Below are 225229 nucleotides of genomic sequence, written 5' to 3'. Positions count from 1 at the left end.
GCGGGCGAGCAGGCCGGTGCGGACCAGGAACGGCTCGGCGACCTCCTCGACGGTCTCGCGCTCCTCGCCGACGGCGACGGCGAGCGTCGAGATGCCGACCGGTCCCCCGCCGAAGCGGCGGCAGAGCACGTCCAGCACGCCTCGGTCGAGACGGTCGAGCCCGGACTCGTCGACCTCGAACAGCTCGAGCGCGGCCTGTGCCACCGGCAGCGTCAGGACGCCGTCGGCGCGCACCTGCGCGTAGTCGCGGACCCGGCGCAGCAGCCGGTTGGCGATGCGGGGGGTGCCGCGGGATCGGCCGGCGATCTCGCGGGAGCCCTCCGAAGTGAGGTGCACCCCGAGGAGGCCTGCGGAGCGGTGCACGATCTGGTCGAGCTCGTGGGGCTCGTAGAACTCGAGGTGGGCGGTGAAGCCGAAGCGGTCGCGCAGCGGTCCGGGCAGCAGGCCAGCGCGGGTCGTCGCGCCGACGAGGGTGAACGGCGGGATGTCGATCGGGATCGCCGTGGCGCCGGGGCCCTTGCCGATGACGACGTCGACCCGGAAGTCCTCCATCGCCATGTAGAGCAGCTCCTCGGCCGGCCGCGACATCCGGTGGATCTCGTCGACGAAGAGCACGTCGCCCTCGTTGAGCCCGGACAGGATCGCGGCGAGGTCGCCGGCGTGGGTGATCGCCGGACCGCTCGTCAGCCGCAGCGGAGTGCTCATCTCGCCGGCGATGATCATCGCGAGGGTGGTCTTGCCGAGCCCGGGCGGGCCGGAGAGCAGGACGTGGTCGGGCGCCCGGCCCCTGCGGCGGGCCGCCTCCAGGACGAGCCCGAGCTGGTCGCGTACGCGCACCTGCCCGACCACCTCGTCGAGGGTCTTCGGGCGCAGCGCTGCCTCCACCGCCCGCTCGTCGCCGTCGGCCTCGGCGTCGGTGAGGCGCTGGAGGTGGCTGAGCTCGGCCTGGCTCAGCTCGGTCTCCGTGTCGTCGTCCACGTCGTCCCAGTTCATCGGCCCCTACGCCTTGCTCAGGGTGCGCAGGGCTGCGCGCATGAGTGCAGCGACGTCGGGGATCTCGCCGGCGTCGGGGGCGACGGCGTCGACCGCCTTCTCCGACTCCTTGGCCGACCAGCCGAGGCCCACGAGCCCCTGCTGCACCTGGTCGCGCCAGGCCTCCTGCGGCTTCGCCCCGGTCGTGGCGTGGTGGCCGCCCGTGGGCGGGCCGATGCGGTCCTTGAGCTCGAGGATGATCCGCTGGGCGCCCTTCTGGCCGATGCCCGGGACGCGGGTGAGCGCCTTGACGTCCTCGGTCATGATCGCGCGGCGTACGTCGTCGGGGCTCATCACCGCGACGATCGCCTGGGCGACCTTGGGACCGACCCCGGAGGCGGTCTGGACGATCTCGAAGACCTGCTTCTCGTCCTCGTCGAGGAAGCCGAAGATCGTCAGGCTGTCCTCGCGCACGACCATGCTCGTGGGCAGGATGGCGGACCGCCCGACGCGCAGGGTGGCGAGGGTGCCGGGGGTGCACATCAGCTCGAGGCCGACACCACCGACCTCGAGCACGGCGCTGGTGAGCGTGACGGCGGCGACCTCGCCGCGGACGAAGGCGATCATCGGGTCCTCACTGGGGCCTTCCTCTGCTGTGCCTTCGCGCGGGCCACCGCTTCCTCGAGCCGGGTGTTGGCCGAGCCGCGCCAGACGTGGGTGATGGCCAGGGCGAGGGCGTCGGCGGCGTCGGCTGGCTTGGGCATCTCGGCGAGGCGCAGGATCCGAACCACCATTGCGCCGACCTGGGCCTTGTCGGCGCGGCCGTTGCCGGAGACGGCGGCCTTCACCTCGCTGGGGGTGTGCATCGCGATCGGCAGGCCGCGACGCGCGGCCACGACGAGCGCGATCCCGCTGGCCTGGGCGGTGCCCATGATGGTGCTGGAGTCGGAGCGGGCGAAGACGCGCTCGACGGCGACCGCGTCGGGCTGGTGCTCCTCGATCCAGGCGTCGAGGCCCTTCTCGATGCTCACCAGCCGCTGGGCGATCGGGAGGTCCGCGCTCGTGCGGATCACGCCCACGTCGACCATCGTCAGCGGGCGGCCGACGCTGCCGTCGACCACTCCGACGCCGCACCTCGTGAGGCCGGGGTCGATGCCGAGCACCCGCACTCCGCCACCCCTCTCCGCCTGGCCGTCCTGGCCGCCTCGCCGTCCGAACACATGTTCGTCCGGCAAACGCTAACCGGCCGCGGCCACCGGGCGGCGTACGACACGCGGGGGGCTCCCCCGGTGCCCGATCCCCGGCGCCCGCCTGCCCCGCTCCCGCGCGCCGCTGTAACGCCGGGTTAGTAGCTGTACCCACTTGGATTTATCCGGGTGGGTACAAGCAGTAACCCGGCGTTACAGCAGCGTTTGGGGTCACCGGCGGCGTTGCACGCGGTACGGCACGAGGTCATCGGTGTCGGTCCCGAAGCGGGAGCAGGTGTCGGCGAATTCCCGGGCAGCACGGGCGAGCGCGGCCCGGCGGCCGGCGAACAGGTCGACGTACGTCAGGCGCGAGCCGCCCAGCTTGAAGCCGGTGAGGAAGTCGTGGCGCTGCTTCTCCTCTGTGAGCACGGCTGCCGGTGCCATGCCGCTCGGGTTGTCCGGCGCGTACTTGAGGAGTCCGTCCGCCTCGAAGAAGTGTCGCTTGACGACCATGTCGGCGAAGGCCGTCGTGACGCCGTCAGACAGGCCGAACTGGAGCTCGGGACGGCCTATACCGAGCTCGAGGACGAAGTCGCGGACGAGGGACTCGAGATAGGTCTCCGCCAGCGGCTCGGCGTGCTCGATGCACCACCTCATGCAGCGGCTGTGCGGCCAGTCCTTCATGCGCGCGAGCCTCTCCCACAGCTCCTCGCGCGTAACGCCGTGGCGCATCGCAGCGTCGCAGGCGGCCAGCCCGTGGGCGCGCCCGTGCTCGCGCACCATGTCGAGCGCCGTCCGCGGACGGTCGAGGACGCGCAGGCCGTCGACTTCCTCCACGTCACCGGGGAGGTACGGCGCGAGGTGGTGCTTCACGCCGGCGCGGACGGCGTCGCCATGGACCTTGGTCCGGCTCAGGTGGACCAGGGCAGACCGTGGATCCGGGGCTCCCAGGCCGAGGACGATCGAGGACGAGTCGTGGCTGAAGGCGTACGACGTCGAGGTGAGGCTCAGCTGCGCTGCCCGCATCCGCAGCACGGGCCGCTCCCGGAACGGGTCCAGGCCCTCCCACGCGTCAGTGTCGACGTACACCCCGTGCCGAACGCGGAGGACCTTCCCGGCACGGACGAGGCCGCGGACGTCGTTACCGGTGAGGCCGGCGGTCCTCAACTGACGAGCGGTGATGAGTCCGTGCTGGGAGTTCATCAGCACGATGGTCGGCAGGTACATGTGGCCGAGCATCGAGATGTCCACCGACGCATGGACCGCTGTTGGGCCAGCACCTGTGGATTCGCGCGATACGCGGGCTGCTGTGGACGGCTGGTGGTTCGCCCGCCGCCGCTGTAACGCCGGGTTAGTAGCTGTACCGACCTGGATATGTCCGGATGGGTACAAGTACTAACCCGGCGTTACAGCGGGTGAGGTGCGCGGGCCGGGCGGGTGGCCCGTCAGGCGTCGGCGGCCTCGAGCTCGGCGAGGACGTCGGCGGGGACGTCGACGTTGGTGAAGACGTCCTGGACGTCGTCGAGGTCCTCGAGGGCGTCGACGAGGTGCATCACCTTGCCGGCGCCGGAGGCGTCGACGGGGATCTCCATGCTGGGCACGAACTCGACATCGGCGGAGTCGTAGTCGATGCCGGCGTCCTGGAGGGCCGTGCGGACGGCGACGACATCGGTGGCCTCGCTCTGCACCTGGAAGACGTCGTCGAGGTCGCTGACCTCCTCGGCGCCGGCGTCGAGGGTGGCCTCGAGGACGTCGTCCTCGGACACCTCACGGACCGAGCCGTCGTGCTCCTGCGACTTCGGCACGACGACGATCCCCTTGCGGGTGAACAGCCGCGAGACGGAGCCGGGGTCGGCCATGGTGCCGCCGTTGCGGGTCACCGCGGTGCGGACCTCCATCGCGGCACGGTTGGTGTTGTCGGTGAGGCACTCGACCAGGATCGCGACGCCCTGCGGGCCGTAGACCTCGTAGGAGATCGTCTTGTAGTCGACCCCGCCCGACTCGGCACCGGAGCCGCGCTTGAGCGCGGAGTCGATGTTCTTGTTGGGGACCGAGTTCTTCTTCGCCTTCTGGATGGCGTCGTAGAGCGTCGGGTTGCCGGCGGGGTCGCCGCCGCCCTGCTTCGCCGCGACCTCGATGTTCTTGATCAGCTTGGCGAAGAGCTTGCCGCGCTTGGCGTCGACCGCGGCCTTCTTGTGCTTGGTCGTTGCCCACTTGGAGTGGCCGGACATCGGTACCTCTGCTTCTCGTCGTCGTGGTGTACGTCGTCAGGCCGAGCGCACCAGGTCCACGAACATGCCGTGGACGCGGTCGTCGCTGCCGACCTCCGGGTGGAACGAGGTCGCCATCAGGGGGCCTTGACGGACCGCGACGATCCTACCCGCGGCAGGCCCGTCCTCGACCCGAGCCAGCACCTCGACGTCGCCGTCGACCGCCTCGACCCACGGCGCGCGGATGAAGACCGCGCGGACCGGGTCGGCCAGACCGTCGACGTGGATGTCCTCCTCGAAGGAGTCGACCTGGCGCCCGAAGGCGTTGCGCCGCACGGTGATGTGGAGGCCGCCGATGGTCTCCTGGCCCGCCGCTCCGTCCTCGATCCGGTCGGCCAGCATGATCATGCCGGCGCACGTGCCGAACGCCGGGAGGCCAGCTCGTACGGCGTCACGCAACGGCTCCAGCAGGTCGAAGATCGTGGCGAGCTTGGCCATCGTCGTGGACTCCCCGCCCGGGATCACGAGGCCGTCGCAGGCCGCGAGCTCGCCGGGACGGCGTACGGAGATCGGGTCGGCGCCCAGCGACCGCAGGGCCGCCAGGTGCTCGCGGACGTCGCCCTGCAGGGCCAGCACGCCGATGGTCGGGTTCACGGACGCCGATCCTAGGACGGCCGTAGGCTCGCCGATCATGAGGCTCCCCCGCTCCGCGGCCCTGCTCGTCGCCCTCCTCACGATCAGCCCTATCGCGGGTGCCGCGAGCGCCACACCTGCGCTGGACCGCGCCCGGACGGTCGACGGCTGGACGGTCGCGTCGCCGTCGAGCCTGGGCCTGCGCGCCACCGCGATCAACCGCGGCGCGGCGGAGGCCAGGCGGCTCGGCTCCACGTGCTTCGCGGTCGTGCGCAACGGCAAGGTGGCCGGCGAGTGGAACTGGAAGCAGCAGCGCGACACCCCGCGCGAGGTCTTCTCGATCACCAAGTCGGTCACCAGCACGCTGGTCGGCATCGCGATCCGCGACGGCGACCTGCGCCTCGACGACCGGGTCTCGCGCTACGTCCCGCAGTGGCGCGGCACGCCGTCGGAGTCGGTGACGGTGCGCAACCTGATCTCCAACGACAGCGGTCGCTTCTGGTCGCTGCAGAGCGACTACGGCGACCTGCTCCGCGCGAGGAGCCGCACGACGTACGCCATCGGGCTGAGCCAGCAGCACGCCCCCGGCAGCGCGTGGGCCTACAACAACGCGGCCATCCAGGTGCTCGAGGCGGTGCTCGAGAAGGCGACCGGGATGCGCGTGGCGAGGTTCGCCCGCGAGCGGCTCTTCGAGCCCCTCGGCATGACGCACACGTCCTTCATCACCGACCGCTCCGACGACGCGGCGGTGTTCTACGGCCTGCAGACCACCTGCCTCGACCTCGCGCGGTTCGGCCACCTCTACCTGGGCCGCGGCACGGTCGAGGGCCGCCGGATCCTCGCCCCGAGCTTCGTGGAGCGCGCCGTCGGCCGGTCGTCGACGGTGCACAACGCGGCCTACGGCTACCTCTGGTGGCTCAACCGGCCCGGCCTGCTCCGAGGCGCGACCGACGCGGTCGACGCGCAGGGCCAGCCGGTGGAGCAGGTCACCGGCCAGCTGGCGCCGGAGGCCCCGGTGGAGGTGTTCGCCGCCCTCGGCTTCGGCGGCCAGGTCCTGCTGGTGGACCCGACGACGCGCACGATGGTGGTGCGCATCGGCGCACCCGCACAGGTGGGCGCGGAGTCGTACGGCTTCGGGAAGGCCGCTGCCGTGCTCGCCGCCGCCGTGCGCTGAGGACTACCAGCCGCGCTCGGACAGGCGGTGCGGCTGCGGGATCTCGTCGACGTTGATGCCGACCATCGCCTCGCCCAGGCCGCGCGAGACCTTGGCGACCACGTCGGGGTCGTCGAAGAACGTCGTCGCCTTGACGATCGCCTCGGCGCGCTCGGCCGGGTTGCCGGACTTGAAGATGCCCGAGCCGACGAAGACGCCCTCGGCGCCGAGCTGCATCATCATCGCGGCGTCGGCCGGGGTGGCGATGCCGCCGGCGGTGAAGAGGACGACCGGGAGCTTGCCCGCGGCCGCGACCTCCTTGACCAGCTCGTAGGGGGCCTGGAGCTCCTTGGCCGCGACGTAGAGCTCGTCCTCGGCCATGCCGTGCAGGCGGCGCAGCTCGCCGCCGATGGTGCGCATGTGCATGACGGCGTTGGAGACGTCGCCGGTGCCGGCCTCGCCCTTGGAGCGGATCATCGCCGCACCCTCGGTGATGCGGCGCAGCGCCTCGCCCAGGTTGGTCGCACCGCACACGAACGGCACGGTGAACTGCCACTTGTCGATGTGGTTGGCGTAGTCGGCCGGGGTCAGCACCTCGGACTCGTCGATGTAGTCGACGCCGAGCGACTGGAGCACCTGCGCCTCGGCGAAGTGGCCGATGCGGGCCTTGGCCATCACCGGGATCGAGACGGCCTCGATGATCGAGTCGATCATGTCGGGGTCGCTCATCCGCGAGACGCCGCCCTGGGCGCGGATGTCGGCCGGGACGCGCTCGAGGGCCATCACCGCGACGGCGCCGGCGTCCTCGGCGATCTTCGCCTGCTCGGCGGTGACGACGTCCATGATGACGCCGCCCTTGAGCATCTCGGCCATGCCGCGCTTGACGCGGCTGGTGCCGTGCTCGATGGGGGTCTCGACGGACGAAGGGGTGTGCTCAGCCATGCCCCGATCGTAGTGCTGGCTCATCCGAAAGGATGCATCGGGATCAGGGCTGCGAGGCCGCCCGCTCGAGGGCCTGGCGGCGGACCACCCAGATGCGCTGCGCGACGGTCACGGTGGCCGCGACCGCCAGCGCCCAGAGGGCGATGTGGAGCAGCCACCAGAGGTCGAGGACGTCGGCGAAGAACGCCGGCACGAGCATCCCGACGAGCCGGTCGGGACGCTCCGCGATGCCGACCTTGGCGTCATAGCCGAGGACGTCGGCCTTCGCGCGGGCGTACGACGTCACCGCGCCCATGACCAGGATGACGAGGCACAGCGCAAGGTAGAGGCGGCTCTCCTGGTGCCACGCGAAGAACAGGGCCAGACCTCCGAAGAGCGCCCCGTCGGCCACCCGGTCGAGCGTCGAGTCGAGGAACGCGCCGAAGTCGTCCTTGCGGCCCATCTTGCGGGCCATCGCGCCGTCGACGAGGTCGCTGAAGACGAAGGCGGTGATGAAGAGGACGCCCTGCCAGACCCAGCCCTGGGCGAAGAAGAAGATCGCGCCGAAGCTCACCCCCAGCGTGCCCACCAGCGTCACCACGTCGGGGCTGATGCCGAGCCGGATGAAGAGGTTGATGAACGGGGCGAGCATGACGCCCTGCCAGAACTGCTTGAACCTGTCGAGCACGGGCGCAGGCTACTCCTCGAGCAGCGCGGCGCGGACGTCCGCCACCGCGGCGAGCGCCCCGGTGAGCGTCCAGTCCACCCCTGCTGCTCGTACGACGACGGAGTCGCCGCCGGCGCCCCGCACGATCGCCGCACCCGGGAGCCGGTCCCAGTCGGCGACGCTGTGCTGGAAGAGCACGTCCCACTGACCGCCGGCGATCGCCATGCAGTCCATCGTCCCGGAGCCGAGCATCCGCAGGGTGCCCACCTGGCCCAGCGCGCGGGTGAAGGCCTCCCCCACCGGCCCGCCGTAGAACGGCGGGTGCAGGTAGGTCACTGCGCAGCGCGCCTCGCGGGCGATCTCGGGCAGCGGTGCGAGGCGGACGCCGTCGCAGGTGCTGGGCAGGTCGGGGCCACCGACCCACGTGCGCTGCTGGGCGGCGTGGTGCACGGCGCCGAGGAGCACGTCGGCCTCGTCGGTGAGCGCCAGGGCCGAGCACCACCAGTCGCTGCCGCGGGTGAAGTTGAAGGTGCCGTCGACCGGGTCGATCACCCACGTCCGACCCGAGGTGCCGGGTCGTGAGGTGCCCTCCTCACCCACGATCGCGTCGTCGGGCCGCTCGGCGCCGAGCCGCTCGACGATCAGTCGTTCGGCAGCCGTGTCGGCCTGGGTGACGACGTCGGAGCCACTGGTCTTCCGCTCGACGTCGAGCCCGCCCTCGCGGATCCGCGCGGCCAGCGCTGCGGCGTCCCGCACCAGCTCGGCGGCGAGGGCGGCATCGGCGAGCAGGCGGGAGTCGTCCACGGACGCCACGCTAGCCCGAGGGCGTACTGTGGCCGGACGGAGCCACCCAGGCTTCCGACAAGGGAGCCCCGATGAGCGACAAGTCGCCACGGCAAGGCATGTCCAAGAAGTCCGGCAAGTCCATCAAGGAAAAGCGTGCCGACAAGCACGCCAAGGCGGCCGGGAAGAGCGGCGCCGACGAGACGTTCCTCCCGCCGAAGAAGAAGTGAGCCTGCTCAGCCTCGGTGTGATCGGCACGTCGGCCAAGGAGAACGAGCACCGGCTCCCCCTCCATCCCGACCACCTCGCGCGCCTCGCGCCCGAGGTCGCAGCGCGCACCACGCTCGAGCACGGGTACGCCCGTCGCTTCGGCGTCTCGGACGAGGAGCTCGCTCCGCACGTGGCGGGCTTCGCGACGCGCGAGGAGATCCTCGAGGGCTCCGACGTCGTGGTGCTGCCCAAGCCGCAGCACGAGGACGTCGCCCGGATGCACACCGGGCAGGTCCTCTGGGGCTGGCCGCACTGCGTCCAGGACCCCGAGATGACCCAGCTCGCGATCGACCGTGAGCTGACGCTGATCGCCTTCGAGGCGATGAACCACTGGACCTCGGACGGCCACGTCGGGCTGCACGTCTTCCACAAGAACAACGAGCTCGCCGGCTACTGCTCGGTGCTCCAGGCGATGGAGCTCGTCGGGATCACCGGCGACTACGGCCGCCGGCTGAGCGCTGTCGTGATCGGCTTCGGGGCCACCGCGCGCGGGGCCGTCACGGCGCTCAAGGCACACGGCGTCGGCGACGTCGCCGTCCTCACCACGCGCGGGGTGGCCGCCGTCGGCTCGCCGATCCACTCGGTGCGGATCCGGCAGTGGGACCACGACCCCGACGGCGAGGGCATCAGTGTCGTCACCGACCGCGGTCGCGAGCCGCTGGCGCCCTACCTCGCGGAGAACGACATCGTCGTGAACTGCACGCTGCAGGACACGGCGGCGCCGCTGACCTACCTCCGGACCGAGGACGTGGCCGCCTTCCGCAACGGCAGCCTGATCGTCGACGTGTCGTGCGACGAGGGCATGGGCTTCTCCTGGGCCGTGCCGACCACCTTCGACGAGCCGATGTTCACCGTCGGCGGTCGCGTCCACTACTACGCGGTCGACCACAGCCCGTCGTACCTCTGGAACTCGGCCACGTGGGAGAACAGCGAGGCGCTGCTGCCGTTCGTCGACCTCGTCCTCTCCGGCCCCGCGAGCTGGGACGCGTCGGAGGTGCTGAGCCGGGCGATCGAGATCCGCGCGGGACGTGTGTGCAACCCGGCGATCCTGGCGTTCCAGGGCCGGTCGGCGGAGCACCCCTACCCCGTCGGCTGACCCTCCGAGCCTGCACTGGGCCACGCATCCGCGAGCAGCCGGCGGGTGTCCTCGAGCAGCTGCGGGAGCATCTTCGTGCCGCCGACGACGGTGATGAAGTTGGCGTCGCCCGTCCACCGCGGTACGACGTGCTGGTGCAGGTGGTCGGCCAGCGAGCCACCGGCCGAGCGCCCGAGGTTGAGCCCGACGTTGAAGGAGTGGGGGCTGCTGACGGCGCGGATGGCCCGCAGCGCCTGCTGGGTCATCGTCATCAGCTCACTGGCCTCGCCCGCGGTGAGGTCGGTGAGGTCGGCGACGTGGCGGTAGGGCAGCACCATCAGGTGCCCGGGGTTGTAGGGGTGCAGGTTGAGGACGGCGTACGTCGACCCACCGCGCGCCACGACCAGCGACTCGTCGTCGGGGTGGCCCGGGATCGCACAGAACGGGCAGCCGTCGTCGTCGACGGCCGTGCGGACGTAGGCCATCCGGTGGGGCGTCCAGATCCGCTCGAGACCGTCCTTGCTCATGCACGTACTCGCTTCGCTCCGTGCGCGCATGAGGCACATGTCGCACTGTGTTGTCTGATGAGCTCGCTCCGCTCGCACATGCGCACGATCCTAGGGTGGGGGCATGACCACGATCCGTCCGGCCGGCGACGCCGACATGGCCGCGGTGGCCGATCTCTGGCACGAGGGCTGGCACGACGGCCACGCCGGGCGGGTACCCGAAGGGCTCACCGAGCTGCGCACGCTGGCGGCGTTCCACGAGCGCACGCCGGCCCGGGTCGCCGACACCACGGTGGCCGTGTCCGACTCCGGGGACCTGCTGGGGTTCGTGATGGTCGTCGGCGACGAGGTCGAGCAGGTCTTCGTCGGACGCACGGCCCGCGGCAGCGGCCTCGCAGCCGAGCTGCTCAGCGTCGCCGAGCAGCAGGTGGGCTCCGCAGGCCACGAGTCCGCCTGGCTCGCGGTGGTCGCCGGCAACGCCCGCGCGCGCCGCTTCTACGAGAAGCAGGGCTGGGTCGACGACGGTGACCTGCCCTATGAGGTCACCGCCGGCGGACTGACGTTCACGTCGCCCTGCCGGAGGTACGTCAAGACACGATGAGGTCACGCGGGACGTCATACGGACGGGGCAAGCGCTTGTCCCGTCCGTATGACGTCGAAGCGGGCGGTGAGCCTCAGGTCCAGGCCTTCGCGAGCCGTTCGACGATCTCGGTGAGCCGCTCGGGCGAGGTGGCGAAGTTGAGGCGTACGTGCCCGGTCGAGCCGGGCGCGTAGGACGCGCCGTCACTCAGCTGCACCCGGCCGCGCTCGAGGGCAACCCATGCCGCGTCGTCGTGGCCGTAGGCGGAGGCGTCGAGCCAGGCGAGGTAGGTCGCCTCGACCGGCCGCATCCGCACCTCCGGCAGGTGCTCGGCGAGCAGTGACCCGAGCAGGCTGCGCTGCTGGTCGAGGCGCTCGACCAGCGAGGCGAGCCAGGGGTCACCGTGGTCGTAGGCCGCGAGCGCGGCGACCACGCCGAGGGCCGAGTAGGAGTCGTTGCGCGACATCGGCTCCGCGTCGAGCCGGGCCCGGTCGGCACCTGAGGGCACGACGAGCTGGGCGCACTTCAGGCCGGCGGTGTTGAACGCCTTGGACGCCGAGACCACCGCGACCGCGTGGTCGTGGGTGCCGTCGATGGCGAGGTAGGAGACGTGCTCCGCGCCGGGCAGCACCAGTGGGGCGAAGATCTCGTCGCTCACGACGCGGGCGCCGTGGCGGAGGACGACGTCGCGGATCCCCTCCAGCTCGGCGCGGGTGAACGCACGGCTTGTGCGGCTGATTCAGGATCAGCGTCTGCGCGCCGTCGGCGAGGAGCCGGTCGAGCCGGTCGAGGTCGATCTCGGCACGCTCGGCCGAGGCCGGCACCTCGAGCAGGTGCTCGACGCGACCGGTGATGTCGGCCAGCCGGTGCTGGGCGTTGTAGCCGGGCGTCGGGAAGACCACTCCGCCGGGCCCGCTGAGGACGTCGATCGCGAGGCGGACGCCCGCCGTCACGTCAACGACGGCGCGGACCGCCGAGGCCTCCGGCGCCCACCCGAAGTGCCGTCCGGCCCAGCCGACGTAGGCCTCGGCGAGCTCGGGGTAGTGGTCGAGCGGGTAGCCGGTGACGCCGACGGCGAGCGCCCGCTGGACGGCCTCCATCACCACCGGGTCGACTGCATAGTCCATCTCCGCGACCCACGCGGGGATCACGTCGTCGGGCACCGTGCCCCACTTCAGCGGCAGCGCGCGGCGCGCCTCCTCGTCGGTGAGGTCGACGACCGGGCGGCGCTCGGAGGCGCTCACGAGGCTCAGACCTGCTCGCGGGACGCGACCGCTGCCGCCACCCTCTCGATCGCCTCGGCGACGGGCACGCCGTTGTCCTGGCGTCCGTCGCGGTAGCGGAACGAGACCGCGCCCTTCTCGACGTCGTCGTCACCGGCGATCAGCATGAACGGCACCTTCTGCAGCTGCGCGTTGCGGATCTTCTTCTGCATCCGGTCGTCGGACTCGTCCACCTCGACGCGCAGCCCCTGTGCCTTCATGGTGCGGGCGATGTCGAAGAGGTAGTCGTTGTGCCGCTCCGCGATCGGGATGCCCTGCACCTGGACGGGTGCCAGCCAGGGCGGGAACGCGCCGGCGTAGTGCTCGACCAGGACGCCGATGAACCGCTCGATCGAGCCGAACTTCGCGGAGTGGATCATGACCGGCTGCTGGCGGGTGCCGTCGGCGGCGACGTACTCCAGGTTGAAGCGGTCGACCGACGGCTGGTTGAAGTCGTACTGGATGGTCGACATCTGCCAGGTGCGCCCGATCGCGTCGCGCGCCTGCACCGACACCTTGGGGCCGTAGTAGGCGGCCCCCCCGGGATCGGGCACGAGCTCGAGCCCGGACTCCTCGCAGACCTTGCGCAGCACCTCGGTGGCCATCTCCCAGTCCTCGTCGGACCCGATGAACTTGTCCGGCTTGGAGTCGTCGCGGGTCGAGAGCTCGAGGTAGAAGTCGTTCAGCCCGAAGTCGCGGAAGAGTCCGAGGCAGAAGTCGAGGAGGTGCTTGATCTCACCCGGCGCCTGCTCGGGGGTGACGTAGGAGTGGGAGTCGTCCTGGGCGAAGCCACGCACCCGGGTCAGGCCGTGGACGACGCCGGACTTCTCGTGGCGGTAGACCGAGCCGAACTCGAACAAGCGCAGCGGCAGCTCGCGGTAGGAGCGCTGCCGCGAGCGGTAGATGAGGTTGTGCATCGGGCAGTTCATCGCCTTGAGGCGGTAGTCCATGCCGTCGACGTCGAGGGCGGGGAACATCCCCTCGCCGTAGTAGGGAAGGTGACCCGACGTGTAGAAGAGCCCCTCCTTGGCGATGTGGGGGGTGCCGACGTACTCGAAGCCCTCCTCGATGTGGCGCAGTCGGACGTAGTCCTCCATCTCGCGCTTGATCACTCCGCCGCGGGGGTGGAACACCGGGAGGCCCGAGCCGATCTCGTCGGGGAAGGAGAACAGGTCGAGCTCGCGGCCGAGCCTGCGGTGGTCGCGGCGCTCGGCCTCCTCGAGGCGGTGGAGGTGCTCCTCGAGCGCCTCCTTGGTCTCCCAGGCGGTGCCGTAGATGCGCTGGAGCTGCTTGTTCTTCTCGTCGCCGCGCCAGTAGGCCGCCGCACTGCGCATCAGCTTGAACGCGGGGATCCGCTTGGTGGTCGGCAGGTGCGGGCCGCGGCAGAGGTCGGACCACTTGGCCTCGCCGGAGCGACCGATGTTGTCGTAGATGGTGAGCTCGCCGGCCCCCACCTCGACCGAGGCGCCCTCGGTGTCGGAGGCACCCGATCCGCCCTTGAGGCCGATCAGCTCGATCTTGTAGGGCTCGTCCTTGAGCTCGGTCAGCGCGTCGGCATCGGTGGTGACCCGGCGCTCGAAGCGCTGGTTCTCCTTGATGATCTTGCGCATCGCGGACTCGATCTTGACGAGGTCCTCCGGCACGAACGGGGTCTCGACGTCGAAGTCGTAGTAGAACCCGTTGTCGATCGGCGGGCCGATGCCGAGCTTGGCCTCGGGCCAGAGCTGCTGCACGGCCTGGGCCATCACGTGCGCGGTCGAGTGGCGCAGGATGTCGCGGCCGTCGGCGCTGTCGATGGCCACGGCCTCGACCTCGTCGCCGTCATGGAGCTCGTAGGCGAGGTCCTTGAGCTGACCGGCCACGCGAGCGGCCACCACGTCGGCGTCGTCGCGGAACAGCTCCCACGCCTTGGTGCCCGTCGTCACCGAGGTCTCCGCACGCTGGTCTGCGTGGATGCGGACGACCTGGATGTCTGACACGGGAGCTCCTTGACGGGGTGGGACGGATGTCGCGTCGACCCTATCGGCCGGACCGGGCCGTCCTCACGCCGGTTTCGCCGCGCTCGGACGTGCCAGCGCTCAGAAGCCTCGGGGCAGTGCCGCGGTGAGCGTCTTGATCGAGGCGTCGTCGAACAGGTCGCGGGGATAGACGCTGAACACGTCGGGCGACAGGAAGGGTCCCTTGCGCCGGAGGAGCACGGCGTCCGCGGTGACCCGGCGGGCGTCGTACATCTCCCACCGCACGGCGAGGACGACCGCATCCAGCTCGGTGGTGATCGAGTCGGCCGTCACCTCGGCACGGAGGGTGCGACCGAGGGGGTAGGCCGAGCGGACCGCCGACCGTGCCCGGAGCGCCACGCGCGGAGTGGTGAGCACCCACACGACGGCGATCACGGCACCGACGGAGAGCCACGCTCCCGACCGGACGGCGGCACCGACGGCGAGGAACGCAAGAGCCGAGACGACCGGCATCATCGAGTCCGCGGACAGGGTGACGGCGCGGGCGATGGCGGCACCCGTCCGCGCCGTCACGTCCTCGGTGAGGGTCAGCGAGAGCGGCAGGGCACTGGCCGGCTCCGGCGCGGACTCAGCCCCCTCCGGCGTCGCAAGGTGACCCTCGAGGAACCCGATCTCCGCTTCCGTCAGCAGCCCCGCCGGCAGGACGAACGACAGCTGGCGTCCGTGGACGGTGACGTACGAGCGGAACCGCGTGACCACGAGGACCGAGCCGCGACCCAGCTCCACCTCGCCGGTCGCGTCCGTGACCACCACGGCCGGGTCGCCGTCGAGCCGGTGGCCCACGGTGATCGACTGCCCGACGCCCAGACCGTGCCGCATGGTGCGACCGAGGTGCAGCCAGCGGAGGACGGCCCAGCCGACAACGACGACGAGGGCCACGACGACGCCCGTCACCGGACGAGCGAGCACGACCCCGAGCACGACGGCCGCCACCCCGACGGCGAGCACGCCGCGCGCGTGACGCACGACGTCGACGGTCATGTCGGTGCGCAGGCGCAGGTGCAGGCCGCGATCGACGACGACCGTCCGGCCCTCCTGAACCTGTTCGTGCACCGGCACAGGCTAGGCCGGTCCCACCCGGGCGGGTGGACGAACCGGTGAAGCTGAGTGAACCGGGGTACGCCTCAGTATGTCCATCGCCCAGTCCCGGAAGCAGGTCGCTGCTCCGCCCCGGTCCACGCCGCTGACGATCGCTTCCGTGCCCGCGGGGCACGTGTACGTCCGCCACCTCGCGCCGCTCGGCGGCGACGGCGTCGTACGCCTCCCCGACCCGGACCCGGCCAACCCGGACCGGCCGGCCGGCGCCACCTGGTGGCCGCCGGTGATGCTCGACCCCGAGTGGGCGCGCACGGCCGACTTCGACGTGTTCCACCTGCACTTCGGCTTCGACGCCGTGCGACCCGAGGACCTCGAGAAGCTGACGAAGGTCCTGCGCGGACGCGGCAAGCCCTTCGTGTTCACCGTCCACGACCTGCGCAACCCGCACCACCGCGACCGTGCGCTGCACGACGAGCAGCTCGACGTGCTGGTGGGTGCGGCCGACGCCCTCGTCACGTTGACCCCGGGCGCGGCGCGCGAGATCGAGTCGCGGTGGGGCCGTGCGCCATTGGTCGTCCCCCACCCGCACGTCGTCGACCTGCCGACGATCTCGCGCGCGCTGGAGGTGCGACCGCGGTGGCGTCGGCGGCCGTTCCGCGTGGGCCTGCACCTCAAGAGCCTGCGCGCCAACATGGACCCGATGCGGATCCTGCCGACCCTCGTGGAGACCGTGGCCGACCTCGACGACGCGGTGCTGCAGGTCAACTGCCACCGTGACGTCCTCGACGACGACGGCGCCCGTCGGGACGCGGAGCTCTCGGCCTGGCTGCGCCGCGAGGCCGCGGCCGGGCGGCTCGAGCTGGAGGTCCACGACTACCTCTCCGACGAGGACCTGTGGGGCTACCTGGCCTCGCTCGACCTGTCGGTGCTGCCCTACACCTTCGGCACCCACTCCGGCTGGCTCGAGGCCTGCCGCGACCTGCAGACGACCGTGCTCGCCCCGAGCTGCGGTTACTACGCCGACCAGGGACCGATCCTGGGCTACACCAACGACGGCGACGACTTCGACGCAGCATCCCTGCGCGACGCGGTCGTGCGCGCGCACGACGAGCGACCGCGCTACGGCGCGAGCGTCGACGAGCGCACCGAGCAACGCCGCTCGGTCGCGCGGGCCCACGAGGATCTCTACCGGGAGGTGAGCAGGTGACGGTACGTCTTCCCGGAAACCCACTGCGGATCTGTCTGGTCGCCAACTGCCGCTTTCCGATCGCAGAGCCCTTCACCGGAGGGCTCGAGTCGATGACCTGGCACCTCGCCAGCGAGCTGGTCCGCCGTGGGCACGAGGTCTCGGTCTTCGCCGCCCCGGGCTCCGACCCGGGCCTCGGCGCGGTCGAGCTGGCCGTCGAGGCGATGCCGGACCGGGCCGGGCGCCACGACGTCGACGCACCGCCCTCCGTCGAGGTGGCCGAGCACCACGCCTACCTCTCGCTGATGCTCCAGCTGGGCGGCCGCGACGGTGCGGAGTTCGACGTCCTCCACAACAACAGCCTCCACTACCTCCCCGTCGCGATGGCGCGCTCGCTGCCGATGCCGGTCCTCACCACCCTGCACACGCCTCCCCTGTGGTGGCTCGAGTCGGCGGTGCAGATGGACGGCGGCAGCAGCTCCTTCGCGTCGGTCTCCCGGCACACTGCCGCATCCTGGGCGCCCATCACCGAGAGCACCGTGGTGCTCAACGGGGTCGACGTCGATCAGTGGCCGGCCGGTCCGGGCGGCGAGACCGCCGTCTGGTCGGGGCGGATCGTGGAGGAGAAGGCACCGCACCACGCCCTTCTCGCCGCCCGCATGGCCGGGGTGCCGATCGTGCTCGCGGGTCCGATCCTCGACGCCACCTACTTCCGCGAGTCGGTCGAGCCGCTGCTCGGTCCGGGGGCGACGTACGCCGGACACCTCGCGCAGGCCGAGCTCGCGAGCCTGGTCGGCAGTGCGGGCGTCGCCGTCGTCACGCCCGCGTGGGACGAGCCCTACGGCCTGGTGGCCGCGGAGGCCCTGTCGTGCGGCACTCCGGTGGCGGCCTACGCCCGCGGCGGCCTGCCCGAGGTGCTGTCGGCCGACACGGGACGGCTGGCCGAGCCCGGCCAGGTCGACGTCCTCGCCCGCGCGACCCGGGAGGCGATGTCGCTCGACCGCGCTGCCTGCCGGGCGCACGCGGTGGCCGAGCTCTCGCTCGGGCGGATGGTCGACCGTTACGAGGACACCTACCTCCAGCTCGTCGACCGCCGGCTCGCCGCGTGATCGGCTACTACGTCCACCACCACGGCAACGGCCACCTCCACCGGGCGATCACCGTCGCGCCGCACCTGCCTGACCAGGTGACCGGCTTCTCCTCCCTCCCCCGACCTGACGTGTGGACCGGTCCGTGGGTGCAGCTCCCGCGCGACGACAGCGCTCCCGGCTACGTCGGGGCCGACGTGACCGCGCGGGGCCTGCTGCACTGGGTCCCGCTCGGCGATGCCGGGCTGCGTGGCCGGATGGCGGCCATCTCCGCCTGGATCGAGGACCACGCGCCGTCGGCGATGGTCGTCGACCAGTCGGTCGAGGTGTGCCTGCTGGCCCGCCTGCACGGCGTCCCGGTCGTGGCGATGACGGCACCAGGACGGCGTACGGACCCGGCGCACGCGCTGGGCTTCGGCACCGCCACGGCGGTCGTCGGTGCCTGGCCGGCCGGCTGGACGGACCGCATGCTCCCCGGCCTCGACCGGGAGGTGCACGCGATCGGTGCGGTCTCGAGGTTCGCCGTCGCCCGGGGGCCGCGACGGCCCTCCGGACGCCGTCCGCACGCGGTGCTGCTGGCCGGGACCGGTGGCGACGGCTTCACCCGGGCCTCGATCGACCGCGCCCGCACACAGACCCCGGGCTGGGACTGGACCGTGCTGAGCCGGACGCTGGGCACCTGGCACGCGGACCCCGCAGCAGTGCTGGCCACCGCGGACGTCGCCGTGCTGCACCCGGGCCAGAACTCGCTCGCGGAGGTGGCCGCCCTGCGGGTGCCGGCCGTCGTGGTGCCCGCGGACCGGCCCTTCGACGAGCAGCACGTCACCGCCTCGGTCCTGGCCGACGGGTGGCCGGCCGTCGTGGTGGACGCGGTCCCCGCGACCGGTTGGGGAGACCTGCTCGACCAGGCCCGCCTCCTCGACGGCGAGGGCTGGGCCGCCTGGTGCGACGGCGGTGCCCCGACCCGGCTCGCCGGGGTCGTGAGCGGCGTCGTCGACAACCGCGACCGCGCGGCATGACGGGCACCGCTGTGGTGACGGTCGTCCACGACCGGCACGACCACCTGGCCCGGCAGCGCGCTTCGCTGGCCCTGTCGTCGTGCGCGCCCGACCACCACGTCGTCGTCGCGGTCGACGACCCGGTCGTCGCGGCCGCCGACTGGTGCGCGACGTCGCTGCCCGCCGACCCGCTGGGCCTCCCGATCGCCGCCGCCCGCAACCGTGGGGCCGAGGTCGCGATCGCTCGTGGTGCCGACGTGCTGGTCTTCCTCGACGTGGACTGCCTCGTCGATCCCGGTCTCGTCGCGGCGTACGCCGACGTGGTGCGCGACGAGCCGCGGACCGTCTGGTCGGGACCGGTCACCTACCTCGAGCGACCCCCTCCCGGCGGTTACGACCTCGCGACGCTGACCGCCCTCGACTCCCCCCACCCGGCCCGGCCGGCGCCCGGCTTCGGCGTCCGGATCAGGGGCGCCGACCCGGACCTCTTCTGGTCGCTGTCGTTCGCGTGCTCGGTGGACGCGTGGCGCCGCATCGGCGGCTTCTGCGAGGACTACGTCGGCTACGGCGGCGAGGACACCGACTTCGCCCGCACGATCGCGAACTCCGCCCTCGACCTCGGCTGGGTCGGGGACGCCCGGGCCTACCACCAGTGGCACCCGGTGTCGCGGCCGCCGGTCGAGCACGTCGACGACATCGTGCGCAACGCCGAGATCTACCGCCGACGGTGGGGCACGACGCCGATGCTCGGGTGGCTCGAGGCGTTCGAGCAGCGGGGCCTGGTCTCCCGCGGCGACGACGGCGAGTGGCTCGCCGTCCCGCCGGGCGCCGCCGGTCAGTGACCGGCGGGCTCCTGCTCCCCCGTCTGCACGCGCCAGAGGGCGGCGTACGCGCCGTCGCCGGCGATCAGCTCGTCGTGCGTGCCGGCCTCGATGACGCGGCCGGCGTCGAGCACCCAGATCCGGTGCGCGTGCCGCACGGTCGAGAGCCGGTGGGCGACGACGATCGCGGTGCGCTGCGCGGTGGCGCGGCGCAGGGAGCGCTGGATGGCCGCCTCGGTCTCGTTGTCGACCGCGCTGGTCGCCTCGTCGAGGACGAGGACGGCGGGGTCGCGCAGCAGCGCGCGGGCCAGGGCGAGCCGCTGCCGCTGGCCGCCCGACAGCGTCACGCCCCGCTCGCCGACCCACGTGTCGAGGCCCTGCGGCATCTCGTCGATGAAGTCGAGCGCGGCCGCTGACTCGGCTGCGGCGCGGACCTCGTCCCGGGTCGCGCCGGGCCGGCCGTAGGCGATGTTGTCGGCCACGGAGCCCGCGAACATGAAGACGTCCTGGGCGACGTAGCCCATCGATCCGCGCAGCGAGTCCCAGTCGAGGTCGCGGACGTCCTGGCCGTCGAAGAGCACGTGCCCGTCACGCGGGTCGTCGAAGCGCAGCACCAGGCGCAGCAGCGAGGACTTGCCCGAGCCGGTGGAGCCCACGATCGCGTGCGTCTCGCCCGCCGGGACGACGAGGTCGATGCCGTGGAGGACGTCCGGGCCGTCGGCGTAGCCGGAACGCACGCCGCGCAGCTCGACGCGCCCCGCCACGGGTCGCTCGAGTGCCGTGGCCCCGGCCGGCACGGTGACCGGGATGTCGAGGAGGGCGAGGATGCGCGCGGCGGAGGCGCGGCCGCGCTGGTAGAGGTCGAGGACCTCGGCGACCTCGGTCAGCGGCCACAGGAGTCGCTGGGTCATGAAGACCAGCACGGAGTAGAGGCCGACCTGGAGGTCGCCGCGCAGGGTCGCCCACCCGCCGAGGAGCAGGGTGCAGGTGAAGCCGGCGAGGATCGCCATCCGCACGAGCGGCACGAAGGCGGCCGACGAGCGGATCGCCTCGGTGTTGGCCTCTCGGTAGGCCTGCGAGACCGCCGACACCCGGTCGCGCTCACGGTCCTCGGCGGTGAACGCCTTGATCGTCGCGATGCCGGAGATGTTGACCGACAGGGTGCTCGACAGGTCGGAGACCGCGACCCGTACACGGTCGTAGAGCGGCTCGAGCCGACGCTGGAAGACGAGCGAGCCGATCACGATCAGCGGGATCGGCAGGAACGCCAGCACGAGCAGCTGCGTCGACGCCGCGGCGAAGACGGCCCCGACGAGCAGCACGTTGAGCGCGGTCTGCAGGATTGCCGGCGCACCGACGTCGAGGAAGCGCTCGAGCTGGTTGACGTCGTCGTTGAGCGTGGCGAGCGTCGACCCGGCGGGTCGGCTCTCGTGCCAGCCCAGGTCGAGGTGCTGGACGTGGTCGTAGGCCTCGACGCGCAGGTCGTGCTCCACGCCCTGGGCCAGGCCGCGCCACAGCACGCTGGCGACGTACTGGCTGAGCGACTCGACCACCCACACGACGGCGTTGATGACGGCGAGCCAGCCCAGCTGGGCGAAGCGCGACTCGACGCCGAGCACCTCGCCGACGAAGGAGCCGTCACCGCGCACGACGACGTCCACCGCCGCGCCGATCAGCAGCTCCGGCACGACATCGGCGACCTTGTTGATCGTCGAGGCGACGACGGCGCCGACGAACCGCGCGCGGTAGGCGTCGTAGCGGCGCCAGAGCTCACGCAGCGGCTGGACGGTCGGGCGGTCGGCGGGGGAGGCTGCTGGCACGGGTAGAGGCTAGGGCGGCGGGCCGGACCGACCTGTCAGCGGGCCGCGTCGAGGTAGCCGACCATGCGGTCGAAGAGCGCCGACGCCCGGTGGAGGTCGGCCGAGCCCGCCACGGGGTCCGCGTCGGGCAGGTCGGGCGCCCTCTGCCGCCAGTCCGGGCGGTAGCGGTCGGCGAGGGCCGCGGCCAACCGGCTGGCGTCGCGGACCACCACGGGGTCGACGGACCACATCGCCTCGAAGCGGCGGTCAGCTGAGAACGCGTCCTGGCCGGGGCGCTCGACGGCGGTGAGGAAGGCGGGCAGGTCGGGCGAGTCGCAGATGACGAGCCACTCGCGGTTGAGCTGGGCGTCGCGGGGCAGGGCCACCTCGACGGGCTCGCCCGGCTCGAGGGGTGCGGGATCGGCGAAGTCCGCGAAGACGACGGCGTGGCGGGCCGTGCGGGCCAGCTCGCGCCAGCGGTCGTGCGACCCGCGCAGGAAGGTCTCGCGCTGGAACCCGCCGAAGAGGAGCGGCTCCGCGGCCCGGGCACAGCACTCGTCCTCGATCGCCCAGCTCATCGCGACCAGGGTGGGTCGCGTGAGCACCTGCGGCGCCAGGACGGGGTGCCGGCGGCGGATCTCTGCGAAGACCGAGCCCGACCGAGCCGGCCCGTCGACGACGCGCTGCACGGCCGCGGGGAGGGAGAGCCCCGAGCTCCGCCGCTCCAGCACGTCGAGCACGGCGCGCACCTCCGACTCCGCGTAGCGCCGGTGGCCCCCGTCGGCCTGGCGCACGGGTCGCGGAAATCCGTAGCGGGATTCCCAGCTGCGCAGCGTCGTAGTGGGTACACCGGTACGACGGGCGAGCTCACCGATGGTGAGGGGTGCGTGCGACGTGGACACCGATGACTCCTATGCATGATGTCTAGATATAGTTGCAAGTCTTGCATAGATTGACTCGGGACAGGTGCACCCGTGAGGAGGGGGACGAATGATCTCGACAGGTACGGACGCCGCGCTGCGGCGCCTGCTCGACAACGGTCGCGCCCGTGCGGCGACGATCGACCCCCACCACGCCTTCCTTTGGGATGCCCTGGTCGAGGCCACCGAGGGCGGGAAACGCTTCCGGCCCGCACTGGTCATCTCCACGCACGACGCCCTCGGCGGCACGAGCCCCGACGCCGCTGCGGAGGTCGGCGCCGCCGTCGAGCTGCTCCACACGGCCTTCGTCATCCATGACGACGTGATCGACGACGACCACCTGCGACGGGGCCGGCCCAACGTGAGCGGCACGTTCCGCGCGCGGGGACGGGCGCTCGGCGCCACGGACGACGGAGCTGCCTACGGGCTCACGGCCGCCATCCTCGCGGGCGACCTCGCCCTGGCAGCAGCGGTCCGCGCGGTCGCCCTGTGCGGGGCGCAACCCGACGTCGTACGACGCCTGCTCGACCTCTTCGACTCCGCCCTGCACACCACTGCCGCGGGCGAGCTCGCCGACGTGCGCCTCACCCTCGACCGCGGGCCCGTGTCGCTCGCCGAGAGCCTGACCATGGAGGAGCACAAGACCAGCGCCTACTCCTTCGCCCTGCCGCTGCAGGCCGGGGCGGTGCTGGCGGGCGCCGACGCGGCGACGACGGCGCGGCTCGGCGACCTGGGCCGGGCCATGGGCGTGGCGTTCCAGCTGGTGGACGACCTGATCGGCGTCTTCGGCGATCCCGACCGTTCCGGCAAGAGCGCGACGTGCGACCTGCGCACCCGCAAGCAGACGCCCCTCATCGTCCATGCGCGGTCGACCCCCCAGTGGGACGAGATCAGCGGCCACCTCGGCCACGAGCTCGGTGACGACGAGCTTGACGAGGTCCGGGCGCTGCTCACCGTATCCGGGTCACGCGCCTTCGTGGAGGAGCTCGCGGAGCAGCACCTGGCCCTGGCCCGCTCGGGTGTCGCCGAGCTGGGCATCTCCCTCGACCTCCTCGAGGCCGTCACCGTCCGGCGACTGACGGTCGTCGACGGGCGCGAGGTCGCGGCATGAACCTCCACCTGACCCGGGCGGTCACCGGCACCACCCTCTACGACGCGGTGTCCGAGGCCAGCTCCGCCGTCGTCATCCGGGAGTACTCCAGCTCCTTCGGCCTCGCCTCGCGCCTGCTCGGCGAGCCGGTGCGCACGCAGGTGCGCAACATCTACGCACTCGTGCGGGTCGCCGACGAGATCGTCGACAACCCCGATCCCGCCCTCCCCCGCGCGGCCCGGGCCACCATGCTCGACTGGCTGGAGGACGACGTCCGGCACGCGATCCGCACCGGCTACAGCGGCAACCTCGTCGTGCACGCCTTCGCCCGCACCGCGCAGGCCGTCGGCATCACCGACGAGATCGTCGCGCCGTTCTTCGCGTCCATGAGGATGGACCTCGACACCACCGAGCACACCCCTGCCAGCTTCGAGGCGTACGTCTTCGGGTCGGCCGAGGTGGTCGGGCTGATGTGCCTGCGCGCCTTCGTCGCCGCGCCGGACGGCCCCCGCGACCGCGCGGACACCTACGACCGGCTCGCACCCGGTGCCCGAAGCCTCGGTGCGGCCTTCCAGAAGCTCAACTTCGTGCGCGACCTGGCCGACGACCACGACGTCCTGCGCCGCGACTACTTCCCCGGCCTGGACGTCGACCGGTTCTGCGACGCCGACCGCGACCGCATCCTCGACGACATCGACGCCGACCTCGCCGCCGCCGCCGTGGTCGTGCCCGCCCTCCCGACGAGCAGCCGCCGGGCGGTGCACGCCGCCCACGGCACGTTCGGCGAGCTGGCCTGCCGCCTGCGCCGGACCTCCGCAGTGGAGATCCGCCGCACCCGGGTGCGCGTGCCCACGGGGGTCAAGCTGCGGATCGCCGCCGGAGCGCTGCGCGGGAGCGGCTCGTGAAGGTGGTGGTCGTCGGTGGTGGCATCGCCGGACTCGCCACCGCCGCGCTCCTGGCGTCGCGCGGCCACAGCGTCGACCTCCTCGAGAAGAACGACGAGGTCGGCGGCCGGGTCGGCAGCGTCGAGCGCGACGGCTTCCGCTTCGACACCGGCGCGTCGTGGTACCTCATGCCCGAGGTCTTCGAGCACTTCTTCGACCTCCTGGGCACCTCGGCCGAGGCCGAGCTCGACCTCCGGGTGCTCGACCCCAGCTACCGCGTCTTCTTCGAGGGCCACCCCGACCCGGTGGACCTCCGCCCCGACCGCGCGCACAACCGCGCCCTCTTCGAGTCGATCGAGCCGGGCGCGGGTGACCGGTTCGACACCTACCTCGCCTCGGCCGAGGACACCTACGACGTCGCGCTCCGCCGCTTCCTCTACAACAGCTTCGACTCGCCCACCTCGCTGCTCGGCGCCGACGTCGTACGCCGTGCTCCGTCCCTGGGCCGGCTGCTCACCCGCTCGCTGGAGAAGCACGTCGCCGCGTCGTTCTCCGACCGCCGGATCCAGCAGGTCCTCGGCTACCCCGCCGTCTTCCTCGGGTCGTCGCCGAGCCGGGCACCGAGCATCTACCACCTGATGAGCCGGCTCGACCTCGGCGACCGGGTGCTCTACCCGCAGGGCGGCTTCACCCGCCTGGTCGAGGCGATCGCGCTGCTGGCCGAGAAGCACGGGGCGCGGCTGCACACGGGCGCCGAGGTCACCACGATCACGACTCACGCCGCGCGACGCGGTCGCCCCCGGGTCTCGGGCGTGCGGCACGTCGACCGGCACGGCACCGCCACCACGCTCGATGCCGACGTCGTCGTCGGGGCCGCGGACCTCCACCACCTCGAGACCGCGCTGCTCCCCGATCACCTGCAGACCCACCCCGAGCGCTCGTGGCGCCGCCGCTCCCCCGGTCCGGGCGCGGTGCTCGCGATGCTGGGCGTCGACGGCGAGCTGCCCCAGCTGGCACACCACACGCTCTTCTTCACCGCCGACTGGCGCCAGAACTTCGGCGACATCTTCGGTCGCGACGCCCGGGTGCCCGACCCGGCGTCGATCTACGTCTGCAAGCCGTCCGAGACCGACAGCTCGGTCGCCCCGCCCGGCTCGGAGAACCTGTTCGTCCTCGTTCCAGTGCCCGCCGACACCTCGATCGGCACCGGCGGCGACGACGGCAACGGCGACGACCTGGTCGAGCGCACCGCGGACGCAGCGATCGACCTGGTCGCGGCGTGGGCCGACGTGCCCGACCTGCGCGACCGGATCCGGGTCCGCCACACCATCGGTCCGCAGGACTTCGCCACGCGCTACCACTCGTGGCGCGGCGGCGCCCTCGGGCTGGAGCACACCCTGCGACAGAGCGCATTCCTGCGTCCCGGCAACGCCTCGAGCAAGGTCGACGGCCTGCTCTACGCCGGCTCCACGACGATCCCGGGCGTCGGCCTGCCGATGTGCCTGATCAGTGCGGAGCTCGTCCTCAAGCGCCTGTCCGGCGACCGCACCTCCGGGCCGGTGGGTGGATGACCCTGCTGCACTGGTCCTACGTCGCCATGCTGGCGTTCTGCCTGGCCGGCACCCTCCCGCTCGTGCCCGCGTTCCGACTCGACGTGCTGCGCCAGCCGCGCCGGCTCCTCCTCACCGTCCTCCTGGCCGGCACCCCGTTCCTGCTGTGGGACCTCTACGCGACCCACGCAGGCCACTGGCGGTTCGACGCCGAGCAGACGCTCCCGCCGCGCGTCGCCGGGATACCGCTCGAGGAGGTCGCCTTCTTCGTCGTCATCCCCGTCGTGTCGGTGCTGACGTTCGAGGCGGTCAAGGTCGTCCGACGCCGGGTGGCGGACCGATGACCTACACCTCGCTCGCCGTGCTGGGCGTGCTGGTCGCCGTCGTGGTCGACCGGTGGGTGGCCCGCACCCGGGTCACCAGCACCCGCGACTGGTGGTCCGCCTACGCGATCATCGTGTTCTTCCAGCTGCTCACCAACGGCTGGCTGACCGGTCGGCGCATCGTGCAGTACGACCCCGCGACCATCCTCGGCAACGACCGGGTCGTCGCCGTCGGCGAGTGGCGCCTGCTCTACGCGCCGGTCGAGGACCTGCTCTTCGGCTTCGGGCTGGTCCTGCTGTCCTGCGTGGCGTGGACGTGGCTGGGGCGCAACCGCGCCCGCGGGGATGCCGCATGACCATCACCGAGCGGCTGCAGGCGATGCAGCCCACCGAGATCGGCGTACCGGGTCCGACGTCGACCGACATGGCGCGCGTCTTCCGGTCCGTGCGCCGCGACCCGCTCACCTTCCTCGGGCAGGTGCAGCGGCGCTACGGCGACCTGGTCTCGTTCCCCGTGCCCGGCTCGCCGGCGCTCCTCGTCAACGACCCCGACGACGTGCGGCAGGTCCTGCAGACCGGGGCACGCCACTGGGGCAAGAGCACGGTGCAGTACGCCGCCCTCGGGCGGGTGACCGGCCCCGGACTGCTGGCCTCGGCCGAGCCGAACTGGATCGAGCACCGTCGGCTGGCCGCGCCCGCGTTCCACCACGAGCGGCTCACCGCGGTGAGCGGCCGCGTGCGCTCCGCCGCCGACGACGCGATGCGCACGACGCTCCCGACCGACGGCCCGGGCGTCGTCGACGTCGCGTCCCTCATGCACCGGATCGGGCTCGACGCCGTCGGGCGGGCGCTGTTCTCCGCGGACCTCGGCGGCCATGCCGACGACCTGTTGCACGCCAGCAGCCAGGCTGCCGAGATCGTGGTCCGGCTCGGGCGCTCGATCCTGCCGACGGCCGAGTGGGCACCGACGCGGACCAACCTCCGACTCCGATCGGCACGGCGACGCCTCGACACCGTCACCGCCCAGCTGATGGCGGAGCGGCGCGCGCGACCGTCGGCGCCCGGTGCCGTCCCGCACGGCGACGACCTCCTCGGCCTGCTCCTCGACAGCGGCCTCACCGACAGGGAGGTCCGCGACGAGCTCGTCACGATGGTGATCGCCGGCCACGAGACCGTCGCCGCCTCGCTCACCTGGACCCTCATGCTCCTCGCCGAGGACCGCGACGCGCAGGAGCGGGTCCGCGACGAGCTGGCAACGCTGCCCGGACCGGTCTCCCTGCTCGACCACCGCGACCGCATCCCCTGGACCCGGGCGGTCATCGACGAAGCACTGCGGCTGTTCCCCCCGGCCTGGGTGGTCTCGCGACGCTCGGACCGCGACGACGTGCTGGGCGGCGTCGAGGTCCCGGCCGGCACGCTGGCGATCATCAGCCCGTGGCTCGTCCACCGCAGGCCGGACGTGTGGTCCGACCCCGAGGAGTTCCGGCCGGAGCGGTTCCTCGAGACCGGCGCCGGCCGGACGGCGTACCTCCCGTTCGGCCAGGGTCCGCGGCTCTGCATCGGTCGCGAGCTCGCCCTCGGCGAGATGGCCGTCGTGCTCGACCGGCTCCTCGCCACGCACCACGTCGGGCTCCCGGCGGGCTGGCGCCGACCCGACCCCGAGGCCCAGGTGGCCGTCCACCCGCGCGGCGGGATGCACCTCGAGCTCACGCCGCTCCCGGTGTCCGGAGGTCGCCGTGCCTGACCTGGTGCTGGCCGTCGTGCTGCTCGTGGCCGGATGCGTGCCGCTGTGGCTGCTGCGCGACATCCGGACGCTGCCGCCCACGGCACCAGGACAGGGACGCACGGTCTCGGTGGTGGTGCCTGCCCGCGACGAGGAGAGGACCCTGCCGGCACTCCTGGCCTCGCTCGGGTCGCAGTCGGAGGGCGAGGTGGCGGTCGAGGTCGTGGTCGTCGACGACGACTCGTCCGACCGGACCGCGGCCGTCGCGGCTGCCGCGGGTGTGCGCGTGGTCGCCGCCCGGTCGCGCCCGGAGGGCTGGACCGGCAAGGCCTGGGCGTGCCACACCGGCGCCGAGGCCACGACCGGCGACCTCTTGCTCTTCCTCGACGCCGACACCGTGCTCGCGCCGGACGCCCTGGGGCGCCTGCAGGCCGCCCACCACCAGCACGGCGGGCTGGTCTCGGTGCAGCCGCACCACCGGGTCGTCCGGACCTACGAGCAGGCGTCGGCCTACTTCAACGCCGTCGCACTCATGGCCAGTGCCGCCTTCACCGGACGCCGCGCGCGGCGGCCGATGGCCTTCGGGCCGTGCCTGCTCACCTCGCGCGCCGACTACGAGCTGGTCGGCGGCCACCGCGCCGTGCGCGGCGAGATACTCGACGACGTCCAGCTCGCGCGGGCCTACGACCTGGCGGGCCTGCCGGTGACCTCCTTCGTCGGCACCGACGTGGTCTCCATGCGCAGCTACCCGGGCGGCGCCGCGCAGCTGGTGTCCGGGTGGAGCAAGAACATCGCCTCGGGTGCGTCAGCGGCGAACCCACTCGCGTCGCTCGCGACCGTGCTGTGGGTCTGCGCCCACCACGTCGTCGCGCTCGGGACCCTGGGTGCCGTCGTCGACGCGTTCAGCGGGAGGGCTGGGACCTCGACGGTCATCTGGGTGGCGGCGTGGCTCGTGGCGGCCCTGCAGCTGCGCTCCGTGCTGCGTACGGCGGGGTCCTTCCGGTGGTGGGCCTGGGCGCTGTTCCCGCTCCCCCTGCTCGCCTTCGACCTGGTCTTCGCGCGCTCGGTGCTGCTGACGGTCGTACGCCGCTCGGTGAGCTGGCGCGGTCGACCGGTCGACCTGCGGCGCGACCGCACGACCCGGGAGGCGGCCTGATGGGGTACGTCATGCCGCCGTGGTTGACCATCGTCGTCGACGTCCTCGCTTGGGGGTTCTTCCACGCCGTGACGGGCTACGCCGCCCACCGCGTCAGCGACCACCGGCTCGACCGCGACGGCCCGCTGCTGCGCGGGCGCCGCTTCGAGGCGGGCGGCGGGTGGTACCGCCGCCGGCTCCGCATCCACCGCTGGAAGGACCGGCTGCCCGAGGCCGGCGCCCTCTTCGAGGGCGGGGTCAGCAAGCGTGAGCTGCCCGCACGCGACGTCGAGGGCCTGCGGATCTTCGTGCGCGAGACGCGGCGCGCCGAGCTCACCCACTGGTGGGCGATGGCCTGCGCGCCGCTCTTCGTGCTGTGGAACCCGCCGGTCGCGGCCGTCCTGCTGGTGGCCTACGGGGTACTGGTCAACGTGCCCTTCATCGCCATCCAGCGCTACAACCGGTTCCGGACGCTGCCACTGATCGATCGACTCGAGCGCCGCGGGAGCCTCCGATGACGACCGAGGCGACCCGACCACGGACCGACCTGGCGTCGCCGCCCGCCGAGGACTCGCGGCACGGGCCGATCGCCCAGCTTCTCATCGCCTGGTCGCCGCTCAGCGTGATCCTCGTCGCCTACGGGATCGCGCACTGGATCACCGCCCCACTCGGCACCGGCGACGGCGAGGACACCAACCGGGTCGGGGCACCGCTCCACGTCCTCGGCCCCGCGCGGGCCGACGAGGGACTCTTCGGCGTCGTCCCCACCGTCTGGCTGCAGGCCCGACTGTCCGACGGCGCACCCCACTGGTGGGACGCGGTCGCGGCGCTCGTCTACGTCACGCACTTCGTGGTGATCCCCCTCGTCACGGCCGTCGTGTGGTTCGCGGTCCGCGACCGGTTCCGGGAGTGGGTGGTCGCCGCCCTGACGATGTCGGTCGTCGGCATCACCGGCTACGTCGTCTACCCCGCCGCACCCCCGTGGCTCGCCTCGCAGCGCGGCGACATCGGCGAGGTCGCCCGCACCTCGCACGTCGGGTGGGACCTGCTGCACCTCGACGTCGTCGGCCGGCTCACCGAGGCCGGACAGGCGGGCAGCAACCCGGTGGCCGCGATGCCCTCGCTCCACGCCGGCGCGGCCCTCCTCGTCGCCCTCTTCCTCTGGCCGTCCGTCTCACCGGCCGTCCGCCTCGCGCTGTCGGCGTACGCCCTCGCGATGGGGCTGACGCTCGTCCACACGGGCGAGCACTACGTCGTCGACGTCCTCGCGGGCTGGGCGGTCGCCGTCCTCGCGGTCCTCGTCGCCGTTGCCACACGGCCCGGTGGGTACGGTCGCGGGAAGAGGTCCGTGCCGGGCCTCACCGAGGAGGCCCCGTGAGCACCGAGCTCTCGCACGGCCGCGGAACCACCGGACCTGCCGTCCGGGGTCTCGTGCATGCCGCGCATGCCGGGCCGGCGCTCGCGGTCACGGTGCTGTCCGGCCTGCTGGCAACCGCCCAGGGCCTCGATGCCGGGACGACCCTCCTCGTCGTCGCGGCGGTGCTCGCCGGCCAGCTGTCCGTCGGCTGGAGCAACGACCTCGTCGACGTGGGCCGCGACCGGCGCGCGGGACGCGCCGACAAGCCCCTCGCGACCGGCGAGGCGTCGCTCGGCGTCGTGCGCGGCGCCTGTGTGGCCGCCGTCGTCGCCTGCGTCGTTCTCTCGCTCGCCCTCGGGCTGCTCCCCGGACTCATCCACCTCGGCTGCGTCGCGTCGGCGTGGGCCTACAACCTCGGCCTCAAGTCCACCGCATGGTCGTGGGCTCCCTACGCCGCGAGCTTCGGCGGCCTGACGGCCGTGGTGTCGTACGCCGACGACGCGGCGCCGCCGTGGTGGTGGCCGGTCGGTGCCGCGCTGCTCGGCGTGGGCGCGCACCTGCTCAACGTGCTGCCCGACCTCGACGCCGACGCGGCGACCGGCGTCCGTGGCCTGCCGCACCGGCTCGGTCCCCGCTGGATCGCCCCGGTGGCCGCAGCGGTGCTCGTGGCCGCGACCGCCGTCGTGCTGGCGGGCGCCTCGGTCCCGCCGGTCCCGGCTGGCGTGGCCGCGGTCGTCACCCTGGCGCTCGCGCTCGTCGTGGTCCGCGGCTCCGGCCGGCGGCCCTTCCTGGCCGCGATCGCCATCGCTCTCCTCGACGCGACCCTCCTGGTGGTGGCGCGATGACCGACGAGACCTGGGACCTGGTGGTCGTCGGAGCCGGGCCGGCCGGCGCCAGCGCCGCACTCGGCGCACTGACCGAGGACCCGTCGCTGCGCGTGCTGCTGCTCGACCGCAGCGACTTCCCCCGCGACAAGTCGTGCGGCGACGGCATCGCCCCGCACGCGGTCGACGCCCTCGCCGAGGTCGGTGCCGCCGACGTCGTCGACGGCTGGACGCCCCTGCGCGACCTCGAGCTCGCCCACGGCGACGTGGCCGTCGCCGGGCCGATGCGGCGCGACGCCTGGGTCGTGCCGCGCCGGGTCCTCGACGCGCGCCTCGTCGAGCACGCCGTGGCCGCGGGAGCCGTCCTGCGCCGCCACCGCGTCACGTCGGTCACGGTCGACGACACGGGTCCGGTGGTCTCCGGTGACCTTCGCGCCGCTGTGGTGGTCGGCGCAGATGGTGCCCACTCCCTCGTGCGGCAGGCGCTCCTCGGCAGGCGCCGGGACCGGCGAGCCATCGCCATCCGCGGCTACGCGCCCGTCACCGACGCCGTGCGCGGCCGCCAGGTCATCCGCTTCGGCGACCGCACGCACACGTCGTACGCCTGGGCCTTCGACCGCGGCGACGGCCTCGCCAACGTCGGCTACGGCGAGCTGCTGCCCACGGAGCGGTCCGGCACCCGTCCTCCCAGCCGCCGGCTCCTCCTCGACCAGCTCGAGCAGCTCGTGCCCGGGGCCGCCAGCACCGGCAGCGACTGGCGCGGGCACCACCTGCCGCTGAGCAGCTGGCGCTGGGACCAGCCCGACGGACCCGTCCTCCTGGTCGGCGACGCCGCCGGGCTGGTGAACCCGATGACCGGCGAGGGCATCTACTACGCCGTCGCCACCGGGATCGCCGCCGGTCGCACCGCCGCTCGAGCGGTCGCGCTCGGTCGCCCCGAGGCCGCCGGCGCGCGCCACCGGCACGTGGTGCGGTCGCTCCTCGGCGCACACCTGCGCCACACCTGGGCGGCCTCCCGGCTCGCGCAGTCCCCGCGCGTCGTCGACGCCGGCATCCGCGCCGCCGGTCGTGACCGGCACGTCTTCGACACCCTCGTCGAGATCGGCCTCGGCGGAGGCCGCATCGACTCCCGCCTGGTGGCCGGGCTGACCCGCAGCCTGGTCCCGCTCCCCCGACCCCGACCCGCAAGGACACCCGCATGAGGATCCTGGCCGCGCGCAGCGCCCTGCCCGCGCACTCCTACCCCCAGGCCGAGATCACCGAGGCCTTCACGTCCGTGATCTCCGAGCGGAGCCTCGACCACGCGCTGCTGAGGAGGTTCCACCGCAACTCCGGCGTCGAGCGGCGGCACACGGTGCTGCCGCTCGCCGACTACGCGACGCTCGGCGACTTCGGCCACGCCAACGACCTCTTCATCGAGCACGCCGTCGAGCTCGGCGCGCAGGCGCTGGTCGACGCACTGAAGGCCGCCGACCTCACCCCGTCCGACGTCGACCTCATCGTCACCGCGACGGTCACCGGGCTGGCCGTGCCGTCCCTCGACGCCCGGATCGCCGGAGTGGTCGGGCTGCGCGAGGACGTACGCCGGATGCCGCTGGTCGGCCTCGGGTGCGTGGCCGGTGCCGCCGGGATCGCCCGCGTGCACGACTACCTGCTCGGCCACCCCGACCACACCGCGGTGCTGGTCGCGGTCGAGCTGTGCTCGCTCACCCTGCAGCGCGACGACACGTCCGTGCCCAACCTGGTGGCGAGCGGCCTCTTCGGCGACGGGGCCTCGGCCGTGGTGGCCGTGGGCGACGCCCGGCACGGCGGCACGGTGCAGGTCCTCGACTCGCGCAGCCGGCTCTACCCCGACAGCGAGCGCACGATGGGCTTCGACGTGGCGGGCTCCGGCCTGCGGATCGTCCTCGACGCCGAGGTGCCGAACCTCGTCGAGCTCTTCATCCGCGGCGACGTCGACGCCTTCCTCGCCGACCACGACCTCACGCGCGACGACATCGGCTGGTGGGTCTGCCACCCCGGAGGCCCCAAGGTCATCGAGGCCCTGCAGGCCGCCCTCGAGGTGCCCCGCGAGGCCCTGCAGCTGACCTGGGACTCGCTGGCGCGGGTCGGCAACCTGTCGTCGGTCTCGGTCCTCCACGTCCTCGAGGACACCCTCGCCCAACGCCCGCCCGAGCCGGGAAGCCACGGCGTGCTGCTCGCGATGGGGCCGGGCTTCTGCTCCGAGATCGTGCTGCTGAGGGCCGACGCATGACCACGCTCCTGGCCTTCACCGTCCTCGTCGCGCTCGTCGGTCTCGAGCGCGTCGCCGAGCTCGTCGTCTCGGTCCGCAACGCCGCGTGGAGCCGCGATCGAGGCGGCGTCGAGAGCGGGCTCGGCCACTTCCCCTTCATGGTCGTGCTCCACACCGCGCTGCTCGTCGGGGCGCTCGTCGAGGCGTGGGTGCGCCGACCCGACGTGCCGTCGGTGCTGGCCTGGTCGATGCTCGCCCTCGTGGTCGCCTCGCAGGCGCTGCGCTGGTGGTGCATCGCGACGCTCGGGCGGCGGTGGAACACCCGCGTGATCATCGTGCCCGGCCTCGCCCCGGTCACCTCCGGCCCCTACCGCCTCCTGCGGCACCCCAACTACGTCGCCGTGGTGATCGAGGGCGTCGCGCTCCCGCTCGTGCACGCGGCCTGGATCACCGCAGTCGTCTTCACGATCCTCAACGCCGGGCTGCTCGCGGTGCGGATCCGGACCGAGGACGCCGCCCTCGCCACGCTCCCCCAGCAGGAGACCTCCGATGCATGACCTCGTCGTCGCCGGCGGCGGCCCGGTCGGGCTCGTCGCGGCCCTGCACGCACACCGCGTCGGACTGTCCGTCGTCGTCCGCGAGCCGCGCGCCGGCGCGATCGACAAGGCGTGCGGCGAGGGTCTGATGCCCGGTGCCGTCGCCGAGCTGGCGGCGCTGGGCGTGCACCCGCACGGCCGCCCGCTCGCGGGGATCCACTACCTCTCCGCCGACGGCACGGGCGCAGGTGCCACCGCGCGATTCGCCGCCGGGCCGGGCCGAGGCGTGCGACGCACGGTCCTGCACGACGCCCTCGTGAGCGCCGTGGCCGAGGCCGGGATCCCGGTCGAGCAGCGAGCGGTGGAGGACGTGCAGGACGTGGGCGACCACGTGCTCGTGGACGGCGAGCCGGCCCGCTACCTCGTCGCGGCCGACGGGCTGCACTCACCCGTACGCCGCCTGCTCGGCCTCGACGCGCCCGCCAAGGACGGGTCGCGCCGACGGTTCGGCCAGCGCTGCCACGTCGAGCAGGCGCCCTGGACGTCCTACGTCGAGGTGCACTGGTCGTCGCGGGCCGAGGCCTACGTCACGCCCGTCGACGACGACCTCGTCGGGGTCGCGGTGCTCGGCGACGCGGGCGCCCGCTTCGACGACCTGATCGCCGACTTCCCCGCCCTTGCCGAGCGGCTCACCGGGACCCGGACCCGCGTCATGGGCGCGGGCCCGCTGCGACAGCGGTCCCGGTCACGATCGGCCGGGCGGGTGCTGCTGGTCGGCGACGCCGCCGGCTACGTCGACGCCCTGACCGGTGAGGGCATCGCCCTCGGGCTCGCCCAGGCGCGGGCGGCAGTGGCGTGCCTCGCCGCGGACCGCCCGGACCTCTACGACGGACGGGCACGACGGCTGGGGTGGCGGCACGAGCTGCTCACGCACGCGCTGCTGCAGGCGACCGCGCGACCCGTCGTACGTCGTGCGCTCGTCCCCGCCGCGTCGCGGCTGCCGCGGGTCTTCGGCGCGGCCGTCAACCAGCTCGCCCGTCCCGCAGGGGGTGCTGCATGAGCACCGCCAGGGAGCTCGTGGTCCTCCTCGACGAGGCCGGGCGGGCCGTCGGCACGGCCGACAAGGCAGGGGTCCACCACAGCGAGACGCCGCTGCACCTGGCGTTCTCCACCTACCTCTTCGACTCCGAGGGGAACGTGCTCGTCACCCGGCGCGCCCTCACGAAGCGGACCTTTGCGGGCGTGTGGACCAACAGCTGCTGCGGGCACCCCGCGCCGGGCGAGGACCTCGCCGATGCCGCCCGACGCCGGGTGCGCCAGGAGCTCGGGGTGGACGTCGACGACCTCCGGCTGGTGCTGCCGTCGTTCCGCTACCGCGCCGAGCAGGACGGCGTGGTGGAGAACGAGATGTGCCCCGTGTTCGTCGGTTCCACGCGGGACCGGGTCGATCCGGACCCGTCGGAGGTGGACTCGGTCGCCTGGGTGCCGTGGAGCGAGTTCCGGGCAGGTGTGCTGGACGGCACGCGCGTCGTGTCGGTGTGGTGCCGTGAGCAGGTCGCCCAGCTGCCGGAGGACCCGCTCGGCGCTCCGGAGGGCCTGGTCGCGGACCTGCCTCCGGCCGCCCAGCCGTAGGGGTGAAGGACCTGACTGGACCTTTCCACGTTCTACAAGCGCTGGACGCGGACCTGTGACACCCTGCGGCCAAGGGCACGCCCGGAGACCACGGGTGGGCCTGACCAGTGCAGAGGAGCACGCGTGTCGGAGATCGGTGCCCCGTCCGCGATCGGCGTACCCGCCCAGAGGGAGCCCGTCGAGATGACCGCTGCGCTGGACGAGGAGAGCGACCGCGTCGCCCTGCGCCTCGCCATCGACGCGGCGGGGGTCGGCGCCTTCGTCTGGGACCTGGTCAGCGGTCGCCTGCGCTGGGACGAGCGGCTGCTCGAGCTCTTCGGTCTCGACGAGTCGTCGTTCGGCGGCACCATCGAGGCCTTCAACGCGTGCGTCCACCCCGACGACCTGGCCCGCGTGACCGCTGCTGCCGGGCTCGCGATCGCCACCTGCGGTGACTACGTCGCCGAGTACCGCGTCGTGCGGCCCGAGGGTGGCGTGAGGTGGATCGAGGCCCGCGGGCGGGCCTTCGCCGAGACCGAGGGCGGGCCTGCCGTGCGCCTGGTGGGCGCGGCGTACGACACCACCGAGGTGCACGAGGGCGAGGCCCGCATCGGTCGGGTCCTCGAGTCGATGTCGTCGGCCTTCTACCAGCTCGATGCCGAGTGGCGTTTCACCTACGTCAACTCCGAGGCCGAGCGCCTCCTGGGCGCCGGTCGCGCTCACCTGGTCGGACGGTCCGTGTGGGAGGAGTTCCCGGCAGCGATCGGCAGCGAGTTCGAGGTGAACTACCGCTCTGCCGTCGCCACGGGGCGCCCGGTGTCGTTCGAGGCCTACTACCCGCCACCGCTCGACGGGTGGTACGAGGTGCGGGCCTGGCCGTCACCCGAGGGTCTCGCGGTCTACTTCGTCGACATCAGCGACCGCCGCGAGGCGCAGGACGCGCTGTCCCGCTCGGCCGACCGACTCGCCCTGCTCGCGTCGGTCTCGGAGGGCCTCACCGGCACGCTGGACCCGACCGAGGGTGTGAGCCTGCTGGCGACCCTCCTCGTCCCGTCCCTCGCGGACTGGTGCCTGGTCACGCTCGTCGACGACCCGCACGCCACCGACTGGCGCCGTGGGCTCACCGACGCGGGGTGGGCGCATGCCGACCCCGCGATGCACGAGACCGTCGAGCAGTACGCCTCGCTGCGCCTGCGCGCGATGACCGACGAGTCCTACCTGGCGCGGGCGATCCGCGACATGACGACCGTCCTCATGGAGTCCGGTGCCACCGACAAGGTCGCCGCAGTGCTGCGCGAGGGGGCAGCTCGCGACCGGTTGCGCGAGCTCGATCCGGAGTCTGCCGTCGCCGTGCCCCTGCGAGCGCGCGGACGCACGGTGGGTGTGGTCACCGCCTTCCGCGGCGGGAACAGGAGGGCCTTCACCGCGGACGATGCCTCGCTGCTCGAGGACATCGGCGTCCGCGCCGGTCTGGCCCTCGACAACGCGCGGCTCTACGAGGAGCAGCGTGACGTGGCCGAGGCCTTGCAGCGGAGCATGCTGACCGACCCGCCGCAGACCCCCCACCTCGAGGTCGTCACCCGCTACTCCCCGGCCAGCGACGCGGCGCGGATCGGCGGTGACTGGTACGACGCTTTCCTCCAGCAGAACCGCGGGCCGGGCAACAACGACGTCGTGGTCGTCGTCGGTGACGTCGTGGGCCACGACGTCGAGGCAGCGGCCGCCATGGGCCAGGTGCGCGGGCTGCTCCGCGGCATCGCCGTGCACAGCGGCTACTCCCCCGCGGCGGTGCTGTCCGGGGTCGACCACGTGATGGAGTCGCTGCGCCTGGAGACCACCGCGACCGCGGTCGTGGCGCGGCTCGAGCACCACCCGCGCCCCGGGGCGGCCGCCGGCGAGGAGGTCGTGCTGCGCTGGGCGCACGCGGGCCACCCGCCCGCCATGCTCGTGGGCCCGGACGGCGTGGTCACGAGGCTGGCCGACGTGGAGGACAACGACCTCCTGCTGGGGCTCGACCCCGAGACGAAGCGAGCCGAGCGCGCTGCGTTCCTCGAGCCGGGCTCGACCCTGCTCTTCTACACCGATGGACTGGTCGAGCGTCGTGGGCGCGACGTCGGGCAGGGCATCAAGGCCCTCGAGGAGCTGCTGCGCGAGCTGGAGCCCGGCACCGCCGACCTCGAGGTGCTCTGCGACCGGCTGCTCGCGCAGATGATCGGCGACCAGCCGGAGGACGACGTGGCGCTCCTCGTCGTGCGGTGGAACCCCGAGACGGTTGCTTGAACTTTCCACCTTTTGGGTGAACGGACGTTTACAGCGAGTGGGCGTGGGTACGTGGGACGTGCTGGCTCGGGTCGGCAGTCCATGCATCCACGAGAGGAAGTCGTGCCCCGCACACCGCACAACGCCCACGCCAGCGCGAGCCCCGCGTCCGCCGCGATCGAGCGCGACGTGATCGCCTCGCTCGACCACGACCCGGAGCTCTACGTCCCCGGCACCCTGGCCACCCTGCCCGGTAGCCGCACGGTGACGTGGCAGACCGCGTGCAGCACGCGGTGCCCGCACCAGGACCGTCGGTGCCACCGCTCGCACGCCGTGTGGGTGGACCACGACCCCACGCACGCCCTTCTCGCACGCGGGCCGCGTGCCTCGCACGCGGAGGCCGGCTCCCGCCCCCGCGTGCCCCAGCAGCGCAGGGTCAGCGGCTGGTCCTGACCGCCCTCGCGACGTCGACGAGCGTCCGGCGCGCGTGACGATCCGGGCGCCCCGTCAGCCTGCGTCGAGCACCTGGGCCACGAGGTCCGGGTTGTCGCTGAAGATCCCGTCCACTCCTGCGTCGAGGAAGGCGCGAGCCTCGGCCGCGAGGTCGCCGGGGGCGTTGGGGTCGGTGCCGATCCGGAAGTTCGTCGCCATGAACTGGTTCTCACGGCGCAGCGTCCAGACGTGGACGATCAGGCCCTGCTCGTGGGCGTCGCCGACCACGGCGCTCGGCACGGTGGTCGCTCCCCCGGTGCGCGGGAGGACGCGGTCCTTGTTCACGCCGACACCCTCGGCGTAGGTCGCGATCCAGGCCAGGCCGGCCGGGGTGAGCAGGTCGGTGTAGGTGCGGGGGTCACCGGCGGCGGTGAAGTCGTAGGGCTTGCCGCTGGCGTCCACCAGCTGTGCGAGCGGTACGTCGACCATGGTGTCGAGGTCGCGGAGGTTGGCGGTCTCGAAGGACTGGATGATCACCGGGTCGTCGGCGTCGTCCCAGTGCCGCTTCTCGAGCGCCGCGACGAGCGGCTCCTCGAGCGACAGGCCGATCGAGTCGAAGTAGGTCGGGTGCTTGGTCTCGGGGTAGATGCCCACGCCCTCGCGGCGGGCCAGCTTGATGACCTCGTCGAGGGTGGGGATGCGCTCCTGGCCGTCGTACGCCGTGTTGTCGGGGCGCACCTGCGGCAGCCGCTCCTCGGCGCGCAGCGTGCGGAGCTCCTTGTAGGTGAAGTCCTCGGTGAACCAGCCGGTCACGGACCGGCCGTCGATGGTCTTCGTGGTGCGACGGTCGGCGAACTCGGGGTGGTCGGCGACGTCGGTGGTGCCGCCGATCTCGTTCTCGTGACGGGCGACGAGGACGCCGTCCCTGGTCGAGACGAGGTCGGGCTCGATGTAGTCGGCGCCCTGCTCGATGGCGAGCTCGTAGGCCGCCAGCGTGTGCTCGGGCCGGTAGCCGGAGGCGCCGCGGTGGCCGATCAGGATCGGCTCGACGAGCGAGGGCACCGCAAGGGGTGCCGGAGCGGCGGTGGCCGGCGCCGAGGTCAGGGCGGTGAGGGAGGTGAGGGAGCCAGCGAGGGCGAGGGTGGCGCTCGTGGCGACGAGCGAGGTCCGAGAGGTCATGCCCGAGAGCCCACCGCGCCGCCGCAGCGAGGGGCCGTCGCCCGGATGAACGCGGGATGACGGTTGGAGAACGACAGAGCCGCGCTACCTGTAGCGCGGCTCTGACCATCCTCGGTGGGCGATACTGGGTTCGAATTCTATTGCCCGGGCAGCGGCGATACTGGACAGAAGTGGCCAATAGGGCGCTGACCTGCGGTAATGGGGCTTTGTATCGCCTCTCGACGTGGACGCAAGCGGACACTTTCTGCCATCCTTGTTGCACGTTGTTGCACGCGAGGGGAAATCAGGGATGGCACGCAGGCGCGGTTTCGGAGCTATCCGGAAGCTCCCGTCCGGACGTTGGCAGGCCTCCTATCTCGGCCCCGACACGCTCCGACACAAGGCGCCAGTCACCTTCGAGACGGCTGAGGATGCCGAGGGCTGGCTCACGGACCGACGTCGTGAGATCAACAGTGAGGACTGGACCCCGCCCACGACCAAGCCGCCGATCACGTTCGGGGAGCACGCCGAACGCTGGCTGACGAACCGCACTCTCAAACCCCGCAGCCGCTACCACTACCGAAAGATCCTCGACGCCAAGCTGCTGCCCACCTTCGGCGACATAGCGCTCAAGCACATCACCGCCGACCTCGTCGACGACTGGTACTACCGGCTCGGGGACTCGACCCCGACGTCTCGAGCGCACGCCTATGGGCTGCTGCGGACCATTCTTGGAGACGCCGTGCAGCGTCGTCTCATCACTCACAACCCGTGCCACATCCGCGGTGCCGGAAATGTCAAGCGTGCCAAGCAGATCGAGCCCGCGACTCTGCCCGAACTCGAAGCACTCGCCCAGGCCATGCCGGAGCGCTACCGACTGATGGTGCTGCTCGCCGCCTGGTGTGGCCTCCGGTTCGGGGAGATCACCGAGCTACGCCGACACGACGTCGACCTCACCGGCGGTGTGGTGAAGATCCGTCGCGCAGTGGTGCGAGTCGATGGACAGTTCATTGTCGGCACTCCGAAGTCAGACGCGGGCACACGAGACGTCACGATCCCGCCGCACCTGCTGCCCGCAGTGAAAGCACACTTGGCCGGCAACATCACCGGAGGCCGCGAAGGACTTCTCTTCCCCGCTGCCGGAGACCCGACCAAACACCTGGCACCCGCCACGCTCTACAAGGTCTTCTACAAGGCCCGTGACGAAGCAGGAAGACCCGACCTCCGCTTCCACGACCTCCGCCACACAGGGGCGGTCCTGGCCGCCAGTACAGGCGCCACGCTCGCCGAGCTCATGGCGCGGCTCGGGCACTCCACCGCAGGCGCAGCGCTGCGCTATCAACACGCGGCTCAGAACCGCGACAAGGTCATCGCCGAAGCGCTCTCAGACTTGGTGACGAGGACTCCGTCATGAGGGTGGGCTCTCATGTCGCTGACGCCATGAATGCCGCCAAGATGTAGTTCGGGTGACGATCGAGGTTGTTGCGCGCGCGGTCGTAGCGCATCGTGGTGCGCGGGTCGGCGTGGCGAGCGGCGATCTGGACGTCGCGCAGGTCAACGCCGGCGTCGAGCATCGTGGTCACGAAGGTGTGGCGCAGCATGTGTGGGTGCATCCGAGCGGTGGTGACACCCGCGGACCTGGCTAGGACTCGTAGCCTTCGGGTGGCGGCGTGCCGGTCCATCCGTCGGCCATCTCGGTTGAGGAGGATCGGACCGTCTTGGCGCTCATCGATCGCTCGGTCGATGGCGCGGGCAACAGCCGGTGGCAGCGGGACTTGGGCCGTCTTGTCGCCCTTTCCATGAACGGTGAGCACGCGATGGCCACGAGCTTCGCCAAGCGCCTGGATCTTCGAGCCGGTAGCTTCAAAGATCCTCAAGCCAAGTAGACCGAGCATGGCGACGAGGGCGAAGTCGTTGGGGTTGGCGGAGTCGCGTCCTGCGGTGAGCATGGCCTCGAACTGCAGATGGCTGAGGCCGAGCGTGGGCGACTGTTGCGGCACGTGAGGGCGTCGGACGTACTCGGCCGGTGAGTGCTCGAGCACCTGGTCGATGACGCAGGTTCGATAGAACGTGGCGAGCACGGAAAGGCGCCGGGAGACTGTCGAGGGCTGCAGACGTCGCACTTCTTGAAGCCAGCGTAGATAGAGCTCGATATGACTTCGCTGCGCTTGCAGTGGCATGAGGTCATGTTCGACGCACCAACGCAGGTAGGCGTTGAGGTCGGAGGCGGTGTGGGCGCGGGTGCGTCCCTTGTAGCGGGCTAGGTGGGCGGCGACGGCGAGGCGCAGCATGGGGTCATCAGCGTCGATCAGTACGGGGAGCGTGTCGGTGTCCATACATCTACGACGTGACCGCGCCTGCACGTCCGTCAATAGAAGTGCTCCGCTCCACGTGTTGTCGTGAAGAGCTTCTCTGGATCAACCGGATCTGCCGATGACCGGTTGCGCTGCTTATTGAGAATGGCATGTTGCGACGACACCGCCGCTGTTGCCGTATGGCCCTTGTGGTCACGCTCGTTGTGCCTGGTGGCCTACGGCGCCCGTGGGTTGCTCCTCCTCGTCGGACTCGGCGTCGAGCCGAGCCCGCAACGCCGCCAGGCCGCGTGATGAGTGGCTTTTGACCGTGCCGTCAGAGATGTTCAGTTCGCGGGCTGTCTCGTGCACGTCAAAGCCGAGCCAGTGCCGCAGCACGATGACCTTGCGCTGCATCTCCGGGAGCCGCTGAACGGCCTCGATGAGCGCGTCGCGCTCGTCAACGGGCAACCCAGCCAGCGCGGCTGGGTCACCGGCTGCATCGAGGCGCGCCGTGCGAACACGACGGCCCCGCAGGCGGTGGTTATCGACGTTTGCTCGCATCAAGATGGTGCGCACGTAGGCCTCGGGGTTCCCGTCAGAGGAGATGCGTGGCCACGCCGTGTAGAGCCTTGTCAACGCGACTTGAAGCAGGTCGTCGGCGTCGTGCCAGTTGCCACACAGGGCGTATGCGATGCGTCGGAGGTGGTCCTGTCTGGACAGGACGAATGCCGAGTAGGCCGCTTCGCGTTCTGCTCGCCTCATGAGGTTGCCGGAGCGCCCGGGTAGTCGATGCCTGGTACGGCTTCTCCGCAACCCTGGTGCTCGGACTCTGCCAAGTAGGTGATGTCGACGTCCTCACCAGGAAGCATCCGAGCGACCACGCACAACAGCGCCCCGTCAACGTCGATCGTGCCAACTGCGCTGGGCACATCAGCGGGTGCCTGGTCGATCCTCGCCGGAGTGGATTGCTCCACGACGGTGGCCCCATTCTGAGCCGTCAGACCGCCGTCGCTGTCCAGCGTGACCCAGTCGCCGTCGGATGAGCCGTCGCTGAACATCTGCGCCGTGTTCAGAACCGTGAGTTCATGCACCCACTGCCCAAAGTTCCGGGACGAGGTCGCCTCTATGTCGGATCCCCAGCCCGACCGCCCGCGGACGACGGCTGCCATGACCCACCTGCGCTCGCCCCTGTAGTCCACCACGGCGGCCGCAGACGTGACGTCCTTGTGAGGGACCGGGTTCTCGACCTGTCGCACGATGGTGACACCGTCGGCCACCTCAAGCGCGGCGGTGTCGAGGTCGTAGCGGAACAGGGCGGTCGGAGGGGACGGCGTGCTCGTGGGCGACTCCGGTGCCCCAGAGTCGCGCTCAACGCTGCCTGCGTCGGACGCGACGATGTCCTTGCCAGAAACCGAGTCGACGCCGGGCTGGACGGCCCAGACGACACCGGCGGCAGTTAGTACGGCGGCCGTTGCCCCGGCGGCGAGGCTTGCCCTGCGTCGTGCGCTGGCACGGCGGCCAACGGCCAGCCTGTCCTCGATCGCCCGATGCTCAGGACCACCCGACGTGGCCTTCTCGAAACGGTCCATGAGGTCCATCGCTGCTCCTGAGTTCGTACCGATGCTGTCACACACAAATACGCAGAAGAGGCGGATCGGTTGTCATCAAGTCCCGACTGAGGTACCGGCTCCAGGACCGGAACCCCGTCCCGAAACAACGGCGCCACATCTAGTCCCCGCATGTCGATGGTCTCTCGGGGCGCCCGTATTTGCCGCGTTGAGGGCGGCTACGCTCGCCCGGATCTGCCGCGAGTTGTGCGGGGGTCTGCCGAGATCCGGGCGCAGAGAGTTGCGCGCACGGCTTGCTGTCAGGAGGTACGCGACGCAGTGCGCTGCCTGCGGACGAGCCTACGCAGCCCGACAATCAGAACGCCGAGGCCGAGCGCGATGGGTCCGAAGAAGAGCAGGTAACCCAGCGGACCAGCCTGCTCGTCGACCGGTAGCCACGCAGGAAGCACTCCCTTGTTGACCTGGGGAGGGATAGCGGACAACGAAGGGCCGCTCAGTTGTCGGGTCGCGGTACACGAGTTGTCGGAGTACGGCGACTCATCGTTGAGCGGGTGGAACTCGTACCTACCGCCCAACGCATAGCGACGATCCACTGAAGTAAAAGCGTTGTCGGACCTACCTGTCGTTCCCAGAACAGTGACGGTCGCACCACCATCTGTCACAACCTGCACTACTCGATCACCTTGGCTGGTTGCGATGACCGTTCCCAGAAACGCATATGGCGATGGGCCAGGGGCAGTCGCGCACGATGCGGCGGCCGGGGGCGCACCAAGCATGCTGAGCGTCCAAGCGCACAACAGCAAAGCCGCCACCCGATAGGGGTACATGTCGGCGAGTCTCACACGACTTCGACTCGCGACGTAGGGAAAACGTTCCAGCCCCCATCGTCCGGATCTGCCGCGATGCGCGAGGGCTGCCGCGATCAGGTCGCCTTCTGAGCACCGTCGGCGGCCGGCGCTGCCGGGGCGAAGCCTTCGGCGGCGAGCCAGGCTCGGGCGCGTCCCCGCCGCCGTTCCGCGGAGTACACGTACCAGCGATCTTGAAGGCCGGGCCAGCGTGACAGCTCGTCTCTGAAACGGCGGAACGAGCCCCGGCCCTTCAACGTCCGCGCCAGTCGGTCGGCGAGGTCTGGTTCGGCGACCCCGCCGACGAACAACTCCATATCGCGATAGCCAGCGCGTGAGCCTTCGCTGACGACCCACAGCCAGCGTTCGCCGTCGTCGAGGTCCTCACCTTCCCCTTCCTCCTCGCTCTCGAGCCCGTACTCAAACACCGCCTCGGGCCACACCTCGCCGGTGTGAAGATCAATTCGGCCGCCTCCCGCGACCGCATCTCCCTCGAGCACATCAACGAGTTCGTCGAGATCGACCGGCAGGCTCCTCAACAACGGGGCCGGCCCAGCCCCCAGTCTCGCCGTCAACGCGGCAACCAGATCCTCATCGCCCTCCCAGTCCCTCTCGCGCAAATCGGTCACGCACCGCTCAGCCAGCTCGCGCGCTCCACCGACGTTCTGAGCCAGCGCCGCGAGGAGCCCATCACCGATCAACTCGAGCGCGTGACCTGGCCAGGGACCCGCGCGGAGCAGCGACACCAGCGCCTCTCCATCCGCCGTGAACACGGCAGCGCGAAACTCTCGTAGCCGCTCTCGCTGGGACATGACGGCATTCTTCTCATCGCTGCCGTCCCGCGCACTACTCGCGGCAGATCCGTGCGTTTGAGCGAAGGGCTGCTTGCTTCGGTTGGACCACACCCTGTTGGCTCGACGAGTTACTTAGCGAGATCGCGAACGATGGCTTCGCGTTCCGCTGGGAGCACTGTGTCGGCGACGTACACGCTGTACATGGAGTTGCTGACGGAGGCCGCGAGGACGGCGGCGGGGGAATAGCCGCGCACGACGCTCACGCGGACCTTGGATGGCCCTCGGGTGAAGCGAGGACCTTCGCCGGTCACGTCGAGACACTCAGCCTCCCGAGCCCTCCCGATCTTCTCGCCAACCTGGTTGGTGTAGCCCAGCCCTTGATAGACGACTCCTTTGAACCGGAGCAACGGCGTGCATTCGGACGGGAGCGCACGAGCAGTCTGGGTCGCCGTCGCCCCGCTCTCTGAAGAGCCGTCGACGTGTCCCGAGTCCCGCTGGCTGGTGCAGCCTGCCGATGCCACGCATACGAGAACTGCACACAGTGCGATTCGAAAGGGCATGACACCTCGCTTCGGCAGTAAGACGGTAGGACGAACGGTGGCGTCTTATGGCTCCCGAGGACTGACACTAGCCAACGGGTACGCGCTCATCGGCAGATCCGGTAACACAATCGTGTCGATGGGCGGCGGACGCATCAGCTTCCGGCCGGCGAACCGGGTGCCGGGTTGGGTTTAGGTCGGTTGCTCACCGATACAGCCGGACGCCGCCAAAACGGTCCGGAGGAGCGCCCGCATCGTCGCGCCAAGTTGGCCGACGAGGCCAAGGTCGATGACGCTACGACGGCCACGCCGATCCAGCCACACCACCCGAAGTCGTCGGCGCCTCCTGCAGCGCGACAGCTCGATTGACGTTCAGTGACGGACCCGGATTCCGCACCGCCGCACCCACTCGAAAGCCTTCAAAACCGAGCGGCACGCATGCTACGAAGGTCCGTAGATCGGTCCGCCCCTCGGGGCGGACCGAGCGTCATTTCAAGGCTAGGTGACGAGTAGTGACGGGCGGTGACGAGGCGATGCGCGGTGGGGTGAAGTTCTACCGCGGCGCAGCGTCCGCCGCGCGCTCGTACATGGAGACGGACCGCTCGCGTGTCGACGACTACTACCTCGCCGAGGGCACCGGGGTGGCCGAGCGATACGTCGCCAGAGGTCTCCCAGCGGGGGGACGCGGTGTTCTGGCAGTCCAGCAGGGGGGGACGCTGGACGGGGACGCCTACGAGCGGTGGGTCGCCGGCCACGACGCCGACACTGGGACGCCGAGGGGTCGTCTGCGTGACGACCCCCGTGCGTTGCGGTTCGTCGAGGTCGTGGTGAACGGGCCGAAGTCCTGGTCGCTCGCCGCCGCACTTCACCCCGATGTCGCGACGGCCTATGACGCGGCGATGGATCGGGCCGCTGGTGAGGTGATCGGGTGGGTGGCCGCGCACGCCACCACGCGGGTCGGCCCGCGCGGCCGGCAGGTGCAGGTCCCGGTGGAGAAGCTCGAGGCGGCTGTCGTGCGTCACTACACGTCGCGGGCGGGTGACCCGCATCGCCACCTCCACCTGCAGTTCAACGCGCGCGTGTTCGCGCGCGGTGCGTGGCGTGGGCTGCACTCGGTCGGTGTCGTCGACAGCATCGAGGCGCTCAACGGGATCGGGCACGCGGCCGTGATGTGCGACCCCGAGTTCCGGGGGGCCCTTGCCGCGCGTGGCTACACGCTCGATGAGGCCGGCGAGATCGAGCAGCTCGCGTCGTACGCGGGAGGGTTCAGCCAGCGCGCCGCGCAGATCAACGGCAACGTCGACCGGTACGAGGCCGACTGGAGAGCCGAGCATCCCGGCCAGGAGCCCGGCCCGCAACTGCGGCGTACTTGGGACCGACGTGCGTGGGCGGACGCGCGGCCCGACAAGGTCGTGCCCTGCAGCGGCGCCGGCCTCGTCGTTGCGTGGAACGACGAGCTGCGTGCTCTCGGCTTCGCCCCGCCGACCCCACCAACCCACTTGGCGACAGAGCCGGGCCTCCAGATCGGACGACTCAACAGGGACGTCGCCGCTGACCTCGTGCTGACCCGGCTCGGCGCCAAGCGGTCGGCGTGGAACGCAGCCGACATCCGTGGCGAGGCCGAACGGCTGATCGCCTCCGTCGGGGTCGTGGCCGAACGAGGCGTCCGGCACGAGCTGGTCGAAGACATCGCCGAGCGTGCGCGGACCCGGTGCGTGCCATTGCTGGACCGAGGTGACGTCCCCGAGCACGTCCGCAGCCTGACGTCCGACCGGGTCCTCGCCGTCGAAGCGGACCTGCTTCAGAGCATCGCCGCCCGCGCGGAACGACCGGGGACCGAGGGGGTCCGACTCCGCAGCATCGACCACCTCGACCCTGCACAGCGGCGTGTGGTCGCGGCGCTGGCCGGCGATGCTGGTCTGCTGGTGATCGAAGGCGCTGCCGGCACCGGCAAGACCACGACCTTGGCCTCCGCACGCGACGTACTCGACGACGCCGACCGCCGGCTCGTGGTCGTCACCCCGACCCTCAAGGCCGCCCAAGCGGCACGTCAGCAGGTCGGCGCCGACGCGTTCTCCGCCGCCTGGCTCATCCACCAGCACGGCTATCGCTGGGACGAGGACGGCCATTGGTCGCAGACCGAGGCCGCGCCCGAGGCCCGCGCACGGTTGCTCGCCGGTGACGTCCTCCTTGTCGACGAGGCCGGGATGCTCGACCAGGACACCGCCCGCGCGCTGTTCGCCATCGCCGACCGAGCGCACGCGACGGTCGCGCTCCTCGGCGACCGCTACCAGCTCCCAGCTGTTGGTCGCGGCGGTGTCCTCGACCTCGCCGCACGTTGGGTGTCCCCCGCAGGACACCACGAGCTCGAGGCGGTCCACCGGTTCAGTGATCCCGCGTACGCCGACTTCAGCCTGCTGATGCGCAGTGGTGAGCGCCCTGGTGAGGTCTTCGACGACCTCCTCGAGCGCGGCCAGATCGTCCTGCATGCCAGCGAGGTGGAACGCACCGCAGCCCTAGCCGCCATCGGCGCCGCCCGTGCTGATGGCCGCGCCGGTGATGGTGACCAGCTCGTTATCGCCGACACCCGCGACCAGGTCAGTGCGCTCAACGCAGCCATCCGCGACCGCCGCCACGGCGCGGGCGCGTCACCCGGTGAGCAGTCTGGTGAGCGCCCTGGTGAACGGGCTGGTGAACGGGCTGGTGAGCCGATCACGCGTCGTGGCGAGCGGATCGGTCTCGGCGACCGGGTCGCCACCCGACGCAACGACCGCGACCTCGCGGTCGCCAACCGTGACACCTGGATTGTGGCCGGGATCGGGGAGGACGGCAGCCTGCTCGTCACCGGCCGCGCCGGTGAACGCGCGCTGCCCGCCGAGTACGTGCGCGAGCACGTCGAGCTCGCGTTCACCACCACCGTCTACGGAGCCCAGGGCGAGACCGTCGCCTCTGCCCACTTCGCGCTCGGTGAGACGACCGGCGCGGCCTCGGCGTACGTCGCCATGACCCGGGGACGTCACCACAACACCGCCCATCTCGTCGCGGAGTCCGTCGACGACGCTCGCAGCCAATGGGTCGAGGTCTTCAGCCGCGACCGTGCCGACCTCGGGCCAAGCCACGCCGCGCAGAGGGCCGCGGGCGACCTCGACCGGTACGGACCGAGTGCGCCGGCACGTCCCACTGGCGTGCAGGCCGCGGCCTTACGAGACGTTGCTCGGCGCCGGCCCGAGCCGATCCCGGCACCTCCAAAGACTTCGCGCGGGATCGGTCGGTGACCAAGCTCCTGCCTCCAGATGATCGCTCGGAGGACCCAACGCGACCTAGGAGACCAGGGAGAAGCCGATCTCGACAGGAATGGCCAACTGATGTCCGCCCGCCGAGCGCGCTGTTGCTTCTCCGGGCAGGTCGCTGAATCGGTCGGCGGCCACGGCGAGAGGAAACGTGATGGTGACACCCATCGGCATCCCGGACGACTGGGACGACAACAACCTGATCCTGTTCGAGGAGTTCTGCGACCTCATCCGCACACCCCAGCGCACCGCCCGCGACTGGCGCCAGCGCGGCGTCGGCCCGCGCTGGACCCGCTTCCAAGGCATCGGCCGCCTCTACATCACCGTCGCCGCGGCCCGCCGCTTCCTTGCCTGCGCCACCGACCCGCGCGCGGAGGGGCGATCCGATGACTGAGCGACGCGTCATCCCGGTCTACCTCAGCCTCGAGGAGGCGGCCGAGGCCATGTCGGTCTCGGTGAAGACGATCCGGCGCTGGATCGCTGCCGGCACCCTCCCGGCGTACCGCTGTGGCAAGCGGGCCATCCGGATCAAGCTCGAGGACCTGGAAGCCGCGCCTCGGCAGATCCCATCAGCGCGATGCTGAGGGCGGGAAAGCGGTTCTGATCGTGACGAGCGGTGACCGAACCAACGCGCAACGACCAACACCTGGGGCCGTTGTGGCCGGAACCAGCGGTGAGTTTGTTGCACGTATGTTGCACGTGACATGGAAAGAGGCCCTCGAAAGGGCCTCTGACCTGGGGTTTCTCGGGTGGGCGATACTGGGTTCGAACCAGTGACCTCTTCGGTGTGAACGAAGCGCGCTACCACTGCGCCAATCGCCCGGGACGCGGGAACGATATCCCATGCTCGGAGCGGGTCGACAATCCGGGTGGGACTGTCAGTCGTCGCTGGAGACCTTGTCCGTCTTGCGGTCCTTGATCTGCCGGCGCAGGTCGTCGGCAGCGTCGGGGTCACCGTGGAAGCGGTGGTAGCTGTAGACGATGAGCCCGATCGCGATGAACGCGGACGCGACCTGGGTGACGCCGGTCCAGATGCCGCCCGGGAGCCACCACGTCTCGGAGACCGGCCACCAGGCGGGCGCCGGCGGCTTCATGATCCACAGCACGCCGAAGCCGGCGAGCGCGACGGCACCCAGGCACGAGGCGACGATGCGTGGGACGGTCTCGACGCCCTCGGCCGCGCCGAGCATCGCGCGCAGCCGGACGGGCTCGACGCGCTTCTCGGCCCAGTCGTACTGCTGGGACAGCAGCGCGAGCCCGGCGAAGATCCCGAGCAGCCCGGGACCCGGCAGGAAGATCGCCGCGATCCCGAGGAGCAGCAGGACCCAACCGAGGGTCTCGAGAACGATCCGCTTGGCTGCCCCCGTCATGGGTAGAAACCTACCCGGCCGCCCCAGCCCGATATGGTCCAAGGAAACACGAACGTTTCTCCAAGTTCGTCATGAGTGATCCTCAAGAACAGGTCTGGACCGGTCCGGGTCATTTTTGCGGGTTTCGCATCACGGGACGGCGCAGATGCCGTCTCATGAGCACCGAGCCCGGGAACCGCGTACGGGCACCTTCCTCAAGGAGCAGCGATGAACATGTCTGGTGGCGGTCACACGCTGGCCGATGTGACGTGCGACATGACCGTGGAGTGCACGGACGAGCGCGGCATCCGACACGAGATCGCGACGGTGCTCGGCTACCGCAGCACCGACCCCTTCGCCGTGGCCATGACGTTCGTGACGCCCGAGGGCGACCTCGTGTGGACCTTCGGCCGCGACCTGCTCATCCGCGGCGTGGCGGGCCCAGCCGGCGACGGCGACGTGCACGTCTCCCCGGCACTCAGCCTCACCGGGCGCGCGATGGTCAGCATCGAGCTCAGCTCACCCGACGGTCACCTCGTGCTGCACGCCAGTGCCGCCGACGTCCAGGACTTCCTCGCGCGTTCCGCCGCGGTCGTCGCGCCGGGCACCGAGTCGGACTTCTTCGACGTGGACATGCTGATCAATCAGGTTCTGGCCTGACCCGTGGCCTGATCCGGCTACACCTGCGAGTGCTGGGCGATCCAGCTCGCGTGCAGTCCCGCGTAGACGCTGCCCTCCTGGGTCACCAGGACCGAGTGCGGCCCGCGCTGCACGACACGTCCCTTGTCGACGACGATGACCTCGTCGGCCCCCTCGGCCGTCGAGAGCCGGTGCGCGATCGTCACCGATGTACGCGACTGCATCAGGCGCTCGAGCGCCCGCCCGATCTGCATCTCCAGCGCAGGGTCCACCGCGCTGGTCGCCTCGTCGAGCACGAGCAGGTCGGGGTCGGCGAGGTGGGCGCGCAGCAGCGCCACGAGCTGCCGCTCCCCCGCTGAGAGCGACTCCCCCCGCTGACCGACCTGCGTGTGCAGACCGCGCGGCAGGGCGTCGAGCCACTCGTCGACGCCGAGCTGGACCGCCGACTCACGGATCTCGCCCTCGGTCGCCTCGAGGCGGCCGTAGCGGACGTTGGCTGCGATGGTGTCGTCGAAGAGGAAGCCCTCCTGCGGCACCAGCACCACGCTGCGCCGCAGCGAGCGCGGCTCGATGCGGCGTACGTCGACCCCGTCGAGGAGCACCGCTCCGTCGACCGGGTCCATCAGGCGGGTGAGCAGCTTGGCGAAGGTCGACTTGCCCGAGCCGGTCTCGCCCACGATCGCGACGCGGGTGCCGGCCTCGATCGCGAGGTCGACCTCGCGCAGCACCGGCGGGCCGTCGGGGTAGGAGAACGTCACGTCGGCGAACCGGACGTCGATCGGGCCGCGCGGCAGCACCTCGCCGTCGGGGCCGGGGTCGACCAGGTCGGCCGGGGTCTCGAGGATCCCGAGCACGCGGCGCCAGCTGGAGATGGCGTTCTGGGCGTCGGTGAGGATCTGCGTGCCCATCTGCACGGGGCCGACGAACAGCGTCACGAGGAACGCGAACGCCAGGACCTTGCCGGGCGTCATGTCGCCGGTGAAGCCGAGCAGCACGCCGATGATGAGGACGCCGGCGTTGGCCAGGCCGGCCGACAGGCCGCCGAGCGAGAACGAGGTGACCGTGTAGGTCTGGGCGTGCGTGTAGGCGTTCTGCCAGTCCTGGATCGCGGTGTCGATGCGCGCCTGGGTGCGGTCCTCGACGCCGTAGGACCGGACGACAGCCGCGCCGACGACGGGCTCGGAGATGGCGCCGAGCAGCACGCCCACCTGGTGGCGTACGACGGTGTAGGCGGCCGACAGCTTCTTCTGGAACCAGCGGATCGACAGGAAGAGCGGCAGGAAGGCGAGCCACACGACGGCCGCCAGCTCCCAGCTGTAGACGATCATCAGCACGGTCGCGACCAGCATCTGCCCGATGCTGACCACGAAGATCAGGCCGCCGAAGACGAGGAACTGGCTGACCTGGTCGACGTCGGTCGTGACGCGGGAGACGAGCGCACCGCGGCGCTCGGTGTTCTGGGTGAGCAGCGGCAGGTCGTGCACGTGTCGGAACGCCTTGGTGCGCAGCGTGGCGAGGCCGTGCTCGGAGGTGGTGAAGAGCCGCCTCGTCATGGCGTAGGACGCCCAGCTGGTGAGGCCGATCGCGACGGCCGCCAGCACGCCCATCCACGCGACGTAGTCGAGGCGCGGGCCGCCCGGGGCGTTGAGGCCGCGGTCGAGCGTCTGCTGCACGGCGATCGGGACGACGATCTGCCCGCACGAGGCGATGATCGCGTACACGAGCGTGAGGCCGAGGCCCTCGCGGAGCTCGGGCGAGTACTTCATGCCGAGGCGGATCGTCGCGATCGCGCCGATCTCCTCGCCGGAGTCCATCTTGGTGCCGGAGGCCGCGGTCGGGGCCGTGGTGCTCATGCGTTGTCCCTTCCGGCGTCGACCGAGGTGCCCTCGGGCTCGACCTCGTAGGCGTTGACCAGGTGGGCGTAGGACGGGCTGGACTCCAGCAGCTCGGCGTGGGTGCCGCGCCCGACGATGCGGCCGGCCTCGAGGTGGGCGACCTCGTCGGCGAGCGAGATAGTGGCCTTGCGGTAGGCCACGACGAGCAGCGAGGCCGCGGCGCCGTGGACGTCGTCGCGCAGCGAGGCGAGGATCCGCGCCTCCACCTCGGGGTCGACGGCGGAGGTGGCGTCGTCGAGGATCAGCAGGCGCGGACGGCGTACGAGCGCGCGGGCGAGCGACAACCGCTGGCGCTGGCCGCCGGAGAGCGACGTGCCGCGCTCCCCCAGCTTGGTGTCGAGCCCGTCGGGGAGGGCCGCGACGAAGCCGTCGGCCTGCGAGGTCCGCAGCGCGCTCCAGACCTCCTCGTCGGGGACGTCCGCACCGAGGGTGACGTTGCCGCGGACGGTGTCGTCGAACATGAACGCGGTCTGGGGCACCAGCGCGACGTCGCGCGGCAGCTCGCCCTTGCGCAGGGTGCGCAGGTCGCGGCCGTCGAGCCGGATCGCGCCCGCGTCCGGGTCCACGAGCCGGCTCAGCAGGCTGGTGAGCGTGCTCTTGCCCGACGCGGTGGCACCCACGAGCGCGACGGTGCGACCGGGCCGGACCTCGAGGTCGAGGCCGCGCAGCAGCGGGTTGTCGGGGTCGTAGGAGTAGTGGAGGTCCTCGACCTGCAGCAGCGCACCCGCTTCGGTGCGGGGCAGCTCGTCGGGGCCGTAGGGCATGGCGCCGGTGGCGTCGAGGACCGCCTTGGCGCGGCGGTAGCCGACGACCGAGCGCGGGAACTCGCCGAGGAGCCAGCCGATGGCCCGGATCGGGAAGGAGACGATGGTGAGGAGGTAGGCGACCGTGACCACGTCGCCGGCGGTCGTGGCACCGGTGGTGACGCGGGAGACCCCGACCGCGAGGACGACGAGGACCCCGAGGCCGGGCAGGCTGGCGAGCGCGGGGTCGAAGATCGCGCGGATGCGGCCGGCGCGGATGTTGACGTCGCGCAGCTCCTGCGCCTTGGCGCGGAAACGGTCCGTCTCCTCCGTCTCGCGGCCGAGGGTCTTGACGACCATCGCGCCGTCGAAGGACTCGTGCGCGATCTCGCTGACCTCGGCGCGCAGCCCCTGCGCCCGCGTCATCAAGGGCGAGGCGTAGCGCTGGTAGAGCAGGTTGGCGACGACCACGGCCGGGAAGACCAGCAGCCCGACGATGGCCATCACCACGTCGGCGATGAACATCTGCACGACCGCGACGACCATCATCACGACGGTGCCGAGCGCCATCGGCAGCGGCATGATCGGAGACCAAGCCGCCTCGACGTCGGAGTAGGCGTTGGAGAGGAGCTGGCCGGTGGGGTGGCGCTGGTGCCACTCCATCGGAAGGGCGAGGTACTGCCGGGTGACGCCACGCCGCGTGTGTGACTGCATCCGGTAGTACATGATCCCGCCGCCGAGGCGGCGCGCGACGATGCCGATCGCGCGCAGGATCGCCACCGACATGAACAGCACGAAGACCCAGACCAGCAGGTCGGTGCCGATCTCGCCGGTCTCGAACGCGGGGATCAGGACGTGCTGGGTGGACCAGCCGAGCACCCACGCGTCGGCGACCGTGAGGACGCCGAACAGCACGGCGCCGAGCGTCGCAATGGTGAAGACGGTGGGCTCACGCTTGACTCCGACCCACAGGACGCGGAACCCGTCGGCAGTGGTGGTGCCCTTCGGGTCCGCTTCTTCTGTCACCCAGCGAGGCTATGCCCTGCCACCAACAGCGGCCCAATCAGTCGGTGCTCACGCCCTGATCCGGGAGAGGAAGGTTCGCGTCCGCTCCTCGCGGGGGTCGCCGAGGACCTGCTCGGGGGTCCCGCGCTCGTGGATCCGGCCGTCGTGGAGGAAGCAGACCTGGTCGGCCACGTCGCGAGCGAAGCCCATCTCATGGGTGTTGAGGAGCATCGTGACGCCCTCGCCCTTGAGCTCGGTGAGCAGGTCGAGGACCTCGCCGACGAGCTCGGGGTCGAGCGCGCTGGTGACCTCGTCGAGCAGCATCAGACGGGGGTTGGCCACGAGGGCCCGCGCGATCGCGACCCGCTGCTGCTGGCCGCCGGACAGGTCGTCGGGCCGGGCCTGCGCCTTCTCGGCCAGGCCCACCCGGTCCAGCATGGCGAGCCCGCGCGACCTGGCCTCCTCGGCGGCGACGCCGTGCACGAGGCGCAGCGCGAGGGTGACGTTGCCGATGACGTCGAGGTGGGGGAAGAGGTTGTAGGCCTGGAAGACCATCCCCATCCGCGAGCGCACCTCGTCGCCGTCGACCCGCGGGTCGGTGATGTCGCGGCTGTCGAAGGTGATGACCCCGTCGTCGACGACCTCGAGGAGGTTGACGCAGCGCAGGAGGGTCGACTTCCCCGAGCCGGACGCGCCGATGAGCACGACGCACTGGCCGGGCTCGATGGTCAGGTCGACGTCGCGCAGCACGACGTGGTCACCGAAGCACTTGCGGACGCCGTCGAGTCGCAACAATTCGCTCACAGCACTCCCCCCGCCCCGTGGTAGCCCTTCTTGCGGGCGTAGCGGTCGGTGAGCCGCGCCATCGGGATGGTCAGGCAGCAGAACAGGACGCCCGCGACGACGTACGGCGTGTAGTTGAAGTCGAGCGACGTCTCGATCTGCGCCTTGCGGATCGCGTCTGTCACGCCGAGGACCGCGATCAGGCCGGAGTCCTTCTGGAGCGAGACCAGGTCGTTCATCAGGGGCGGGATCACCCGGCGCCAGGCCTGCGGGAGCACGACGTGGCGCAAGGTCTGACCGTAGGACAGCCCGAGCGACCGGCCCGCCAGCCGCTGGCTGGGGTGCACGGACTCGATGCCGGCGCGGAACACTTCGGCGACGTAGGCCGAGTAGGACAGGACCAGCGCCGAGCAGCCCCAGAACAGCGGCGAGGTCGGCAGTCCCTGGAGGCGCAGCGCGGGGCCGCCGAACCCGAGCAGGAAGATGACCAGCAGCAGCGGGAGGCCGCGGAACACGTCGACGTACGCCGTGCCGAGCAGGCGGAGCGGGAACGCCACCGGGCCGCGCAGGGTGCGCACGATGGCGACGGTGAGGCTCAGCAGCAGGATCAGCACCCAGCAGATCGCCATCACCCGGATGTTGAGCCAGAGCCCCTCGAGCACGGCAGGGAACGACGAGACCGCCTTGTCCCAGCTGAAGTAGGTCTCCTGGACCCGGTCCCAGCCAGGCGAGCTGACGACCCCGCCGCCGACGGCGCCGAGAAGCAGCAGCGTGCTGCCCACCGCGATGACGGCGCTGCGCAGCGTACGACGCCGGCGCCACTCGTCACGGTCGCGCTGGACGTCGGACGGCTGCCAGTCCTGCGTGTCCTCAGTGGCCGCCGGGGCCACCCGGTCGGACATCAGGACAGCTCGGGAGCGCCCTGCTGGGCCAGCCACTCCTGGTTGATCTGGTCGAGGATGCCGTCCTCGCGCAGGGCGTCGACGGCGCCGGAGATGCAGTCGGTCAGGGGGCTGTCCAGGCCGAGCACGGCGCCGAACTGCTCTGGCTCACCGCCAGGGAGGGGCAGCTGGCCGACGATCACACCGTCGTCGAGCTGCACGGCGGTCATGAAGAACGCGGTGGGCAGGTCCACGACGATGCCGTCGATCTGGCCGTTGTTGAGCGCCTGGACGGCCTGGTCGTTGGTGTCGAAGACCGCCGGGTCCTGCGACGGCTGGATCTGGTCGGTGATCGCGGTGTAGCTCGTGGTGCCGACCTGGGCGCCCAGCTTGGCGTCGGCGAGGTCGGCGACGCTGGTGATGCCGTCGATCGAGCTGCCCTTGTTGGTGATGACGGTCTGGACGACGTCGTAGTAGCCGGACGAGAAGTCGACGGCCTTGCGGCGGGCCTCGGTGATGGAGACCTGGTTGACGTCGAAGTCGAAGTCCTTCGGGCCGGGCTGGACGACCTTGTTGAACGGCACCGTCACCCAGGTGACCTGGTCGGAGGTGTAGCCGAGCTGCTCGGCGATGGCGTAGGCCACCGCGGACTCGTAGCCCTGGCCGTTGGTCGGGTCGTTGTCGACGAACCAGGGCTCGTAGGCCGGGTCGTCGGTGGCGATGGTGAGGGTCCCGTCGGCGACCGTCTCCATCGTGTCGGGGGTGCACTCGTCGGCGGCCGGCGCCTCGGACTCCGCCGACGTGTCGGTCTCGGTGGCCGTGTCCGGCTCGGCCTCGTCGGTCGGGGCACAGGCGGTGAGCACGAGCGCCGCGGTCGCGAGCGCAGCGACGGCGAGGGGCCGGGAGGTCTTCAGCATGGCGGAATCCTACGACTCCGCCCAGCGTCAGCGGACGGGATGACCGGCCGTGGACAGACCGGCCTTGACATCGCCGATGCTGAGCGTGCCGAAGTGGAACACGGTCGCCGCGAGCACGGCGTCCGCGCCGGCCTCGACCGCGGGTGGGAAGTGCTCGACCGCACCGGCTCCCCCGCTCGCGATGACCGGGATGCTCACCTCGCGGCGCACGGCCCGGATCAGCTCGAGGTCGAAGCCGTCGGTCGTGCCGTCGGCGTCCATCGCGTTGAGCAGGATCTCGCCGGCGCCGAGCTCAGCCGCCTTCACGGCCCACGCGATCGCGTCGAGCCCGGCGCTCTTGCGGCCGCCGTGGGTGGTGACCTCGAAGCCGCTGTCGGTCCGGTCGGCCCTGCGGGCGTCCACGCTCAGCACGAGCACCTGGTTGCCGAACCGGTCGGCGACCTCGGCGACCAGCTCGGGTCGGTGGATGGCGGCGGTGTTGACCGCGACCTTGTCGGCGCCCGCACGCAGCAGCCGGTCGACGTCGTCGACGCTGCTGACGCCACCGCCGACGGTGAGTGGGATGAAGACCTCCTCGGCGCAGCGGCTGACCACCTCCATGGTGGTCGCGCGGCCCTCGAAGGAGGCGGAGATGTCGAGGAAGGTCAGCTCGTCGGCGCCCTCGGCGTCGTAGAGCCGGGCCAGCTCGACGGGGTCACCGGCGTCGCGGAGCTCCTGGAAGTTCACGCCCTTGACGACGCGCCCGCCGTCGACGTCGAGGCATGGGATGACGCGGATCGCGAGGCTCACTTCTTCGCCTCCCTTGCTGCGAGCGCGATGTCGACGATCTCCGAGCGCGGCTGGCCCTCGAGGTCGGCGAGCGGCACCCACTGCGCATAGTCCGTCGAGCCGTCGACCTCGGTCGTCCCGAGCTCGCCACCGGTGATGGTCGCCTCGAAGACGAACCGCTGCGACCTGAACGGGCCGTCGAAGGTCCGCCCCTGCGCCGTGAAGTGGTGCTCGGCCAGCAGCGCGCCCGGCTCGACGTGGTAGCCGGTCTCCTCGAACACCTCGCGGACCACACCGTCGAGGATGGACTCGTCGTAGTCGATCCCACCGCCGGGCAGGGACCACTCGGGGTCGCTGTGCCCCTCGCCGTTCCACCACGCGAGCAGCGCGCGCTCCTGGTCGTCGACCATCAGGACGTACGCCGCCAGCCGGGTGTGGTACTCGAAGAACTCCATCCTCAGGCGCCCCTGGTGAGGGCGAGGGCGTCCTCGAGCGAGAACCGTCCCTCGTAGAGCGCCGTGCCCGCGATCGCGCCCTCGACGCCCTCGCCGACGAGGCCCATCAGGGCGCGGATGTCGTCGAGGGTGGTGACGCCGCCGCTGGCGACGACGGGCCGGTCGGTCGCCGCGCAGACGTCGCGCAGCAGCTGGAGGTTCGGACCCTGGAGCATGCCGTCCTTGTTGACGTCGGTGACGACGTAGCGCGCACAGCCCTCGCCGTCGAGGCGCGCGAGCGTCTCGTAGAGATCGCCGCCCTCGCGGGTCCAGCCGCGCGCGGCGAGCGTCGTACCCCTGACGTCGAGGCCGACGGCCACGCGGTCGCCGAACGTCGCGATCGCCTGCGCGCACCACTCGGGCTGCTCGAGCGCAGCGGTGCCGATGTTGACCCGGCGACAGCCCGCGGCCATGGCGGCCTCGAGCGACTCGTCGTCGCGGATCCCGCCGCTCATCTCGACCTGGATGTCGAGCGTGCCGACGATCTTCGCCTGCAGCTCGCGGTTGTGCCCGTGCCCGAACGCCGCGTCCAGGTCGACGAGGTGGATCCACTCCGCGCCCGCCTCCTGCCAGCGCAGCGCCGCCTCGATCGGGTCGCCGAAGCGCTTCTCGGACCCGTCCACGCCCTGCACCAGCTGGACGGCCTGACCACCCTTGATGTCGACGGCGGGCAGGAGCTCGAGGTAGGGCTGCTCGGGAGTGCTGGGCATGGGTCGATCCTAGGAGCGGTGCATCCTGACTCCGCGGTCGCGGTGGTCCGGCGAGACAGCGGCCATGATCCACTTCGATCTCTGAGAAGGGGTTGAGGACGATGACGATGGACCGACCGACGCTGTTCCTCATGGTGGGGTTGCCCGCCACGGGGAAGACGACTGCTGCCCGGCTCCTCGAGGTCGAGCACGCCGCGCTCCGTCTCTCCAAGGACGAGTGGATGAAGGCGCTCTACGGCGACGAGAACCCGTCGTCCGGCTCGGACGTGATCGAGGGGCGGCTGGTCGAGATCGGACTGCGTGCCCTGGAGCTGGGCGTCAGCGTGGTCATCGACTTCGGCCTGTGGGGTCGCGACGAGCGCTCGGCGCTCCGTCAGGCCTCGGCCGATCGCGGCGCGCTCGTGGAGCTGCGCTACCTCGCGGCGCCTCGCGACGAGATGAGGAGACGACTCGACCGGCGCTGGCTCGACCAGCCCCACACCACGTGGGAGATCTCCGACGAGGAGCTCGACGGCTGGGTCGACGTGATGCAGGTCCCGACACCCGGAGAGGTCGACGGGAGCGAGCCGGTCGACGAACCACCGGCCGGGTTCGGGACGTGGGACGACTGGCGGGCACACCGCTGGCCGCCCGCGGTCTCGGACTGAGTGCCGGACCGACCGACGGACCGAACGAGGCGGGACGTGCGCCGATCACGCCTGAGGGCGGACGCCGTCACATCGTTCGGTCCGTTGTTCGTCGGTGGGTGCAACGATGAGGGGGTGATCGGCGACCGGTGGGGCGTGAGCGACGCCGAGGTGACGCGCCGCTACGGGTGCGACGACGTCGTACCGAGGCCGACGCTGGAGGCGTGGCGAGGGGTGGGCGTCGAGGCCGACGCTGCCCACGTGTGGGCGCGGGTGCGACAGCTGCGGATCGCGCCGTACTCCTACGACCTGGTCGACAACCTCGGCCGTCGCTCGCCACCCGAGCTGCGCGATGTGGCGGAACCGGCGGTCGGCGACCCGTTCACCCGGGCCGTCGGTCGCGACCAGGGTCGGGTGGTCGCGGCCGACCCGGGGCGCGAGCTCACCGCGCGCATCATGGGCGCCCACCTGTCGTACGCCGTCCTCCCGCAGGACGCGGGCACGACGCGGCTCGTCCTCAAGGTCGTCATGGGCGCGCACCGCTGGCTGGCGCCCGCGGTGTCCGTCGGCGACCTGGTGATGGCCCGCAAGCAGCTGCTCAACCTGAAGCGACTGGCGGAGGCCGACCAGCGCGACTAGCGCCAGACCGGGGCGACCTCGCGCTGGTAGCGGCGGGCGACGACCTTGGTGAGCACCGCGACGACCGGGCCGGGGATGTTGGAGCGGAGGGCCGTACGCTCCCGCACGCCGGCGCCGTCGTCCATCCAGGCCAGCGCGTTGGCGGCGTCGACGATGCTGGCCGGACGGAGCTTCTTGGCGAGCTCCTTGAACTCGGGGTCGTCCTCGAGGTGGCCCATCGGCGCCTCGACGTCGCGCTCCTCGTGGTCGAGGTGGCCGTTGATCACGACCTCGGCGCGGTCGACCTCGTCGGCGGCGGCGGTCGCGTTGGCAGCGGTCGGCGCAGCCACGAGCGACTCCAGGCTCGCGCCGACCGACGCCAGCGCCGTCTTCATCGCGACGTGCTCGGCCTCCATCTCCTCGAGCAACGAGAGCTCGACCCCGCGCGACTGGAGGAACGGCCAGAGCAGCTCGTCCTCGGCCTCGTGGTGGTGGGTCAGCTCGCGCACCAGGTTGCGCCACGCCGTCTGGATCTCGCGAGCACGCCCGGCGTCGCCCTCGCGGAGCCGGCGCAGCGCCTGCCCGGTCCGCGCCACGTCGCGGCGCACGGCCGCATGGATGATCTGGTTCATGCTCAGGGTCCCCGTCATGCCCAGAAATTAACCCTCGGGCAGGTCGGCTGGCGACCCAGTTGCGGCACAGGTCTGCACCACCGTCAGCCGGTCACCCGGCGTCGCAGCAGGTGCCGTACGGCGACGGCCGTGAGCCCGACCGCAGCGAGCACGACGAGCAGCAGCCACGGTCGGCGGCTCCCCCAGAAGGTCTCCACGACGGCGATCCCCACCGTCAGGTAGACCCCCGCCCACAGCAGGGCGCCGACGAACAGGGCGGGCACGTAGCGGCGCAGCGGAATCCGGAGCGTCCCGGCAGCGAGGTTGACCGCGGTCTGGACGCCCACGGTCAGGAAGCACAGCGTCACCGCAGGTGCGCCGAACCGGCGTACGACGTCCTCCCCGCGCCGCAGCCAGGCTGCGTCGAGCTGCCAGCGCTGACCGGCCACGCCCCGCGCCGCGCGCCCGACGGCATAGGTCGCGCCTGCGCGGCCGAACGCGACGACCACGAGGAAGGCGTAGAGCGGGAGGACCGGCCAGTCGGGCACGCGTCCATCCTCCCAGTGCCGACGAGCCGGGGCTGCGTCAGGCCAGCGAGGCCACCCAGTTGCGCAACAGGGCTGCGCCCGCGTCGCCGGACTTCTCCGGGTGGAACTGGGTCGCGGTCAACGGACCGTTCTCGACGGCCGCGACGAAGCGGTCGCCACCGTGCTCGGCCCACGTGACGAGCGGCGCGCGGGTGCGGTCGTTGGTGTCGAGGTCCCAGCTGCGCGCGGCGTAGGAGTGAACGAAGTAGAAGCGCTCGTCCTCGATCCCGGCGAAGATCCGGGTGCCCTCGGACACCTCGACGGTGTTCCAGCCCATGTGCGGCACCACGTCGGCCTCGAGTCGCGTGACCAGCCCGGGCCACTCGTCGCAGCCGTCGGTCTCGACGCCGTGCTCGACGCCGCCGCTGAACAGGATCTGCATCCCGACGCAGATGCCGAGCACGGGGCGCCCGCCCGCCAGGCGGCGGCCGATGATGCGCTCCCCCTTGATCGCGCGCAGCCCCTGCATGCAGGCGGCGTACGCCCCGACCCCGGGCACGACGAGGCCGTCGGCGGCGAGCGCGGTGTCGAAGTCGGACGTCAGGGTGACCGACGCACCGGCGCGCTCGACCGCGCGCACGACGGAGCGCAGGTTGCCTGAGCCGTAGTCGAGGACGACGACGTCAGGACCCGGCGCACCGGTCACAGGGAGCCCTTGGTGGACGGCACGCCCGTCTCGCGCGGGTCGATCGCGACGGCGTCGCGGAACGCGCGCGCGAATGCCTTGAACTGCGCCTCCACGATGTGGTGCGGGTCGCGGCCGGCGAGCACGCGGACGTGCAGCCCGAAGTGGCCGTGCTGGGCGATCGACTCGAAGACGTGCTGGGTCAGCGAGCCCGCGTAGAGCACGCCGGAGCCGCCGATGGCGGCGTAGACCTGGCCCTCGGGCTCACCCGTGTGCACGCAGTAGGGGCGACCGGAGACGTCGACGACGGCCTGGACCAGCGCCTCGTCGAGCGGCACGGTGGCGTCGCCGAAGCGACGGATGCCGGACTTGTCCCCCAGCGCCTCGCGCAGTGCCTGGCCGAGGACGATCGCGGTGTCCTCGACGGAGTGGTGGGCATCGATGTGCGTGTCGCCGTTGGTGTGCACGACGAGGTCGGTGAGCGAGTGACGCGCGAAGGCGTCGAGCATGTGGTCGTAGAACCCGACGCCCGTGGACACGTCGGAGCGCCCGGTGCCGTCGAGGTCGACCTCGACCTTGACCTGGGACTCCTTGGTCGTGCGCTCGATCCGCGCCGTGCGGCTCATGCCCGCTCCTCTGTTCCGATGACCTGCTGGGTCTTCATTGTCTCCATGAGCGCAACGCGGAACGCCGCCATCTCATCCGCGGTGCCGACCGAGACCCGCAGCCAGCCGTCCGGCCCGGTCTCGCGGATCAGCACACCGCGGTCGACCAGACCCTGCCAGACCGCGTGCCGGTCGGCGAACCGGCCGAAGAGGACGAAGTTGGCGTCCGAGTCGGCCACCTCGTGACCCTGCTCGCGGAGCCAGGCCACGGTGGCGTCGCGCTCGACCCGCAGGTCGTCGACGTGCGCCAGCAGCTCGTCGACGTACGACAGGGCGACGCTCGCGGTCGCCTGCGTCGTCGCGGAGAGGTGGTAGGGCAGCCGCACGATCCGCAGGGCGTCGCAGACAGCCGGGTCGGCGGCCAGGTAGCCGAGCCGCGCGCCGGCGAGGGCGAAGGCCTTGCTCATCGTGCGGGTGACCACGAGGTTGCGGTGCCGCGGCAGCATCTCGAGGGCGCTCGGCATGCCCGAGCGGCGGAACTCGCCGTAGGCCTCGTCGACCACCAGCAGGCCGTCGTCGCCGACCGCCTCGCACAGCACGGACACCGCCTCGGGAGGCAGGGCCGTGCCCGTCGGGTTGTTGGGGCTGGGCAGCAGCACGATGCTCGGCCGCCGCTCCTCGACGAGCTCCCGGGCGGCGTCGACGTCGAGCCCGAAGTCGTCCTCGCGGTGGCCCACCACCCACTCGGTGAGGGTGTTGCGGGCGTACTCCGGATACATCGAGTACGTCGGCGCGAAGCTGAGCGCGGTTCGCCCCGGGCCGCCGAAGGCCTGCAGCAGCTGCTGCATCACCTCGTTGGACCCGTTGGCCGCCCAGACCATGTCGGTGGTGATGCCGCTGCCGCCCGACGTGTTGAGGTAGCCCGCGAGCTGTTCGCGCAGCGCGACGAACTCGCGGTCGGGGTAGCGGTTGAGCTCGAGGGCCACCTCCGAGATCGCCTCCGACAGCGACGAGGCAAGTGCCTCGGACGGTGCGTAGGGGTTCTCGTTGACGTTGAGCTGCACCGGCGCCGCGTCGTGCGACATCTGGGGTGCACCGTAGGGCTCGATCCCCCGCAGCTCGTCACGCAGCGGGGGGAACGGGGTGCTCACCGATCGAACCGGACGGAGACGGCCTGGCCGTGGCCCGGCAGGTCCTCGGCCTCGGCCAGCGTGACCACGTGGTCGGCGACCTCGGCGAGCGCGGCCTGCGAGTAGTCGACGACGTGCATCGACCGGGTGAACGCGCGGACCGACAGGCCACTGGAGTGACAGGCGCAGCCTCCCGTCGGGAGCACGTGGTTGGAGCCGGCGGAGTAGTCGCCGAGCGACACCGGCGCCCAGGGTCCGACGAAGATCGCACCGGCGTTGCGGATGCGGGCAGCGACGGCTGCGGCGTCGCGTGTCTGGATCTCGAGGTGCTCGGCGGCGTAGGCGTCGACCACCTGCACCCCCTGGTCGATGTCGTCGACCAGCACGATCGCGGACTGCTGACCGCCGAGGGCCGTCCGGATCCGCTCGGTGTGGCGGGTCGCGAAGACCTGCTTGTCGAGCTCGGCCTCGGTGGCGTCGGCCAGGGCTAGCGAGTCGGTCACCAGCACGGAGGCGGCCATCGGGTCGTGCTCGGCCTGGCTGATCAGGTCAGCGGCCACGAAGGCGGCGTCGGCGGAGTCGTCCGCGAGGATCGCGATCTCGGTCGTGCCGGCCTCGGAGTCGATGCCGACCACTCCGCGCACGAGCCGCTTCGCCGCGGCGACGTAGATGTTGCCGGGACCGGTGACCAGGTCGACCGGACGGCACGGACCCGCACCGTGGGCGAACATCGCGATCGCCTGTGCGCCGCCGACGGCGTAGACCTCGTCGACCCCGAGGAGCGCGCACGCGGCCATGATCGTGGGCTCGGGCAGTCCCTCGCGGTTCTTCTGCGGCGGGCTGGCGAGCGCGATCGAACGGACCCCCGCGACTTGCGCGGGCACGACGTTCATCACGACGCTGCTCACCAGCGGGGCGAGCCCACCGGGGACGTAGAGCCCGACGCGGTCGATCGCCACCTTGCGGTGCGTCACGGTCGCGCCGGGTGCGACCGCGGTCGTCACGTCGTGCTCGAGCTCGGCCTCGCAGGTGGCGCGCAGGCGGCGCACGGACTCCTCGAGCGCCGCGCGCACGGCGGGGTCGAGCTCGGCGAGTGCGGTCTGGAGCGCCTCGCGCGGCACGGTGATGTCCTCGCGGTCCACCCCGTCGAAACGGGCCGACAGCTCGACGATCGCCTCGACCCCGCGGGTCCGGACGGCGTCGATGATCGGCTGCACCTGATGCGTCGCGGCCTCGACGTCGAACTCGGCGCGCGGCACGCTCGCGCGATAGTCGACGGACGCCGGATCGGCGCCCCGCAGGTCGATGCGGCGGATCATGGACATGGGTCGAGTCTAGGTTCCCCGGCGGGTCGCTCCCGAGTCGCGGGTGCACCGTGGACGCGGGTGGTTAGGTAGGTCACGTGAGTGACCAGCTGCCGATGTTCCCGCTGAGCACCGTGGTGTTCCCGGGGATGAGCGTGCCGCTGCACGTCTTCGAGGACCGCTACCGGATGCTGGTCCGGCACCTCCTGGAGGAGGACGACCCGGCCCAGCGCGTCTTCGGCACCGTCGCGATCCGTGAGGGGTACGAGGTGGGCGAGCACGGCGCGCAGTCGGTCTACCGGGTCGGGTGCCTGCTCCAGCTCACCGAGGTCGACCGTCGTGACGACGGCACCTTCGACATCGTGGCCGTCGCCCGCGAGCGGCTGATGCTCGAGGAGATGCAGCGGGGCGCGGAGTTCCCGCACGGCGTCGTCGCGGTGCTGCCGGAGCCCGAGGTCGAGGTGCCGGGCGAGGTGCTCGACAAGGCGCGCGCCACCTTCACGGCGTTCCGGGTCGCGATGACCGAGCTGCAGGGAGACCCGTTCAGCGGCACCCTCCCCCGCGACCCCGACTACCTCGCGTGGACGCTGTCGGCCCTGACGCCGCTCCCGATGGCGGAGCGCCAGTCGCTGCTGGAGGCGAGCGACGCCACCGAGCGCCTCGAGCTGGTCACCCGGCTGCTGACCGAGGAGCTGCGCGCGATCAACGTGATCCCCTCGCTCCCGGCCACCCAGGTCGCGCGCACGGCCTGGTCGCCGAACTGAGCCGAGGTGCTCTGATTGGCGAAGAAGACGCGCGCCGCTGGCGGTACGCCGGCCACGGTCGCGCTGACCGCCGCGGGCATCGCCTTCGAGGTGCGGTCCTACGAGCACGATCCCCGCGCGGCGTCGTACGGCACGGAGGCCGCCGAGGCGCTCGGCGTCGACCCGGCCCGGGTGTTCAAGACGCTGCTTGCCTCCCTCGACGGCACGCTCGTCGTCGGGATCGTGCCGGTGACGGGCCAGCTCGACCTGAAGGCCCTCGCGCGGGCGCTGGGCGGGAGCAAGGCGGCGATGGCCGAGGTCGCCGCCGCCGAGCGCGCCACCGGCTACGTCGCCGGCGGGATCTCCCCCGTCGGCCAGAAGCGCAGCCATCCGACCGTGCTCGACGCGAGCGCGCTCGAGCACGCGACGATCCTGGTGTCCGGCGGCAGGCGCGGCTTCGACCTCGAGCTGGCACCCGCCGACCTGGTGGCGGCCACCGGAGCGGTGACCGCCACCATCGGTCGCTAGTCGGTCGTCAGCTTGAGCATGCCGTGGACGACGTCGCCGTCGACCCACCCGCTGACGCCGAACGCGGACAGCGGGGCGAGGTTGTCGACATCCTTGTCGTCGACGCCCACGTCGCCCATGACCCGGACCAGCCAGTCGTCGTCGGCGTCGAAGTTCACGTACATCACCGACTGGGCGTTGTCGGCCTCGACGACCTCGGAGTAGTCACTGCTGCCGCCGAGGTCACCGCTGGCCTCGAGCTTGCCGCGGTAGTCGTCCTGCATCGCGATCACGGCGTAGTCGTCGCCCTCGGTCACCTGGAGGAACTCAGCCGCCTCCGGGCCGGCCAGGTCGCTGATCTTGTCGAGCACTGCCTGGATCTCGCCGGCGTCGCCCTTGATGCGGATGCCGGCCGGGATCTCGCCGGGGCCGCCGTTGGTGATCGCGTCGGGGTCGATGCCGCTGCCGAGCGAGATGGTCACGCCCTCGCCGAGGAGCGTCTCGACGTCCTCGGGGAACGCCAGTCCGGTCTCGTCCTCGAACTGGGCGAGCTGCTCGTCGATGGTGTCGGCCTCCTCGGGCAGGCTGGTCTTCACGTAGTCGAGCAGGGCGTTGGCCCAGCCCTCCTTGAGGCCGAAACCGAACGCGGCCAACGTGTCGTCCGGCAGGTCGCCGATCATGTCGACACCGGCCTCGGTCTCCATGAACTCCGTCATGTCCTCCTGCCAGTTGGACATGGCGTACTCGACCTCTACGGCACCGTCGTCGAAGCGCACCGTGGCGGCCGCGCCGTCGAACTTGTCGATCAGCTCCTGGAGCTCCTCGGGCACCTGCTCGTCGCCCATCTGGCTGCCGTCCATCGGCATACCGCCGAGCATCGAGCCCATCCCGGCAGCATCGTCGAGGTACTGGGCCGCGGCCTTGGCGACGTACATCGTCATGAAGCCGTCGTCACCGGCCTCGCCGGTCCACCGGTCGAAGGCGGAGTCGCTCGCGAGCGTGCCGCCGTCCTTGGCGTCGACGACCTGCTGGGCGATCTCCTCGGTCTCGCCGATGACCATCCAGTCGCCGTCGACGACCCATCCGCCGGCACCGTCCTCGGAGCCGCCGCCGCAGGCGTCGACCAGCGCCGCCATGCCGTCCTCGGCCTGGCCGGCGTCGGACACCTGGACCACGGCGACCGGTGCCGGCTCGTCCTCGCCGAGGTCGACCGCCGCCATCGCAGCGCGGGAGCCGAGCCACGGCTCCACGTCGGCGGCGTAGTCGAGGCCCTCGCACTCGCCGGACTTCGTGAGCTCCTCGAACAACCGCTCGCGGATGTCGTCCTCGGCGTCGAGGTTGATCTCGTCGGTGAAGGCCGGGAACTTCTTGAGCATCCTGATGGCCTCGATCTTCTGGCCGCCGCTCGGGTCGAGGTCGACGCTGACGTAGCCGATCGTCGAGTCGGGCAGGGCCTCGGCCGGTTGCGAACCGGTCGCGAAGAAGCTGGTGGCCGCCCAGGCACCGCCGGCCACGACGGCACCACCGGCCACGATCGCGCCGACGGCGATCAGGCGCTTGCGGTTGTCGTTGCCGGGGTGGTGGTCGCCCGCGTGGGCGGACGCGCCCGGCCCCGGGCCGATGCCCGAGCCGTTGCCTGGTCCGTCGCTCGGTCCGCCGAGGTACTCCGGGCTACCCGGTGTGGTGGTCATGACAGTTCTGCTCCCCCGCTGCACAGGTCCCGAACACCTCGGGACGGCCCATCTCTGGTCGCGGCCAGCCTACCCACGAGGAGTCCGCGGCAACCCCTGAGACCCGAAGAGAAACATCCCGACCAGACCAGTCATCGCGCCGGCCGGGAAGGCGAGCAGGGCGGTCGAGTGCCAGGCCGTGCGGCCGAGGTCGGGAGCGGTCAGCCCGAGGTCACCCGGGAGGGGTGTGTAGTCGGGGCTGCCGGCCGCCAGCGCCTGCGGGTCGGCGGGTCCGAGGGCCGCGCCGACGGCGTACATCACGATGCCGGCGGCGGTCGCCGCGACGAGCACGGTGACGACGGTCGCCGTCTCGCCGTCGCGCAGGAGCCCGGCCAGGACGGCGAGCACCACTCCGAGAGGGAACGCGATCACCACGAACAGGGCGATGGCCTGGAACGAGACGTCGGGACCGGCGGGCTCGAGGAACCACTGGTCGTCGTAGGTCAGGCCGGACGTCGGCTCCCACAACCGCTCCCACAGCACGCCACCGGCCGCACCGGCGACGAGGAACCCGAGCACGAGCAGTGCGAGGCGCGTCACCCTCAACCGGTCAGGCATCCCGGTCCCAGGAGCTGCTTGAGGTCGGCGAAGAGGGCCGGGCTCGGGGTGACCCGCAGGTTGTCGTCGAGGCGCAGCACCTTGGTCGAGCTGCGGGTCAGCAGCCGCAGCTGCACCTCCGTCATTCCGGGGTGCGTCCCGAGCACGTCGCGCAGCTGGGCCACGACCGGGGGCGTGCACCGCGTCGAAGGCAGGCTGATGACCACGGGGCCGGTGGGGCCGTGGGTCAGGTCGGGTGCCGTGACCTCCTGCGCACGCAGCTCGGGCTGGTCCTTGTCCCGCGACAGCTGGCCCTTGATGCGCACGATCGCGTCCTCGACCAGGAGCGTCGAGGCGAGCGTGTACGCACTGGGGAACAGCAGCACCTCGATGGCGCCGTCGAGGTCCTCGAGGGTGATCGTCGCCCACGGGTCGCCGCGCTTGGTGATCTTGCGCTGGACCGAGGTGATGAGGCCGCTGACGGTGAGGGTCGAGCCGTGGGCGCGCTCCTCGTCGAGCAGGAGCTGGCCGATCGTGCAGTCGGTGCCCTGGGAGAGGACGTGCTCGAGGCCGAGCAGGGGGTGGTCGGAGACGTAGAGGCCGAGCATCTCGCGCTCGTGACCGAGCAGGGTCATCTTGTCCCAGTCGTCGATGTCGGGGATCGTCACGCTCACCCCGAAGCCGGCGTCGTCCTCGCTGAGGCCGCCGAAGAGCGAGTCCTGACCGATCGCCTCGTTCTTCTTGAGGTCGACGAACTGGTCGACGGCCGTCTCGTGCACCGCAACGAGCGCCCGCCGCTTGTGCTTCATGTCGTCGAAGGCGCCGGCCTTGATCAGCGACTCCACGACGCGCTTGTTGCAGACCAGCGCGGGGACCTTCTCCATGAAGTCGTTGAAGTCGGCGTAGCGGCCCTTCTCCTCGCGCGCGGCCGCGATGCCGGCGACGACGTTGTGGCCGACGTTGCGCACGGCGGTGAGGCCGAAGCGGATGTCGTTGCCGACCGGCGTGAAGTCGGCGTGGGACTCGTTGACGTCGGGCGGCAGGACCTGGATCTTCATCCGGCGGCACTCGTTGAGGTAGATCGCCATCTTGTCCTTGTCGTCCTTCACCGACGTCAGGAGGGCGGCCATGTACTCGGTCCGGTAGTTGGCCTTGAGGTAGGCGGTCCAGTAGGTGATGACGCCGTAGGCCGCGGAGTGCGACTTGTTGAAGGCGTAGTCGGAGAACGGGAGCAGGATCTCCCACAGCTTGTCGATCGCGACCTGCGGGAAGCTGCGCTCGAGCATGCCGGCCTGGAAGCCGGCGTACTGCTTGTCGAGCTCCTCCTTCTTCTTCTTGCCCATCGCGCGGCGCAGGTTGTCGGCGGCACCCAGGGTGAAGCCGGCCAGCACCTGGGCGATGGCCATCACCTGCTCCTGGTAGACGATCAGGCCGTAGGTCTCGCCCAGCACCGGCTCGAGCGCCTCGGCGAGCGCCGGGTGGATCGGCTCGATCGGCTCGCGGCCGTTCTTGCGGCGGGCGTACTTGTTGTGCGAGTCGGCGCCCATCGGGCCGGGACGGTAGAGCGCGGAGACCGCGGTGATGTCGGCGAACGCGTCGGGCTGCAGCGAGCGCAGCAGCGAGCGCATGCCCGAACCGTCGAGCTGGAAGACGCCCAGCGTGTCACCGCGACCCATCAGCTCGTAGGTCGCGCGGTCGTCGAACGACAGCTCCTCGAGGACGACGTCCTCACCGCGGTTGACCTTGATGTTGACCAGGGCGTCCTCGAGCGTGCGGAGGTTGGACAGGCCGAGGAAGTCCATCTTGACCAGCCCGAGCGACTCGCACATCGGGTAGTCGAACTGGGTGATGACGGCGCCGTCCTGGGGACGGGCCATGATCGGCACGATGTCGATCAGCGGCTCGCTCGACATGATCACGCCGGCCGCGTGCACGCCCCAGTTGCGGATCTGGCCCTCGAGGCCGACCGCCGTCTCGTAGATCGTGCGGACGTCGGGGTCCTGCTCGTGGAGCGCCCGGAACTCGCCGCCGTCGCGGTAGCGCTTGTGGTCGGGGTTGAAGATGTCCTTGAGCGCGACGCCCTTGCCCATCACGTCGGCCGGGTAGGCCTTGGTGATCCGGTCGCCGATCGCGAAGCCGTGGTCGAGCACCCGGGCGGCGTCCTTGATCGCGGCCTTCGCCTTGAGCCGGCCGAACGTCGCGATCTGCGCGACGCGCTCGGCGCCGTACTTGTCGCTGACGTAGTTGATGACCTCACCGCGTCGGGCGTCGTCGAAGTCGATGTCGAAGTCGGGCATCGAGGGGCGCTCGGGGTTGAGGAACCGCTCGAAGAAGAGGCCGTGCTCGAGGGGGCACAGGTCGGTGATGCGCAGCGCGTAGGCTGCGATGGAGCCGGCACCCGACCCGCGACCGGGGCCGACGCGGATGCCGTTGTCCTTGGCCCAGTTGATGAAGTCGGCGACCACGAGGTAGTAGCCGCAGTAGCCCTTCTGGGAGATGATCGCCAGCTCCATCTCGACCCGGTCGCGCACCTCCTGGTCGAGCCGGTCGCCGGGGTAGCGGGCCTCGATGCCGCGCCAGACCTCCTTGCGGAACCACGAGTCCTCGGTCTCGCCCGCCGGCACGTCGGCGCGGGCCATGTAGCCACCGGTGGACTCGGTGAACTCGACCTCGCACCGCTCGGCGATCGCGAGGGTGTTGTCGCAGGCCTCCGGCATGCCGAAGCGGTCGGCCCAGAGCTCGCGCATCTCGGCTGCCGACTTGATGTAGTAGCCGCCGCCGTCGAACTTGAGGCGATTGGTGTCGGAGAGCCGCTTGCCAGACGCGACGCAGATCAGGGCGTCGTGGGCGGCCGCGTCCTCCGGGTTGTTGTAGTGGGAGTCGTTGGTGGCGATCGGCGGGATGCCCATCTGCTTGCCGAGCCGCAGCAGGTCGTCGCGGACCCGCTTCTCGATGTCGATCCCGTGGTCCATCAGCTCGAGGAAGACGCTGTCGCGCCCGAACATGTCCTGGAGCTCGCCGGCCTCCCGCACTGCCTCGTCGTACTGCCCGAGCCGCAGCCGCGTCTGGATCGCGCCGCTGGGGCAGCCCGTGCTGACGATCAGGCCCTCGCTGTGCTCGGCGAGGATCTCCTTGTCCATGCGGGGCTTGTAGAAGTAGCCCTCCATGCTCGAGCGCGACGAGAGCCGGAACAGGTTGCGCATGCCCTCGGTGCTCTCGGCCCACATCGTCATGTGGGTGTAGGCCCCGCCGCCCGCGACGTCGTTGCCGCCCTCCTCGGCCAGGTCGCCCTGCCCCCACCGCACCCGGCGGCGCTCGCCGCGCTGGGTGCCGGGGGTGATGTAGGCCTCGATGCCGATGATCGGCTTCACGCCGTGGCGCTTGGCCTTGCTGTAGAAGTCGTAGGCGCCGTGGAGGTTGCCGTGGTCGGTCATCGCGATCGCCGGCATGCCGAGCTCGCTGGTGCGGGTGAAGAGGCCGTCGAGCAGCGAGGCGCCGTCGAGCATGGAGTACTCGGTGTGGACGTGCAGGTGCACGAAGCTGTCAGGGGCAACGGCCGACATGGAGGAGACTTCCGCACCTTTCGGGGTCGCTGACGGTGCCAAGACTGGCGGGACTGCTGACTGCTCGACGCGTCGGTCCGGTCGTGCGGTCGGAGAGGGGGAAGAGCAGTCAGCCTACGTCAGTGTGCACGGCCCCACCGACAGGACACTCGCCACCTTTTCGTGCCTCGGTCCGCCTCCCGGCCGCCCCTCGTCACTGCCAGTCGAGGGCGTGCCCGTGGCCGTGGCTCCACGCCACGGGGACACCGTCGAGGGCGGTCACGAAGCGTCCTGACGGGACCTCCGCGTCGCCGGTGACGTCGGGCAGCACGCGGCGTCCCTCGTTGCTGATCCATCGGCAGCGTCCGTCGGCGACCAGGCCGGTCATCAGCTCGTGGAACCGGCGCCGGTCGGGCTCCTCGAGGTAGGCGATGACGGCCGAGTGGAACACCACAGGCGTGCCGTGCGGCGCTGCCTCGTCGAGCAGGGCGGGCAGGTGGTCGACGAGGTCGCCCCGGCGCAGGAAGGGCGGCTCGCGGCGGGCGACCTCCACCGCCGCGCGCAGGCGCTCGCGACGCTCGTCCTGCTCGGGCCAGACCAGGTTCTCCAGCCACCGCATCGCGTCGACGTCGGCCACGTCGAGGGGGTTGAGGTCGACGCCACCGCGCCAGGCGACCTCGGGGTGTCGCGCGGGGACGGGCAGCGGACCGGTCGCCGTCGCGCTCAGCGTCGGGCCGCCGCTCCCCCGCAGTCCGCCCACCGGCGGCCAGGCGTAGTCGTAGCGGTCCGGGTAGAGGCACAGCCCGGCGCTCGCCCCCACCTCGATGAGCGCCAGCGGCCCGTCGACGAGGGCGAGGACCGGGACCAGGGTGGCCAGCCGGCCCACCTCGTTGGTCTGGGTCGCCCGGGACATGACGGTCGCCCGCACCTCCGGCTCCTGCTCGAGCAGCACGCTGCGGAGACCGGCGTACGACCCGGGCGCGGGTGCGCCGTGCCAGCGGGCCGCCGCGAAGACGAGGTTGGGCTGACGCTTGATCGGCGGCAACGTGCCGAGCCAGGCCAGCACCTCGGTGTCCTCGGCGACCCCGAGCGCCCAGGCCTCGAAGCACGGCGAGTCGCCGGAGGCGTAGGTGGCGAAGTCGCGGTACTCCTCGATCACGTCGTCGTAGAGCAGCATCCGGCCATCCTGCCCCGCCCAGCCGTCCCGGGGTCAGCGACGGGTCGGGAAGGGGCCCACCGGGCCGATGCCGGCGTTGCCCATCCGGATGCCGGAGAACTCCAGGCCACGCTCGCGCACCTGTGTGAAGTACGGCTCCAGCTCGGGCAACACGCGCAGCTCGATGCCGTGCCGCTCGTGCAGCCCGACCAGGTCGCCGACCGCGACCGGTGGACCGAGCGGCTCGACCGGCGTGGTCGCCACGTGGGCGTGGGGTCGGTCTCCGAACGGTGCGAAGGCGCGCGCGTCGAACCGGTAGGCCCACAGGGTCGTGGCCCGCACGGTGGACAGCCACCGCTCCTCGACCGCGTGCACCCGCGGCTCGTCTCCCCACGAGCACACCCGCGGGCACTGCCGCGGGAACCAGTAGCAGGGGCTGTTGAGCCCGTCGACGGTCCAGACGTAGGCCTCCGGCTGCAGGGCGGTGGCGGCCACGTGGGGCACGAACGAGCGGATCGACGGGTCCTCGCTGAAGTGCAGCAGCTCGCCGGGATCGGGCAGCATCAGGAACCGGAGTCGGTCGACGCGTCCAGGGACTCGGTGATGATCACGTCGACGATGCGCGCGACCCGCTCCTCGCCGAGCTCGGGCACGACCGCCGCGACGCGTCGGGTGATCTCGGCCTCGCGGTCGGCGTCGCGCTCCCCCGACGGCTTGACCGACTGCACCGCTCGGGTGAGTGCCGTACGCCGCGCGAGCACGTCGCCGAGCACGAGGTCGGTCTCGTCGATCAGCCCCCGCAAGAAGGCCACGGGGTCGGGTCCGGGCCAGGCCACCCGGATGTCCGGGGCCTTCTCCTCGTTGCCCGCCCCGTCGGTGCGCTCGAGCTCGATGCAGCCGCGGCTCCGGTAGAACGCGCGCGCCGGCGTGTTGGACTCGAAGACCCAGAGGCAGAAACCCTCCGGTCGCAGCGACGTCACCACGTCGAAGAGCGCGGCACCCACCCCGCGCCCCTGGTGCTCGGGCCGCACGTAGAGGTCGTCGAGCCACGTCGTGGTGGCCCGGGCGTAGCCCGCGACCCGGTCGCCGTCGGCGGCCACCCAGACGTCGTACGCCGACAGGTCCCAGCTTGCGACCCAGGCGTGCGCGTCCTCGTCGGGGTGGACGGGGGGCGGGAACGCAGCGCCCGCGCCGTGCCGCGCTGCGAGGTGCACCTCGGCGATCGCGCTCAGGTCGGCAGGGGTGGCCGGACGCAGGGACAGGTCGTCAGTGTTCATCTCGGATGACGTCGAGCGCGTGGGCGAGGTCGTCGGGGTAGGTGGACTCGTAGGTGACGTGGTCACCCGACTCCGGGTGCTCGAAGCCGAGGCGCATGGCGTGCAGCCACTGGCGCTGGAGGCCGACGCGCGCGGCGAGCGTCGGGTCGGCGCCGTAGGTCAGGTCGCCGACGCACGGGTGCTTGAGGGCGCTCATGTGCACCCGGATCTGGTGGGTGCGGCCGGTCTCGAGGCGGACCTCGAGCAGGCTCGCGAAGCGGTGGGCCTCGAGCGTCTCGTAGTGGGTGATGCTGTGGCGGCCGTCGGCCATCACGGCGAACTTGTAGTCGTGGGCGGGGTGGCGACCGATCGGCGCGTCGACCGTGCCGGCGAGCGGGTCGGGGTGGCCCTGCACGAGTGCGTGGTAGGTCTTGTCGACCGTGCGGTGCCGGAAGGCGTTCTTCAGCACCGAGTAGGCGTGCTCCGACTTCGCGATGACCATCACGCCGGACGTGCCGACGTCGAGGCGCTGGACGATGCCCTCACGCTCCTTCGCGCCAGAGGTCGAGATCCGGTAGCCCGCACCGGCGAGGTGACCGACGACGGTCGGGCCCTTCCAGCCCGGCGACGGGTGCACGGCGACGCCCACGGGCTTGTCGATCACCACGATGGCGTCGTCGTCGTGGACGATCCGGATCCCCTCGACGATCTCCGCCTTCACCTCGAGCGGGTCGCGCTCGGCGGGGATGGTCACGTCGAGCATCGACCCTCCGTGGACCCGGTCGCTCTTGCCGACCGACGCGCCGTCGACCTGCACGAGGCCCTGCGAGATCAGGTCGGCCGCCTTGGTGCGCGAGAAGCCGAACATCCGCGCCATCGCGGCGTCCACGCGCTCCCCCGAGAGACCGTCGGGGACGAAGACCGTCCGCTGCTCGGTGTGCGACGTCATCGGCGGGCCCTCATGGCTGGGTCGCGGTGGCGTCGGCGTCGGCGTCGGCGTCGGGACGGTCGTCCGTCTCGCGGCTCCCGTCGAGCGCCACTCCCCGGAAGGTCTGCAGGATGATCAGGCCGGCCCCGACGTTGATCCAGATGTCGGCGACGTTGAAGACCGGCCAGTTCGGCAGCATGAGCAGGTCCACGACGTGGCCGCGGAACGGCTCGGGATCGCGCACCAACCGGTCGGTGAGGTTGCCGGAGACGCCACCGAGGAGCAGGCCGAGGGCCAGCGCCCAGCCCGTGCTGCGGATGCGGCGGCTCAGCCACAGGATCACCACGACGGCCACCATGGCGAGGCCGGTGAAGACGATGGTGTAGCTGGTGCCGGTGCTGAAGGCCGCACCCGGGTTGAAGGTCAGGTGGAGGGTGAACCAGTCACCGACCAGCGGCTTGTCGCCGTCCACCAGCGCGGACAGCGCCCACTGCTTCGAGCCGAGGTCGGCGGCGTAGGCCACCACGGCGATCGCCGCGAACACCCACCGAGCGTCGAGGCGCCGCTGGGACGGGCCGTCAACGGCCGTGTCGCTGGGGTTCAGCGACGCTCCTCGCGCTGCTTGCATGACATGCACAGTGTGGCATGGGGCACCGCCATCAACCGATTCTTGCCGATGGGGTTGCCGCAGGAGTCACAGACGCCGTAGGTGCCGTCGTCGATGTGGGCCAGGGCCCGGTCGAGCTGGTCGAGCGTCTCGCGCTCGCGGGCCAGCACGGTGAGCTCGTGGTCACGCTCGAAGCTCGTCGCGCCGACGTCGGCCTGGTCGTGACCGGCGCCGTCGCCTGCGTCGCGCATCAGCCGGGCCAGCTCCTCCTCGGCCTGGCCGATGGAGACGGTCAGGCGCTCGCGGTGCTCGTTGAGCTCCTTGACGACGTCGTTGAGCTCGCCGCGCGTCCAGGCGTCCTCGCCCTCGAGCACGACGAGCTTGGCCGGGGTCGCCTTGCGGGGTGCTGTCTTCTTCGCGGGGGCCGAGTTCGTCACGGAGGATGCCTTCTTCGCGGGAGCGGTGGTGGTGGCGGGAGCGGTCTTCTTGGCGGGGGTCTTCTTGGCCGTGGCCGTCGCGGCCGGCGCCTTCTTGGCCGGCGCCTTCTTGGCGCGAGCCTTCGTGGCGGGAGCCTTCTTGGCCGGTGCCGCCTTTGTGGCGGGAGCCTTCTTGGCGGGAGCCTTCTGGGCGGGAGCCGCCTTCTTCGCGGGTGCCGCCTTCTTGGCGGGAGCCTTCTTGGCGGGAGCCGCCTTCTTCGCGGGTGCCGCCTTCTTGGCGGGAGCCTTCTTGGCGGGAGCCTTCTTCGCAGGGGCCTTCGTCGCCGGAGCCTTCTTGGCGGGAGTCTCCTCGGCGGGAGCGGCCGACTTCCCGGCCGACCTCCGGCCGATCACCCGCTTCGCGGCGGCCGCGGCAGAGCCGGCGAGGGACTTACGCGTGGTGCCAGCCATGTCCGAGGCCTCCGCAAGCTCTGGGTGTGGTTCGAGCCACACGGTCGCAGGGAGGGTATCCGCTGCCACGAAGCAGGCCAACCTTGGCTCGCCCGAAATGCGAGAACGGCCACCCGGATGGGTGACCGTCCTCGAGTCGAACGTGGTGCAGGTGCGTGCGAGCGGCTCAGCCCTCGTCGTCGCCCAGGACCGAGCGCAGGCGCTTCGGACCCTGACCGCCGTCCACCGGAGCCTGGCTGTCGCTGCCCGTGGAGAGGGCCTCCAGCTGCTGGGTGAAGTAGGTCTTGAGGCGCGAGCGGTACTCCCGCTCGAACTGGCGGAGCGTCTCCACATCGCCGTTGAGCTTGTCGCGCTCCTTCTCCAGGTCGCCGAACATCTGCTGGCGGCGCTCGGCGGTCTCGGAGTCGAGCATCTGCGAGCGCTGGCGGGCGTCCGCCTCCATGCGGTCGGCCTTGGACTTGGACTCACCCTCGAGGCGCTCGGCCTTGGTGCGGGCGGCACCGACGATGCGGTCGGCCTCGTTCTTGGCCTCCTCGACGAGCTCGTCCGCGTTGCGCGTGGCGATCTCGAGCAGGCGGGCCGCGGCGTTGGACGCGTCGGCGATGTTGCGCACGGGCGGCTCGGCAGCGACGGGAGCCGCCGCGACCACCGGCTCGGGCTCGGGCTCCGGCTCCGGTTCGGGCTCGGGCTCCGGCTCGGGGGCGGCGAACGACACCGGCGCGGGCGCCGAGGAGCCACCGCCGGACTGTGCCGCGGACAACTTCGACCGCAGGTCGTCGTTGTCCTTGGTGAGCCGCGCGAGCTCGGCCTCCACCTCGTCGAGGAACTGGTCGACCTCGCCCATGTCGTAGCCCTCGCGGAGCCGGACAGGCGTAAAGCGCTTGTTGCTCACGTCCTCAGGCGTCAGCGGCATGACGTCACCAAACTTTCTTCGATATCACGGTGGCTCTGGCTGTCAGAGACAATAGCGCCCGCCGGCTCACCCGGCACAGTGACCCGTGTGGCGGGTGGTTCGGCAGGTTCTCGGGCGGACGTCGTCGGACGCCCACCCGTCGGTTCACAGGAAAACAGTGCGGACCACATTGAGCAGCAACCATGCTGTCACCATCACCAGCAGGAAGCTCAGGTCGAGGGCGACCGAGCCGATCCGCAGTGGCGGGATGACACGGCGCAGCGCCACGATCGGCGGGTCCGTCGCGGAGTAGACACCCTCGAGCGCCACGAGCAGCGGGCCGTGCGGCTCCCATCGACGCGCGAAGACCTGGACCCAGTCGACGATGAAGCGGATCCAGAGCAGCGCGATGAACAGGAACAGGATGTAGTAGAGGGTCAGGCCGAAGTAGTACACGGGGAAAGACTGCCTCAGCTCTGGTTGAAGAACCCGTCCTCGGCGATCCGCTCCTTGTCCTCGGCGGAGACCGCGACGTTGGGCGGGGAGAGCAGGAAGACCTTGTTGGTCACCCGCTCGATCGTCCCACGGGTCGCGAAGATCAGGCCGGCGGCGAAGTCGACGAGGCGCTTGGCGTCGTTGTCGTCCATCTCGCTGAGGTTCATGATCACGGGCGTGCCGTCGCGGTAGTTCTCACCGACGAGACGGGCCTCGTTGTAGTTGCGGGGGTGCAGGGTGGTGATGCGGCTCAACTCGGCCACGACTCCTGTCTGGACCGAGGCCGGTCGACGGCGCTCGGCGAGGTCGGACACAGGGGCAGGGCGTCGGTCGCGCGCGACCGGACGCTGGTCGACGGCGTCGTGGGTCGAGGTCTCCGTGTCGCCGTCGTAGTCGTCGTAGTGGCCGGTGTCCTCGAGCAGGCCGAGGTACTCGCCGATCTTCCTCATCGAGCCGCTCATGAATGTGGTCCTCCGCTAGACAGGGCGTCCGGGTCGGACGCGAGGTGAGACGTTGTCGACATTACTTGACCTGAGGCCTCGGACCGAGGACCGCGGACCCGACACGCACGTGTGTCGCGCCGTGCCTGATCGCCGCCTCGAGGTCACCGCTCATCCCGGCCGACAGCACGGTCGCGCCGGGGTGCCGGGACAGGAGGTCGGCGTGGATCGCCGCGAGCCGGGCGAAGGCCTCGTCGGGCTCCTCGCCGAGGGGCGCGACGGCCATCAGTCCGCGCAGCCGGAGCATCTCGGCCTCCCCCACCGCCCGCGCGAGTGCGTCGAGGTCGGCGGGGTCGGCGCCCGAGCGGCCGTCGGAGCCGGGCGGGTCGAGGCTGACCTGGAGCAGCACGTCGACGTCGTGCCCTCGTGACTGAGCGCCCCGGGACAGCCCGCCGACCAGCTTGGTCCGGTCGACTGACTCGACCACGTCGGCGTAGGACGCCACCGCCGAGGCCTTGTTGGACTGGAGCCCGCCGATGAAGTGCCACCGCAGCCCGAGGTCGGCGCACTCGGCGGCCTTGGCCTCGGCCTCCTGGTGGCGGTTCTCCCCGACGTCAGTGACGCCGAGGTCGGCGAGGAGCCGCACGTCGGAGGCGGGGAAGAACTTGGTGACGACGACGAGCCGGACGTCGTCGGGCCGCCCCGCTCCGTCGCAGGCGGCTGCGATGCGACGGCGTACGGCCTCGAGGTTGGTGGCCAGCTCGTCGCGGCGGTCGTCGGTCACGGGTGGCTCCAGATGGCGCCGGCGAAGCGGGTGGCCGCAGCGCCGTCGCGGCGGTGGGACGGCCACGACGGGTCCTCGCGGGTGCAGGCGTCGACGACGCGGACGTCGGTGATGCCGGCTGCGTCGAGCTGGGCGCGTACGCCGGACCCGAGGTCGAGAGCCGGGGTGCCCCAGGAGGTGGTCGAGCGCGCCTCGGGGACCACCGCCGCCACTGCGTCCTGCAGGTCGGCGGGGACCTCGTAGCAGGACCCGCACACGTGCGGGCCGATCCAGGCCACGGAGGGGTCGGCTCCCCCGGCCCGCAGGGCGGCGACCGCCGCCGGGACGACGCCCGCGGCCAGTCCGGGCCGGCCGCTGTGCACGGCAGCGATCCACCCGGTCGCGGGATCGGCGAGGAGGACCGGGACGCAGTCCGCGGCGCGCGCGAGCAGGGCCACACCGGGCTGCGAGGTGTAGAGCGCGTCGCCGGTCTGCACCTCGCCCTCGCCCCGGTCGTCGACCAGGACGGTGTCCGCCCCGTGCACCTGGTGCATCAGCACCGGCGTGGCCATGGTCGCCGCCGCGACCTGCCGCAGGGCCTCGTGACGCACCTCGGCCTCGGCGGCGTCGCCGAGGCTGAGGGAGACGTCGGTGAAGGCAACCTCGATGACGAGGTTGCCTTCGACCCGATCGTGGTGGCGCAGCAGCGTCACGGGCTACTTCAGGAAGTCCGGGACGTCGAGCTCGTCGTCGTCGAACTGGACCTGGCGCGCCGGGCGGGGCTGGGCCGCCGGGGCGGGAGCCTCGGCGGACGGCGACGACGGCGCGAACGTGGTCGGAGTGGGGGCACCGTCGGTCCGAGCCGGCGCCGGGGTCGCTGCCTTCGTCGCGAGCTGCTGGGCGGCCGCCCGGGTCTGCTCCTGGGTCTGCGCTGGCTGGCTGCGCTGGAGCACGTTGCCGTCCGAGCGGCGCTTGGGCATCCCGCCGTCGAAGCCGGCGGCGATGACGGTCACCCGCACCTCGTCACCGAGTGCGTCGTCGATCGTGGCGCCGAAGATGATGTTGGCCTCGGCGTGCGCGGCCTGCGACACCAGCGCGGCGGCCTCGTTGATCTCGAAGAGACCGAGGTCGGAGCCACCGGCGATCGAGAGCAGCACGCCGTGCGCGCCCTCGATGCTCGCCTCGAGCAGCGGGCTCGAGACAGCCATCTCGGCCGCTGCCACGGCGCGGTCCTCACCACGGGCCGAGCCGATGCCCATGAGGGCGGAGCCGGCGTTGGCCATGACCGACTTCACGTCGGCGAAGTCGAGGTTGATCAGGCCGGGCGTGGTGATCAGGTCGGTGATGCCCGAGACACCCTGGAGCAGCACCTGGTCGGCCTGCTTGAAGGCGTCGAGGATGGAGACGCTGCGGTCGGTGATCGACAGGAGCCGGTCGTTGGGGATGACGATGAGGGTGTCGACCTCCTCGCGGAGCTGGCTGATGCCCTCCTCCGCGGAGTTGGCCCGGCGACGACCCTCGAAGGCGAACGGCCGGGTCACGACACCGATGGTCAGGGCGCCCAGCGAGCGGGCGATGCGGGCCACGACGGGCGCGCCGCCCGTGCCCGTGCCGCCGCCCTCGCCGGCCGTCACGAACACCATGTCGGCGCCCTTGATGACCTCTTCGATCTCGTCGGCGTGGTCCTCGGCGGCCTTCGCCCCCACCTCGGGGTTGGCGCCGGCACCGAGGCCGCGGGTGAGCTCGCGACCGATGTCGAGCTTGACGTCGGCGTCGCTCATGAGGAGTGCCTGGGCGTCGGTGTTGATCGCGATGAACTCGACGCCCTTGAGGCCGACCTCGATCATCCGGTTGACGGCGTTGACGCCACCACCGCCGATGCCCACGACCTTGATGATCGCCAGGTAGTTCTGCGCTGCTGCCACGGCACGGGGCCTTCCTTGAGGGAACTGCATGTATGGAGGTCTGCTGCTGATCTGTGTCTACGTCTGGGGAAGGAACGAGGTCTGGTGCCACACCCTCGGAGCGGCGGAACCTTAACCGTCAGCCTGAGGGTTATAGTTATGTCAACCTCGCCTTTCGAGAGACTGTAGGCAGCGCAGCCGCTCGATCGGTGGCGGACACGCCCACGAATTGCGCGGCGGCAAGGACCGGATGTCAGGGCGTGGTGCGGTACGTCGGGTTGCCGGGGACGCTGACGTCGTAGAACGGTGCCTTCTGCGCGGCGAGCAGCTTGTCGGTGACCTCGGCCTTGAGGTCGGACTCCTCCGCACTCCCCCACAGCACCTCGCGCCTGTCGCGCATCACCAGGGTGATCTGGTCGACGGTCTCGACCGCGACGTGGTCGACCCGGGTCGCGAGGTCCTGCGGCAGCGCCGCGACGACGGTCGCGGCCTCCTTGAGCGCATCGGTGCCGGCCGCGCTGCCGGCCTGGACGCGCGGCATCCCCTTCGGGACCGTCTTGAACTCACGGAACACCACGCCGTCGGCGTCCAGGCCGCGCAGCCGGCCGCCCAGCTCGACCACGGCGACGGCGGTGCGCTCGACGACCGTGATGCGGACGCCGTCGGGCCACGTGCGGGTGACGTCGACCGACTTCACGTCGACGAGCGCGCCGACCCGCGCGTCGGCCCGGGCGAGGTCGACGAGCGCGAGCTGCTCGCCGAGGGGGACGTCGGCCATCTCACGGACCCGACCGTCGCTGAGCAGCTCGTTGCCGACGACCTCCACCCGCTTGACCTGGAGGGTCGCGGAGAAGAACACCAGCCAGATCGACGTGCTGACGAGTGCCACCACGACGAGCAGGACCAGCACGTAGCGCAGCGACAGCCAGCGGCGGGCCCACTGCCGGCGCGCGAAGCGGCGGCGGGTGCGCCGCTCGGCGCGGTCCTCGCGGTCCACCTCACGCACCGCCCGGCGCGAGCAGGTCGAGCACCAGGGGCCCGACCGAGGTGATGTCGCCGGCGCCGAGGGTGATGACGAGGTCGCCGGGCCGCGCGCGCTCGGCGAGCACCTGTGCGGCGGCCCCCAGACCGTCGACGTAGGTGACGCGCTCGGCCGGGAGCGGCACTGCGCTCGCGACGAGGTGGCCGGTGACGTCGGGGTCCGGGTCCTCCCGGGCGACGTAGACGTCGAGCACGACGACCTCGTCGGCCGCGCCGAGGGCGACGCCCATCGCCTCGCCGAAGATCCGCGTGCGCGAGACGAGGTGCGGCTGGAAGGCGGCGACGACGCGGCCGTCGCCGGCCAGCGCGCGGGCGGCCTCGAGGTCGCCGCGGATCTCCACGGGGTGGTGGGCGTAGGAGTCGTAGACGCGGATGCCGGCCGCCTCGCCCTTGAGCTCCATCCGACGGCCGGTGCCGGTGAAGCCGCCGAGGCCCTCGGCGAGAGCGGCGAAGGGCAGGCCGAGCTGCAGGCCCATGGCCAGCGCCGCGGCGGCGTCGAGGACGTAGTGGCGCCCGGGGATCCGCAGCGTCAGCTCGCCGAGGTCGGTCCCGGCACGGGAGATCCGGCAGGTGGAGGTGGAGCCGTCGAGCGAGAGGTCGTGGATGCGGAGGTCGGCGTCGGCCGACTCCCCCACCGTCACCACGTCGAGGCCCTGCGCGCGGGCCGTACGGGCCAGCCCGGCGGCACCGGGGTCGTCGAGGACGCAGACCAGGAACCCGCAGGGGTCGATCGTGTCGACGAAGTCCTCGAAGGCGCGGTGGTAGGCCTCCTCGGTGCCCCAGTTGTCGAGGTGGTCGGCCTCGACGTTGGTGACGATCGCCGCATGGGGCCGGTAGTGGAGGAAGGCGCCGTCGCTCTCGTCGGCCTCGGCGACGAAGAGGTCGTCGCTGCCCGCGTCGGCGTTGCGCCCGGTCGCGGTGAGCACCCCGCCCACGGCGTACGACGGATCGGTGCCGGCGGCGAGCAGCGCAGAGGTGAGCAGCCCCGTGGTCGTCGTCTTGCCGTGCGTGCCGGCCACGGCCAGCACCCGGGAGCCCGCCATCACCGCTGCGAGTCCGGCCGAGCGCGGCAGGATCCGCAGGCCGCGGCGCCGTGCCTCGAGGACCTCGGGGTTGTCGTCGCGGGCCGCCGTGGTGACGACGAGGGTGTCGGCATCGCCCACGTGGGCGGCGTCGTAGCCGAGGTGGCAGGCGACGCCGAGCTCGCGCAGCGACGGGAGGAACGGGGTGTCGTGGTCGTCGCTGCCGGTGACGGGGATGCCGCGACGGGCCATGATGCGGGCGATGGCCGAGATGCCGGCGCCACCGATGCCGACGCAGTGGACGCGGCCGAGGTCGGCGGCCGGGAGGATCTCGTCGGGGACCGGGATCTTCACGACGAGGTCCCCGCGGCGTCCGCGATCATCCGCGCGAGCAGGTCGTCGGCGTCAAGCGGGATCACGCCCCGCGCCGCCGCGCCCATCGCGGCGATGCGGTCCGGATCGGTGAGCAGGGCGGGGACGCTGGCCGCGACCCACTCGGGCGTCAGGGCCGCGTCGGCGACCAGGAGCCCACCGCCGGCGTCGACGACCGGGCGGGCGTTGAGCGCCTGCTCGCCGTTGCCGATCGGGAGGGGGACGTAGATCGCGGGCAGGCCGACGCCGGAGACCTCGGTGACGGTGTTGCTGCCGGCGCGGCAGAGCACGGCATCGGCGGCGGCGTAGGCGAGGTCCATCCGGTCGACGTAGGGCACGACGACGTAGGGCACGTCGCCGGACTCGACGGTGAGCTCGTGCTTCGGCCCGACGATGTGCAGGACCTGCACCCCGGCGGCAGCGAGGTCGGCCGCAGCGCCCGAGACGGCGCCGTTGATCCGGGCCGCGCCCTGCGACCCTCCGGTCACCACCAGCACCGGCAGGTCGGCGCGCAGGCCGAACGACGCCAGCGCCTCGTCGCGGAGCGCGGCGCGATCCATCGTGGAGACCATCCGACGGATCGGCAACCCGGTGCACACCGCGTGGGGCAGGTCGGTGCCGGGGAAGCTGGTCGCGACGTGCCGGGTCATCCGGGCGCCGAGCTTGTTGGCGATGCCGGGGATCGCGTTGCCCTCGTGGACCACGATCGGCACACCGCGCTTGCGGGCGGCGAGGTAGGCCGGGACCGACACGTAGCCGCCGAAGCCGACGACCACGTCAGGACGCACCCGGTCCACCACCTCGAGGGCGGCGGCGCGTGCGGCGCGCAAGCGGGTCGGCGTACGCAGCAGGTCGGGGCCGGGGCGTCGCGGCAGTGGCACCCGGGGGACGAACTCCAGGGGCAGACCGGCCTCCGGGACGAGCCGCGCCTCGAGCCCCTCACGTGTGCCGAGGCAGGTGATCGCGGTCGCGCGGTCGAGCCGCCGGAGGGCATCGGCCGTGGCGAGCAGGGGCGAGGTGTGGCCGGCGGAGCCGCCACCGGCGAGGAGAACGCGCATCGGACCGAGTTTAGTGGCGCGTGGCGGCGGAGAGACCGGCGGAGCGGTTGCGACGGCGTGCCGCCAGGGCGGCCGCGGCCTCCGGCTCGCGACGGGCGAACCCGATGACCATGCCGAGCGCCACCAGCGAGGGCAGGAGCGCCGATCCGCCGTAGGACACGATCGGCAGCGGGATGCCGATGACGGGCAGGACGGCGAGCACCATGCCGACGTTGATCATCATCTGCCCGAGCAGCCAGACCACGACGCCGAAGGTCGCGTAGCGGACGAACGGGTCCTTCGTGGTGAGCGCGACGCGGATCGCGGCGTAGGCGATGGTGAAGAAGAGGCCGACCACGAGCAGGGTGCCGACGAGGCCGAGCTCCTCGCCCAGCACCGCGAAGATGAAGTCGGTGTGCGCCTCGGGCAGGTCGCCCCACTTCTGGGTGGAGGCACCGATGCCCTGGCCGAACCAGCCGCCGCTCGAAAGCGCGTAGAGCCCGTGGGCGGGCTGCCAGCCGGCGTCGGTGTAGTCCTTGAACGGGTCGGTGAAGTTGGTGATGCGGTTGAGCCGCTCGGGGTCCATCGCGGCGAGTGCGGTGGCGGCGACAGCGAGGATCGAGATGCTCAGGGCGAAGAGCCGCATCGGGGCACCGACGACCCACAGCATCCCGAGCATGATGATGCCGAGCACCATCGCCGTGCCGAGGTCGCGACCGACGAGGACGAGCCCGATGACCGCCAGCAGGCCGGGCACGACGGGCACCAGCAGGTGGTGGAGCTCGCGGAGCCGGCGCTCCTTGTGGGCATAGATGTTGGCGGCCCAGATGACGATCGCGAGCTTGGCGATCTCGGCGGGCTGGATGTTGACGGGCCCGAGGGCCAGCCAGTTCTTGTTGCCGTTGATGAGGACGCCGAACTGCGCGACGAGGCCGAGCAGGACGAGGGCCACGATGAAGCCGGGGTAGGCCAGCCGGCGGATGTGACGCACCGGCAGTCGCGAGGCCACCCACGCTGCCGGCAGGCCGAGGGCGACCCACATCAGCTGGCGCTTCACCACGGCGTAGGAGTCGTCGTAGATGACGTAGGAACGCACGCTCGAGGCACTCAGGACCATGATCACGCCGATGGTGAGCAGCAGCGCCGACGAGCCGAGCAGGAGGTAGTAGGAGGCGAGCGGCTTGTCGAGCGCCTCGCGCGCCGAGCGCCATCCGGCCGCGATGCCCGAGCCGAGAGGTGGCCTCGCCGTGGTGATCGCCGGAGCGGCGACGTCCTCCGGGTTCGCGGTGGTCATGTTCGCTCCCCCTCGGATGTCAGTGGCTCTCGGTCGGCTCAGTCGTCTGTGTGGCGGGCGATCCTGCGGCGTACGGCGTCCGCGAACTCGTCGCCGCGGTGGGCATAGTTGCTGAACATGTCCATGGAGGCGCAGCCCGGCGCCAGCAGCACCGTGTCCCCGGACCTGGCGAGTCCGGCGGCAGCGTCGACCACCCGCTCCATCGGATCCCCAGTCTCGTCGGCGCCCACATCGATGACGGGCACATCGGGCGCGTGTCGCGAAAGTGCGTCGGCGATGACCTGGCGGTCCCGGCCGAGCAGAACGACGCCGCGCAGCCGCTCGCGGGCGGCGACGACGAGGTCGTCGAAACGAGCGCCCTTGGCGAGTCCCCCGGCGACCCAGACGACGCTGTCGTACGCACCGAGCGAGGACTGGGCGGCGTGCGGGTTCGTGGCCTTGGAGTCGTCCACCCAGGTGATCTGGTCGTGCTCGGCGACGAGCGCGATGCGGTGGCCGTCGGGACGGAAGGCCCGCAGCCCGTCACGCACGGCCTGCTGGCTGACGCCGTGGGCACGGGCCAGGGCGGCCGCGGCGAGCGCGTTGGCGACGAAGTGCGGCGCCTGCGACGCGAGCTCGTCCAGCGTGCAGAGCTCGGCGGCACTGGTGGCGCGGTCCTCGATGAACGCCCGGTCCACGAGCAGGTCCTCGACGATGCCGAGGTCGCCGCTCGACGGGGTGCCGAGGGTGAAGCCGACCGCGCGGGCGCCCTCGACCACGTCGGCCTCGCGCACCATCTCCTCGGTGGCGGCATCGGCCAGGTTGTAGACGCACGCACGCTGCACGCGCTCGAAGATCCGCGCCTTGTCGGCGGCGTAGTCACGCATGCCGTCCGCGCCGTCGTACCAGTCGAGGTGGTCCTCGGCGACGTTGAGGACCGCGGCCGCCTCGGCGGACATCGAGTGGGTGTAGTGGAGCTGGAAGCTGGAGAGCTCGACGGCCAGCACGTCGTAGGGCTCCGGGTCCATCACCGCCTCGACGATCGGCAGGCCGACGTTGCCGACCGCGGCGGCCCGCAGCCCGGCGGCGAGCAGGATCGACCGGAGCATCTGGACGGTCGTGGTCTTGCCGTTGGTGCCGGTCACCGCCAGCCACGGGGCGGCGGTCTCGGGGTCGCGCAGCCGCCAGGCGAGCTCGACCTCGCCCCACACGGGAATGTCGCGCTCGGCCGCCTGGGCGAGCAGCGGCGCGGTCGGCTTCCACCCCGGCGAGGTGACGACGAGGTCGGTGTCGTCCGGCAGCACGGCCGTGGCGCCCACCTCGAGGCGTACGGTCGCGCCGAGGGTCTCGAGGAGCTCGGCCTGCTCCGCCTTCGCCTCGCTGGTCGCCTCGTCGAGCGCCGTCACCTGCGCGCCCAGGAAGAGCAGGTTGTCGGCGGCGGCATAGCCGGAGACGCCGAAGCCGGCGACGACGACCCGGACGCCCGACCAGTCGCTGGTGCGGGTCAAGGAAAGAACATCACTCGTCATCGGGGTCCCCGCGGCGTTGTTCGGCGGAGGAGCGAAGCGGAGGAGACGAAGAACGTCGTGGGGTGAGTCCTATCCAATGCCTGCGACCCACTCGGCGTAGAAGATGCCGAGCCCGACGGCCACGGCGAGGCCGGTCACGATCCAGAAGCGGATCACGATCGTGACCTGCTCCCAGCCGAGCATCTCGAAGTGGTGGTGCAAGGGCGTCATCCGGAAGACCCGGTGACCGGGCTGCACCCGGAAGACGCTCCGGAACAGACCGCTCGCCCGGCTGATCTTGAAGACCGAGACCTGGATCATCACCGAGAGCGTGATGACCACGAACAGCCCGCCGATGATCACGAGCAGCAGCTCGGTGCGGGTCATGATCGCGAAGCCGGCCATCGCGCCACCGAGCGACAACGAGCCGGTGTCGCCGAGGATGATCTGGGCCGGCGAGGCGTTCCACCAGAGGAAGCCGAAGCAGGCGCCGGTGAGGGCCGCGGCGACCACGGCGAGGTCGAGCGGGTCACGCACCTCGTAGCACTTCGGGCCGGCCTCGAGGGCGCAGGACTGGCTGTTCTGCCAGATGTTCACGAGCGTGTAGGCGGCGAAGATGAAGAGGGAGGCGCCGGTGGCCAGGCCGTCGAGGCCGTCGGCGAGGTTCACCGCGTTGCTGAAGCCGGTCACGATGAACCAGATCAGCAGCATCGCGATCACCGCCGGCAGCGCGAAGCGCTCGTAGTCGCGGATGAACGAGATGTGGTCGGACGCGGGCCGCGCCCCGCGCTCGTCCTCCAGCATCGGCGAGAGCGCCAGGACGCCGAAGACGATGGCGACCACCGTCTGCCCGATCATCTTGGCGCGGCTGCGCAGGCCGGTGCTGTGCTGCCGGCTCACCTTGAGGAAGTCGTCGAGGAAGCCGACGATGCCGAGCCCGACCAGCAGGAAGATCAGCAGCAACGCCGACGCGGTCGGGGCCTGACCGGTGATGATCTTGGCCGCGAAGTAGCCGACGACCGTCGCGAGCACGACGACCGCGCCGCCCATGGTCGGGGTGCCGCGCTTCACGTGGTGCGTGGTGGGGCCGTCGTCACGGATCGGCTGGCCGAAGCCCTGCCGCGTGAAGAACCGGATCGCGTAGCGCGTGCCCAGCAGGGAGATCAGCAGCGAGAGTCCGCCTCCGAACAGGATGGCTCTCATCTGGTGCTGCTCCCTTCCACCTCGAACACGAGGAGCTCTTCGGCGATCACTTCCAGCGCGGCCCCCCGTGACGCCTTCACCAGGACGACATCAGCAGCCGAGACATTGTGCCGCAGCCAGTCGACGGCTGCTGCACGCCCCGCCGTGGGGATGGCCACACCGGGTCGTCCCGACCCCGTGAGACGGGCCTCGAACCCCTGCGCGACTGCGGCCGCACCCGGCCCGACGGCCACGAGGACGTCGACGCCGACCTCGGCGGCGTACGCCCCGACGCCGGCGTGCGCGGCGGCAGAACCCTCGCCGAGCTCGAGCATCTCGCCGAGCACTGCGACCGTACGCCGTCCGCTGCCGGCGCCGATGCCGCCGAGCGTGTCGAGGGCGGCGCGGACCGACTCGGGGTTCGCGTTGTAGGCGTCGTTGAGGACGACGAGGCCGTCGGCGCGCTCTGTGAGCTCCATCCGCCAGTGGCTCGCCGACACGGCGTCCGCCAGGGCCTCGACGACCGTGTCGAGGTCGAGCCCGGCGGCCAGGGCCATCGCGGCTGCCGCTGCGGCGTTGCGCCACTGGAACGCACCGACCTGCGCGAGGTGCACGGTGGCGCCGGAGCCGCGGTGGACCAGCTCGAACGACTGGCGGCCGAGCTCGTCGGCCGTCACGTCGCTGACCGCGACGTCCGCCGGCGGGGCGCCGAAGGTCGTGACGGTCGCGCTGGTGCGCGACGCCATCGCGGCCACCAGCTCGTCGTCGGCGTTGAGGACAGCGGTGCCGTCGGCGCCGAGCGCCTCGACGATCTCGCCCTTGGCGCGCGCGATCGACTCGCGGCTGCCGAACTCGCCGATGTGGGCGGTGCCGACGTTGAGGACCGCGGCGACCTGCGGCGGCGCGATCGCGCAGAGCTCGGCGATGTGGCCGACACCGCGGGCGCCCATCTCCACCACGAGGTAGCGGGTGTCCGCGGTGGCCCGGAGGACCGTCAGCGGCACCCCGAGCTCGTTGTTGAAGTTGCCGCGCGTCGCCACCGTCGGACCGGCCTCGGCGAGCAGGTGGGCGAGGTAGTCCTTGGTGCCGGTCTTGCCCTGCGAGCCGGTCATCGCCAGCACGAGGGTGTCGGGCAGGCGGTCGACGACGTGGCGGGCCAGCCGGCCCAGCGCCGCGGTCACGTCGCCCACCACGACCGTCGGCAGGCCCGTCGGCCGGGTGCCCAGGACCGCGACCGCACCCGCGGCCCCGGCCGCCGCGGCGAAGTCGTGACCGTCGACCCGCTCCCCCGCGACCGCCACGAAGAGGCCGCCGGCCTCCGGGGTGCGGGTGTCGATGAAGGCGCCGCCGGTCACCGTCGCCTCGCCGTGGGCGACGCCGTCGACGACGTCGGCGATCTCGGCGAGCGTCATCTCGATCACGGGGAGCTCCTGCTCGACGAATCGATCACCGCTTGAATTTCTTCGGACGCCACGACCCGGTCGTCGAACGGGTGCTCCACCGACCCGACCTTCTGGCCGGTCTCGTGGCCCTTGCCGGCGATCAGCACGACGTCGCCGGGCTGCGCACGGCGTACGGCCTCGCGGATCGCCAGCCGCCGGTCGCCCTCCTCGACGACCTCGGCACGTCCGCCGCGGGTGCCCGCGAGCACGGCCGCACGGATGGCGGCGGGGTCCTCGGTCCTCGGGTTGTCGTCGGTGACGATGAGGACGTCGGCCAGGCGCGCGGCGATCTCGCCCATCAGCGGTCGCTTGAGGGTGTCGCGGTCGCCGCCCGCCCCGATCACCACGACCAGCTGGCCCTGGGTCAGCGGGCGCAGCGTCGCGAGCACGGCCTCGAGGGCGTCGGGCTTGTGCGCGTAGTCGACGACGACGGTGAAGTCCTGGCCGCGCGAGACCTGCTCGAGCCGCCCGGGCACCCCGTCGACCCCTGCGATGCCGTCGGCGACCAGCTTCGGGTCGAGCCCGGCCAGGGCGGCGGACGCGATCGCGGCCAGGGCGTTGGAGACGCTGAACTCACCGGGCAGTGCCACGGCGGCGCGCACCTCGACGTCCGGCCCGAGCACCGTGAACGTGGCGCCCGTCGCCGACAGCTCGACGTCCGTGGCGCGCCAGTCGGCGTCGCGACCTGCGGAGGAGTACGTCGACATCGGGATCGTCGCGACGTCGAGGAGCCGGCGGCCGAACTCGTCGTCGACGTTCGTCAGGCCGAGCGCGGCGCGCTCCGACGTGAACATGCTGGCCTTGGCGGCGAAGTAGTCGTCGACGTCGCGGTGGAAGTCGAGGTGGTCGCGCCCCAGGTTGAGGAAGGTCGCGACGTCGAAGACGACTCCGTCGACGCGACCGAGGACCAGGGCGTGGCTCGAGACCTCCATCGCGCAGGTGTCGACCCCCTGCTCGGCCATCACGGCGAAGAGGCCGTGGAGGTCGGGCGCCTCGGGCGTGGTGAGCTCGGTCTTCACGTCCTGCCCGGCTATGCGGGTCCCGACGGTGCCGACGACGGCCGCCGGCACGCCGGACGTGGTGAGCGCCTGCTCCAGCAGGCGCGTGGTCGTGGTCTTGCCCTGCGTCCCGGTGACGCCGATGACCCGCAGTCGCGTGGCGGGGTCGCCGTAGATCGCCGCGGCCAGCCGGCCGAGGACGCGGCGTGGGTCCTCGACGACGACGGCCGGGACGCCCGGCGGCAGGCGGTCGAGCCCGGTCGCGTCGGTGAGCACGCCGACGGCGCCCGCCTCGAGCGCCTGCGCGGCGAAGTCGGCACCGTGGGCGCGGGTGCCGGGGAGAGCGGCGTACACGTCACCGGGCTGCGTGCGGGCAGTGCTCAGCGAGATGCCCGTCACTGCGACGTCGAGGTCACCGTGCCGCTCGAGGTCGGTGCTCGCGGCGAGTCCGTCGGCCAGCTCCGCGAGCGACGTCGCGGCCACCTGCTGCGGTCGCGTCGCGATCACGGGCTGGTCCACCGACCGAGCGTATCGAGTCACCACTCGACAGGGAGACGCGACGGCTTGCCGTTGGTGGGCTCGACGCCGTAGCGGCCGAGCACGTAGCCCATGATGCGCGAGAAGACGGGACCGGCGATCGAGCCACCGCCGCCGTCGACCTTGGGGGCGTGCACCACGACGTAGACGGTGAACCGGGCGTCGTCGGCCGGCGCGAAGCCGCCGAAGGAGACCGTCGTGCCGCGGTAGCAGCCGCAGGCCGGGTCGACGCGCTGGGCCGTCCCGGTCTTGCCGGCGACGAGGTAGCCAGGGACCGCGGCGCGCGGGGCGACGCCGTCCTCGGGGTCGACGACCTTCTCCATCATCTTCGCGGTGCCGCGCGCGGCTTCCTTGCTGACGACGCGGGTGCGGGTGGTGGTGTCGGTGCCCACGGTGACGCCGTCGTCGGTGACGGCGGTGCCGGAGATCAGGCTGGGCGAGACGCGGACGCCCTTGTTGGCGATGGTGTTGACCGCCGCCGCCATCTGGAGGACGTTGACCGACAGCGACTGGCCGAAGGCGACGCGGTCCTTGGTCTGCGAGGTCATCACGTCACCCGGCGTCAGGATGCCCGGCGTCTCCCCGCTCACCCCGACGTTGGTCTTCTGGCCGAGGCCGAAACGCTGGAGGTAGGCGACGAGCTGCGGTGGCGAGAACGCGTCCGCGGCCAGGACGGTGCCGATGTTGGAGGACTTCGCGATGATCCCGGCCAGCGTCAGCCGGATCATGCCGTGGTCGAACCAGTCGCCGATGACGCGGTCCTGGCGAGCGAGGTTGGGCGGGACCTTGAACTTCTGGCGCGGAAAGGCCTCGCCTGCATCGATGAGCGAGGCGACCGTCAGCACCTTCTGCACCGAGCCGGGCTCGTAGGTGTCGCTCATCGCTCGCGAGCCGCGGTCCTCCTTCTCCACCCCGGGCGCCGTCGGCTCGTTGGCGTCGAAGGTCGGGACGTCCGCCAGCGCGAGCGTCTCGCCGGTGCGCGAGTCCAGGACCACGGCCGACGCGCTCTCGGCGCGGTACTGCTGCACGGCCTGCGCGAGCACCTTCTGGGTGAACCACTGGAGGTCGCGGTCGATGGTGGTGCGCAGCGGTGCGCCGTCCCGCGGCTCCTTCAGCGTGCTCTCGCGCAACGGGATGCGTACGCCCTTGCCGGACGTGGACTGCCAGGTGGCCAGGCCGTCGGTGCCGGCGAGCTGCTTGTCGAAGGTGCGCTCGAAGCCGCCGAGCGGCTCGTCGGTGCCCATGTAGCCGATGAGGTTCGCCGCGACGTCGCCGGCCGGGTAGTCCCGGATCGGGTCCTCTTCGAGCGAGATCCCCTCGAAGCCGGCCTCCTCGAGGGCTTCGAGGGTGTCGCCGGCCAGGGTGCTGGGCACCCGCCGGGCGACGTACTCGTAGCGGCTGCCGGTGTTGCGGCCCCGCAGCGCGGTGAGGGTCTTGAAGTAGTCGATGGACAGCCGGTCGGAGAGCAGCCGGGCCAGGTCGGGCGCCGTGCCCGCGGTCAGGACCGGGTCGGCGATCACCATCTTGCCGCGGATCGAGTCGGCGAGGGGTGCGCCGTTGCGGTCGAGGATGTCGCCGCGCTCGGCCTCCAACGGCAGGCGGGCGGCGCCCTCCGCGGCGGCCATCGCGGCGTACGACCGCGGGTCCATGCCCTGCAGCTGCACCAGCCGCGCACCGAAGAAGGAGAGGACGATCGCGATGAGGACGAACCCGATGCGCAGTCGCAGCATGGGGGCGCCTCGCGAGGCGCCGCGCTTGACTGAACGTGCGCGGGTGCTCGGCACTGCTCTCCTCAGTTCCTGGGGCCCGCCGCGAGGTGCGAGGGCCGCTGTCGGTGAATCTAGGCGCGGCGCGAGGCGGATCCACGCGCCCGCGCCGTCAGCGGTTGCGGTTCTTCCGGTCCTGCCTGTTCTTGTTCTTCTGCTTCGCCTGCGCGTCGGCCGGGGGCTCCGTCGTCGTGTCGGTCGTCGGGTCCGTCGTCGTGTCGGCGGGGACCTCGACGACGGTCGGCGGCGGGGCGAGGATGGCCGGCTTCGGCGGCACCGGGGGCAGGAGCTGGATGGCCTGCTCGGGAGTCGAGGGCGTGCGGACGCCGCTCGTCTTCCCGGTCCTGAGGTCGAGGAACACCGGCGCCGTCGGGATGACCATGCCCATCTGCTGCGCCTCCTGCGCCACCCGCTGCGGGTTGCGGAGCTCGTCGAGCTCCATCCGCAGGGTCTGCTCGCGCGCCGCGAGGGTGTCCGCCTCGCTCTGCAGCGACGACGCCGCGAACGACGCCTGCTGCATGGAGGTGTTGAAGAGGAGCAGCCCGACGATGCCGCCGACGAGGACCAGGCTGACCAGCGTCACGAACGGCACCCGCGGCGCCCGCGTCCGGACCCGGGGCACGACCGTGAGGCGCGCCTTGTCGACGGCCTCCTGGGCGAGCCGGGTGACGCGGGTCCGGGGCTGCAGGACGGGACTGCTCATCTGACGACTCCTGGGGGAAGGTGGGAGCTGGCGCGGGCGGGACGGACGCGCTCGACGGCGCGGAGGCGGACGGAGGCGGCGCGGGGGTTCTCGGCGATCTCGTGCTCATCGGCCTGCTCCGCGCCGCGGGTGACCAGGCGCAGGGCGGGCTCGGCGCCCTCGGGCACGAAGGGCAGGTCGGGTGGCACGTCGAGCCGGGTGGCGTCGGCGAACGCCCGCTTGACCAGCCGGTCCTCGAGCGAGTGGTAGGACTCGACGACCACGCGGCCGCCGACCCCGATGCACTCCATCGCCGCCGGGATCGCCCGGCGCAGCACGGCGAGCTCGTCGTTGACGGCCATCCGCAGTGCCTGGAAGGTGCGCTTGGCGGGGTGCCCTCCCGTACGTCGTGCCGGCGCGGGGATGGTCGCGTAGAGCAGCTCGACGAGCTGGGCGCTCGTGGTGAACGGCGCCGAGTCGCGACGTCGTACGACCTCGCGGGCGATCTTGCTGGCGAACTTCTCCTCGCCGTACTCACGCAGGATGCGGGTCAGCTCTTGCGGTGTCGCGGTGTTGAGGAGGTCCGCGGCGGTGTGACCGGTCGTCGGGTCCATCCGCATGTCGAGCGGGGCGTCCTCGGAGTAGGCGAAGCCGCGGTCGCGGACGTCGAGCTGCATCGAGGAGACGCCGAGGTCGAAGAAGACGGCGTCGGCGTGGTCGAGGCGGAGGGAGCCGAGCACCTCGGGCAGCTCGTCGTACACCGCGTGGACGGCCGTGAAGCGGTCCCCGTGCACGGCGAGCCGCTCGCGGGACATCTCGAGGGCCGTGGGGTCGCGGTCGATGCCGACCACGCGTGCCTGCGGCAGGCGCTCGAGGACGGCCTCGCTGTGACCGCCGAGGCCGAGCGTGCAGTCGACGTAGACCGAGCCGGGTGCCTCGAGGGCAGGCGCCAGGAGGGCGACGACCCGGTCGAGGAGCACCGGGGCGTGGCTGGGGGAGATCATCGGGTCAGACCCCGCTCGAACCAAGTGATCCCAGGTGCGTCAGCAGGAGCAGGGCCAGCGCCAGCGCCGACGCGGTGGCGGCGGAGAAGGCGATGAGGGTGGCCGCCTCGCGCGCCTGGTCGCGCACCCGCAGCGGCGTGGCCACTGCGGTGCGTCCCAAGGGCTGGGTGGTGCTCATGGTCTCGACCCCACTTGTTGCGTGCTGCGGCTGGTGCTGCTGGCTCGTGCTGGGTGGTGCTGATCCGTCGGTGCAGAGCTGGCGGTGCGGCTGACACTCCCCGCCGTGTGGCACGGGGCGAGCCGCCGCACCAGGTCCCTGCCCGCTCCCTGCGCTTGGGGAGGCCCTCTGGTGCCGGGGAAGTGCCCCAGATGGCCGCGCGAGGAGCGGGCTCGAGACCTGGTGATACGGGTCGCGATGTCAGCTGTGCTGTTGTCAGGTGCTCGGTGGTGCTGAGTGGTGCGGGGTGGTGCTGGTGGATCAGATGCCGGGGAAGACCTCGTCGCTGAGCTCGGAGAACTTCTGCTCCTGCTCCTCCGAGTAGCTCGCCCACGAGGTGGGGTCCCAGATCTCGATGCGGTTCATGGAGCCGATGACGACGCACTCCTTGCGGAGCGAGGCGTACTCCCGCAGCGGTGCCGGGATGTTGATCCGTCCCTGCTTGTCCGGCACCTCCTGGCTGGCGGCGGCGAACAGCATGCGGACGTAGTCGCGGGTGCTCTTCTGCGTGACCGGCGCCTCCCGGAGCCGGTCGGTGAGCTTCCCGAAGTCCTCCAGCGACCAGACAGTGAGGCAGCGCTCCTGCCCCCTGGTCACCACGAGTCCCTCCGTCAGCTCGTCCCTGAACTTGGCGGGGAGGAAGAGGCGGCCCTTCTCGTCGAGCTTGGGCGTGTAGGTGCCGAAGAACATCCGGCACCTCCCCTTGCTCGGCGGGCAGATCGACCCTGTCCCCCACTTCGCACCACATTACTCCACTTCCCTCCACCGTCAACCGAAACGCGCATCTTTCACGCGTGAATTTCGGGGCTACGGGCCAGTGGGCGGCGCCGCGCTCCCCGAGCGGCCGGCGCAGCCGCTGAGCGTGGATCGGGCCCGGTTCACGCTCACCGCGGGTTCGCCGGGCCCGGGGTGGAGCGTCAGTGGGGAAAGGTGGGCACCGGTGGTGGTGGAAAGTGGGGCGCAGTCCGATAACGGTCCAGACCGAGGCCATCGACCAGCCGTGCAGGACGGGTATGTTGCGCGCACCACATACCGTGGGGACCGCGGGGGATCCTGTGCGGCGAGGGCGACGAGGGGATGGCGAAGACGTGACGACTGGGTTTGCTGGGCAGGCACCGGACCTGGACACCGTGCACCGGGTGACCGGGGCCGTGCGCCAGAACATCGAGCGGGTGATCTCCGGCAAGCCGGACGTCGTCAACGCAGCGCTCGTCGTCCTGCTGGCCGAGGGCCACCTCCTCATCGAGGACGTGCCCGGCGTCGGGAAGACGCAGCTCAGCAAGGCGCTCGCCCGCAGCATCGACTGCACCGTCGCGCGCATCCAGTTCACGCCCGACCTGCTGCCGTCCGACGTCACCGGTGTGTCGATCTTCAACCAGGACACCCGCCAGTTCGAGTTCCGCCCGGGCGGCGTCTTCGCCAACATCGTGGTCGGCGACGAGATCAACCGCGCCTCCCCCAAGACCCAGTCCGCTCTGCTCGAGGCGATGGAGGAGCGCCAGGTCTCCGTCGACAACGCGACCTACATGCTCGAGAAGCCGTTCATGGTGATCGCGACCCAGAACCCGATCGAGATGGAGGGGACCTACGCCCTCCCCGAGGCCCAGCGCGACCGCTTCATGGCGCGCGTGTCGGTCGGCTACCCGGTCGAGGCCGCCGAGATCGCGATGCTCGAGGGCCACACCGCGCACAACCCCCTCGACGACCTCGAGCCCGTCACCGACGCCGGTGAGATCCGCAAGGTCATCGAGATCGTCGGCCGGGTGCACGTGTCCTCGGCCGTGCACCGCTACGCCGTGGCGCTGACCACCGCCACCCGCCAGAGCAACGACCTCCACCTCGGCGCCTCGCCCCGCGCGACGCTCCACCTGGTGCGGGCCGCCAAGGCCGTCGCCGCGACCCAGGGTCGCGACTACGTCCTTCCCGACGACATCCACGGCATCACCTCGCCGGTGCTCGCGCACCGGCTGCTGCCCAATGTCGAGGCCACCATGAGCGGGCGCACCACCTCCGCCATCCTCACCGGGATCGTGGAGTCGGTGCCGGTCCCCGACGCAAGCCGTGCGTGAAGCCCTCGGTGCACTGACCGTCCGCGGACGGGCGTTCCTCGCCGCCGGCATCACGACGATGGTCGCGGCCATCATCGTCGGTCACTCGTCGGTGGTCCGGATCGGCGTGCTCGTCGCCGCCCTCCCGCTCCTCACCGCGTGGTGGGTCGGTCGCTCGCGCTACCGCCTCGCTCTCGTGCGTACGGTCTCCCCGCAGCTGGTCGCGGCAGGCCAGCCCGCCACGGTCGAGCTGACCGTCTCCAACGAGTCGCGCACGCCGACCGGCGTGCTGCTGCTCGAGGAGCGTCTCCCCTACGTCCTGGGCACCCGACCGCGCTTCGTGCTCGAGGGACTCGGCCACGGCTGGCGCCGCCATGCGACGTACGCCGTCCGCTCGGAGCTGCGTGGCCAGTTCGACATCGGGCCGATGTCGGTGCGCGTGACCGACCCCTTCGGGCTCGTCGAGCTGGGTCGCACCTTCCACGCGACGACCCGCCTCACGGTCACGCCACGCACCATCGCCCTGCCCACGATCCCCCTCGGTGGCGCCTGGACCGGGTCGGGCGACAACCGGCCGCGCGCCTTCGCGACCGGCAGCGCGGAGGACGTGACGGTCCGCGATTACCGCCGCGGCGACGACCTGCGCCGCGTCCACTGGCGCAGCTCCGCGCGCGTCGGCGAGCTGATGGTGCGTCGCGAGGAGCAGCCCTGGCAGTCGCGGGCGACCGTCTTCCTCGACAACCGCGGCGCCTGCCACCGCGGCCAGGGCGCCGCGAGCTCGCTCGAGGGGGCGGTGTCCGCGGCCGCGTCCATCGCCGTCCACCTCACCCACCTCGGCTACACCGTGCGACTGGTCACCGCCTCGGGCGACAGCCGCGAGACGCAGTGGCACTCCCACGCCGCGCAGGCCAGCACCGTCCCCCTGCTCGAGGCGCTCGCCGTCGTGCAGCTCGACCACGCCCCCGCACCCGACACCCAGTGGCTGGCCGAGCCGGGCCACGGCGGCCTCGTCGTCGGTGTCTTCGGCGGCCTCGCCGAGCACGACCTGCCCTTCCTGCGGCGTCTCCAGCACCATGCGTCGTCGAGCCTGGCGATCACCCTCGACGTCGACGCGTGGGCACCGCACCTGCCGGTGCAGCCGGGCATCGGCTCGGCCGCGCACCTCACCTCGACGGGCTGGCGCTCGATCACCGTCGGTCCCCGTGACCGCCTCGACACCGCGTGGCAGGAGCTCGGCCTGATGCAGAGCCGGGCCACCGCCTCGGCAGGAGCAGCGCGATGAAGACGTCGGTCCGGGGATCCTGGAGCAGCCTCCCCCAGCAGCTGCGGGTCGCCGGCATCGCCCTGCTCGCCGCGTGGGTCACGGTGCTGTCGTGGCGCGTGCTGACCGCCAACTTCGCCGAGGTCGGCTTCCCACTGCTCTTCATCGGGATCGTCGTCGCCGGTGGCGGCGCGCTCGCGCGCTGGAGCCGGATCCACCCGGCCGCGATCGTCGCCGGACAGGTGGTGCTGGGTGGGCTCCTGGTCCTCGGCACCACGACCGGTTCGCCCTTCCCCACACCGGGCAACGTCGACGCGTTCATGGCCGCGCTCGACGCCGCCCTCGAGAGCTCGCGCAACTACGCCGCCCCCGTGCAGGCCGGCGTGCCCCCAGTGCACCCGCTGCTGCTCATCGGCGGGACACTCGTCGTCATCGCCGTCGACGTCATCGCCTGCACCCTGCGACGCGCACCCGTGGCCGGCCTCGCCCTGCTGGCGGCGTACACCCTCCCGGTCGCGGTGACCGGCGAGGCCGTGTCGTGGTGGCTCTTCTCGGTCGTCGCCGGGCTCTTCCTCACCCTCGTCTTCCTGCAGCACAGCGACCACGTCACCAGCTGGGGCCGTGCCCCCGACGGCGACAAGGGCTCCTTCTCGGTGCGCACCGGGGCGATCGGCAACACCGCCCTCGCCCTCGGTGCCGGGTCGATCGCGCTGGCCGTCGTGGTCCCCGTCGCGGTACCCACGATGAGCATGAGCGTCTTCGAGGGCAACGGACCCGGCACCCGCGAGGTCGAGGTCAAGGACCCGATGGTCGACCTGCGCCGCGACCTGAGCCGCGGTGAGGACATCCCGCTGATGGAGGTCACCACGTCGGGGCCCAAGCCGTCGTACTTCCGCCTCTCGGTGCTGGCCCGCTTCAACGGCTCGCAGTGGACGCCTGGTGACCGCGACATCCCCGACACCCAGAGCGCGACCGGCGAGCTCCCTCCCCTCGACGGGGTGGCGACCAGCGTCAGGCGTCGCGAGTTCACCTACGGCGTCCGCATCGGCGAGGACTTCAGCTCGACGTGGCTGCCCACAACGGCGCAGACCACGACGATCGCGGCCGGCACCGACTGGCGCTACGACGTCACCACGCGCGACTTCATCGCGGCCAACGACGACGTCTCGACCGCGAACATGACCTACGACTTCACCGGCGTCGAGCTGACCTACGACGCCGAGTCGATGAACAACGCGGTGTCCGGTGCGGGTTCGGTGGCGGGCATCTTCACCGACATCCCGCCCGGCCTCAACAACGAGATCCGGCGGCTCGCCGCGAGCGTCACCGCCGAGGCGCCGACCCGGTTCCAGAAGGCACAGCTGCTGCAGCAGTGGTTCCGCGAGGACGGCGGTTTCCGCTACGACCTGGCCCAGGTCGACTCGGCCGGGAGCGGCGGTGCCGACCTGCTGGCCTTCCTCGAGGAACGTGTGGGCTACTGCGAGCAGTTCGCCGCCACGATGGCGATCATGGCGCGAGTCCTGGGGATGCCGAGCCGGGTCGCGGTCGGCTTCCTGGAGCCGGAGAAGTCGCCCACCGGTGCGTGGGTCTTCTCCGCACACGACCTGCACGCGTGGCCCGAGCTCTACTTCCCCGGCTCCGGCTGGGTGCGCTTCGAGCCCACCCCGGCGGCCCGGGCAGCCGAGGTCCCTGGTTACACCGACGCCGAGTTCGCCCCGGTCACCGAGGAGCCCTCGCCGAGCGCGAGCCGGTCCACCGAGCTGCTGCCGGAGCGCGGCGAGAGCCCGAGTGCCGAGGCCGGCTCGGCCGACGAGGACACCTCGTCGGTCCCATGGGTGCCGATCCTCGCCGGGATCCTCGGTCTGGCCGTCGTGGCGCTGCTTCTGCTCACCCCCCGACTGTTCCGTGCGTCGCGACGCCGGAGCCGGATGGCGGGCGACATCGAGGACCTGTGGGTCGAGCTGCGTGACGTGGCCGCCGACCTCGGCCACGCCTGGCCGGTCGGTCGGTCACCGCGACGTGCCGGGGAGTGGGTCGGCCGCCTGCTGGCGGCTCCCGTGGCCGGCGCCGAACGCCCCGACCGGCCGCGTCGCGGTCGTGAGCAGGCGCCCGAGGCCGCACACGCGCTCGACCGCCTCGTCGGCGCCCTCGAGCACAGCCGCTACTCCCGCCACCCGGAGCGCTTCACCGCCGAGCGCTTCGCCGGCGACGCCGACCTCGTCGAGCAGGCGCTGGCTGCCGGCGTCACGCCGCGCGAGGCGCGCCGGGCCCAGTGGTGGCCTGCCTCCGTCGTGGGACGGCGTACGTCCTGGCGCCCGCGGGCATCCCGCTCGACCCGGTCCCAGACCGACACGCCCGTCGACACCGAGGCCACCCGGACGGTCGACGAGCTCGTCGGCTGACCTGTCGCTTCTGCACGCGCTGGCACGGCCGACCCGGCGCATCTGTGCGCACCAACTCCGCCGACCCGGCACATCTGTACGCGCACGTGCGGGTCGATCTCGTACGCACGCGCCGACTCAGCACCTTGTCCGCGCACACACGCGCCCACTCAGCAATTCCCACGCGTACACATGCGCCGACTCAGCAACTCCCACGCGTACACACGCGCCCACTCGGCACCTTCTCAGCGCGCACACGCTTCAGGCCAGAGGATGTGTGAGGGCGGGAGGTCAGAAGCCGCGCTCGCGGCGGCGACGCCACCGCTCCTCCATGCGCTCCATGAACGGAGTGCCGGAGCGCTGGCGCGACGGGCGGTGCTGGCGACCACCGTCGACGACGCCGAAGCCGGTGCGGCCGGAGGCGCGGACCTTGGGAGCCGAGACGCCGGGGTTGCGGGCCGACGTGAGAGCGAGGATCGCGCCGCCGAGCATCACGACAAAGCCGAGGACGCCGACGATCGTCTGGACGATCGCGCTGAGCTCGAAGAGCACCGCAGCGATGAGGAGGCCGATGCCCGCGACGAGGACGACACCGCCGACGATCATCCGTCGGCGCGCTGCTCGCTGGAACGACGTGCCGCGAAGCGTGGAGGCGAGCTTGGGATCCTCCTCGACGAGGGCGCGCTCCATCTGCTCGAGCATTCGCAGTTCTTCCTCGGAGAGCTCCACTGTTCCTCCTCACCTCTCGCGGCCAAGTCTAGGCACGTGATGGGACACACGGTAGGCGTCCTGTCGAAATTCACCCCGATGCAGGGGTCGCATCTTCCGTCCGGGCCGTTCGCGGCTCACCCGTTGCGTGCCCGGACCCCCACCAGGCTCGCCGGTCGCACGGCCGACGAGCCGAACCGACGAGTCGCCCGGTCGACCGCGCGATCGGCGTCGGACCAGCCGTGGTCGGGCTCGCCGAGCACCAGCTGGCGGTGCACGGTGGTGCGTGGCACCAGCCCTTCCACGCGTACGCCGACCAGGCGCAGGCGCGCTCGCTGGAGCCCGAGCGCGTCGTAGAGCCGCGTGACCGCGCGATGGATCTCCACGGTGACGTCGGTGGCCTCGGGCTGGGTCCGTGACCGGGTGATCGTGGTGAAGTCGGCGAATCGGACCTTGAGGGTGATCGTGCGACCGGCGACGTCGGCCGCGCGCATCCGCCCGGCCACCCGGGCCGAGAGGCGCAGCAGCTCACGCACGATCACCTCGCGATCGTCGGTGTCGCGCGCGAAGGTCTCGTCGGCCCCCATCGACCGCTCCGGCTCGTAGGGCCCGGCACGCGGGGTGAGCTCGCTGCGGTCGGTGCCCCACGCGAGGTGGTGCAGCTCGCGCCCGAGGTGTACGCCGACCGCGCGCTGCAGGGTGCGGAGCGGGGTGTGCGCGACGTCGCCGACGGTGACCAGGCCGAACCGGTGGAGCAGCGCCTGGGTCTTCTCCCCCACGCCGTAGAGCTCGCCGACGTCGAGCGGGTGGAGGAACGACGTCACCCGGGCCGGTGGCACGACGATCACGCCGTCGGGCTTGGCCCTGCGGCTCGCCAGCTTGGCCACCGACACCGACGCAGCGACCCCGACCGAGCAGGTGATGCCCTGCTCGTCGTGGATGGTGGAGCGCAGTTGCTCCGCGATCTCGCCGGGAGTCCCGAGGCGACGGGTGGAGCCGCGGACGTCGAGGAACGCCTCGTCGAGCGAGATCGCCTCCACGAGCGGGGTGACCTCGCGAAAGGTCTCCATCACCGACGCCGAGACGGTCGTGAAGGTGGCGTAGTCGGGCTCGATCACGACCACGTGCGGGCACAGGCGGCGTACGCGCGTCATGGGCAGTGCGGAGCGCACGCCGTAGCGCCGGGCGACGTAGTTGGCGGCGAGCACCACGCCTCGCCCGCTGCCGCCGACCACCACCGGCTGGTCGACCAGGTCGGGCCGCTCGCGCAGCGCGACGGAGGCGTAGAAGGCGTCCATGTCGACGTGGAGCAGGGGCGTGACGATCGGGTCGGCCGTCACCGCGGCCGCCGGCGCGGGTCAGCGGCGGGCGATGACGTGCAGCTGCGCCGCGAGCGGGAGGTACTCGGGGCGCGTGGCGACGGCGCGCTCGAGATCCACGAGCGCTGCGGTTGCGCCCGGCTCGAGGTCGAGGAGGTTGCCCGGGACCAGGTCGGCGAAGACCCGCACCGCCTGGACGGAGGTCGGCTGCAGCCCGGCGGTCGCGAGGAGCGCGGTGACCTCGTCGTGGGTGAAGCGGCGTCCGCCCCGGCCAGACCCACCCACCTGGGCGTCCCCGTCGAGGAGCTCGCGGGCCGCCTGGAAGTGGCCGGCCATCGCCCGCGCGACGACGGCCGCGTGGCGTTGGGCGACGAGCAGGCTGAGGTGGCCACCGGGCCGGAGCACGCCGGCGATCGCCCCGAGCGAGGCAGCGGGGTCGTCGACCATCTCCAGCACGCCGTGGCAGAGCACCAGGTCGGCCTCGTCGACCAGGCTCGCCAGGTCGGCCAGGTCGCCCTGCTGGCCGGTGACCAGGTCGGCGACGCCGCGCTCGCGGGCGCGTCGGTCGAGCGAGGCGAGTGCGTCCGGGCTCGGGTCGATGACCTGCACCCGGTGACCGAGCTCGGCCAGGGGAACCGCGAACCCGCCGGTGCCGCCACCGACGTCGACGATGCGGGCCTGCGCGCCGGCGTCGTCCAGCACCGCGCGTACGCCGTCCCACGCCACGCCGGTGCGGACGGAGTGGCGGCGGTCGCTGGCGGAGGGCTGGGCCATGCGGGCAACCCTAGTGGGAGCTTCCGGGCGCGGTGTGTCATCCCGGGCTCCCCGGACTGCGGTGCCAGAGCTTGCGGGCGACGTCCTGCACGGCCTCGCCGGCGGGCTTCACGTCGGCGTAGGGCGAGAGCTGGAAGCCGCTGGAGTGGGTCAGCACCCGGCGCTGCGCCGGCTCTCCGCCGCTGTCCGCGGGTTGCGCGGGCCGGCGGGCGAGCTCGGCACGCACCAGCTCGAGACCCTCGTCGCTCGTGCGGCCGCGCTGCCACAGCTCGTGCAGCACCGGCAGCTCCCACGCGCCGGTGGCGCGGACCGAGACCCCGCGGCGGCCGGTGCGTCGCAGCTCACCGCGCACGAGCAGCAGCCAGGACGAGAAGACCGTCGAGGCGTAGGGGCCCTGGGCGTCCTCGAAGAACGTCGCGTCGACCGGAAACCCGTGCCGTCGTCGACGGTCAGGAACACGACCCGTCGTCCGGACCGGATCGGCGGAGTCTGGGTGGCGACCTTGACCCCTGCGACGAGCAGCTCGGACCGGCTGCGGCGGCGCAGCAGGTCGCGGCTCCGGGTCACCCCGAGGGCGTCGAGGAACGGGTCGTAGGTGGCCACGACGTGCTGGCTGACGTCGAGGCCGAGGATCTCCAGCTCCGCGCGCATCCGCTCGAGGGTGGTCATCTCGGGCAGGCCGGAGGGCCGCTCCCCCGGCTCGCCCGGTTCGTCGCCCAATCGCAGCGTGAGCTGCACCGACTCGGCCTCCGCCACCGGACGGGCGGCGCGCGACTGCGCGGCTGCCCGCGCCCAGACGCCGCCGTCGGCCAGGACGTGCCGCTCGACCGGGGCGGACGACTCGCGCACGCCGGGGTCGGTGCTGTTGCGCGCGGCCGCCTCCGTGGCGGTGGCGGTCGCCGGCAGCGGCGCCCGACGGCCCACCGGCCCGCGTCCTCGGGCACGCGACGCCCGGTCGAGTGACCGGGCGTGGAGGTCGAGCTCGGCGACCTGGAGCAGCAGGTCGCGTCGCGTCACGCGGTCGCGCCGGTGCACCGCGTGGTCGCGCGCCCCGATGCCGTAGACCCCGTCGAAGCCCCCGGCCAGCACCAGCCGCTCGAGCACCGGTCGCGAGACCCGGGCGCGGTGGAAGAAGTCGGAGAGGGAGACGTAAGGGCCGCCTGCGCGGGCCTCGACGATCCGCGCGACCTCCGCCTCGCTGATCCCCTTCACGTCGGTGAGCGAGAGCCGGATCGCGTGGCCATCGTCCGTGCTGCCCCGCTCGACGACGTAGGACGACGCGCTCGCGTTGACGTCGAGCCCGAGGACCCCGACGCCGAGCTGGCGGGCGTCGTCGAGGATCAGCCGCTTGGGGTACATGCCGGGGTCGTGGGTGAGCACGCCGGAGAGGAAGTGCGCCGGCCAGTGCGCCTTGAGCCACGCCGACTGGTAGGTCGGGAGGGCGAAGGCGGCGGCATGGGCCTTGCAGAAGCCGAACGAGGCGAAGGCCTCCAGCACCTTCCACACCTGCTCGACCAGGGCGAGCTCGTAGCCCTGCGTCAGGGCACGGGGGAAGAACCAGGCGCGCGTCTCGGCCATCCCGTCCGTGCTGCCGAGGGAGCGACGCTTCTCGTCGCCCTCGGCGTTGGTGACACCGCCGAACGTCGCGATCATCTCGATGACCTGCTCGTGGAAGACCACCACGCCACGGGTCTGCTCGAGGATCGGGCGCAGGTCGGGATGGAGGTAGCGCGCGGTCGTCCACCCCTGCTTGACCTCGAGGTAGGGGGTGATCATGTCGCTCTTCACCGGTCCCGGCCGGAAGAGCGAGATGTCGGTGATGATGTCGTCGAAGCTCTCGATGCCGGACTTGCCGACGAGCTCGCGCTGGCCGGGCGACTCGATCTGGAAGACGCCGAGGGTCTTCGCGCTGCTGATCAGGTCGTAGGTCGTGGCGTCGTCGAAGGGGACCTGCTCCTCGTCGTCGAGGTCGATGCGGACGCCGTCGACCCGCTCGACCTCGGCGACCGCGTGGGCCATCGCGGACTGCATCCGGATGCCGAGCACGTCGAGCTTGAGCAGCCCGAGCTCCTCGACGTCGTCCTTGTCGAACTGGCTCATCGGGAAGCCTGCCCACGACGCCTCGACCGGCGTGCGGTCGAGGAGGGTGTCGTCGGAGAGCAGCACCCCGCACGGGTGCATCGCGATGTGGCGGGGCAGGCCGTCGAGGCGCTCGACCAGGCCGAAGAAGTGGTCGAGCCCGTCGTCGCCGAGACCGCTCACGCGCAGCTCGGGCAGGTCGCGCAACGCGTGCCGGGCGTCGCGGGCGCGGATGTGGGGGAACGCCTTGGCGATGGCGTCGATCTCCCCCGGCGGCATGCCGAGCGCGGCGCCGACGTCGCGCACCGCGTGGCGGACCCGGTAGGTGTCCATCATCGAGACCGCCGCGCAGCGCTCGCCGCCGTAGCGGTCGAGGATCGCGCGGTAGACCTCCTCGCGCCGCGCCGACTCGACGTCGACGTCGATGTCGGGCAGCGATGCGCGCCGCGTGGAGAGGAACCGCTCCATCAGCAGGCCGTGGCGCACAGGGTCGACCCCGGAGATCCCGAGCAGGTAGTTGACGACGCTGCCGGCCCCGGACCCGCGCGCGGCCCGGCGGATGCCCATCTCCCCCACCATGTCGGTGACGTCGGCGACGGTGAGGAAGTAGGACGCGTAGCCCAGCGCGCGGATCGTCTCGAGCTCGTCGTCGAGGCGCTTCCAGACCACCGCCTTCGGTCCGCCGCCGTAGCGCCGGCCGATCCCGGCCTCGCAGCGCTGCCGGAGCGCGAGGTCCGCGGAGGGAGCTCGCGCGTCCGAGAGCTGGAACTCCGGGAAGTGCACCTCGCCGATGCCGAGGTCGCTGCGGGGGTCGAGGGCACACCGGTCCGCGACGGCGCGGGTGCGTGCGAGCAGCCGCCGGGCCTCCGGGCCGCTGTCGCCGAGCCCGGAGAGGCGGCAGACCTCCTCGGCGACCTCGTGCATCTGCTTGCCGGACTTGAGGAACCCCTCCGCGTTGCCCCGGCTCCCGGTCGGCCCGACGTCGCGCAGGTGGGTCGACCCGAGCGGCACCAGGCGACGTGAGGCGTCGAGGACGTCGATGGTCGGCGCGTCGAAGCGGTCGGCGTAGCGCACGGCGTTGGTCAGGACGGTGGCGAGCCCGGCGGTGCGGGCGATGCCGGCCATCCGCGCCGCGTGGGGCGACGTGCCCGGCCCCCACTGCCCCCGCCGGCCGCCGAGCCGGTGGGAGATCAGCTCGACCACTAGGTTCTCCCGCGGCACGACCTCGCGCCACGGCGCGATCGCCGCCAGGGCGAGGTCGTCGCGGCGACGGGTCGCGGCGACACCGAGCTCGGTGGCCGGGCCCAGGAGCACCACGACGTCGCCACCCGCCAGGTGGGGCGCCAGCAGGTCGACGGTGGCGACCGGCTGCCCCCGATCGCCGGACAGGTGGACCGAGGAGACCATCCGGCACAGCGCGGCCCACCCGGGCTTGCCGCTGGCCAGGAAGGTCACCCGGCCGCTGCCACCCTGCTGCAGCGGCAGGTCGCGCGCCTCTCCCCCGCGCACCGGCGTACGACGGGAGGGGCCGGGGGCCACTCCCGGTCGCGACGCCGGCGCGACCGCCAGCTCGACGCCGAGCACCGGCCGGATCCCGGCGCGCCGTGCGGCCCGGACGAACCGCACCGCACCGTAGGTGCCGTCGCGGTCGGTCAGCGCGAGCGTGTCCATCTCCTGCTCCGCAGCCCGCTCGACGAGCACGTGCGGGTGGGAGGCGCCGTACTGCAGCGAGAAGCCGGAGGCGACATGGAGGTGGACGAAGGGGTCCGGTGCCACCTCACGCCACGCTGGCGTGCGGCACCAGCCCGAGCGCCTGCTCGATGACGGCCAGGAACCGGTCGGCGTCGCGGACCAGGTCGTCGGCCTCGCGCTCGGACACCGCGCGCGTCGACCCGGCCTCCGCCGCCGCCCGCTTGGCGGCCCCGGCGGCGAAGAAGCTCGCCCACTCCGACAGCTCGGGAGCGACCTCGGCAAGCAGGACCCACGCGTTCTTCTGGCGCCGTCCGCGGGGTGCGGGCCTGGCGCGTGCTGCGAGCAGTGCCGCGGCCGCGCACAGGGCCGCGACGTGGGCACAGGCATAGCGGGTGGGCACGTCGCGCGCCGTGATCGCGTCGCGCAGCGAGGTGGCCGAGCGCTCGAGGTAGGAGTGCGCGGTGGCGGGCAGCATGTGGGGTCCCGGAGCAGGCATCGCAGACATGGACATCTCCCCCTCAGTCCTGGCAGCCGACGAGCTGCCAGCGCCCGTCGGTCCAGTCGAAGGACAGGTCGAACACGCCGTAGCCCTCGGCGTCAGCGGGCTGCAGCCCCCGACCGGCCTCGACGCGCCACAGCTCGCGCTCGGCGACGAGGTCGGTCGTCGTCCCGTCGCGCCCGGAGGTCGACGTGGACGACGAGGTGGCGCCCTGCCACCACGGCCCGGTCTCCACCCAGTGCGCGACGACCGCGCGCACCTTCCACAACCTCCCGCGCCACAGGAACTGGTCGGGGTCCTCGGCCTCTCCACGTCGCACCTCGACGGGGTCGTCGTACTGCCTCATCGCGCTCCTCCACTGCACCCTGGGCAGGCTCGTCCTGCGCATCCGTCGACCCCGGCCGACCCGGGCGGAGGTGGGGGTCGAGGTCACCGCCACCCGGGTCGCATCGAACATCTGTTCGAACACCACGAACCGTACTCCCCGGCACCGACAGCGCGTCAAGAGCGCCGGGCGGATGTGGGGAGAAGATGCGTCAGTCGCGCAGGTAGGACGTGGTCTCGCGCTTCCAGAGGAAGTAGGAGAGCACCAGCCCCTCGACGATGACGAGCGCCGAGAGCACCGAAAAGATCACCGGCAGCTGGTTGTCGATGCACACCGCGCCGACGAGCACGCCGATGCCGGCGGTCGCCGTGAGCACGGGACGGGTCCACGCGTGGCCGCCCTTGAAGAACGAGCCGAGCACCACGGCGAGGAGGGCGAAGCCGACGAAGGCCACGACGGCCAGCGCCACGAAGCCGGGGACGATCGGGCTGTCGCGGAGCTGGTCGATGCCACCCTGGGCCAGGATCTCCTGGGCCGACGGGTTGCCCTCCGCCCACCCGAGGATGACGTCGTCGCGCAGCAGCCAGATCAGCTGCGTGATCACGGCCGAGGTCGCCACGATGAGGACCAGCACCCGCACGGCGTTGACCACTGACCCGGGCACGTCGCGCGCCATCCATCACTCCCTGAGGTTCGTCGTTGTCGTCGCTAGGCTCGCACCATGTCGATCGAGCACGCATCCATCACCTCATTTCGAGGCGAGCACACCCGGCTCGGCGGGACGGGCGACGTGGTCATCCTGCCCGACAGCGCCCACACTGCCGCACTTGCCGCGGCGGCGCTCGGGTGTGAGGTCGGCGCCATCGCCAACAGCCTGCTCTTCGACGCCGAGGGCGAGCCGGTCCTGATCCTGACCTCGGGCGCACACCGCGTCGACACCGCCGCCGTCGCGGAGCGCATCGGCGTCGCGCGGCTCACGCGCGCGGACCCCGAGTTCGTACGCCGTCACACCGGGCAGGTCATCGGCGGGGTCTCCCCCCTCGACCACCCGGCGCCGGTCCGCACCTGGATCGACCCGTGGCTGCGGCAGCACCCGGTGGTGTGGGCGGCCGCCGGCCACCCGGCCGCGGTGTTCTCGACGACCTACGACGAGCTGGTCGAGATGACCGGCGCCGTCGAGGTGGACGTCGAGACGGAGAGCCAGGAAGGGACCGACTGATGGACGCCCTGGCGCTGACCTTCTCCAGCGGTTGGGCGAGCGGCATCAACGCCTACCTGGTCGTCCTGGTGCTGGGCATCGGCGACCGGGTCGGGTCGTTCGCGGAGATCCCCGACGCGCTGGGACGCTGGGACGTGCTGGCGGTGGCGGGCTTCCTCTACGCGATGGAGTTCATCGCCGACAAGATCCCCTACATCGACTCCACGTGGGACGCGATCTCCACCGCCATCCGGCCGACCGCCGGCGCCGTCATCGGCGTGCTCCTCGCGGGTGACGCCTCCTCGCTCGACCAGGCGGTCCTGGGCGTCGTGGGCGGTGGGACGGCGCTGCTCAGCCACCTGGTCAAGGCGGGTGGACGCCTCGCCATCAACTCCTCGCCCGAGCCGGCGAGCAACATCCTGGCCAGCCTCACCGAGGACGTCGCCGTGCTCGGGGTCGTGTGGTTCGCCCTGGAGAACCCCCAGGCCGCGGCCGCGATCGCGGGCGTGCTGCTCCTGCTCGGCCTGGTGATGCTGTTCTTCGTCGGGCGGCTGATCAGGCGGGGTTGGCGTCGCTGGAAGAAGAAGGGCCCGATCCACCAGACCGCCTAGCCCCTAGGGTTCCCCCGTGGCTCGAGTGGTGGTGGTCGGCGGCGGCTTTGGTGGCATGGCCGCGGCAGCGCGACTCGCCAAGCTCGGGCACGACGTCACCCTGCTCGAGCAGGCCGACACCCTCGGCGGCGCGCTCAGCACCGTCGGGCTCGACGGCTTCGCCTGGGACGCCGGACCCACGAGCACCCTGCTGCCCGCGGTCATCCGCGACCTCTTCCGCAAGTCCGGGCGCCCGCTCGAGCGCGAGGTCGACCTCCAGCCGCTCGACCTCGTGCGCGAGCACCGCTTCGCGGACGGCTCGTCACTCCGACTCCCCGGCGCCTCCCGAGCCGCCCAGCTCGCCGCGGTCGACGGCCTCGGTGCGGGTCTCGGCCAGCAGTGGGTCGACCACGTCGCGGCGTACGGCGAGACCTGGGAGCTGCTGCGCAAGGAATGGTTCGAGCGGCCCTTCGACGACGTCGTCGCGCCCCGCGAGCTGACCGCGCTGCTCGGTGCGCGCGAGTCGCTCGAGAAGCGGCTGCGGCGGACGTTCCGCGACGAGCGGCTGCGGCTCGTCGCCGGGCACCGGCTCGTGATGGACGGTCACGACCTGCGCGACGTCCCGGTCTTCGCCGGGGTCGACGTCTACCTCGAGCAGCGCTTCGGGGCGTGGACCGTGCCCGGCGGGCTCGCGGCGCTCGGCACGGCCATGGCCGAGCGGCTGGCACTGCGCGGCGTCACCGTGTTGACCGGCACCCCGGCCGTCGACCTCGTGGTCGCCGGCGGCCGCGTGTCCGGCGTACGCACCGGGGCAGGTGAGCTGCCCGCCGACCACGTCGTCGTTGCGATCGACCCGCGACGACTGCCGGCCCTGGCGTCCTACGTCCGACGCACGATGCCCGCGATCCCGCCGGTGGTGTGCCACGTCGGTCTGGAGGGTGATGTGCCCGACCTGCCGCACGAGGTGGTGCTGCACGGTGACCCGCTGCTCGTGGTGCGCACCGGCGGCCGCGCACCCGACGGTGGGACGGCCTGGACCGTGCTCGCCCGCGGCCGGATCGCCGAGGACGTCCTCACCGCCCTCGCGCGGCACGGGATCGACGTACGCCGCCAGGTCGTGGCCCGCGTCGACCGCAGTCCGCGCGACCTCGTCGAGCGGTGGGGCGGCTCCCCCCACGGCGTGCAGTGGCAGGGGTCGCGCACCGCGCGCAGCCGTCTCGGCCCGCGCACGCCGATCGAGGGCGTGCTCACCGCCGGTGCGCACGCGACGACCGGGTCGGGGTTGCCGTTCGCGGGGCTGAGCGCCGCGCTGGTGGCCGAGGTGGTCGGAAGGGCCTGAGGCGGCTCTCACCCGGGTGGCGGCATACGACACGCTCCGGCCCCTGGGTGGCGGCATACGACAACGATCCGCCCCTCGCGGATGTCGTATGCCGCCACCCACGACCAGCCGGACGTCGTAGGCCGCCACCCAGCGACGGGATCAGTAGACGAGCTCCCACACCGTCGTGATGGAGACGGTGACCGAGGCCTCGCCCGGCTCGAGACCGCCGCCGGCGTCGCGCATCATCGCCATCTTCGGCATCGGGCCGGGACCGGGAGCGACCTCGCCCTCCACGATCGTCTGCACCGCGCCGAGGCCGGCGCCCGCCATCCTGGCCAGCGCCGCCGCGCGCTCCCGCGCATCCTGGAAGGCCGCCTCGCGAGCCGCGGCGCCGGCTCCGTGGTCCTGGGTGACCTCGAGCCCGACCCCGTCGACGACCAGCGCGTCGCCGACTTCCGCTGCGAGCTCCCCGAGCATCGCCCCCGCAGCCGCGAGGTCAGCGCAACCGATCGAGAAGGAGTGCCGGGCCTCGTAGCCGTCGCGCACCCCGGAGTGGTCGTGCCACGGCCACACCGAGACGCCGGTGGAGCCGATGCGGCGCTCCTCGGTGTGGCGCCCGGCGACCTCGACGAGGGTCGCCGCGGCGGCGGTCATGGCGTCGTACGCCTCCGCGACCCCGGCGCCACGCCCGACCACGCCGAGGCGGGTGATGGCACTGTCCGGGTGAACCCGGCTGGTGCCGGTCCCGGTCACGGTGACGGTGTAGAGGTCGGGCTCGGGAGGCATGGACCCCAACCTAGCTCCGCTACCGTCGCCCGATGCCGATCAGCATCGCCGAGGAAGTGCTCGACCAGATCGAGTCCCACTGGGAGGGCCAGCTAAGACCGCGGTTGCACGGCCTGACCGACGACGAGCTCGCCTGGACGCCGATCCACTCCGATCCGAGGACAACGATCGAGTGGCGCATCCGGCACGTCACCGAAGGTCTCGCCGAGACCAACGCGACCTACTTCGACGGGCCACCCGTGGGAGAGCTCCCACGCCCCGGCAGCGCCAGTGACGCGCTGGATCGGCTGGACGAGGCGTACGCGGGGTGGGTCTCGGGCGTGCGCGGACTGGGAGACCTCGGGCTGTCCGAGGCGCAGGGCTCACGTAGCCCGGCCGCCTTCGCGCAGGCACCGGTGGCGAGGGTCATGCTCTTCACGAGCGTCGAGGTGATCCACCACGGCGCCGAGATCTGCCTGCTGCGCGACCTCTACGTCAGACGGTGATGCGCAGGTTCGCGAAGATCTCGCGCGTCGCCTTCGAGCGGTTCAGCGTGTAGAAGTGCAGCCCCGGCGCACCGGCGCCGAGGAGGTCCTCGCAGAGCTCGGTCGCGATGGCGATGCCCTCGGCGCGCAGGGCGACGGGGTCGTCGGCGTACGGCGTGAGGCGGGCGCTGGTCTCCTCGGGCAGCTGGCGGCCCGAGAACTCGACCATCCGCTCCATCGAGCGCAGGTTCAGGATCGGCATGATCCCCGGGATGATCGGGAAGTCAGCGCCCACGGCGGTCGCCCGCTCGACGAGAGCGACGTAGTCGGAGGCCCGCAGCACCATGTCGGTCACCGCGAACTCGGCGCCGGCGTCGTGCTTGGCCTTGAGGACACGTGCGTCGGACTCGAGGTCCGCGGCGTCGATGTGCCCCTCGGGGAAGGCCGCGACGCCGATCCGCATGTCGGCGCGCGCGGAGATCAGCTCGACCAGCTCGCTGGCGTAGGTCAGGCCGCCCTCGGTGGGCGTCCACGGCGTGCCGGGACCGGTCGACGGGTCGCCGCGCAGGGCCATCACGTGGGTCACACCGGCGGCGCTCAGCTCGTCGAGGATCGCGGTGAGCTCGTCGGTGGTGTGGCCGACGCAGGTCAGGTGCGCGACGGGCAGCATCGAGGTGTCGCGCGCGATTCGCTCGGTGATCGCGACGGTGCGGTCGCGCGTCGTACCGCCGGCTCCGTAGGTCACCGAGACGAACGTCGGACCGAACGGCTCGAGGTCGGTGATGGCCTGCCACAGCTGCTGCTCGCCGGCCTCGTCCTTCGGCGGGAAGAACTCGAAAGAAAAGGACCGCTCGCCGGCTGCGAGGAGCTCGCGCATGCTTCGTCCAGGTGCGTGCGTCATGCGCAACAGCCTACGGACGACCGCGCCTCATCCGGGAATCGTCCCAGTAGTTAGGCTCGCCCGCGTGACGACCTGGGACCCCGCACCGTTCCGCGACCAGGTCCAGCAGGTGCTGGATGCGTTCCTCGACGAACGCGAGGCCGAGCTCGCCCCGCTCGGCCCGGACGCCGGGCGCCTCATCGCCGAGGCGCGTACGTCGGTGCGCGGCGGCAAGCGGTTCCGCGCGGCCTTCTGCCACTGGGGGCACCGGGCGATCCGGCCCGAGCCCGCGGACCCGGCGGCCCTGGCCCGTGCCTGCGCCTCGCTCGAGCTGCTCCACGCGAGCGCCCTCGTGCACGACGACTACATGGACGCCTCCGACACCCGGCGCGGCCGTCCCGCGACCCACCGCGCGTTCGGCGCCGAGCACCGGTCGGCTGGCTGGCGCGGCGACCCCGACCAGTACGGCGCCGCCGCCGCGATCCTGCTCGGCGACCTGCTCCTCGGCTGGGCGGGCGACCTGCTCCGCCACTCCGGCTTCGCCGCCGACGAGGTCGCCCCCGGGCTCGACCTCTTCGAGCGGTGCCGCACCGAGGTGATCGCCGGGCAGTTCCTCGACGTGTCGGTCCAGGCCCGCGGTCACGCCGACGTCGACACCGCCATGACCGTGCTCCGCTACAAGTCCGCCAAGTACTCCATCGAGCGTCCGATCCACGTCGGCGCGGCGCTCGCCGGCGCCGACAGCGTCCGGATCGAGCAGCTGAGCCGCTTCGGCCTCCCGCTCGGCGAGGCCTTCCAGCTCCGCGACGACCTGCTCGGCGTGTTCGGCGATCCCGCCGAGACCGGCAAGCCCGCGGGCGACGACCTGGTCGAGGGCAAGCGCACGGTGCTCGTCGCCCTGGCCCTCGACGGGGCGCCGCGGGCCGACGCCGAGCGCCTCGACGACGCGCTCGGCACGCCGCTCACCGAGGCGGACGTCGACGAGCTGCGCGCGATCATCGACGCCTCCGGTGCGCGGGCGCAGGTCGAGGAGGTGATCGGCTCGCTGGCCGACCACGCCGTGTCGGCACTGGCCGCCGCCGACGTAGACGACGAGGCGCGCGTCGTGCTCACCGAGCTCGCGGCGGCCGCGACGCAGCGGACGGTCTGACTCCAAGCTCTGGCTCAGTCGAGGCGGATGATCCCCGGGACGACCGGTCCGTCCCCGCGCAGCAGGACGGAGAAGGGCACGCCCCGGTCGGCGTGGACCCGCGAGCCGAGCACGCTGAGCGCGATGCTGAAGGACTTCTCGTCCGAGCGCGCGAGCGTCCCCCAGCCGTCCCACAGGAGCAGCACGCCGTCCGTGCCGCCACCGATGTCGTGGAGGCAGTCGGCGAGGGCGTCGAAGTTCTGCCCGTACCAGTCCGGGAAGCCGAGCGTCTCGCCCACCTCGGCGAGGAAGGCGGCCTTGGTGTCGGAGCGCGTCCAGCCGTCGACGTACCCGAAGCCCCACCCGGCGTGCTCGACCGTGTGGCGTACGTCGGCGGCGTCGAACGCGCCCGACCACAGGTGGATGCCGGGTGCCTCGTGCCGTGCCAGCACTGCCGCCAAGCCGCTCATTCGGGGTCCCCGCAGCGTTGTTCGGAGGAGCGCAGCGGAGGAGAAGAACGTTGTGGGGTGATCCTCATGGTGACCTCTCGATGCTGGAGAAGGAGTCGTAGTGGTCGTCGGTCCAGTAGTACTCCCCGCCGTCGCCGGTGACGATCCGGCGGGGGCCACGCACCTGCGGGGCGGACTCGACGGTGTACTCGCGGTAGTAGCCGAACGGTTGGTCGGGCAGCAGGTCCTCACGGTTCTCGAACGTCTCGTCGTCGTTGCCGGGGTACTTGAAGGGGCCGCCCGCGTCGATCCGCTCGAGCACGTCGCGGGCCTCGGCGGGCAGGCTCGCCTCGGCGACGTAGGGCAGTCCGCTGTCGGGGTCGACCCCGCCCGCTGTCGGCGGGAACCCGGTCTCGTCGTCGAGCGAGGTGGCCGGCGGCACCGCCGACGGGGAGGAAGTCGTCCCGCTCCCGGAGCTGGCCGGGTCGCCCGGCGTCGGCGTGAAGAACCAGACGACCAGGATCGCGGCAGCGGCCAGCACCACCAGCCACCGGTAGCGCTGGCGACCCGTGGCTGTCGCGGCCATCAGTACTCCAGCACCTGCGCGCGGCGCTTGACCTCGCTGCCGCGGTTCTCGCGCAGCGCGTCGATCGGACGACCGGGGAGGTTGTCGTCGGTGAAGAGCCACGCGATGCACTCGCGGTCGTCGAACTTGTGGTCGTGCAGCATGACCAGCAGCCCCGACAGGCCCTTGACGACCAGGCCGTCCTGGATGAAGTCGGCCGGCACGCGCGGCCCGGCACCCGGCGCGGACACCGCCTGGGCGAGCTCGTGCTCGCGGATCATCGTGCGGACCTTGCTGGGGGTGACGCCGAGGAGCGCGGCGACCTCGCTCCACTCGAGCCACTCGGGGACGAGGGCGGCGAGGTCGCGGTCGGCGAGTGGTACGTCAGTCATGCCCGCACCCTATGAGAGCGCGGGTCCGGCAGCGAAGTCGTCCGGGCCTGCGGAGTTGTCACCCCGACGGGTGATCCGTAGCGTGCGTGGGATGCACCCCCTCAGATCCGCGCTCGCGGCCGCCCTCGTGGGCCTGCTGGCACTGACCCTGTCCCCGGCCGTCTCCCCCGCACAGGCCGACCACTACGACGGGGCCCCCGGCCCGGTCCATGCCGGCAACACTTTCGGCTGGTACCAGTACGACGTGTTCCGTCAGGAGTTCGTCGGCCCCAAGCCGGCTTTCTGGAAGCAGGACGGCCGCGGCATCGTCCGCACCCAGAACGGCATGCTCACCCTGATGAGCACCCAGCGCGGCAGCGTCTCGGCCACGCTCGACCTGAAGGGCAACACCTACGGTCGCTGGGAGATCCGGATGCGGGCCCGCACCCTGTCGAAGGTCAAGGGCGGCAAGCCCTTCAAGGTCGTCACCGAGCTCGTCCCGGGCGGCACCCGTGACCAGAACTGCGGCGGGCGCGACATCGGCATCGAGAACTTCACGCTCGGCTCCAACACCGTGAAGTCCTACGTGCACACGCTGCCCAACAACTCCTACCGCGGCTTCCTCGGTCGTCACTTGCGCAACGACCGGTGGCACACCTACGCCGTCGAGGTCGCGCCCGACCACATCTCCTGGTTCGTGGACGGCCACGTCATCAACACCGAGCGCCGCGACGGGGCCCTCGACCCGGTGCCGCGCCAGCTGAAGTTCGAGCTGCGCGCCCAGAAGGGCGAGAAGATGGACCCGGCGCGGATGCAGATGGACTGGATGCGCTACTGGTCCATGCGCGCACCCAACGAGAAGTCGATCAAGGCTCCGCAGCTCGAGCTGAGCACCTTCAACGGAGCCTGCTGACCCCGGTCTCCTCACCACGTCTCCTGCACCGACGACACGCCCGAGGGGCCCTGCGCATCGCGCGGGGCCCCTCGTCCTCGCTACCGTCGAAGGCTCGTCCGGCGCGCTTCCCTCCCGCAGGACCCCAGGTCCCTCGGGCGCAGCCGGCAAGACGAGGAGTGCTCCCCTGTGCCGCCTGTGTCCCCTTCGGTGCCCCGACCGGCCCGCTCACTGTCCGCGTTCGTCCTGGGCGCCGTCCTCGCGGTCCCGCTGTCGACCGTGGTCGCCGCGCCCGCCGAGGCCGACCACGTGCGGCTGCCCGACGACCGCAGGCTCGTGTCGTACGTCGTCCGCCCGGGCGACACCGCCTCCGGCCTGGCCGTGCGGTTCCACGCGTGGACGGCCGAGCTGGTGGCCCACAACCACCTCGACGGCGGCACCCTCCACGTCGGGCAGCGGATCGAGATCCCGGTCGTCAGCAAGGGCGGGGACAGGGGCGGGGACAGGGGCGGGAAGAAGAACGGCGGCGCGAAGGGCGGACGCCCGACGGTGTGGCAGCACCCCGACCGCGACCGCGAGAAGGTGCGCCGCGTGATCGCCGGCGCCGCCCGCCGCCTCGACGTCGACCCGCAGCTCGCGCTGGCGATCGCCTGGCAGGAGTCGGGCTGGCAGATGGGCGTGGTGTCGAGCGCGAACGCGATCGGTGCGATGCAGGTGCTGCCGTCGACCGCGCGGTGGATGGAGCACTACGCAGGCCGTCCGCTGCGGCTGCGCACGCGAGGCGACAACGCGAAGGCCGGGGTGCTGCTGCTGCGGGTGCTCTCGCAACAGACGAACCGGCGTACGCACAAGATCGGCGCCTACTACCAGGGCCTCGGCGCGGTCCGCGAGCACGGGCTCTACGCGGAGACCCGTACGTACGTCGCCAACGTGGTGGCCATCAAGAACCGGCTCGAGGACGGCCGACCCCCGTCCTGACCCCCGTCCGACCGTAGCCGCGCCACGCCGGAGCCCTCGCGTGAGCGTGGCAGCAGGCACCGCTTCCGTAGAGTGGTGGCGCTGGATCCTTCCCCGTCCGGCGCCTGGAGGTCGACAGTGGAGCCACCCGAGCACGCCCGCGCAGCAGCGCCCGGCGTGTCTGGCGACCCCATGGTCGGGCGCCTGCTGGAGCGCCGCTACCGCATCGGCGCCCGGGTGGCGCGCGGCGGGATGGCCAGTGTCTACGAGGCCACCGACATCCGCCTCGACCGCACCGTCGCGGTCAAGATCATGCATCCCGGCCTGGGCGACGACCAGGAGTTCGCCGAGCGCTTCGTGCGCGAGGCACGCGCCGCCGCCCGGCTCAACCACCCCCACGTCGTCGGCGTCTACGACCAGGGCGACGACACCTCCGACGGTCAGGACACCGTCTTCCTCGTCATGGAGTACGTCCCCGGCCACACGCTGCGAGACGTGGTCCGCAAGGAGGCGCCGATGCCGCCGCGGCGCGCGCTCGCGCTCCTCGAGCCGGTCGTCTCCGCGCTCGGCGCGGCGCACCGCGCCGGGCTGATCCACCGCGACGTGAAGCCCGAGAACGTGCTGATCGCCGACGAGGCGCACGGCGGCCGGATCAAGGTCGCCGACTTCGGTCTGGCGAAGGCGGTCAGCGCCGACACCCAGCACACCGCGACCGGCGGCGTGCTGATCGGCACCGTGTCCTACCTCGCCCCCGAGCTGGTGGTCGACGGCCGGGCCGACGCGCGCGCCGACGTCTACGCCGCAGGCGTCGTCCTCTACGAGCTGCTGACCGGCCGGAAGCCGCACGAGGGCGAGTCGCCGATCCAGGTGGCCTACCGCCACGTGCACCACGACGTCCCGATGCCCTCCCTGCTCCAGCCCGGCATCCCCGACTACGTCGACGCGCTCGTCGCCCGCAGCACGTCGCGCGACCGCGACCAGCGCCCCGCCGACGCCACGGTCCTGCTGCACCACCTCCACCGGGTCGAGCAGGCGCTGCGCGAGGGACTCGACTCCGACCCCGAGCTCGCCGCGGACCTCCTCCCCCGGCGCGCGCTCACCGTCGACACCTCGGACACGGAGGAGCCGGGCGAGGACACCACGCCCGAGCCGTTCGACGCGGGCGCGCTGGCGCTGCTCACCGAGGTCGACCCCCGCGACTCGGGGCTCGTCGACGACGGCAGCCCCGACCGGACGACCGCCCTCGAGCGCCACCCGGTCCCGATGCGTACCCCTTCCGAGGCGCCGGTCACCGAGCCGATGAAGGCTGTCGTGCCGGTCGCCGTGGCGGCAACGGCGTCACACCCGGCCACCACGACACAGGCCGTCCGCCCGGCACCGGGACGTACGCCCGGCACGCCGTCGGGGAAGGCACCGAGCAAGGTCGCCCCGGTCGCCACGACGGCGCGCCGCCGCTCGCGCAAGGGACCGCTAGCACTCCTGCTCGCGATCGTCCTCGTCGCCGGCATCGGCGCCGGTGCGTGGTGGTTCGGCTGGGAGCGCTACACCACGACGCCCGCCGTGCTCGGCCTCGACGAGGCCGCCGCGAGCGCCGAGCTGGAGTCGTCGGGCCTGGAGGCGGAGCCGGGCGAGCCGGCCTACAGCGAGAACGTCGAGGCGGGCCTCGTCATCGCCACGGACCCCGAGCCGGGGGGCAAGGTCCTCGACGGCGGCACCGTGACCCTCGTGCTGTCCCTCGGGCCGGAGCGCTACGACGTGCCGCAGCTGGCGGGGCAGACCGAGGACCAGGCGCAGGACGCGCTCGCCGCGACCAACCTCACCTTCGGCGAGAGCGTCGGCCGCTGGAGCGAGACCGTGCCCGAGGGGCAGGTCGTCCGCACCTCCCCCAAGGCAGGGACGACGCTCAAGCCCGGCGCGACGGTCGACCTCGTGCTGAGCCGCGGCCGCAAGCCCATCGAGGTCAGGGACTGGACCGGCAAGTCGTTCGACACGGCGTCGCAGGCCCTGGAGAAGCGCGGGCTCGCGGTCGCGGTCACCGACGAGTCCTACAGCGACACCGTCCCGGAGGGGGCCGTGATCTCGCAGGACCCGACCAGCGGCACGCTCTTCCGCGGCGACACCGTCTCGTTCTCGGTGTCGCTCGGCCCCGAGCTGGTCGAGGTGCCCCAGGTGAAGGCGATGGGGGTCGAGGCGGCCACCGAGCTGCTCGAGGGACTCGGGTTCCGGGTGGAGACCGAGCAGGCCGACATCTACCTCGGCATCGGCTACGTCTCGAGCTCCGACCCGGGCGCGGGCGACGAGGTGCCGAAGGGCTCCACGATCACGTTGTTCGTGGTCTGACGCCCTAGCGTTCGGGCGTGCACGTCGAGCAGCCCGGTCGTACGACGCTGCTCGCGTCGCTCGTCCTCCTGGCCCTGGCCGCGTGCTGGGGATCGACGTTCTTCCTCATCAAGGACCTCCTCGACCGGGTGCCGACGCTCGACTTCCTGGCCGTCCGCTTCTCGATCGCGTCGATCGTCCTGCTGCTCGTCGCACCCCGCGCGATCTCGCGCCTCTCCCCTGCCGTGCGCCGGCACGCCGTCGTCCTCGGCCTGCTCTACGGCGTGGCCCAGATCCTGCAGACCGCGGGTCTCGCCCACACGCCGGCGAGCGTCAGCGGCTTCGTGACCGGGCTGTACGTCGTCTGCACGCCGCTGCTCGCCGCCGCGATCCTGCGCACGAGGATCCCGCCCGTCACCTGGGTCGCGGTGGCGCTCGCGACGGTCGGCCTCGGCGTCCTGGCCCTGCGCGGCCTCAGCGTCGGCTTCGGCGAGCTGATCACCCTGGCCTCCGCCGTGCTCTACGCCCTGCACATCGTCGGGCTCGGTGCCTGGTCGACCGCCCGGGACGCGGTCGGCATGACCATCCTCCAGGTCGTCGTGATCGCGCTGGTGTGCACGCTGGCGACCGCGCACGACGGGATCGTGCTGCCGAGCCGCACCGCTGACTGGGTGTCGGTCGGCTACATGGCGGTCATCGTGGGAGCCGCCGGCCTCCTCGGGCAGACCTGGGCGCAGGCCCACCTGCCGCCGACCCGTACGGCCATCATCATGAGCATGGAGCCGGTGTTCGCCTCGGTCTTCGCGGTGTGGCTGGGTGGCGAGGACCTCACCCAGCGCCTGCTCCTGGGCGGTGCGATGGTGCTCGTCGCGATGCTGATCGTCGAGCTCGCGCCGCGGCGCGTGGTCGAGGGCGAGGTCCCGCACATCGCGGTCTGAGCGGGCGGGACCGGGCCGGGTGGCGGCGCGTCCTCACCCCCGAGACGGGCGACGCCCGTGGCGCATCCCCCTATCGTGGCCCCGTGGACACGTGCGTGCGGTGTGGGGCGGCCCTCGGCGTGGGTCGGTTCTGCCTCAACTGCGGGCACCGCATCGGCGACCCGGCGCCGGCCGAGGCCGCACCCCCGGTCACCGCTCCCGATCCTGCTCCCGCCACCGCGCCCGACCCGGTCGTCCTGCCCGTCCAGGCGGCCGACCCGACGGCCGTGGCGCCGGCCACCGCTCCCCTCGGCGCCCCGGTCGAGCCGGTCACCATGCCCGATCCCGTCCCGGCACCACGCCGGCCGCAATCCGGATCGACGGCGGACGGGTCGACGGTGTCCGAGTCGACCTGGGACCCCCGAGAGGAGCTCCTCCCCTACGAGGAGGTCGACGGGCTCGAGGTCGACGACCCGGTGCCCGGGCGCGCCTGGATCTTCTGGGTCCTCGGTGCCGTGCTGCTGGTGGGCCTGGTCCTCGTGCTGCTCCGGGTGTTCGCCACCGACGAGGACGACCCCGCGGCCGTCGACCCCACGACGAGCGAGTCGTCGACGCCGGCGGACGACGCGTCGGAGACGTCGACCGAGGCCAGTGAGGACGAGGACGGGCCGACGGGCGTCGGCAAGCGGATCGACCTCGCCCGCGCCGCGACCTTCGAAGTACCCGGCACGGCCCCGCCGACCACCGACTTCGACGGCAACCTGGTGGCCTACGAAGCCGTCCAGATGCACGACGGCGACCCGAGCACCACGTGGCGCATCGCCGGCGACGCGACCGCGAAGGTCGTCACCGTGACACTGGGCGAGCCCGCCGTCGTCGACCGCGTCGGCCTGGTCAACGGCTACACCAAGCAGGTCGCAGGGGTCGACTGGTACCCCAACAACCGCCGCATCCTCGCGGTCACCTGGGGCTTCGAGGACGGGACGACGGTCGAGCAGACCTTCTCCGAGAACCCCACGATGCAGCGGCTCAAGGTGCCGCCCGTGCAGACCTCGACGGTCACCATCACGATCACCTCCGTGACACCTCCGGGCAGCGGCAACCTCGGCCGCGACTACACCGCGATCAGCGAGGTCGCGATCACCGGTCGCCGAGCCGGCTGAGCACCAGCGCCGCCCGCTCCGCGTCCGCCCGGGTGACGTCGAGGTGGGTGACGAGGCGTACGGCGCGGGGTCCCACCGCGGCGATCCGGACACCCTCGTCGGCTGCTGCGGCGACGAACGAGGCAGCATCGGGCCGGTCCACCACGACGATGTTGGTGTCGACGAGCTCCGGGTCGAGGCCCAGCGCCCCGCCGAGCAGGCGGGCGTGGACATGGTCGTCGGCCAGCCGTTCGACGTGGTGGTCGAGGGCGTACGCCCCCGCCGCCGCCAGCACGCCGACCTGGCGCATCCCGCCGCCCATCCGCTTGCGGCGGACACGGGCCTCGTCGATCGCGTCGGCCGAGCCCACCATCAGCGAGCCGACCGGGGCACCGAGGCCCTTGGACAGGCAGACCGCCAGCACGTCGGCGATCCGGCCGTAGTCCTCGAGCGGGGTGCCCGTCGCGACGTGCGCGTTCCACAGCCGCGCGCCGTCGAGGTGGACGGCGGTGCCCGTCGTGTCGGCCCAGGCGCGCAGGTCGCGCAGGTCCTCGAGCGGCAGCACGGCGCCGCCGGCGAAGTTGTGGGTGTTCTCGACCGAGATCGCGGCCGTGCGGACGAAGAAGGGCCCCATGTCGGGTGCGTACATCGACTCGATCGCCGCGAGGTCGAGCTGGCCACGCTCGCCCGTCCAGGTGCGCATCGTGATGCCGCTGATGGCGCCGTGCGCGCCGAGCTCGGCCCGCGCGATGTGGGCCGAGGAGTCGCACAGCACCTCCTCACCCGGCCGTACGACGCTCGCGACCGCCAGCACGTTGGCCATCGAGCCGGTCGGGGTGAACAGCGCGGCCTCGTGGCCGAACATCGCCGCCACCCGCTCCTGGAGGGCCGTGACGGTGGGGTCCTCGCCGTAGACGTCGTCCCCGACCTCCGCGCCGGCCATCGCCGCGCGCATCGCCTCGGTCGGCCGGGTCAGGGTGTCGGAGCGCAGGTCGATCACGCGGCGAACCTACCGGGGCGGTGTGCTGCACCGCCCGGCGGTGGTGGAGCCACATTCCGGTCGCACCGAAGGTGGGTGGACCCCCGCTCGCAGGCGTGTCTTACGGGGGCGCGCCGCCCGGCGGTGGTGGAGCCACATTCCGGGCGCACCGAATGTGGTTGGACCACCGCTCGAGGGAGATCGGCGGCCGGGGCACGATCGGCTCAGGCCTTGCGCAGCATCTCCGCGACGAGGAAGGACAGCTCGAGGGACTGGACCCGGTTGAGGCGGGGGTCGCAGACGGACTCGTAGCGGTTGGCGAGCTGGGCCTCGTCGATCTCCTCGCCGCCACCGATGCACTCGGTGACGTCGTCACCGGTGAGTTCGACGTGCACGCCGCCGGGCCAGGTGCCGAGGCTGCGGTGGACGTCGAAGAAGCCCTGGACCTCCTCGATCACGTCGTCGAAGCGGCGGGTCTTGTAGCCCGAGGACGCCTCGAATGTGTTGCCGTGCATCGGGTCGCACACCCACGCCACGTTGACGCCCTCGGCGGTGACCTTCTCGACGAGGGCCGGGAGGCCGTCGCGGATCTTGTCGGCGCCGAAGCGGGTGACGAAGGTGAGCCGGCCGGGCTTGTTGTCCGGGTTGAGGCGCGCGGCGTAGGACAGCGCGTCGTCCGGGGTCGTCGTCGGCCCGAGCTTGATGCCGATCGGGTTCTGGATCCGCGACAGGAGCTCGACGTGGGCCCCGTCGAGCTGACGGGTGCGCTCGCCGATCCACACGAAGTGCGCGGAGACGTTGTAGGGCAGGTCGGTGCGCGAGTCGATGCGGGTCAGCGCCTGCTCGTACTCCAGCAGCAGCGCCTCGTGGCTGGAGTGGAAGTCGACGCGGTGGAACTCGTCGGGGTCGGCGCCGATCGCCTTCATGAAGGTCAGCGCGCGCTCGATCTCGTCGGCCATCGCCTCGTAGCGCTGGCCGAACGGCGAGCTCTGCACGAAGTCGGTGTTCCAGGTGTGCACCTGGCGCAGGTCGGCGTACCCGCCGGTGACGAAGGCGCGGACCAGGTTGAGCGTCGCGGCCGAGGAGTTGTAGACGTCGACCAGGCGCTGCGGGTCGGGGACGCGCGCCTCGGGCGTGAAGTCGTAGCCGTTGACCGCGTCGCCGCGGTAGGCCGGCAGCGTCACCGGTCCGTGGGGGGTGGTGCGGGTCTCGAGGTCCGAGCTGCGCGGCTTGGCGTACTGCCCGGCGAGGCGGCCCAGCTTCACGACCGGCACGGAGGCGGCGTACGTCAGCACGACCGCCATCTGGAGCAGCACCCGCAGCTTGTTGCGGACGTTGTCGGCGGTGACCCCGGCGAACGTCTCCGCGCAGTCGCCGCCCTGCAGCAGGAACGCCTCGCCGCGGCTGACGGCGGCGATCTTCTCGGTCAGGTCGTCGCACTCACCCGCGAAGACGAGCGGCGGCACCGTCCGCAGCCGGGCGACGGCAGCGTCGACCGCACTGGCATCGGGGTACGTCGGCTGCTGCCGGGGTCCGAGCGCGTGCAGCTGCTCGAGGGTGGGGATCGCGGTCACCCCACAAGGGTACGGCGACCCTGCCGCCGCACCCGAACCCTGACCGCCCGCTGGGCGCCTGCGCGCGAGCGGTCAGCGGCGCGGCGCGAGCACGCCGGCGGCACCGTCCACACGGAGGCCGCCGCTGCGGGTCCGGCTGGCCTCGAGCGTGCCCGTCACGATCGAGGCGTCCGGATAGCTGATGCGGCCGGGCGCGCCCTGCCGCGAGGTCGTCCAGAGCCGGTCCTCGAAGCTGATCTCCCCGCGGAACTGACGGTTCTCCAGGACGAGCCGGTCGGCGGTGGCCTGGCCGACGACGTAGGAGGCCTCGCCGCGGTAGAACAGCGAGCCGTGGGAGACCTCGAGGATCCCGTCGCGCTGGCGGACCGTCTGGTCGTGCACCTCGCCGCTGAGGTAGACGTCGACGCCGCCGTCGACCATGGCCTTCCAGAGCGCGGAGCGGTTGCCCCGCTCGTAGGAGAGGCGGCTGGAGTTGCGCGCGCGGACGTCGCCGGTCATCGGGACGTGTCCTTGCACCACCACCCACGGCACCTCGTCCTTGCGGGCCTGGCGCAGCACCCGCTCGAACCACCGCAGCTGGGCGCGGTCGACCGACACGCGCACGTCTCCCCCGCGGCGCTCGAAGACGTCGAGGGTCACCAGCAGGACGCTCGGCGCGAGCCGCACGGCGTACGCCGTGCGCTTCGCGGAGCCCTGGGACGGGTGCTTCGAGAAGCGCGACCGGCCACCGGCGGTCGTCAGCATCCGGTCGGCGAACTCCTGCTTGAAGACCGGCACGTGGCGACGCTTGAAGTCGATCCAGCGGTCACGGGGTGCCTTCCACGGGTTGTCGCCGATCTCGTGGTCGCCCAGGGCCGGGAAGAGGCGCAGGCCGTGGTCGGCGAAGCGCTGCCGGTACGCCGGGTAGTAGACGGCCGCCGCCCGACGCCACGCGCGGAGGCGCTGCTTCTCGGTGCGCACCGGGCCGAACACGCCGCTGCGCGAGTCGTCGCGTCCCCAGCGGCCCTCGACGAGGTCGCCCGCGACGAGGACGTCGCGGGTGTCGTGGGACGCCATCTCGTCCATCACCTGCGCCAGCCCGGCGTCGTACTCCGCGTTGGTGGAGTTCGCGATGTCGCCGGTGCGCGGGTCGACGTACTCGGTGCGGCCGTCAGCCGTCAGGTCGGCGACGTCCTGGTTGAGGAAGTCGGGCGCCGAGACGAAGCGGTAGGCACCGGGCAGGTCAGCCGCAGCCGGCACGGCCAGGCGGTCACGGGGGCCGCCGCGCGGCAGTCTGCCCTCGGGCCCGCCGTCCGCGGTCGGCGTGGTGGTCGCGGAGTGGTCGCCAGTGGGGGTCGCGCTCGCCGATGGCGACGGCGGGGCGACGGACGTGCAGCCGAGAGCGGACGCGACCAGGACGGCCAGGAGTGCTCCGAGAGGTCGTCGTGTCACTCGGCCAACCGTAGACGGCGGACCCGGCCCGGCGGGCGTGAACCCGCCGTGTCGGGCCGGGCCGGCCGACCAGCGCGGCTACTCGAGGTGGTCGATGTCGCGGAAGCCGGTCTTCTTGGCCCGGACGCCACGGTTCATGAGCCAGGTGAGCGCCCAGAGCACGACGCCGACCGCGAGCAGGCCGCTGGCGATCTTGTACTGGATCATGTCGGCCTCGAGCCGGGCCCACGGTCCGAGGAGGTACGCGCAGCAGATCGCACCGATCACCGGCAGGAACGTCGGAGCCCGGAAGGCACCCTCCGGCGTCGGGTCGCGACGCAGGACCAGGCAGGCGACGTTGACGATCGTGAAGACCGCCAGCAGCAGGAGCGCGGTCGTGCCGGAGAGGGCGGCGACCACCGAGTTCTCGCCGTCCACGGTCACGACGGTGATGAGCGCCAGCGCCAGCAGCGTGGTGAAGACGATCGCGGTCCAGGGCGAGCGGCGACCCGGCAGCACCTTGCCGAGCGATCGCGGCAGCACGTCCTGCTGCGCCATGCCGTAGATCAGCCGGCTGGCCATCAGCATGTTGATCAGCGCGGTGTTGGCGACGGCGAAGACGGTGAGGAACGGGAAGATCTTGTCGATCGGGAGGTCCGGCGCACCGGTCTTCACGACGTCGAGCAGGATGCCCGCCTCGGCGTTGGTGGGCTCGGCGATGGCGCCCGCGGGGATGACGGCGACCACCGAGATCGCGACCAGCATGTAGATCACGACCGCGATGCCCAGGCCCGTGAACATGGTGCGCGGGAAGATCTTCATCGGGTCCTTGGTCTCCTCGACCATGTTGACCGAGTCCTCGAAGCCGACCATCGAGAAGAACGCGATGGCGGTGGCGATCGTGACCGCCATGAAGAGGCCCTTGTCGTCGGGGCTCTCGAAGACGGTGATCCGGCTGAGGTCGCCGTCGCCGCGGCCGATCACCCAGATGCCGATGCCGATCACGATGGCCAGCGCCACCATCTCGACGATCGTGAGCACGACGTTGAACTTCACGCTCTCGCCGACGCCGCGCAGGTTGATCGCGGCGAGCACGATCATGAACAGGAGCGCCGTGATGAGCGTGGTCGCCGAGCTCGGCTCCTCGTTTCCGAAGCCGATCAGCAGGTTGGCGGCCAGCAGGTTCGACGAGGTGGACGCGCTCGTGATGCCCGAGCAGACGACCGTGAAGGCCACCAGGAACGTGACGAAGTGGATGCCGAACGCCTTGTGCGTGTAGAGCGCGGCACCGGCGGCCTGGGGGTACTTGGTCACCAGCTCGAGGTAGGAGAAGGCGGTGACGGTCGCGACCGCGAAGGCCACCAGGAACGGCAGCCAGGCGATGCCGCCGACCTGTCCGGCCAGCTTGCCGGTGACGGCGTACACGCCCGCGCCGAGGATGTCGCCGACGATGAAGAGCAGCAGCAGCTTGGGCCCGAGAACGCGCTTGAGGTCGGTGTCCTCCGGACCGTTCACATCGGGCTGCGTGGCTTCCGTGGTGCTCATCCGAGACTCCCCTCGTTGGTCCGTGCGCCGCACGGCGTTCCCTCAGAATGGCGTTGCCGGCGGGGCTGGGCAACCACCGCCTCACCCCTACAACGCCCTGTCTCGATCGCGGTCACGGTCCGGGTGGTGGTCGCCCGGTCGGTCGCCGGGCCGATTCCTCACTACCCTGCTGCCCATGCCGACTCGCGTTGCGCTCCTCACGGCCGGTGGCTACGCCCCGTGCCTCTCCTCCGCCGTAGGGGCCCTGATCGAGACCTACGACGCCACCGACCCCGACATCGAGCTCGTGGCCTACAAGCACGGCTACCACGGCCTGCTCACGGGCAACAGCATCGTGATCGGTCCCGAGGAGCGCGCCGGCGCGGCCATCCTGCACCGCTTCGGCGGGAGCCCGATCGGCAACAGCCGGGTCAAGCTCACCAACGACGCCGACTGCCGCAAGCGCGGGCTCATCGGCGAGGACGAGACGGCGCTGGCCGTGGCGGCCGCGCGCCTGCAGGCCGACGGCGTCGACATCCTGCACACCATCGGCGGCGACGACACCAACACCGCGGCGGCCGACCTGGCGGCGTACCTCCGCACGCAGGGCTCCGAGCTCACCGTGGTCGGCCTGCCGAAGACCATCGACAACGACATCGTGCCGATCCGGCAGAGCCTCGGCGCCCAGACAGCAGCGCAGCAGGCGTCGCGCTTCGCGCAGAACGTCCTCGGCGAGCACGGCTCCAACCCGCGCATGCTGATCGTGCACGAGGTGATGGGCCGCGCGAGCGGCTGGCTGACGGCAGCGGCGGCGCGCGACTACATGGCCTGGCACGCCGAGCAGGAGTGGCTGCCCGGCATCGGGCTCGACCCGCGCCGCTGGGCGATCCACGCGATCTACGTCCCGGAGATGGGCATCGACCTCGCCGCCGAGGCGACGCGGCTGCGCGCGGTGATGGACGAGATCGGGTGCGTCAACATCTTCCTCGCCGAGGGCGCCGGGATCGACGACATCGTCGCCGACCTCGAGGCGACCGGCGAGACCGTCGGGCGTGACCCCTTCGGCCACGTGAAGATCGACACGATCAACCCCGGCCGCTACTTCGCCGACCGGTTCTCCCGCGAGATCGGCGCGGAGAAGCAGATGGTGCAGAAGTCCGGCTACTTCTCGCGCTCCGCGCCCGCCAACGAGACCGACCTCGCCCTCATCCGCGAGATGGCGACCCTGGCCGTGACCTGTGCCCTCGCGGGCACGCCCGGCGTCATCGGGCACGACGAGGACCGGGAGGACGAGCTCCGGGCGATCGAGTTCGAGCGGATCGCCGGGCACAAGGCGTTCGACCCCGAGCAGGCGTGGTTCGCCGAGCTGCTGCGCGGGACCGGCCAGGCCTGACGCGGGTCGCGGGCCGCCACCGGGAGTGGCGGCACATTGCATCGGCGTGTGCCTCAGCAACGCGATCTGCCGCCACCCCCGGACGTACGCCGTCGGAGGTGGCGGCACATCGCAACCGCCGAGCGGGCCGACGTGCGATCTGCCGCCACCCTCAGTCCGAAGCCGGCACCGGCTCCGCCCGGTCGGTGACCCGCAGCGCGGCGGCGGGGAGGACGCGCGGGAGCGTCCGGAGGTACGCCGCCGAGGCGAGCGCGACCACCGTGAGCACCCACCACAGGCTGGTCTGCCCGTGGGCGAGCAGCCACGTGAAGGCGATCGGCGTGACCGCACCGCCGATGCCCCAGCTGAGCTGGAACAGCCCGAGGTAGCGCCCCCGGAGGTGGGCGGGCGCGGCCTCCGCGGCCGTCGCGCTGAAGACGGGACCCCCGACCAGCTCGCCGCCGGTGTAGACGGCGGCGCCGGCGAGCATCACCACGATCGCCAGCCAGACGGGCAGGAAGCCGGCGGCGACGAACATCAGGTAGCCCGCGGCGAACACCAGCTGGGCCAGGCCCATCATCCGACCGCGCACCTGCCCGGTCATGCGGCGCACGACAAGTCCCTGCCCGAGCCCCACGAGCGCGGTGTTGAGCGTGAAGATCGCGCCGACCACCCACCCCGGCAGGTCGATCGTCTCGGCGACGTAGACCGGCAGCGCGAAGTTGAGCACCATCATCCCGACCACGAAGCCGAACTGGCCGACCACGAGTCGGAGGTAGGCCCGGTCGCGCAGCACGACGCCCCAGCCCTCGACGGGTGCGTCCTCGTCGTGGGCGACCCGGTGGTCGGGCACGTCGAGGAGCAGCACGAAGGCCAGCACGAACGTGGCGGCGTTGACGACGACGACGGACACGTACGCCGTGTCGGTGCCGATCTGGAGGGCGACGCCGGCCAGCACCCCGCCGACGGAGAAGCCGAGGTTGCGCACCGCCTGGAGGAACCCGAACCAGACCTCGCGCTCCCCCGGCGCCGAGATGGCCGTGACGACGTTGCCGAAGGAGCCCCAGAACGACTGGCGGCCGAGGTTGAGCAGGGCCGTCCACAGCGCCACCGCGAGGAGCGAGTCCGCCCAGATGTAGGCCGCCATGCCGGCTGCCTGGAGGAGGTTGCCGACGAGCATCATCCGGCGCGGGCCGAAGCGGTCGACCATCGTGCCGATCACGAAGGACGCCGGCATGCTCAGCAGCGCCGAGACCGACAGCGCCGTCCCGATCTGCACCAGCGACAGGTCGGTCATCGCGAGGAAGTAGAGCAACGTGATCGGCATGAAGAGGCCACTGCCGACGGTGTCGGCGACGATCGCCGCGACGAAGCGTCGGTGCTCGCCGATGCTGGGGAATCCGAGACGGTTGAGCACGGGCCCACCCTAGGACGGGGTTGCGACGGCGCGCTCCCCGATATGTTCGGCCCATGACGTTCTCGATCGTGGCCAGGTCCGACGACGGCGACTCCTGGGGCGTCGCGGTCGCCTCGAAGTTCCTGGCGGTGGGATCGGCGGTGCCGGCCGCTGCGGCCGGGGTCGGCGCGATCGCCACCCAGGCCGATGCGAACATCGGCTACAAGTACCTCGGGCTCGCCCACCTCGACGACGGCGCCACCGCGCAGGTCGCGCTCGACCGGCTGGTCGAGGACGACGACGGTCGCGAGCACCGACAGGCCGGCATCGTCGACTCCGACGGCAACGCAGCGACGTACACCGGCTCCGAGTGCTTCGCGTGGGCCGGCGGCGTCACCGGCCGCGGCGGCGAGCGCGGCGGATACGCCATTCAGGGCAACATCCTCACCGGCCCCGAGGTCGTGGAGGCGATGGAGCTGGCGTGGCAGGGCGCTCCCGACCTCTCGCTCGAGCGACGCCTGCTCGCTGCCCTCGCCGCCGGTGACGCCGCCGGGGGTGACAGCCGCGGCCGGCAGTCCGCGGCCGTGCTCGTCGTGCGGGACGGGGCCGGCTACGGAGGCCACGACGACGTCGCGGTCGACCTGCGCGTCGACGACCACGCCGACCCCGTCACCGAGCTTGCCCGGCTGGTCGACCTCAACGAGCTCTACCTCACGGCCTCGACCGACGAGGAGAAGGTGCCGGTCGACGACACGCTGATGATGGAGCTGGAGGCGCTCGCGAAGGGCGACGGCAAGGACAGCTTCCACATGTGGGTCGGCTCGGAGAACTACGAGATGCGGGTCGGCCCCGGTGCGCGACCCGAGTGGATCGACCGCCGGATCCTCGCCATCATCCGTGGGGAGCAGGCATGAGTATCCTCGCCATCGATGCCGGCACGACGGGTGTCACCGCCGTCGTGGTCACCCCCGACGGCCGGATCCAGGCCACGGGCTACCAGGAGTTCCGCCAGCACTTCCCGCAGCCCGGCTGGGTCGAGCACTCCGCGGAGGACATCTGGCAGGCCACGATCGAGGCGACCCGCGAGGTGCTGACCAAGGTCGACCAGTCCGACCTCACCGCCATCGGCATCACCAACCAGCGCGAGACGATCGTGCTCTGGGACCGCGAGACGCTGGGCTCGCCGCGCCGCGCGATCGTGTGGCAGGACCGGCGCACGGCCGACATCTGCGACCGGCTGCGCGAGGGCGGCCACGAGGACCGGGTCGCCGAGCTCACCGGCCTGCGCCTCGACCCCTACTTCTCCGGCACCAAGCTGATGTGGCTCGCCGAGAACGAGCCGCACACGTGGGCGCTGGTGCAGTCGGGGAGGTACGCCGTCGGCACCGTCGAGTCCTACCTCATCGCCCGGATGACGCGCGGCACCTGGCACGTCACCGACGTCTCCAACGCCTGCCGCACGCTGCTCTTCGACCTCGAGGCGGGCGACTGGTCCGACGAGCTGTGCGAGCTCTTCGGCGTGCCGCGCGACGCGCTGCCCGACCTCGTGCCCAACTGGGGCGAGGTCGCCCCGACCGACCCGAAGGTCTTCCTCGGCCTGTCGCTGCCGATCGCCGGGATCGCCGGCGACCAGCAGTCCGCGCTCTTCGGGCAGACCTGCTTCGACGAGGGCGAGTCGAAGTGCACCTACGGCACGGGCTCGTTCATCCTCACCAACACCGGCTCCTCGGTCGTGCGCAGCGACGCCGGGCTGCTCTCCACGGCCGCCTGGCGCTCCCCCGCTGGCGAGATGACGTACGCGCTCGAGGGCGCGATCTTCGTGACCGGGTCGGCCGTGCAGTGGCTGCGCGACGGCCTGCAGATCGTCGGCAACGCGGCGGAGACCGCGGCCATCGCGTCGACGGTCGAGGACACCGACGGCGTCGTGTTCGTGCCCGCGCTGACCGGCCTCGGCGCCCCCCACTGGGACCCGCACGCCCGCGGCATGATCATCGGCATCACCCGCGGCACGACGCGCGCGCACATCGTCCGCGCGACGCTGGAGGCGATCGCCTTCGAGGTGCGCGACGTGCTCGAGACCTTGCCGGAGCTGAAGACGCTCCGGGTCGACGGCGGCGCCTCGGCCAACGACTTCCTCTGCCAGCTCCAGGCCGACCACGTCGGCCGCGCCGTGGAGCGTCCCGAGATCGTCGAGACGACCGCGCTGGGTGCGGCCTTCCTTGCCGGGCTCGGCACGGGGGTGTGGGAGTCCGCCGACGACCTGCGCGAGACGTGGGCGCTCGACCGGCGCTTCGAGCCCGGCGGCGACCGCGAGGCGCTCGACGCCTGCTACGCCCGCTGGGGCGAGGCGGTCGAGCGGTCGAAGGGCTGGGCTCGCTCCTAGGTGGTCGAGTAGCCCGCGAGCGCCAGCGAGCGGACGTATCGAGACCTAGATGTTCTGACCACGGACGTTAGGTACGGCGTTTCTGTTTGGCGATGACGAAGACCTCCGAGTGAGGTGTGGAGCTACCACGCAACCACTCCTCAAGACTCGGAGGTCTTCGATGACGCACGCTACCCATCCGAACGCGACTCTCACGCCAGCCGGGCGGGTGAAGCTGGCTCGGCTGGTGGTCGACAAGGGCTGGACGCTGGCTCGTGCTGCCGAACGGTTCTCGGTGAGTGTCACCACCGCACGCCGCTGGGCCGACCGCTATCGGCTCCTGGGCGCCACTGGCATGCGCGACCGCTCATCGCGACCGCACCGCTGCCCGCATCAGCTGACCCAGCGGACCGAACGACGGATCCTCGGGCTGCGCGTCAGCCGCAGGTGGGGACCGGCCCGGATCGCCTACCACCTCGGTCTGAACCCTTCGACGGTCCACAAGATCCTCCAGCGGTACCGGTGCCCGCGGCTGAAGTGGACCGACCCGGCCACCGGGACCCGGATCAAGTGGGCCAGGGCCAAGGCGAATCACTACCTGCACGAGGCGCCAGGTGACCTGGTCCACGTCGATATCAAGAAGCTCGGGAAGATCCCTGACGGCGGCGGCTGGCGGGTCCACGGTCGAGGCTCGACCCAGGACCACCACGCCAAAGTCGTGCGCCAACGGGCCGCTCGCGCCGGCGCGCCAGGCTCTCGCGGCTACGCCTACCTGCACCACGCGGTCGATGACCACTCACGGCTCGCCTACTCCGAGATCCACGCTGATGAACGCAAGGAAACCGCGGTGGGGTTCTGGCGACGAGCCCGCGCCTGGTTCGCCCGACACGGCATCACCGTGCGCGCCGTGCTGACCGACAACGGCGCCTGCTACCGCTCACGACTGTGGGCCAAAACCTTGACCGGGCAACGGATCAAGCACCGCCGGACCCGTCCCTACCGGCCGCAGACGAATGGCAAGGTCGAACGCTTCAACCGCACCCTGCTCGAGGAATGGGCCTACGCCGTCGAGTACCGCTCAGAAACCGAACGATTGGCCAGCTACCCAGCCTGGCTCCACTTCTACAATCACCACCGCGGACACACCTCACTCAAGGGCAAGTCACCCATCGACCTAGTGCCTAACGTGCCCGGACAGAACACCTAGAGCTTCTCCCGCGCGGCCTTGGCCGCGTCCACCTCGCCCTGGGCCTCGTCCACGGTCTCCTGCGCCTCGGCCTCCACCGCCTCGGCCTCGCCGAGCTCGTCGTCGACCTCCTCGACCTCCGCCTCGAGCGTCGCGATCCGGCTGCGGAGCTCGTCGAGCTCGGACTGCAGCTGCAGCGTCTTCGCGCGGAGCTTCTCCACCGCACGACGCGCGCCGCGCTGCTCCTTCTCCGCGACGCCGAGCGCGGCGCGGGCATCGGCCAGCCGCTCGTCGGCGGCCTTGCGGGCCTTCACGTCGGCATCCGGGTCGGGTACGACGGTGAGCCGGGGCCGCTGCGTCGGGTCGGGCTCCGCGGTGGGGCGGGCGGTCGCGCTGAAGCCGAGCGCCTCGGGAAGCGCGACCGCGCCGCTGAGGTCGAGGTCACCGAGCCCCGTGGCCGACAGCGACGTGACCAGCAACCCGCTCCGGACGGCCTTCGCGGCATCGGGCTCGAGCATCGCTGCCGTCAGGGTCGCCTCGATCTGGTCGCCGACGGATTCTGTGGTCCTCACACCCTCCGCCCTGGCCAGCCGGCGGGCCTTCGTCGTCACCGAGGCGGTCAGCTGGCGCCGCTGCTTGGTGAATTCGCGCAGCTGGGTGGCGTCGAGGTTCTCCTGGGCGTCCCGCAGCGCTTCCCCGACGGCGAGGACCTGGTCGACCTGGTCGGGGTCGCGGCGCACGAGCAGGTTGAGCACCCAGGCCGTGACCGACGCCTTGCGCAGCCCCTTGATCCCGGCCGCGAGGTCCTTGTCGGCCTTGTGCTCCTTGGCCAGGGCGTCACGAGCGGGCGTGAAGTCCCCGAGCGGCAGGGCGTAGAGGTCGTCGGCGATCTCCAGCAGCGGGTCGGCCATCCCCTGATCCTAGGGAGCGGGCGGAGCGGCGTACTCCAGCTCCGTCGGGTACGGCGGCCACGGGCACTCCTGGCGGTCGCCGCTCGGCGCCCACCCGAGTGACTCGTAGAGGGCCCGGGCGCGCGTGTTGAGCTCGAGCACCCACAGGCGCCGCGCACCGGCGGCCTCGGCGCGGTGGAACCCCTCACGTCCCAGTCCGGCGCCCCAGTGGTCGGGCCGCACCGCGAGGTGGCGGAGGCTGGCGCCGTCGTGGGCCGTCAGCGCAACGAGGCCGTCACGGTCCTCGACCACCTCGACCACGACCCCCGGGTCGTCGAGCAGCAGCACCCAGCGGGCGAGCACGTCGTCGTCGGGGTAGGGCAGGTCGCCGAAGACGTGGGCCAGGCCGCGCCGGCTCGCGGCCCGCTCCAGGTCGCGCAGCGCCACGACGTCGTCGCCGGTGGCGCGGCACCAGCCCGCACTGCCCATCTCGATCACGGCCGTCCCGCCTCGTCCCAGGCCCGGTGCGCGGTCAGGGTGCGGTCCCACAGCGACGACCACTCGTCGGGGGTGACGTCGTCCACCGGCAGCAGGAGGTCGTCGGCCAGCGCGCCCCGCCACTCGTCGTACGACGTCAGGTCCCGCTGCTCGCGGACGTCCGACGTCCAGGCCTGGTGCACGAGGCCGCGGACGCACCGCTGCACGGGTCCGTCGATCCGTTGGGCGACCACCGTCCGGAGGAAGGGCGACTCGGGCGAGGTGCTGCGGAAGCGGTGTGACTCGGCGATGGCCCCGGCCGAGTGGTCGCGCGAGGTGACCACCACGCCGCGGAGCACGCCGCCGGGCAGGTGGTCGTAGGTCCAGGCGGCCGGTCCGGTGGGGCGTCCCGCGGCCTGCGCGCCGTAGCCGGCACCGATGCCGAAGGACCAGCCGTCAACGACGTGGGTGCCGCGCACCAGAGGCAGCGGCTCGGCGAAGCCCTCCCCCATCCCCGCGTCGGCCCACCAGTGCCCGCCCGGATTGTCGTCGGTCGCGAGGCCGGAGACGACGAGGACGAGGTGGTTGAGCTCGGTGCCGAGCTGGTGCTCGGGGCGAGCCCACACGTGACCGTGGCGACGGCTGACGGAGAAGCCGAGCTGGGTCAGCAACCACTCCAGCGCCGTATTCTGGTGGAAGCAGTAACCCAGGCGCCGTCCGCCGACGACCCGTTCGACCGAGGCGGGCGCGTCGATCGGGTCCGGCCTGCCGAGGAAGATCGACAGGTTGTCGTAGGGGATGCGAGCCACGTGGGCGCGGTGCAGCTCGCGCAGTCCCCCGATCGTGGCCGGCGGCCGGTCGGTCAGGCCGATGCGGGCGAGGTAGCGCTCGAGCTGGAGGTCGACGTCCACGCTGGAAACCTACCCACGGGGGCGGGGCGCCTCGTCCGGCGTACCGCAAATCGGGGTTGAGCCCGGGCCGGGCAGGTGCGCACAGTGAGGTGGAGTCCCCGTCAGGGGGCGCTTTACGGGGGTTGGACGACATGCGACGACTTGTTCTCCTGGTGGCGGCGGTGCTCATGCTCGGCCTGGGTCTCGGCCTCTCGGCGGCCGGGTCCGAGGCTGCCGCTCCGCGACCCGCGATGGTCACGCTCATCCAGGCCGTGCCCGGTGCGGACGTCGGCGTCTGGGTCGACGGGCGCAAGGTGGCGAGGAGCGCGGCGGTCGGTGCGGTGCTCGGACCGTTCGAGCTCGCCCCCGGCACCCACGACGTCGTGTTCGAGGGTGGCGACCTCACGGTCGAGTCGACGCTCGACGTGGCGGCGGGCGACACCAGCGACGTGGTGCTGCACCTCCCGGCCGAGGTCGGCGGCGACCCGGTCATCAGCTCCTACCTCGCCCCGACCGGTCCCATCGGTCCGGACAAGGCGCGGGTCATGCTGGCCCACACCGCCACGGTCGCACCGGCAGACGTCGAGGTCGACGGGAAGACGGTCTTCACCAACATCGCGAACGGCGAGTTCGCCGACGCCGACGTGCCCGCGGGCACCATCGAGGTCGCCCTGCTGCCGTCCGGCACGACGGCGGACCCGATCCTCGGTCCGCTCGACGTGACGCTGGAGGCGAGCACGCTCTCGATGATCTACGCCTACGGCAACCCGCGCGACGGATCGATGAACGTCATCTCGCACACCACCACGCTGGCTCCGGACGGAAGCGTGCGCCCCTCGCGGATCGACACCGGATCGGCCGGGCTCGCCACCGCGCCGGTGACGGAGATCCCGGGACCGGGACCGGAGGGATCCGGACGTCTCCCGTTCGCGGCAGCCGCCCTGGTCGTCGTGGGCGCAGCCCTTCTTCTTCCTCCCCGCCGGCGCGGGCACCGTCCGCCGCGTCGCACGCCGGGATGAGGCCGTGCGCGACGGTGGCGGCGGGCGTCGCCGTCACCCTGCTCACCTCGACCTGGGGGTGCGCCGAACAGGTGCAGCCGCAGGTCACACCGTCCCGCGCAGATCCGACCCCCGACCCCGCCGAGGGGCGGGGCGGGGACCGGCCGCCAGCATCGCCGGTCGCTCCCGCCCGCCGCGCTCCGTCGGCCCCGGCCGCCGAGGCACCGCTGCGCGCGACCCTCCCCAGCGGCCGCTCGGTGTCGATCGCTGCCGTCGGAACGACGGCGGACGGCCTGCTCGACGTGCCCGACGACATCCGGGTCGCCGGCTGGTGGCGGGGCGGGTCCCGCCTGGGCGACCCCTTCGGCTCCGTGCTGGTCGCGGCCCACGTGGACTCGACGACCCAGGGTCTCGGACCCTTCGCCGAGCTGCTCACCGCCACGGCGGGCGCACGGATCCGCGTGCAGTCGAGGACCCTGAGCCGCACGTACGTGATGCGCTCGCGGCGACTCGTGCCGCAGGGCGACCTCGCGGACGAGGCGTGGATCTTCGACGTCTCGGGCGAGGCTCGCCTCACGCTGGTGACGTGCGCGCCACCGTACGACGCGGCGCGAGGCGGTTACCAGAACCTGGCGGTGGTGACGGCCTTGCCGGTGGACCCGCCATGACCAAGAAGGGCTACCAGAAGCGACTGCCCACCGTGCTGGTCCCCGCGCCCCGGGCAGTGCCCAGGCAGGAGCGGGTTCCCGAGGTGCAGCCCCCGGTCCAGCCCGAGGTCCAGCCCGAACCGCGGGAGGTCCCGCACGAGCAGCGCCCCGCGCCCGAGGCCTCATCACCGGCGCGGTCCACCACCCGCAAGGTCGTCGCGGCCAGCGTGCTGGGCCTGGTGGTGGCACTCGTCGCCGGCGTCGGACTCGTGTCCATGCTGGCGGGCGACGAACCGTCGCCAGAGGCCGGCCCTCGCGCGGTGCTCACGAGCCCGCCACCCGTGCTGATCGGGGCGGGTGAGTCGTACGTCGACCTGAGCGTGATGGCGAACGGCGACGTCGAGGCGACGCAGTGGATCGTCGCTGCCGAACCGATCGACCGCCTCCGGCTCGACCTCCCGGAGCTCGCGGGAGCGGAGGAAATCACGGCGAGCGCGGTGATCGTGCTCGCCGACGGCGAGGTGGTCGCCGGACCCGACCGCATCACCGGCCGCGGGGCGACGTACGCCCTCGACGCGGCCACCGACGTGCAGGTCAGCTATCGGCTCACGGGCGCCATCGTGTTCAGCGACTCCGTGACCGGGCGGGCACTCGCGGCGCCCGGGATGGATGCCGCCTACGCACCCCGCTCCCGCAGCGAGACCCGGGTCGTACGCGGCCCCGGCCTGCTGTCGCTCGCGTGCGGGAAGCCGCCCGCGGAGCAGCTGGTGCCGTGCGGGCAGGAGACGAGCCCCGAGGAGTGGAGCGTCGACCTCACCGGGACGGAGGTCGAGGACCGCGTCGTCGCCCAGCTGACCCTGGGGTGACCTCAGGCCCGGTCCGCCGGGTCGTCGTCGAGGCCGTGCTCGATCGCCCACCGGGTGAGCTGCACACGGTTGTTCATCTGGAGTTTGCGCAGCGTGTTCTGCACGTGGTTCTGCACGGTGCGGTGCGAGAGCACCAGTCGCGCGGCGATCTGCTTGTAGCTCATGCCCGTCGCGACCATCTTGAGGATCTCGGTCTCGCGCTCGGTGAGCTGGTCGACCGGGCTGTCGGGCGGACCGTCGGCGATCCGGCGGAACTCGCCGAGCACGAGCCCGGCCAGGCCGGGCGTGAAGACCGCCTCGCCCTCGGCGACGCGGACGACGGCGTCGATCAACTCGGCGCTCGAGGCGGACTTCACGAGGTAGCCCGTGGCCCCCGCCTTGATCGCCTCGAGGACGTCACCCTGCTCGCCACTGGCCGACAGGATCAGCACCTTGGCCGTGGGGTCGTGCTCGAGCATCATCGTGGTGACCTGGACGCCCGTGTTGTCGGGCAGCTGGAGGTCCAGGACGACGACCTGCGGAGCCGCCGCCGGGAAGCGGGCGACCGCCTCGCGTCCGTTGGCGGCGACCGCCACCACGTCGTGCCCGGCCGCCTGCAGGTCGCGCTCGACCGCGTCACGCCACATCGGGTGGTCGTCGACCACCATCACCCTCACCATGTCGCCCCCCGGCTCCCTCGGTTGTGGGGAATGGTAGCCATGTCAGTCCACCGGCGGCAGGTAGCGTCCGCGGCGGTGGACGAGCGGGTCGACGTCGTCGCCCACGACGACCTCGCCGAGCAGGCAGGTGACCAGCCTCGACCAGCCCGCCTCGACGTCGGACTCGACCTCGAGGGTCGCCCACGTGACGGCCTGCTGGAGGCGAGGTCCGTGGTCGGTGTCCTGCCACTGCGCCATCCGCCACGGCCCGCCCGGCGCGGGCGCCGTGCCGGCGAACGCGTCGGCGAGGTCGCGGTCCTCCCAGGCCAGGAGCTGGAGCACCGCGCGGCCGGTGTCGAGGAGCACGTCGGTGAGGTCGGCGTCCGGGTCGAGCAGCGCGAGCACCCGACCGGGCTCGCCGCCGGCGACCAGCCACGACGAGACCGTAAGCCCTGCCCGCTCGTCCGCGGCGCCAGCCGTCCACAGCGAGACGGTGCCGCCGAGGCGCCCGCGCAGGCGGCGTACGGGATCGCGGTCGCCCTCCGGCTCCAGGAACGGGTGGGTCGAGTGGATCGTCACCCGCCTCACGCTAGCGGCACGACGAGCTCCCACTCGGTGCCCCACTCACCGCTCTCGACCGTCGCGGTGCCGCCCAGGTCCTCCATGCGGCCGCGGATGGACGACGTGACGCCGAGGCGACCCTCGTCCTCGGCCTGCGCCAACCGGCCCGGAGCGATGCCGGGGCCGTCGTCGCGCACCGACACCGTGATCGCGTCCGGGGCTGCCTGGGCGAGCACCCACGCGCTGCGCTGCGGGCCGACGTGGGCGAGGACGTTGTCGAGGCAGGCGCTCACGGCGGCGACCGTCTCGGTCGCGACGTGCTCGTCGACCAGGACGGCGCCGCCGGGGGTGGCCACCTCGACGCGTACGGGGTGGGCGGAGGCCATCGCCTCGAGCGCGCCGGCCAGGTCCACCCGGCCGCCCGCCGAGGCGGGGACGGTGTCCTGCTGCCGGATGAGCGAGCGGAGGCTGCGCTCCTGCTCGCCGGCGAGCCGGCCGAGGTCGGCCCACTCTCCCCCGGCCGCGGCGCCGCGCCGCTGCGTCATCGCGAGCACCTGCAGCACGCCGTCGTGGACGGCGCGGGCGAGCCGGGTGCGCTCCTCGGCCGCGGCCGCCGCGTGCTCCGCGGCGTCGCGCTCGCGCGCCATCCGCTGCAGGGACTCGCACATGTAGCCCACGATCGGGCCGCCGATGAGGATCAGGAACACGTTGCCGTAGTTGCCCTGGTCGAGCTCGTCGCGAGGCACCACGTCGAAGACGGCGATCAGGACCGAGGCGACGAGCCCGCCCTTCCAGTGCCAGTGGATGGCCCAGGCGAAGAAGACGCCCATCACGTAGAAGCCCGGGATGGTCGCGTTGAAGTCCGGCGACTTCACCCAGGGGGTCACGGCGAGGGCGGCGAGCACGACCGCGAGGTCGGCGACCAGCAGCACGGGAGTGCGCCGGGCGCGGTCCTGGTAGAGCCAGATCGCGACTCCCGTCCACAGGGCCAGCGCGACCACGACCAGCATGCCGATCGTGGGGTGCTCGAAGTTGTCGCGACGGTAGGCGTTGAGGCCGACCATGTTGATGGTCACCACCACACGGACGATGGCCAGCGCGGAGTGGAGCCGGTCCTCGACCGCCAGCGCCGAGTCGGCGCGCGGCGTCGGCGTCGGCCCGTCGGCGTACGTGCTCAGGACGCCTTCTTCTCCGGCTGCTCCCGCTCGGCCTCCGCGGCGGCGGCCTGCTTGGCCAGCTCCCTGGCCTCCTCCTTGGCCACCCGGTCGAGCTCCTTGGCCTTGCTGGCGTAGAGGTCGACGTACTCCTGGCCGGAGAGCCGCATGATCTCGTACATGATCTCGTCGGTGATCGAGCGCAGGATGTAGCGGTCGTTCTCCATCCCGGCGTAGCGGGAGAAGTCGAGCGGCTTGCCGAAGCGCACCACCGGTCGCGTCCACGTGCCGTAGACCTTGCCGGCCGGGGCGACGACGTCGGTGCCGACGACCGCGCACGGGATCACCGGCGCACCGGACTCCAGGGCCAGCCGGGCGACGCCGGTCTTGCCGCGGTAGAGCTTGCCGTCGTGGGAGCGGGTGCCCTCGGGGTAGATGCCGAAGAGGTCACCCTCGCCGAGGATCTTCATCGCCGACTTCATCGCGCCCTCGGCGGCGTTGGCGCCGGACCTGTCGATCGGCACCTGGCCGGCGCCGGAGAAGAACTTCTTCTGGAACCAGCCCTTGATGCCCGGGGTCGTGAAGTACTCGGCCTTCGCCACGAAGGTCACCCGCCGGTTGAGGGTCAGCGGCATGAAGAGCCAGTCGGCGTACGACAGGTGGTTGCTCGCCAGGATCGCGGGCCCCTCCTCCGGCACGTGGTCCACGCCGAAGGCCTTGGGCCGGAAGACGAGTCGCAGCACCGGCCCGAGGGCGATCCACTTCAGGAACCAATAGAGCACGAGCCGACACTATCCCTGCTGCTGCGCGGTGACCCGCTCGATGAACTCGGCCGACTCGGCGAAGATGCGCGGGGCGTCGTTGTCGAGCGTCGCGACGTGGTAGCTGTCCTCCAGCACCCGCTCCTCGAAGTCCTTGGACGACAGGCCGGCGTTGAGCGCCCGCGAGCTCGAGATGTCGACGACGTGGTCCTCCGCGGAGCGGAAGAACAGCACCGGGACGGTGATCTTCGGCAGGTCCTTACGGAGCTCGGCGTAGCCCGCGAACATCGAGGCCGCTGCCTTGAGCGGGGTGGTCGGGTAACCGTGCTCGTCGGCGCCCGGCTTCTTGATGTCGTTGGCGATGCCGGGGAAGCCCGGCACCACGAGCTTGAGCACCGGCAGCAGCTTCACGTCCTTGCGGAGCGTGTCGACCGCCGCGTTCACGATGCAGATGCCGGCGAGCCCGTCCCCGTGGTCGGCCGCCAGCCGCAGGCACAGCGCTCCACCCATGGACAGTCCCACGGCCACGACCGCGTCGTTCTCGGCGGCGAGCTTCTCGTACGCCCCCTCGACCGTCGCGACCCAGTCGGCCCACGTGACCTTGTTGAGGTCCTGCCAGCGGGTGCCGTGGCCGGGCAGCAGCGGCATCTCGACGGCGTACCCGCGCGCGGCGAGGTCCTCGGCCCACGGGCGCATCGACACCGGGTTGCCGGTGAACCCGTGCTGCACGAGCACGCCGATCCGGCGACCGCCGGTGAGCTCGGGTCGGGCCGGTGCCGACATCGGCGCGACGAGGGCGGGGTCGAGGGGGGCCGCCGGGCCACCGAGGAAGGGGATCTTCACGCGCACAGTGTGCACCACGTGGCGGGTACCGTTGCGCCCGTGAGCACGCCAGGCGACGAGAGCCGCACCGAGCTGGCCTGGCGCGAGATCGTGGAGCACTACGGCGACCGCCCGGTCCTCGACGACGACACCCGGCCGGTCGCGTCGCCGGTCGCGCCAGCGGTCGGCCGCGACGCGGCCGAGGACGACGAGCACGACGACGGGGATGACGAGGTCGAGGCCGTCGCGGCCGTCGACCGGTTCGAGCCGCCTGCCCCGCCACCGTTCCCCACTCCCCGCACCTGGCAGCGCGGCGTGGCCTGGGCTGGCATCTTCCTGGCTCCCGCGCTGGCACTGGTCATCGGGCTGCTCTCGATCTACGTCGCTCCGCTCGTCGGATGGGCACTGGTCGCATGGTTCGTCGGCGGTTTCGGCTACCTGGTGTTCGTCATGCCCCGCGCACCGCGCGATCCGTGGGACGACGGCTCCCGGATCTGAAACTGACCGTGTGGTCAGGAAAGACGCCCCTCGCGGCTGCCACGGCACCCGTGACGACGTAGGGTCCCAGCCGTGGGCGCCAGCGAGACCGTCGAGGTCACCGGACACCTGATGGACAGCGGCATCCTGTCGCGCATCCTCGACGACATCCGTGACTACGGCGGCGACTACTCGATCGACACCTTCGACGTCGGCCACGAGGCGCACGACCCCAGCAGCGCGAGGATCACCGTGCGCGCCGACGACGACCCGTCGCTCCAGCGCCTGCTGATGCGCCTGCAGACGCGCGGGGTCAACCAGCTCGACCCGGGCGAGGCCATGACCGCCCCGGCCGACCTGGCCGGTGTGCTGCCCGACGGCTTCTACTCCACGACCAACCTCGAGACCCGCGTCCGCGTCGACGGCAGCTGGTACGACGTCGAGAACCCGGAGATGGACTGCGGGCTGGTCCTCCTCGAGGCGGCCGACGGGGGCCGCCGGGTCCGGACGGTCCCGATGTCCGACGTCGAGGCCGGAATGCGGATCGTGGTCGGGGCGTCGGGCATCCAGGTGTCGGTCCCGAGCCCGGAGTCGGTGGGCGACGCGTTCGCACCGGCCCCCGGCGAAGGTGCGTACGAGAAGCCGCAGGCGGTCCTGGTGCGCCAGGTCGCCGACGGCATGCGCCAGGCCCGGGACGCTGGCAAGCGGCTGCTGTGGGTCGCCGGCCCGGGAGTCGTCCACGCCGGCGCGGTGCCGGCCTTCGTCGCGCTCGTCCGGGCCGGCTTCGTCGACTCGCTCTTCGCCGGCAACGCCCTCGCGACGCACGACATCGAGTTCTCGCTCTACGGCACCAGCCTCGGCCTCGACCTGGGCCTCGCGCAGGGCGTCGAGCACGGGCACGAGCACCACGTCCGGGCGCTCAACACGATCCGCAGGTCGGGGTCGATCGCGAAGGCCGTCGAGGACGGGGTGGTGACCAGCGGGATCATGCACGCGCTGGTGACCGAGAAGAAGCGCTTCGTCCTGGTGGGCTCGGTGCGCGACGACGGGCCGCTCCCGGACGTCTACACCGACGTGATCGAGGGACAGCGTGCGATGCGCGCGGAGGTCGCCGACGTCGGCTACTGCCTGATGATGGCGACGCAGCTGCACTCGGTCGCCACCGGCAACATCCTGCCCGCGACGGTGCCCCTCGTGTGCGTCGACATCAACCCGAGCACCGTGACGAAGGTCGCGGACCGCGGGTCCAACCAGGGCCGCGGCATCGTCACCGACGTCGGGCTCTTCCTCGAGCAGCTCGCGCTCGAGCTGGTGCCCGACTACCAGCGCTCCTGACCGCTGATCAGCAGCGCCGCGCCGATCATGCCCGCGCGCGGTCCCAGGGTGGCGGCCACGAGGTCCGGGACCCGTCGGTGCGCGGCACCCACGAGCGTACGACGCAGCGCTGCCCGCGCCGGGTCCAGCAGCTTGTCGCCGGCCGCCGACACCCCTCCTCCGACGACCACCACCTCGGGGTCGAGCGCCGCGACGAGGTTGGCCGTGCCGATGCCGAGCCAGTCGCCGACGGAGGCGAACGCCTGGCGTGCCACGAGGTCGCCCTCCTCCGCTGCGGACGTGACCATCGGCCCGGTCACGCGCTCGGGTCGTCCACCGCTCGACTCGGCCAGCACCGAGGGCTGCTCGGCCATCAGCGCGCGGGCGTTGCGCACCAAGGCGTTGCCCGACGAGTACTGCTCCCAGCAGCCGGTCTTGCCGCACTCGCAGGGCTGCCCACCCGGCACGACCTGCATGTGCCCGAACTCGCCGGCCATCCCGTTGGCGCCGCGCAGCACCCGGCCGTCGAGCAGCACTGCCCCGCCGATGCCGGTGCCCATCGTGATCATGAGGGCGGAGCGGGCGCCACGAGCGGCCCCGTGGTGCCCCTCGGCCCGGGCCGCGCAGTTGGCGTCGTTGTCGAGCAGCACCGGGCAGCCAAGCCGGTCCTGCAGCAGCTCGCGCAGCGGCTCGCCCTGCCACGGCAGGTGGGGCGCGAACATCACCCGGTCACCGGCGGGGTCGACGAAGCCCGCCGCTGCCACGCCCACTCCGGCCAGCGGCTGACCGCCGGCGGCCTCGAGGACCGCCTCGACAAGCGCGTCCTCGGCCTGCCGGGTCACGCCGCGCCGGCCGGGTGTCGTGCGCAGCGCGGTGGACGAGACCACACCGGCCTCGTCGACGACACCTGCCAGCACCTTGGTGCCACCGATGTCGACCCCGACGACGACCCCTCGGCTCATGCCCACATCCTTGCCCATCGTCCTTGTATGGACCGGTTGGACCAGCCGTCTAGTCATTCCGGGTCATCTTTGTCGGCGGTCGGACAAGACTGCCGCCAAACCGGCGACAGCCACGGTCGGCGGCTCGTACCTTGGCAGGCGAACCGTTTCGGGGACAAGGGGAGCATCGTGAGTTGGCGCATCAGCACGGACACGCGTGACGAGCGTGGCGCGTCCGCAGTGGAGTTCGCCCTCGTGGTGATTCCCCTCCTGATGGTGGTCGCGGGCATCGTGAACTTCGGGGTCGCCTTCGCCAACCAGCTGTCGCTCGACAACGCGGTCCGCCAGGCCGCCAGGGCCAGCGTCGTGGATGTCACCCCCGCCCCCGACGTCGGTGCGATCGTGACCAGCGAGTTCAACCCGATCTCGACGAGTACCGCTCCACTCGTAGACACACCCGGAATCGACTCGTGCGACGGCAGCGCCTTCGGCGCGAGCCTCACGGTGACTGCCGAGACGACGACCGACTTCATCTTCCCCTGGCCGCTGCCCGAGTCGGTCCTGGACGACGAGATCACCTTGACCAGCGAGGCGAGGTTCCAGTGCGAGTTCTCATGAGCAGACGTGACGAGTCAGGGGCGGCTGCAGTCCTGTCCGCCCTTCTGGCGCTGGTCCTGATCGGGCTGTCCGGGTTCACCATTGACCTTGGGCAGGCCTACGTGAGCAACCGCAACCTGCAGAAGGCCGCCGATGCCGGCGCCCTCGCGGGTGCTCAGGCGCTGACCAGGTTTCGCGGCACCTGCGCTTCTGTGCGTGACAACCCCGTGGCCAACGCGGCGGCCCTTACTGCTGCCCGTACCTATGGTGAAGCCAACTACGACGAGACCAACCCCGGCACCTACGACTCGACGCAGCTGGAGTTCGACATCGACTGTGACCGTACTCCGGGCGTGTTGATCGTCCAGTACGGCCTCTCAGGCGACACAGCCACGTCTACGTCGCGGCTGATCGGTGCCGACGACAGCATCACGACAACCAGCCGGGCCGAGGCGACGGTCGACGTGGCTACGCGAGCGAATGAGGGCGTGCGACCGCTCGCGATCTGTTCGACCCTCCTCGACCCGGCGTATGCCGACAGGAACGGGGACTTCATCCGGGTGTCCTTCCCTGGCAGCGGTCGGGTCCCTCCGTCGGCGTGCCCGGTCAGCCTGTCTGGCAACTGGTGGCTGATCGACTGTCCGGGCGAGCGCACCGGCGCAGCGAGTGGGCTGGTCGACCAGATCATTGACGGTTGCCCGGACTCGGTCTCGGTCGTGCCCGGGCAGGACGACGCGACCACTCCCGGATCGCTGACGGTCGTTCTGACCGACGCGTGCCCCTCGGCGCCGGTCAACTCCGAGGAGTGCATGAGCGGAAACCCCGGCAACATCTCACAGGGTCAGACTCCCGGCGCGTGGACCACCCTCATGAACAGCGGGGACGCCGCTCTGTTCCCGGTGTTCTGCGCTCCCCCGCGGTGCAGCGCCGTCACGGCCTCAGGAAATGGCACGAACTCGGTCTTCCCAGTGCAGAGCCTGATGGGCGCGTATGTCTGCGGCTACCACTTCGCGAACGGCAGCCGCGACCGCGCGGACTCCACCCATGCCAATTGCTCGGGAAACCCCTACTCCACTGTTGGTGACAGCTCCCGCAACAACTACTTCGTGTTCAAGCTGACGACCGTCCGGTCTTCAGGGTCCAACAGTGTCTCGGACTGCGCCCTCGGCGACGTCGACTGCGACGGCGGTCTGCGCCGCACGCGCCTGACCCAGTGACCTGAGGGCCGGGCACCCGTCAGTACGGGTCGCCCGGCTCCGGCCAGTCGTCCTCGACGGGGATGTGCTCGACGCCGTCGAGGTCGCTCGGGTGCGGTGCCTGCGTGCTCATCAGCGCGGCCGCTGCCTGGGCAAGCGATGAGATGGCGGATGCGAGTTGGGTGGTCACCTCGGGGCTGAGCTGCCGGACCGCGTGGACGGTGCGGCACAGCGGGCAGACGGTGCACTCGGCGGCGCCGGTCGCGAGGTGCTCGTCGACGCCGTGCACGGCCGATGCGGCCCGGTCCGCCAGACCCGACAGGCCGTCGCCCGCCTCGGCGGCGTGCTCGCGGGCCCAGCCCGAGAGCGCGCCGAGCAGCTTCGCGGCCTCCTCGGCAAGAGGTCCGACCTCGTGGGCCTCGCTCACGGGGACTCCTCGTCCATCGATGTGTCGGCGAACCTGACCTGCAGCTCCCCCTGGTGCACCCGCGCCCCCACGACGCGGCGGCGTGCCACACCGGAGGGAAGCGTCAGGAGGCGACGATACGACCCCACGCCGACGACGAGCTCGTCGCCCTTGCGCGCGAGTCGTACGTCGTCGCGGTCCGCCAGCGGCAGCGGCATCGCCAGCACCAGTCCACCCTCCGTCGGCCGCACCTCCAACGGCACCCGTTCGGCTCCGTGGGCGAGCGGGTCCGTGTCGGCGTACACCGTGCGCGCCAGGTCGAGGAGCTCCTCACGCCCCACCGGCTCGGACGGCCGGTAGAGCGACGTGCGCAGGTCGAGCCCGGCGAACGAGTCCGCGGCGTCGCCGAGCACCTGCCGCTGCGCCTCGACCCAGGTGGCCCGCCACTCGTCGGCGCCGCCCTCGGGGAAGACGCGGTTCACGACCGCGCTGTCGACCGAGTAGCCGAAGAGCGTCAGGAACGTGTAGGCCCGACGGGCCTCCGCGAGCACGACCGCCTCGGGCGTCAGCACCAGCCGCACCGAAGTGTCCGGCCCGGTGAGCACGGTGCGTACGTCGTCGAGGTCGGCGTGCAACCGCTCGATCGCGTCGAAGACGGAGTCCTCCGGCATCGGCACGCCCGCGGCGCGGGAGAGGACGGGCTTGAGGGCCTTCACCACCCGCCGTTCGACGGGCAGCACGCGGGTCATGTACCACCCCAAGGCCTCGGGCAGCGCAAGCAGCCGCAGGGTCTCCGCCGTCGGCGCGCAGTCCACGACGAGCACGTCCCACTCCCCCGACCGCGCCTGTGCCCGCACCTCGAGGAGCGCCAGCACCTCCTCCGCACCGGGGATCACAGTGAGCTCCTCGGCGGCCACCGGGTCGATGCCGGCGACGTCGAGGACGCTCAGCAGGTAGCCCTGGATCTCGCCCCAGGACCGTTCGAAGCGCTCCTGGGCGTCGACGTGCTGCACCCAGAGGTTCGACGCGACCTCCGTCGGCTCGCCGGTGGCGGTGACCGCCAGGGCGTCGGCGAGCGAATGGGCTGCGTCGGTGGAGAGCACCAGTGTGCGATGCCCCGCGGCGGCGGCGGCGCAGGCCGTGGCGGCGGCGAGCGTCGACTTGCCGACGCCGCCCTTGCCGGTGAACAGGAGGATCCGCATCCCGGACCCGGGTGTCAGAGTGACTCGACGCGCTTCTTGAGGCCCTTCAGCGCAGTGTCGATGAGGATCTTCTCGCCCTTGCGCTTGAGCATGCCGATCAGCGGGATGCTCACGTCGAGGGCGAGGCGGTAGGTCACCTCGGTCGTGCCGTCGCCGCCATCAACGAGGGTGTACGCGCCGTCCAGCATCCTCAGCATGTTGCCCTCGACCAGGGTCCAGGTGACCTCGCGGTCGCCGTCCCAGTCATAGGCCAGCGTGTACTCGTCCTTGATCGGTGAGACGTCGAGCGCGAAGTACACCTGCTCGGCGCGGCCGGCGGTCCCCGGCGCGGTGACCTGCGCCTCCTTCACGCCCTTCGCCCACGCGGAATAGGACTCGAAGTCGGCGATGACGGCCATGACGTCGGCCGGCGGGGCGTCGATCGTGATCGACGAGGAGGTCTGTTCGGCCATGGCCGGAGCCTAGCCGAGCGGGACCGGGACCCTGCCTCGCCCCGGCCAGCGATAGCCTGCGCACGCAGTCGTCTTCATCAGCAGGAGGTCCCCCGTGCGCGAGTACGCCGCACCGCTCTCGACCACGATCCCCACCACGGGCAACCTCACCGACGACGTCGTCGCCAATGCGCGCGACGCGGCCGAAGCAGCCGTCTTCAGCCGTCGCACCGGCGACGGCTGGATCGACGTGACCGCCGCCCGGTTCCACGACGAGGTGCGATCGGTGGCCAAGGGCCTGGTCGCTGCCGGGGTCGAGGCGGGAGACCGCGTCGCCCTGCTGTCCAAGACCCGCTACGAGTGGACGCTGTTCGACTACGCGATCTGGTTCGCCGGCGCCGTCTCGGTGCCGATCTACGAGACCTCGTCGGCGGAGCAGATCGGCTGGATCCTGCAGGACTCGGGCGCGAAGGCGGTCGTCGCGGAGGGGGCCGACCACCTGGCCCGAGTGCGAGAGGCGCGCCGCTCGGGCGACCTCGCCGAGCTCCAGCACGTGTGGTCGATCGAGGACAACGCCGTCGACGTGCTCGGACGCCTCGGCTCGGACATCTCCGACGACCTCCTCGAGGAGCGGCGTACGACCGCGACCCCGCTCGACCTCGCCACGCTGATCTACACCAGCGGGACGACCGGCAGGCCCAAGGGCTGCATGCTGACGCACGGCAACTTCATGTTCGAGCTCGGCGTCGCTGTCGACGAGCTCGGCGAGCTGTTCGACACTGAGGACGCCTCGACCCTGCTCTTCCTGCCGCTCGCGCACGTCTTCGCCCGGATCATCCAGGTCGGCAGTGTCAAGAGTCGCGCGCGGATGGGCCACAGCGCCGACATCAAGAACCTCGTGGCCGACCTCGGCGAGTTCCGGCCCACCTTCATTCTCGCCGTGCCCCGCGTCTTTGAGAAGGTCTTCAACACCGCCTCGCAACGCGCCACCGCCGACGGCCGCGGCAAGGTCTTCGACCGCGCCGCCGATGTCGCCATCGCCTGGTCCCGTGCGCAGGATGCCAAGAGGGTGCCGGTGCGGCTGCGCGCCCAGCACGCGCTCTTCGACCGGCTCGTCTACGGCAAGCTGCGCCAAGCGCTCGGCGGCAGCTGTGCGTACGCCATCTCCGGCGGCGCCCCGCTCGGCGAACGGCTCGGCCACTTCTACCGCGGCATCGGCCTCACGGTGCTCGAGGGCTACGGCCTGACCGAGACCACGGCGGCCCTGTCCGTCAACCTCCCTGACGCGACGCGGATCGGCACAGTCGGCCGCCCCCTGCCGGGCACTGCCGTCCGCGTGGCCGACGACGGAGAGCTTCTCTTCCGCGGCGGCCAGGTCTTCGCCGGCTACTGGAGCAACGAGGCGGCGACCAGCGAGGCGATCGACCGGGACGGCTGGTTCCACACCGGCGACGTCGGCGAGGTCGACGACGAGGGCTTCGTGCGCATCACCGGTCGCAAGAAGGAAATCCTCGTGACCGCCGGCGGGAAAAACGTCGCTCCGGCCGTGCTCGAGGACCGGCTGCGGGCGCACGCCCTGGTCGATCAGTGCCTGGTCGTCGGCGACGGCCAGCCCTTCATCGGCGCGCTGGTCACCATCGACCGGGAGGCCTATCCCGCATGGGCCCAGGAGCACGGCAAGCCCTCCGACGTCGCCGACGCTGTCGACGATCCAGACCTCGTCGCCGCGGTGCAGGAGGGCGTCGACGAGGCGAATAAGGCCGTCTCCAAGGCGGAGGCGATCCGGAAGTTCACGATCCTTCCCGGCGAGTGGACCGAGGAGGGTGGCCAGCTCACCCCGAGCCTCAAGCTGAAGCGATCCGTGGTCGTGCGCGAGGCGCGCAGCGAGATCGAGTCGCTCTACCTCGGCTGAGACACCCGGCGCATGGTCTGTTGCGCCGAGCCCGCGGGCTAGTCGGTGACTAGGTCCGTCTAGTCACATCGGGCTAGTCCCGCACCGCTTTCGGGTGGTTTGCGCGGTTTAGCCCACACCCCGTTTCGCGAGTCCCTAGATTCGATTCGCTGGGAGGGCACCGGGGCTCGATTTCACGCAAGTCCCTGGAACCGCCTACGCGACCCCATCCCTCAGTGGGACCACATGACCGCGAAGGACTGCACCATGGCTCGCCGATCTGTTCTCCTCCTCGTCGCCGCCCTCATCGCCCTGGCCGGGACGGCCATGATCGTGCTCTACGTCCAGGGCATCGACGCCCGTGCGACCAAGGACCAGGAGCTGGTCGAGGTGCTGGTCGCGACCGAGACCATCGACCTCGGCGAGTCCGTCGTCGAGGCGCAGGACGCCGGCAAGATCGAGAAGGCCGAGGTCCGCAGGGCCGACCTCGTCGACGGCAGCCTGTCGTCGACCACCTCGATCGCCGACGACGTCGCGATCGGCACCATCTACCCGGGCGAGCAGCTCCTTGCCAAGAAGTTCGGCACCCTGGGCGACACCCAGAGCCTGGTGATCCCGGACGACAAGATGGCCGTTTCGGTCGAGCTCACCGACTTCGAGCGGGTGGCCGGCTTCGTCAACCCCGGAAACGAGGTCGCGATCTTCGCCACCCCTCAGGACCTTGCTCAGCTCCTCCCGGACGGCAAGGACCGAAAGCTCGGCGACTACACGCGCATCGTGCTGACGCGGGTGCCGGTTCTCGGCGTGGGGACGACGAGCATCACCTCGCGGACGACGCGCACGGAGGAAGGCGAGCAGGTGGCCGAGGAGGTAGCACGCACCATCCTGACGCTAGCTGTCACCCAGGACGAGGCCGAGCTGCTCATCCAGGCGGACCGCAACTCTGACATCACCTTTGCGTTGCTCACCGACGAATCGAAGGTGACCGATGGACCGGGCGTCAGGCCTGGCGACGTCTTCCCGGAGTTGTTCCGAGGCGTCCAGCCGTGACCGCCGTCCTCGAGCCTGACGCCGCCCAACGCGGCATCCTGCAAGCGATGCTGCACGGATCGACAGCCTTCGGCGACCTCGAGGGGCTCGACGAGCACATTCGCTCGACCCCCAATGAATTCGCCGTGGTGATCGGGCCGTCCGTCCCGAGCGAGGCGGCGGCCGAGCTTGCCCAGTGGGCCCGTGTGCACCGTCCCGACCTGGGCGTGATCCTGCTCCGCCACGACGTCGACAGCGCGGCGTTGTCCTTGGCGCTGCGCAGCGGCATGCGCGAGGTCGTCGCAGCCCGCGACCTGGCCAGCATCACCACGGCGGTGCAGCGCGCCCGCAGCGTCGCCAACGCCATCGGACAGACCATCATGGACGAGGCGCAGGCCGCCGCGGAGTTCGCACGAGCACAAGCCGCAGCGGAAATCGCACAGGCAGCCGCGGTTGCACAGGCGGAGGCAGAGGCCCCTCGCGGCAAGGTCCTGACGGTCTTCTCGACGAAGGGAGGAGTCGGCAAGAGCCTGGTGGCGACCAACCTCGGCGTCAGCCTGGCAACGTCGGGTCACACCGTGTGCCTCGTCGACCTCGACGTCAACAGCGGCGACGTGGCGATCATGCTGCAGTTGAGCCCACAACGCACGATCAACGACCTGGTCGGCTTCAACGGCGTCATAGACGCCGAGGGGATCTCCTCGATCCTCACCCGCCACTCCGACAACCTCTCGGTCGTCGCGGCGCCGGTGCGGATCGACTCCCCCGACCAGGCCTCCCAGGACGATGTCGCCAGGCTCATCGACGCGCTGCGCCGGATGGTCGACTTCGTGGTCGTCGACACATCGGGAATGTTCGACGACCTTGCGCTGTGCGCGTTGGACCGCTCCGACTGCATCGTTCTGGTCGGCACCCTCGACATTCCATCGCTCAAGGCGCTCAAACTCGCCACGAGCACGCTGGAAGTCCTCAACTTCCCCAAGTCGACGTGGCGCTTCGTGCTCAATCGCGCCGACGGCAAGGTGGGCCTCACGGTCGACGAGTACGAGAAGACGCTCGGCCTCAAGGCCGACTCGTCCCTCGTCTCCAGCCGAGAGGTCCTCGCTGCGGTCAACCGGGGCGAAGCCCTGGTGACCGCCTACCCCAACCACCCCAACTCCAAGGCCCTCGTCTCGTTCGCCAAGAGCGTGGCCGGCAGCATCGGCGGGCCGGCGAACTCCACCGAGAGCACCCCATCCAGCCGGAAGTCCAGCGGCTCCCGGCTCCGCCTGAGGAGGGCATGACGTGAGCCTCACCGATCGACTCGCAGCGGCACGTGGCCGTACGACCGAACCTGATCAGGGTGCCCCCGCGCCGACCGGGTCGACGACCCCTGCGGTGCAGCGCAGCGTCGCGAACGTCGAGGACAAGAAGCGCTCCAGCACCAAGGCCGACCCCTTCCAGGACCTCAAGCGCACGGTCCACCAGCGACTGGTCGAGGCCCTCGGCCCGAAGCTGTACGACGCCCACATGACGCAGTCCGAGCTCGAGCAGCAGGTCCGGCTCGCGCTCCAGACGGCCATCGCCGACACCGACACCCCGATGTCGTCGGCCGACCGCACGCGCATCTCCCAGGAGATCGCGGACGACATCCTCGGTTACGGCCCGATCGAGCCCCTGCTGCGCGACCCGAACCTCTCCGAGGTCATGGTCAACGCCTTCGACTCCATCTACGTCGAGAAGAGCGGCAAGCTGGTGAAGACAGGCACCTCGTTCACCGACGAGGCGCACCTACGCCGCACGATCGACAAGATCGTCAGCAAGATCGGCCGACGAGTCGACGAGACGAGCCCGATGGTGGACGCCCGCCTGCCCGACGGCAGCCGTGTCAACGCGATCATCCCGCCGCTGGCGCTCGACGGCTCCAAGCTGACCATCCGAAAGTTCTCCGAGGACCCTTACACGGTCGACGACCTGATCAACTTCGGGACCCTGACCCAAGCCTCGGCCGGGCTGCTGGAAGGGTGTGTCCGAGGGCGCCTCAACATCCTGGTCTCCGGCGGTACGGGTTCCGGCAAGACCACCACGCTCAACGTGCTCTCGGCCTTCATCCCCGACGATGAGCGCATCGTCACCATCGAGGACGCCGCCGAGTTGAGGCTCGGCCAGGACCACGTGCTCCGACTCGAGTCCCGCCCCCCGAACATCGAGGGCAAGGGCGCCGTCACCATCCGCGACCTGGTCAAGAACTCCCTGCGCATGCGGCCCGACCGCGTGGTCGTCGGCGAGATCCGCGACGCGGCGGCGCTCGACATGCTCCAGGCCATGAACACCGGCCACGACGGGTCGATCTCGACCCTCCATGCGAACACCCCGCGCGACGCCTTGGCCCGCCTCGAGACGATGGTGCTCATGGCAGGCATGGACCTGCCGGTGCGCGCCATCCGCGAGCAGGTCGCCAGCGCGGTCGACCTGATCATCCAGCAGACGCGACTCAAGGACGGCACCCGACGCATCACTGCCATCACCGAGATCGTCGGGATGGAGGGTGACATCATCACCACCCAGGACGTCTTCATGTTCGACTACGCCGCAGGGGTCGGTGAGGACGGCAAGTTCAAGGGCGGTCTCAAGTCGATGGGCCTGCGTCCCCGCTTCCTCGAGCACCTCGCGGACCACGGCGTCCACGTCGACCCCGCCATCTTCGCCACCGGAGGAACTCTCCGATGAGCTCCCGACGGACACCACGAGCCGCCCGGGTGGCCGCGGCGCTCGTCGCCGGCGGGCTGCTGGGTATGGGCGTCGCGACCCCCAGCCACGCCGAGGACGAGGTCAACATCGACCACCTCGAATCAGTGGACGGAGTCGTCTCCCTCGTCCTCGCGGTCGACGGCATCCCCGGCGGGACGACAGTCGATCCGGGCACGATCCAGGTCGAGGTCGACGGACGGGCGGTCGACTCCACCGCAAAGGTGATCTCCGCCGGTGATGTCGAGCGCACCACCGTGCTGGTGCTCGACGCGAGCAACAGCATGCTGCAGGGCGGCAAGTTCACCGCGGCCAAGGAGGCCGTCGACACCTTCCTCGAGACCGCACCCGAGGACGTCCGCATCGGCCTGGTGGCCTTCGCAGGCGACATCGGCGAGGTCGTCGAGCCCACCACTGACCACGAGTCGGTCCGGTCCGCCCTCGACGGCATCGAGCTCCGCAAGGGGACAGCGGTCTACGACGGCATCGGCGAGGGCCTCGACCTCGTCGGCGCCGAGGGGTCCCGCTCCCTCCTCGTCCTCTCCGACGGCGGGGACACCAACAGCGCGACCACCCTCGACGTCGTCACCACCGATGCCACGGACGAGGGCGTGGTCGTGGACGTCGTGTCGCTCGCGAACCCCAAGAACGCCGAGACGATGGCCGACCTCGCGGACACCACGGGTGGCCAGGTGATCCCGGCTGAGCAGGACGCGCTCGACGCGGTCTTCTCCGCCCGGGCCGACGCGCTCGCGCAGCAGCTCCTCGTCACCTTCGACCGCCCCGAGGACGCGGCCACCGAGGTCAACCTCGGCGTGACCGTGGACGCTGGAGGCACATCGTTCACCGACTCGGCCTTCGTGTCGATCGGTGCCGGGGAGTCGCGTCCGGACATCGTTGAGTCGGGCAAGTCGCTGGTCGGCACCCCGGGCATGCTCGCCGGTGCCCTGGCGCTGGCCCTCGGCCTCGCGGGGCTTCTCGCCGTCGTCATCGGCGGGCCCAACAAGTCGTCCGCCGACCGCCGACTCGGGGCGTACTTCGGTGATGGGCCGTCCGGCAACGATCGAGGACGAGGAAAGGGCAGTGGCAGTACCGACCTCAAGGGCTCGGCGGTCGCGCTCACCGACAAAGTGGTTTCAGCGGACCTCGAGACGAGAGTCTCTCAGCGCCTGGCCGGGGCCGGGTCCGCGCTCACCGCGGCTGAGTGGCTGCTGTTGCACGCTGGCATCGCCATCGGCGCTGCACTCCTGGGATTCGTCATGAACGGCCCGGTGTTCGCTGTCTTCGGACTCATCCTCGGCGTCATCGGCCCATGGGTCTACCTCAAGTTCCGGCACTCGCGCCGACTCAGCAAGTTCAACGGACAGCTGGCCGAGACGCTCGGCCTGATGGCTGGAGGCCTCCAGGCGGGACTCTCGCTCCCCCAGGCCGTCGACAGCGTGGTCCGCGAAGGGAGCGAGCCGATGTCCGGTGAGCTCAAACGAGCACTCATCGAACAACGACTCGGTGTGGACATCACCGACGCCCTCGAGGGCGTCGGCCGCCGGATGGACAGCGAAGACTTCGACTGGATCGTCATGGCCATCCGGATCCAGCGCGAGGTCGGTGGCAACCTGGCCGAGATCCTCCACACGGTCTCCGACACGCTCCGTGAGCGGGAGTATCTTCGCCGGCAGGTCAAGGCACTCAGCGCCGAGGGTCGGCTGTCCGGGTACATCCTGGTCGGTCTGCCACCGGGGATCGGAATCTACATGACGCTCGTCAACCCCGACTACATCCGAGTCCTCTACACAACTGTTCCTGGGTTCATCCTCCTGGGCGCTGCGGCAGTGCTGCTGTGCATCGGGTCGTTCGCCATGTCCAGGCTCGCAACCGTGAAGGTGTGACATGTCTGAAACTGTGATGCTCCTCGGCGCCGGACTCCTGTGCCTGTCCATGGTCATGGCCCTGTCCGTGATCGGTGTGATCACCTCCGAGCGCCGCGGTGTCGCCCGCTCGGTGGCCGCCATCCAGGCGCTGGACGCTGCACCCAGCGTGCTCAAGGCCGAGGTCGAGCGCCCCTTCGCCGAGCGGGTGATCGCCCCGCTGGGCGAGCGGATGGTCGGACTGGGCCGCAAGCTCGTGCGCGCGGACACGGCACGAAAGATCCAGTACCGGCTCAACATCGCGGGAAATCCGCCTGCGTGGGACGTCAATCGCATCCTCGGCCTCAAGGTGCTGGGCGGAGGCATCTTCACGGTGTTGGGTTTCCTCTACCTCCTCGGTCAGAACTGGCCCATCTACAAGCTCGCCGTGGCCACTGTCGCAGCGGGGTTGTTCGGCTACGTCCTGCCCAACATCCTGCTCTACAACGCAGGCCAGAAGCGCGAGCTCCTCATGCGCAATGCGCTCCCGGACGCCATGGACCTGCTGACGATCTCGGTAGAGGCCGGCCTGGGATTCGACGCCGCTGTCAGCCGCGTTGCGAAGAACGGCGAAGGACCGCTCAACCAGGAGTTCGCCCGTCTGCTCCAGGAGATGCAGCTGGGACGGGGCCGCACCGAGGCGATGCGGGCCATGGCCGAGCGCACCTCGCTCCCCGACCTCAAGTCCTTCTGCCTGGCGATGGTCCAGGCCGACAGCCTGGGCATCCCGATCGCCCGCGTGCTGCGCATCCAGTCGAAGGAGATGCGCACCAAGCGCCGCCAGCGGGCGGAGGAGAAGGCCCAGCAGGTGCCGATCCGGATGATGATCCCTCTGGTCCTCTTCATCCTCCCGTGCCTGTTCATCGTGATCCTGGGCCCCGCCGGCATCCAGATCGCGGACACGTTCGCCAACATGTGATGAGCGCATGACGCCGACAGCCCCTCAGGACGCGGGGGTCTCACGCCCGGCCCTCCAGTCGTGGCGTACGACAACTGCCGTTCGGGTCTTCGCACTTTCGCTGGCGACCGGCACGGCCCTCAGCAACGGCGTGCTCGACGTGTCGGCGCCCAAGCTGGTGGTCCTCTGTCTCGTTGCTGCTGTGAGCTCGTTGCTCGAGTGGATGACGCGCAACCGGCCGAGCCATTGGCACGCGGTGGGCGAGGCGGTGGCAGTGGCGCTGCTGCTCGTCTCCACCGACGCGATGGCCGAGCTGGGCGCCTACCTGGCCGTGGCGCCCATCGCCGCCGGCGTGCGCCACGGCCTCGTGACGACGCTCAACGTCAGCCTGGTCTCCGGGCTGACGACGGCCGCTTCGATCGCAGCCGATCCACAGGATGATGCTCTCTCACGCTTGGGGGAGACGCTGCCGTGGCTCTTGATCGGCCTCGGGGTCGGCCTGCTTGCGAGCTGGCAGTCGCGCTCCACACGCGACCAGGCAGCTCGCCAGGCGCCGTACGCCGCTGCCCACCACCTGATGGCGCGGATCCACCAGCTCGCCAGCTCGGGCAACCTGGGGCTCAACAGCGCGTCGCTCGCGATGGAGCTCGACACTGCGATGTGCCGGGCGACGGGTGGAGCGCGCTCGACCATCTTCGTGGCGGAGCCTGACCACACCCTCCGTCCGCTGAACGGCAGCGACGACGTCGCGCGGATGGCACAGGAGATCGAGATCCCAGACTCCGAGCGCACCCCCGGGGCCGCCGTCGTCCCGCTGCGTGGCGTGCAGCAGGTGCTGGGCTACTGCGTGGTGGTCGGCGTGCCGAGGTGGACCCCCGAGCTCGAGGAGCGTGCTCGGGACGTCGCCGACGAGTTCGCCGTACGCCTCGACACAGCCGTCCTCTTCGACGAGGTGCGCTCGCTCGCGACTGCCGAGGAACGCAACCGCATCGCGCGCGAGATGCACGACGGCGTGGCCCAGGAGATCGTCGGCCTCGGCTACATCGTGGACGAAATCGAGTCGATCAGCGACCAGGAGCAGACCCGCGAGCTGGCCTCGGCACTCCGCGCCGAGATCACCCGGCTGGTCTCCGAGATCCGCTTCTCCATCTTTGACCTGCGCCACGAAGTGTCCGACGGCCGGCTGTCCAGCTCGCTGGCCGACTACGCCCGCGAGGTGGGCCACTCCACCGGGCTCCGGGTGCATCTCTCGCTGGCGGAGTCCGGACCCCCGCTCCCCTCGCGAACGGCGACCGAGGTGCTGCGCGTCGCGCAGGAGGCCATCGGCAACGTCCGCAAGCACTCGAGGGCCGACAACATGTGGGTGGTGCTCGACTCCGACGGCTCCCGCCTCGTGCTCGAGGTCCGCGACGACGGTGTCGGCAACGCCGAGCCGCGAGAGCACCACTGGGGGCTGCAGACGATGCGCGAGCGCGCCAGGACCGTCGGCGCCGACCTGGACATCACCACCCGACCCGCCGGCGGAACCGTCGTCAGCCTGCGGTCACCGACGACCGCACCCCACGAAGGAGAGACCGCCCATGGGCACCACCGTGCTACTGGTTGACGACCACGAGCTGATCCGCCAAGGACTCGCCCGGGCGTTCGAGCGCGACGACGAGATGTCCGTCGTGGGTCAGGCCGGGAGCCTCCAGGAGGGCGTCTCGGCGTGGGAGACCCTGCAACCCGACGTCGTGGTCACCGACCTCCAGCTCCCCGACGGCCATGGTCTCGACGTCGTGCGCGCGATCCGTGCGACCAGCGACACCACCGGCGTCGTGGTGCTCACCATGCACGCCGGCGACGACCACATCTTCGCGGCGATGGAGGCCGGCGCCTCGGCGTTCGTCGGCAAGGACACGCGGGCCGCCGAGGTCGTCAGCGCCGCCAAGCACGCGGCAGTGGCCCCCCGCACGTTCCTCTGTGCCGGTCTCAGCCAGGCTGTGATGCGTCGCGCCACGTCCCCCGCGCCACCGAAGCTGTCCGGTCGCGAGGCCGAGGTCCTGACCCTGCTCGCCGACGGCCTGGGCACGGGCGAGATCGCCTCGTCCCTCTACATGAGCGAGTCGACGGCCAAGACCCACATCACGCACATCTACCAGAAGCTCGGCGCTGCGAACCGCGCGCAGGCGCTCGTCACCGCCATGCGCATGGGCCTGCTCGACCACGCCGCACCGCAACGCTTCTGAGCTGTTGCGCGCCGCAACCGTGCTGCCGACACCCGCGATGCCCAGTCGGGTCACCAACCTCGACTGGGCATCGCTGCGCGTGGCCCCCAACGGTGCGCCGCGCATGGACCGTGCGGTGCGGCATGGCCCCGGGCGGGTGGGACATAGATAGTCAGAAGGGACTAGGGACGCAGGGCCGATCACCCGATTCGGCGGCCTCGAGATCTTGGCAAGGTATTCCTCGACGGGTCCTCGTGGGCTCGGAACGAAGACCCACCACACATACCTAAAGGGGAAACACCATGCTCGAGAAGTTCATCACCCTCATGCTCACCGGCCGCAAGGACGACGAGAAGGGCGCCACCGCCGTCGAGTACGGCCTGATGGTCGCGCTGATCGCCGTTGCGATCATCACCACGGTCGGACTTCTCGGCACCGGCCTCGACGGCCTCTTCCAGACGGTCGTCGACGCCCTGCCGTGATCGCATGATCTCTTGAGGGGCCGACGACCTGCGCGTCGTCGGCCCCTCAGCCATATCCAGGCCCTCCGTATTGAGGATGTTGCTATGTCTCAGCCCCCTACTGCGCATGATGAGCAGGGCGCCACAGCCGTGGAGTACGCAATCATGGTCACGATGATTGCGGTGTTCATCGCGGGCGCAGTGGCGATCTTCGGGCTCAGCGTGGCGGATCTCTTCGCGCCGGTCCTGGCAGTGTTCTGACGGAGCCGGACGCTAGTGCTTGTCGTGCGGTCGGTCAGGAGCCACCACGGCGCCACGCGTGCCTGATTGAAGGCGACCGGAATCCGGTCGCCTTCAGTGCTTTTCATCCGGTAATCAGATCAGCCGGCCGCTCAGCTCGCCAGCCGCTCGAGGCGAGCACGCCACGACCGCACCAGCTCTCGCGTCGGGAGTCCTGCGTCCCTGAGCGTCGTCGGCACAGGCGTCCCTGCGGCCACCTCGTCGTACACCGACAGCAGGCCCCGCTCCCCCAGCCGTTCCGCGATGATCCGGCACGCCAGCCAGGCCTCCTCGTAGCGCGCCTGCAGGCTGCTGTCGCGGGTGTCGAAGTCGGTCGCGCCGGGCAGGTCCTCGGGGACCCCGTCCCGGCGTGCTGCCGCGATCGCCCGGCCCAGCGTCGTACGGTCCGGCAGCCCGGTGCCGCGCAGGGCCACGTAGTCGGCGAAGCCCTCGACCAGCCAGGGCTCGCCGACGCCGCGGGCAGCGTCGGTGGCCACGTGCACCAGTTCGTGGCTCATCACCACCTGTGCGGCGGCACGGCGCAGTCCCGCGGTGATGTCGGGATTCACGAACACGTGGACGGGTGCGTCGGCGGACGACGAGCTCCCCGCCGTGGCGGTCACGGCGGCGATCGCGGCATAGGTCCCCGGTGTCGCCCCGAGGGTCTCGTCGAGCTCGGCGGCGCTCGCCGGGACCTCCACGACGACCGGCTCGCGCCAGTCGGGCAGCACGCGGCGTACGACGCCGACGCCGCGCGTCACGCGATCGGCGACCGCGTCGGCCTCGTCCTGCGGACCGTCCACCATGACCAGCACGCCCGGAGCGCGGGCCACGGAGAGCTCGCCGCGCAGCCACAGCGGCACCCGACCGGCGCCGTCGCCACCGAATCCCGCGATCCCGACACCGTCGTCGTCCGCGGCCGGCGCGAACCGGACCACGACGTCGGCCCGGGACGGCACGGCGTCACCGGCCACCCGCCACCCGAGCTGGGCGACGGCCGACCAGCTCCCGTCGGTCGCGACGGCGCCGACCTGGTCGACGTAGCGTGCGGACACGTCCGTCAGCCCGAGGGACTCCACGTTGGCCGCGACACCGGCCAGCGCCTCCTCCCCCGCACCCGCCGCCGCGAGGTCGGACAGTGCCGCGGCATCTGCCGACTCGACGCCCGACACCAAAGCCGCGAGCACCGCCGCCGCGTCTGCCGGACTGGCGCGCGCGACCTCGACCGGTCGGGGGTCCACCTCGTGGCGGTCGCCGCGCTGGACGACGAGCACCACGGCCACCACCAAGGCGAGGGACACAGAGAGGCCGGCCGCCCACAAGCGTGGACGACCGGCCTCTGAGGTTTGCTGGTCAGCCAGGGCGAACCGCTCCGACGTACGGCATCGAGTAGAGCCCAGCGATGCGGACTCCGGTGCCGGGGTTGGCCGCATCCACGATCTGGCCGTTGCCGATGTACATGCCGACGTGGCTGATCGGGCTGTAGTAGAACACCAGATCGCCCGGCTGGAGCTCGCTTGCAGCGATGCGGGTGCCGGAACTGAACTGCGCGGTCGACGAGTGCGGCAGCGAGACTCCGGCCTGCGCCCACGCACGCATGGTGAGGCCGCTGCAGTCGAACGCGTTCTCGCCCGCGGCGCCGTAGACGTAGGCATCGCCGACCTGTGCCATGGCGTAGGCGATGGCGGCGGCCGCGCGCCCCGATGCTGGGACGGAGGCCGGCATGCGTGTGACGCTGCGCGAGGAGAGCAGGCGCTTCCGCTCCTCGGCCTCGAGGTCGCCCAGCAGGTCCTTGGCCTCGGCGAGCTTGTCGTCGACCGTCTCGCTCTCGGTGCTCAGCTGCTCGGTGAGCTCGGCGATCTCCTTGGCGCGGGAGTCGGTCGCCTCGCGGCGGATCTCCAGCGCCTCGAGCTGCGTGTCGTAGTCGGCCAGCATCGACGACTGCAGGTCGTTGAACGCCGACATGGTGGACAGGGTGTCGAGGAAGGCACCGGGGTCGTCGGACACGACGACCTGGCCGACGGTCGTGATGCCCTCGCCCTCGAGCTGGCGCACGACCGCGTCGGAGACCTGGTCGCGGACCTCGTCGAGGCGCTCGTCCTGGCGGGCCTGGTCGGCCTTGAGGCCGGCGAGGTCGCGTCGCAGGTCGGTGAGGTCGATGCGCGCGTCGTGGAGACGTTCCTGGGCTGCCTCGGCCTCGTGGTAGAGGCGGTCGACGCGAGCCTTGACGTCCTTGATGGAGGGCTCGGCCTGGGCGGGGGTAGCAGGCACGAATGCGATGGCGGCGATGGCAGTCAGACCAAGTGCGGTCGCGCCGACACGCTTGCGGTTGTGAGCCACGAGCGGGGGAACTCCTCGGGGGTGTCGTACGCCTACCAGGTGAGCTGACGGGTTCGGCACGACGTTGCCTACCCCTGCTCCACGCACCGCTCGCGCAGTGCGCCTTGCAGGGGATTCACCCCAGGGGGAAGGTTGGTTCCCCGGCTCGTCGACCACGGGTGGTGCGGGGTGTGGACGACGACTCGGCGCGACCTCCGCGCGGGCCTGGTGACCCACTTCCACGGAAGCCAGCCCACAGAGTAGACCGCATCCCCGACCCCCGCCAATCTTCGCGGGAACTTGGGACGGCGTGTCTCACGCGGACTCGATGACGGGTCCGGGAAGCGGCTCCACGAGTCGGAGTGGAGGGACCAGCCCGCCGCTGGCCAGCACGTCGAGCGCGGCCATCTCGTCGTCGTCGATGGTGAGCTCCGGGGGTGGGCCGAGCAGCACCGTGACCACGCAGTCGTGGCAGTGCAGCCCGCGCACCACGCAGGTGTCGCAGTCGATCCGTGTCGTCATGTCGACGACGGTGACAGGACCCACCGACAGTGGGCCCGGCGGCGCGTCGCGAGTCGCGTGTCGTGGCCGGCGTACGTCAGCCGGAGACGAGGCCGATGAGCACGCTCGCCGGCACCGCCCGGGCGCCACCGCGGGTGACGTCGCGTGCCACCGCCCGGTCGCCGCTCACCACGACGACCACCCGTCCGCGCGGCTCGGCGGCGACGAGCTGGCGGATGACGTCGTCGGCGATGACCCCCTCGGGGCTGAAGACGACCCGTACTCCCCGCGGGGCGGGCATGACCGTCCGCGCCGTCGACTCGGCGGCGTCGAAGACGACCGTGGTCTCGGCGCCCGACCTCGCCACCACCGGCCCGAGCGCCGCCACCAGCCGGCTGCGCTGCGCCTCGAGGCTGGCGGTCGGCCAGGCCGCCTTGGTCACGTTGTAGCCGTCGACGATCAGGCGCGCGTGCGGGAGCGCGAGGACCTGGTCGAGCAGGGCAGGCGTGGCCGGGGCGCTGGAGGTGGGTGCAGCGGCGCCGGCGAGCTCGGCCTCGACCGCGTCGCCGGGCACACCGTCGACCGCCGGGAGCCCGAGCTCGCGGCGCAGCCCGGTCGCGGAGTCGACCACTGCATCGAGGAGGAGCCGTGCGCGGATGGTGGCGACATCCCGGTCAGACCGCGCGTCGCGCCGCTGGGAGGCGAGCCCGGCCTCCGCCTCGTCGAGCTGCGCCCGCAAGCGGCGTACGTCGGCCTCGGCGGTGCGCGTCGCCGCGTCGGCCTCGGCCACGGCACGGTCGCGGGCGGCGACCGCCGCGTCGCGCTCGGCCTCGGCGGTGCGCAGTGCGCTGCGCGCCTCGCCGAGCCGCTGGCGCAGCACCTTGTGGTCGGCCGCCGCGCGCTCGAGCTCCTGGCGGTGGTCGGCCTTGCTGGCGGCCACCTCCGCCTGCAGGGCGGCGACCTGAGCGGAGAGGCGGCCGAGCTCGGCCCGGCCCTGGTCGTCCCGGGCGTCCTCGGTCGCCAGTGCCTCGGCGATCGCGTCGACCCGGGCCTGCCACCCCTCATCGCGCGACAACCACGCGCGGGCCGCGACGTCGAGCGGATCGTCGGTGCCCGGGATCGCCGCGACCTGCACGGCCGCGTGGCTGCGGAACGCGTCGTCGCCGAGCGCGTCCCAGATCAGCGATCCCCCGAGCCGGGCGCGCCGCGCGGGCGCGAAGCCGGCCACCTTCCGCAGGGGCGGCGGCACCGGGGCGACCGAGGGCAGGACCGCCGACACGAGGGCGACCACCCGCAGGCGGAGGCGCTCGGGAAGGGCGGCCGCATCGGTCACGAGCAGCCCGTCACCCGGCGGCCGGGTCGGCAGCGGTGTCGGCGTCCGCGCGGTCGACGACCTCGATCGCGTCCGTACGCCCGCACCACCGGCACGAGACGGACTCCACCGACTCGGACAGCACCGTCTGCTCCTCGACCCGGGGCGAGCCGGCCAGGTCGACGTGCCAGTAGTCCGTCGTACGTCGGGTGCGGGTGACGTCGAAGCGGGTGAGGTTGCCGCAGCCGCCGCAGCGCCACCGCTCGCCGTCACCGGGAACGCGGAGGTCGGAGGTCGGGTCTGCCACGTGGGGCTCCTCTGGATCGGTCGGGGTGGGTCGAGGGTCAGGCGCGGGCCAGCGTAGTGCGCGCGCCCTCCCGCCATTGTCGGATCCCACGTCTAGCGTCGTCGCACATGAGCACGACTGCCCAGCGACCGACCCGGGAGACATCCCGCTGGGAGGCGCAGCGCAGCTTCGACGAGCTGGGGCGGCCCCTGCGCGACCTCACGTTCTGCGTGGTCGACCTGGAGACGACCGGCGGCTCGGCCCAGGGCGGGTCGATGATCACCGAGATCGGCGCGGTGAAGGTCCGGGGCGGTGAGGTGCTCGGCGAGTTCCAGACGCTCGTCAACCCCCACACCGAGATCCCCCCTTTCATCGCGGTCCTCACGGGGATCACCAACTCGATGGTCCACGACGCCCCGCCGATCGAATCGGCACTGCCGGCGTTCCTGGAGTTCGCGGCCGGCTGCGTTCTCGTGGCCCACAACGCCCCCTTCGACGTGGGCTTCCTCCAGCACTTCGCACGCGAGCAGGGCAGGCCGTGGCCGCGGTTCGAGGTGCTCGACACCGCCAAGCTCGCACGGCGCGTGATCACCCGCGACGACGCGCCCAACTGCAAGCTGTCGTCCCTCGCGAAGCTCTTCGATGCAGCCGTCACGCCCAACCACCGCGCGCTCTCCGACGCCCAGGCGACCGTCGACGTGCTGCACGGGCTGATGGAGCGCCTCGGCGGCCTGGGGGTGCACACGCTCGAGGAGCTGCAGACCTTCTCGTCGCGGGTCAGCACGGCGCAGCGCCGCAAGCGCCACCTCGCCGAGGGACTCCCCCACGCGCCGGGCGTCTACCTCTTCCGCGACGATCGGTCCCGTGTGCTCTACGTCGGCACGTCACGCGACCTCCGCACCCGCGTCCGCACCTACTTCACCGCGTCGGAGACCCGCAGCCGGATGGGCGAGATGGTCGGTATCGCGACGTCCGTCACCGGGATCGAGTGCGCCACCCCCCTCGAGGCCGAGGTCCGCGAGCTGCGGCTGATCGCGGAGCACAAGCCGCGCTACAACCGTCGCTCGCGATTCCCGGAGAAGGTCCACTTCCTCAAGCTGACCCGCGAGGCCTGGCCGCGCCTGTCCCTCGTGCGCCAAGTGCTCGACGACGACGCCGACTATCTCGGCCCCTTCTCGTCGCGCAAGACCGCGGAGAAGTGCCTGGCCGCGCTCCACGAGACGTTCCCGGTCCGCCAGTGCAGCGGCCGGCTGCCGGTGGTCCCGTCTCGGTCTGCCTGTGTGCTGGCCGAGATGGGTCGCTGCCTGTCTCCCTGCGACGGCTCGACCGACGAGTCGACCTACGGTGCGGTCGTGCGCCAGCTGCGCGACACCCTGCTCCGCAGCCCGCACGAGGTGGTCGAGGCGATCAACGAGCGGATGACTGCCCTCGCCGACCGCGAGCGGTTCGAGGAGGCCGGTGTCCACCGCGACCGACTGGCGACGTTCGTCCGGGCCGCCGCCCGGACCCAGCGACTGTCGGCCCTCACCCGCTGCGGCGAGATCGTGGCCGCGCGACGTGAGGACGACGGTCGGTGGGCGGTGCACGTCGTACGCCACGGCAGGCTCGCCGCCGCCGGGGTGATCCCGTCGGGCAGCGACGCCCATCAATACGTCCGGGAGCTCGGCGCCAGCGCGGAGACCGTCGCCGGGGCGCCCGGACCGGTTCCCGCGGCGACGGCCGAGGAGTCCGAGAAGATCCTGCGCTGGCTCGAGTCGCCCGGCGTGCGCCTCGTCGACGTCGACGGCGAGTGGACGTGCCCGCTGGGTGGCGCTGCCCGGCACCTCGCGCTCTACGACGCCGCGCACCAGTCGCGGCTCTCCCTCGTGCCGTTCGACGAGAAGCGACTACCGACTACGGTGCACCGTCCGGTGCGCTAGCGACCTGTCAGTCGAGACCGATGCTGAACGCGGACTCGAGGTCGTGCTGGGAGTAGGTGCGGAAGGCGATGTGCGTCTCGGTCTCGGTGACGCCCTCGACCTTGTTGAGCCGGTCGGCCACGACGGTGGCGACGTCCTCGTGCTCCCTCACCCGCACCAGCGCGATGAGGTCGATCTGCCCGGTCACCGAGTAGACCTCGCTCACCCCGTCGAGGGAGGCGATCGCCTCAGCGACCTCCGGGATGCGCGCGACGTCGGCCTTCACGAAGACGATGGCGGTGATCATGGGGCCACGGTAGCGCCACGACCGGTTCCGACGGCCGGCTGACCGATCGGACGCACCCTCCTAGTCAATTGTGACTACCCCGGGTCATTCGTCAGCGCGACGGTGCAGCGAGACCTAGCGTGGAGTGGTCTGAGTCACCCACCAGGGGGAGTATCCGGGATGTCCAACACCTTCACGGGCCGGCGCTTCGTCGCCGCCAGCATGGTCAGCGTCGCTGCGCTGACTGTGGCGACGCTTGCACCAGGCCCCGCCGCGGCCGTTCCTCCGGCGGCGCCGGCGGACCTCGGGGTGCAGCAACCGGACACGTCGACGGCGATCCTTACCTGGAGCCACGTTGCGGGAGCCATTCGTTACGAGGTCCAGGTCGATGACGACCCGAACTTCGGCTCGCTTGCCGCCGTGCCGTCTACCACCAACAGCACGGTGAACAACACGTTCGTGCCGACAGCCAGCCTCCCTTCCGGAGACAAGTACTGGCGGGTCCGCGCTCGCGGCTCCGCCAGTGAGGTGTCGGACTGGTCGATCGGCACGTTCGGCACGCCTGCAGTGACGGTTCCCCAGCCGGCGTCCCCCGCCAACGGGGCGCCGCTGGCCCAGCCGTCGCAGCCCCCGCTCCTCACCTGGTCGTCGAGCTCCGGTGCCACCAGCTACGTCGTCGAGGTCGATGGGGACGACGACTTCGTAGGGGCGTCCAAGTACACGACCAGCTCGACGTCGCTCGTCGTACCTGATCCTTTGCCGTCCGGCACCGTGGCCAACCCGGCGGACTACTACTGGCGCGTCACGGCCAGCAAGGGCAACGGCATCAATTCCCAGCCGAGTGCCGCCTTCAGGTTCATCATCGGGCCCCTTCCCGCGCCCACGATCACCGCTCCCCCGAGCAGCCCGAGCTTCGAGCTGCAGGACATCGTCCTGAACTGGAACCCCGTTCCGGGCGCGATGTCGTACGACGTAGAGGTGGCGACCAACTCGGACTTCACCAACATCACGGAGACGCGCTCCGGTATCACCGGCACGCGGTACTCGCCCCCGGTCACGTACGACAACGACCAGTACTACTGGCGCGTGCGGGCCCGCGACCTAGACGACCAGCCCACGCCGTGGACCGCATCGCTCTACGACTTCAACAGGACATGGCCCGACATGCCGCAGGCAGTCTTCCCGGCCGAGGCCGGCCTCGAGACGGTCGCCGGTCCGATCTACTTCGAGTGGACGTCGGTCCGTCATGCGTCTGAGTACGAGGTCTGGCTGAGCACGACGCCCGGATTCTCGGAGCCGACGACGGAGAAGTGCCGCACGGCGGGGACGACCTACACACCCGGGATGTTCGCCGTCAACACGAACGGCATCCTGTCCCCCAATCGGACGAACGAGGACTGCGAGCCGATCCCGGGCGTTCCGAACTACTGGCAAGTGCGCCCGCTCGACCGGCCGTTCACCAAGTCCGGCGACCTTCCTGGCATCCAAGGCATCTTCAGCGAGCCCCAGGGCTTCATCTACGACCCCCTCCAGATCACCGGCATGTCACCGTCCGGTGGCCAGACCGTCACGGTGCCGACGTTGAGCTGGACGGCGTCGGTCGGTGCCGAGAAGTACCGGGTCGTCATCAAGGACAAGACCGGCGGCACCGTCGAGAACGCGACCACGTACTCCACATCCTTCACGCTGCCCGGCACGCGAGTGCTCGCCCCCGCGGACGGGCCCTTCACATGGGAGCTGACCGCTACGTCGTCCGACGGGATCCAGTCCGTGACTCGAGTTGCCAGCTTCCAGGTGACTGGCCTGCTTCCGCCGCCCCCCGCCAGCCCCGCCGACTACCTGACGCCCCTCACGGGGACCCAGACCGACGGCCCCTTCTACGACGCTCCTGCCCTGAGCTGGCGGACCTACCCGGGCGCCGCGCGCTACCAAGTGCGTGTCGGAGCCGCGATGGACGGTCCGGGTCAGATCTGGTTCGGCCACGACTCCAACGACCTGTTCTTCAGCAATCTCCCGTATCCGGCCATGACCGATACCGGCGAGCGCCTACTGCTCCCCGGCGACTACGACTGGCAGGTCATCGCCCTCAACAGCTCCGGAACGCCAATCGCCTACGGTCCGGAGACCCGGATGACCATCGCCGCAATTCCCGCGACGTCGGAGCACGCTGCTGCCATCGGTGGGCGCGAGCTGGACCCCAGCTTCTCCGGGACCAGGACGCCGTGCGTGCCGGGCGAGGTGTGCATCGTGCCGACGACTCCGGTCCTCAGGTGGAAGGCGGACCCGCGCATCGCGTTCTACATGGTCTATGTCAGCCGCGACGCGAGCTTCACCAACCTCCTAGAGCCGAGCAACGCAATCCCGGCCACGACGAACTCGATGTACGCACCCGCCCTCGACAACCGGTTCTGGACCTATCCGGAGACCGAGGCCGGCGAGGCTCTCTACTGGTTCGTCAGGCCGTGCCGCAACGCGGGCAACTGCGGTCCGACCCCGGTGTCGACCATCGGACGCGCCCAGCACTTCTTCACCAAGACCTCGCCGAAGGTGACCGGACTGAAGAGCAGCGACCCGAGCGGGACCGAGATCACCTTCGAGTGGGACGACTACTTCGACACCAACCGGTCAACCGCATGGTTGCAGACCCAGGAGCTGCGCCCGCAGTCCGCGATGCAGTACCGGATCCAGGTCGACGACACGGAGTCCTTCGGCACCGGGACGGACCTGGTGGACGAACGCACCGTCGACCAGCCGACCTACACCGCGTTCGACCGGCTCTATCCCGAAGGCACCCTCTACTGGCGTGTGCAGGCCATCGACTCCAAGGGCGACAGTGCCGGCAACGGACGGTTGTCGTGGTCTGACGTCAAGACTCTGAAGAAGGAGAGTCCGCGGGTCGTCCTCGGCTCGCCCGTGAACGCCGAGACGGTGGCGGGCACCGTCGCTCTTCGGTGGAGTCCTCAGCCGTTCGCCCAGGAGTACAAGGTCGAGCTGTTCAGGAACAACGACACCTCGTTCTCGGCGGCGAACAACGTCTTCTCCAAGACCGTGCGGACGACTGCCTACGCGCACAGCACGCCGCTCCCGGCCTCCCAGACCTACGTCTGGCGGGTTCAGCGGATCGACGCCGACGGCAACCCCGGACCTTGGTCGTGGAGTGGCGAGAACGACGCGAACCCCTTGGGTCGATTCACCGTCGGCACCAATGTCATGGAGATCACCTCTCCCCTGCCGGGCTCGATGCAGCCGCCCAACGGTCCGGTCCTTACCTGGCGAAGCCTTCCCGGCGCCGTCAAGTACTCAGTCGAGGTGACGGCGCCCGGCGGTTCGCTGGCTGCCACTGCAGAGACGGTCGCCACCGCCTTCGCCCCCACCAGCAACCTCGTCACCGGGACGTACGGATGGAAGGTGACAGCGAAAGACGCCAGCGGAAACTCGATCGGCGCCACGACCTCCACCTTCACGGTCGACGCAGGTGTCCGTGCGACGGCGGCACCCGTCATCAGTGCCCCCGCAGGGACTGGCATCGGAGCGACTCTCGTCAGCTCCCCCCCGAGCTGGAACCAGTCCAACGTCGCCGAGACCTATCAGTGGCTGCGCGACGGGAAGACCATCTCGGGTGCCACCGGCGCTACATACGTCCTCACTGCGACCGACTACCTCAAGGCCATCTCCCTGCGGGTCACGGGCATCAAACCCGGATACGTCGACGGCGAGACCACGAGCAACGTCATCGGTGCCACCGCCGGAGGAGCGTTGCAGGCCACCGTGCAACCGTCGATCACGGGAGACGCGATCTCCGGTGGAACGCTCAGGGTGAGCCCGGGCACCTGGTCTCAGCCGTCCCCCACGCTCAAGTACCAGTGGCTGCGTAGCGGAGCACCAATCCCGGGCGCGACGGGAACGACCTACCGCGTGACGCCTGAAGACGCCGGCAAGAACATCGGCGTGACCGTGCTCGCCAGCAAGACCGGTTTCAGCGATGGCTCCGCCAATGCTGTGGCAGTTGCCATTCCCAAGTTGAAGTCGACGACTGCAGCGACGTTGTCCGCGACGCGGATCAAGCCAGGGACGCGGGCCAAGGTCGGGATCACGGTGACCGTCCCGGGGGTGAAGGGTCCCGTGGGCGTGCTCAAGATCATGGACCGGACGAAGGTCCTCAAGACGCTGACCCTGGTCACGGCCAAGAACGGCAAGATCACCTTCAAGCTGCCCAAGCTGAAGAAGGGCAAGCACCGGATCCTCGTGAAGTACCTCGGTGACGCGACCACCGAGGGCTCCAGGTCGAAGGCCTTGAGGCTCTCCGTCCAGCCGTGATGTGAACGAGGCGCCGTCCGGCACTGCCGGGCGGCGCTTCGTCATTTCCTCGGCCCACCACTGCCGGCAGTAGTCTCCGGCCGTGAACTGGCTCGCCGACCACTGGCTCGACATCCTCGGATGGGGCGGCAGCGCCCTCCTCGTCTACTCGCTGCTCCAGGCGAGCGTCCTGCGGCTGCGGGTGCTCAACGCGATCGCGTGCGTGCTCCTCATCGTGTTCAACGCTGCGCTCGAGGTCTGGCCGATGGTGGGCATGAACACCGTCCTGGTCGCGATCAACGCATACTTCATCGTCCACCTGCTCCGGGAGCGGCACGACGAGACGGCGTACACCGTGCTCGGGGTCTCCCCCACCGACGAGTACCTCCGGCACGTGCTGCGGGTGCACGGCGCCGACATCCTGAGGTTCAACCCCGAATTTGTGCACGACCCCACCGAGACCCACGACGCGTTCCTCATCCAGAAGGGCGACGAGACCGTGGGCGTGGTGCTCCTGCGCGAGGAGGGCGACACGGCGCACGTGCTCCTCGACTACGTCACACCCCGCTACCGCGACTTCTCACCCGGTGAGTTCGTGTGGCGCAGCAGCGGCCTGCTGACCGACCGCGGCATCCGCCACGTGGTGACCCCGCCCGGCATGGTCGGCGCCTACTACGACCGCCTCGGCTTCGCCCGCGAGGGCGATTCCTGGGTCCTGCACCTCTAGATTCCCCGTTCTCCCCCATCTCGGGCTCGCGACTGGTCGAATTGATCGACACACACCCCAGGAGCCTGATGAATGCCCTACCGATCCCACGCGCGCTGGCAGCAGCGATGTCCGTGCTGGGTCTCGCCTCGTTGACTGCCTGCGGGGCGCTCGAGGGACTCATGCCGGGCCGGGACCCGTTCCTGGACCAGAGCCCGCGAAGCATCGCGGAAGCCGCCTTCGCCGACATGCGCAAGGTCACGTCGCTGCGCATTCTGGGTGACACCGAGGACCGGAAGAACGGTCGCATGCAGGTGGACATCAGTGTCGGCGAGGAAGGATGCACCGGGAGCATCGCGACGGATGAGGGAGAGTTCCAGCTCCGTCGGAACGGCGATGGGACCTGGGTCAAGGGCGACGAGGACTTCGTCCGTGCACAGGCGAGCTCGCCTGCCCAGGCCGACGTCGCCTGGAAGCAGCTCCGTGGAACCTGGGTTCCTCTGGACGGCAAGGATGCCTTGCTCGAGCTGTGCGACCTCGACGAGTTGCTCGCCAACTTCACCCTTGAGGAAAGCGACACCAGCGAGAGCATCGACGTCGACCAGGTCGTCCAGGTCGGGGATGCCGACGCGGTTCCACTCACTGGACAGAAGGGAAAGAAGCGGACGACCCTCTGGGTCGCGCTCGAAGCACCCCACCACGTCCTGAAGATGGCGCCAGCCAAGGACGGAGGTATGCCTGACGCGCTCTACTTCGAGGAGTTCGGGGTGGAGGTCGTCGTTGAGACGCCGGCCAAAAAGGACATCCTCAAGCTGCCTGCCACCTCACGCTGACTCGGCTACGCGGAGGTCGCCGCCACCCACCGCTCGAGGGTCCCCCGCGCCGCGCCGGAGTCGATGGCCTCGCCCGCCTTGGCGATCCCGGCCGCGAGCGCGGAGTGCGCGTCGTCGGCGGGTGAGTCGTAGACAGCCAGCGCCGCCCCCGCGTTGAGCACCACGGCGTCGCGGACCGGTCCGGGATCGCCGGCGAGCAGTCGGCGTACGACGTCTGCGTTGTGGGCCGCGTCGCCTCCGCGCAGGTCCTCCGTGGTCGCTCGGGCGATGCCGAACGAGGCGGGGTCGAGGGTGAGCTCGTCGACCTCTCCCCCGTGGACCCGCCACACCGTCGAGGTGGTCGTGGTGGTGAGCTCGTCGAGACCGTCGTCGCCGCGGAACACCCACGCGTCGACCCCACGCTCGGCGAGCACTCCCGCCATCACCGGCGCCATCCGCGGGTCGGCGCAGCCGATGGCCTGCGCCTGCGGGCGGGCCGGGTTGGTCAGCGGACCCAGGATGTTGAACGTCGTCGCGATGCCGAGCTCGCGCCGTGGGACCGCGGCGTGCCGCATCGCCGGGTGGAAGGCGGCCGAGAAGCAGAACGTGATGCCGGCCTCCTCGGCGACCTCGGCGACCCGGTCCGGAGCGAGGTCGAGGCGGATGCCGAGGGCCTCGAGGACATCGGCCGAGCCGGACTGCGACGAGGCCGACCGGTTGCCGTGCTTCACGACCCGCGCGCCGGCGCCCGCAGCGACGATGGCCGCCATCGTGGAGATGTTGACCGACATCGAGCGGTCACCACCGGTGCCGACCACGTCGAGCAGCCGGCCGGGCACGGAGATCGGGTTGGCGGCGGCGAGCATGGCCGAGGCGAAGCCCGCCACCTCTTCCACCGTCTCGCCCTTGGCGCGCAGGGCGACGACAAACGCGGCGATCTGGACAGGGGTGGCCGCTCCGGCGAACAGCTCGTCCGTGGCCCATCGCGCCTGCTCGGACGTCAGGTCGCGACCAGCGACCAACGCGGAGAGGATGTCGGGCCAGGTGTGGGACATGGCGTCAGGTTAGTGGCGCGCTGTCGGCGTACGCCGGGCGTGTCAGGACGTGGGTGAGGTGGCAGGCACCGAGGGGCGCATCAGGGCGATGACGGCCTCGGCGAGCTGGATCGGGTCGATCGGGTGCGGCACCGCCGCCTCGGCCCGCGACCAGGTGGCCAGCCACGCGTCCTGCGGGCGACCCGTGAGGACCACGACGGGCGGGCACTCGTAGATCTCGTCCTTGAGCTGCTTGGCGATGCCCATACCGCCGGCCGGGACCGCCTCGCCGTCGAGGATCGCGAGGTTGATCGTGCCGGAGTCCATGTTCTGCAGGACCACGGGCTCGGTGGCGACCTCGACGTACTCGAACTCCGGGAGGTCCGGGTGCGGACGACGGCCGAGGGCCAGGATCACCTGCTGGCGCGTGTTCACGTCGTCGCTGTAGATGAGGACCTTGACCGGGCGGGCGGGGGCGGCTTCAGACACGGGAGGCATCGTAACCGTGCGGGTCCCGGGTCTCGATACGCCCACTCGTTCCTCGCGGGCTACTCGACCACCGGAAAGGCGGCTACTCGACCGCCGACGGTGACGACCGGCGCTCAGCCAGGTCGAGACGTCGGTCCTCGCGGGCGGCCTCCTTCATCGACGACCGCAGCCACTGGACGAAGAGCACGCCGAAGAACAGCACACCGATCAGGTCGCCGGTCGCCCAGAGGATCCCGCCGGCGAGGTGCTGGTCGTCGAGCATCGCGGGCAGCCAGGCGCCCATCGGTCCCTCCCGCAGCTCGCGGTAGTGCTCCTCGCCGATGATCGTCGTCTGGCCCATGATCGTGACGCCGAGGAAGGCGTGGAAGGGCAGGGTCATGATCGTCAGCAGCACCCGGAACGGATGGCTCACGCGGCCCGGCACCGGGTCGACCCCCATGAGCGGCCAGAAGAACAGCGTGCCGACCAGCACCAGGTGCACGTGCATCATCTGGTGGACGAACGCCGAGGCCAGGCTGGCGTCGTACCACCCGCTGAAGTAGAGCGCCCACGGGGAGAGGACGTAGAGGGCGAACGCGAGCGGTGGGAACGCGAGGACCTTGGCGACCTGGGAGTGCAGCACGGCGAGCAGCCACCGGCGCGGGGCGGGCGGCAGCGTGCGGAGGGCCAGGGTCACCGGGGCGCCGAGGGCGAGGGCGAGCGGGACGACCATCGACAGCAGCATGTGCTGGACCATGTGCACGCTCAGGAGGGTGGTGTCGTAGCGCCCCAGTCCGGACGACGTGGCGAAGAAGAACGACCCCATCCCGAGACCGACGAACGCCAGGGTCCGACCGACCGGCCACCGGTCGCCACGGCGGTGCAGCACGGCGACCCCGAGGACGTAGAGACCGACCGCCCAGACGGTCACCACGAAGGGAATCGGGTCGATCCCCCAGTCGCTGAAGACCCGGCCGAGGGTGAATCGCGGGAGCACCTCGAGGTCGGCCGACAGGAGGATTGGGAGTGCGGGCACCACGGTGTGAACTTTATGACCCTGTTGCACAGGGGGTCGGGGTGCCCCCGTTGGGGTCTAGAAGCCATAATGAACGGGTGGCGACAGCAACAGCGACGATTCCGGCATCCCGGCTGCACGGGCACCACGACCGACCGAGCATGGTCAGCGTGGGCACGATCATCTGGCTCTCCAGCGAGCTGATGTTCTTCGCCGCGCTCTTCGCGGCCTACTTCACGATCCGCGCCGTCAGCCCGGACCTGTGGGCACAGGAGACCGGGGCGCTCAACGTCCCCTTCGCCACCGCCAACACCGCCATCCTGGTGGCGTCCTCGTTCGCGTGCCAGTGGGGCGTCTTCGCCGCCGAGCGCGGGCAGGTCGGCCGCACCGGGTCGCTGATGAACTTCACCAAGTGGGGCCTGCGCGAGTGGTTCATCCTCACCTACGTCATGGGTGCCATCTTCATCGGCGGCCAGGCGCTGGAGTACGCCGAGCTCGTCAACGAGGGCATGACCATGGCCAGCTCGGCCTACGGCTCGATGTTCTACCTCACCACCGGCTTCCACGGCCTGCACGTGACCGGTGGCCTGATCGCCTTCCTCTTCGTGCTGGGCCGCACCTACCTGGCGAGACGCTTCACCCACGAGCAGGCCGTGACCGCGATCGTCGTGTCGTACTACTGGCACTTCGTCGACGTGGTCTGGATCGGCCTCTTCTTCACGATCTACGTCATCAAGTAAGCCCGAACTCGACACCGGCAAGGACTCAACGTGCGCGTGCTCAACCGAACCGCTGGCCGCCTCTCCCGGCATCGCCGCGGCCCCCTCGCCGGTCTTGCTGTGCTGCTCCTCGGGCTGCTGGTGAGCGGCTCCCTCTACACCGCCTTCTCGCCCGCCCAGGCCGACAGCCAGGCCAGCCAGACCGACGAGGTGGCGAAGGGCAAGGAGCTCTTCCTCGTCAGCTGTGCCACGTGCCACGGCAAGAACGGCGAGGGCATCCCGACGGTCCGCGACGGCTACCAGATCGGTCCGTCGCTGGTCGGCACCGGCGCCGCCGCGGTCGACTTCCAGGTCGGCACCGGCCGCATGCCGATGGCGAGCCCCGGCGCGCAGGCACCTCGCAAGAAGGTCGTCTTCAACGACGAGGAGATCGCCGCCCTGGCGGCCTACGTCGCCTCGCTGGGCCCCGGCCCGGCCGTCCCCGACGAGTCCGACTACTCGATCGATGGCCTGTCGGAGGCGGAGCGCGAGGAGGCCATCTCCCGCGGCGGCCAGATCTTCCTCACCAACTGCACGGCGTGCCACAACTTCAACGGTTCCGGCGGCGCCATGCCGCGCGGCGGCTACGCCCCGGCGCTGCGCGGTGTCGAGGGCAAGTACATCTACGAGGCGCTGCTGACCGGGCCGCAGAACATGCCCAACTTCAGCAACGGCAACCTCTCCCCCGAGGAGAAGCGCGACGTCATCGCCTACCTCGGCAGCCTCGAGGACACCCCGGAGTACGCCGGCTTCACCCTCGGCGGACTCGGCCCCGTCTCGGAGGGCCTGTTCGCCTGGCTGGTCGGCATCGGCGGCCTCGTCGGCGCTGCCGTCTGGATCGCCTCGCACACGACCCGCACCAAGAAGGACAAGGTGAACGCGTGAGCAACAGCAGCCACGACCACCCGGTCAACGGGCCCGACGGCACTCCTGTGACGGGTGGCGGCGCGGCCGAGAGCACCCCGGCGACGTACGACTCGTCGCACGTGCCGGCGCACCGCGAGTCCGAGCCGATCGCCGACCCCGGACTCCCCCCGCACCAGTGGCGCCCGACGGACGTCGACCCGAGGCTCGAGAAGCGCGCGGAGCGCCAGATCGCGGCGATGTTCATCGCGGCGATGATCAGCGCCGTCCTGTTCGTGGTGGCGTACTTCTCGTTCTCGGTCGGCGACAACTGGGACACGTTCGCCGGCATGGGCGCCTCCACGGTCTCCCTCGGCGTCACGCTCGGCATGTCGCTGCTCCTCATCGGCATCGGCATCATCCACCTGGCCCGCAAGCTGATGGCGGACCACGAGATGGTCGAGATGCGTCACCCGGCCGCCTCCCCGCAGGAGGATCGCGACGCCACGATCCAGGCGCTCAACGACGGCCTCGACGAGGCCGGCATCGGCCGCCGGCCGCTGGTGCGCAACACCATGCTGGGCGCGGTCGGCATCCTCGGCCTGCCCGCGGTCGTGCTGCTGCGCGACCTGGCCCCCGGCAGCACCCTGGACGTCAGCAAGCTGGCCCACACGATCTGGGAGCCGGACATGCGGCTCGTGCGCGACGTGGTCGGCACGCCGATCCTCGCCAGCGAGATCGAGGTCGGCGACCTGATCAACGCAGCACCCGAGGCGATGTTCCCGACCGAGGAGAACGGCTACCGCGAGCTCGAGGGCGCGGAGGAGCAGGCCGAGAAGGCCAAGGGCGCGATCATCATCGTGCGGATGGACCCCGACGACATCACTCCGGCGAAGGGCCGGGACAAGTGGACCGTCGACGGGATCATCTGCTACTCCAAGATCTGCACCCACGTCGGGTGCCCGATCTCCCTCTACGAGCGCACCACCCACCACGTGCTGTGCCCGTGCCATCAGTCGACCTTCGACCTCGCGGACGCCGCGAAGGTCGTCTTCGGTCCGGCTGCCCGTCCCCTTCCGCAGCTGCCGATCAAGGTCGACGGAGAGGGATACCTGGTCGCTCAGAGCGACTTCACCGAGCCCATCGGGGCTAGCTACTGGGAGCGTGAGAAGCAGTGAGCACCGACTCAAGGCTTGACACCAGCAAGGTTGCGACGAGCAACCGCACGGACGCCGCGACCGCATCGAAGGGCAGCCCGGCGGGCTCGCTCGCCTCGTGGGCGGACGACCGCCTCGGCCTGGCCACGGCGATGAAGAAAAACCTCCGCAAGGTCTTCCCCGACCACTGGTCGTTCATGCTCGGTGAGATCGCGCTGTGGAGCTTCGTCGTGCTGCTCCTCACCGGTGTCTTCCTCACCCTGTGGTTCAACCCGTCGATGGGTCACGTGACCTACGAAGGCTCCTACGACCAGCTCCGCGGCGTCGGCATGTCGGAGTCCATGGCCTCCACCCTCAACATCTCCTTCGACGTGCGCGGCGGCCTGCTCATGCGCCAGATGCACCACTGGGCCGCGATGGTCTTCATCGGCTCGATGATGGTGCACCTGCTCCGCGTCGCCTTCACCGGCGCCTACCGCAAGCCGCGCGAGCTCAACTGGGTCATCGGTTGCATCCTGCTGCTTCTCGGCACCCTCGAGGGCTTCACCGGATACTCGCTCCCCGACGACCTCCTGTCCGGCACCGGCGTCCGCGCGGCGGACGGGTTCCTCAAGGCCACGCCCGTCGCCGGGTCCTACATGTCGTTCCTGCTCTTCGGTGGCGAGTTCCCGGGCGAGTCGATCATCCCGCGGCTCTACATCGTCCACGTGCTGCTGATCCCCGGCCTCCTGCTCGCCCTGATCGCCGCCCACATGCTGTTGCTCGTCTACCACAAGCACACCCAGTGGCCCGGGCCCGGCCGCACCGAGCAGAACGTCGTCGGCTACCCGATGCTCCCGGTGTACGCCGCCAAGGCCGGTGGCTTCTTCTTCATGGTCTTCGGCGTCATCGCCCTCATGGGCGGCCTGATGACGATCAACCCGGTGTGGAAGTTCGGTCCCTACGACCCGACCAAGGTGACGGCGGGCTCGCAGCCCGACTGGTACATGGGCTGGCCCGACGGACTGCTGCGCATCATCCCGAGCGGGTGGGAGACGGTGATCTTCGGCTACACGATCTCGTGGAACGTGATGATCCCGATCCTCATCGTGCCGCCGCTGATGCTCGTCGTCCTGATGCTCCTGCCCTTCCTCGAGAGCTGGATCACCGGTGACAAGCGCGACCACCACCTGCTCCAGCGCCCGCGCAACGCGCCGACGCGCACCGCGGTCATGGTGGCCCTGATGACGTTCTACGGGCTCGCCTGGGCGGCCGGCGGCAACGACATCATCGCGATCAAGCTGGACGCCAGCATCAACCAGATCACCTACTTCATCCGGGTGGCGATCTTCGTCGGCCCGGTGGTCGCGTTCTGGATCACCCGTCGCTGGTGCATCTCCCTGCAGCGCCACGACAACGAGAAGCTGCTCCACGGCTACGAGACGGGCATCATCACCCGCTCCGTCGATGGCCAGTATGCCGAGCGGCACCTGCCGATCAGCGGCTCGAGCGCCTACACGCTCACTGCGCGCGACCGCGACGAGATCTACACCGTCGCGGGCGACACCGACGCTGCCGGCGTCGCCGCTCCGAACTCCCGCTCGGAGAAGCTGCGCGCGAAGCTCTCGTCGTGGATGTACGTCCACAACGTGCAGAAGCCCACCCGGGCCGAGCTCGAGGAGGCGCACCACCACGCCGAGCACGAGGCGCAGCTCCAGTCGGGCCTCGACCACCCGGTCGACGGTCACCAGTTCGACGACCACCAGCTCCGCAACACCGACGAGGTGCCGCTCCGCGACCACTGAGTCGTCGTACGACGCAGGAGGGCCCGCCGGTTGATCCGGCGGGCCCTTCGTCCTTGTCGGGGCTGTCGTGGGGCGGTGGCCCAGCCACCGTCCTCGCCACCCGCAGTGTGGCTCCACCACCGCTCCTCGGCGCGTCGACGTACGACTCGCGCACGGGCGGTGGCCCAGCCACAGTCCCGGCGTCCGGATTGTGGCTCCACCACCGCTCCCTTGGGTGAGGAGGATTCCGGTGGTCGATTAATCCGGCGGGCCCTTCGTCGCTCCCGGGTGGCGGGACACGACATCAGGCCGCCGCTGGGTGCGGAACCTCAGGAGAGGGCGGAGCCGGACTTCCAGTCGGCGAAGGAGAGGTTCCAGTCGCCGTAGCCGTTCTCCAGCGTCATCTGGCGTCTGGAGCCGGTCACCTCGACGACATCGCCCCGGCTGGTGCGGTCGTAGAGCCACTTGGCGTCGGCGAGGCCCATCCCGACGCATCCGTGGGAGACGTTGGCGCTGCCCTGGGAGCCGACGGACCACGGCGCCCCGTGGAGGAACTCGCCCGAGTAGGTCACGCGCATGGCGTACGGGACGTTGGAGAGGTTGTAGTACTCCGGGTCGTCCTTGTCGACGCCGATGGTCGCGGCGTCCATCCGCTTGCGACGGAACTTCTCGATGATGACCTTGGTGCCCGAGCGGGTCTCCCAGCCGGGCTTGCCGGCGCTGATCGGCATCGTGCGGGCGAGGTCGCCGTTGACGTAGGTCCGCATCGTGTGGGCCCGGACGTCGATGCGGCTGACCACGGAGTCACCGATCCGGAAGTCGATGCTGCGCGACTCCTGGCCATAGATCCCGTTGCCGGCAGGCAGGCTGTTGAGGTCGAGGTCGACCGAGACATCCGTCCCCGACTTCCAGTACGACGCAGGGCGGTAGTGCGCTTCACGGTCGCTCAGCCAGTACCACGACCCGCGCTGCGCCGGGGTGCTCGTCACGCTCATGTGCTTCTCGAAGAGCGCCCTGTCGGTGACCGGGAGGTCGAAGGTCACCACGACCGGCATGCCGACGCCGACAGTCTCACCGTCGAGCGGCGCGATCGAGGCGAAGGTCTGCTCGTCCAGGGTCAGATCGACCGTGTGGAAGCTGCGCGTGCGCTCCACCGTGCGGCCGTCGCTGCGGGTGGTCGAGGCCTTGATGACGTAGTCGGTGCCGGGCTCGAGCCGGTCGGACGACGTCCAGGTGCCAGCGGCGACCTTGCCTGAGAGGGCTCCGGTCGTCGACGTCACCTCGACGGTGTCGAGGGTGCCGCCCTCGGCGCTGACGGCCAGCGGAGCGTCGATCGGGACGGCGGCGGTGTCGGTGTCGGTGAAGCTCGTCGAGAGGCGGACCGGGTCGGGCCTCGCCGACTCCGATCCCGATCCCGACGCCGCGCCCGGACCGTCGGCGCCACCGGAGCCGCTCGAGCCGTCGGTCGCCGAGCTGCACCCTGCGAGCCCGCCGGCGAGCACCAGCAGTGCGGCTGCCACGGTCGTACGACGGTGCGCTGAGCACACGTGTGCGGACGCGCGAGTGCGCATGCGACTACCCCCAGTGATGACGACCCGAAATCGGAAGAACCCGTCCAGCGTACGTCGCGGACGGGTTCTTCGGTGAAGCGTGGCTCAGTGAGCGTGCTCACCGCGGTAGTACTCGAAGACGAAGCCGCACAGGACGATCACACCGACCGTGAAGCCGATGAACACGAGCCACCACGCAGCCAGCGCCGTGCCGTAGACGATCACGCCGAGGGCGAGCGAGCACCACAGCGGCCACCAGGAGTAGGGCGGGAAGAATCCCAGCTCCCCGGCACCGTCGGCGATCTCGCCCTCCTTGCGGTCCTCCGGGCGGGGGTCCATGCGCGAGGCGTGGAACCCGAGGTAGAGGGTGACCATGCCGAAGAGCAGCGCGGTCATCACCAGGGCGGACGTGCCGGTCGGGTCCTCGGTGAGGAACCAGTACGCCGGCGCGACGACCGCCACGAAGATCGCGGTGATGCCGAAGACCCAGGCCTCTGCCTTCATCGGTGGTCCCCCTCGTTCCCGGTCTCGGTGGTGGTGCCGTCGATGCGTTCCTCGAGCATCTCCTCGCGACCGTGCACCTCGGGCGCGTCTGCCGGTGCGTCACCGTCGCGCTCGGCATCGTTCTCGTGGAGCTCCATGAGCGCGATCTCCGGGTGGTGCAGGTCGAAGGCCGGCGACTCCGAGCGGATCCGCGGCAGCGTGTGGAAGTTGTGCCGCGGCGGCGGACAGCTGGTCGCCCACTCGAGCGAGCGGCCCCAGCCCCACGGGTCATCGACCTCGACCTTCGGCCCCTTGGAGGAGACGTAGACGTTGTAGAGGAACGGCAGCGTCGAGGCGCCCAGCAGGAAGGCACCCACGGTCGAGACCTGGTTGAGCACGGTGAATCCGTCCTCCGGCAGGTAGTCGGCGTAGCGACGGGGCATGCCCTCGACGCCGAGCCAGTGCTGCACGAGGAACGTGGTGTGGAAGCCGACGAACAGGATCCAGAAGTGGAGCTTGCCGAGACGCTCGTCGAGCATGCGACCGGTCATCTTCGGCCACCAGAAGTAGAAGCCGCCGAACATCGCGAAGACGACGGTGCCGAACACGACGTAGTGGAAGTGCGCCACGACGAAGTAGGAGTCGGACACGGTGAAGTCCAGCGGCGGGCTCGCCAGGATGACACCGGTGAGACCACCGAAGAGGAACGTGGTCAGGAAGCCGACCGACCACAGCATCGGGGTGTCGAAGGACAGAGATCCCCCCCACATCGTCCCGATCCAGTTGAAGAACTTCACTCCGGTGGGCACCGCGATCAAGAACGTCATGCCGGAGAAGAACGGCAGGTCCACCGCGCCGGTGACGTACATGTGGTGGGCCCACACGGCGACCGACAGCATCGCGATGCCGAGGGTCGCGGCCACCAGGCCGACGTAGCCGAAGATCGGCTTGCGGCTGAAGACCGGGAGGATCTCGGAGATGATGCCGAAGAACGGCAGCGCGATGATGTAGACCTCGGGATGGCCGAAGAACCAGAACAGGTGCTGCCACAGGATTGGCCCGCCGTGCGACGGGTCGAAGACGTTGGCCCCCAGGATCCGGTCGGCCTCCAGCATGAGCAGGGCGCCCGCGAGGATCGGGAACACCATGATCACGAGCATGCTGGTGATCAGCGTGTTCCAGACGAAGATCGGCATCCGGAACAGGGTCATGCCGGGGGCGCGCATGCAGATGATGGTGGTGATGAAGTTGACGCCACCGAGGATCGAGCCGAGGCCGGCCATCCAGAGGCCCATGATCCACAGGTCGCCGCCGACGCCGGGGCTGCGTACGGCGTCGGAGAGCGGCGTGTACGCGAACCAGCCGAAGTCGGCAGCCCCGCCGGGCGTGAGGAAGCCGGAGGCGGCGATGAGTCCGCCGAAGAGGAACAGCCAGTAGCTGAACATGTTGAGTCGCGGGAACGCGACGTCGGGCGCGCCGATCTGCAGCGGCATGATCACGTTGGCGAAGCCGAAGAACAGCGGCGTCGCGAACAGCAGCAGCATGATCGTGCCGTGCATCGTGAACAGCTGGTTGTAGAGCTGCTCGCTCACGACCTGCTGACCGGGGTAGGCCAGCTCGGAGCGGATCAGCATCGCCATCAGGCCCGCGATGAGGAACCACGCGAACGACGTCCCGAGGTAGAGCTTGCCGATCAGCTTGTGGTCGGTCGTGGTCAGCAGTCGGACGACCTGCTGGCCGAGCGGCTTGCGGGGCGGTTCGCCGCCGGGCGTCTGTGCCGCCGGCCTGTTGATTGTCGGGGCGCTCACTCCGCACTCCCTTCCTGGTTGTCGTCCTCGCCGAGGCCGGTCTGCGTGGTCACGTCGGCTCCCCCGATGAGCGGCGTCTCGGCGGTCTGGCCGGCGTCAGCGAGATCGGCGAGGTACTGGTCGTACTCGGCCTGGCTGACGATCTTGACCTTGAACAGCATCCGCGAGTGGTAGACACCGCAGAGCTCGTAGCACTTGCCTGCGTACTCGCCCTCGACGGTGGGTGTCACCTGGAGCTTGTTGACGCGGCCCGGGATGGCGTCCATGCGGGTCAGGAACGACGGGACGCCGAAGTTGTGGATCACGTCGGCCGAGCGCAGGTTGAACTGGATGCGCTGGTCGACGGGCAGCACGAGCGTCGGGATCTCACTCCCGTCTCCCGAGGTGTAGACGTAGGACTCGTAGGCGTAGTCGTCGGGCTCACCGGTGGCGTCGGGGGTCTGCTCGCCGACACCGTAGTTGAAGGTCCACGACCACTGCTGGCCGGTCACCTCGACGGTGACGTCGGGCGTGCTGATCTCGGTCTGGACGTCCTGCACACGCACGGTGTGGAAGAAGAACACGATGCACATCAGCACCGGGGCGATCGTGTAGAAGACCTCGAGCGGCAGGTTGTAGCGCGTCTGCCGGGGCACCTCGTCGTCGCTGCGACGGCGGAACTTCACCACGGCGTAGCCGATGAGGCCCCAGACGATGATGCCGGTCGCCATCGCGGCGACCCAGGCCCACTTCCAGAGCTCGTAGGTGTAGGGCCCCTGCTCGGTGACCCGGTCCGGCATGGCGAGGTTGCGGATCTGGCGCTCGTCGGCAGCGGAGCATCCGGCCAGCACCAGCATCGTCACGCCGAGCAGCGCGACCCTCGTGGCGCGCCGTGCCGGCGCGCCCGAGAACTTGGGGACTTGCAGACCCACTGACGAGCCTCTCTCTCGGTCCATCTCCGACATGCAAAGACTATCCCCCACAGCCCGCATCGTGCGGGGCAGGGTCGGGTGTCGTTGGCGGGTGGCAGAGTTCGTCGCGTGACAGCGCCCGTGCGCCCCGGAGGCGACCTCGACAGCGCCTCCGCCGCGCCGCTCCACCCGGCGGCGCGCGAGGTCCTGCTCGCTGCGCTCGAACGGGGGTACGCCGACCCGCGACGGCTGCACCGACCCGGCCGCGAGGCGCGGCTGCTGCTCGACAACGCCCGCGAGGCGACGGCCGTTGCGCTCGGCGTCCGCGCCGACGAGGTGACGTTCACCCCGAGCGGCACACACGCGGTGCACCTCGGGCTCCTGGGGCTGGTGCGCGGCGCGCGGCGCGGCAACGTGGTCGTCCACTCGGCTGTCGAGCACTCGGCCGTGCGGCACGCCGTCGAGTGGGGCGCGCGGGGCGACGAGGTCGGCGTGGACACCCACGGACGCGTCGACCCCGCCGCGGTGCGCGACCGGACGAGGCGGCCCGAGGTCGGGGTCGTCGCGCTGCAGAGCGCCAACCACGAGGTCGGCACGGTGCAGCCGGTCGGCCGGCTCGACCTGCCGCCCGACGTCCCGATCTTCACCGACGCCTGCGCGTCGATGGGCCGGCTGGCCCTGCCCTCCGGCTGGGCCGCGGCCGCGGGATCGGCCCACAAGTGGGGCGGCCCCGCCGGGGTGGGCGTGCTGCTGGTGCGCACCCGGGCACGGTGGCGCAACCCGTTCCCCGGCGACGACCGCGTCGACGAGCGGTCGACCGGCTTCGAGAACGTCCCCGCGGTCCTCGCCGCGGCCGCCGCGCTCCAGGCGGTGGTGGCCGAGCGCGAGGAGATCAATGCGCGTCACCACGAGCTCATCGACGTCGTACGCAGCCGGGTGGCCGCGGAGGTGCCGGACGTCGAGGTCGTCGGGGACCCGGTGCGCCGCCTGCCCCACCTCGTGACGTTCTCGTGCCTCTACGTCGACGGCGAGGCGCTCGTGACCGAGCTCGACCGGCGGGGCTTCGGCATCGCGAGCGGCTCCGCGTGCACCGCGTCGACCCTCACTCCCAGCCACGTGCTGGAGGCGATGGGCGTGCTGACCCACGGCAACGTCCGGCTCTCCCTCCAGCGCGACGCCACTCGCGCGGACGTCGACTTTTTCTGCGACGTCCTGCCCGAGGTCATCGCCGAGATCCGGTCGCGGGTCGGCCTGTGAGCACTGCCGACGACGGGCAACCGGTCCTCGAGCTCGACTGCCGCACGATGATGTGCCCGATGCCCGTGATCGAGCTCGCCCGCCACCTGGCCGACGTCGAGGTCGGCGAGCTCATCGGAGTGGTCGCGCACGACAGCGCGGCCGCGGTGGACGTGCCGGCGTGGTGCCGGATGAAGGGCCAGGACTACGTCGGCGCCGACGTCACCGACGACGGAGCCCCGCGCTACGTCGTACGACGTCTCAGCTGAGCGTCACTGCCGGATCGTCTGGAGGTGCGGCTCGAAGTCGGCGACGGCCTCGTCGCCGTAGGTCGCCCCGCACCGCTCGAGGAAGGCCGCGCGGGAGATCTCGTACTCCTGCGTGCCGACCTGCTCGACGACGTAGACAGCGAGCAGGCACCCCAGCTGGGCGGCGCGCTCGTGGCCGAGGCCCCAGCTGAGCGCGGCGAGGAAGCCGGCGCGGAAGGCGTCGCCGACACCGGTCGGCTCGACCTTCTCGATCTCCGGGACGGCCGCCACGACGATCGACTCCTCGCCGGCGCGGTCGATGCGCACGCCCTCCGGACCGAGGGTGACCACCCACGACCCGACGCGCGAGAGCACCTCCTCACGGCTCCATCCGGTCTTCTGCGTGATCAGGCTGGCCTCGTACTCGTTGGAGAAGAGGATCTCGGCGCCGTCGATCAGCGGGCGGATCAGGTCGCCGTCACCGAACGCGAGCTGCTGCGACGGGTCGGCCAGGAACGGGTAGCCGCGCTGGCGGCACTCCTCGGTGTGACGGAGCATGCCCTGCGGGTCGTCGGGCCCGATGATCACGTAGTCCGGCGCGCCGACGCGGTCGACGATCGGCTTCAGCTCGATCTCGCGCGACTCGCTCATCGCGCCCGCGTAGAAGCTCGCGATCTGCGCGTGCGCGGAGTCGTTGGTGCACACGAAGCGCGCCGTGTGCCGGGTCTCGGAGACGTGCACCGACTCGCAGTCGACGTTGTGCCGCTCGAGCCAGGCGCGGTACTCGGCGAAGTCCTCACCGACGGCGCCGACGAGGATGGGGCGCAGGCCCAGGTTGCCGAGGCCGAAGCAGATGTTGGCCGCGCAACCGCCGCGGCGTACTTCCAGGTCCTCGACGAGGAACGACACCGACAGCTTGTCGAGCTGGTCGACCACGAGGCTGTCGGCGAACTTGCCCGGGAAGGACATCAGGTGGTCGGTCGCGATGGATCCGGCTACGAGGATGGACACGACGCGGAACCCTACCCGCCGACCGCCGCGACACCGTCCTCGCCGGCCCCGGCAGGCGGCGCGTGGAGTTACCGATCGGTACGACTCGGGATACCCCGCGGTAGCCAATAGCGTCGTGATCATGACGACCTCCGCGCCCGGTTCTCGCCGCCCCTCGCTCACCCACGACGAGCTCGGCACGCCCGCCGAGATGGCTGCCGACGGGCGCGCCGCCAGCCGCAACCTGCACCTCGAGCGAGCCGCGAAGGCGGCCGTCTCGGCCCCACCGAGCCTCCGCTTCGAGGACTACCCCACCGAGGTCGGCAAGCGCGAGATCCGGGTCTCCGACGCGGCGGCGCGGATCGCCAACGCGCTCCACCTGCACCTGGACTGAGCAGTCACCCTCAGACGACGAAGGCCCCCGCCGGACGGCGGGGGCCTTCGTGCGTGTCATGGGTTTCGACGCGGCCGTCGCGACCTCGCTCCTCGGTCGCGGGCCTTGCTCAACCTGGCCGCTCGTCGGGGCTTCGCAAGCTCAGCCCCGGGCGTCACATCAGTGGAACGAGTCCCCGCACGCGCACGAACCGGTGGCGTTGGGATTGTCGATCGTGAAGCCCTGCTTCTCGATGGTGTCGACGAAGTCGATCTCGGCACCGTTGAGGTAGGGGACGCTCATCCGGTCGACCACGACGGTCACGCCGTCGAAGTCGGTGGTGACGTCGCCGTCGAGCGTGCGCTCGTCGAAGAAGAGCTGGTAGCGCAGGCCCGAGCAGCCACCCGGCTGCACGGAGATGCGCAGGGCCAGGTCGTCGCGACCCTCCTGCTCGAGGAGGCTCTTCACCTTGCCGGCGGCGACAGCGGAGAGGTTGATCTGGTCGGTGCGGCGCTCGGTCTCGACCTGCTCGGTCATCTCATCACTCCAAAGTCTTTGGGGGTACTGCTCGGTTCAATGGTCGCACACCGTGGGTTATTCCTCGCGTCTCCGCCCGTCCTGGCGCCTGCTTGTGGGTGGCGGCACATCGCACACGGAGGAGGCTCATCCGCGCAATCTGCCGCCACCCCCAACGGCGACCGACCCGGGGGGTGGCGGCACATCGCACGTGCTGAGCGCGCATCAATGCAATCTGCCGCCACCCCGTCAGGCAGTACGCCGCCGTGGCGACGGGGCCGGGATCCGGCGCAGGAACGCTGTCCTGCCGGCAGGGGTGAACAACGAGTCCTTCAGCAGTCGGTGCCACTTCCGGATGCGAGTGGGGTCATGGGGACGGCCGAGCGAGCGATCCGCGTCCTCGAGGATGGTGACCGGTCGGTAGAGCACATCACCCGACGTGAAACCGCGCCGCACGTATCCGATCCGGTCGACGCGACGGTCACGGCGACGATCGACCACACGGCGTGGCGCCTTCTCGTGCTCGTCGCCGTCGTACTCGTGGAGCGCCGTGGTCCCGACCAGCCAGAGGTCGGCCGTGGCCACGACGACTCCGTCGGCATCCGTCAGCGTCCACTGCGTCTCCACCTCGATCTCGCACACGACGTGCAGCAGTCGGAGCAGGGACTCCCACAGGGACTCGGCCCCAGCGTCCACGAGGGCGAGTGCCGCACGCAGCCTCCGACTCCCCGGTCGCCTCGACGCCGAGGCTGCTTCGAGGTCCTCCGGGGAGACGAGCTCGAGGTGCAGGGCGGCGTCGACCATGGCTACCAGGTCGACCAGGCCCACCCAGCGCGCCGCCGCGGTGAGCGCCTCGGCCAGCACAGCCACCCGCAGTCCGCGGACGACGACGTACGACACCGGACGGATGTGGCGGCTGGCGTGCACACCGTCCCGCATGGGACGTGGGTCGTCCTTCGCGAGGGCCATGAAGACCGGGCACTCGCGCGGCAGCGGCGGCAGGGGCACGCCGTGGACCTCCAACGCGGTCAGACCCGTGAAGCACCCCACATCTGTCATCAGGAGCTGCCACCCGGCAAGGTCGTCCTCGTCCCAGAACGGCGGATGTTCGGCCTCGGCAGGAACCGTCTGCTCGCGGTGCACGCCATAGGTCACCGGCGTCCACGCCACTCCTCGCCGATGCCCGCGAATAGGTGTGGAGTCGGCCATGAAGACGACCGTCGCGCTCTCGGTGGCTCCTTGTCCCACCCACTGCTTCGAGCCTGTGGACGAGAGACCCGGATGACGTCATGTGGACGATTGATGGTCGTTGGTCCAAGGTGGCGGCAGATCACACGACAACTGAGCCTCAGCCCGCAATGTGCCGCCACCCACGGCATCCCGCCCGGCGAGGGTGGCGGCAGATCGCACGACAACCGAGCCTCGACCCGCAATGTGCCGCCACCCCCAGCGGCGGCCCGTCACTCACCGCGACCAGGTCCTCGCCACTCGCGCCGCGAGGTCGGCCAAGGCGTCGGCGGGGGCGCCGAGGGCGCGCTCCTCGCCCACCAGCTCGACGAGGGAGTACGCCGACTCGATCCCGAGGGCGCGCATCTCCCGCGAGCCGATGAGCACCTGCCCGGCGAGCGCGATGCACGGCCGGAGGGCCTCCGAGGCGACGGCGGCCACGCCGTAGGGCACCTTGCCCGCGCGGCTGGAGAAGTCGAAGGCCCCCTCCCCCGTCACGACCAGGTCCGCCTGCCGCGCGCGCGAGGCGAGGGAGACCGAGGCGCAGACGAGGTCGATGCCCGGCTCGCGGGTGGCACCGAGGACGAGCAGCGCGTAGCCGATGCCCCCGGCCGCGCCGGCGCCCTTCTCCAGGGACGTACGCCGGTCCGTGGCGACCGCGAAGCCCTCGAGCCAGCCGTCGACCTCCGCGATCCGGTCCTCGCCGATCCCCTTCTGCGGCCCGAAGGTCTTGGTCGCGCCGAAGAGCCCGGTGAGCGGGCTGTCGACGTCGCTGGCGGCCACGAGGGTCACCCCCGCGAGCCGGTCCCGGGCCGGGGCGAGGTCCACGCCGGTGACGGACGGGAGGGCGGCGGGGCCGCCGTCGAGCACTCCGTCGGACGTCGCACCGAGGGCCGCGAGGACTCCCGCGCCACCGTCGTTCGTGCCGGTGCCGCCGAGCCCGACCACGACGGTCGTCGCTCCGCCCTCGACCGCGGCGAGCACCAGCTCGCCGACACCGCGGCTGGTCGCGGTCTCGGGGTCGCCGTCGACCAGGTGCAGGCCGGCGGCCTGCGCGCTCTCGACGTACGCCGTCTCCCCCACGCGCAGCACCACCGCTGGCACTGGCGTCCCGTGGGGCCCCGAGACGGTCACCGCCGACAGCGTGCCCTCGAGGGCCGCGTGGAGGACGTCGACGAAGCCGGGTCCACCGTCGGCCATCGGCGCGAGGTCGAGCTCGTCGTCCGGCGCCTGTCGTCGCCAGCCGACGGCGATCGCCTCCGCCGCCTGGACGGCGGTCAGGGTGCCCGCGAACTTGTCGGGGGCGATCAGCACGCGCATGGCGCCCATCCTTGCAGCGCACCCGTCGGGCATGCTGAGGGCATGAGTCTTGACCCTCTGGTCGCCGAGGTCACCGTGCCCGTGAACCCGACCCAGGCCTTCGTCGGGTTCACCGCGCAGATGGGCGAGTGGTGGGACCCGATGCTCACCCCCGACCCGCCCACCTTCACCAACATCTCGGTCGACCCCAACGGGCCGGTGGCGATGGTCCACGGCGACGACGAGTACGTCTGGGGCCGGGTGATGGAGTGGGACCCGATCGGCCGCTACACGCAGGAGTTCTGGCTCGGGCACCCGGAGGACGAGGCGACCGTGCTGGACGTGCGCTTCACCGCGGCGGAGTCCGGCGGCAGCCTGGTGCGGCTCGTGCACAGCGGCTGGATGCCCGGGACCGAGGAGGTCCGCGCGACGTACACCCACTGGGGCGACCTGCTGGCCCGGTACGCCGCCCACGTGTCGTGACCCTGCTCGTCCGCCCGATGCAGGTCGACGACCTGCCCGCCTGCGAGGCCATCACGCGGGCCGCCTACTTCGAGGTCGACCGCGCGACCTTCCAGCGCTCGTGGCCGGACCCGCAGCCGCGCTCGGAGGCCGGTCGCACCGACTGGCTCGCCAAGTCGCGCCACAAGCTGACCACCGACCCGGGCGGGTGCTGGGTGGCCGAGGAGGACGGCGCCGTCGTCGGGCTCGCCACGTCGCTGCGCCGCGAGCTGATGTGGATCCTGTGCTCCTTCGCGGTCGTCCCGGAGGCGCAGGGACGCGGGCTCGGGACGTTGCTCCTCGACGCGGCGACGCGCTACGGCAGCGGTTGCCTGCGCGGGATGTTCGTCGCCAGCCACGACCAGGGCGCTCTGCACCGCTACCGCAAGGCCGGCTTCGACCTGCACGCGCAGATGGTGCTGTGGGGCACCGTCGCCCGCGAGCTGCTGCCGGCCGTGCCGCACGTCCGCGAGGGAACGGCCGCGGACCGCGACCTCTGCGACAGCCTCGACCGCCGCACGCGCGGCGCGGCGCACGGCCCCGACCACGCGATCCTCGCCGAGCAGTTCCGCCTCGTGGTCGTGGACCACGGCTCGCACCAGGGCTACGCCTACGTCTCGAAGGCGGGCGGCGTGCAGTGCCTCGCCGCCGACGACCGGCGCACCGCCCGCATCCTGCTCTGGGAGTCGCTCGCCTCCTCCACGCCCGACGTCCCGGTCGAGGTTCCGCGGATCACGTCGGCCAACCAGTGGGCGCTGGACGTCGCGACCGCTGCACGGCTCGAGATCCACCCGCGCAACTTCCTCGCGACGCGCCACCTCAAGCCGCCGACGCCGTACATCCCGCACAGCACCTTCCTGTAGCGGCTAGAGGGCGGACCCCGGCTCCAGCCGTGCGCCGGCCGCCACCTCGCCGGCGAGCCTCGAGTCGCGCCCGGCCAGCACCAGGTCGTCGTCATCAGCCACGCGCCGCGACGGCTCGGCGCCGACACGCGAGCGCGCGGCCACCTCGCAGCGCTCGTCGAGGACCGCGGTGCGCACGACGGCTCCTGCCCGGATCACGCAGTCCTCCATCACCACGCTGTCGTGGACCTCGGCTCCCTTCTCGACGACGACACCGGGGCCGAGCACGCTGCCGACGACGAGCCCGGCCACGTCCGCACCTGGCGACAGCAGCGAGTCGTGGCAGTCGCCCGATGCCCGCACCCGGGCGGCCGGCCGGTCGGGCCAGTGCGAGATGACGGGCCGACCCGGGTGGTCGAAGACGTCGACCCTGCCCCGCAGCAGGTCGCGGTGCGACTGGAGGTAGAGGCCTGGCTGGCCGACGTCGCGCCAGTAGCCGGTGAGCGGCACGGCGGCGACCTTGCCGCCCTCGACGAGGCGCGGGAGCAGGTGCTCCCCGAAGTCGCCGATCCCGCTGTCGCCGTCGGCCTGGTCGTCCGGGTCCTGCTCGCCGACGAGCTCGCGCCGCAGGTCCTGCAGTGTCGCGAGGACCGCCTCGGTGTCGTAGACGAAGATCTCCGTCGCCACGGTCCCGGCCGACGGCCGCGACGGCTTGTGCTCGACCCCGGTGACCTTGCCGCTGCCACCCGTGCCGGCCAGCACCACGACGTTGTCGGACGCGTCCTTCTTGGAGACCTCGCTGGTCAGCACGGTCGCGGTCCGACCGGCCGCGACGTGGTCCTCGATCACCGGGGCGAGGTCCATGTTGAAGACGTGGTCGGCGCTGCAGACCACGAGCGTCGAGGCGCCGAAGGCCTCGATGTCGGCCGACATCCGCAGCAGCAGGTCGCCGTTGCCGTGGGCGAAGCCGCTCTCCGTCGCGGGACCGGTGCCCGTCTGCGGGACGATCCGGCGGAAGCCGCCGCGGTTGCGGTCCAGGCTCCACGGGCGCCCGCCCGACAGGTAGTCGTCGATCGACGTCACCTGGTACTCCAGCGACACCCACACGTCCGCCAGGTCGGCGTGCACGAGGCCGGAGAGGGCGAAGTCGATCAGCCGGTGGACACCGCCGTACGGCAGCGCGGGCTTGGCCCGCTCCCGGGTGAGCACGTCCATGCGGGAGCCCTGCCCGCCCGCCTGGACCAGGGCCAGCACCTCACCACGTCGCGACATGGGGCTCACCCTCCCACGCGGCCGGACGCGACGGCGTCCCCTCCTAGGATGGGACGCATGGCCACCATCGACCTGCCGCTCCTCCCCCTCGGCAAGGGCCGCGACCTCGACGCCGAACGCGGCGTGGAGTGCCCCGGCGACCTCCCGGCAGCGTCCGACCCCGACCTGGTCGAGCGCGCCCGCGCCGCCAAGGCCACGCTCGGGGACCGCCTCTTCGTCCTCGGCCACCACTACCAGCGCGACGAGGTCATCCAGTTCGCCGACGTCACCGGCGACTCCTTCAAGCTCGCGCGCGACGCGGCCGGCCGTCCCGACGCCGAGTTCATCGTCTTCTGCGGCGTGCACTTCATGGCCGAGTCGGCCGACATCCTCACCTCCCCGACCCAGCGGGTCGTCCTGCCCGACCTCGCGGCCGGCTGCTCGATGGCCGACATGGCGCGGCTGCGCCAGGTCGAGGACGCCTGGGACGCGATGGCCGACGCCGGCATCCAGGACAGCGTCGTGCCGGTGACCTACATGAACTCCAGCGCCGACATCAAGGCGTTCTGCGGTCGCAACGGCGGCGTGGTGTGCACGTCGTCCAACGCCGACGTCGCGCTCGACTGGGCGTTCGCGCAGAAGCTGGCGGGCGCGGGCAAGATCCTCTTCCTCCCCGACCAGCACCTCGGCCGCAACACCGCCGTCCTCCAGATGGGCATCGCACTCGACGAGTGCGTCGTGTGGGACCCGCGGCAGCCCGGTGGCGGACTGACTGCCGACGAGCTGCAGAAGGCCCGGATGATCCTCTGGAAGGGCCACTGCTCGGTGCACGGGCGGTTCTCCGAGGACGTGGTCGACGAGCTCCGGGCGAAGCACCCCGGCATCAACATCCTGGTGCACCCGGAGTGCACGCACGAGGTGGTCCTCAAGGCCGACCTCGTCGGCTCGACGGAGTTCATCATCAAGACGATCGAGGCCGCCGAGCCCGGCACCGTCTGGGCGATCGGCACCGAGCTCAACCTGGTGAAGCGCCTCGCCGACGCCCACCCCGACAAGACGATCGTCTTCCTCGACCGCAACGTCTGCTACTGCTCGACGATGAACCGCATCGACCTTCCCCACCTGGTCTGGGCGCTGGAGAACCTCGTCGCGGGCCAGGTGGTCAACCAGATCACCGTCGACTCCGAGACCGAGGCTGACGCACTCGTCGCCCTCCAGCGGATGCTCGACCTGCCCGGCAAGTCCCACCGCGACTGACCGCTCGGCCCCCATGAGACACGTCAGCGACGCCGAGCGACGGCGCCGGATCGCCACGCGCCACGCGTTGTCGCCCGAGCACCGGCTCGACGGCGTCGAGGCGGTCACCCGCGCGATGACCGTGCTGCACGCCACGGAGGCGGCGACGGTGCACCTCGCGGTCGCGGCCCGGGCCGAGGGAGTCGGCCCCGCCGACGTCGACGCCGCGCTCTACGACGATCGCGGCATCGTGAAGCAGCTCGCCATGCGGCGCACCCTCTTCGTCTTCCCCCGCGACCTCCTTCCTGCAGCGTGGGGCAGTGCCTCGGCGCGGGTGGCGACCTCGGAGCGCAAGCGGATCGCGAAGGCGATCATGGCAGCCGGCATCGCGCCGGACGGCAAGGCCTGGCTCGACGCCGCCCGTGCCGCGACACTCGAGCGGCTCGGCATGGGGCCGGCCACCACCGCCGAGGTGCGCGCCGAGGTGCCCGAGCTGGCCGGGATGGTCGGCGGCACCTCCGAGAAGAGCTACGACCGGCCGACGCCGGTGGCGCCGTGGGTGCTCACCCACCTCGGGCTGTCCGGAGACGCCGTGCGCGGCCACAACAGCGGCCACTGGCGCCTGAACAAGCCCGTGTGGACCCGCACCGGCGACTGGCTGGACACCGTCGACGTGCCGCTCGACGAGGCCGCGGGCTACGCCGAGCTCGTACGCCGCTGGCTGGCCACGTTCGGCCCGGGCACCGCCGCCGACATCCAGTGGTGGCTCGGCTCGACCAAGACAGCGGTGAGCCGCGCCCTCGGCGACGTCGAGGCGGTCGAGGTCGCCCTCGACGACGGGACCACGGGTTGGCTGCTGCCCGACGACATCGACGAGGTCGGTCCGGTCGAGTCGTGGGCCGCCCTGCTGCCGACCCTCGACCCGACCGTGATGGGCTGGAAGTCGCGGGCCTTCTACCTCGACCCCGCCCACGTGCCCTACCTCTTCGACACCAACGGCAACGCCGGCACGACGGCGTGGTGGGACGGTCGCGTCGTCGGCTGCTGGGTGCAGGACGGCGAGGGCGTCGTACGCCTCTCGCTGCTCGAGGACGTCGGTCCGGCCGGTCACGACGCACTGCACGCCGAGGCGGCCCGGCTGACCGCCTGGCTCGACGCCACCGTCATCGGCAACGTCTACGCCTCGCGCCAGATGAAGCAGGCCAGGCTGCCGTAGGGGCTAGGCGTCGGCGAACGGCAGGTCGAACCAGAACACCGATCCACCGCCGTCGCGCTGCACCACGCCCATCGTGCCGCCGTGCGCCTCCACGATCCTCCGGCACGTGGCCAGCCCGATGCCGACACCCTCGACGCTCTTGTCGAGGCGGGCCAGCGGCGCGAAGACCCGCTCGCTCCGGTCGGCGGGGATCCCACGTCCGCGGTCGCGCACCTCCACCCGGTGGCGGCCGTCGAGGACGCGGGAGTCGACCTCGACCTCGGGCGCCTCGCCGTCGTCGGTGAACTTCACGGCGTTGTCGACGAGGTTCATCAGCACCGACCGCAGCTGCGCGGAGTCGCCACGCACGACCGGCAGCACCCCCGCGGTCACGGAACCGGGAGCGACCCGGCCGGCCAGGTCGTCCAGGGCGAGGACCAGCTGGGCGCCGAGGTCGACGAGGTCGTCGCCGGGAGGAGCACCCTGGCTCGCGAACGTCAGCAGGTCGCTGATCATGCCGTCCATCCGGTCCACCCCGCGCCGCGCCCGGGCGAGCGTGTCGAGCTGGTCGGGATCGGTCACGTCGAGCTCGAGGGACTCCAGGGAGAGCGACACCGAGGTCAACGGGTTCTTGAGGTCGTGGCTGACCTGACCGGCGAAGTGCTCGAGCCGCTCGTTGGCCGTGCTGAGCCGGGCGTTGGCCTCGCTGAGCCGCCGGCTGGTGAGCTCGAGCTCGAGCACGTCCACCACCCGGTCCGCGATCTGGGCCAGGCCGCGCGCGGACTGCTGCGTCACCCGGTGTGCCTCGTTGTCGAAGACGCACAGCGTGCCGATGACGACGTCCGAGGGCGTCCGGAGGGGGTGCGACCCGTAGTAGCGGATCTGCCCGACCTCACCCGTGGTCCAGGGGTTGTCCGCGAAGCGCTCGTCCTGGGCCGCGTCCTCCAGCATGATCGAGTGGCCGGACTCGACGACCAGCCGGCACATGGAGTCCCGCTCGGCGGACTCCTGGCCCTCGAAGCCCACCGTGGCCACCTGGTGCTGCAGCTCGGAGCTGAACAGGTTGATCGCCGCGAACGGGACACCCGCCACCTGCGCGGCCAGGTCGACCAGTGCCTCGAGCTCGCGTCGCGGCGGTCCCCCGATGACGTCGTACGTCGCCAGGGCCCGCTCGCGCTGCCGCTCGTCCATCGTCTCGTCGGTCACAGTCCGGGGGCCTTCCAGATAGCCAGCCAACGCTGGAGGTCCGGCTCCATCGGGAGCTCGGGGGCGAGCAGGTCTCGTACGGACAGCTCGAGCAGGTTGTCACGGGACTGGGGGCCTGCGGGTGCGAACGGGTAGAACGTCCCCTGCTTGTAGAGGTAGGTGAGGCCGAAGCGCTGGCCGGACGCGTTGGCGAAGGGGACCATCGAGCACAGGAGCCCGCTGTCGAAGCCGTTGAGCTCCAGGGTGGTGTTGACGGCATGGAGGTCCGTGCAAAGAGCGGACGTGTCGGCAGGGTCGCCGGCCACGACGAGCCAGGTGAAGCCGAAGTCATCGGTGGTGACGGTGACCTCGGGCGCGTCCGCGTCGTCGCGGATCAGCGCCAGGACGTCGGACTGGGTCTGCGCGAAGGCCGCCCCGGTCGCCGAGCGGTAGCAGACCGACCCGGACCCGGTCGGCTCGAACCCCAGTGCCGTCTGCAGGGTGATCGCCGCGCTCGGCACGAGGAACAACGCGTCGAGGTGGTTGCGCTTGGGCGTCGTCCGCGCGCGCATCGCCTCCCAGAGCCCCATCGCGGACGCCGCCTCAGCCCGCCGGCCGGCTGAGCTCGGCCTGGATCCGGGCGAGCTGCTCGAGCCGCTGCTGCAACGGCGGGTGGGTCGCCATCAGTCCGCTGAGCCCGCCACCGCTCAGGGCGGGGACGATGCACAGTGCGCTGGCGGCACCCGCGGCACTGCTGGACCGCAGGTCGCGCTGCGGGATGGCCGAGGCCCCGCCGCTGATCTTCTGGAGCGCGGAGCCGAGGGCGGCGGGCTTGAGCGTGAGGTAGGCGCCGGCCCGGTCGGCGCTGAGCTCGCGGTAGCGCGACAGCAGGCGCAGCAGCAGGAAGCTGACGGCGTACACGACGAGGCTGACGACGACGGCGACCAGCACCGCGGGCAGGCTGCTGTTGTTGCGCGAGCGGCCCATCCCACCGAACTGCGCGAAGCGCAGCAGCAGGCCGGCGGCGATCCCGGCCGAGGCCGCCACGGTCATCACCAGCACGTCGCGGTGCGCGACGTGGCTCAGCTCGTGGGCCAGCACCGCCTCGAGCTCCTCGGCGTCGAGGGTCTGGAGGATGCCGGTCGTCACGCACACGACCGCCCGGTCGGGCGAGCGGCCCGTGGCGAAGGCGTTGGGGACGGACATGTCGGAGATGCCCACCCGCGGCTTGGGCATGTCGGCGAGCGCGCACAGTCGGTCGATCATCCCGTGCAGCTCGGGTGCCTCCTCCGGGGTCACCTCGCGCGCACGCATGGCGCGCATCGCGACCTTGTCGGAGCTCCACCACTGCCAGAACGCGATGCCGATCGCGATGATCGCCACGATCGGGGCGTAGCCGGCGCCCACGACGTAGATCAGCGCGACGACGAGCCCGACGAACAGCGCCCCGAGCAGGAACATCGTGAGGGTCATCCGGGCAGTGAGCCCGGTGTCCTTGATGAAGCGGGAGGTGGCCAACAGCCGGTCGACCTCAGCCCGGGATCAGGCCGTCGTCGCCCAGGAGCTCACGGACCTCGTCGATGGTCGCATCGGGCGGCGGCAGGATGAGGTCGGACTCGTCGAGGGAGTCGACGTCGTGATGGGTCCCGCTGGCGCGCACGGCGGCCAGGAGGCCCTCGAGCGCCGTGCGGAACATCGCCTCGTCGCCGGACTCGACGGCGTTCTCGATCTGCGAGTCCAGGCCGTTGAGGGCGTCGAGGGCGTGGTCGTCGAGGTCGTACTGGCCCTCGCCGAGGATCCGGACGATCATGCCCGGCCGCCCTCGGTGTTGTCGCCCTCGACCCGGACGGCCTCGCCCTGGGGCTCGGCGAGGATGTCGCCGTCGCCGGCCTCGATCGCCTGGGGTGCAGCGGTCCCGGCCTTGAGGCGGGCGAGCTCGGCCTCGACGTCGGAGCCGGAGCTGAGGGCGTCGAGCTCGCGGGAGATGTCGTCGCCGGCGTTCATCTGGGAGGCGTCGTCGAGCGCGCCGGAGGCGATGAGCTCGTCGATGGCCTGGCCACGCGCCTGCATCTGCGCGGTCTTGTCCTCGGCGCGCTGGATCGCGAGACCGACGTCACCCATCTCCTCGCCGATGCCCGACATCGCCTCACCGATGCGCGTCTGCGCCTCGGCGGCGGTGTAGGTCGCCTTGATGGTCTCCTTGCGGGTGCGGAAGGCCTCGACCTTCGCCTGCAGCCGCTGCTGGGCCAGGACGAGCTTCTCCTCCTCGCCCTGGAGGGTCGCCTGCTGCTCCTTGAGGCTGGTGATCTGAGAGGCGAGCCCGGACTTCCGGGTCAGGGCCTCGCGCGCCAGATCCTCACGGCCTGCCGCGATCGCCTTCTCCGCCTGGCCCTGGAGCTTGGCCGCCTGCTGCTCGATCTGGTTGACCTGCAGCTCGACGCGCTTGCGACTGGTGGCGACGTCGGCCACGCCGCGGCGTACCTTCGAGAGGAGCTCGAGCTGGCGCTGGTAGCTGTAGTCCAGCGTCTCGCGGGGATCCTCCGCCCTGTCCAGGGCCTTGTTGGCCTTGGAGCGGAAGATCAGGCTGATGCGCTTCATGAGACTCATCGGGGTGAGGACCCTCTCTCGGTCATGCTCGGTCACGGCGTGGTCGTCACTCTCACCCTAGGACCAAACCCAAGCCGGAGGTAGGGCATCCGCCGACGGCGGGCCGCGCGGCGTACGACGATAGGCTGCCTCCAGCATCCGACCGCTCGATCCCGTTCCAGCCCCGTACCACGTGAGGCAGCACCCGTGTTCCGTCGCTCCAGCTCCGAACCGACCCCGACCGTCCCCGACAAGGTCGGCGGCAAGGGCCGTCCCACCCCCAGCCGCAAGGAGGCCGAGGCGGCCGCCCGTGCGCGCGCCAAGGTGCCGCGCACCCGCAAGGAGCAGATGGCCGCCCAGCGCGCCGCGCGGGGCGAGAGCTCGCAGCGGATGCGCGAGGCGATGAAGAACGGCGACGAGCGCTACCTGCCCGCCCGCGACCGGGGTCCGGTCCGCCGCTTCATCCGCGACTACGTCGACTCGCGCTTCTCCTTCATCGAGCTGATGGTCCCGCTCCTGGTGCTGTCGATGATCCTGGGCTACTCCGGCAACCGGACGATGCTGCAGCTCGGCAACACGGTGCTGTTCACCACGATCATGGTGATCATCTTCGACATCGTCATGCTGCGCTTCCGGATCCGCCGGGAGATGGCCCGCCGGTTCCCCGACGAGCCGACCAAGGGCCTCACCTTCTACGCCGCCCTCCGATCGCTGCAGATGAAGTTCCTGCGGCTGCCCAAGCCGCAGGTCAAGATCGGCGACAAGCTTCCCGAGACCTACCGGTGAGCCCCCGCAGATGAGCCACAGCCACGGCGGTCCGACCGCCGACGTGTCCGTGCGCATCGCGTGGGCCGACGACGCCGCCGCGATCGCCGGCGTCCAGGTGCGCGCCTGGCCCGAGATGTACGCCGACCTGCTGCCGGCCGAGGCGCTGCCCACCGACGTCGAGGCCGTGGCCGTCCAGTGGCGCCAGGTGCTCGCCAAGCCGGCCGACGCGCGCCACCGCGCCCTGGTCGCGCTCGAGCGCAACCGGGTCGTCGGCTTCGCCCTCACCTCCCCCGCCGTCGACCCCGACTGCGACCCGGTCGCCGACGGCGAGCTGGCCGAGGTGACGCTCGACCCGCGCGAGCGGTCCAAGGGCCACGGGTCGCGCCTGCTCCAGGCGGCCGTCGACACACTGGCGGCCGACCGCTTCACCCGGGCGGTGACGTGGGTCAACGCCGAGGACGACGCGCTGCGCTCGTTCCTCACCGACGCGGGCTGGGCACCGGACAGCGCGCACCGCGAGCTCGACCTCGACGGGACCGGCGCCACGACCGTGAAGCAGGTCCGGCTCCACACCGCGATCGGGTGAGCGGGACGGGCTCCCCCGAACGAGCCCCCGAAACCCACCCTTGAGTGTCTTGTTTTTTCTGTGACGCGCGTCACCATGGAAGGGCCGGTCACTTCGCCGGCCCAGCACGGGGGTCCAGATGCTAGGTCCGCTTCCCACGCTACACCGGTTCGTCCTCGTCCTCGCCGCACTCGTCGTGTGCGTCGGCATCGGTCTCTGGTTCGGCGCCATGCCGGAGATCCCGCTCAACCTGCGCGTCGGCCTGCTCGCCGGTGGCGCCACGGGCGTGGCTGCGGCGTTCGTCCTCGTCCACGACTTCCACCAGCGCCAGGAACGCCCGGCGCGGGTGCGCAGGCGGGTGCTCTAACCTCACCCCGTGACCGAGAGCGTTCTCAGCCCGGCTGAGCGCTCGGGGATCATCCGCGACGGCCTCGCGGTCGGCCTCGCCACCGGGGCGTACGGCATCGGGTTCGGTGCGGTCTCGGTGGCCTCCGGGCTCAGCGTGGCGCAGACCTGCGTGCTGTCGCTGCTCATGTTCACCGGAGCGAGCCAGTTCGCGCTCGTGGGTGTCGTCGCCGCCGGCGGCGCCCCGCTGTCCGGTGCCGCGACCGCGCTGCTCCTGGGCACCCGCAACACCCTCTACGGCCTGCGGATGGCGCCCCTGCTGCGGTGGCGCGGGTGGCGCCGGGTGGCCGCCGCGCACGTGCTCATCGACGAGTCGACCGCCATGGCCGTCAACCGCCCTAGCGTCGAGGGTGCCCGCCTCGGGTTCGCCACGACGGGCGTCGCGGTCTTCGTCCTGTGGAACCTCGCGACCGCGATCGGGGCCTTCGCCGGCGAGGCGGTCGGCGACCCGCGGACCTTCGGTCTCGACGCCGCCGTGGGCGCGGCGTTCCTCGCCCTGCTGTGGCCACGGTTGAAGGACCGCCGCAACATCCTGGTGGCGGTGCTGGGCGCGGCCGTCGCCCTGACGATGGTGCCGATCACGGCGGCGGGGGTGCCCGTGCTGGCGGCCGGCGGCGTGGCCGTGCTCGTCGGGGTGCTCTCGAAGCGGGACGACCCCACGGAGTACCCCGGCCCCGACGACGTGGCGGGCGGTCACCGCTGATGTGGACCGCGATCCTGCTGGCCTGCGTCGGCTGCTACCTGCTCAAGCTCGCCGGGCTGTCGCTCCCGGAGCGGGTGCTGAGCCACCCGACGGTCGAGCGGGTGGCCGACCTGATCCCGGTGGCGCTGCTCGCCGCGCTGGTCGCGGTGCAGGTGTTCTCAGGCGGGACGTCGCTCACCCTCGACGCCCGGGTGCTCGGGCTGGGGTTCGCCGTCGTGGCGCTGCTCCTGCGGATGCCCTTCCTCGTGGTGGTCGTGGGGGCGTCGGTCGTGGCTGCTCTCGCTCGCCTCGTCTGACGCCCCCACGTCCGTCGTACGGGTGCCGGTGATCGCCGCCCGCTCCGGAGGGCCTCAGCGCAGGTCGAGGAAGGCGTCGAGCCCCACCGTGAGACCCGGGTGGTCGGCGACGTTCCGGACGCCGGTCAGGACGCCCGGGGCGAACGACACCCGGTCGAGCGAGTCGTGCCGGATGGTGAGCGTCTCCCCTGCCGCACCGAGGAGCACCTCCTGGTGGGCGACGAGTCCGCGCACCCGCAGCGCATGGACGCGTACGCCGTCCACGTCGGCGCCGCGGGCCCCGTCGAGGCCCGTCGAGGTCGCGTCTGGCATCGGGGCGCTGCCGGCCTCGCGTCGGGCGGCGGCGATCATCTCCGCGGTGCGCCGGGCGGTTCCGGACGGGGCGTCGGCCTTGTCGGGGTGGTGCAGCTCGACGACCTCCACCGACTCGAAGAACGGCGCGGCCTCGGCGGCGAAGCGCATCATCAGGATCGCGCCGATGCTGAAGTTTGGAGCGATCAGCACCCCGACGTCCGGTGAGCCGGCGAGCCACTCCTCCAGCCGGTCGAGCCGCTCCTGGTCGAAGCCGGTGGTGCCGACGACGGCGTGGATGCCGTGCTCGATGCAGAAGCGGAGGTTGTCCATCACGACGTCGGGGTGGGTGAAGTCCACGACGACCTGGGCGCCCGACCGGGCGAGCTCCTCGATGTCGTCGCCCGCGTCGACCGACGCCACGAGCTCGGTGTCCGGCGCCGCCTCGACGGCCCGGCAGACCTCGGCCCCGACCTTGCCGCGCGCACCCAGCACGCCGACCTTGATCGGTGGGTGGTCGGCGGTTCCCTGCGGTGTCGGCTCACGCGTGCTCACGCCGACAATCTAGTGGTGCGGGTGCCCGACGGGTGGCGGTGGCTGACGCGCGCACACGTGTCTGGCAGGCTGTAGGCCATGCCACTCGCGACCATCCCGCCGCGCATCAAGTGGGCCGTCGACCTCATGGACGTGCAGCCCGCCGACCAGGTGCTCGAGATCGGCTGCGGCCCCGGTGCAGGGGCCGAGGCGATCTGCAGCCACCTCGAGACCGGCAAGCTGTTCGCGATCGACCGGTCGGAGTCCGGAGTCGACCGCACCAAGCGTCGCAACCAGAAGTACGTCGACGCCGGCCGGCTCGTCGTACGCCAGATCGACCTCGCCACGCTGCGGGTCCCGGTCAAGCGCCTCAACAAGGTCTTCGCGTTCAACGTGAACCTGTTCTGGGTGCGCCCCTGCGACGACGAGATCGCCCTGCTCCACGAGCGGGTGGTCCCCGGTGGCGCGGTCTACCTCTTCTACGACGCCGCCCGCCCCGAGCTGGTGCCCAACATCGTGAAGAAGGCCTCGGAGAACCTGCTGCGCGGCGGCTTCCGCGTCAGCGTGGTCGAGCAGAAGGGCCCCCCGGTCATCGGGATCATCGCGCGCAGGTGACCGTCGTCGACGGTCGAGCGTGCGAGTCCGTCCGCGACGGTCGGCAAGCATGGTGGTCGAGTAGCGCGCACGCCTGAGGGACGAAGGCGTGACCGCGCGTACCGAGACCCGGTCAGCGGAGCAGCATGCTCCGCCGAGGGTCTCGATACGAATCGCTCGTTCCTCGCTCGGCTACTCGACCGCCGGGGAACCCGGGCCGACGACCGCGAGCAGCTCGGGCTGGGTGAACAGCTCGCGGGCGAGGGTGGCGATGTCCTCGCGGGTGACGCTCTCGATGCGGCGGACCACCTCATCGATGGTCAGCAGCTCGTCGTGGACCAGCTCAGCCTTGCCGATGCGCGACATCCGCGAGGCGGAGTCCTCGAGGCCGAGCAGCAGGCCGCCCTTGAGCTGGCCCTTCCCGCGCTCCACCTCCTCCTCGGTGAGCCCGTCGGCCGCGACCTTGGCGAGCTCGGCGCGCACGGTCTCCAGCACCGCGTCGTACTTGCCGGGCAGGCAGCCCACCGACACCCCGACCACGCCGGCGTCGGCGTGGTGGCTGGCGAAGGAGTAGACGGAGTAGGCCAGGCCACGGTGCTCGCGCACCTCCTGGAACATCCGCGACGAGGTGCCACCGCCGAGGGCGGTGTTGAGCACGCCGAGGGCGTAGCGCCGCGGGTCGGTGCGGGTGAGGCCCTTCACGCCGAGGACGAGGTTCACCTGCTCCTGCGGGCGGACCGTTCGCGCCTGGCCGGGGTTGACCTTGCGGGCCTTCTCGGACTGCGCCGACGGCGTCGGGGTGGCCTCGCCGTCGAGGAAGCCCTGGCGCGCGAACGCCTGCTTGACCTGGCGTACGACGTCCGCGTGGTCGATGTTGCCGGCGACGGACACGACCATGTTGCCGGGCGTGTAGTGGCGCCGGTAGAACCGCTGGACCTGCGCCCGCGTCATCGCCGTGATGGACGCCTCGGTGCCGGCGATCGGCCGGCCGAGCGGGGTGTCACCCCACGCCTGGTGGGCGAAGAGGTTGTGCACCACGTCGTCGGGATCGTCGTCGTGCATCGCGATCTCGTCGAGGATCACGTCACGCTCGGCCTCGACGTCGGCCTCGGTGATGGTCGAGGCCGTCACCATGTCGCCCAGCACGTCGACCGCGGTGTCGAGGTCCTCGTCGAGGACCCTGGCGTGGAAGACCGTGTACTCCTTGGTGGTGAAGGCGTTGAACTCGCCGCCCACCGCGTCGAGCGCGACCGAGATCTCCATCGCGGTGCGCTCGGGGGTGCCCTTGAAGAGCAGGTGCTCGAGGAAGTGCGAGCAGCCGTGCAGGGACGGGGTCTCGTCCCGCGACCCCACGTTGACCCACACACCGATGCTGGCCGAGCGGGTGCCAGCCATCTGCTCGGTGACGATCCGCAGGCCGCTCGGCAGGACCGTACGACGTACGCGCGAGGTCACCGCTCCCTCGGCGTCCTTGACGGTGTGGAGGGTGCGGGTGGTGCCGTTCTTCTGCACGGGGGTCCTTCCAGGTGAAGCAAAGGGGGTGGAGCAAGGGGGTGGTGCCAGTGGTGGAACGCCACGACCGGCCGGCGGAGGCCGCCGGCCGGTCGTGGTGTGGAACGAGTCAGGTCACTCGTCGTCGGTCGACTCGGCCTCGGCCGACTCCTCGGAGCCGCCCTCGTCCTCGACCACGGGGACCAGCGACAGCTTGCCGCGGTCGTCGATCTCGGCGATGGAGACCTGGACCTTCTGGCCGACCGAGAGGACGTCCTCGACGGCCTCGACGCGCTTGCCGCCGGCGAGGGCGCGCAGCTTGCTGATGTGCAGCAGGCCGTCCTTGCCGGGCATGAGCGAGACGAAGGCGCCGAAGTTGGTCGTCTTCACCACGGTGCCGAGGTAGCGCTCGCCGACCTCGGGCATGGTCGGGTTGGCGATCGCGTTGACCGCGGCCTTGGCAGCCTCGGCCGCCTCGCCGTTGGTCGCACCGATGTAGACCGTGCCGTCGTCCTCGATGGACAGCGTCGCGCCCGTGTCGTCCTGGATCTGGTTGATGACCTTGCCCTTGGGCCCGATCACCTCGCCGATCTTGTCGACCGGCACGCGGACGGTGATGATGCGCGGCGCGTGGATCGACATCTCCTCGGGAGCGTCGATCGCCTCGGCCATCACGTCGAGGATCGCCAGGCGCGCGTCGCGGGCCTGGGTCAGCGCGGCGGCCAGCACCTCGGCGGGGATGCCGTCGAGCTTGGTGTCGAGCTGGAGGGCCGTGACGAACTCGCGCGTGCCGGCGACCTTGAAGTCCATGTCGCCGAACGCGTCCTCGGCGCCGAGGATGTCGGTCAGCGCGACGTACTGCGTCTCGCCGTCGACCTCGTCGGAGATGAGGCCCATCGCGATGCCGGCGACGGACGCCTTGAGCGGCACACCGGCCTGCAGCAGCGACAGGGTCGAGGCGCAGACCGAGCCCATCGAGGTGGAGCCGTTGGAGCCCATGGCCTCGGAGAGCTGGCGGATCGCGTAGGGGAACTCCTCGCGCGACGGCAGCACGGGCAGGAGGGCGCGGCGCGCGAGCGCACCGTGGCCGACCTCGCGACGCTTGGGCGAGCCCACGCGGCCGGTCTCACCGGTGGAGAACGGCGGGAAGACGTACTTGTGCATGTAGCGGCGGTGCTTCTCCGGCGACAGCGTGTCGAGCTGCTGCTCCAGCTTGAGCATGTTGAGGGTGGTGACGCCCAGGATCTGGGTCTCGCCACGCTCGAACAGCGCCGAGCCGTGGACGCGCGGGATCACGTTGACCTCGGCGTGCAGCGGGCGGATGTCGGCGAGGCCGCGACCGTCGATGCGGACCTTGTCGCGGAGCACGCGCTGGCGGACCAGGTTCTTGTTCAGCGAGCGGAACGCCGCGCCGATCTCCTTCTCGCGACCCTCGAACTGGCCGGAGAGCTTCTCGAGCAGGGCGCCCTTGATCTCGTCGACCTTGAGCTCGCGCTCCTGCTTGTCGCCGATGGTCATCGCGGCGGCGGTGTCGTCCTTGGCGGCCGACTCGACGGCGGCGTAGACGTCGTCCTCGTAGTCGAGGAAGACCGGGAAGTCCTGGACGGGCTTGGCCGACTCGGCAGCGAGCTGGGCCTGGGCCTCGACGAGCTGCTTGATGAAGGGCTTCGCGGCGTCGAGGCCACCGGCCACGATCTCCTCGGTGGGCGCCTGGGCGCCGTTCTGGACGAGCGCGTAGGTGTCCTCGGGGGCCTCGGCCTCGACCATCATGATGGCGACGTCACCGGTCTCGGTGACACGGCCCGCGACGACCATGTCGAACACGGCAGTCTCGAGCTGCGAGTGCGACGGGAAGGCGACCCACTGGCCCTCGATGAGGGCGACGCGGACGCCACCGACCGGACCGGAGAACGGCAGGCCGGAGAGCTGGGTGGAGAGCGACGCGGCGTTGATCGCGAGCACGTCGTAGGGCTGGTCGGGGTCGAGGGCCATGACCGTGATGACGACCTGGACCTCGTTGCGCAGGCCCTTCTTGAAGGTCGGGCGCAGCGGCCGGTCGATGAGGCGGCAGGTGAGGATCGCGTCCTCGCCCGGGCGACCCTCGGAGCGGAAGAAGGAGCCGGGGATCTGGCCCACGGCGTACATCCGCTCCTCGACGTCGATCGTCAGGGGGAAGAAGTCGAAGTGGTCCTTGGGCGTCTTGCCCGCGGTTGTCGCCGAGAGCAGCATGGTCTCGTCGTCGAGGTACGCCGTGACGGAGCCGGCGGCCTGACGGGCCAGCAGGCCGGTCTCGAACTTGATGGTGCGCTTGCCGAACTTGCCGTTGTCGAGAACGGTCTCGACGGCGGAGATGATGGGTTCACTCATGGAAGCAGGATCCTGCTTTCTCTTCGCGGAGCGATCCGCGGCGCCACACTCACGATGGTGAGGGGCTTCGAAGCCCCGCGGAGGCCGGTCTTCGATCGAGGCCCGCAGATCCGTTGATCTGAAGGCCACTACCGAGGACCGAGCCGGACGTGCGGGTCGCTCCTGTTGGTTGTGTGTTCAGTTGTCGTTGATCAGCCTAGGCCAGAGCCAGGCCACACCGGGTCTGAGCGTCGTCAGGGGCGTGGCCTGGCAAGGCGGAGGAGCGAAGGCGACCTGGGAGCGAAGCGGTCGTCGAGCGACGACAACGCAGCCAGGGCGCGTCCATGGCGTCGCTCAGCGACGGAGGCCGAGGCGCTCGACGATAGAGCGGTAGCGCTCGATCTCGGTCTTGTTGAGGTAGTTGAGCAGCCGACGGCGCTGGCCGACGAGCAGCAGCAGGCCACGACGGCTGTGGTGGTCGTGCTTGTGCGTCTTGAGGTGCTCGGTGAGGTGCGAGATGCGGTGGCTGAGCAGCGCGATCTGGACCTCGGGCGAACCGGTGTCGCCCTCGGCGACGGCGTACTCGGCGATGATCTTCTTCTTGGTCTCCGCGTCGGTACCAATCGACATGGGGGCTCCTTCGGTTCTCGTTGCGCGGCGCGCCCGGGCCTGTTCACCGGGGCACTCTGGATCCGCGGCCGTTGTCACGGCGTGTCGCCCGCTTGGGCAACCGCAGAAGCATATCGAGGCGCGGGAGGGAAGGCCCAATCCGCGCCGCGCAGCGAGCTGGAGCGTGCGAGCAGTGCTCAGACTGCCGGCGGGGGCGGCGGGTCGGACTCGTCGGTCCGCTGGGTGGTGGCCTGGCGGCCCTGGGCGTCCGTCGTGGTCGCGGTGGTGGTGTGGCGACGCTTGGTGTTCTGCTGGGCGATCGTGAGCACGAGCCAGAGAACTCCGGCCACGACGAGGATCCAGCCGAGCGTGACGATCTCGAGCGGACCGACCTGCTGCTGGTCGAATGCCAGCGCGAGGATCAGTCCGACGACGATGAGGCCGATCGGCCCTCCGAAACCCATGACGGTCTCCATTCTGTTGGGGTGCCGACCCGTGACCGGGTGGGCGGGGTGAGTCTGTCCGCTCCGCCGTCCGCTGTCACCCTCCCCCCGGGTGCGGCGTGCGACGATCGGCCCATGGCTGAGAAGCGGATCGGTGTGTGCAACCTGTGCGAGGCGATCTGCGGGCTCGAGCTCACGATCGAGGGGCGCGAGGTCATCGGCGTGCGGGGGAACGACGCCGACCCGCTGTCGCGCGGCCACATCTGCCCCAAGGGCGTCGCCATCGCGGACGTGTACGCCGACCCCGACCGGTTGAAGCGTCCGGTGAGACGGGTCCACGGGGGTTGGGAGGAGATCGGCTGGGACGAGGCCTTCGACCTGGTCGCGGACAACCTGGCCCGCGTCATCAACGAGCACGGCGACGACGCGCTCGGCGTCTACCTCGGCAACCCCAACGCCCACAGCCTCGGCTCGATGACCCACGGCACCGCGATGTTCAAGTCGTTCCGCACGAAGAACCGCTACTCCGCCACCTCGGTCGACCAGCTCCCCCACCAGCTGGTCGCGCACCTGATGTTCGGCCACCAGCTCTTCCTGCCGATCCCCGACATCGACCGCACGTCGTGGTTCCTGGTGATCGGGGCGAACCCGATGGCGTCCAACGGATCGCTCATGACGGTCCCCGACTTCCCGAACCGGGCCCGCGAGCTCAAGGCCCGCGGCGGGCGGATGGTCGTGCTCGACCCGCGGCGCACCGAGACCGCGAAGATCGCCGACGAGCACCACTTCGTCCGTCCCGGCACCGACGCCTGGGTGCTGCTGGCGATGCTCCACGTCCTGGTGACCGAGGGCTGCCCCGAGGTGGCGTCGTACGTCGACGGGCTGGCGACGGTGGTCGACCTCGTCGCCGACTTCACCCCCGAGCGCGCCGAGGCGATGAGCGGGCTGCCCGCCGAGGAGATCCGTCGACTCACACGTGAGCTGGTCGCCGCCGACGCCGGTGTGGTCTACAGCCGGATCGGCGTGTCCGCCGGGCCGTGGGGCACCGTGTGCCAGTGGGCGGTGAACTGCCTCAACGTCCTCAGCGGCAACCTCGACCGGGCCGGCGGGGCGATGTTCACCTCCCCGGCGATCGATGCCGTCGGCACCGGGCTCATCGGGCGCGGCCACCACTACGCGTGGCGCTCACGGGTGCGCGGCCTCCCGGAGACCGCGGGCGAGCTGCCGGTGTCCGCCCTGCGCGAGGAGATCGAGACGCCCGGCGAGGGGCAGGTGCGCGCGATGCTGACCGTCGCCGGCAACCCGGTCCTCTCGACGCCCGACGGGTCGCGGCTCGACGGCGCGCTGCGCGGCCTGGACTTCATGGCGGCCGTCGACATCTACGTCAACGAGACCACCCGTCACGCCGACGTGATCCTGCCGCCGACGACGGCGCTCGAGCGCGACCACTACGACCTGGTGTTCCACCTGCTGGCCGTGCGCGACACCGCCCGGTTCACGCCCGCGGTCTTCGAGAAGGACGCCGACCAGCGCCATGACTGGCAGATCTTCCGCGAGATCACCCTGCGCACGACCGCGCGGCTGGAGCGGAAGGCGCCACTCAAGAAGCGCCTGGTCCAGCGGGCACGGCTCACCGCGAGCCCGACCTTCCTCATCACCCAGCTGCTGCGGCGCGGCTCGAGCGGGGTGACGATGAAGAAGCTGCGTGCCCGCCCGGCCGGGATCGACCTCGGCCCGCTCCGCGGCGGCCAGCTGCCCGCCCGGCTGCCCTCGAAGGGCAAGCGCCTCGACCTGGCGCCGGCGCTCGTGGTGGCCGATGTCGCCCGGCTCGCCGCCGTCGACGTGCCGACCGGTGACGAGCTGCTGCTGATCGGCCGGCGCCACAAGCAGGACTGCAACTCCTGGATGCACAACTCCGAGCGGCTGACCCGGGGCCGCCCGCGCCACCAGCTGCTGATGAACCCTGACGACCTCGCCCACCGTGACCTCGCCGACGGCGCCCTGGTGCGCGTCACGTCCCGGATCGGCTCCGTCGAGGTCGAGGTGGCCGCCTCGGACGACCTGATGCCCGGCGTGGTGTCACTCCCCCACGGCTACGGGCACGCCAGGGAAGGCGTCCTGATGACCCGCAGCCGCGAGGTCCCAGGTGTCTCGATCAACGACCTCACCGACCCCGAGCTGCTCGACGTGTCGGGCAACGCCGCCCTCAACGGCGTACCGGTCGCGGTCACTCCTGCCTGACGCCCGACAGGGCGAACCCCGCACGTCGACCCTGGGATCGCGGCCCGCTGGCGCGTTCAATGTCTAGTCAGACGCTAGACATTCAGCCAGCCCAGGACAGGGAGACGCCATGACGCTCCAGCTCGACCAGCAGCCCGCCCGCACCGACCTCGAGGTGCACCGGATCGGTGGCCGGATCGGCGCCCGTATCGACGGCGTACGACTCACCGGAGACCTCGACGACGCCGACGTGGCGCGGATCCGCGCCGCGATCCTGCAGCACAAGGTCGTGTTCTTCCGCGGCCAGGACCACCTCGACGACCAGGCGCACATCGCGTTGGCCGAGCGGCTCGGCACCCTCACCACCGCGCACCCGACCGTCAACACCGGGAGTGAGCGGGTCTGGACCCTGACGGCCAACAAGGGAATGGCGGCCAACAGCTGGCACACCGACGTGACGTTCGTCGACCGGGTGCCGGCGTTCAGCATCCTGCGGGGCGTCACGATCCCGCCCTACGGCGGCAACACCGTGTGGGCCAACACGGCGGACGCCTACGAGCGCCTGCCCGAGGCGCTCAAGGCCCTGGTCGACAACCTCTGGGCGGTGCACACCAACGCCTACGACTACGCCGACCGGGACGAGAGCGAGGACCACGACGACGAGGTCGCCGTGCGGCGCCGGGCACAGTTCCGCTCGACCTCCTACGAGACGAAGCACCCCGTGGTCCGCGTGCACCCCGAGACCGGCGAGCGGTCGCTGCTGCTGGGGCACTTCGTGAAGGAGTTCGTCGGCTTCAACCAGCGGGAGTCGAGCACCCTCTTCAACCTGCTGCAGAACCGGGTCACCCGGCTCGAGAACACGATCCGCTGGACCTGGCAGCAGGGCGACGTGGCGATCTGGGACAACCGCGCCACCCAGCACTACGCCGTCGCGGACTTCGGCGAGGAGCCGCGCGAGGTGCGCCGGATCACCGTCGCGGGCGACGTCCCGGTGTCGGTCGACGGCCGGCCCAGCGAGGTGCTCGTCGGGGACTCGTCCGCCTACACGAACCTGGACGCGCTGATCAGCTGACCCGCACGCACAGGAGCCCCCGCCGGACAGCTGGCGGGGGCTCCTGTGTGGTCGAGGGTCAGGTGCTGACGTCGCCCAGGACGGCGAGCACGTCGTCCGGCCTCTGCGCCGCGTCGAGCCTGGCGATGCTGTCGTCGTCGGTGAACGCACCGGCGAGCGCCTGGAGCACCGTGAGGTGGTCGTCGCCCGCGCCGGCGATGCCGACGACATACTTCGCGGGGCTGCCCTTCCAGTCGATCGGCTCGTCGTAGCGGATGAACGAGATGGCCGTCTGGCGGATCAGGGCCTTGGCCTCGTTGGTGCCGTGCGGGATCGCCAGGCCGTTGCCCATGAAGGTGGAGACCGAGGTCTCGCGCTCGTGCATGGCGTCGACGTACGCCTCGTCGACGGCACCGCTCGCGACCAGCAGGCGGCCGGCCTCGGCGATGGCCCCGTCACGGTCCGTGGCCTGACCGCCGAGGACGATGGACTCCCGGCTCAGTACGTCGCTCATCTGGTGCCTCTTCCTGTCGCTGTAGGTGTCATGTCTTCTGTGTACCCCAACGGCCGGACCCGGCCCTCCGCACCGCGGAGGGCCGGGCTCAGGGGGTGACCGGCCGTCGTGCTACGAGGTGGACGAGTTGTTCTGCTCGACCATCTCGACGATCTCGTCGTACCTGGGGCTGCCCATGAAGTTGTCGACCGAGACGTGCACGGCGGACGGGGTCTTCTCACGGGCTCGATCGGTGAGGTCCTGGTGGGTGACCACCAGGTCCACGTCGTCGCTCAGGTCCGAGATCGCCTTGTTGACCACCGTGACCTCCGGGTGACCGGCGGCCTGGATCTTCTTGCGGAGCACCGAGGCACCCATGGCCGAGGAACCCATCCCGGCGTCACACGCGAAGACGATGTTGCGGATCTCGCGCGTGGCCGTCGCCGTGGCACCGGTCAGGGTGCCGGTGACCGAGGACTTCTTGCCCTTCATCGTCTCCATGCTCGCGGCGGCGCCGGCGAGGTCGCCCTCGTCGTCCGCCTTGTCGGTCTTGAGCAGCAGGGCCGCGACGGTGAAGGAAGCCGCCGCACCGCCGATGACGGACAGGATGACACCGATGAAGCTGCCTCCCGGGGTGTTGATCAGCACCGCGATGATCGAGCCCGGTGCTGCAGGAGCCTGCAGGCCGGAGTCGAAGAGGAGGTTGATCGAGATCTGCGCCATCCCTCCCGCGATCATCGCGAGAATGAGCTTGGGCTTCATCAGCACGTAGGGGAAGTAGATCTCGTGGATGCCGCCGACGAAGTGGATGAGCAGCGCGCCGGGAGCCGACGCCTTCGCCGCACCCTTGCCGAACATCATGAACGCCAGGAGCAGGCCTGCGCCGGCGGCCGGGTTGGCCTCCAGCAGGAACAGGATGGACTTGCCGTTCTCGCTGGCCTCGGTCAGGCCGAGCGGGGTCAGGACGCCCTGGTTGATCGCGTTGTTGAGGAAGAGGACCTTGGCCGGCTCAATGAACACCGAGGTCAGCGGGAGGAGGGAGTTCTCGACGAGGAAGTCGATCACCTCGCCCGCCCGAGCGCTGAACCACTCCACGAACGGACCCGCCACCACGAAGCCGACGATGGCCAGGAACATGCCCCAGATGCCGGCTGAGTAGTTGTTGACCAGCATCTCGAAGCCGGGCCGGATCTTGTGCGACCACATCGCGTCGAGCTTCTTCATCGACCAGCCGCCGAGCGGGCCCATGACCATCGCGCCCAGGAACATCGGGACGCCGGCAGCCGCGATGGCGCCCATGGTGGCGATGGCGCCGACGACGCCGCCGCGGATGCTGTTGTCGTAGGTCATCCGGCCACCGGTGTAGCCGATGAGGAGCGGCAGCAAGTAGGTGATCATCACACCCACGACGCCGCCGCTCTCGGAGTTGCCCCAGCCGCCGAACTCGGCGACCCAGCTGTCGGGGCTGAGCCAGGCGTTGTCGCCACCGCCCAGGTTGAGCCATCCGTTCTCGATGAACAGCGCGGTGATCAGGCCCCACGCGATGAACGCGGCGATGTTGGGCAGGACCATGTTGGAGAGAAACGTGCCGAACTTCTGCACGCGGACGCGTGCCCCCGAGCCGGCAGAGGGGTTGGAGACTGTGGTCGCCATGCTGATGTCCTCCAGTTGAACGTGGGGTGACCCCCATCACATGATGAGGGGATCAAACCACGCGAACGGGGCTGTTGCCAAGCATCCGGGCATGAATTCGTGCCCGACTCTGTGGTTTTACCCGTGGGCCGGCTGCTGCTTGCTCAACTGAGCGTCGAAGAAGGCCTTCTCCGCCTCGTCGTTCCACGTGTCTCCGGGCCCGAGCAGCGCCGCGACGTCCGGGAGCGTGTCCTTGAGCTCGTCGAGGCCCATGAGCGGGAGGTCGTGGATCTGGGGGAAGATCAGGACCTTGCCCGAGTAGGTGCCGTCGACGAGGGCCTGGAGGCCGTCCTTGGCCGCGAGCATGCCGCCGACCGCGCCCACGATGGAGCCCGGGGACAGCTCGCCCTGGATCGCGAGGTCCACGACCTGCTGCTGGTCGTGGATGGTCAGGCCCGACGTCCCGGTGTACTGGGCGTTGGCCAGGTACACCGCGCTGAGGTTGAGCGGCGCCAGCGTGCCGTTGGGGACGCCGGCGAAGAAGACGAGCATGCCGTCGGCGTTCATCAGGGTGTCGGCCTCGGCCATCACCTCGGCGATCGGGACGCTGACGACCACGTCGTCGGCCCCCTTGCCGTCGGTGATCCCCATGACGAAGTCTTGGAGGGACTGCTCCGAGGTCTGGGAGTTGAAGGTCAGCAGCTCGCAGTCGTTGGCCTGCGCGAGGTGGGCCAGTCGGTCCTCGAGGCTCTTCAGGCGCTCGTCGCTCACCTCGGTGGCGACGATCGTCCTGGGGCCGTCGGCCTGCTGGATGGCCCGCTGGACGTGCATCAGCCCCATGGGTCCACCGGCGCCGACGAAGACCGTGGTGCCGCGCGAGCGGAGGTCGCATCGGTTGCGCGCCTCTCCGTAGGAGGCGGCAATGTCGGGGCCCCGACCACCGAGGTAGGCGGTGTAGTCGTAGTGCAGGCGGCCCACGTCGGTGTCCACCAGGCCGTCCAGTGCGGTCTCCCCCACCATGTTGAGGGTGCCTCGCCGGGCGATGTGGGTGGCCACAGCACCCGCCGTCGCCGCGGACCGCGGGTCGAGCATGACGATGTCGTCGAAGCCGGCGCCATCGGTCAGCTCGTCCACCAGCGCCTGGTAGTCGTCGGTGCCGATGCCGTCGCGCACGACCACGGTGGCCGAGGCGCCGTCCACGAGCGACACCACGGAGGCGGGCACGTCGGTCAGCACGATGGTGGCCGGGGCATCCAGCCCGGAGGAGAAGGCGTACTCCCGCTCGTCGCCGGGCCGCCCGACGATCCACATGGTCCCGCCCGGCTTGGGCTCGAGACGGCGGCGCTGGGTGTAGGCAGCCATCACGCAGCCCCACGGCTCCAGCGTGGAGCCCTCGGCGTACCCCATCGAGTCGGGCAGCGGCAGCAGGCAGGCGCCGTCGTCGGTCTCGAGCATCTCGGCGCCCATGAGGTGGTACTGGATCAGGCCGCCGGGGATGGTGTAGCCGTAGGCGGTGCTCCGGCCGTCCTGGTAGATGTCGGGCTGCACGGCCAGCCGCTGGCCGGCGCTGTAGCGGTCCTTGAGGTTGTCGCCGACCTCGATGACGGTGAGGCTCACCTCGTGCCCGAGCCGGGTGGGCTCCTTCGACAGATCGCGGTCGTAGAGCTTCGGGTGGCTGCCGCCCTGGCGCATGATCTTCACGTCGGAGAAGCAGAGGCCCACGCTGTCGATGCGCACCAGCATGTGGTCGGCGTCCGGGCTGGGGACGGGGGTCAGCTCGGGAGCGCCGTCCTTCCCCATGTTGTCCTCGCCGGCGCCGTGCAGGTACCAGGTCCAGGCGCCCTCGGGAAGCTCGGAATCCGCCGCGCGGTAGCGGTCGTACGCTGATGTCATGGTTCCTCCGATGTGAAGTTGGACGGATGTGGTGGCGCGGGGCTCAGTGCCCCAGCACCTCGCGCACGGCGGCGCGTGCGGCCATCGGGTCGGGAGCGCCGAGGGCGGCCTCGGCGGCCGCCTCGCACGTCTCCAGCGACACGCGGCTGAGCTGGGCGCCGACAGGGCGTACGGCGCGCGCGGCCATCGAGAGCGACGAGATCCCCATCCCGATGAGCGCCGTCGCGAGCAGGGGGTCGGCGGCGGCCTCGCCGCAGACCCCGACGGGCTTGCCCGCCTCCTTGCCCGCGTGGGCGGTGATCGCGATCAGCTGGAGCACGGCGGGCTGCCAGGGGTCGGTGAGGTGGGCGAGGTCGGTCGCCATCCGGTCGGCGGCCATCGTGTACTGGGTGAGGTCGTTGGTGCCGATCGAGAGGAAGTCGACCACCTCGAGCATCCGGTGCGCGAGCAGAGCGGCGCTCGGGATCTCCACCATGACGCCCGGCTTGAGGCCGCGGGCGCGGACCTTCTCGGCGAAGTCGGTGGCCTCGGCGACGGTGGCCACCATCGGCGCCATCACCCACGTCTCGGTGCCGGTGCTCTTCGCAGCCGCGGCGATGCCGTCGAGCTGACGGTCCATCAGGCCCGGGTTGTCGAAGCTCAGTCGCAGGCCGCGCACGCCGAGTGCGGGATTCTCCTCGCCCTCGTGCGTGGCGAACGCGATCGGCTTGTCGGAGCCGGCGTCGAGCGTGCGGACGACGACGTAGCGCCCGTCGGCGTACGGCGCGAGCACGGCGCTGTAGATGTCGGCCTGCTCCTCGACCGTCGGCTCGTTCTTCTGGTCGAGGAAGCAGAGCTCGGTGCGGAACAGACCGACCCCCTGCACGGGCTCGACGCCCGCGGACTCGGCGGACGAGCCGTCCGCGACGTTGGCGAGCAGCTTGAGCGGCAGGCCGTCGAGCGTGGCGGCCGGGCCCGTCCAGCTCGCGAGCTCCTCACGCAGGCGTCGGCTCTCCTCGACGCGCGAGCGGGCCTCGTCGGGGTCGGCACCCAGCTCGATGGTGCCGGTCTCGCCGTCGACGACGACGAAGGTGCCGGACGCGAGCTCCATGATCCCGGCGGCGCCGACGACGCACGGGATGCCGAGCTGGCGGGCGATGATCGCGGTGTGGCTGGTCGCGCCACCGCGCTCGGTGACCAGCGCGGTCACCAGGGCCGGGTCGAGGCCGGAGGTGTCGCTCGGCGCGAGGTCCTCGGCCACCAGGATCGACGGCTCGCTCGGCGTCGGGACGCCGGGAGCCGGCTCGCCCACGAGGTGCGCGACGACGCGGCGCTCGATGTCGCGCAGGTCGGTGACGCGCTCGGCCATCAGGCCGCCCATGGTGGTGAAGATCGTGACGAACTGGTCGACCGCCCCCTGGACGGCCGCGACGGGACCCTGCCCGGCCTGCAGGTTCTTGTTCACCGCGCCGCGCAGGCCCTTGTCACGGGCGAGCCCGGCACTGGCGGTGAGCACCTCGGCCGCTGCGCCCTGGGCCGAGGCCGCCTTGCTGGTGAACGTGTCGGCCACCGCGCCCGCCGCGTCGTCGTACGCCGCCAGGGCTGCGTCGGCGTCAGCGAAGTCGCCGTCGCCGAAACGTGCGATCGCGTCGGGCGAGACCTCGCCGCGGACGTGGAGGACGGGGCCTGCTGCGACGCCCGGCACGACCGGGGTCCCGCTCAGGCTGCCAGTGGGTGTGGTCATGGACACACCGTAGAACAAGGCAAGGTTGACAGGCAACACATTCGGGACTAAAACAACACATACGCAGATCCGCACACTGCCGGGAGGAGGACCATGTACGCCGAAGAGCGTCAGCAGGCGATGGCCCAGCTGATCAGTCGTCGCGGTCGGTTGTCGGTGGTCCAGCTCGCCGAGGAGTTCGAGGTCACGACCGAGACGGTGCGCCGCGATCTCTCCACCCTCGACCGGATGGGTGTGGTGCGTCGGGTCCATGGCGGCGCCGTGCCCGCCGGGTCCCTGAAGGTCATCGAATCAGGGATCGTCGAGCGCGACCAGTCCAACACGCAGGCCAAGGAGGCCATCGCCAACGCGGCGGTCGCGCTCCTCCCGCCGCCCGACTCGGTCGTCGTGATCGACGCCGGCAGCACCACCGCGCGGTTCGCCGCCGCGCTCCCCCGCGACCACCGGCTCACCGTCATCACCCACGCAGTCCCGGTCGCTACCCGTCTCGCCGGACTGCCCCAGATCCAGCTGCACCTCCTTCCCGGCCGGGTCCGCCCCACGACGCACGCCGCGGTCGGGGCCGAGACCGTCGCCGCGCTCGCCGACCTGCGGGCCGATGTCGCCTTCGTGGCGACCAACGGCCTCACGGTCGGCCACGGCTTGACCACTCCCGACAGCGACGAGGCCGCCAGCAAGCGCGCGATCATCGCCTGTGCGCGGCGCACGGTGGTGCTCGCCGACTCCACCAAGCTCGGCGTCGAGAACGCGGTGCGGTTCGCCACCCTCGACAGCGTCGACGTGCTCGTGACCGACAGAGGCATCGATCCCCAGGACCGCCGCGCCCTGGAACAAGCCGGAATCGAGGTGGTGGTCGCATGATCCTGACCCTGACGCCCAACCCGAGCATCGACCGCACGGTCGCGCTCGACGGCGAGCTGACCCGCGGGCAGGTCCACCGCGTCGCGTCGGTGACCTCGCAGGGCGGTGGCAAGGGGGTGAACATCTCGCGCGCGGCCATCAGCGCCGACATCCCCAGCATCGCCGTCGTACCTGCCGCGAAGGACGACCCGTTCGTCCTCGAGCTGCTGACCGCGGGCATCGACTGCCGGCCCGTGCGACCCGCGGGCAACGTGCGGGTCAACCTCACGATCACCGAGCCGGACGGCACGACGACCAAGCTCAACTCCCCCGGCGCCGAGGTGCTCCCGCTCCACCTCGAGCTGATGGCCCAGGCCGTGCTCGTCCGCGCGTCCAGTGCGGCGTGGACCGTCCTGGCCGGCTCCCTGCCCGCGGGCGCTCCCCCGGAGTTCTACGCCGAGCTCGTACGCCGCCTGCGTGAGGTGGGCGGCCGGGTGGCCGTCGACACCAGCGAGGCCCCGCTCCAGGCGCTCGTCGACGGCCTGCCCACGTCGGCTCCCGACCTGATGAAGCCCAACGGCGAGGAGCTGGCCTCCTTCACCGGCGGCGACCCCGACGAGCTGGAGTCCGACCCGGCCGCCACCGCCGTCGCGGCCCGCCAGCTCATCGACGGCGGAGTCGGTGCCGTGCTCGCCACCCTCGGCGGCAACGGCGCCGTCCTGGTCACCCCCGAGGGCGCCTGGCACGCCACGCCGCCCCCCACCACCGTCGTCAGCACCGTCGGCGCTGGTGACTCCTCCCTCTTCGGCTACCTGCTCGGCGACATCAGGGGTCTTGCGGCCCCCGACCGCCTGGCGTTGGCTGTTGCCTACGGCAGCGCCGCCGCAGGTCTGCCCGGCACCACCATCCCCCAGCCCTCACAGCTCCGCACGGAGCTGGTCGGCGTCACCGCACTCGGAGACACCTCATGACCGACCTCATCACCACGGACCTGGTGCGCCTCGGCGCAGCCTGGGGCCAGGACAAGCACGACGTCATCCGCGCGCTCGCGGGTGTCGTCGACGACGCCGGGCGCGCCACCGACCGGGACCAGCTCGTCGAGGACGCGTTCGCACGCGAGTCCACCTCCTCGACCGGGCTCCCGGGCGGCATCGCCATCCCCCACTGCCGCACGGCGGGCGTCGAGACGCCGACCCTCGCCTTCGCCCGGCTCGACCCGCCGGTCGACTTCGGCGCCAAGGACGGCCCGGCCGACATCGCCTTCCTGATCGCCGCTCCCGCCGGCGGCGACGCCGACCACCTGACGATCCTGACCAAGCTCGCCCGCGCGCTGGTCAAGCCCGCCTTCACCGACGCGCTCCGCTCCGCGGAGTCGGCCGACGAGGTCGTCGACCTGATCACCCACGAGATCGGCGAGGCCGCGCCCGCCAAGCCGGTCCCGGCCTCCGGCGCCCCGTCCGGTGCCGCGACGCCCACGGGCGGTGAGGTCCCCGCGACCGCCGCCGCGCCGGCTGCTGGTGGTGCGCCCTCCGGCGCGAAGCCCTCGCTGGTCGCCGTCACCGCCTGCCCGACCGGGATCGCGCACACCTACATGGCCGCCGAGGCCCTCGAGGCCGCCGCCGAGCGCGCGGGGGTCGACCTCCAGGTCGAGACCCAGGGCTCCGCCGGCTCCACTCCCCTCGCCCCGGCCACGATCGCTGCCGCCGGAGCGGTGATCTTCGCGGTCGACGTGGGGGTGCGCGACCGTTCCCGCTTCGCGGGCAAGCCGATGGTGAGCTCGGGCGTGAAGCGACCCATCGACGACGCCGACGCGATGATCGCCGAGGCGCTGCGCTACGCCGCGGATCCGTCGAGCGCCCCGCGCGTGGAGGGGACGGCCAGCGAGGCGTCGCAGTCCACGGGCGACAAGCAGTCCTTCGGTGCCACGGCCCGCCGGGTCCTGATGACCGGCGTCTCCTACATGATCCCGTTCGTCGCCGCCGGCGGCCTGCTGATCGCCCTCGGCTTCCTCTTCGGAGGCTACGAGATCGTCAACGACGGCCAGACGATCGCGGTCGACAACACGTTCTTCAACCTTCCCGACGTCAACGAGCTCGGCCTCGACCACGCGCTTTTCGGGAGCGCGTTCTTCGCCTACCTCGGTGCGCTGCTCTTCACCCTCGGCGCCGCGGCCTTCGGGTTCCTGGTGCCCGCCCTGGCCGGCTACATCGCGTACGCCATCGCCGACCGCCCCGGCATCGCGCCGGGCTTCGTCATGGGCGCCATCGCCGGCAGCATCAACTCCGGCTTCCTCGGTGGCATCGTCGGCGGCGTCCTCGCCGGCATCGTGGCGCTGTGGATCACCCGCTGGAAGGTGCCCCCCTGGATGCGAGGCCTGATGCCCGTGCTGGTGATCCCGCTGCTGGCGACGCTGATCAGCGGCTTCGTCATGGTGGTGGTCCTCGGCAAGCCGCTCGCCGGCCTGATGGAGGCGCTGTCCGACGGCCTCAACAGCCTGCAGGGCGGGTCGGCGGTCATCCTCGGCGTCATCCTCGGCCTGATGATGGCCTTCGACATGGGCGGCCCGCTCAACAAGACGGCGTACGCCTTCGCCACCACCGGGCTCGGCGCCGCCGCGACCGCGACGGACGCCCCCGAGCTCCGCGTGATGGCAGCCGTCATGCTCGCCGGCATGGTCCCGCCGCTGGCGCTGGCCCTGGCCACGGTCGTACGACCGAAGCTGTTCACGGTCCCCGAGCGCGAGAACGGCAAGGCCGCCTGGGCCATGGGGGCGTCGTTCATCACCGAGGGCGCCATCCCGTTCGCAGCGGCCGACCCGCTGCGCGTCATCCCGCCCATCATGGCCGGCAGCGCGCTCACGGGCGCCCTGTCGATGGGCCTCGACGTCAGCCTCCGCGCCCCGCACGGCGGGATCTTCGTCATCTTCGCCGTCGACGGCGTCGCGGGCTTTTTCGTCGCTCTCCTGGCCGGAGTCTTGCTGAGCGCCGCGCTCGTCGTGGTGCTCAAGACGATGGGCCGCTCCGACGCCGACGTCGCCACCGTCTGACCACCAACCCGACCGACAACGTACGACCAACCCTCCAAGGAGAACCATGCCCAGCAAGTCCGTCGTCGTCGGCTCCGCCGTCGGCCTGCACGCCCGTCCCGCCGCGATCATCGCCGAGAAGGCCGGCGAGCTCGGCTCCGACGTCACCATCAACGGAGTCGACGCCAGCTCGTCGCTGATGATCATGACCCTCGGCGCCGGCAACGGTGACACCGTGGAGGTGGCCGGCGACGACCAGGCCGCCGTCGACACGATCGCCGCTCTCGTCGAGCAGGACCTCGACGCCTGACCGGTCCGTCCTGATGGGCGGTGGTCCAGCCACGTTCCGTACGCCGGAACTGTGGCTGGGCCACCGCCCATCGGCGTGTCCCGGCTCGACGCGCCCGCGAGCGGTGGCGGAGCCACACTCCGAGGCCGTCCAACGTGGGTGGACCACCGCTCGACGAGCGGTCAGTCGCGCTCGCGCGTCGCGAGGTAGACCGCGCGCATCCCGACCGCCCGCTCGAGCTGCCGCTCGACGACGGAGAAGAACTGGCGGCGGTAGGTGTCGTCGGTGACCGCCGACACCGTGAAGTAGAACCCGCTGAAGGACGCGAGGAAGAGCGAGACCTTCATCAGCGAGACCGAGACGTGGGGCAGGAAGGGTGCGTTGCCGACGTTGTCCCGCCCGGTCCAGGACTCCTGGGTCGCGGTCTCCATCACCAGCGACCCGAAGAGCATGAAGAAGGCGAACACGGTCAACGACAGGAGCAGCACCTGCACGGCCTGGATGACCAGCAGCACGAGGATCAGGTTCCAGCGCTCGAAGCCCTCCACCTGGGCGTGCTCCTGGGGGTCGATCGACGGGTCCGCAGCGACCCGTCGGCTGGCCTCCTCGAGCGGAGTGTCGGCGCAGGCGCGCACGAGGAAGTCGCCGTCGACCTCGTCGTCGACCCGGTCCACCTCCTCCGGCAGTCGCGTCATCAGGAAGAGCACGGCCAGGCCGAACATCAGCAGCACGGTGAACCAGAGCACCCCGAACGGCAGGTTGCTCGTCATCTCCCACGCCTCGGCGTTGACGAAGAGGAACGTGACGAAGACCAGCAGGAGCGGCAGTGCGCGTGAGGCCATCGGCACCAGGTAGCGCAGGCTGCCCAGCGTGCGCGACAGCGCGAACCCGAGGATGGGCCTCGCGTGCAGCGCGGTCGCGGCGTACCAGAGCAGCCCGAGGAACATGACCGTGATCCAGACGCCCGGCCCGGCCGAGTAGGTGTCGGAGGCCCAGCCCAGCAGGCCGCCGGCAGCGACGGCGACCACCACGAGCAGCACCAGGACCGGCACCAGCCGGCGGGGACGCAGGCCGGCGCGCGCGGCCGCCCGCTCCTCGGCCACGAAGTAGGGCAGCCCGTGGGCCAGGAACCACTCCTCGACCGGCGTGTGCCCGGTGGTCACGCGAGGATCTCGCGCGCGCGTCGTACGTCGTCGTGCATGGTCTCGATCAGCGCCGGCACGCCCTCGAACTTCACCTGGCCGCGCAGCCGGTCCACGAACTCGACCACCACCTCGACGCCGTAGAGCTCGAGGTCGTCACGGTCGAGGACGTAGGACTCGACGCGACGCTCGCGCTCGCCGTCGAACGTCGGGTTGGTGCCGACGGAGATCGCTGCGGGGTAGCGCTCCCCCGTGTCGAGCCGGGTCAGCCAGCCGGCGTACACGCCGTCCACCGGCGCTGCGTCGACCGGCGGGATCGGGACGTTGGCGGTGGGGAAGCCGAGCTCACGACCGCGCTTGTCTCCCTCGACGACGGTGCCGCGGACCGTGAACGCCCTGCCGAGCGCCTCGGCCGCACCGGCGACGTCGCCGGTGGCCAGGCACTGGCGGACATAGGTCGAGCTCCAGACCTGCGGTCCGCCGTCGAGGGGTACGCCGACCGTGTCGAAGTCGCGGGTCGCACCGGCCTCCACGAGGGTGGCCACCTCGCCCGCGGCCTTGGCCCCGAAGCGGAAGTTGGAGCCGACGACCACCGCACCCGCGTGCAGCGTCTCGACCAGGATCCGGTCGATGAACTCCGCCGGCGACCAGCTGGCGATCTGGCGGTCGAAGGCCAGCACGAGGATCGCGTCCACCCCGGCCGACTCGAGCAGCCGGGCCCGGGTCTCGATCGAGGACAGCGTCGGTGGGGCGTGCTCGGGCCGCAGGACGGCCATGGGGTGCGGGTCGAAGGTCACCGCGACGACGGTCGCGATGCCGAGCCGGGCCGCGGTCGCGCGCGCCTCACGGAGGACGTGGGCGTGTCCGAGGTGCACGCCGTCGAAGTTCCCGATGCTCACGACGGTGCGGCCGAGGTCGGCCGGCACGTCGTCGACTCCACGCCAGATCTGCACCCGGGAAGCCTAGCGGCGCGGGGCTCGCGCCCCGCGCCGCCGGTCCCCCACTCGAGTGGTGCTACTGCACCTTGATGCCGCGATACATGCCCATGAACGCGTGCGGCATGCCGCCCATGTTCGCGTCGGGCCAGAAGCAGACCAGGACGTAGTTGCCGCGCGGCAGGCTGTAGTTCATCGCCACCGTCTGACCGGGGCCGACGACGTTGCTGTCGAACGACTTGCCGAAGTTGACCGGCGGCGGCCCGGACTCGTTCTTCAGCCACTCACCGAAGTCCCCGACGGTCTTGCCCCGGTTGAGCTTGACGAGACCGACGAAGTGGTTCGCCGAGGAGAAGTTCTCGAACGTCAGCATCCCCCGGCGAGCGATCGACTTCGGGTTCTTCGCCCAGCTGGCGTTCTTGACCGCGCGGATGGTCGAGCCCTCCGGCATCGTCGCGCCGGTGTCAGCGCCGGCGACCGTGAAGGCGGTGAACGCCGACGGCCTGTTCCGCTCGATGTCGGTCGCGTAGTAGGTGCCCGGCTCCAGGTCGACGGCGACCTTGCCGATCTTGCCGGACACGATGTTGACGCCGCCGAGCAGCGTGGTGTTGGCCTCGAACCGCTTGAAGGCCCCCATCTTGCCCTTCTCGAGCCCGTTCTCGATGTCGTCGATGGCTTGGTCGAGGGTGTAGCCGGCCGCCAGCTGCACGAGCTGGAAGCCCGAGCTCTTGGCCTCGGTCGTCACCCGGAAGGTGTTGACCCCCGGCTGGATCGTCGTCGGCATGACGACGTTGTGGGCGGCGGTGATGCTGACCGGGACGTACCCGGCCTGCGAGTCGAGGGCGGCATGGGCAGCCCCTCCAGTGAGTGAGCCTGCCAGCAGGACCAAGCCGCCGGCGAGAGCTGAGATGCGGCGTACGAACACGGAACTACCTCCTCGGGACCCAGCCGCCCCGTGCGGCCCCCCCGTCCCGCTGTCCAACATCCTCCTGGCACCGTGGCGCCCGCCAGCCCAATTTGACGTGGACCAGACCGCCGGACCCACCCCCATGGAGGGTCGATCGTTGGACGGTCATTGGACGAAGACGGCCACCGGCCTCGCGCGGGTGCCACTCTGCTCGTAGAGCGCCAGGAACTCACCGTCCGGCGCGAACACCGCGTGCGGTCCGTCCGCAGGGACCGTCAGGTCGAGGGCGCGGCCGAAGCGCACGTGTGCGGCCTGCTCGTCGGTGAGGTCCACGACGGGGA

At 71.3% G+C, this 225229-nt stretch carries 225 protein-coding genes, 1 tRNA gene, 1 pseudogene and 1 riboswitch (2 of these 228 cut by a window edge); of the genes and pseudogenes, 97 read left to right on the top strand and 130 right to left on the bottom strand.

Going from position 1 to position 225229, the window contains the following annotated elements:
* The 6 genes from ruvB to pdxT all read right to left on the bottom strand — a co-directional run.
* Positions 1–993, bottom strand: partial view of a Holliday junction branch migration DNA helicase RuvB gene (gene ruvB, locus EUA06_RS02780; protein WP_129473461.1) — the 5' portion only. The gene continues 102 nt to the left of window position 1, outside the view; 993 of the gene's 1095 nt are visible here — the first part of the coding sequence; the start codon lies at positions 991–993; its stop codon lies off the left edge, out of view.
* A gap of 6 nt (positions 994–999) precedes the next feature.
* Positions 1000–1599 carry a Holliday junction branch migration protein RuvA gene (ruvA, locus tag EUA06_RS02775; RefSeq protein ID WP_129473460.1) on the bottom strand — a complete coding sequence of 200 codons (600 nt, stop codon included), beginning with the start codon at positions 1597–1599 and terminating at the stop codon, positions 1000–1002.
* On the bottom strand, positions 1596–2141 hold the full coding sequence (gene ruvC / locus EUA06_RS02770) for a crossover junction endodeoxyribonuclease RuvC (protein ID WP_129473748.1): 546 nt from the start codon (positions 2139–2141) through the stop codon (positions 1596–1598). The genes ruvA and ruvC overlap by 4 nt, the downstream gene beginning before the upstream one ends.
* 249 nt (positions 2142–2390) lie before the next feature.
* Complete coding sequence (locus EUA06_RS02765; protein ID WP_129473459.1) at positions 2391–3410, bottom strand: type IV toxin-antitoxin system AbiEi family antitoxin domain-containing protein; 1020 nt, start codon at positions 3408–3410, stop codon at positions 2391–2393.
* A gap of 194 nt (positions 3411–3604) precedes the next feature.
* Positions 3605–4390, bottom strand: a complete 786-nt coding sequence (locus EUA06_RS02760) for a YebC/PmpR family DNA-binding transcriptional regulator (protein WP_129473458.1) — start codon at positions 4388–4390, stop codon at positions 3605–3607.
* Positions 4391–4426: 36 nt separating this feature from the next.
* Positions 4427–5062, bottom strand: a complete 636-nt coding sequence (gene pdxT / locus EUA06_RS02755) for a pyridoxal 5'-phosphate synthase glutaminase subunit PdxT (protein WP_129473457.1) — start codon at positions 5060–5062, stop codon at positions 4427–4429.
* On the opposite strand from pdxT, the gene EUA06_RS02750 reads away from it, so the two are divergent.
* On the top strand, positions 5061–6176 hold the full coding sequence (locus EUA06_RS02750; RefSeq protein WP_165354228.1) for a serine hydrolase domain-containing protein: 1116 nt from the start codon (positions 5061–5063) through the stop codon (positions 6174–6176). The two genes, pdxT and EUA06_RS02750, sit on opposite strands and share 2 nt — an antisense overlap.
* 3 nt (positions 6177–6179) lie before the next feature.
* Here EUA06_RS02750 and pdxS read toward each other — a convergent pair whose 3' ends face one another.
* Genes pdxS through EUA06_RS02735 form a run of 3 tightly spaced genes read right to left on the bottom strand, consistent with a single transcriptional unit; the run spans position 6180 to position 8547 of the window.
* The gene (gene pdxS / locus EUA06_RS02745; RefSeq protein WP_129473455.1) at positions 6180–7097 is read right to left on the bottom strand and encodes a pyridoxal 5'-phosphate synthase lyase subunit PdxS; all 918 of its coding nucleotides are present in this window, start codon (positions 7095–7097) and stop codon (positions 6180–6182) included.
* A 43-nt stretch (positions 7098–7140) separates the two neighbouring features.
* On the bottom strand, positions 7141–7764 hold the full coding sequence (gene pgsA, locus EUA06_RS02740; RefSeq protein ID WP_129473454.1) for a phosphatidylinositol phosphate synthase: 624 nt from the start codon (positions 7762–7764) through the stop codon (positions 7141–7143).
* Between the two features lie 9 nt (positions 7765–7773).
* Positions 7774–8547 carry an inositol monophosphatase family protein gene (locus tag EUA06_RS02735; protein WP_129473453.1) on the bottom strand — a complete coding sequence of 258 codons (774 nt, stop codon included), beginning with the start codon at positions 8545–8547 and terminating at the stop codon, positions 7774–7776.
* A 71-nt stretch (positions 8548–8618) separates the two neighbouring features.
* Between EUA06_RS02735 and EUA06_RS22285 the strand changes: the two genes are divergently transcribed.
* On the top strand, positions 8619–8756 hold the full coding sequence (locus EUA06_RS22285; protein ID WP_165354226.1) for a hypothetical protein: 138 nt from the start codon (positions 8619–8621) through the stop codon (positions 8754–8756).
* Positions 8753–9892, top strand: coding sequence for a N(5)-(carboxyethyl)ornithine synthase (locus tag EUA06_RS02730; RefSeq protein WP_129473452.1), 1140 nt, complete (start codon positions 8753–8755; stop codon positions 9890–9892). The genes EUA06_RS22285 and EUA06_RS02730 overlap by 4 nt, the downstream gene beginning before the upstream one ends.
* Here EUA06_RS02730 and EUA06_RS02725 read toward each other — a convergent pair.
* The gene (locus EUA06_RS02725; RefSeq protein WP_242497927.1) at positions 9877–10398 is read right to left on the bottom strand and encodes an HIT family protein; all 522 of its coding nucleotides are present in this window, start codon (positions 10396–10398) and stop codon (positions 9877–9879) included. The genes EUA06_RS02730 and EUA06_RS02725 overlap by 16 nt on opposite strands.
* Before the next feature lie 103 nt (positions 10399–10501).
* On the opposite strand from EUA06_RS02725, the gene EUA06_RS02720 reads away from it, so the two are divergent.
* A complete protein-coding gene (locus tag EUA06_RS02720; protein WP_129473450.1) occupies positions 10502–10978 on the top strand; it encodes a GNAT family N-acetyltransferase in 477 nt (158 codons plus the stop codon).
* A gap of 73 nt (positions 10979–11051) precedes the next feature.
* Here EUA06_RS02720 and EUA06_RS02715 read toward each other — a convergent pair whose 3' ends face one another.
* Positions 11052–11651 carry an aminotransferase class I/II-fold pyridoxal phosphate-dependent enzyme gene (locus tag EUA06_RS02715; protein ID WP_242497957.1) on the bottom strand — a complete coding sequence of 200 codons (600 nt, stop codon included), beginning with the start codon at positions 11649–11651 and terminating at the stop codon, positions 11052–11054.
* 19 nt (positions 11652–11670) lie between these two features.
* Here EUA06_RS02715 and EUA06_RS02710 point away from each other — a divergent pair, with 19 nt between their 5' ends.
* Positions 11671–12297 (top strand): hypothetical protein, encoded by a 627-nt coding sequence (locus tag EUA06_RS02710; RefSeq protein WP_129473448.1) that lies wholly within the window; start codon positions 11671–11673, stop codon positions 12295–12297.
* Here the strand turns inward: EUA06_RS02710 and thrS are convergent.
* Positions 12207–14198, bottom strand: a complete 1992-nt coding sequence (thrS, locus tag EUA06_RS02705; protein WP_129473447.1) for a threonine--tRNA ligase — start codon at positions 14196–14198, stop codon at positions 12207–12209. The genes EUA06_RS02710 and thrS overlap by 91 nt on opposite strands.
* A 99-nt stretch (positions 14199–14297) precedes the next feature.
* Complete coding sequence (locus EUA06_RS02700; protein WP_129473446.1) at positions 14298–15290, bottom strand: hypothetical protein; 993 nt, start codon at positions 15288–15290, stop codon at positions 14298–14300.
* A gap of 145 nt (positions 15291–15435) precedes the next feature.
* On the opposite strand from EUA06_RS02700, the gene EUA06_RS02695 reads away from it, so the two are divergent.
* From EUA06_RS02695 to EUA06_RS02680, 4 genes are read left to right on the top strand one after another with little or no spacing between them, the layout of a single operon-like run.
* Positions 15436–16482: a glycosyltransferase family protein gene (locus EUA06_RS02695; RefSeq protein ID WP_242497926.1), complete on the top strand. Its 1047-nt coding sequence runs from the start codon at positions 15436–15438 to the stop codon at positions 16480–16482.
* On the top strand, positions 16479–17570 hold the full coding sequence (locus EUA06_RS02690; RefSeq protein ID WP_277985647.1) for a glycosyltransferase family 4 protein: 1092 nt from the start codon (positions 16479–16481) through the stop codon (positions 17568–17570). The genes EUA06_RS02695 and EUA06_RS02690 overlap by 4 nt, the downstream gene beginning before the upstream one ends.
* Entirely contained in the window at positions 17567–18568 is a 1002-nt protein-coding gene (locus EUA06_RS02685) for a glycosyltransferase (RefSeq protein ID WP_129473443.1), read from the top strand. Before EUA06_RS02690 ends, EUA06_RS02685 begins: the two co-directional genes overlap by 4 nt.
* Complete coding sequence (locus EUA06_RS02680) at positions 18565–19389, top strand: glycosyltransferase family 2 protein (protein WP_129473442.1); 825 nt, start codon at positions 18565–18567, stop codon at positions 19387–19389. The genes EUA06_RS02685 and EUA06_RS02680 overlap by 4 nt, the downstream gene beginning before the upstream one ends.
* Here EUA06_RS02680 and EUA06_RS02675 read toward each other — a convergent pair.
* On the bottom strand, positions 19383–21188 hold the full coding sequence (locus EUA06_RS02675; protein WP_129473441.1) for an ABC transporter ATP-binding protein: 1806 nt from the start codon (positions 21186–21188) through the stop codon (positions 19383–19385). The genes EUA06_RS02680 and EUA06_RS02675 overlap by 7 nt on opposite strands.
* Positions 21189–21223: 35 nt before the next feature.
* The gene (locus EUA06_RS02670; RefSeq protein ID WP_129473440.1) at positions 21224–22069 is read right to left on the bottom strand and encodes a DICT sensory domain-containing protein; all 846 of its coding nucleotides are present in this window, start codon (positions 22067–22069) and stop codon (positions 21224–21226) included.
* A gap of 88 nt (positions 22070–22157) precedes the next feature.
* On the opposite strand from EUA06_RS02670, the gene EUA06_RS02665 reads away from it, so the two are divergent.
* The 17 genes from EUA06_RS02665 (at position 22158) to EUA06_RS02585 (ending at position 38065) form a co-directional block, all read left to right on the top strand.
* The gene (locus tag EUA06_RS02665) at positions 22158–23198 is read left to right on the top strand and encodes a polyprenyl synthetase family protein (protein WP_129473439.1); all 1041 of its coding nucleotides are present in this window, start codon (positions 22158–22160) and stop codon (positions 23196–23198) included.
* Positions 23195–24082 carry a phytoene/squalene synthase family protein gene (locus tag EUA06_RS02660; protein ID WP_129473438.1) on the top strand — a complete coding sequence of 296 codons (888 nt, stop codon included), beginning with the start codon at positions 23195–23197 and terminating at the stop codon, positions 24080–24082. The genes EUA06_RS02665 and EUA06_RS02660 overlap by 4 nt, the downstream gene beginning before the upstream one ends.
* Complete coding sequence (gene crtI / locus EUA06_RS02655; RefSeq protein ID WP_129473437.1) at positions 24079–25632, top strand: phytoene desaturase family protein; 1554 nt, start codon at positions 24079–24081, stop codon at positions 25630–25632. Before EUA06_RS02660 ends, crtI begins: the two co-directional genes overlap by 4 nt.
* Entirely contained in the window at positions 25629–25955 is a 327-nt protein-coding gene (locus tag EUA06_RS02650) for a lycopene cyclase domain-containing protein (protein WP_207208168.1), read from the top strand. Before crtI ends, EUA06_RS02650 begins: the two co-directional genes overlap by 4 nt.
* The gene (locus EUA06_RS02645) at positions 25952–26290 is read left to right on the top strand and encodes a lycopene cyclase domain-containing protein (RefSeq protein ID WP_129473436.1); all 339 of its coding nucleotides are present in this window, start codon (positions 25952–25954) and stop codon (positions 26288–26290) included. The genes EUA06_RS02650 and EUA06_RS02645 overlap by 4 nt, the downstream gene beginning before the upstream one ends.
* The gene (locus EUA06_RS02640; RefSeq protein ID WP_129473435.1) at positions 26287–27678 is read left to right on the top strand and encodes a cytochrome P450; all 1392 of its coding nucleotides are present in this window, start codon (positions 26287–26289) and stop codon (positions 27676–27678) included. The genes EUA06_RS02645 and EUA06_RS02640 overlap by 4 nt, the downstream gene beginning before the upstream one ends.
* A complete protein-coding gene (locus tag EUA06_RS02635) occupies positions 27671–28813 on the top strand; it encodes a glycosyltransferase family 2 protein (RefSeq protein ID WP_129473434.1) in 1143 nt (380 codons plus the stop codon). Before EUA06_RS02640 ends, EUA06_RS02635 begins: the two co-directional genes overlap by 8 nt.
* Positions 28813–29310, top strand: a complete 498-nt coding sequence (locus EUA06_RS02630) for a glycosyl-4,4'-diaponeurosporenoate acyltransferase CrtO family protein (RefSeq protein ID WP_129473433.1) — start codon at positions 28813–28815, stop codon at positions 29308–29310. The genes EUA06_RS02635 and EUA06_RS02630 overlap by 1 nt, the downstream gene beginning before the upstream one ends.
* The gene (locus EUA06_RS02625) at positions 29307–30170 is read left to right on the top strand and encodes a phosphatase PAP2 family protein (protein WP_129473432.1); all 864 of its coding nucleotides are present in this window, start codon (positions 29307–29309) and stop codon (positions 30168–30170) included. Before EUA06_RS02630 ends, EUA06_RS02625 begins: the two co-directional genes overlap by 4 nt.
* Entirely contained in the window at positions 30167–30994 is an 828-nt protein-coding gene (locus EUA06_RS02620; protein ID WP_129473431.1) for a UbiA family prenyltransferase, read from the top strand. The genes EUA06_RS02625 and EUA06_RS02620 overlap by 4 nt, the downstream gene beginning before the upstream one ends.
* Positions 30991–32175, top strand: coding sequence for an NAD(P)/FAD-dependent oxidoreductase (locus EUA06_RS02615; RefSeq protein WP_129473430.1), 1185 nt, complete (start codon positions 30991–30993; stop codon positions 32173–32175). The genes EUA06_RS02620 and EUA06_RS02615 overlap by 4 nt, the downstream gene beginning before the upstream one ends.
* A complete protein-coding gene (locus EUA06_RS02610) occupies positions 32172–33227 on the top strand; it encodes a type III polyketide synthase (RefSeq protein ID WP_129473429.1) in 1056 nt (351 codons plus the stop codon). Before EUA06_RS02615 ends, EUA06_RS02610 begins: the two co-directional genes overlap by 4 nt.
* A complete protein-coding gene (locus EUA06_RS02605) occupies positions 33224–33763 on the top strand; it encodes an isoprenylcysteine carboxyl methyltransferase family protein (RefSeq protein WP_129473428.1) in 540 nt (179 codons plus the stop codon). The genes EUA06_RS02610 and EUA06_RS02605 overlap by 4 nt, the downstream gene beginning before the upstream one ends.
* Positions 33756–34802 carry an NAD(P)/FAD-dependent oxidoreductase gene (locus tag EUA06_RS02600; protein WP_129473427.1) on the top strand — a complete coding sequence of 349 codons (1047 nt, stop codon included), beginning with the start codon at positions 33756–33758 and terminating at the stop codon, positions 34800–34802. Before EUA06_RS02605 ends, EUA06_RS02600 begins: the two co-directional genes overlap by 8 nt.
* Positions 34799–35374: an isopentenyl-diphosphate Delta-isomerase gene (idi, locus tag EUA06_RS02595; protein WP_129473426.1), complete on the top strand. Its 576-nt coding sequence runs from the start codon at positions 34799–34801 to the stop codon at positions 35372–35374. The genes EUA06_RS02600 and idi overlap by 4 nt, the downstream gene beginning before the upstream one ends.
* Before the next feature lie 123 nt (positions 35375–35497).
* A complete protein-coding gene (locus EUA06_RS02590) occupies positions 35498–37633 on the top strand; it encodes a SpoIIE family protein phosphatase (protein ID WP_207208167.1) in 2136 nt (711 codons plus the stop codon).
* Positions 37634–37735: 102 nt separating this feature from the next.
* Positions 37736–38065 carry a hypothetical protein gene (locus EUA06_RS02585; protein WP_129473425.1) on the top strand — a complete coding sequence of 110 codons (330 nt, stop codon included), beginning with the start codon at positions 37736–37738 and terminating at the stop codon, positions 38063–38065.
* Between the two features lie 54 nt (positions 38066–38119).
* Here EUA06_RS02585 and EUA06_RS02580 read toward each other — a convergent pair whose 3' ends face one another.
* Entirely contained in the window at positions 38120–39223 is a 1104-nt protein-coding gene (locus tag EUA06_RS02580; protein WP_129473424.1) for a glycerophosphodiester phosphodiesterase, read from the bottom strand.
* Between the two features lie 289 nt (positions 39224–39512).
* On the opposite strand from EUA06_RS02580, the gene EUA06_RS02575 reads away from it, so the two are divergent.
* The gene (locus tag EUA06_RS02575; RefSeq protein ID WP_129473423.1) at positions 39513–40616 is read left to right on the top strand and encodes a tyrosine-type recombinase/integrase; all 1104 of its coding nucleotides are present in this window, start codon (positions 39513–39515) and stop codon (positions 40614–40616) included.
* 10 nt (positions 40617–40626) lie between these two features.
* On the opposite strand, the gene EUA06_RS02570 is transcribed toward EUA06_RS02575, so the two are convergent.
* From EUA06_RS02570 to EUA06_RS23340, 5 genes are all read right to left on the bottom strand, one after another.
* Entirely contained in the window at positions 40627–41538 is a 912-nt protein-coding gene (locus EUA06_RS02570; protein ID WP_129473422.1) for a tyrosine-type recombinase/integrase, read from the bottom strand.
* A 171-nt stretch (positions 41539–41709) separates the two neighbouring features.
* Positions 41710–42258 (bottom strand): SigE family RNA polymerase sigma factor, encoded by a 549-nt coding sequence (locus EUA06_RS02565; RefSeq protein ID WP_129473421.1) that lies wholly within the window; start codon positions 42256–42258, stop codon positions 41710–41712.
* Positions 42255–43094, bottom strand: a complete 840-nt coding sequence (locus tag EUA06_RS02560) for a hypothetical protein (protein ID WP_129473420.1) — start codon at positions 43092–43094, stop codon at positions 42255–42257. The genes EUA06_RS02565 and EUA06_RS02560 overlap by 4 nt, the downstream gene beginning before the upstream one ends.
* An 892-nt stretch (positions 43095–43986) precedes the next feature.
* Positions 43987–44721, bottom strand: a complete 735-nt coding sequence (locus EUA06_RS02555; protein ID WP_129473419.1) for a UPF0158 family protein — start codon at positions 44719–44721, stop codon at positions 43987–43989.
* Positions 44722–44831: 110 nt separating this feature from the next.
* Positions 44832–45263 carry a DUF6281 family protein gene (locus tag EUA06_RS23340; protein ID WP_422879736.1) on the bottom strand — a complete coding sequence of 144 codons (432 nt, stop codon included), beginning with the start codon at positions 45261–45263 and terminating at the stop codon, positions 44832–44834.
* A 491-nt stretch (positions 45264–45754) separates the two neighbouring features.
* On the opposite strand from EUA06_RS23340, the gene mobF reads away from it, so the two are divergent.
* The 3 genes from mobF (at position 45755) to EUA06_RS02540 (ending at position 49116) form a co-directional block, all read left to right on the top strand.
* The gene (mobF, locus tag EUA06_RS02550) at positions 45755–48517 is read left to right on the top strand and encodes a MobF family relaxase (RefSeq protein WP_242497925.1); all 2763 of its coding nucleotides are present in this window, start codon (positions 45755–45757) and stop codon (positions 48515–48517) included.
* A gap of 169 nt (positions 48518–48686) precedes the next feature.
* On the top strand, positions 48687–48926 hold the full coding sequence (locus EUA06_RS02545) for a hypothetical protein (protein WP_129473418.1): 240 nt from the start codon (positions 48687–48689) through the stop codon (positions 48924–48926).
* Entirely contained in the window at positions 48919–49116 is a 198-nt protein-coding gene (locus EUA06_RS02540) for a helix-turn-helix domain-containing protein (RefSeq protein WP_129473417.1), read from the top strand. The genes EUA06_RS02545 and EUA06_RS02540 overlap by 8 nt, the downstream gene beginning before the upstream one ends.
* Positions 49117–49282: 166 nt before the next feature.
* Here the strand turns inward: EUA06_RS02540 and EUA06_RS02535 are convergent.
* Together EUA06_RS02535 and EUA06_RS02530 are read right to left on the bottom strand one after the other, a co-directional pair.
* Positions 49283–49354: transfer RNA gene (locus EUA06_RS02535), tRNA-Val, on the bottom strand.
* Positions 49355–49410: 56 nt separating this feature from the next.
* Positions 49411–49902, bottom strand: coding sequence for a PGPGW domain-containing protein (locus EUA06_RS02530; protein WP_129473416.1), 492 nt, complete (start codon positions 49900–49902; stop codon positions 49411–49413).
* Between the two features lie 207 nt (positions 49903–50109).
* Here EUA06_RS02530 and EUA06_RS02525 point away from each other — a divergent pair, with 207 nt between their 5' ends.
* Positions 50110–50541: an SsgA family sporulation/cell division regulator gene (locus EUA06_RS02525; RefSeq protein WP_129473415.1), complete on the top strand. Its 432-nt coding sequence runs from the start codon at positions 50110–50112 to the stop codon at positions 50539–50541.
* A gap of 17 nt (positions 50542–50558) precedes the next feature.
* Here the strand turns inward: EUA06_RS02525 and EUA06_RS02520 are convergent, their stop codons facing one another.
* The 8 genes from EUA06_RS02520 to priA are packed head-to-tail and all read right to left on the bottom strand — an operon-like array spanning position 50559 to position 58716.
* Entirely contained in the window at positions 50559–52373 is a 1815-nt protein-coding gene (locus tag EUA06_RS02520; protein WP_129473414.1) for an ABC transporter ATP-binding protein, read from the bottom strand.
* The gene (locus EUA06_RS02515) at positions 52370–54184 is read right to left on the bottom strand and encodes an ABC transporter ATP-binding protein (RefSeq protein ID WP_129473413.1); all 1815 of its coding nucleotides are present in this window, start codon (positions 54182–54184) and stop codon (positions 52370–52372) included. Before EUA06_RS02515 ends, EUA06_RS02520 begins: the two co-directional genes overlap by 4 nt.
* Before the next feature lie 48 nt (positions 54185–54232).
* Entirely contained in the window at positions 54233–54967 is a 735-nt protein-coding gene (locus tag EUA06_RS02510) for an amino acid ABC transporter ATP-binding protein (protein ID WP_129473412.1), read from the bottom strand.
* Positions 54964–55848 (bottom strand): amino acid ABC transporter permease, encoded by an 885-nt coding sequence (locus EUA06_RS02505; protein ID WP_129473411.1) that lies wholly within the window; start codon positions 55846–55848, stop codon positions 54964–54966. Before EUA06_RS02505 ends, EUA06_RS02510 begins: the two co-directional genes overlap by 4 nt.
* Complete coding sequence (locus EUA06_RS02500) at positions 55848–56744, bottom strand: ABC transporter substrate-binding protein (protein ID WP_129473410.1); 897 nt, start codon at positions 56742–56744, stop codon at positions 55848–55850. The genes EUA06_RS02505 and EUA06_RS02500 overlap by 1 nt, the downstream gene beginning before the upstream one ends.
* A 27-nt stretch (positions 56745–56771) precedes the next feature.
* The gene (gene hisF, locus EUA06_RS02495) at positions 56772–57533 is read right to left on the bottom strand and encodes an imidazole glycerol phosphate synthase subunit HisF (RefSeq protein WP_129473409.1); all 762 of its coding nucleotides are present in this window, start codon (positions 57531–57533) and stop codon (positions 56772–56774) included.
* Positions 57530–57967, bottom strand: coding sequence for an NUDIX hydrolase (locus tag EUA06_RS02490; protein ID WP_129473408.1), 438 nt, complete (start codon positions 57965–57967; stop codon positions 57530–57532). Before EUA06_RS02490 ends, hisF begins: the two co-directional genes overlap by 4 nt.
* Positions 57968–57969: 2 nt before the next feature.
* Complete coding sequence (gene priA, locus EUA06_RS02485) at positions 57970–58716, bottom strand: bifunctional 1-(5-phosphoribosyl)-5-((5-phosphoribosylamino)methylideneamino)imidazole-4-carboxamide isomerase/phosphoribosylanthranilate isomerase PriA (protein ID WP_129473407.1); 747 nt, start codon at positions 58714–58716, stop codon at positions 57970–57972.
* Positions 58717–58823: 107 nt separating this feature from the next.
* On the opposite strand from priA, the gene EUA06_RS02480 reads away from it, so the two are divergent.
* Positions 58824–59363, top strand: coding sequence for a P-loop nucleotide/nucleoside kinase family protein (locus tag EUA06_RS02480; RefSeq protein ID WP_207208166.1), 540 nt, complete (start codon positions 58824–58826; stop codon positions 59361–59363).
* Between the two features lie 114 nt (positions 59364–59477).
* Positions 59478–59981 (top strand): polyketide cyclase, encoded by a 504-nt coding sequence (locus EUA06_RS02475; protein ID WP_129473405.1) that lies wholly within the window; start codon positions 59478–59480, stop codon positions 59979–59981.
* Here the strand turns inward: EUA06_RS02475 and EUA06_RS02470 are convergent.
* The 6 genes from EUA06_RS02470 to hisD all read right to left on the bottom strand — a co-directional run bounded on the left by EUA06_RS02470 (position 59978) and on the right by hisD (position 64837).
* Positions 59978–60610, bottom strand: coding sequence for a hemerythrin domain-containing protein (locus tag EUA06_RS02470; protein ID WP_129473404.1), 633 nt, complete (start codon positions 60608–60610; stop codon positions 59978–59980). The genes EUA06_RS02475 and EUA06_RS02470 overlap by 4 nt on opposite strands.
* A 65-nt stretch (positions 60611–60675) precedes the next feature.
* Positions 60676–61119, bottom strand: coding sequence for a DedA family protein (locus tag EUA06_RS02465; protein WP_129473403.1), 444 nt, complete (start codon positions 61117–61119; stop codon positions 60676–60678).
* Between the two features lie 37 nt (positions 61120–61156).
* The gene (gene hisH / locus EUA06_RS02460) at positions 61157–61804 is read right to left on the bottom strand and encodes an imidazole glycerol phosphate synthase subunit HisH (protein WP_129473402.1); all 648 of its coding nucleotides are present in this window, start codon (positions 61802–61804) and stop codon (positions 61157–61159) included.
* Positions 61801–62409, bottom strand: coding sequence for an imidazoleglycerol-phosphate dehydratase HisB (gene hisB, locus EUA06_RS02455; protein WP_129473401.1), 609 nt, complete (start codon positions 62407–62409; stop codon positions 61801–61803). The genes hisH and hisB overlap by 4 nt, the downstream gene beginning before the upstream one ends.
* Positions 62406–63539: a histidinol-phosphate transaminase gene (locus EUA06_RS02450; RefSeq protein WP_129473400.1), complete on the bottom strand. Its 1134-nt coding sequence runs from the start codon at positions 63537–63539 to the stop codon at positions 62406–62408. Before EUA06_RS02450 ends, hisB begins: the two co-directional genes overlap by 4 nt.
* On the bottom strand, positions 63536–64837 hold the full coding sequence (gene hisD, locus EUA06_RS02445) for a histidinol dehydrogenase (protein WP_129473744.1): 1302 nt from the start codon (positions 64835–64837) through the stop codon (positions 63536–63538). The genes EUA06_RS02450 and hisD overlap by 4 nt, the downstream gene beginning before the upstream one ends.
* 83 nt (positions 64838–64920) lie before the next feature.
* On the opposite strand from hisD, the gene EUA06_RS02440 reads away from it, so the two are divergent.
* Positions 64921–65586 carry an LON peptidase substrate-binding domain-containing protein gene (locus EUA06_RS02440; protein WP_129473399.1) on the top strand — a complete coding sequence of 222 codons (666 nt, stop codon included), beginning with the start codon at positions 64921–64923 and terminating at the stop codon, positions 65584–65586.
* Between the two features lie 15 nt (positions 65587–65601).
* A complete protein-coding gene (gene ybaK / locus EUA06_RS02435) occupies positions 65602–66093 on the top strand; it encodes a Cys-tRNA(Pro) deacylase (RefSeq protein WP_129473398.1) in 492 nt (163 codons plus the stop codon).
* On the opposite strand, the gene EUA06_RS02430 is transcribed toward ybaK, so the two are convergent.
* The 28 genes from EUA06_RS02430 to mraZ all read right to left on the bottom strand — a co-directional run bounded on the left by EUA06_RS02430 (position 66090) and on the right by mraZ (position 95980).
* The gene (locus EUA06_RS02430; RefSeq protein ID WP_129473397.1) at positions 66090–67763 is read right to left on the bottom strand and encodes a DUF3352 domain-containing protein; all 1674 of its coding nucleotides are present in this window, start codon (positions 67761–67763) and stop codon (positions 66090–66092) included. The two genes, ybaK and EUA06_RS02430, sit on opposite strands and share 4 nt — an antisense overlap.
* Before the next feature lie 69 nt (positions 67764–67832).
* Positions 67833–68342 (bottom strand): hypothetical protein, encoded by a 510-nt coding sequence (locus tag EUA06_RS02425; RefSeq protein ID WP_129473396.1) that lies wholly within the window; start codon positions 68340–68342, stop codon positions 67833–67835.
* Positions 68343–68344: 2 nt separating this feature from the next.
* Positions 68345–71902 carry a DNA polymerase III subunit alpha gene (gene dnaE, locus EUA06_RS02420; protein ID WP_129473395.1) on the bottom strand — a complete coding sequence of 1186 codons (3558 nt, stop codon included), beginning with the start codon at positions 71900–71902 and terminating at the stop codon, positions 68345–68347.
* A gap of 193 nt (positions 71903–72095) precedes the next feature.
* The gene (locus tag EUA06_RS02415; protein WP_129473394.1) at positions 72096–73058 is read right to left on the bottom strand and encodes a DUF2332 domain-containing protein; all 963 of its coding nucleotides are present in this window, start codon (positions 73056–73058) and stop codon (positions 72096–72098) included.
* 33 nt (positions 73059–73091) lie between these two features.
* On the bottom strand, positions 73092–73601 hold the full coding sequence (locus EUA06_RS02410; RefSeq protein WP_129473393.1) for a DUF6886 family protein: 510 nt from the start codon (positions 73599–73601) through the stop codon (positions 73092–73094).
* Complete coding sequence (locus tag EUA06_RS02405; RefSeq protein ID WP_129473392.1) at positions 73601–74314, bottom strand: GNAT family N-acetyltransferase; 714 nt, start codon at positions 74312–74314, stop codon at positions 73601–73603. The genes EUA06_RS02410 and EUA06_RS02405 overlap by 1 nt, the downstream gene beginning before the upstream one ends.
* Positions 74304–75242: an RluA family pseudouridine synthase gene (locus tag EUA06_RS02400; protein WP_129473391.1), complete on the bottom strand. Its 939-nt coding sequence runs from the start codon at positions 75240–75242 to the stop codon at positions 74304–74306. Before EUA06_RS02400 ends, EUA06_RS02405 begins: the two co-directional genes overlap by 11 nt.
* A gap of 10 nt (positions 75243–75252) precedes the next feature.
* On the bottom strand, positions 75253–75849 hold the full coding sequence (gene lspA, locus EUA06_RS02395; protein ID WP_129473390.1) for a signal peptidase II: 597 nt from the start codon (positions 75847–75849) through the stop codon (positions 75253–75255).
* Positions 75822–76715, bottom strand: a complete 894-nt coding sequence (locus tag EUA06_RS22860) for a TraR/DksA family transcriptional regulator (RefSeq protein WP_129473389.1) — start codon at positions 76713–76715, stop codon at positions 75822–75824. Before EUA06_RS22860 ends, lspA begins: the two co-directional genes overlap by 28 nt.
* Positions 76716–76881: 166 nt before the next feature.
* A complete protein-coding gene (locus tag EUA06_RS02385; protein ID WP_129473388.1) occupies positions 76882–77628 on the bottom strand; it encodes a DivIVA domain-containing protein in 747 nt (248 codons plus the stop codon).
* Between the two features lie 144 nt (positions 77629–77772).
* Entirely contained in the window at positions 77773–78063 is a 291-nt protein-coding gene (locus EUA06_RS02380; RefSeq protein ID WP_129473387.1) for a YggT family protein, read from the bottom strand.
* Positions 78064–78077: 14 nt separating this feature from the next.
* Positions 78078–78563, bottom strand: a complete 486-nt coding sequence (locus tag EUA06_RS02375) for a cell division protein SepF (RefSeq protein WP_129473386.1) — start codon at positions 78561–78563, stop codon at positions 78078–78080.
* 61 nt (positions 78564–78624) lie between these two features.
* Positions 78625–79326: a YggS family pyridoxal phosphate-dependent enzyme gene (locus EUA06_RS02370; protein ID WP_129473385.1), complete on the bottom strand. Its 702-nt coding sequence runs from the start codon at positions 79324–79326 to the stop codon at positions 78625–78627.
* Entirely contained in the window at positions 79323–80018 is a 696-nt protein-coding gene (pgeF, locus tag EUA06_RS02365; protein ID WP_129473384.1) for a peptidoglycan editing factor PgeF, read from the bottom strand. The genes EUA06_RS02370 and pgeF overlap by 4 nt, the downstream gene beginning before the upstream one ends.
* Before the next feature lie 3 nt (positions 80019–80021).
* Positions 80022–81260 (bottom strand): cell division protein FtsZ, encoded by a 1239-nt coding sequence (gene ftsZ, locus EUA06_RS02360; RefSeq protein WP_422879735.1) that lies wholly within the window; start codon positions 81258–81260, stop codon positions 80022–80024.
* A gap of 202 nt (positions 81261–81462) precedes the next feature.
* Positions 81463–82206 carry a cell division protein FtsQ/DivIB gene (locus EUA06_RS02355; RefSeq protein WP_242497924.1) on the bottom strand — a complete coding sequence of 248 codons (744 nt, stop codon included), beginning with the start codon at positions 82204–82206 and terminating at the stop codon, positions 81463–81465.
* Position 82207: 1 nt separating this feature from the next.
* Positions 82208–83626, bottom strand: a complete 1419-nt coding sequence (gene murC / locus EUA06_RS02350; RefSeq protein ID WP_129473381.1) for a UDP-N-acetylmuramate--L-alanine ligase — start codon at positions 83624–83626, stop codon at positions 82208–82210.
* Positions 83623–84702: an undecaprenyldiphospho-muramoylpentapeptide beta-N-acetylglucosaminyltransferase gene (gene murG / locus EUA06_RS02345; protein WP_129473380.1), complete on the bottom strand. Its 1080-nt coding sequence runs from the start codon at positions 84700–84702 to the stop codon at positions 83623–83625. The genes murC and murG overlap by 4 nt, the downstream gene beginning before the upstream one ends.
* Positions 84703–84712: 10 nt before the next feature.
* Positions 84713–85975: a putative lipid II flippase FtsW gene (gene ftsW / locus EUA06_RS02340; RefSeq protein WP_129473379.1), complete on the bottom strand. Its 1263-nt coding sequence runs from the start codon at positions 85973–85975 to the stop codon at positions 84713–84715.
* 38 nt (positions 85976–86013) lie between these two features.
* On the bottom strand, positions 86014–87483 hold the full coding sequence (gene murD / locus EUA06_RS02335) for a UDP-N-acetylmuramoyl-L-alanine--D-glutamate ligase (RefSeq protein ID WP_129473378.1): 1470 nt from the start codon (positions 87481–87483) through the stop codon (positions 86014–86016).
* Between the two features lie 69 nt (positions 87484–87552).
* A complete protein-coding gene (gene mraY, locus EUA06_RS02330; protein WP_129473377.1) occupies positions 87553–88665 on the bottom strand; it encodes a phospho-N-acetylmuramoyl-pentapeptide-transferase in 1113 nt (370 codons plus the stop codon).
* Positions 88662–90056, bottom strand: coding sequence for a UDP-N-acetylmuramoyl-tripeptide--D-alanyl-D-alanine ligase (locus EUA06_RS02325; protein WP_242497955.1), 1395 nt, complete (start codon positions 90054–90056; stop codon positions 88662–88664). The genes mraY and EUA06_RS02325 overlap by 4 nt, the downstream gene beginning before the upstream one ends.
* A gap of 5 nt (positions 90057–90061) precedes the next feature.
* Entirely contained in the window at positions 90062–91603 is a 1542-nt protein-coding gene (locus tag EUA06_RS02320) for a UDP-N-acetylmuramoyl-L-alanyl-D-glutamate--2,6-diaminopimelate ligase (RefSeq protein WP_242497923.1), read from the bottom strand.
* 17 nt (positions 91604–91620) lie between these two features.
* Positions 91621–93351 carry a peptidoglycan D,D-transpeptidase FtsI family protein gene (locus tag EUA06_RS02315; RefSeq protein WP_129473375.1) on the bottom strand — a complete coding sequence of 577 codons (1731 nt, stop codon included), beginning with the start codon at positions 93349–93351 and terminating at the stop codon, positions 91621–91623.
* A 148-nt stretch (positions 93352–93499) separates the two neighbouring features.
* On the bottom strand, positions 93500–94090 hold the full coding sequence (gene ftsL / locus EUA06_RS02310; protein WP_129473374.1) for a cell division protein FtsL: 591 nt from the start codon (positions 94088–94090) through the stop codon (positions 93500–93502).
* Positions 94087–95073 (bottom strand): 16S rRNA (cytosine(1402)-N(4))-methyltransferase RsmH, encoded by a 987-nt coding sequence (gene rsmH / locus EUA06_RS02305; RefSeq protein ID WP_129473373.1) that lies wholly within the window; start codon positions 95071–95073, stop codon positions 94087–94089. The genes ftsL and rsmH overlap by 4 nt, the downstream gene beginning before the upstream one ends.
* A 4-nt stretch (positions 95074–95077) precedes the next feature.
* Positions 95078–95251, bottom strand: a complete 174-nt coding sequence (locus tag EUA06_RS22280) for a hypothetical protein (protein WP_165354224.1) — start codon at positions 95249–95251, stop codon at positions 95078–95080.
* Between the two features lie 300 nt (positions 95252–95551).
* The gene (gene mraZ, locus EUA06_RS02300; RefSeq protein ID WP_129473372.1) at positions 95552–95980 is read right to left on the bottom strand and encodes a division/cell wall cluster transcriptional repressor MraZ; all 429 of its coding nucleotides are present in this window, start codon (positions 95978–95980) and stop codon (positions 95552–95554) included.
* A gap of 398 nt (positions 95981–96378) precedes the next feature.
* On the opposite strand from mraZ, the gene EUA06_RS02295 reads away from it, so the two are divergent.
* Genes EUA06_RS02295 through EUA06_RS02285 form a run of 3 tightly spaced genes read left to right on the top strand, consistent with a single transcriptional unit; the run spans position 96379 to position 101001 of the window.
* Positions 96379–97359, top strand: a complete 981-nt coding sequence (locus EUA06_RS02295; RefSeq protein WP_422879734.1) for an AAA family ATPase — start codon at positions 96379–96381, stop codon at positions 97357–97359.
* Positions 97352–98620: a DUF58 domain-containing protein gene (locus tag EUA06_RS02290; RefSeq protein WP_129473370.1), complete on the top strand. Its 1269-nt coding sequence runs from the start codon at positions 97352–97354 to the stop codon at positions 98618–98620. Before EUA06_RS02295 ends, EUA06_RS02290 begins: the two co-directional genes overlap by 8 nt.
* The gene (locus EUA06_RS02285) at positions 98617–101001 is read left to right on the top strand and encodes a transglutaminase TgpA family protein (protein WP_129473369.1); all 2385 of its coding nucleotides are present in this window, start codon (positions 98617–98619) and stop codon (positions 100999–101001) included. The genes EUA06_RS02290 and EUA06_RS02285 overlap by 4 nt, the downstream gene beginning before the upstream one ends.
* 270 nt (positions 101002–101271) lie before the next feature.
* On the opposite strand, the gene EUA06_RS02280 is transcribed toward EUA06_RS02285, so the two are convergent.
* The 7 genes from EUA06_RS02280 to EUA06_RS02255 all read right to left on the bottom strand — a co-directional run bounded on the left by EUA06_RS02280 (position 101272) and on the right by EUA06_RS02255 (position 109052).
* The gene (locus tag EUA06_RS02280; protein ID WP_129473368.1) at positions 101272–101709 is read right to left on the bottom strand and encodes a DUF3040 domain-containing protein; all 438 of its coding nucleotides are present in this window, start codon (positions 101707–101709) and stop codon (positions 101272–101274) included.
* Between the two features lie 116 nt (positions 101710–101825).
* Complete coding sequence (dinB, locus tag EUA06_RS02275; RefSeq protein ID WP_242497920.1) at positions 101826–103028, bottom strand: DNA polymerase IV; 1203 nt, start codon at positions 103026–103028, stop codon at positions 101826–101828.
* Between the two features lie 18 nt (positions 103029–103046).
* Positions 103047–103781, bottom strand: a complete 735-nt coding sequence (locus EUA06_RS02270) for a class I SAM-dependent methyltransferase (protein WP_129473367.1) — start codon at positions 103779–103781, stop codon at positions 103047–103049.
* 150 nt (positions 103782–103931) lie between these two features.
* A complete protein-coding gene (locus EUA06_RS02265) occupies positions 103932–107636 on the bottom strand; it encodes a DNA polymerase III subunit alpha (RefSeq protein ID WP_207208165.1) in 3705 nt (1234 codons plus the stop codon).
* Between the two features lies 1 nt (position 107637).
* Positions 107638–108057, bottom strand: a complete 420-nt coding sequence (locus EUA06_RS22645; protein ID WP_207208164.1) for an SAV_6107 family HEPN domain-containing protein — start codon at positions 108055–108057, stop codon at positions 107638–107640.
* A 13-nt stretch (positions 108058–108070) separates the two neighbouring features.
* The gene (locus EUA06_RS02260) at positions 108071–108397 is read right to left on the bottom strand and encodes a DUF6504 family protein (protein WP_129473366.1); all 327 of its coding nucleotides are present in this window, start codon (positions 108395–108397) and stop codon (positions 108071–108073) included.
* Between the two features lie 190 nt (positions 108398–108587).
* Positions 108588–109052, bottom strand: a complete 465-nt coding sequence (locus EUA06_RS02255; protein ID WP_129473365.1) for a hypothetical protein — start codon at positions 109050–109052, stop codon at positions 108588–108590.
* A 45-nt stretch (positions 109053–109097) separates the two neighbouring features.
* Between EUA06_RS02255 and EUA06_RS02250 the strand changes: the two genes are divergently transcribed.
* Genes EUA06_RS02250 through EUA06_RS02240 form a run of 3 tightly spaced genes read left to right on the top strand, consistent with a single transcriptional unit; the run spans position 109098 to position 111503 of the window.
* Positions 109098–109595 carry a YbaK/EbsC family protein gene (locus EUA06_RS02250; RefSeq protein WP_129473364.1) on the top strand — a complete coding sequence of 166 codons (498 nt, stop codon included), beginning with the start codon at positions 109098–109100 and terminating at the stop codon, positions 109593–109595.
* Positions 109595–110185: a DUF4126 domain-containing protein gene (locus EUA06_RS02245; RefSeq protein WP_129473363.1), complete on the top strand. Its 591-nt coding sequence runs from the start codon at positions 109595–109597 to the stop codon at positions 110183–110185. The genes EUA06_RS02250 and EUA06_RS02245 overlap by 1 nt, the downstream gene beginning before the upstream one ends.
* A gap of 16 nt (positions 110186–110201) precedes the next feature.
* A complete protein-coding gene (locus EUA06_RS02240; protein WP_129473362.1) occupies positions 110202–111503 on the top strand; it encodes a phytoene desaturase family protein in 1302 nt (433 codons plus the stop codon).
* A 141-nt stretch (positions 111504–111644) separates the two neighbouring features.
* Here EUA06_RS02240 and EUA06_RS02235 read toward each other — a convergent pair whose 3' ends face one another.
* Positions 111645–112271, bottom strand: a complete 627-nt coding sequence (locus EUA06_RS02235; RefSeq protein WP_129473361.1) for an SIMPL domain-containing protein — start codon at positions 112269–112271, stop codon at positions 111645–111647.
* 32 nt (positions 112272–112303) lie between these two features.
* On the opposite strand from EUA06_RS02235, the gene EUA06_RS02230 reads away from it, so the two are divergent.
* Positions 112304–112756, top strand: coding sequence for a DinB family protein (locus EUA06_RS02230; RefSeq protein ID WP_129473360.1), 453 nt, complete (start codon positions 112304–112306; stop codon positions 112754–112756).
* On the opposite strand, the gene metF is transcribed toward EUA06_RS02230, so the two are convergent.
* Positions 112746–113636 (bottom strand): methylenetetrahydrofolate reductase [NAD(P)H], encoded by an 891-nt coding sequence (gene metF, locus EUA06_RS02225; protein WP_207208163.1) that lies wholly within the window; start codon positions 113634–113636, stop codon positions 112746–112748. The two genes, EUA06_RS02230 and metF, sit on opposite strands and share 11 nt — an antisense overlap.
* Before the next feature lie 64 nt (positions 113637–113700).
* On the opposite strand from metF, the gene EUA06_RS02220 reads away from it, so the two are divergent.
* On the top strand, positions 113701–114765 hold the full coding sequence (locus tag EUA06_RS02220; protein ID WP_242497919.1) for a polyprenyl synthetase family protein: 1065 nt from the start codon (positions 113701–113703) through the stop codon (positions 114763–114765).
* Between the two features lie 14 nt (positions 114766–114779).
* On the opposite strand, the gene EUA06_RS02215 is transcribed toward EUA06_RS02220, so the two are convergent.
* The 3 genes from EUA06_RS02215 to EUA06_RS02205 all read right to left on the bottom strand — a co-directional run bounded on the left by EUA06_RS02215 (position 114780) and on the right by EUA06_RS02205 (position 116150).
* Positions 114780–115214 carry a barstar family protein gene (locus EUA06_RS02215; protein WP_129473358.1) on the bottom strand — a complete coding sequence of 145 codons (435 nt, stop codon included), beginning with the start codon at positions 115212–115214 and terminating at the stop codon, positions 114780–114782.
* Positions 115215–115278: 64 nt separating this feature from the next.
* A complete protein-coding gene (locus EUA06_RS02210; RefSeq protein ID WP_129473357.1) occupies positions 115279–115779 on the bottom strand; it encodes a guanyl-specific ribonuclease in 501 nt (166 codons plus the stop codon).
* Positions 115779–116150 (bottom strand): Rv2175c family DNA-binding protein, encoded by a 372-nt coding sequence (locus EUA06_RS02205; RefSeq protein WP_129473356.1) that lies wholly within the window; start codon positions 116148–116150, stop codon positions 115779–115781. The genes EUA06_RS02210 and EUA06_RS02205 overlap by 1 nt, the downstream gene beginning before the upstream one ends.
* Positions 116151–116241: 91 nt before the next feature.
* Here EUA06_RS02205 and EUA06_RS02200 point away from each other — a divergent pair, with 91 nt between their 5' ends.
* The 6 genes and pseudogenes from EUA06_RS02200 to EUA06_RS02180 all read left to right on the top strand — a co-directional run bounded on the left by EUA06_RS02200 (position 116242) and on the right by EUA06_RS02180 (position 122377).
* Positions 116242–117042, top strand: a complete 801-nt coding sequence (locus EUA06_RS02200) for a glycoside hydrolase family 16 protein (protein WP_165354223.1) — start codon at positions 116242–116244, stop codon at positions 117040–117042.
* A 189-nt stretch (positions 117043–117231) separates the two neighbouring features.
* A complete protein-coding gene (locus EUA06_RS02195; RefSeq protein ID WP_165354222.1) occupies positions 117232–117999 on the top strand; it encodes a lytic transglycosylase domain-containing protein in 768 nt (255 codons plus the stop codon).
* A gap of 171 nt (positions 118000–118170) precedes the next feature.
* A pseudogene (locus EUA06_RS23335) lies at positions 118171–119052 on the top strand (protein kinase domain-containing protein); the annotation flags it as partial.
* A gap of 189 nt (positions 119053–119241) precedes the next feature.
* A complete protein-coding gene (locus EUA06_RS23330) occupies positions 119242–120318 on the top strand; it encodes a Stk1 family PASTA domain-containing Ser/Thr kinase (protein WP_422879742.1) in 1077 nt (358 codons plus the stop codon).
* Positions 120319–120335: 17 nt separating this feature from the next.
* Positions 120336–121235 carry a DMT family transporter gene (locus tag EUA06_RS02185; RefSeq protein ID WP_129473353.1) on the top strand — a complete coding sequence of 300 codons (900 nt, stop codon included), beginning with the start codon at positions 120336–120338 and terminating at the stop codon, positions 121233–121235.
* A gap of 83 nt (positions 121236–121318) precedes the next feature.
* Positions 121319–122377 (top strand): NADase-type glycan-binding domain-containing protein, encoded by a 1059-nt coding sequence (locus tag EUA06_RS02180; RefSeq protein ID WP_129473352.1) that lies wholly within the window; start codon positions 121319–121321, stop codon positions 122375–122377.
* Here EUA06_RS02180 and EUA06_RS02175 read toward each other — a convergent pair.
* From EUA06_RS02175 to EUA06_RS02160, 4 genes are all read right to left on the bottom strand, one after another.
* Positions 122355–123356: a threonine aldolase family protein gene (locus EUA06_RS02175; RefSeq protein ID WP_129473351.1), complete on the bottom strand. Its 1002-nt coding sequence runs from the start codon at positions 123354–123356 to the stop codon at positions 122355–122357. The two genes, EUA06_RS02180 and EUA06_RS02175, sit on opposite strands and share 23 nt — an antisense overlap.
* A gap of 203 nt (positions 123357–123559) precedes the next feature.
* Entirely contained in the window at positions 123560–124909 is a 1350-nt protein-coding gene (locus EUA06_RS02170; protein ID WP_129473350.1) for a class II 3-deoxy-7-phosphoheptulonate synthase, read from the bottom strand.
* A gap of 72 nt (positions 124910–124981) precedes the next feature.
* Positions 124982–126340 carry a metallophosphoesterase family protein gene (locus tag EUA06_RS02165; protein ID WP_129473349.1) on the bottom strand — a complete coding sequence of 453 codons (1359 nt, stop codon included), beginning with the start codon at positions 126338–126340 and terminating at the stop codon, positions 124982–124984.
* Positions 126341–126418: 78 nt separating this feature from the next.
* Positions 126419–127864, bottom strand: a complete 1446-nt coding sequence (locus tag EUA06_RS02160) for an APC family permease (RefSeq protein ID WP_129473348.1) — start codon at positions 127862–127864, stop codon at positions 126419–126421.
* A gap of 175 nt (positions 127865–128039) precedes the next feature.
* Here EUA06_RS02160 and EUA06_RS02155 point away from each other — a divergent pair, with 175 nt between their 5' ends.
* Positions 128040–129236 (top strand): pyrophosphate--fructose-6-phosphate 1-phosphotransferase, encoded by a 1197-nt coding sequence (locus tag EUA06_RS02155; protein WP_129473347.1) that lies wholly within the window; start codon positions 128040–128042, stop codon positions 129234–129236.
* 151 nt (positions 129237–129387) lie between these two features.
* Here the strand turns inward: EUA06_RS02155 and EUA06_RS02150 are convergent, their stop codons facing one another.
* Positions 129388–130632 (bottom strand): MFS transporter, encoded by a 1245-nt coding sequence (locus EUA06_RS02150; protein WP_242497917.1) that lies wholly within the window; start codon positions 130630–130632, stop codon positions 129388–129390.
* A gap of 53 nt (positions 130633–130685) precedes the next feature.
* Between EUA06_RS02150 and EUA06_RS02145 the strand changes: the two genes are divergently transcribed.
* The 3 genes from EUA06_RS02145 to EUA06_RS02135 all read left to right on the top strand — a co-directional run bounded on the left by EUA06_RS02145 (position 130686) and on the right by EUA06_RS02135 (position 134180).
* Complete coding sequence (locus EUA06_RS02145; protein WP_129473346.1) at positions 130686–131525, top strand: DUF1028 domain-containing protein; 840 nt, start codon at positions 130686–130688, stop codon at positions 131523–131525.
* On the top strand, positions 131522–132994 hold the full coding sequence (gene glpK, locus EUA06_RS02140; RefSeq protein WP_129473345.1) for a glycerol kinase GlpK: 1473 nt from the start codon (positions 131522–131524) through the stop codon (positions 132992–132994). The genes EUA06_RS02145 and glpK overlap by 4 nt, the downstream gene beginning before the upstream one ends.
* A 160-nt stretch (positions 132995–133154) precedes the next feature.
* The gene (locus tag EUA06_RS02135; RefSeq protein WP_129473344.1) at positions 133155–134180 is read left to right on the top strand and encodes an IS481 family transposase; all 1026 of its coding nucleotides are present in this window, start codon (positions 133155–133157) and stop codon (positions 134178–134180) included.
* On the opposite strand, the gene EUA06_RS02130 is transcribed toward EUA06_RS02135, so the two are convergent.
* Genes EUA06_RS02130 through EUA06_RS02120 form a run of 3 tightly spaced genes read right to left on the bottom strand, consistent with a single transcriptional unit; the run spans position 134177 to position 136437 of the window.
* Positions 134177–135070 (bottom strand): hypothetical protein, encoded by an 894-nt coding sequence (locus EUA06_RS02130; protein ID WP_129473343.1) that lies wholly within the window; start codon positions 135068–135070, stop codon positions 134177–134179. The two genes, EUA06_RS02135 and EUA06_RS02130, sit on opposite strands and share 4 nt — an antisense overlap.
* Positions 135071–135079: 9 nt before the next feature.
* On the bottom strand, positions 135080–135538 hold the full coding sequence (locus tag EUA06_RS02125) for a GNAT family N-acetyltransferase (protein WP_242497954.1): 459 nt from the start codon (positions 135536–135538) through the stop codon (positions 135080–135082).
* 5 nt (positions 135539–135543) lie between these two features.
* On the bottom strand, positions 135544–136437 hold the full coding sequence (locus tag EUA06_RS02120) for an arylamine N-acetyltransferase family protein (RefSeq protein ID WP_129473341.1): 894 nt from the start codon (positions 136435–136437) through the stop codon (positions 135544–135546).
* Positions 136438–136568: 131 nt separating this feature from the next.
* Between EUA06_RS02120 and EUA06_RS02115 the strand changes: the two genes are divergently transcribed.
* Genes EUA06_RS02115 through EUA06_RS02105 form a run of 3 tightly spaced genes read left to right on the top strand, consistent with a single transcriptional unit; the run spans position 136569 to position 138927 of the window.
* Entirely contained in the window at positions 136569–137435 is an 867-nt protein-coding gene (locus EUA06_RS02115; RefSeq protein WP_129473340.1) for a DUF4397 domain-containing protein, read from the top strand.
* Positions 137432–138082, top strand: coding sequence for a class F sortase (locus tag EUA06_RS02110; RefSeq protein ID WP_129473339.1), 651 nt, complete (start codon positions 137432–137434; stop codon positions 138080–138082). The genes EUA06_RS02115 and EUA06_RS02110 overlap by 4 nt, the downstream gene beginning before the upstream one ends.
* On the top strand, positions 138079–138927 hold the full coding sequence (locus EUA06_RS02105) for an MDR/zinc-dependent alcohol dehydrogenase-like family protein (protein ID WP_129473338.1): 849 nt from the start codon (positions 138079–138081) through the stop codon (positions 138925–138927). The genes EUA06_RS02110 and EUA06_RS02105 overlap by 4 nt, the downstream gene beginning before the upstream one ends.
* A 2-nt stretch (positions 138928–138929) precedes the next feature.
* Here EUA06_RS02105 and EUA06_RS02100 read toward each other — a convergent pair whose 3' ends face one another.
* From EUA06_RS02100 to EUA06_RS02080, 5 genes are read right to left on the bottom strand one after another with little or no spacing between them, the layout of a single operon-like run.
* Positions 138930–139586 (bottom strand): response regulator, encoded by a 657-nt coding sequence (locus EUA06_RS02100; RefSeq protein WP_129473337.1) that lies wholly within the window; start codon positions 139584–139586, stop codon positions 138930–138932.
* Positions 139587–139628: 42 nt separating this feature from the next.
* The gene (locus tag EUA06_RS02095) at positions 139629–140144 is read right to left on the bottom strand and encodes a flavin reductase family protein (RefSeq protein ID WP_129473336.1); all 516 of its coding nucleotides are present in this window, start codon (positions 140142–140144) and stop codon (positions 139629–139631) included.
* Positions 140145–140149: 5 nt separating this feature from the next.
* Positions 140150–141253, bottom strand: coding sequence for a MacS family sensor histidine kinase (gene macS, locus EUA06_RS02090; protein ID WP_277985652.1), 1104 nt, complete (start codon positions 141251–141253; stop codon positions 140150–140152).
* Positions 141254–141300: 47 nt separating this feature from the next.
* A complete protein-coding gene (locus tag EUA06_RS02085) occupies positions 141301–142062 on the bottom strand; it encodes a lysophospholipid acyltransferase family protein (protein ID WP_129473335.1) in 762 nt (253 codons plus the stop codon).
* A gap of 9 nt (positions 142063–142071) precedes the next feature.
* Positions 142072–142884, bottom strand: coding sequence for an alpha/beta hydrolase (locus tag EUA06_RS02080; RefSeq protein ID WP_242497915.1), 813 nt, complete (start codon positions 142882–142884; stop codon positions 142072–142074).
* A gap of 39 nt (positions 142885–142923) precedes the next feature.
* On the opposite strand from EUA06_RS02080, the gene EUA06_RS02075 reads away from it, so the two are divergent.
* Both EUA06_RS02075 and EUA06_RS02070 read left to right on the top strand, forming a co-directional pair.
* Entirely contained in the window at positions 142924–143361 is a 438-nt protein-coding gene (locus tag EUA06_RS02075; RefSeq protein WP_129473334.1) for a hypothetical protein, read from the top strand.
* A gap of 72 nt (positions 143362–143433) precedes the next feature.
* Positions 143434–144675 (top strand): ornithine cyclodeaminase, nickel-pincer nucleotide-dependent, encoded by a 1242-nt coding sequence (locus EUA06_RS02070; protein ID WP_129473333.1) that lies wholly within the window; start codon positions 143434–143436, stop codon positions 144673–144675.
* On the opposite strand, the gene EUA06_RS02065 is transcribed toward EUA06_RS02070, so the two are convergent.
* Positions 144660–145616 (bottom strand): ROK family protein, encoded by a 957-nt coding sequence (locus tag EUA06_RS02065; RefSeq protein WP_242497914.1) that lies wholly within the window; start codon positions 145614–145616, stop codon positions 144660–144662. The two genes, EUA06_RS02070 and EUA06_RS02065, sit on opposite strands and share 16 nt — an antisense overlap.
* A gap of 168 nt (positions 145617–145784) precedes the next feature.
* On the opposite strand from EUA06_RS02065, the gene EUA06_RS02060 reads away from it, so the two are divergent.
* Together EUA06_RS02060 and EUA06_RS02055 are read left to right on the top strand one after the other, a co-directional pair.
* On the top strand, positions 145785–146213 hold the full coding sequence (locus EUA06_RS02060) for a TadE/TadG family type IV pilus assembly protein (protein WP_165354221.1): 429 nt from the start codon (positions 145785–145787) through the stop codon (positions 146211–146213).
* On the top strand, positions 146210–147409 hold the full coding sequence (locus EUA06_RS02055; RefSeq protein ID WP_129473330.1) for a pilus assembly protein TadG-related protein: 1200 nt from the start codon (positions 146210–146212) through the stop codon (positions 147407–147409). Before EUA06_RS02060 ends, EUA06_RS02055 begins: the two co-directional genes overlap by 4 nt.
* A gap of 19 nt (positions 147410–147428) precedes the next feature.
* Here the strand turns inward: EUA06_RS02055 and EUA06_RS02050 are convergent, their stop codons facing one another.
* Genes EUA06_RS02050 through EUA06_RS02040 form a run of 3 tightly spaced genes read right to left on the bottom strand, consistent with a single transcriptional unit; the run spans position 147429 to position 149448 of the window.
* Positions 147429–147815 carry a hypothetical protein gene (locus tag EUA06_RS02050; RefSeq protein WP_129473329.1) on the bottom strand — a complete coding sequence of 129 codons (387 nt, stop codon included), beginning with the start codon at positions 147813–147815 and terminating at the stop codon, positions 147429–147431.
* Entirely contained in the window at positions 147812–148996 is a 1185-nt protein-coding gene (locus EUA06_RS02045) for an ArsA family ATPase (protein ID WP_129473328.1), read from the bottom strand. Before EUA06_RS02045 ends, EUA06_RS02050 begins: the two co-directional genes overlap by 4 nt.
* A gap of 14 nt (positions 148997–149010) precedes the next feature.
* Positions 149011–149448 carry an SRPBCC family protein gene (locus EUA06_RS02040; protein ID WP_129473327.1) on the bottom strand — a complete coding sequence of 146 codons (438 nt, stop codon included), beginning with the start codon at positions 149446–149448 and terminating at the stop codon, positions 149011–149013.
* Positions 149449–149542: 94 nt separating this feature from the next.
* Here EUA06_RS02040 and EUA06_RS02035 point away from each other — a divergent pair, with 94 nt between their 5' ends.
* The 10 genes from EUA06_RS02035 (at position 149543) to EUA06_RS01990 (ending at position 160805) form a co-directional block, all read left to right on the top strand.
* Positions 149543–151339: an AMP-dependent synthetase/ligase gene (locus EUA06_RS02035; protein WP_129473326.1), complete on the top strand. Its 1797-nt coding sequence runs from the start codon at positions 149543–149545 to the stop codon at positions 151337–151339.
* Positions 151340–151585: 246 nt separating this feature from the next.
* Positions 151586–152368, top strand: coding sequence for a Flp pilus assembly protein CpaB (cpaB, locus tag EUA06_RS02030; RefSeq protein ID WP_165354220.1), 783 nt, complete (start codon positions 151586–151588; stop codon positions 152366–152368).
* Complete coding sequence (locus tag EUA06_RS02025; protein ID WP_129473324.1) at positions 152365–153630, top strand: CpaE/TadZ family protein; 1266 nt, start codon at positions 152365–152367, stop codon at positions 153628–153630. The genes cpaB and EUA06_RS02025 overlap by 4 nt, the downstream gene beginning before the upstream one ends.
* 1 nt (position 153631) lies before the next feature.
* Entirely contained in the window at positions 153632–155056 is a 1425-nt protein-coding gene (locus EUA06_RS02020; protein ID WP_129473323.1) for a TadA family conjugal transfer-associated ATPase, read from the top strand.
* A complete protein-coding gene (locus EUA06_RS02015) occupies positions 155053–156960 on the top strand; it encodes a type II secretion system F family protein (protein ID WP_129473322.1) in 1908 nt (635 codons plus the stop codon). The genes EUA06_RS02020 and EUA06_RS02015 overlap by 4 nt, the downstream gene beginning before the upstream one ends.
* A gap of 1 nt (position 156961) precedes the next feature.
* Positions 156962–157897, top strand: a complete 936-nt coding sequence (locus EUA06_RS02010) for a type II secretion system F family protein (protein ID WP_129473321.1) — start codon at positions 156962–156964, stop codon at positions 157895–157897.
* Positions 157898–157904: 7 nt separating this feature from the next.
* The gene (locus EUA06_RS02005; RefSeq protein ID WP_129473320.1) at positions 157905–159482 is read left to right on the top strand and encodes a sensor histidine kinase; all 1578 of its coding nucleotides are present in this window, start codon (positions 157905–157907) and stop codon (positions 159480–159482) included.
* Positions 159457–160104 (top strand): response regulator transcription factor, encoded by a 648-nt coding sequence (locus tag EUA06_RS02000; RefSeq protein ID WP_129473319.1) that lies wholly within the window; start codon positions 159457–159459, stop codon positions 160102–160104. The genes EUA06_RS02005 and EUA06_RS02000 overlap by 26 nt, the downstream gene beginning before the upstream one ends.
* 281 nt (positions 160105–160385) lie before the next feature.
* Positions 160386–160565 carry a Flp family type IVb pilin gene (locus EUA06_RS01995; protein WP_129473318.1) on the top strand — a complete coding sequence of 60 codons (180 nt, stop codon included), beginning with the start codon at positions 160386–160388 and terminating at the stop codon, positions 160563–160565.
* Positions 160566–160649: 84 nt separating this feature from the next.
* Positions 160650–160805: a Flp family type IVb pilin gene (locus EUA06_RS01990; RefSeq protein WP_129473317.1), complete on the top strand. Its 156-nt coding sequence runs from the start codon at positions 160650–160652 to the stop codon at positions 160803–160805.
* Between the two features lie 131 nt (positions 160806–160936).
* Here the strand turns inward: EUA06_RS01990 and EUA06_RS01985 are convergent, their stop codons facing one another.
* From EUA06_RS01985 to EUA06_RS01965, 5 genes are all read right to left on the bottom strand, one after another.
* Positions 160937–162124, bottom strand: a complete 1188-nt coding sequence (locus tag EUA06_RS01985) for a hypothetical protein (protein ID WP_129473316.1) — start codon at positions 162122–162124, stop codon at positions 160937–160939.
* Between the two features lie 52 nt (positions 162125–162176).
* Positions 162177–163094 (bottom strand): C40 family peptidase, encoded by a 918-nt coding sequence (locus EUA06_RS01980; RefSeq protein WP_242497913.1) that lies wholly within the window; start codon positions 163092–163094, stop codon positions 162177–162179.
* Positions 163095–163194: 100 nt separating this feature from the next.
* Positions 163195–163349: riboswitch (cyclic di-AMP (ydaO/yuaA leader) on the bottom strand.
* Positions 163350–163457: 108 nt separating this feature from the next.
* Complete coding sequence (locus EUA06_RS01975) at positions 163458–163664, bottom strand: hypothetical protein (protein ID WP_129473314.1); 207 nt, start codon at positions 163662–163664, stop codon at positions 163458–163460.
* Between the two features lie 76 nt (positions 163665–163740).
* Positions 163741–164976 carry an NYN domain-containing protein gene (locus EUA06_RS01970; RefSeq protein ID WP_129473313.1) on the bottom strand — a complete coding sequence of 412 codons (1236 nt, stop codon included), beginning with the start codon at positions 164974–164976 and terminating at the stop codon, positions 163741–163743.
* A 10-nt stretch (positions 164977–164986) separates the two neighbouring features.
* Entirely contained in the window at positions 164987–165262 is a 276-nt protein-coding gene (locus EUA06_RS01965) for a hypothetical protein (protein ID WP_129473312.1), read from the bottom strand.
* 107 nt (positions 165263–165369) lie between these two features.
* Here EUA06_RS01965 and EUA06_RS01960 point away from each other — a divergent pair, with 107 nt between their 5' ends.
* The gene (locus EUA06_RS01960) at positions 165370–167160 is read left to right on the top strand and encodes a DEDD exonuclease domain-containing protein (RefSeq protein ID WP_129473311.1); all 1791 of its coding nucleotides are present in this window, start codon (positions 165370–165372) and stop codon (positions 167158–167160) included.
* A 7-nt stretch (positions 167161–167167) separates the two neighbouring features.
* On the opposite strand, the gene EUA06_RS01955 is transcribed toward EUA06_RS01960, so the two are convergent.
* Positions 167168–167446 (bottom strand): Lrp/AsnC family transcriptional regulator, encoded by a 279-nt coding sequence (locus EUA06_RS01955; RefSeq protein WP_129473310.1) that lies wholly within the window; start codon positions 167444–167446, stop codon positions 167168–167170.
* Positions 167447–167605: 159 nt separating this feature from the next.
* Here EUA06_RS01955 and EUA06_RS01950 point away from each other — a divergent pair, with 159 nt between their 5' ends.
* The 3 genes from EUA06_RS01950 (at position 167606) to EUA06_RS01940 (ending at position 173260) form a co-directional block, all read left to right on the top strand.
* Positions 167606–171742: an Ig-like domain repeat protein gene (locus EUA06_RS01950; protein WP_129473309.1), complete on the top strand. Its 4137-nt coding sequence runs from the start codon at positions 167606–167608 to the stop codon at positions 171740–171742.
* Positions 171743–171824: 82 nt separating this feature from the next.
* Entirely contained in the window at positions 171825–172448 is a 624-nt protein-coding gene (locus tag EUA06_RS01945) for a hypothetical protein (RefSeq protein WP_129473308.1), read from the top strand.
* A gap of 68 nt (positions 172449–172516) precedes the next feature.
* Complete coding sequence (locus EUA06_RS01940) at positions 172517–173260, top strand: hypothetical protein (protein WP_129473307.1); 744 nt, start codon at positions 172517–172519, stop codon at positions 173258–173260.
* Positions 173261–173265: 5 nt separating this feature from the next.
* Here EUA06_RS01940 and trpD read toward each other — a convergent pair whose 3' ends face one another.
* The 3 genes from trpD to EUA06_RS01925 form a co-directional block, all read right to left on the bottom strand.
* The gene (trpD, locus tag EUA06_RS01935; protein ID WP_129473306.1) at positions 173266–174294 is read right to left on the bottom strand and encodes an anthranilate phosphoribosyltransferase; all 1029 of its coding nucleotides are present in this window, start codon (positions 174292–174294) and stop codon (positions 173266–173268) included.
* A gap of 42 nt (positions 174295–174336) precedes the next feature.
* Complete coding sequence (locus EUA06_RS01930; protein WP_422879733.1) at positions 174337–174762, bottom strand: Rv3143 family two-component system response regulator; 426 nt, start codon at positions 174760–174762, stop codon at positions 174337–174339.
* An 82-nt stretch (positions 174763–174844) separates the two neighbouring features.
* Positions 174845–175777: a cytochrome c oxidase assembly protein gene (locus EUA06_RS01925; protein ID WP_242497912.1), complete on the bottom strand. Its 933-nt coding sequence runs from the start codon at positions 175775–175777 to the stop codon at positions 174845–174847.
* A 41-nt stretch (positions 175778–175818) separates the two neighbouring features.
* Here EUA06_RS01925 and ctaE point away from each other — a divergent pair, with 41 nt between their 5' ends.
* The 4 genes from ctaE to qcrB are packed head-to-tail and all read left to right on the top strand — an operon-like array spanning position 175819 to position 180298.
* Positions 175819–176496: an aa3-type cytochrome oxidase subunit III gene (gene ctaE, locus EUA06_RS01920; protein ID WP_479724669.1), complete on the top strand. Its 678-nt coding sequence runs from the start codon at positions 175819–175821 to the stop codon at positions 176494–176496.
* Between the two features lie 30 nt (positions 176497–176526).
* Positions 176527–177399, top strand: a complete 873-nt coding sequence (gene qcrC / locus EUA06_RS01915) for a cytochrome bc1 complex diheme cytochrome c subunit (RefSeq protein WP_129473302.1) — start codon at positions 176527–176529, stop codon at positions 177397–177399.
* Positions 177396–178535 (top strand): cytochrome bc1 complex Rieske iron-sulfur subunit, encoded by a 1140-nt coding sequence (gene qcrA, locus EUA06_RS01910; protein ID WP_242497910.1) that lies wholly within the window; start codon positions 177396–177398, stop codon positions 178533–178535. Before qcrC ends, qcrA begins: the two co-directional genes overlap by 4 nt.
* A complete protein-coding gene (gene qcrB, locus EUA06_RS01905) occupies positions 178532–180298 on the top strand; it encodes a cytochrome bc1 complex cytochrome b subunit (protein ID WP_242497909.1) in 1767 nt (588 codons plus the stop codon). The genes qcrA and qcrB overlap by 4 nt, the downstream gene beginning before the upstream one ends.
* A 308-nt stretch (positions 180299–180606) precedes the next feature.
* Here the strand turns inward: qcrB and EUA06_RS01900 are convergent, their stop codons facing one another.
* The 4 genes from EUA06_RS01900 to ctaC all read right to left on the bottom strand — a co-directional run bounded on the left by EUA06_RS01900 (position 180607) and on the right by ctaC (position 185029).
* The gene (locus tag EUA06_RS01900; RefSeq protein WP_129473301.1) at positions 180607–181848 is read right to left on the bottom strand and encodes a L,D-transpeptidase; all 1242 of its coding nucleotides are present in this window, start codon (positions 181846–181848) and stop codon (positions 180607–180609) included.
* Between the two features lie 84 nt (positions 181849–181932).
* Positions 181933–182331: a cytochrome c oxidase subunit 4 gene (locus tag EUA06_RS01895; RefSeq protein ID WP_129473300.1), complete on the bottom strand. Its 399-nt coding sequence runs from the start codon at positions 182329–182331 to the stop codon at positions 181933–181935.
* A complete protein-coding gene (ctaD, locus tag EUA06_RS01890) occupies positions 182328–184118 on the bottom strand; it encodes an aa3-type cytochrome oxidase subunit I (RefSeq protein ID WP_422879732.1) in 1791 nt (596 codons plus the stop codon). Before ctaD ends, EUA06_RS01895 begins: the two co-directional genes overlap by 4 nt.
* Positions 184115–185029 (bottom strand): aa3-type cytochrome oxidase subunit II, encoded by a 915-nt coding sequence (gene ctaC, locus EUA06_RS01885; RefSeq protein WP_165354219.1) that lies wholly within the window; start codon positions 185027–185029, stop codon positions 184115–184117. Before ctaC ends, ctaD begins: the two co-directional genes overlap by 4 nt.
* A gap of 108 nt (positions 185030–185137) precedes the next feature.
* Between ctaC and EUA06_RS01880 the strand changes: the two genes are divergently transcribed.
* Complete coding sequence (locus tag EUA06_RS01880; RefSeq protein ID WP_242497908.1) at positions 185138–186265, top strand: cysteine desulfurase family protein; 1128 nt, start codon at positions 185138–185140, stop codon at positions 186263–186265.
* Entirely contained in the window at positions 186262–186513 is a 252-nt protein-coding gene (locus tag EUA06_RS01875) for a sulfurtransferase TusA family protein (RefSeq protein WP_242497907.1), read from the top strand. Before EUA06_RS01880 ends, EUA06_RS01875 begins: the two co-directional genes overlap by 4 nt.
* Positions 186514–186516: 3 nt before the next feature.
* Here EUA06_RS01875 and EUA06_RS01870 read toward each other — a convergent pair whose 3' ends face one another.
* Complete coding sequence (locus tag EUA06_RS01870; protein ID WP_129473298.1) at positions 186517–187503, bottom strand: carbohydrate kinase family protein; 987 nt, start codon at positions 187501–187503, stop codon at positions 186517–186519.
* Between the two features lie 121 nt (positions 187504–187624).
* Between EUA06_RS01870 and EUA06_RS01865 the strand changes: the two genes are divergently transcribed.
* Complete coding sequence (locus EUA06_RS01865) at positions 187625–187876, top strand: hypothetical protein (RefSeq protein WP_129473297.1); 252 nt, start codon at positions 187625–187627, stop codon at positions 187874–187876.
* Between the two features lie 159 nt (positions 187877–188035).
* On the opposite strand, the gene erpA is transcribed toward EUA06_RS01865, so the two are convergent.
* The 3 genes from erpA to EUA06_RS01850 form a co-directional block, all read right to left on the bottom strand.
* Positions 188036–188392, bottom strand: coding sequence for an iron-sulfur cluster insertion protein ErpA (erpA, locus tag EUA06_RS01860; protein WP_129473296.1), 357 nt, complete (start codon positions 188390–188392; stop codon positions 188036–188038).
* Between the two features lie 228 nt (positions 188393–188620).
* Complete coding sequence (locus EUA06_RS01855; protein ID WP_129473295.1) at positions 188621–189619, bottom strand: hypothetical protein; 999 nt, start codon at positions 189617–189619, stop codon at positions 188621–188623.
* Between the two features lie 216 nt (positions 189620–189835).
* Positions 189836–190918: a glycerate kinase family protein gene (locus EUA06_RS01850; RefSeq protein WP_129473294.1), complete on the bottom strand. Its 1083-nt coding sequence runs from the start codon at positions 190916–190918 to the stop codon at positions 189836–189838.
* Positions 190919–190960: 42 nt separating this feature from the next.
* On the opposite strand from EUA06_RS01850, the gene EUA06_RS01845 reads away from it, so the two are divergent.
* Positions 190961–191380, top strand: a complete 420-nt coding sequence (locus EUA06_RS01845; RefSeq protein WP_129473293.1) for an SRPBCC family protein — start codon at positions 190961–190963, stop codon at positions 191378–191380.
* Positions 191377–192261: a GNAT family N-acetyltransferase gene (locus tag EUA06_RS01840; protein WP_207208162.1), complete on the top strand. Its 885-nt coding sequence runs from the start codon at positions 191377–191379 to the stop codon at positions 192259–192261. The genes EUA06_RS01845 and EUA06_RS01840 overlap by 4 nt, the downstream gene beginning before the upstream one ends.
* A 3-nt stretch (positions 192262–192264) precedes the next feature.
* Here EUA06_RS01840 and EUA06_RS01835 read toward each other — a convergent pair whose 3' ends face one another.
* Positions 192265–193512: a glucose-1-phosphate adenylyltransferase family protein gene (locus EUA06_RS01835; protein ID WP_129473292.1), complete on the bottom strand. Its 1248-nt coding sequence runs from the start codon at positions 193510–193512 to the stop codon at positions 192265–192267.
* A 57-nt stretch (positions 193513–193569) separates the two neighbouring features.
* On the opposite strand from EUA06_RS01835, the gene nadA reads away from it, so the two are divergent.
* Complete coding sequence (gene nadA / locus EUA06_RS01830; protein ID WP_129473291.1) at positions 193570–194748, top strand: quinolinate synthase NadA; 1179 nt, start codon at positions 193570–193572, stop codon at positions 194746–194748.
* 13 nt (positions 194749–194761) lie between these two features.
* Positions 194762–195943, top strand: coding sequence for a winged helix DNA-binding domain-containing protein (locus tag EUA06_RS01825; RefSeq protein WP_129473290.1), 1182 nt, complete (start codon positions 194762–194764; stop codon positions 195941–195943).
* Between the two features lie 3 nt (positions 195944–195946).
* Here the strand turns inward: EUA06_RS01825 and EUA06_RS01820 are convergent, their stop codons facing one another.
* From EUA06_RS01820 to EUA06_RS01800, 5 genes are read right to left on the bottom strand one after another with little or no spacing between them, the layout of a single operon-like run.
* On the bottom strand, positions 195947–197128 hold the full coding sequence (locus EUA06_RS01820) for a sensor histidine kinase (RefSeq protein WP_129473289.1): 1182 nt from the start codon (positions 197126–197128) through the stop codon (positions 195947–195949).
* Positions 197125–197697 (bottom strand): PspA-associated protein PspAB, encoded by a 573-nt coding sequence (pspAB, locus tag EUA06_RS01815; RefSeq protein WP_129473288.1) that lies wholly within the window; start codon positions 197695–197697, stop codon positions 197125–197127. The genes EUA06_RS01820 and pspAB overlap by 4 nt, the downstream gene beginning before the upstream one ends.
* A gap of 13 nt (positions 197698–197710) precedes the next feature.
* Positions 197711–198625, bottom strand: coding sequence for a zinc metalloprotease HtpX (gene htpX, locus EUA06_RS01810; protein ID WP_129473287.1), 915 nt, complete (start codon positions 198623–198625; stop codon positions 197711–197713).
* Positions 198626–198638: 13 nt separating this feature from the next.
* Positions 198639–198917 carry a PspA-associated protein PspAA gene (pspAA, locus tag EUA06_RS01805; RefSeq protein ID WP_129473286.1) on the bottom strand — a complete coding sequence of 93 codons (279 nt, stop codon included), beginning with the start codon at positions 198915–198917 and terminating at the stop codon, positions 198639–198641.
* A complete protein-coding gene (locus tag EUA06_RS01800; RefSeq protein ID WP_207208161.1) occupies positions 198914–199714 on the bottom strand; it encodes a PspA/IM30 family protein in 801 nt (266 codons plus the stop codon). The genes pspAA and EUA06_RS01800 overlap by 4 nt, the downstream gene beginning before the upstream one ends.
* 186 nt (positions 199715–199900) lie before the next feature.
* Here EUA06_RS01800 and EUA06_RS01795 point away from each other — a divergent pair, with 186 nt between their 5' ends.
* From EUA06_RS01795 to EUA06_RS01775, 5 genes are all read left to right on the top strand, one after another.
* The gene (locus EUA06_RS01795; RefSeq protein ID WP_129473285.1) at positions 199901–200479 is read left to right on the top strand and encodes a DUF3043 domain-containing protein; all 579 of its coding nucleotides are present in this window, start codon (positions 199901–199903) and stop codon (positions 200477–200479) included.
* Between the two features lie 10 nt (positions 200480–200489).
* The gene (locus EUA06_RS01790) at positions 200490–201047 is read left to right on the top strand and encodes a GNAT family N-acetyltransferase (RefSeq protein ID WP_129473284.1); all 558 of its coding nucleotides are present in this window, start codon (positions 200490–200492) and stop codon (positions 201045–201047) included.
* A gap of 118 nt (positions 201048–201165) precedes the next feature.
* Positions 201166–201393: a hypothetical protein gene (locus EUA06_RS01785; protein ID WP_129473283.1), complete on the top strand. Its 228-nt coding sequence runs from the start codon at positions 201166–201168 to the stop codon at positions 201391–201393.
* A 9-nt stretch (positions 201394–201402) separates the two neighbouring features.
* Positions 201403–202134: an AzlC family ABC transporter permease gene (locus EUA06_RS01780; RefSeq protein ID WP_129473282.1), complete on the top strand. Its 732-nt coding sequence runs from the start codon at positions 201403–201405 to the stop codon at positions 202132–202134.
* Positions 202134–202430, top strand: coding sequence for an AzlD domain-containing protein (locus EUA06_RS01775; protein ID WP_129473281.1), 297 nt, complete (start codon positions 202134–202136; stop codon positions 202428–202430). The genes EUA06_RS01780 and EUA06_RS01775 overlap by 1 nt, the downstream gene beginning before the upstream one ends.
* Positions 202431–202484: 54 nt before the next feature.
* Here the strand turns inward: EUA06_RS01775 and dapB are convergent, their stop codons facing one another.
* The gene (gene dapB, locus EUA06_RS01770) at positions 202485–203228 is read right to left on the bottom strand and encodes a 4-hydroxy-tetrahydrodipicolinate reductase (protein WP_129473729.1); all 744 of its coding nucleotides are present in this window, start codon (positions 203226–203228) and stop codon (positions 202485–202487) included.
* A 126-nt stretch (positions 203229–203354) separates the two neighbouring features.
* Between dapB and EUA06_RS01765 the strand changes: the two genes are divergently transcribed.
* A complete protein-coding gene (locus EUA06_RS01765; RefSeq protein ID WP_129473280.1) occupies positions 203355–203870 on the top strand; it encodes a class I SAM-dependent methyltransferase in 516 nt (171 codons plus the stop codon).
* A gap of 171 nt (positions 203871–204041) precedes the next feature.
* Here the strand turns inward: EUA06_RS01765 and EUA06_RS01760 are convergent, their stop codons facing one another.
* The 4 genes from EUA06_RS01760 to EUA06_RS01745 all read right to left on the bottom strand — a co-directional run bounded on the left by EUA06_RS01760 (position 204042) and on the right by EUA06_RS01745 (position 208759).
* Positions 204042–205361 (bottom strand): M16 family metallopeptidase, encoded by a 1320-nt coding sequence (locus EUA06_RS01760; protein WP_242497906.1) that lies wholly within the window; start codon positions 205359–205361, stop codon positions 204042–204044.
* 114 nt (positions 205362–205475) lie between these two features.
* Positions 205476–207707, bottom strand: coding sequence for a polyribonucleotide nucleotidyltransferase (locus tag EUA06_RS01755; RefSeq protein WP_129473278.1), 2232 nt, complete (start codon positions 207705–207707; stop codon positions 205476–205478).
* A gap of 333 nt (positions 207708–208040) precedes the next feature.
* Complete coding sequence (rpsO, locus tag EUA06_RS01750) at positions 208041–208316, bottom strand: 30S ribosomal protein S15 (RefSeq protein ID WP_129473277.1); 276 nt, start codon at positions 208314–208316, stop codon at positions 208041–208043.
* 176 nt (positions 208317–208492) lie between these two features.
* A complete protein-coding gene (locus EUA06_RS01745) occupies positions 208493–208759 on the bottom strand; it encodes a DUF6458 family protein (protein WP_129473276.1) in 267 nt (88 codons plus the stop codon).
* A 114-nt stretch (positions 208760–208873) separates the two neighbouring features.
* Between EUA06_RS01745 and EUA06_RS01740 the strand changes: the two genes are divergently transcribed.
* Entirely contained in the window at positions 208874–210979 is a 2106-nt protein-coding gene (locus EUA06_RS01740; protein WP_129473275.1) for a molybdopterin-dependent oxidoreductase, read from the top strand.
* A gap of 109 nt (positions 210980–211088) precedes the next feature.
* Positions 211089–212030, top strand: a complete 942-nt coding sequence (locus tag EUA06_RS01735; RefSeq protein ID WP_129473274.1) for a TauD/TfdA dioxygenase family protein — start codon at positions 211089–211091, stop codon at positions 212028–212030.
* Between the two features lie 58 nt (positions 212031–212088).
* On the opposite strand, the gene EUA06_RS22275 is transcribed toward EUA06_RS01735, so the two are convergent.
* The 4 genes from EUA06_RS22275 to ptsP form a co-directional block, all read right to left on the bottom strand.
* Positions 212089–212523, bottom strand: a complete 435-nt coding sequence (locus EUA06_RS22275) for a PTS mannitol transporter subunit IIA (protein WP_165354218.1) — start codon at positions 212521–212523, stop codon at positions 212089–212091.
* 111 nt (positions 212524–212634) lie between these two features.
* Complete coding sequence (locus EUA06_RS01730) at positions 212635–214155, bottom strand: PTS mannitol transporter subunit IIBC (protein ID WP_165354217.1); 1521 nt, start codon at positions 214153–214155, stop codon at positions 212635–212637.
* A gap of 117 nt (positions 214156–214272) precedes the next feature.
* Positions 214273–216027 carry an alcohol dehydrogenase catalytic domain-containing protein gene (locus EUA06_RS01725; protein WP_129473273.1) on the bottom strand — a complete coding sequence of 585 codons (1755 nt, stop codon included), beginning with the start codon at positions 216025–216027 and terminating at the stop codon, positions 214273–214275.
* 43 nt (positions 216028–216070) lie between these two features.
* Entirely contained in the window at positions 216071–217750 is a 1680-nt protein-coding gene (gene ptsP / locus EUA06_RS01720) for a phosphoenolpyruvate--protein phosphotransferase (protein WP_129473272.1), read from the bottom strand.
* Between the two features lie 93 nt (positions 217751–217843).
* Between ptsP and EUA06_RS01715 the strand changes: the two genes are divergently transcribed.
* From EUA06_RS01715 to EUA06_RS01700, 4 genes are read left to right on the top strand one after another with little or no spacing between them, the layout of a single operon-like run.
* Positions 217844–218611 (top strand): DeoR/GlpR family DNA-binding transcription regulator, encoded by a 768-nt coding sequence (locus EUA06_RS01715; protein WP_129473271.1) that lies wholly within the window; start codon positions 217844–217846, stop codon positions 218609–218611.
* Complete coding sequence (locus EUA06_RS01710) at positions 218608–219561, top strand: 1-phosphofructokinase family hexose kinase (RefSeq protein ID WP_129473270.1); 954 nt, start codon at positions 218608–218610, stop codon at positions 219559–219561. Before EUA06_RS01715 ends, EUA06_RS01710 begins: the two co-directional genes overlap by 4 nt.
* Positions 219558–221636: a PTS fructose transporter subunit IIABC gene (locus tag EUA06_RS01705; protein ID WP_129473269.1), complete on the top strand. Its 2079-nt coding sequence runs from the start codon at positions 219558–219560 to the stop codon at positions 221634–221636. The genes EUA06_RS01710 and EUA06_RS01705 overlap by 4 nt, the downstream gene beginning before the upstream one ends.
* A 46-nt stretch (positions 221637–221682) precedes the next feature.
* Positions 221683–221925 (top strand): HPr family phosphocarrier protein, encoded by a 243-nt coding sequence (locus EUA06_RS01700; protein ID WP_129425779.1) that lies wholly within the window; start codon positions 221683–221685, stop codon positions 221923–221925.
* Between the two features lie 161 nt (positions 221926–222086).
* On the opposite strand, the gene EUA06_RS01695 is transcribed toward EUA06_RS01700, so the two are convergent.
* From EUA06_RS01695 to truB, 4 genes are all read right to left on the bottom strand, one after another.
* Positions 222087–223067 carry a hypothetical protein gene (locus EUA06_RS01695; protein WP_129473268.1) on the bottom strand — a complete coding sequence of 327 codons (981 nt, stop codon included), beginning with the start codon at positions 223065–223067 and terminating at the stop codon, positions 222087–222089.
* Entirely contained in the window at positions 223064–223999 is a 936-nt protein-coding gene (locus tag EUA06_RS01690; protein ID WP_129473267.1) for a bifunctional riboflavin kinase/FAD synthetase, read from the bottom strand. Before EUA06_RS01690 ends, EUA06_RS01695 begins: the two co-directional genes overlap by 4 nt.
* Before the next feature lie 61 nt (positions 224000–224060).
* Complete coding sequence (locus EUA06_RS01685) at positions 224061–224906, bottom strand: hypothetical protein (RefSeq protein WP_129473266.1); 846 nt, start codon at positions 224904–224906, stop codon at positions 224061–224063.
* Positions 224907–225053: 147 nt separating this feature from the next.
* Positions 225054–225229, bottom strand: partial view of a tRNA pseudouridine(55) synthase TruB gene (truB, locus tag EUA06_RS01680; protein ID WP_129473265.1) — the final stretch only. Its footprint extends 685 nt past the window's final position; only the last 176 of its 861 coding nucleotides appear in the window; the start codon falls outside the window, past its right edge; it ends in the stop codon at positions 225054–225056.

The sequence above is a fragment of the Nocardioides glacieisoli genome (assembly GCF_004137245.1).
Lineage (GTDB): Bacteria > Actinomycetota > Actinomycetes > Propionibacteriales > Nocardioidaceae > Nocardioides > Nocardioides glacieisoli.
Note: the sequence above shows the minus strand (reverse complement) of the source record. Positions and strands in the feature narration are given on the sequence as shown.

Excerpts from the sequence above, each read along its gene's own strand:
- EUA06_RS01995 (WP_129473318.1), top strand. The coding sequence starts at position 160,386 with ATGCTCGAGAAGTTCATCACCCTCATGCTCACCGGCCGCAAGGACGAC.
- EUA06_RS02055 (WP_129473330.1), top strand. The coding sequence starts at position 146,210 with ATGAGCAGACGTGACGAGTCAGGGGCGGCTGCAGTCCTGTCCGCCCTT.
- EUA06_RS01715 (WP_129473271.1), top strand. The coding sequence starts at position 217,844 with ATGTACGCCGAAGAGCGTCAGCAGGCGATGGCCCAGCTGATCAGTCGT.
- EUA06_RS02520 (WP_129473414.1), bottom strand. The coding sequence starts at position 52,373 with ATGAGCACCACGGCCCCGACCGCGGCCTCCGGCACCAAGATGGACTCC.
- EUA06_RS02640 (WP_129473435.1), top strand. The coding sequence starts at position 26,287 with ATGACCATCACCGAGCGGCTGCAGGCGATGCAGCCCACCGAGATCGGC.
- ftsZ (WP_422879735.1), bottom strand. The coding sequence starts at position 81,260 with ATGCAGTTCCCTCAAGGAAGGCCCCGTGCCGTGGCAGCAGCGCAGAAC.
- glpK (WP_129473345.1), top strand. The coding sequence starts at position 131,522 with ATGAGTATCCTCGCCATCGATGCCGGCACGACGGGTGTCACCGCCGTC.
- EUA06_RS02155 (WP_129473347.1), top strand. The coding sequence starts at position 128,040 with ATGCCGACTCGCGTTGCGCTCCTCACGGCCGGTGGCTACGCCCCGTGC.
- nadA (WP_129473291.1), top strand. The coding sequence starts at position 193,570 with ATGGCCACCATCGACCTGCCGCTCCTCCCCCTCGGCAAGGGCCGCGAC.
- murD (WP_129473378.1), bottom strand. The coding sequence starts at position 87,483 with ATGACGAGTGATGTTCTTTCCTTGACCCGCACCAGCGACTGGTCGGGC.
- EUA06_RS02135 (WP_129473344.1), top strand. The coding sequence starts at position 133,155 with ATGACGCACGCTACCCATCCGAACGCGACTCTCACGCCAGCCGGGCGG.
- EUA06_RS22275 (WP_165354218.1), bottom strand. The coding sequence starts at position 212,523 with ATGAGCGACGTACTGAGCCGGGAGTCCATCGTCCTCGGCGGTCAGGCC.
- EUA06_RS01775 (WP_129473281.1), top strand. The coding sequence starts at position 202,134 with ATGTGGACCGCGATCCTGCTGGCCTGCGTCGGCTGCTACCTGCTCAAG.
- ruvA (WP_129473460.1), bottom strand. The coding sequence starts at position 1,599 with ATGATCGCCTTCGTCCGCGGCGAGGTCGCCGCCGTCACGCTCACCAGC.
- EUA06_RS02270 (WP_129473367.1), bottom strand. The coding sequence starts at position 103,781 with ATGGCCCAGCCCTCCGCCAGCGACCGCCGCCACTCCGTCCGCACCGGC.
- priA (WP_129473407.1), bottom strand. The coding sequence starts at position 58,716 with ATGCCCAGCACTCCCGAGCAGCCCTACCTCGAGCTCCTGCCCGCCGTC.
- EUA06_RS01960 (WP_129473311.1), top strand. The coding sequence starts at position 165,370 with ATGAGCACGACTGCCCAGCGACCGACCCGGGAGACATCCCGCTGGGAG.
- EUA06_RS02630 (WP_129473433.1), top strand. The coding sequence starts at position 28,813 with ATGGGGTACGTCATGCCGCCGTGGTTGACCATCGTCGTCGACGTCCTC.
- EUA06_RS02315 (WP_129473375.1), bottom strand. The coding sequence starts at position 93,351 with ATGCTGCGACTGCGCATCGGGTTCGTCCTCATCGCGATCGTCCTCTCC.
- EUA06_RS02100 (WP_129473337.1), bottom strand. The coding sequence starts at position 139,586 with ATGGTGAGGGTGATGGTGGTCGACGACCACCCGATGTGGCGTGACGCG.
- EUA06_RS01730 (WP_165354217.1), bottom strand. The coding sequence starts at position 214,155 with ATGGCGACCACAGTCTCCAACCCCTCTGCCGGCTCGGGGGCACGCGTC.
- EUA06_RS02430 (WP_129473397.1), bottom strand. The coding sequence starts at position 67,763 with ATGACCACCACACCGGGTAGCCCGGAGTACCTCGGCGGACCGAGCGAC.
- EUA06_RS02385 (WP_129473388.1), bottom strand. The coding sequence starts at position 77,628 with ATGCCGCTGACGCCTGAGGACGTGAGCAACAAGCGCTTTACGCCTGTC.
- EUA06_RS02255 (WP_129473365.1), bottom strand. The coding sequence starts at position 109,052 with ATGGCGCGCGACGTGCCCGGGTCAGTGGTCAACGCCGTGCGGGTGCTG.
- EUA06_RS02210 (WP_129473357.1), bottom strand. The coding sequence starts at position 115,779 with ATGGCCGCGACAGCCACGGGTCGCCAGCGCTACCGGTGGCTGGTGGTG.
- EUA06_RS02570 (WP_129473422.1), bottom strand. The coding sequence starts at position 41,538 with ATGGACACCGACACGCTCCCCGTACTGATCGACGCTGATGACCCCATG.
- mraZ (WP_129473372.1), bottom strand. The coding sequence starts at position 95,980 with ATGTTCTTCGGCACCTACACGCCCAAGCTCGACGAGAAGGGCCGCCTC.
- EUA06_RS02665 (WP_129473439.1), top strand. The coding sequence starts at position 22,158 with ATGATCTCGACAGGTACGGACGCCGCGCTGCGGCGCCTGCTCGACAAC.
- EUA06_RS02065 (WP_242497914.1), bottom strand. The coding sequence starts at position 145,616 with ATGAGCCGAGGGGTCGTCGTCGGGGTCGACATCGGTGGCACCAAGGTG.
- EUA06_RS02545 (WP_129473418.1), top strand. The coding sequence starts at position 48,687 with ATGGTGACACCCATCGGCATCCCGGACGACTGGGACGACAACAACCTG.
- EUA06_RS23340 (WP_422879736.1), bottom strand. The coding sequence starts at position 45,263 with ATGCCCTTTCGAATCGCACTGTGTGCAGTTCTCGTATGCGTGGCATCG.
- metF (WP_207208163.1), bottom strand. The coding sequence starts at position 113,636 with ATGACGCACGCACCTGGACGAAGCATGCGCGAGCTCCTCGCAGCCGGC.
- EUA06_RS02750 (WP_165354228.1), top strand. The coding sequence starts at position 5,061 with ATGAGGCTCCCCCGCTCCGCGGCCCTGCTCGTCGCCCTCCTCACGATC.
- EUA06_RS01790 (WP_129473284.1), top strand. The coding sequence starts at position 200,490 with ATGAGCCACAGCCACGGCGGTCCGACCGCCGACGTGTCCGTGCGCATC.
- EUA06_RS02525 (WP_129473415.1), top strand. The coding sequence starts at position 50,110 with ATGAACATGTCTGGTGGCGGTCACACGCTGGCCGATGTGACGTGCGAC.
- EUA06_RS02555 (WP_129473419.1), bottom strand. The coding sequence starts at position 44,721 with ATGTCCCAGCGAGAGCGGCTACGAGAGTTTCGCGCTGCCGTGTTCACG.
- EUA06_RS02605 (WP_129473428.1), top strand. The coding sequence starts at position 33,224 with ATGACCACGCTCCTGGCCTTCACCGTCCTCGTCGCGCTCGTCGGTCTC.
- EUA06_RS02400 (WP_129473391.1), bottom strand. The coding sequence starts at position 75,242 with ATGACGTCGCACACCGAGCAGCGGACGGTCTTCGTCCCCGACGGTCTC.
- EUA06_RS02580 (WP_129473424.1), bottom strand. The coding sequence starts at position 39,223 with ATGACCTCTCGGACCTCGCTCGTCGCCACGAGCGCCACCCTCGCCCTC.
- hisD (WP_129473744.1), bottom strand. The coding sequence starts at position 64,837 with ATGATCCGCCGCATCGACCTGCGGGGCGCCGATCCGGCGTCCGTCGAC.
- EUA06_RS01825 (WP_129473290.1), top strand. The coding sequence starts at position 194,762 with ATGAGACACGTCAGCGACGCCGAGCGACGGCGCCGGATCGCCACGCGC.
- EUA06_RS01990 (WP_129473317.1), top strand. The coding sequence starts at position 160,650 with ATGTCTCAGCCCCCTACTGCGCATGATGAGCAGGGCGCCACAGCCGTG.
- EUA06_RS02610 (WP_129473429.1), top strand. The coding sequence starts at position 32,172 with ATGAGGATCCTGGCCGCGCGCAGCGCCCTGCCCGCGCACTCCTACCCC.
- EUA06_RS02560 (WP_129473420.1), bottom strand. The coding sequence starts at position 43,094 with ATGGACCTCATGGACCGTTTCGAGAAGGCCACGTCGGGTGGTCCTGAG.
- EUA06_RS01955 (WP_129473310.1), bottom strand. The coding sequence starts at position 167,446 with ATGATCACCGCCATCGTCTTCGTGAAGGCCGACGTCGCGCGCATCCCG.
- EUA06_RS01800 (WP_207208161.1), bottom strand. The coding sequence starts at position 199,714 with ATGAGTCTCATGAAGCGCATCAGCCTGATCTTCCGCTCCAAGGCCAAC.
- EUA06_RS02015 (WP_129473322.1), top strand. The coding sequence starts at position 155,053 with ATGAGCTCCCGACGGACACCACGAGCCGCCCGGGTGGCCGCGGCGCTC.
- EUA06_RS01700 (WP_129425779.1), top strand. The coding sequence starts at position 221,683 with ATGCCCAGCAAGTCCGTCGTCGTCGGCTCCGCCGTCGGCCTGCACGCC.
- EUA06_RS02115 (WP_129473340.1), top strand. The coding sequence starts at position 136,569 with ATGCGACGACTTGTTCTCCTGGTGGCGGCGGTGCTCATGCTCGGCCTG.
- EUA06_RS01940 (WP_129473307.1), top strand. The coding sequence starts at position 172,517 with ATGAATGCCCTACCGATCCCACGCGCGCTGGCAGCAGCGATGTCCGTG.
- pdxS (WP_129473455.1), bottom strand. The coding sequence starts at position 7,097 with ATGGCTGAGCACACCCCTTCGTCCGTCGAGACCCCCATCGAGCACGGC.
- EUA06_RS02625 (WP_129473432.1), top strand. The coding sequence starts at position 29,307 with ATGACGACCGAGGCGACCCGACCACGGACCGACCTGGCGTCGCCGCCC.
- EUA06_RS02125 (WP_242497954.1), bottom strand. The coding sequence starts at position 135,538 with ATGGGCAGTGCGGGCTGGTGCCGCGCCACCGGCGACGACGTCGTGGCG.
- EUA06_RS02215 (WP_129473358.1), bottom strand. The coding sequence starts at position 115,214 with ATGAGCGGCTTGGCGGCAGTGCTGGCACGGCACGAGGCACCCGGCATC.
- EUA06_RS02045 (WP_129473328.1), bottom strand. The coding sequence starts at position 148,996 with ATGCGGATCCTCCTGTTCACCGGCAAGGGCGGCGTCGGCAAGTCGACG.
- EUA06_RS02720 (WP_129473450.1), top strand. The coding sequence starts at position 10,502 with ATGACCACGATCCGTCCGGCCGGCGACGCCGACATGGCCGCGGTGGCC.
- pspAA (WP_129473286.1), bottom strand. The coding sequence starts at position 198,917 with ATGATCGTCCGGATCCTCGGCGAGGGCCAGTACGACCTCGACGACCAC.
- idi (WP_129473426.1), top strand. The coding sequence starts at position 34,799 with ATGAGCACCGCCAGGGAGCTCGTGGTCCTCCTCGACGAGGCCGGGCGG.
- EUA06_RS02505 (WP_129473411.1), bottom strand. The coding sequence starts at position 55,848 with ATGTCCGACCGGGTGGCCCCGGCGGCCACTGAGGACACGCAGGACTGG.
- EUA06_RS02285 (WP_129473369.1), top strand. The coding sequence starts at position 98,617 with ATGAAGACGTCGGTCCGGGGATCCTGGAGCAGCCTCCCCCAGCAGCTG.
- EUA06_RS02245 (WP_129473363.1), top strand. The coding sequence starts at position 109,595 with ATGGACGCCCTGGCGCTGACCTTCTCCAGCGGTTGGGCGAGCGGCATC.
- EUA06_RS02325 (WP_242497955.1), bottom strand. The coding sequence starts at position 90,056 with ATGACGCTCGCCGAGATCGCCGACGTCGTCGACGGCGTCGCCCACGGC.
- EUA06_RS02405 (WP_129473392.1), bottom strand. The coding sequence starts at position 74,314 with ATGAACACTGACGACCTGTCCCTGCGTCCGGCCACCCCTGCCGACCTG.
- EUA06_RS01705 (WP_129473269.1), top strand. The coding sequence starts at position 219,558 with ATGACCGACCTCATCACCACGGACCTGGTGCGCCTCGGCGCAGCCTGG.
- EUA06_RS02415 (WP_129473394.1), bottom strand. The coding sequence starts at position 73,058 with ATGCTGCTCTACGACGACGTGATCGAGGAGTACCGCGACTTCGCCACC.
- EUA06_RS01735 (WP_129473274.1), top strand. The coding sequence starts at position 211,089 with ATGACGCTCCAGCTCGACCAGCAGCCCGCCCGCACCGACCTCGAGGTG.
- EUA06_RS02540 (WP_129473417.1), top strand. The coding sequence starts at position 48,919 with ATGACTGAGCGACGCGTCATCCCGGTCTACCTCAGCCTCGAGGAGGCG.
- EUA06_RS01895 (WP_129473300.1), bottom strand. The coding sequence starts at position 182,331 with ATGAAGGCAGAGGCCTGGGTCTTCGGCATCACCGCGATCTTCGTGGCG.
- EUA06_RS02650 (WP_207208168.1), top strand. The coding sequence starts at position 25,629 with ATGACCCTGCTGCACTGGTCCTACGTCGCCATGCTGGCGTTCTGCCTG.
- EUA06_RS02040 (WP_129473327.1), bottom strand. The coding sequence starts at position 149,448 with ATGGCCGAACAGACCTCCTCGTCGATCACGATCGACGCCCCGCCGGCC.
- EUA06_RS22280 (WP_165354224.1), bottom strand. The coding sequence starts at position 95,251 with ATGAGCACCACCCAGCCCTTGGGACGCACCGCAGTGGCCACGCCGCTG.
- EUA06_RS02410 (WP_129473393.1), bottom strand. The coding sequence starts at position 73,601 with ATGCTGCCCGATCCCGGCGAGCTGCTGCACTTCAGCGAGGACCCGTCG.
- EUA06_RS02490 (WP_129473408.1), bottom strand. The coding sequence starts at position 57,967 with ATGGAGTTCTTCGAGTACCACACCCGGCTGGCGGCGTACGTCCTGATG.
- EUA06_RS23330 (WP_422879742.1), top strand. The coding sequence starts at position 119,242 with ATGCGTACCCCTTCCGAGGCGCCGGTCACCGAGCCGATGAAGGCTGTC.
- EUA06_RS02645 (WP_129473436.1), top strand. The coding sequence starts at position 25,952 with ATGACCTACACCTCGCTCGCCGTGCTGGGCGTGCTGGTCGCCGTCGTG.
- pdxT (WP_129473457.1), bottom strand. The coding sequence starts at position 5,062 with ATGATCGGCGAGCCTACGGCCGTCCTAGGATCGGCGTCCGTGAACCCG.
- EUA06_RS02160 (WP_129473348.1), bottom strand. The coding sequence starts at position 127,864 with ATGAGCACCACGGAAGCCACGCAGCCCGATGTGAACGGTCCGGAGGAC.
- EUA06_RS01745 (WP_129473276.1), bottom strand. The coding sequence starts at position 208,759 with ATGGGTTTCGGAGGGCCGATCGGCCTCATCGTCGTCGGACTGATCCTC.
- hisB (WP_129473401.1), bottom strand. The coding sequence starts at position 62,409 with ATGAGCCGCACGGCGCGGATCGAGCGCACGACCAAGGAGTCCCAGGTC.
- EUA06_RS02205 (WP_129473356.1), bottom strand. The coding sequence starts at position 116,150 with ATGACTGACGTACCACTCGCCGACCGCGACCTCGCCGCCCTCGTCCCC.
- ftsL (WP_129473374.1), bottom strand. The coding sequence starts at position 94,090 with ATGAGCAGTCCCGTCCTGCAGCCCCGGACCCGCGTCACCCGGCTCGCC.
- EUA06_RS01835 (WP_129473292.1), bottom strand. The coding sequence starts at position 193,512 with ATGTCGCGACGTGGTGAGGTGCTGGCCCTGGTCCAGGCGGGCGGGCAG.
- EUA06_RS01845 (WP_129473293.1), top strand. The coding sequence starts at position 190,961 with ATGAGTCTTGACCCTCTGGTCGCCGAGGTCACCGTGCCCGTGAACCCG.
- lspA (WP_129473390.1), bottom strand. The coding sequence starts at position 75,849 with ATGCAAGCAGCGCGAGGAGCGTCGCTGAACCCCAGCGACACGGCCGTT.
- EUA06_RS02200 (WP_165354223.1), top strand. The coding sequence starts at position 116,242 with ATGCACCCCCTCAGATCCGCGCTCGCGGCCGCCCTCGTGGGCCTGCTG.
- EUA06_RS02130 (WP_129473343.1), bottom strand. The coding sequence starts at position 135,070 with ATGGCCGACCCGCTGCTGGAGATCGCCGACGACCTCTACGCCCTGCCG.
- EUA06_RS02470 (WP_129473404.1), bottom strand. The coding sequence starts at position 60,610 with ATGACGGGGACCCTGAGCATGAACCAGATCATCCATGCGGCCGTGCGC.
- EUA06_RS02565 (WP_129473421.1), bottom strand. The coding sequence starts at position 42,258 with ATGAGGCGAGCAGAACGCGAAGCGGCCTACTCGGCATTCGTCCTGTCC.
- murG (WP_129473380.1), bottom strand. The coding sequence starts at position 84,702 with ATGCGCGTTCTCCTCGCCGGTGGCGGCTCCGCCGGCCACACCTCGCCC.
- EUA06_RS01755 (WP_129473278.1), bottom strand. The coding sequence starts at position 207,707 with ATGAGTGAACCCATCATCTCCGCCGTCGAGACCGTTCTCGACAACGGC.
- EUA06_RS01900 (WP_129473301.1), bottom strand. The coding sequence starts at position 181,848 with ATGCGCACTCGCGCGTCCGCACACGTGTGCTCAGCGCACCGTCGTACG.
- EUA06_RS02010 (WP_129473321.1), top strand. The coding sequence starts at position 156,962 with ATGTCTGAAACTGTGATGCTCCTCGGCGCCGGACTCCTGTGCCTGTCC.
- pspAB (WP_129473288.1), bottom strand. The coding sequence starts at position 197,697 with ATGGGGCTCTGGGAGGCGATGCGCGCGCGGACGACGCCCAAGCGCAAC.
- rpsO (WP_129473277.1), bottom strand. The coding sequence starts at position 208,316 with ATGTCGATTGGTACCGACGCGGAGACCAAGAAGAAGATCATCGCCGAG.
- EUA06_RS01975 (WP_129473314.1), bottom strand. The coding sequence starts at position 163,664 with ATGACGACACGGATCGACTGCGACACCTGCGTGGTGCGCGGGCTGCAC.
- EUA06_RS02480 (WP_207208166.1), top strand. The coding sequence starts at position 58,824 with ATGGACCGACCGACGCTGTTCCTCATGGTGGGGTTGCCCGCCACGGGG.
- ptsP (WP_129473272.1), bottom strand. The coding sequence starts at position 217,750 with ATGACCACACCCACTGGCAGCCTGAGCGGGACCCCGGTCGTGCCGGGC.
- mraY (WP_129473377.1), bottom strand. The coding sequence starts at position 88,665 with ATGAGAGCCATCCTGTTCGGAGGCGGACTCTCGCTGCTGATCTCCCTG.
- EUA06_RS02725 (WP_242497927.1), bottom strand. The coding sequence starts at position 10,398 with ATGAGCAAGGACGGTCTCGAGCGGATCTGGACGCCCCACCGGATGGCC.
- EUA06_RS01765 (WP_129473280.1), top strand. The coding sequence starts at position 203,355 with ATGCCACTCGCGACCATCCCGCCGCGCATCAAGTGGGCCGTCGACCTC.
- ftsW (WP_129473379.1), bottom strand. The coding sequence starts at position 85,975 with ATGACCACCGCGAACCCGGAGGACGTCGCCGCTCCGGCGATCACCACG.
- EUA06_RS02680 (WP_129473442.1), top strand. The coding sequence starts at position 18,565 with ATGACGGGCACCGCTGTGGTGACGGTCGTCCACGACCGGCACGACCAC.
- EUA06_RS02375 (WP_129473386.1), bottom strand. The coding sequence starts at position 78,563 with ATGAGCGGCTCGATGAGGAAGATCGGCGAGTACCTCGGCCTGCTCGAG.
- EUA06_RS02760 (WP_129473458.1), bottom strand. The coding sequence starts at position 4,390 with ATGTCCGGCCACTCCAAGTGGGCAACGACCAAGCACAAGAAGGCCGCG.
- EUA06_RS02600 (WP_129473427.1), top strand. The coding sequence starts at position 33,756 with ATGCATGACCTCGTCGTCGCCGGCGGCGGCCCGGTCGGGCTCGTCGCG.
- erpA (WP_129473296.1), bottom strand. The coding sequence starts at position 188,392 with ATGACCGAGCAGGTCGAGACCGAGCGCCGCACCGACCAGATCAACCTC.
- EUA06_RS22860 (WP_129473389.1), bottom strand. The coding sequence starts at position 76,715 with ATGGCTGGCACCACGCGTAAGTCCCTCGCCGGCTCTGCCGCGGCCGCC.
- EUA06_RS02615 (WP_129473430.1), top strand. The coding sequence starts at position 30,991 with ATGACCGACGAGACCTGGGACCTGGTGGTCGTCGGAGCCGGGCCGGCC.
- trpD (WP_129473306.1), bottom strand. The coding sequence starts at position 174,294 with ATGTCCCACACCTGGCCCGACATCCTCTCCGCGTTGGTCGCTGGTCGC.
- EUA06_RS02145 (WP_129473346.1), top strand. The coding sequence starts at position 130,686 with ATGACGTTCTCGATCGTGGCCAGGTCCGACGACGGCGACTCCTGGGGC.
- EUA06_RS02105 (WP_129473338.1), top strand. The coding sequence starts at position 138,079 with ATGACCAAGAAGGGCTACCAGAAGCGACTGCCCACCGTGCTGGTCCCC.
- EUA06_RS02660 (WP_129473438.1), top strand. The coding sequence starts at position 23,195 with ATGAACCTCCACCTGACCCGGGCGGTCACCGGCACCACCCTCTACGAC.
- EUA06_RS01850 (WP_129473294.1), bottom strand. The coding sequence starts at position 190,918 with ATGCGCGTGCTGATCGCCCCCGACAAGTTCGCGGGCACCCTGACCGCC.
- EUA06_RS01710 (WP_129473270.1), top strand. The coding sequence starts at position 218,608 with ATGATCCTGACCCTGACGCCCAACCCGAGCATCGACCGCACGGTCGCG.
- EUA06_RS02260 (WP_129473366.1), bottom strand. The coding sequence starts at position 108,397 with ATGAGGCAGTACGACGACCCCGTCGAGGTGCGACGTGGAGAGGCCGAG.
- EUA06_RS02005 (WP_129473320.1), top strand. The coding sequence starts at position 157,905 with ATGACGCCGACAGCCCCTCAGGACGCGGGGGTCTCACGCCCGGCCCTC.
- rsmH (WP_129473373.1), bottom strand. The coding sequence starts at position 95,073 with ATGATCTCCCCCAGCCACGCCCCGGTGCTCCTCGACCGGGTCGTCGCC.
- EUA06_RS01950 (WP_129473309.1), top strand. The coding sequence starts at position 167,606 with ATGTCCAACACCTTCACGGGCCGGCGCTTCGTCGCCGCCAGCATGGTC.
- dnaE (WP_129473395.1), bottom strand. The coding sequence starts at position 71,902 with ATGTCGGCCGTTGCCCCTGACAGCTTCGTGCACCTGCACGTCCACACC.
- EUA06_RS02575 (WP_129473423.1), top strand. The coding sequence starts at position 39,513 with ATGGCACGCAGGCGCGGTTTCGGAGCTATCCGGAAGCTCCCGTCCGGA.
- EUA06_RS02235 (WP_129473361.1), bottom strand. The coding sequence starts at position 112,271 with ATGCCTCCCGAGCCCGACCTCTACACCGTCACCGTGACCGGGACCGGC.
- EUA06_RS01740 (WP_129473275.1), top strand. The coding sequence starts at position 208,874 with ATGGCTGAGAAGCGGATCGGTGTGTGCAACCTGTGCGAGGCGATCTGC.
- EUA06_RS02500 (WP_129473410.1), bottom strand. The coding sequence starts at position 56,744 with ATGCTGAAGACCTCCCGGCCCCTCGCCGTCGCTGCGCTCGCGACCGCG.
- EUA06_RS01725 (WP_129473273.1), bottom strand. The coding sequence starts at position 216,027 with ATGACATCAGCGTACGACCGCTACCGCGCGGCGGATTCCGAGCTTCCC.
- EUA06_RS22645 (WP_207208164.1), bottom strand. The coding sequence starts at position 108,057 with ATGTCTGCGATGCCTGCTCCGGGACCCCACATGCTGCCCGCCACCGCG.
- EUA06_RS02530 (WP_129473416.1), bottom strand. The coding sequence starts at position 49,902 with ATGACGGGGGCAGCCAAGCGGATCGTTCTCGAGACCCTCGGTTGGGTC.
- EUA06_RS22285 (WP_165354226.1), top strand. The coding sequence starts at position 8,619 with ATGAGCGACAAGTCGCCACGGCAAGGCATGTCCAAGAAGTCCGGCAAG.
- EUA06_RS02250 (WP_129473364.1), top strand. The coding sequence starts at position 109,098 with ATGTCGATCGAGCACGCATCCATCACCTCATTTCGAGGCGAGCACACC.
- EUA06_RS02230 (WP_129473360.1), top strand. The coding sequence starts at position 112,304 with ATGCCGATCAGCATCGCCGAGGAAGTGCTCGACCAGATCGAGTCCCAC.
- cpaB (WP_165354220.1), top strand. The coding sequence starts at position 151,586 with ATGGCTCGCCGATCTGTTCTCCTCCTCGTCGCCGCCCTCATCGCCCTG.
- EUA06_RS01785 (WP_129473283.1), top strand. The coding sequence starts at position 201,166 with ATGCTAGGTCCGCTTCCCACGCTACACCGGTTCGTCCTCGTCCTCGCC.
- EUA06_RS02110 (WP_129473339.1), top strand. The coding sequence starts at position 137,432 with ATGAGGCCGTGCGCGACGGTGGCGGCGGGCGTCGCCGTCACCCTGCTC.
- EUA06_RS02000 (WP_129473319.1), top strand. The coding sequence starts at position 159,457 with ATGGGCACCACCGTGCTACTGGTTGACGACCACGAGCTGATCCGCCAA.
- EUA06_RS01865 (WP_129473297.1), top strand. The coding sequence starts at position 187,625 with ATGACGACCTCCGCGCCCGGTTCTCGCCGCCCCTCGCTCACCCACGAC.